This window comes from Paracoccus litorisediminis, from assembly GCF_009711205.1.
In the GTDB taxonomy this organism is placed as follows: Bacteria; Pseudomonadota; Alphaproteobacteria; order Rhodobacterales; family Rhodobacteraceae; genus Paracoccus; species Paracoccus litorisediminis.
This window is the reverse complement of record NZ_WMIG01000002.1, coordinates 501,456-672,222: the sequence shown is the minus strand read 5'-3', so window position 1 is coordinate 672,222 and position 170,767 is coordinate 501,456. Positions and strand designations below refer to the sequence as shown.

175 protein-coding genes, 2 tRNA genes and 1 riboswitch (1 of these 178 running past the window's edge) are annotated in these 170,767 nt (G+C 63.7%); of the genes, 85 read left to right on the top strand and 92 right to left on the bottom strand.

The annotated features are described in order from the left end of the window. Window positions 1–207: 207 nt before the first annotated feature. The 4 genes from GL300_RS08720 to clpB form a co-directional block, all read right to left on the bottom strand. Window positions 208–861 (bottom strand): protein-methionine-sulfoxide reductase heme-binding subunit MsrQ, encoded by a 654-nt coding sequence (locus GL300_RS08720; RefSeq protein WP_155039201.1) that lies wholly within the window; start codon window positions 859–861, stop codon window positions 208–210. Further along, the gene (gene msrP, locus GL300_RS08715) at window positions 861–1,760 is read right to left on the bottom strand and encodes a protein-methionine-sulfoxide reductase catalytic subunit MsrP (RefSeq protein ID WP_155039200.1); all 900 of its coding nucleotides are present in this window, start codon (window positions 1,758–1,760) and stop codon (window positions 861–863) included. Before msrP ends, GL300_RS08720 begins: the two co-directional genes overlap by 1 nt. Window positions 1,761–1,829: 69 nt before the next feature. Next, the gene (locus GL300_RS08710; protein WP_155039199.1) at window positions 1,830–3,464 is read right to left on the bottom strand and encodes an alpha-D-glucose phosphate-specific phosphoglucomutase; all 1,635 of its coding nucleotides are present in this window, start codon (window positions 3,462–3,464) and stop codon (window positions 1,830–1,832) included. Between the two features lie 144 nt (window positions 3,465–3,608). After that, window positions 3,609–6,236: an ATP-dependent chaperone ClpB gene (gene clpB / locus GL300_RS08705; protein WP_155039198.1), complete on the bottom strand. Its 2,628-nt coding sequence runs from the start codon at window positions 6,234–6,236 to the stop codon at window positions 3,609–3,611. 166 nt (window positions 6,237–6,402) lie between these two features. Between clpB and pyrF the strand changes: the two genes are divergently transcribed. Continuing rightward, window positions 6,403–7,092 carry an orotidine-5'-phosphate decarboxylase gene (gene pyrF / locus GL300_RS08700; protein ID WP_170297626.1) on the top strand — a complete coding sequence of 230 codons (690 nt, stop codon included), beginning with the start codon at window positions 6,403–6,405 and terminating at the stop codon, window positions 7,090–7,092. Here pyrF and GL300_RS26620 read toward each other — a convergent pair. Genes GL300_RS26620 through GL300_RS08685 form a run of 4 tightly spaced genes read right to left on the bottom strand, consistent with a single transcriptional unit; the run spans window position 7,089 to window position 9,534 of the window. Then, window positions 7,089–7,493 (bottom strand): NUDIX hydrolase, encoded by a 405-nt coding sequence (locus GL300_RS26620; protein WP_246195110.1) that lies wholly within the window; start codon window positions 7,491–7,493, stop codon window positions 7,089–7,091. The genes pyrF and GL300_RS26620 overlap by 4 nt on opposite strands. Continuing rightward, on the bottom strand, window positions 7,490–7,756 hold the full coding sequence (locus GL300_RS26615; RefSeq protein ID WP_246195120.1) for an NfeD family protein: 267 nt from the start codon (window positions 7,754–7,756) through the stop codon (window positions 7,490–7,492). The genes GL300_RS26620 and GL300_RS26615 overlap by 4 nt, the downstream gene beginning before the upstream one ends. Continuing rightward, window positions 7,756–8,646: an SPFH domain-containing protein gene (locus GL300_RS08690; protein WP_155039195.1), complete on the bottom strand. Its 891-nt coding sequence runs from the start codon at window positions 8,644–8,646 to the stop codon at window positions 7,756–7,758. The genes GL300_RS26615 and GL300_RS08690 overlap by 1 nt, the downstream gene beginning before the upstream one ends. Before the next feature lie 24 nt (window positions 8,647–8,670). Further along, on the bottom strand, window positions 8,671–9,534 hold the full coding sequence (locus tag GL300_RS08685; protein ID WP_155039194.1) for an N-formylglutamate amidohydrolase: 864 nt from the start codon (window positions 9,532–9,534) through the stop codon (window positions 8,671–8,673). Between the two features lie 200 nt (window positions 9,535–9,734). Between GL300_RS08685 and GL300_RS08680 the strand changes: the two genes are divergently transcribed. After that, a tRNA-Val gene (locus tag GL300_RS08680) sits at window positions 9,735–9,809 on the top strand. Between the two features lie 82 nt (window positions 9,810–9,891). Beyond that, window positions 9,892–10,017: a type B 50S ribosomal protein L36 gene (ykgO, locus tag GL300_RS08675; RefSeq protein WP_011746405.1), complete on the top strand. Its 126-nt coding sequence runs from the start codon at window positions 9,892–9,894 to the stop codon at window positions 10,015–10,017. Window positions 10,018–10,151: 134 nt separating this feature from the next. Here ykgO and GL300_RS08670 read toward each other — a convergent pair whose 3' ends face one another. From GL300_RS08670 to GL300_RS08625, 10 genes are all read right to left on the bottom strand, one after another. After that, window positions 10,152–10,595 (bottom strand): DMT family transporter, encoded by a 444-nt coding sequence (locus GL300_RS08670; RefSeq protein ID WP_155039193.1) that lies wholly within the window; start codon window positions 10,593–10,595, stop codon window positions 10,152–10,154. Beyond that, a complete protein-coding gene (locus tag GL300_RS08665) occupies window positions 10,592–12,166 on the bottom strand; it encodes a peptidoglycan-binding protein (protein ID WP_155039192.1) in 1,575 nt (524 codons plus the stop codon). Before GL300_RS08665 ends, GL300_RS08670 begins: the two co-directional genes overlap by 4 nt. 36 nt (window positions 12,167–12,202) lie before the next feature. Next, on the bottom strand, window positions 12,203–13,420 hold the full coding sequence (locus GL300_RS08660; protein ID WP_155039191.1) for a phenylacetate--CoA ligase family protein: 1,218 nt from the start codon (window positions 13,418–13,420) through the stop codon (window positions 12,203–12,205). 20 nt (window positions 13,421–13,440) lie between these two features. Beyond that, window positions 13,441–14,259 carry an ABC transporter ATP-binding protein gene (locus GL300_RS08655; protein WP_155039190.1) on the bottom strand — a complete coding sequence of 273 codons (819 nt, stop codon included), beginning with the start codon at window positions 14,257–14,259 and terminating at the stop codon, window positions 13,441–13,443. Window positions 14,260–14,310: 51 nt separating this feature from the next. Further along, entirely contained in the window at window positions 14,311–15,591 is a 1,281-nt protein-coding gene (locus GL300_RS08650; protein ID WP_155039189.1) for an ABC transporter substrate-binding protein, read from the bottom strand. 42 nt (window positions 15,592–15,633) lie between these two features. Beyond that, complete coding sequence (locus GL300_RS08645; RefSeq protein ID WP_155039188.1) at window positions 15,634–16,710, bottom strand: branched-chain amino acid ABC transporter permease; 1,077 nt, start codon at window positions 16,708–16,710, stop codon at window positions 15,634–15,636. A gap of 141 nt (window positions 16,711–16,851) precedes the next feature. Further along, on the bottom strand, window positions 16,852–17,832 hold the full coding sequence (locus GL300_RS08640; RefSeq protein ID WP_155039187.1) for a branched-chain amino acid ABC transporter permease: 981 nt from the start codon (window positions 17,830–17,832) through the stop codon (window positions 16,852–16,854). A gap of 11 nt (window positions 17,833–17,843) precedes the next feature. Continuing rightward, window positions 17,844–18,662, bottom strand: a complete 819-nt coding sequence (locus tag GL300_RS08635; RefSeq protein WP_155039186.1) for an ABC transporter ATP-binding protein — start codon at window positions 18,660–18,662, stop codon at window positions 17,844–17,846. After that, a complete protein-coding gene (locus tag GL300_RS08630; protein WP_155039185.1) occupies window positions 18,659–18,919 on the bottom strand; it encodes a hypothetical protein in 261 nt (86 codons plus the stop codon). Before GL300_RS08630 ends, GL300_RS08635 begins: the two co-directional genes overlap by 4 nt. Then, window positions 18,916–20,889, bottom strand: coding sequence for an AMP-binding protein (locus GL300_RS08625; protein ID WP_394206506.1), 1,974 nt, complete (start codon window positions 20,887–20,889; stop codon window positions 18,916–18,918). Before GL300_RS08625 ends, GL300_RS08630 begins: the two co-directional genes overlap by 4 nt. 136 nt (window positions 20,890–21,025) lie before the next feature. On the opposite strand from GL300_RS08625, the gene GL300_RS08620 reads away from it, so the two are divergent. The 3 genes from GL300_RS08620 to aroQ all read left to right on the top strand — a co-directional run bounded on the left by GL300_RS08620 (window position 21,026) and on the right by aroQ (window position 24,097). Next, complete coding sequence (locus tag GL300_RS08620; protein ID WP_155039250.1) at window positions 21,026–22,888, top strand: PAS-domain containing protein; 1,863 nt, start codon at window positions 21,026–21,028, stop codon at window positions 22,886–22,888. Further along, window positions 22,881–23,582 carry a response regulator transcription factor gene (locus GL300_RS08615; protein ID WP_155039183.1) on the top strand — a complete coding sequence of 234 codons (702 nt, stop codon included), beginning with the start codon at window positions 22,881–22,883 and terminating at the stop codon, window positions 23,580–23,582. Before GL300_RS08620 ends, GL300_RS08615 begins: the two co-directional genes overlap by 8 nt. Before the next feature lie 62 nt (window positions 23,583–23,644). After that, a complete protein-coding gene (gene aroQ / locus GL300_RS08610) occupies window positions 23,645–24,097 on the top strand; it encodes a type II 3-dehydroquinate dehydratase (protein WP_155039182.1) in 453 nt (150 codons plus the stop codon). Here aroQ and GL300_RS08605 read toward each other — a convergent pair. Together GL300_RS08605 and GL300_RS08600 are read right to left on the bottom strand one after the other, a co-directional pair. After that, entirely contained in the window at window positions 24,094–24,708 is a 615-nt protein-coding gene (locus GL300_RS08605) for an HAD family hydrolase (protein ID WP_155039181.1), read from the bottom strand. The two genes, aroQ and GL300_RS08605, sit on opposite strands and share 4 nt — an antisense overlap. A 120-nt stretch (window positions 24,709–24,828) precedes the next feature. Further along, a complete protein-coding gene (locus GL300_RS08600) occupies window positions 24,829–26,346 on the bottom strand; it encodes an aldehyde dehydrogenase (NADP(+)) (protein WP_155039180.1) in 1,518 nt (505 codons plus the stop codon). A gap of 138 nt (window positions 26,347–26,484) precedes the next feature. Between GL300_RS08600 and GL300_RS08595 the strand changes: the two genes are divergently transcribed. The 12 genes from GL300_RS08595 (at window position 26,485) to GL300_RS08540 (ending at window position 36,261) form a co-directional block, all read left to right on the top strand. Further along, entirely contained in the window at window positions 26,485–27,651 is a 1,167-nt protein-coding gene (locus tag GL300_RS08595; RefSeq protein ID WP_155039179.1) for a nucleotide sugar dehydrogenase, read from the top strand. After that, the gene (locus GL300_RS08590; protein WP_155039178.1) at window positions 27,648–28,646 is read left to right on the top strand and encodes an NAD-dependent epimerase/dehydratase family protein; all 999 of its coding nucleotides are present in this window, start codon (window positions 27,648–27,650) and stop codon (window positions 28,644–28,646) included. Before GL300_RS08595 ends, GL300_RS08590 begins: the two co-directional genes overlap by 4 nt. A 42-nt stretch (window positions 28,647–28,688) precedes the next feature. Next, a riboswitch (TPP riboswitch) is annotated at window positions 28,689–28,793 on the top strand. Between the two features lie 69 nt (window positions 28,794–28,862). Then, the gene (gene thiD, locus GL300_RS08585; protein ID WP_155039177.1) at window positions 28,863–29,678 is read left to right on the top strand and encodes a bifunctional hydroxymethylpyrimidine kinase/phosphomethylpyrimidine kinase; all 816 of its coding nucleotides are present in this window, start codon (window positions 28,863–28,865) and stop codon (window positions 29,676–29,678) included. Further along, the gene (locus GL300_RS08580) at window positions 29,675–30,652 is read left to right on the top strand and encodes an FAD-dependent oxidoreductase (RefSeq protein WP_155039176.1); all 978 of its coding nucleotides are present in this window, start codon (window positions 29,675–29,677) and stop codon (window positions 30,650–30,652) included. Before thiD ends, GL300_RS08580 begins: the two co-directional genes overlap by 4 nt. After that, on the top strand, window positions 30,636–30,833 hold the full coding sequence (gene thiS / locus GL300_RS08575) for a sulfur carrier protein ThiS (RefSeq protein WP_155039175.1): 198 nt from the start codon (window positions 30,636–30,638) through the stop codon (window positions 30,831–30,833). Before GL300_RS08580 ends, thiS begins: the two co-directional genes overlap by 17 nt. A gap of 1 nt (window position 30,834) precedes the next feature. Beyond that, window positions 30,835–31,599: a thiazole synthase gene (locus GL300_RS08570; protein ID WP_155039174.1), complete on the top strand. Its 765-nt coding sequence runs from the start codon at window positions 30,835–30,837 to the stop codon at window positions 31,597–31,599. Next, the gene (locus GL300_RS08565; RefSeq protein WP_155039173.1) at window positions 31,596–32,192 is read left to right on the top strand and encodes a thiamine phosphate synthase; all 597 of its coding nucleotides are present in this window, start codon (window positions 31,596–31,598) and stop codon (window positions 32,190–32,192) included. The genes GL300_RS08570 and GL300_RS08565 overlap by 4 nt, the downstream gene beginning before the upstream one ends. Beyond that, window positions 32,189–33,148 (top strand): HesA/MoeB/ThiF family protein, encoded by a 960-nt coding sequence (locus tag GL300_RS08560; protein ID WP_170297625.1) that lies wholly within the window; start codon window positions 32,189–32,191, stop codon window positions 33,146–33,148. The genes GL300_RS08565 and GL300_RS08560 overlap by 4 nt, the downstream gene beginning before the upstream one ends. Beyond that, complete coding sequence (locus GL300_RS08555) at window positions 33,145–34,083, top strand: ABC transporter substrate-binding protein (RefSeq protein WP_155039171.1); 939 nt, start codon at window positions 33,145–33,147, stop codon at window positions 34,081–34,083. The genes GL300_RS08560 and GL300_RS08555 overlap by 4 nt, the downstream gene beginning before the upstream one ends. After that, window positions 34,080–34,748, top strand: a complete 669-nt coding sequence (gene tenA, locus GL300_RS08550; RefSeq protein ID WP_155039170.1) for a thiaminase II — start codon at window positions 34,080–34,082, stop codon at window positions 34,746–34,748. Before GL300_RS08555 ends, tenA begins: the two co-directional genes overlap by 4 nt. Next, the gene (locus tag GL300_RS08545; RefSeq protein ID WP_155039169.1) at window positions 34,745–35,533 is read left to right on the top strand and encodes an ABC transporter ATP-binding protein; all 789 of its coding nucleotides are present in this window, start codon (window positions 34,745–34,747) and stop codon (window positions 35,531–35,533) included. Before tenA ends, GL300_RS08545 begins: the two co-directional genes overlap by 4 nt. Next, on the top strand, window positions 35,530–36,261 hold the full coding sequence (locus tag GL300_RS08540; RefSeq protein ID WP_155039168.1) for an ABC transporter permease: 732 nt from the start codon (window positions 35,530–35,532) through the stop codon (window positions 36,259–36,261). Before GL300_RS08545 ends, GL300_RS08540 begins: the two co-directional genes overlap by 4 nt. Before the next feature lie 10 nt (window positions 36,262–36,271). Here the strand turns inward: GL300_RS08540 and mobA are convergent, their stop codons facing one another. Genes mobA through GL300_RS08505 form a run of 7 tightly spaced genes read right to left on the bottom strand, consistent with a single transcriptional unit; the run spans window position 36,272 to window position 41,789 of the window. Next, window positions 36,272–36,874: a molybdenum cofactor guanylyltransferase MobA gene (mobA, locus tag GL300_RS08535; RefSeq protein ID WP_155039167.1), complete on the bottom strand. Its 603-nt coding sequence runs from the start codon at window positions 36,872–36,874 to the stop codon at window positions 36,272–36,274. Further along, the gene (locus tag GL300_RS08530) at window positions 36,871–37,464 is read right to left on the bottom strand and encodes a hypothetical protein (protein WP_155039166.1); all 594 of its coding nucleotides are present in this window, start codon (window positions 37,462–37,464) and stop codon (window positions 36,871–36,873) included. Before GL300_RS08530 ends, mobA begins: the two co-directional genes overlap by 4 nt. Further along, on the bottom strand, window positions 37,461–38,279 hold the full coding sequence (locus tag GL300_RS08525; RefSeq protein WP_155039165.1) for an ABC transporter permease: 819 nt from the start codon (window positions 38,277–38,279) through the stop codon (window positions 37,461–37,463). Before GL300_RS08525 ends, GL300_RS08530 begins: the two co-directional genes overlap by 4 nt. After that, window positions 38,276–38,998 carry an ABC transporter ATP-binding protein gene (locus GL300_RS08520; RefSeq protein ID WP_155039164.1) on the bottom strand — a complete coding sequence of 241 codons (723 nt, stop codon included), beginning with the start codon at window positions 38,996–38,998 and terminating at the stop codon, window positions 38,276–38,278. Before GL300_RS08520 ends, GL300_RS08525 begins: the two co-directional genes overlap by 4 nt. A gap of 39 nt (window positions 38,999–39,037) precedes the next feature. Next, a complete protein-coding gene (locus tag GL300_RS08515) occupies window positions 39,038–39,586 on the bottom strand; it encodes a cupredoxin domain-containing protein (protein ID WP_155039163.1) in 549 nt (182 codons plus the stop codon). A 26-nt stretch (window positions 39,587–39,612) separates the two neighbouring features. Next, window positions 39,613–40,587, bottom strand: coding sequence for a YVTN family beta-propeller repeat protein (locus GL300_RS08510; RefSeq protein ID WP_155039162.1), 975 nt, complete (start codon window positions 40,585–40,587; stop codon window positions 39,613–39,615). A gap of 8 nt (window positions 40,588–40,595) precedes the next feature. Next, on the bottom strand, window positions 40,596–41,789 hold the full coding sequence (locus GL300_RS08505) for an ABC transporter substrate-binding protein (RefSeq protein ID WP_155039161.1): 1,194 nt from the start codon (window positions 41,787–41,789) through the stop codon (window positions 40,596–40,598). Window positions 41,790–41,980: 191 nt separating this feature from the next. Here GL300_RS08505 and GL300_RS08500 point away from each other — a divergent pair, with 191 nt between their 5' ends. Together GL300_RS08500 and GL300_RS08495 are read left to right on the top strand one after the other, a co-directional pair. Then, window positions 41,981–42,532, top strand: a complete 552-nt coding sequence (locus tag GL300_RS08500; RefSeq protein ID WP_155039160.1) for an SRPBCC family protein — start codon at window positions 41,981–41,983, stop codon at window positions 42,530–42,532. After that, on the top strand, window positions 42,529–43,452 hold the full coding sequence (locus tag GL300_RS08495) for a YncE family protein (protein WP_155039159.1): 924 nt from the start codon (window positions 42,529–42,531) through the stop codon (window positions 43,450–43,452). The genes GL300_RS08500 and GL300_RS08495 overlap by 4 nt, the downstream gene beginning before the upstream one ends. On the opposite strand, the gene GL300_RS08490 is transcribed toward GL300_RS08495, so the two are convergent. The 5 genes from GL300_RS08490 to fghA form a co-directional block, all read right to left on the bottom strand. Next, window positions 43,433–43,957: a PQQ-dependent catabolism-associated CXXCW motif protein gene (locus tag GL300_RS08490; RefSeq protein ID WP_155039158.1), complete on the bottom strand. Its 525-nt coding sequence runs from the start codon at window positions 43,955–43,957 to the stop codon at window positions 43,433–43,435. The genes GL300_RS08495 and GL300_RS08490 overlap by 20 nt on opposite strands. Further along, window positions 43,954–44,772: a substrate-binding domain-containing protein gene (locus GL300_RS08485; RefSeq protein WP_155039157.1), complete on the bottom strand. Its 819-nt coding sequence runs from the start codon at window positions 44,770–44,772 to the stop codon at window positions 43,954–43,956. Before GL300_RS08485 ends, GL300_RS08490 begins: the two co-directional genes overlap by 4 nt. Then, window positions 44,769–45,431: a c-type cytochrome, methanol metabolism-related gene (locus tag GL300_RS08480; RefSeq protein ID WP_192337329.1), complete on the bottom strand. Its 663-nt coding sequence runs from the start codon at window positions 45,429–45,431 to the stop codon at window positions 44,769–44,771. The genes GL300_RS08485 and GL300_RS08480 overlap by 4 nt, the downstream gene beginning before the upstream one ends. A gap of 108 nt (window positions 45,432–45,539) precedes the next feature. Beyond that, a complete protein-coding gene (locus GL300_RS08475; RefSeq protein WP_155039156.1) occupies window positions 45,540–47,342 on the bottom strand; it encodes a methanol/ethanol family PQQ-dependent dehydrogenase in 1,803 nt (600 codons plus the stop codon). Between the two features lie 188 nt (window positions 47,343–47,530). Beyond that, window positions 47,531–48,364, bottom strand: coding sequence for an S-formylglutathione hydrolase (gene fghA / locus GL300_RS08470; RefSeq protein WP_155039155.1), 834 nt, complete (start codon window positions 48,362–48,364; stop codon window positions 47,531–47,533). A gap of 211 nt (window positions 48,365–48,575) precedes the next feature. Between fghA and GL300_RS08465 the strand changes: the two genes are divergently transcribed. After that, window positions 48,576–49,733 carry a BamA/TamA family outer membrane protein gene (locus GL300_RS08465; RefSeq protein ID WP_155039154.1) on the top strand — a complete coding sequence of 386 codons (1,158 nt, stop codon included), beginning with the start codon at window positions 48,576–48,578 and terminating at the stop codon, window positions 49,731–49,733. Between the two features lie 42 nt (window positions 49,734–49,775). Here GL300_RS08465 and GL300_RS08460 read toward each other — a convergent pair whose 3' ends face one another. From GL300_RS08460 to rph, 8 genes are all read right to left on the bottom strand, one after another. Continuing rightward, window positions 49,776–50,414, bottom strand: coding sequence for an ATP-dependent Clp protease proteolytic subunit (locus tag GL300_RS08460; protein ID WP_155039153.1), 639 nt, complete (start codon window positions 50,412–50,414; stop codon window positions 49,776–49,778). An 80-nt stretch (window positions 50,415–50,494) separates the two neighbouring features. Next, window positions 50,495–51,625 (bottom strand): S-(hydroxymethyl)glutathione dehydrogenase/class III alcohol dehydrogenase, encoded by a 1,131-nt coding sequence (locus tag GL300_RS08455; protein WP_155039152.1) that lies wholly within the window; start codon window positions 51,623–51,625, stop codon window positions 50,495–50,497. Between the two features lie 131 nt (window positions 51,626–51,756). Continuing rightward, on the bottom strand, window positions 51,757–52,341 hold the full coding sequence (gene gfa / locus GL300_RS08450; RefSeq protein ID WP_155039151.1) for an S-(hydroxymethyl)glutathione synthase: 585 nt from the start codon (window positions 52,339–52,341) through the stop codon (window positions 51,757–51,759). Window positions 52,342–52,449: 108 nt separating this feature from the next. Beyond that, on the bottom strand, window positions 52,450–52,803 hold the full coding sequence (locus GL300_RS08445; RefSeq protein ID WP_155039150.1) for a YbaN family protein: 354 nt from the start codon (window positions 52,801–52,803) through the stop codon (window positions 52,450–52,452). Between the two features lies 1 nt (window position 52,804). After that, entirely contained in the window at window positions 52,805–53,989 is a 1,185-nt protein-coding gene (gene hemW, locus GL300_RS08440; RefSeq protein WP_343042946.1) for a radical SAM family heme chaperone HemW, read from the bottom strand. A 2-nt stretch (window positions 53,990–53,991) separates the two neighbouring features. Further along, entirely contained in the window at window positions 53,992–54,366 is a 375-nt protein-coding gene (locus GL300_RS08435) for a RidA family protein (RefSeq protein ID WP_155039149.1), read from the bottom strand. Next, a complete protein-coding gene (gene rdgB / locus GL300_RS08430) occupies window positions 54,359–54,964 on the bottom strand; it encodes an RdgB/HAM1 family non-canonical purine NTP pyrophosphatase (protein WP_155039148.1) in 606 nt (201 codons plus the stop codon). The genes GL300_RS08435 and rdgB overlap by 8 nt, the downstream gene beginning before the upstream one ends. Next, window positions 54,961–55,674, bottom strand: a complete 714-nt coding sequence (rph, locus tag GL300_RS08425) for a ribonuclease PH (protein WP_155039147.1) — start codon at window positions 55,672–55,674, stop codon at window positions 54,961–54,963. Before rph ends, rdgB begins: the two co-directional genes overlap by 4 nt. 86 nt (window positions 55,675–55,760) lie before the next feature. Between rph and hrcA the strand changes: the two genes are divergently transcribed. Further along, window positions 55,761–56,816: a heat-inducible transcriptional repressor HrcA gene (gene hrcA / locus GL300_RS08420; RefSeq protein WP_155039146.1), complete on the top strand. Its 1,056-nt coding sequence runs from the start codon at window positions 55,761–55,763 to the stop codon at window positions 56,814–56,816. Window positions 56,817–56,820: 4 nt separating this feature from the next. Next, complete coding sequence (locus GL300_RS08415; protein ID WP_155039145.1) at window positions 56,821–57,366, top strand: nucleotide exchange factor GrpE; 546 nt, start codon at window positions 56,821–56,823, stop codon at window positions 57,364–57,366. A 72-nt stretch (window positions 57,367–57,438) separates the two neighbouring features. Here GL300_RS08415 and GL300_RS08410 read toward each other — a convergent pair whose 3' ends face one another. The 7 genes from GL300_RS08410 to GL300_RS08380 form a co-directional block, all read right to left on the bottom strand. After that, window positions 57,439–58,314, bottom strand: a complete 876-nt coding sequence (locus GL300_RS08410; RefSeq protein WP_155039144.1) for a ParB/RepB/Spo0J family partition protein — start codon at window positions 58,312–58,314, stop codon at window positions 57,439–57,441. Between the two features lie 9 nt (window positions 58,315–58,323). Continuing rightward, window positions 58,324–59,100: a ParA family protein gene (locus GL300_RS08405; protein WP_155039143.1), complete on the bottom strand. Its 777-nt coding sequence runs from the start codon at window positions 59,098–59,100 to the stop codon at window positions 58,324–58,326. Further along, window positions 59,093–59,674 carry a 16S rRNA (guanine(527)-N(7))-methyltransferase RsmG gene (gene rsmG, locus GL300_RS08400; RefSeq protein WP_155039142.1) on the bottom strand — a complete coding sequence of 194 codons (582 nt, stop codon included), beginning with the start codon at window positions 59,672–59,674 and terminating at the stop codon, window positions 59,093–59,095. The genes GL300_RS08405 and rsmG overlap by 8 nt, the downstream gene beginning before the upstream one ends. Continuing rightward, complete coding sequence (gene mnmG, locus GL300_RS08395; RefSeq protein WP_343042945.1) at window positions 59,671–61,530, bottom strand: tRNA uridine-5-carboxymethylaminomethyl(34) synthesis enzyme MnmG; 1,860 nt, start codon at window positions 61,528–61,530, stop codon at window positions 59,671–59,673. Before mnmG ends, rsmG begins: the two co-directional genes overlap by 4 nt. 10 nt (window positions 61,531–61,540) lie before the next feature. Continuing rightward, window positions 61,541–62,800, bottom strand: coding sequence for a tRNA uridine-5-carboxymethylaminomethyl(34) synthesis GTPase MnmE (mnmE, locus tag GL300_RS08390; protein ID WP_155039141.1), 1,260 nt, complete (start codon window positions 62,798–62,800; stop codon window positions 61,541–61,543). Window positions 62,801–62,816: 16 nt separating this feature from the next. Further along, complete coding sequence (rho, locus tag GL300_RS08385; protein WP_155039140.1) at window positions 62,817–64,088, bottom strand: transcription termination factor Rho; 1,272 nt, start codon at window positions 64,086–64,088, stop codon at window positions 62,817–62,819. Window positions 64,089–64,204: 116 nt separating this feature from the next. Continuing rightward, the gene (locus GL300_RS08380; protein WP_394206465.1) at window positions 64,205–64,660 is read right to left on the bottom strand and encodes a CopD family protein; all 456 of its coding nucleotides are present in this window, start codon (window positions 64,658–64,660) and stop codon (window positions 64,205–64,207) included. A gap of 577 nt (window positions 64,661–65,237) precedes the next feature. On the opposite strand from GL300_RS08380, the gene GL300_RS08375 reads away from it, so the two are divergent. From GL300_RS08375 to GL300_RS08325, 12 genes are all read left to right on the top strand, one after another. Next, a complete protein-coding gene (locus GL300_RS08375) occupies window positions 65,238–66,479 on the top strand; it encodes an aromatic ring-hydroxylating oxygenase subunit alpha (protein ID WP_155039138.1) in 1,242 nt (413 codons plus the stop codon). Next, window positions 66,479–67,555 (top strand): FAD-binding oxidoreductase, encoded by a 1,077-nt coding sequence (locus GL300_RS08370; protein ID WP_155039137.1) that lies wholly within the window; start codon window positions 66,479–66,481, stop codon window positions 67,553–67,555. The genes GL300_RS08375 and GL300_RS08370 overlap by 1 nt, the downstream gene beginning before the upstream one ends. 142 nt (window positions 67,556–67,697) lie before the next feature. Next, on the top strand, window positions 67,698–68,297 hold the full coding sequence (locus GL300_RS27590; protein WP_211594987.1) for a twin-arginine translocation signal domain-containing protein: 600 nt from the start codon (window positions 67,698–67,700) through the stop codon (window positions 68,295–68,297). Window positions 68,298–68,309: 12 nt separating this feature from the next. After that, complete coding sequence (gene fdnG, locus GL300_RS08365) at window positions 68,310–70,781, top strand: formate dehydrogenase-N subunit alpha (protein WP_484555872.1); 2,472 nt, start codon at window positions 68,310–68,312, stop codon at window positions 70,779–70,781. Then, window positions 70,778–71,767, top strand: coding sequence for a formate dehydrogenase subunit beta (gene fdxH, locus GL300_RS08360; protein ID WP_155039135.1), 990 nt, complete (start codon window positions 70,778–70,780; stop codon window positions 71,765–71,767). Before fdnG ends, fdxH begins: the two co-directional genes overlap by 4 nt. Continuing rightward, window positions 71,764–72,453: a formate dehydrogenase subunit gamma gene (locus GL300_RS08355; protein WP_170297624.1), complete on the top strand. Its 690-nt coding sequence runs from the start codon at window positions 71,764–71,766 to the stop codon at window positions 72,451–72,453. Before fdxH ends, GL300_RS08355 begins: the two co-directional genes overlap by 4 nt. A gap of 33 nt (window positions 72,454–72,486) precedes the next feature. Then, on the top strand, window positions 72,487–73,395 hold the full coding sequence (fdhE, locus tag GL300_RS08350) for a formate dehydrogenase accessory protein FdhE (RefSeq protein ID WP_155039133.1): 909 nt from the start codon (window positions 72,487–72,489) through the stop codon (window positions 73,393–73,395). Then, complete coding sequence (gene selA / locus GL300_RS08345) at window positions 73,395–74,732, top strand: L-seryl-tRNA(Sec) selenium transferase (RefSeq protein WP_155039132.1); 1,338 nt, start codon at window positions 73,395–73,397, stop codon at window positions 74,730–74,732. Before fdhE ends, selA begins: the two co-directional genes overlap by 1 nt. Further along, entirely contained in the window at window positions 74,729–76,654 is a 1,926-nt protein-coding gene (selB, locus tag GL300_RS08340; RefSeq protein WP_155039131.1) for a selenocysteine-specific translation elongation factor, read from the top strand. Before selA ends, selB begins: the two co-directional genes overlap by 4 nt. Before the next feature lie 7 nt (window positions 76,655–76,661). Next, window positions 76,662–76,757, top strand: a tRNA-Sec gene (locus GL300_RS08335). A 17-nt stretch (window positions 76,758–76,774) separates the two neighbouring features. Beyond that, the gene (locus GL300_RS08330; protein ID WP_155039130.1) at window positions 76,775–77,827 is read left to right on the top strand and encodes an aldo/keto reductase; all 1,053 of its coding nucleotides are present in this window, start codon (window positions 76,775–76,777) and stop codon (window positions 77,825–77,827) included. A 90-nt stretch (window positions 77,828–77,917) separates the two neighbouring features. After that, complete coding sequence (locus tag GL300_RS08325) at window positions 77,918–78,874, top strand: NAD(P)H-dependent flavin oxidoreductase (protein WP_155039129.1); 957 nt, start codon at window positions 77,918–77,920, stop codon at window positions 78,872–78,874. A gap of 39 nt (window positions 78,875–78,913) precedes the next feature. On the opposite strand, the gene GL300_RS08320 is transcribed toward GL300_RS08325, so the two are convergent. Further along, window positions 78,914–79,717, bottom strand: coding sequence for a response regulator (locus tag GL300_RS08320; protein WP_155039128.1), 804 nt, complete (start codon window positions 79,715–79,717; stop codon window positions 78,914–78,916). 93 nt (window positions 79,718–79,810) lie between these two features. On the opposite strand from GL300_RS08320, the gene GL300_RS08315 reads away from it, so the two are divergent. Genes GL300_RS08315 through GL300_RS08305 form a run of 3 tightly spaced genes read left to right on the top strand, consistent with a single transcriptional unit; the run spans window position 79,811 to window position 82,342 of the window. Next, entirely contained in the window at window positions 79,811–79,957 is a 147-nt protein-coding gene (locus GL300_RS08315; protein WP_155039127.1) for a NepR family anti-sigma factor, read from the top strand. 6 nt (window positions 79,958–79,963) lie between these two features. Further along, window positions 79,964–80,551: an RNA polymerase sigma factor gene (locus GL300_RS08310; protein ID WP_155039126.1), complete on the top strand. Its 588-nt coding sequence runs from the start codon at window positions 79,964–79,966 to the stop codon at window positions 80,549–80,551. Window positions 80,552–80,563: 12 nt separating this feature from the next. Next, window positions 80,564–82,342, top strand: coding sequence for a sensor histidine kinase (locus tag GL300_RS08305; RefSeq protein WP_343042942.1), 1,779 nt, complete (start codon window positions 80,564–80,566; stop codon window positions 82,340–82,342). Here the strand turns inward: GL300_RS08305 and GL300_RS08300 are convergent. The 5 genes from GL300_RS08300 to GL300_RS08280 all read right to left on the bottom strand — a co-directional run bounded on the left by GL300_RS08300 (window position 82,339) and on the right by GL300_RS08280 (window position 86,045). Beyond that, entirely contained in the window at window positions 82,339–83,220 is an 882-nt protein-coding gene (locus tag GL300_RS08300) for a YihY/virulence factor BrkB family protein (protein WP_155039125.1), read from the bottom strand. The two genes, GL300_RS08305 and GL300_RS08300, sit on opposite strands and share 4 nt — an antisense overlap. Window positions 83,221–83,295: 75 nt before the next feature. Continuing rightward, entirely contained in the window at window positions 83,296–84,003 is a 708-nt protein-coding gene (dnaQ, locus tag GL300_RS08295; RefSeq protein ID WP_155039124.1) for a DNA polymerase III subunit epsilon, read from the bottom strand. Next, window positions 83,996–84,592: a dephospho-CoA kinase gene (gene coaE / locus GL300_RS08290; protein ID WP_155039123.1), complete on the bottom strand. Its 597-nt coding sequence runs from the start codon at window positions 84,590–84,592 to the stop codon at window positions 83,996–83,998. Before coaE ends, dnaQ begins: the two co-directional genes overlap by 8 nt. After that, on the bottom strand, window positions 84,589–85,440 hold the full coding sequence (locus GL300_RS08285) for a shikimate dehydrogenase (RefSeq protein ID WP_155039122.1): 852 nt from the start codon (window positions 85,438–85,440) through the stop codon (window positions 84,589–84,591). The genes coaE and GL300_RS08285 overlap by 4 nt, the downstream gene beginning before the upstream one ends. Window positions 85,441–85,595: 155 nt before the next feature. Further along, window positions 85,596–86,045 carry an RrF2 family transcriptional regulator gene (locus tag GL300_RS08280; RefSeq protein WP_155039121.1) on the bottom strand — a complete coding sequence of 150 codons (450 nt, stop codon included), beginning with the start codon at window positions 86,043–86,045 and terminating at the stop codon, window positions 85,596–85,598. A gap of 153 nt (window positions 86,046–86,198) precedes the next feature. Here GL300_RS08280 and GL300_RS08275 point away from each other — a divergent pair, with 153 nt between their 5' ends. The 10 genes from GL300_RS08275 to GL300_RS08230 all read left to right on the top strand — a co-directional run bounded on the left by GL300_RS08275 (window position 86,199) and on the right by GL300_RS08230 (window position 93,182). Further along, window positions 86,199–87,416: an NAD-dependent epimerase/dehydratase family protein gene (locus GL300_RS08275; RefSeq protein WP_155039120.1), complete on the top strand. Its 1,218-nt coding sequence runs from the start codon at window positions 86,199–86,201 to the stop codon at window positions 87,414–87,416. Beyond that, complete coding sequence (locus GL300_RS08270; protein ID WP_343042952.1) at window positions 87,410–88,252, top strand: glycosyltransferase; 843 nt, start codon at window positions 87,410–87,412, stop codon at window positions 88,250–88,252. Before GL300_RS08275 ends, GL300_RS08270 begins: the two co-directional genes overlap by 7 nt. Continuing rightward, window positions 88,249–89,076, top strand: coding sequence for an NAD-dependent epimerase/dehydratase family protein (locus GL300_RS08265; protein WP_155039119.1), 828 nt, complete (start codon window positions 88,249–88,251; stop codon window positions 89,074–89,076). The genes GL300_RS08270 and GL300_RS08265 overlap by 4 nt, the downstream gene beginning before the upstream one ends. Next, on the top strand, window positions 89,073–89,528 hold the full coding sequence (locus GL300_RS08260) for a GAF domain-containing protein (RefSeq protein WP_155039118.1): 456 nt from the start codon (window positions 89,073–89,075) through the stop codon (window positions 89,526–89,528). The genes GL300_RS08265 and GL300_RS08260 overlap by 4 nt, the downstream gene beginning before the upstream one ends. After that, window positions 89,506–89,901: a GFA family protein gene (locus GL300_RS08255; RefSeq protein ID WP_155039117.1), complete on the top strand. Its 396-nt coding sequence runs from the start codon at window positions 89,506–89,508 to the stop codon at window positions 89,899–89,901. The genes GL300_RS08260 and GL300_RS08255 overlap by 23 nt, the downstream gene beginning before the upstream one ends. Then, on the top strand, window positions 89,898–90,254 hold the full coding sequence (locus GL300_RS08250) for a GFA family protein (protein ID WP_155039116.1): 357 nt from the start codon (window positions 89,898–89,900) through the stop codon (window positions 90,252–90,254). Before GL300_RS08255 ends, GL300_RS08250 begins: the two co-directional genes overlap by 4 nt. A 2-nt stretch (window positions 90,255–90,256) precedes the next feature. Then, a complete protein-coding gene (locus tag GL300_RS08245) occupies window positions 90,257–90,883 on the top strand; it encodes a LysE family translocator (protein ID WP_155039115.1) in 627 nt (208 codons plus the stop codon). Next, entirely contained in the window at window positions 90,880–91,527 is a 648-nt protein-coding gene (locus GL300_RS08240) for an RluA family pseudouridine synthase (protein ID WP_155039114.1), read from the top strand. Before GL300_RS08245 ends, GL300_RS08240 begins: the two co-directional genes overlap by 4 nt. 81 nt (window positions 91,528–91,608) lie before the next feature. Further along, window positions 91,609–92,535, top strand: coding sequence for an MBL fold metallo-hydrolase (locus GL300_RS08235; protein WP_155039113.1), 927 nt, complete (start codon window positions 91,609–91,611; stop codon window positions 92,533–92,535). Window positions 92,536–92,639: 104 nt separating this feature from the next. Beyond that, window positions 92,640–93,182 carry an MOSC domain-containing protein gene (locus GL300_RS08230; RefSeq protein WP_155039112.1) on the top strand — a complete coding sequence of 181 codons (543 nt, stop codon included), beginning with the start codon at window positions 92,640–92,642 and terminating at the stop codon, window positions 93,180–93,182. Window positions 93,183–93,202: 20 nt separating this feature from the next. On the opposite strand, the gene truB is transcribed toward GL300_RS08230, so the two are convergent. From truB to rbfA, 3 genes are read right to left on the bottom strand one after another with little or no spacing between them, the layout of a single operon-like run. Next, on the bottom strand, window positions 93,203–94,099 hold the full coding sequence (truB, locus tag GL300_RS08225; protein WP_155039111.1) for a tRNA pseudouridine(55) synthase TruB: 897 nt from the start codon (window positions 94,097–94,099) through the stop codon (window positions 93,203–93,205). 1 nt (window position 94,100) lies between these two features. After that, window positions 94,101–94,859 carry a phosphodiester glycosidase family protein gene (locus GL300_RS08220; RefSeq protein WP_155039110.1) on the bottom strand — a complete coding sequence of 253 codons (759 nt, stop codon included), beginning with the start codon at window positions 94,857–94,859 and terminating at the stop codon, window positions 94,101–94,103. Beyond that, complete coding sequence (gene rbfA, locus GL300_RS08215; RefSeq protein ID WP_155039109.1) at window positions 94,849–95,268, bottom strand: 30S ribosome-binding factor RbfA; 420 nt, start codon at window positions 95,266–95,268, stop codon at window positions 94,849–94,851. Before rbfA ends, GL300_RS08220 begins: the two co-directional genes overlap by 11 nt. A gap of 69 nt (window positions 95,269–95,337) precedes the next feature. Between rbfA and dapB the strand changes: the two genes are divergently transcribed. From dapB to trxA, 6 genes are read left to right on the top strand one after another with little or no spacing between them, the layout of a single operon-like run. Then, complete coding sequence (gene dapB, locus GL300_RS08210) at window positions 95,338–96,144, top strand: 4-hydroxy-tetrahydrodipicolinate reductase (RefSeq protein WP_155039108.1); 807 nt, start codon at window positions 95,338–95,340, stop codon at window positions 96,142–96,144. Window positions 96,145–96,191: 47 nt separating this feature from the next. Next, window positions 96,192–97,610, top strand: a complete 1,419-nt coding sequence (gene tsaE / locus GL300_RS08205) for a tRNA (adenosine(37)-N6)-threonylcarbamoyltransferase complex ATPase subunit type 1 TsaE (RefSeq protein ID WP_155039107.1) — start codon at window positions 96,192–96,194, stop codon at window positions 97,608–97,610. After that, window positions 97,607–98,278 (top strand): nucleotidyltransferase family protein, encoded by a 672-nt coding sequence (locus tag GL300_RS08200; protein WP_155039106.1) that lies wholly within the window; start codon window positions 97,607–97,609, stop codon window positions 98,276–98,278. The genes tsaE and GL300_RS08200 overlap by 4 nt, the downstream gene beginning before the upstream one ends. Further along, window positions 98,271–101,210 carry a double-strand break repair protein AddB gene (addB, locus tag GL300_RS08195; protein ID WP_155039105.1) on the top strand — a complete coding sequence of 980 codons (2,940 nt, stop codon included), beginning with the start codon at window positions 98,271–98,273 and terminating at the stop codon, window positions 101,208–101,210. The genes GL300_RS08200 and addB overlap by 8 nt, the downstream gene beginning before the upstream one ends. Then, entirely contained in the window at window positions 101,203–104,595 is a 3,393-nt protein-coding gene (addA, locus tag GL300_RS08190; RefSeq protein ID WP_155039104.1) for a double-strand break repair helicase AddA, read from the top strand. Before addB ends, addA begins: the two co-directional genes overlap by 8 nt. Before the next feature lie 52 nt (window positions 104,596–104,647). Continuing rightward, on the top strand, window positions 104,648–104,968 hold the full coding sequence (trxA, locus tag GL300_RS08185; RefSeq protein ID WP_155039103.1) for a thioredoxin: 321 nt from the start codon (window positions 104,648–104,650) through the stop codon (window positions 104,966–104,968). Between the two features lie 35 nt (window positions 104,969–105,003). Here trxA and GL300_RS08180 read toward each other — a convergent pair whose 3' ends face one another. Then, window positions 105,004–105,906 (bottom strand): hypothetical protein, encoded by a 903-nt coding sequence (locus GL300_RS08180; protein WP_155039102.1) that lies wholly within the window; start codon window positions 105,904–105,906, stop codon window positions 105,004–105,006. Window positions 105,907–105,989: 83 nt separating this feature from the next. Between GL300_RS08180 and hslV the strand changes: the two genes are divergently transcribed. The 3 genes from hslV (at window position 105,990) to GL300_RS08165 (ending at window position 108,175) form a co-directional block, all read left to right on the top strand. After that, window positions 105,990–106,544 carry an ATP-dependent protease subunit HslV gene (gene hslV / locus GL300_RS08175; protein WP_155039101.1) on the top strand — a complete coding sequence of 185 codons (555 nt, stop codon included), beginning with the start codon at window positions 105,990–105,992 and terminating at the stop codon, window positions 106,542–106,544. 91 nt (window positions 106,545–106,635) lie between these two features. Continuing rightward, complete coding sequence (gene hslU / locus GL300_RS08170) at window positions 106,636–107,940, top strand: ATP-dependent protease ATPase subunit HslU (protein WP_155039100.1); 1,305 nt, start codon at window positions 106,636–106,638, stop codon at window positions 107,938–107,940. 55 nt (window positions 107,941–107,995) lie between these two features. Continuing rightward, a complete protein-coding gene (locus GL300_RS08165) occupies window positions 107,996–108,175 on the top strand; it encodes a PLD nuclease N-terminal domain-containing protein (RefSeq protein WP_155039099.1) in 180 nt (59 codons plus the stop codon). Between the two features lie 30 nt (window positions 108,176–108,205). Here GL300_RS08165 and GL300_RS08160 read toward each other — a convergent pair whose 3' ends face one another. Next, window positions 108,206–108,805, bottom strand: a complete 600-nt coding sequence (locus tag GL300_RS08160) for a Smr/MutS family protein (RefSeq protein ID WP_155039098.1) — start codon at window positions 108,803–108,805, stop codon at window positions 108,206–108,208. Beyond that, window positions 108,806–109,462: a Tim44/TimA family putative adaptor protein gene (locus GL300_RS08155; protein WP_155039097.1), complete on the bottom strand. Its 657-nt coding sequence runs from the start codon at window positions 109,460–109,462 to the stop codon at window positions 108,806–108,808. 109 nt (window positions 109,463–109,571) lie between these two features. Here GL300_RS08155 and GL300_RS08150 point away from each other — a divergent pair, with 109 nt between their 5' ends. From GL300_RS08150 to GL300_RS08140, 3 genes are all read left to right on the top strand, one after another. Next, window positions 109,572–110,132, top strand: coding sequence for an FxsA family protein (locus GL300_RS08150; RefSeq protein ID WP_155039096.1), 561 nt, complete (start codon window positions 109,572–109,574; stop codon window positions 110,130–110,132). A 49-nt stretch (window positions 110,133–110,181) separates the two neighbouring features. Further along, window positions 110,182–110,694 carry a protein-export chaperone SecB gene (gene secB / locus GL300_RS08145; protein ID WP_155039095.1) on the top strand — a complete coding sequence of 171 codons (513 nt, stop codon included), beginning with the start codon at window positions 110,182–110,184 and terminating at the stop codon, window positions 110,692–110,694. 78 nt (window positions 110,695–110,772) lie between these two features. Beyond that, window positions 110,773–111,378 (top strand): YfbR-like 5'-deoxynucleotidase, encoded by a 606-nt coding sequence (locus GL300_RS08140; protein ID WP_155039094.1) that lies wholly within the window; start codon window positions 110,773–110,775, stop codon window positions 111,376–111,378. A gap of 38 nt (window positions 111,379–111,416) precedes the next feature. On the opposite strand, the gene GL300_RS08135 is transcribed toward GL300_RS08140, so the two are convergent. Next, window positions 111,417–111,725, bottom strand: coding sequence for an H-NS histone family protein (locus GL300_RS08135; RefSeq protein ID WP_155039093.1), 309 nt, complete (start codon window positions 111,723–111,725; stop codon window positions 111,417–111,419). Window positions 111,726–111,824: 99 nt separating this feature from the next. Further along, complete coding sequence (locus GL300_RS08130) at window positions 111,825–112,376, bottom strand: ActR/PrrA/RegA family redox response regulator transcription factor (protein WP_155039092.1); 552 nt, start codon at window positions 112,374–112,376, stop codon at window positions 111,825–111,827. Window positions 112,377–112,525: 149 nt separating this feature from the next. Between GL300_RS08130 and GL300_RS08125 the strand changes: the two genes are divergently transcribed. The 3 genes from GL300_RS08125 (at window position 112,526) to GL300_RS08115 (ending at window position 116,249) form a co-directional block, all read left to right on the top strand. Then, on the top strand, window positions 112,526–113,866 hold the full coding sequence (locus GL300_RS08125) for an ActS/PrrB/RegB family redox-sensitive histidine kinase (protein WP_343042938.1): 1,341 nt from the start codon (window positions 112,526–112,528) through the stop codon (window positions 113,864–113,866). 69 nt (window positions 113,867–113,935) lie between these two features. Further along, on the top strand, window positions 113,936–115,522 hold the full coding sequence (locus GL300_RS08120; RefSeq protein ID WP_155039091.1) for a PAS-domain containing protein: 1,587 nt from the start codon (window positions 113,936–113,938) through the stop codon (window positions 115,520–115,522). A 49-nt stretch (window positions 115,523–115,571) separates the two neighbouring features. Then, a complete protein-coding gene (locus GL300_RS08115; protein ID WP_246195108.1) occupies window positions 115,572–116,249 on the top strand; it encodes a 5'-methylthioadenosine/S-adenosylhomocysteine nucleosidase in 678 nt (225 codons plus the stop codon). Between the two features lie 71 nt (window positions 116,250–116,320). Here GL300_RS08115 and GL300_RS08110 read toward each other — a convergent pair whose 3' ends face one another. The 10 genes from GL300_RS08110 to GL300_RS08065 form a co-directional block, all read right to left on the bottom strand. After that, the gene (locus GL300_RS08110) at window positions 116,321–117,343 is read right to left on the bottom strand and encodes an aspartate-semialdehyde dehydrogenase (RefSeq protein ID WP_155039089.1); all 1,023 of its coding nucleotides are present in this window, start codon (window positions 117,341–117,343) and stop codon (window positions 116,321–116,323) included. Between the two features lie 76 nt (window positions 117,344–117,419). Next, on the bottom strand, window positions 117,420–118,037 hold the full coding sequence (locus GL300_RS08105) for a glycosyltransferase family 29 protein (protein WP_343042937.1): 618 nt from the start codon (window positions 118,035–118,037) through the stop codon (window positions 117,420–117,422). Further along, window positions 118,034–119,065, bottom strand: coding sequence for a glycosyltransferase family 4 protein (locus GL300_RS08100; protein ID WP_155039088.1), 1,032 nt, complete (start codon window positions 119,063–119,065; stop codon window positions 118,034–118,036). Before GL300_RS08100 ends, GL300_RS08105 begins: the two co-directional genes overlap by 4 nt. Then, entirely contained in the window at window positions 119,052–120,251 is a 1,200-nt protein-coding gene (locus GL300_RS08095; RefSeq protein WP_155039087.1) for an MFS transporter, read from the bottom strand. Before GL300_RS08095 ends, GL300_RS08100 begins: the two co-directional genes overlap by 14 nt. Before the next feature lie 8 nt (window positions 120,252–120,259). Then, complete coding sequence (locus tag GL300_RS08090) at window positions 120,260–121,504, bottom strand: MFS transporter (RefSeq protein ID WP_155039086.1); 1,245 nt, start codon at window positions 121,502–121,504, stop codon at window positions 120,260–120,262. A gap of 52 nt (window positions 121,505–121,556) precedes the next feature. Continuing rightward, window positions 121,557–122,765 (bottom strand): TIGR03862 family flavoprotein, encoded by a 1,209-nt coding sequence (locus GL300_RS08085; RefSeq protein WP_343042935.1) that lies wholly within the window; start codon window positions 122,763–122,765, stop codon window positions 121,557–121,559. Continuing rightward, complete coding sequence (holA, locus tag GL300_RS08080) at window positions 122,762–123,790, bottom strand: DNA polymerase III subunit delta (RefSeq protein ID WP_155039085.1); 1,029 nt, start codon at window positions 123,788–123,790, stop codon at window positions 122,762–122,764. Before holA ends, GL300_RS08085 begins: the two co-directional genes overlap by 4 nt. Next, the gene (gene lptE / locus GL300_RS08075; RefSeq protein WP_246195107.1) at window positions 123,787–124,251 is read right to left on the bottom strand and encodes an LPS assembly lipoprotein LptE; all 465 of its coding nucleotides are present in this window, start codon (window positions 124,249–124,251) and stop codon (window positions 123,787–123,789) included. The genes holA and lptE overlap by 4 nt, the downstream gene beginning before the upstream one ends. 7 nt (window positions 124,252–124,258) lie before the next feature. Beyond that, the gene (gene leuS / locus GL300_RS08070) at window positions 124,259–126,796 is read right to left on the bottom strand and encodes a leucine--tRNA ligase (RefSeq protein WP_155039083.1); all 2,538 of its coding nucleotides are present in this window, start codon (window positions 126,794–126,796) and stop codon (window positions 124,259–124,261) included. 66 nt (window positions 126,797–126,862) lie between these two features. Beyond that, entirely contained in the window at window positions 126,863–127,318 is a 456-nt protein-coding gene (locus GL300_RS08065; protein ID WP_155039082.1) for a DUF3576 domain-containing protein, read from the bottom strand. A 370-nt stretch (window positions 127,319–127,688) separates the two neighbouring features. Between GL300_RS08065 and GL300_RS08060 the strand changes: the two genes are divergently transcribed. From GL300_RS08060 to pnp, 8 genes are all read left to right on the top strand, one after another. After that, a complete protein-coding gene (locus GL300_RS08060; protein ID WP_155039081.1) occupies window positions 127,689–128,753 on the top strand; it encodes a porin in 1,065 nt (354 codons plus the stop codon). Between the two features lie 69 nt (window positions 128,754–128,822). Then, window positions 128,823–129,476, top strand: a complete 654-nt coding sequence (locus GL300_RS08055) for a YggS family pyridoxal phosphate-dependent enzyme (RefSeq protein ID WP_155039080.1) — start codon at window positions 128,823–128,825, stop codon at window positions 129,474–129,476. 100 nt (window positions 129,477–129,576) lie between these two features. Then, entirely contained in the window at window positions 129,577–130,458 is an 882-nt protein-coding gene (locus tag GL300_RS08050; RefSeq protein ID WP_155039079.1) for a calcium-binding protein, read from the top strand. 143 nt (window positions 130,459–130,601) lie between these two features. Further along, on the top strand, window positions 130,602–130,871 hold the full coding sequence (gene rpsO, locus GL300_RS08045; RefSeq protein WP_155039078.1) for a 30S ribosomal protein S15: 270 nt from the start codon (window positions 130,602–130,604) through the stop codon (window positions 130,869–130,871). A 245-nt stretch (window positions 130,872–131,116) separates the two neighbouring features. Further along, a complete protein-coding gene (locus tag GL300_RS08040) occupies window positions 131,117–131,473 on the top strand; it encodes a hypothetical protein (protein ID WP_155039077.1) in 357 nt (118 codons plus the stop codon). 186 nt (window positions 131,474–131,659) lie between these two features. Further along, entirely contained in the window at window positions 131,660–132,004 is a 345-nt protein-coding gene (locus GL300_RS08035; RefSeq protein ID WP_155039076.1) for a hypothetical protein, read from the top strand. Between the two features lie 230 nt (window positions 132,005–132,234). After that, window positions 132,235–133,680 (top strand): sodium/proline symporter PutP, encoded by a 1,446-nt coding sequence (gene putP, locus GL300_RS08030; protein ID WP_155039075.1) that lies wholly within the window; start codon window positions 132,235–132,237, stop codon window positions 133,678–133,680. 233 nt (window positions 133,681–133,913) lie between these two features. After that, window positions 133,914–136,058 carry a polyribonucleotide nucleotidyltransferase gene (gene pnp / locus GL300_RS08025; RefSeq protein WP_155039074.1) on the top strand — a complete coding sequence of 715 codons (2,145 nt, stop codon included), beginning with the start codon at window positions 133,914–133,916 and terminating at the stop codon, window positions 136,056–136,058. Window positions 136,059–136,124: 66 nt separating this feature from the next. On the opposite strand, the gene GL300_RS08020 is transcribed toward pnp, so the two are convergent. After that, window positions 136,125–137,027, bottom strand: a complete 903-nt coding sequence (locus GL300_RS08020) for a glycosyltransferase family A protein (protein WP_211594967.1) — start codon at window positions 137,025–137,027, stop codon at window positions 136,125–136,127. Window positions 137,028–137,198: 171 nt separating this feature from the next. Here GL300_RS08020 and GL300_RS08015 point away from each other — a divergent pair, with 171 nt between their 5' ends. Continuing rightward, window positions 137,199–137,981 (top strand): hypothetical protein, encoded by a 783-nt coding sequence (locus GL300_RS08015; protein WP_155039073.1) that lies wholly within the window; start codon window positions 137,199–137,201, stop codon window positions 137,979–137,981. A 142-nt stretch (window positions 137,982–138,123) separates the two neighbouring features. Here GL300_RS08015 and GL300_RS08010 read toward each other — a convergent pair whose 3' ends face one another. Continuing rightward, entirely contained in the window at window positions 138,124–138,780 is a 657-nt protein-coding gene (locus GL300_RS08010) for a redoxin domain-containing protein (RefSeq protein WP_155039072.1), read from the bottom strand. A 78-nt stretch (window positions 138,781–138,858) separates the two neighbouring features. After that, on the bottom strand, window positions 138,859–139,251 hold the full coding sequence (gene gloA2, locus GL300_RS08005; protein ID WP_155039071.1) for an SMU1112c/YaeR family gloxylase I-like metalloprotein: 393 nt from the start codon (window positions 139,249–139,251) through the stop codon (window positions 138,859–138,861). Between the two features lie 134 nt (window positions 139,252–139,385). Here gloA2 and GL300_RS08000 point away from each other — a divergent pair, with 134 nt between their 5' ends. The 6 genes from GL300_RS08000 to GL300_RS07975 all read left to right on the top strand — a co-directional run bounded on the left by GL300_RS08000 (window position 139,386) and on the right by GL300_RS07975 (window position 146,278). After that, window positions 139,386–140,828, top strand: coding sequence for an aldehyde dehydrogenase family protein (locus GL300_RS08000; RefSeq protein ID WP_211594985.1), 1,443 nt, complete (start codon window positions 139,386–139,388; stop codon window positions 140,826–140,828). A 114-nt stretch (window positions 140,829–140,942) separates the two neighbouring features. Next, complete coding sequence (locus GL300_RS07995) at window positions 140,943–141,839, top strand: sugar kinase (RefSeq protein ID WP_155039069.1); 897 nt, start codon at window positions 140,943–140,945, stop codon at window positions 141,837–141,839. A 129-nt stretch (window positions 141,840–141,968) separates the two neighbouring features. Further along, the gene (locus GL300_RS07990) at window positions 141,969–143,015 is read left to right on the top strand and encodes an ABC transporter ATP-binding protein (protein WP_155039068.1); all 1,047 of its coding nucleotides are present in this window, start codon (window positions 141,969–141,971) and stop codon (window positions 143,013–143,015) included. Between the two features lie 91 nt (window positions 143,016–143,106). Beyond that, window positions 143,107–144,420: an ABC transporter substrate-binding protein gene (locus GL300_RS07985; RefSeq protein WP_155039067.1), complete on the top strand. Its 1,314-nt coding sequence runs from the start codon at window positions 143,107–143,109 to the stop codon at window positions 144,418–144,420. Window positions 144,421–144,470: 50 nt separating this feature from the next. After that, window positions 144,471–145,397, top strand: a complete 927-nt coding sequence (locus GL300_RS07980; RefSeq protein WP_155039066.1) for a carbohydrate ABC transporter permease — start codon at window positions 144,471–144,473, stop codon at window positions 145,395–145,397. Then, the gene (locus tag GL300_RS07975) at window positions 145,397–146,278 is read left to right on the top strand and encodes a carbohydrate ABC transporter permease (RefSeq protein WP_211594965.1); all 882 of its coding nucleotides are present in this window, start codon (window positions 145,397–145,399) and stop codon (window positions 146,276–146,278) included. The genes GL300_RS07980 and GL300_RS07975 overlap by 1 nt, the downstream gene beginning before the upstream one ends. Window positions 146,279–146,419: 141 nt before the next feature. Here the strand turns inward: GL300_RS07975 and GL300_RS07970 are convergent, their stop codons facing one another. The 4 genes from GL300_RS07970 to GL300_RS07955 all read right to left on the bottom strand — a co-directional run bounded on the left by GL300_RS07970 (window position 146,420) and on the right by GL300_RS07955 (window position 149,913). Beyond that, window positions 146,420–147,154 carry an SDR family NAD(P)-dependent oxidoreductase gene (locus GL300_RS07970; protein ID WP_155039064.1) on the bottom strand — a complete coding sequence of 245 codons (735 nt, stop codon included), beginning with the start codon at window positions 147,152–147,154 and terminating at the stop codon, window positions 146,420–146,422. Between the two features lie 28 nt (window positions 147,155–147,182). Continuing rightward, complete coding sequence (locus GL300_RS07965; RefSeq protein ID WP_211594963.1) at window positions 147,183–147,920, bottom strand: GntR family transcriptional regulator; 738 nt, start codon at window positions 147,918–147,920, stop codon at window positions 147,183–147,185. After that, on the bottom strand, window positions 147,907–148,884 hold the full coding sequence (gene denD, locus GL300_RS07960) for a D-erythronate dehydrogenase (protein ID WP_155039063.1): 978 nt from the start codon (window positions 148,882–148,884) through the stop codon (window positions 147,907–147,909). The genes GL300_RS07965 and denD overlap by 14 nt, the downstream gene beginning before the upstream one ends. Before the next feature lie 117 nt (window positions 148,885–149,001). Beyond that, entirely contained in the window at window positions 149,002–149,913 is a 912-nt protein-coding gene (locus GL300_RS07955) for a dihydrodipicolinate synthase family protein (RefSeq protein ID WP_155039062.1), read from the bottom strand. A 128-nt stretch (window positions 149,914–150,041) separates the two neighbouring features. On the opposite strand from GL300_RS07955, the gene GL300_RS07950 reads away from it, so the two are divergent. From GL300_RS07950 to GL300_RS07920, 7 genes are read left to right on the top strand one after another with little or no spacing between them, the layout of a single operon-like run. Further along, window positions 150,042–151,823, top strand: coding sequence for an IlvD/Edd family dehydratase (locus GL300_RS07950; protein WP_155039061.1), 1,782 nt, complete (start codon window positions 150,042–150,044; stop codon window positions 151,821–151,823). Between the two features lie 25 nt (window positions 151,824–151,848). Further along, window positions 151,849–152,583 carry an SDR family oxidoreductase gene (locus tag GL300_RS07945; protein ID WP_343042932.1) on the top strand — a complete coding sequence of 245 codons (735 nt, stop codon included), beginning with the start codon at window positions 151,849–151,851 and terminating at the stop codon, window positions 152,581–152,583. Between the two features lie 5 nt (window positions 152,584–152,588). Further along, window positions 152,589–153,536, top strand: a complete 948-nt coding sequence (locus tag GL300_RS07940) for a 2-hydroxyacid dehydrogenase (RefSeq protein WP_170297623.1) — start codon at window positions 152,589–152,591, stop codon at window positions 153,534–153,536. An 11-nt stretch (window positions 153,537–153,547) separates the two neighbouring features. After that, the gene (locus GL300_RS07935) at window positions 153,548–154,210 is read left to right on the top strand and encodes a GntR family transcriptional regulator (RefSeq protein WP_155039058.1); all 663 of its coding nucleotides are present in this window, start codon (window positions 153,548–153,550) and stop codon (window positions 154,208–154,210) included. A gap of 3 nt (window positions 154,211–154,213) precedes the next feature. Next, window positions 154,214–155,155, top strand: a complete 942-nt coding sequence (locus GL300_RS07930; RefSeq protein WP_155039057.1) for a DMT family transporter — start codon at window positions 154,214–154,216, stop codon at window positions 155,153–155,155. After that, window positions 155,152–155,994, top strand: a complete 843-nt coding sequence (locus GL300_RS07925) for an ureidoglycolate lyase (RefSeq protein ID WP_155039056.1) — start codon at window positions 155,152–155,154, stop codon at window positions 155,992–155,994. Before GL300_RS07930 ends, GL300_RS07925 begins: the two co-directional genes overlap by 4 nt. 54 nt (window positions 155,995–156,048) lie before the next feature. Next, window positions 156,049–156,804 (top strand): hydroxypyruvate isomerase family protein, encoded by a 756-nt coding sequence (locus GL300_RS07920; protein ID WP_155039055.1) that lies wholly within the window; start codon window positions 156,049–156,051, stop codon window positions 156,802–156,804. A gap of 52 nt (window positions 156,805–156,856) precedes the next feature. Here GL300_RS07920 and ltnD read toward each other — a convergent pair whose 3' ends face one another. From ltnD to chvE, 14 genes are all read right to left on the bottom strand, one after another. After that, window positions 156,857–157,759 carry an L-threonate dehydrogenase gene (gene ltnD / locus GL300_RS07915; RefSeq protein WP_155039054.1) on the bottom strand — a complete coding sequence of 301 codons (903 nt, stop codon included), beginning with the start codon at window positions 157,757–157,759 and terminating at the stop codon, window positions 156,857–156,859. After that, window positions 157,756–159,249 (bottom strand): tripartite tricarboxylate transporter permease, encoded by a 1,494-nt coding sequence (locus GL300_RS07910; RefSeq protein WP_155039053.1) that lies wholly within the window; start codon window positions 159,247–159,249, stop codon window positions 157,756–157,758. Before GL300_RS07910 ends, ltnD begins: the two co-directional genes overlap by 4 nt. Before the next feature lie 7 nt (window positions 159,250–159,256). Continuing rightward, window positions 159,257–159,730 carry a tripartite tricarboxylate transporter TctB family protein gene (locus tag GL300_RS07905; protein ID WP_155039052.1) on the bottom strand — a complete coding sequence of 158 codons (474 nt, stop codon included), beginning with the start codon at window positions 159,728–159,730 and terminating at the stop codon, window positions 159,257–159,259. 59 nt (window positions 159,731–159,789) lie between these two features. Then, window positions 159,790–160,764 (bottom strand): Bug family tripartite tricarboxylate transporter substrate binding protein, encoded by a 975-nt coding sequence (locus GL300_RS07900; RefSeq protein WP_155039051.1) that lies wholly within the window; start codon window positions 160,762–160,764, stop codon window positions 159,790–159,792. A 113-nt stretch (window positions 160,765–160,877) separates the two neighbouring features. Then, window positions 160,878–161,633 (bottom strand): GntR family transcriptional regulator, encoded by a 756-nt coding sequence (locus GL300_RS07895; protein ID WP_155039050.1) that lies wholly within the window; start codon window positions 161,631–161,633, stop codon window positions 160,878–160,880. Between the two features lie 44 nt (window positions 161,634–161,677). Further along, a complete protein-coding gene (locus GL300_RS07890) occupies window positions 161,678–162,688 on the bottom strand; it encodes an aldose epimerase family protein (protein ID WP_155039049.1) in 1,011 nt (336 codons plus the stop codon). Then, the gene (locus GL300_RS07885) at window positions 162,685–163,530 is read right to left on the bottom strand and encodes an SMP-30/gluconolactonase/LRE family protein (protein WP_155039048.1); all 846 of its coding nucleotides are present in this window, start codon (window positions 163,528–163,530) and stop codon (window positions 162,685–162,687) included. Before GL300_RS07885 ends, GL300_RS07890 begins: the two co-directional genes overlap by 4 nt. Then, window positions 163,527–164,123, bottom strand: a complete 597-nt coding sequence (locus tag GL300_RS07880) for a 2-dehydro-3-deoxy-6-phosphogalactonate aldolase (protein WP_155039047.1) — start codon at window positions 164,121–164,123, stop codon at window positions 163,527–163,529. The genes GL300_RS07885 and GL300_RS07880 overlap by 4 nt, the downstream gene beginning before the upstream one ends. After that, a complete protein-coding gene (locus tag GL300_RS07875) occupies window positions 164,120–165,022 on the bottom strand; it encodes a 2-dehydro-3-deoxygalactonokinase (protein WP_155039046.1) in 903 nt (300 codons plus the stop codon). Before GL300_RS07875 ends, GL300_RS07880 begins: the two co-directional genes overlap by 4 nt. Continuing rightward, window positions 165,016–165,948 carry a Gfo/Idh/MocA family protein gene (locus GL300_RS07870; protein ID WP_343042931.1) on the bottom strand — a complete coding sequence of 311 codons (933 nt, stop codon included), beginning with the start codon at window positions 165,946–165,948 and terminating at the stop codon, window positions 165,016–165,018. Before GL300_RS07870 ends, GL300_RS07875 begins: the two co-directional genes overlap by 7 nt. Further along, entirely contained in the window at window positions 165,935–167,677 is a 1,743-nt protein-coding gene (araD, locus tag GL300_RS07865) for an L-arabinonate dehydratase (RefSeq protein WP_155039045.1), read from the bottom strand. The genes GL300_RS07870 and araD overlap by 14 nt, the downstream gene beginning before the upstream one ends. Then, window positions 167,677–168,861, bottom strand: coding sequence for a multiple monosaccharide ABC transporter permease (gene mmsB / locus GL300_RS07860; protein ID WP_155039044.1), 1,185 nt, complete (start codon window positions 168,859–168,861; stop codon window positions 167,677–167,679). Before mmsB ends, araD begins: the two co-directional genes overlap by 1 nt. After that, complete coding sequence (gene mmsA / locus GL300_RS07855) at window positions 168,854–170,428, bottom strand: multiple monosaccharide ABC transporter ATP-binding protein (protein ID WP_155039240.1); 1,575 nt, start codon at window positions 170,426–170,428, stop codon at window positions 168,854–168,856. Before mmsA ends, mmsB begins: the two co-directional genes overlap by 8 nt. A 76-nt stretch (window positions 170,429–170,504) precedes the next feature. After that, a protein-coding gene (gene chvE, locus GL300_RS07850) for a multiple monosaccharide ABC transporter substrate-binding protein (protein WP_246195115.1) crosses the window boundary here: on the bottom strand, window positions 170,505–170,767 show its end. The gene runs 778 nt beyond the window's last position; only the last 263 of its 1,041 coding nucleotides appear in the window; the start codon falls outside the window, past its right edge; it ends in the stop codon at window positions 170,505–170,507.

Genomic DNA, 170,767 nt, shown 5'->3' with positions numbered 1-170,767 from the left:
ACCGCGCCATCTTCTCATCAGGCGCCGCACAAGCCATCAAACTTCCCGATTTTACCAGACAAACAACCATCAAGGCCATCCGTCCGAACCGCTCCAGCACCCTGCCGGCTCGGTGAAGGCGTATTTACGGATCACCGCCAAAACCCGCAAGAGCAAAAACCACAAAAATATGAAATTGTTGGTAAGTTATTGAGTTTGTTATATATTCTATTCGACGCGTTGTGGTGTCACCGGTTTCGGATCGGGTCGCACGCTGCGGAAACGCGCCCCCAGACGCAAAAACCAGAAGAATCGCAGGCCGAGCAACAGCAGAATCGACGCAAGAATCAGTGCTGGCTTCCGCTCCCATAGCTTCAGAGCCCAGATCCAATGCAGCGACGCGAGAATGGCTGCGGGATAGATCAGGCGGTGAAGACGCTTCCACCCTGCCCGCATCCGGCGGATCGAAAAGCGGTTCGAGGTTACCGCCAGAGACAGCAGCATCAGAAAGGCCAGCATTCCAAAGATCAGGTAGGGCCGCTTGACCACATCCTTGAGCATTTGCGCCCAAAGCAGTGCCATGTCTAAGACGACCCATGCCGCTAGATGCAGGACGGCATAGGAAAAGCAGATCAACCCCAGGGCCTGCCGGAAACGGACAAGGTTGATCCGGGTCAGCCGCAGCAGCGGTGTGACCGACAGCGTGGCAATCAGAAAATACAGCGCGGTGCGGCCAAGCCGATGCTCGATGTCTCGAACCGGCTCGACGCCAAGATTACCCTGTAATGTGTCCCAGACCAGTAGGGCCAACGGGATAGCCGCCAAGACCCAGACTAGCCAGACCGGGACATGTCGCAACCAGCGGGTCAGGCGCTGCGCCATCAGTAGTTCTTTGCCAGGTCCATGCCGGAATACATCTGCGCGACCTGATCCCCATAGCCATTGAACATCAGCGTTTCCTGACGCCCGCCCAGCAATCCGGCCCCGATGCGCCGTTCGGTGGCTTGCGACCAACGCGGATGGTCCACCTGCGGGTTCACATTGGCATAGAAGCCATATTCATTGGCCTGAAGCATTTGCCAGGTCGTCTGCGGCTGCTTGTCGGTCAGGGTGATCCCGACAATCGACTTGATCGACTTGAAGCCGTATTTCCACGGCACGACCAGCCGGATCGGCGCGCCGTTCTGGTTCGGCAGCACCTTGCCATAGAGCCCGGTTGCCAGAATCGTCAGCGGGTTCATCGCCTCATCCAGACGCAGGCCCTCGCGATAGGGCCAGTCGATACCGCTGCTATAGGCCTGACCCGGCATCTGCTTGGGGTCTTCCAACGTCTGGAAGGCGACGTATTTCGCCCCAGCTTGCGGAGCGGCCTTTTGCAGGACCGCGGCCAGCGGCACACCCAGCCAGGGAATGACCATGGACCAAGCCTCGACGCAGCGCAGACGATAGATGCGCTCTTCCAGCGCGGAATCCGGGGCCAGATCCTCGACCGCATAATTTCCGGGGTGATCCACCAGACCGTCGATCTTGACCGACCAAGGCGCGGGTTTCAGCGTCGCCGAATAGCGCGCCGGATCGGTCTTGTCGGTACCGAATTCGTAGAAGTTATTGTAATTGGTGATCTCTTCGAAGCTGTTCGGCTTTTCATCGGTGGACAGCGCCGAGGGTTTTCCGGTCAGGCCAAAGGCCGGGGCGGCGATGCTGGCCATGCCCGCCGCGATAAGTGCCCGGCGGGTCAGATAGACCGGCTCAGGCGTGACCTCGGACCATTTGAGCTTCATCGGCAGCCTCCCTTTGACGGTGCAAGGATAGCAGCGGCGGGGTTAACCGCCGATGAACTTCTTCGTGTGTCAGGTGGTGACGTCAGGCTGCGCGCGACCGGTGAATTCGCGGATCAGGGCGATTTCCTCGGCGGCGGCAATGACAGGAGCCAGCGCCTCCTCGACCGGCAGCCCATGGCGGGCGGGATCGGCTTCGTAACGCTCCAGATAGACGCGCAGGGTCGCGCCCTCGGTGCCTGTTCCCGACAGGCGCAGCACCACGCGCGAGCCGTCGGTGAAGCCGATGCGGATGCCCTGATTGGCCGAGACCGAACCGTCGACCGGATCGTGATAGGCGAAATCATCGGCCTGTTCGACGGTCAGGCCCTGGAATTGCTGACCCGGCAGATCGGCCGAGATATCGCGCAACCGCTGGATCAGGGCATTGGCGCGCTCGGACGGCACGGCCTCATAGTCGTGGCGCGAATAATAGTTGCGACCGAACTCGGCCCAATGCGCGGACATGATCTGCTCGACCGGTTCGATACGGCGGGCAAGAATGTTCAGCCACAGAAGCACCGCCCACAGCCCGTCCTTTTCCCGCACATGATCGGAACCTGTGCCGGCACTTTCCTCGCCACAGATGGTCACCCGACCCGCATCCAACAGGTTGCCAAAGAACTTCCAGCCGGTCGGGGTCTCATGGCATTCGATGCCCAGTTTTTCGGCCACCCGGTCGGCAGCGCGGCTGGTCGGCATCGAGCGCGCGATCCCGGCAAGCCCCTTCTTGTAGGCTGGCGCCAGATGCGCGTTTGCCGCCAGAACGGCCAGACTGTCCGAGGGAGTCACATAGATCCCGCGCCCGACGATCATGTTGCGATCGCCGTCCCCGTCCGAGGCCGCGCCAAAATCGGGAGCGTCCTTGCCAAACATCGCCTGCATCAGATCGGCAGCCCAGACCGGATTCGGATCGGGATGGCCGCCGCCGAAATCGGGCGAAGGCGTGCCATTCACGACCGTCCCCTTGGGCGCGCCAAGAATACCTTCAAGGATCGCGGTCGCGTAAGGCCCGGTCACCGCATGCATCGCGTCGAAGCGCATGCGGAATCCGCCGATGAACAGGTTGCGGATCAGGTCGAAATCGAACAACTCGCCCATCAGCTGGGCATAATCGGCGACCGGGTCGACAATCTCGACCGCCATGCCGCCCATTTCGGTCTCGCCGATCACCGACAGGTCCAGATCTGCGCCTTCAAGGATGCGGTATTCGGTCAGCTCCTGCGTGCGGGTGAAAATCAGATCGGTCACGGATTCGGGCGCGGGGCCGCCATTCGCGCCGTTGAACTTCATGCCGAAGTCCTCGTCGATACCGCCCGGATTGTGGCTGGCGGACAGGATGATCCCGCCATCCGCCCCCAGCTTGCGGATCAGGTTCGAGGCCGCGGGCGTCGACAGCAAGCCGCCCTGCCCCACGATCATGCGCGCCGCGCCATTCGCTGCAGCCATGCGCAGGATCACCTGCACCGCCCGGTCGTTGAAGTAGCGCCCGTCGCCGCCAAGGATCAGGATCTTGTCCTGCACGCCACCGATCGCATCAAAGACCGACTGAGTGAAGTTTTCCAGATAATGCGGGCCCATGAAGATCTTGGTCTTCTTGCGCAGACCCGAGGTGCCGGGCTTCTGCCCGTCGATCGGCTGGGTGGGAACGGTCAGGATGCGGGTCATGTCGCGCCTTTGGTTGTACAAGCCTTTGCGGGGATCTTGCATGTTTCCTGATGGCTTACCATGCCGCGTATGACGGCGGGGTAAAGTCCCGCCGATGGAAAAAAGGGCGGCCGCATCGCGACCGCCCGTTCTTGTGGCATGACCTTAGTGCAGAGGCACACGCGGGCCGCTATCGCCCGCCTCACCCAGATGAGCGCCGGTGATGCGATTGCCGACGATCAACCCGTCCGGCCCCGCGCCGACATGGACGGTCTGACCATCCATGATCTCGCCGCCCAGGATCATTTCGGCCAGCGGGTTCTGCAGACTGCGCTGGATCACCCGCTTCAGCGGACGCGCACCAAAGACGGGATCGTAACCCTCATCCGCCAGCCATTTCATCGCGTCATCGTCCAGATCCAGATAGATGTTGCGCTGTGCAAGGCGCTGCTCCAGCTGGAACAGCTGGATCTTGACGATCCCGTCCATATTGTCCCGCGTCAGGCGGTGGAAGATGATGATCTCATCCAGACGGTTCAGGAATTCGGGGCGGAAATGCGCCCGCACCGCGTCCATGACCTGCGTCCGCGCCTGACCGCTATCGGCGCCTTCGGGCAGCGTCGACAAAGCCTGCGCCCCAAGGTTCGAGGTCAGGATGATCAGCGTCTGCTTGAAGTCCACCGTCCGGCCTTGCCCGTCGGTCAATTGACCGTCATCCAGCACCTGCAACAGCACGTTGAAGACGTCGGGGTGGGCCTTTTCGACCTCGTCGAACAGGATCACCTGATAAGGGCGGCGGCGGACGGCTTCGGTCAGTGCGCCGCCTTCGTCATAGCCGACATAGCCCGGAGGCGCGCCGATCAGGCGGGCAACCGAATGCTTCTCCATGTATTCGGACATGTCGATGCGGACCATCGCGCTGTCATCGTCGAACATGTATTCGGCGATGGCCTTGGTCAGTTCCGTCTTGCCGACGCCAGTCGGGCCAAGGAACAGGAAGCTGCCCAAGGGGCGTTTCGGGTCGTTCAGCCCGGCGCGTGCGCGACGCACGGCGCTCGAGACCGCCGTCACCGCCTCGGCCTGACCGATGACGCGCTTGCCAAGGACTTCCTCCATCTTCAGCAGCTTCTCGCGCTCACCTTCCAGCATCTTGCTGGTGGGAATGCCGGTCCAGCGTTCCACGACTTCAGCGATCTGCTCGGGGCGGACGGCCTCCTCGACCATCGGGCTGTCATCGTCGCCCTCGGCCTCGGCCAGCTTCTTTTCCAGACCGGGGATGATGCCGTAGGACAGCTCCCCGGCCTTCGCCAGATTGCCCTCGCGCTTGGCCTGATCCAGCTCGGCGCGGGCCTTGTCGAGTTGCTCTTTCAGGTTGCGCGAGCCTTCCAGACGGTCGCGTTCGGCCTGCCAGCGGGCCGTCATCGTTGCCGACTGCTCCTGCAATTCGGACAGGTTCCGTTCCAGCTTTTCCAGCCGGTCCTTGGATGCCGTGTCGTCTTCCTTCTTCAATGCCTCGGCCTCGATCTGCATCTGCAGGATCTGACGGTCCAGCGCGTCCAGCTCTTCGGGCTTGCTGTCCACTTCCATGCGCAGACGGCTTGCGGCCTCATCGACCAGGTCGATGGCCTTGTCGGGCAGGAAACGGTCGGTGATGTAGCGGTTCGACAGCGTTGCCGCAGCCACCAGCGCAGCGTCGCTGATGCGGACACCGTGATGGAGTTCATATTTCTCCTTGATGCCGCGCAGGATCGAGATCGTATCCTCGACCGTCGGCTCGGTGACCATCACCGGCTGGAAACGCCGGGCAAGAGCCGCGTCCTTCTCGATATACTTGCGATACTCGTCCAAGGTGGTCGCGCCGACGCAATGCAGCTCACCCCGCGCGAGCGCGGGCTTGATCAGGTTCGCGGCATCCATTGCGCCATCGGTCTTGCCCGCGCCGACCAGCACATGCAGCTCGTCGATGAACAGGACGATTTCACCGGCAGCGTTCTCGATTTCCTTGAGGACGGATTTCAGCCGCTCCTCGAACTCGCCGCGATATTTCGCACCCGCGATCAGCGCGCCCATGTCCAAGGCCCAAAGCTGCTTGTTGCGCAGGGATTCCGGCACGTCGCCATCGATGATGCGCAACGCGAGGCCCTCGGCGATCGCGGTCTTGCCGACGCCCGGTTCACCGATCAGCACTGGGTTGTTCTTGGTCCGGCGCGACAGCACTTGCATGGCGCGGCGGATTTCTTCGTCCCGACCGATGATCGGGTCGATCTTGCCCTCGGCCGCGGCCTCGGTGAGGTTGCGGGCATATTTCGACAGCGCTTCATAGCTGTCCTCGGCGCTGGCGGTATCGGCGGTGCGGCCCTTGCGGATGTCGTTGATCGCCGCATTCAGCGATTGTGCCGTGACCTTGCCCGCCGACAGCGCGTCGCGAGCATTGGTGTTCACCACCGCAAGCGCGGTCAGCACACGCTCGGCTGGAACAAAGCTGTCGCCAGCCTTCTTGGCCAGCTTCTCGGCCTCGTCCAGCACGCGGACCATGCTGGGATCGACATAGACCTGACCCTGCCCGCCACTGACTTTGGGTTGCTTGGCCACCGCCTGATCAACAGCCTGACGCACGGCTTGGGCATCGCCCCCGGCCCGCGAAATCAGGTTGCTGGCGAAGCCTTGGTCGTCATCCATCAGCGCCTTCAGCAGATGTTCGGGCATAACGCGCTGGTTGTCTTCGCGGATCGCGATAGTCTGGGCCGCTTGCAGGAAACCGCGCGACCGTTCCGTGAATTTTTCCATATCCATATGAAATTCCTTTCCTCAGCCCCCGCATGGGACCGCCCGCATTCGGCACGGCCCGTCGGGTCCTGCCTGTGAAATGGGCAGCCAGAAACGGGGTTTCAAGACTCGCGCATCCCCCATATAACCGCGCCGTTTGTCGCAGAGTTTGCCTGAAAATCGAGGTATGGGAATGGATGATCGTCTGATCGTGGCGCTGGACGTGCCGAATGCGCTGGCCGGGCTGGATCTGGCCGAAAAGATCGGCGACGCCGCCAGCTTCTACAAGATCGGTCTTGGCATGCTGACCGGGGGCGGTCTGGCGCTGGCCAATGAGCTGAAACAGGAACATGGCAAGCGCATCTTCCTGGACATGAAGTTCTTCGACATCGGCGCGACGGTCGAAGCTGCCGTACGCGGCATCGCGCAATATGATCTGGATTTCCTGACCGTGCATGGCGACCCCCATGTCGTGCGCGCGGCGAAACAGGGTGCGGCGGGCTCGAACCTGAAGATCCTCGCCGTCACCATCCTGACCTCGCTGGACCGCGCGGATCTGGATGCCGGGCTGATCGTTCCGGGCGACGTGACCGAGATCGTGACCACCCGCGCCGCCCGCGCCTTTGAGGCCGGTGCCGATGGTGTCATCGCATCCCCGCGTGAGGCCGCGCTGATCCGCGCCCTGCCGGAATCGGCGGGCCGCTTGATCGTGACACCGGGCGTGCGTCCGGCGGGCTCAGATGCGGGCGATCAGAAGCGGATCGAGACCCCGGCCACCGCCATCGCCAATGGTGCCGACCATATCGTCGTCGGCCGCCCGATCTGGCAGGCCGCAGACCCGCGCGCCGCGGCGCAGGCCATCGTCGCGGAACTGCCGCGCTAAAGCCCCAGCACCTGCGCGACGTGGCTGCGGAAATGCGGCACGGCGCGCGGGTGCGCCACGAATTCAGAAATCGGCATCATCCGCCATTCCTGCCCCTCATCGCCAAAGCGGATCGAGGCGATTTCATCAATCGTCAACGTCCCGACGAACAGCCATGAATCGCGCCCCGGACGGGTGACCGATGGCATGATCTGCCCCGCAAGCCGCGCGGGATCAAGGCGCAGTCCGAATTCCTCATCCAGTTCCCTCAGTGCGCATTCGATCGGCGTCTCGCCCGGCTCGGCCTGACCGCCGGGCAGGTCCCAATGGCCCGGAAAGGGAAGCCAGTCGAAATCGTCGCGCAGGCAGGTCAGCAGGTTCGCGCCCTGCGTCAGGATCAGTTTCGCGCCAACAAAGCTCATTTGTCGTCGTTGATGTCGCGGGTCCAGATCCGCACATCCCCCCTGCTCGAGCCAAAGATCCGGCGCAGACCCAGCCAGATCGCGCCGCTCAGCGCTGCCGTCACCACCAGCGCCATCGGCAAGCCCCCGGTCCAAATTCCGGCCAGTATCGCCAAGCCCATCAGGCCGGTCGCCAACGCGATGCCAAGGAAAAACCAGCCCGGCAGCACGATCTCCAGCGCGCCCAGTACCAGTGCCGCGATGATCCAGATCCAGCCGTGCATCACGCCTTGCCGCCCTTGAACAGCTTGAAGGCATCGCCCATCGCTTCGACGGCCGAGGCGGGCAGGATGATCGTCTGCTTGCCCTGCCCCTTGCCGACATCGCCCAGCACCTCGACCTGACGCATGGCGACCTGATATTGCGCGGCCTCGATCCCGCCTTCGCGGATCGCGCCAGCGATGGCGCTGGTGGCGAATGCCTCGGCCTCGGCCAGAATGCGCTTGGCCTTGGCCTGCTGCTCGGCGGCGTAAAGATCGCCATCGGCGGCCAGTTCGACGGCGCGGCGCTTGCCCTCGGCCTCGGTCACCTGTGCGCGGCGGGCGCGCTCGGCATTCAACTGCTGCAACATGGCGGCGCGGGTGGCATCGTCCAGATTCACGTCCAGAATCTCGGCCCGCGTTACCTCGATCCCCCAATCGTCAACGACATTGGCAAGGCTTTCGCGGATGCGCTCGATCAGGCGGGCGCGGTTCGACTGGACCTGATCCAGCTCCATCGTGCCGATTTCGGAACGCACGATCCCGGCCACGGTGGTGGCAATGGCCGCGTCGATGTCGCGGATCCGGTAGACGGTCTTTTCAGGCTCAATGATACGATAGAAGACCGAGCTTTCGACCTGCACCAGTACATTGTCGGCAGTGATTGCGTCCTGCCTGCTGGTTGGCAATTGCCGCTCCAGCACCGAGATCTTGTGCGCCACCCGGTCAAGGAAGGGCACGGTAAAGTTGATCCCCGGCCCCAGCACCGAGCGCAGCCGCCCGAAACGCTCGACCACGTATTTTTCCGATTGCGGCACGATGCGAACGGCCGAGGTGACCGCAAGGAAGATGACGATCGCAAGGACGATCAGGGCAATATTCTGGCCGATCAGCTCGGCGAAGTCGGTCTGCATCTTCCGGTCCCTTGTGTCAGGAGATCATTCGGCAGCAATTGCGGATTCGCTTTCATCCGGGCGCAATCCGGCCAGCTTTTCGACGATGCGGGCAAAGCGCGCGGCAAAGATGTCGAAGTCCGGGCGCGGCTCGATGCGCTTTTCATCCATGTAAAGCGAACGATCCAGCTCAAGCTGGACGACATGGACATTGCGCGTGGGCTTGCCGTAGGCCGCCGCGATATAGGCCCCCGAGAAGGGCGAATTCTTCTGCACGCGGAAACCTTCGCCCGAAACGGCCTCGACGACAGCTTTGGCGATCCGGGGCGCGGCCGAAACGCCGTTACGGTCACCAAGCACGAAATCCGGACGCGGGCGCGGCAGATGCGCGAGGGCATCGCGAGGCATGGAATGCATGTCGATCAGAATCGCCCCGCCAAAGCGGCTGATCGCCTCGTCGATCAGGGCGGAAAGGGCATGGTGATAGGGATGCCAGAGCCGGGCGATTCGCAAATCGGCCTCTTCCCTGGCAATGGGACGGTCGTGAATCACCCGCCCTTGCGAGACAACGCGCGGAATCACCCCCAGCCCGGCCATGATTCGCGGGCTCATGATCCGGGGAACCGCACCCGCGACGACCAGAGGGTCGATTTCATCCGGCCCGCGATTGAGGTCGACGACACAGCGCGGAACTCGCGCTGTCAGCACCACCGCACCGTGATCCAGCGCCGGCGCAATCAGCCGATCGACGAAAGCATCCTCGGATGAGCGCAGATTCTGTGGATCAAGGCGCGATTCGGCCAGAAACCAGTCGGGATAACAGCGCCCTGAATGCGGCGAGGCAAAGATCACGCCGCCCAGCCAGTTTTCAGGGCGCGATAGATCGAAGGTTTTGTCGTCCAGGCTCATGCACGGAAATCCTTGGGAACTCGGCTGGCTGGGCAAGATCTGCCGGGCGGAATACAGTTCCGGTTATAGCCCAAGTTCAGCTTGAGCCAAGTCCGGTTCAGAAACATTGCAAAAGGGGGTTGCAGCCCCCGACAGGCGTATATATAGAGCCGCAGACCAAGGAGAAATGGACGCGAAAGCGCACAGATCGCCGGGCAAGTGGGCGGTTAGCTCAGCGGTAGAGCACTACGTTGACATCGTAGTGGCCACTGGTTCGATCCCAGTACCGCCCACCATCTAATTCCGCGCCCCGGGCAATGACCGGGGCATTTCAATTCCATGGCGCCTTTTGCGATGCGCCGCGATAGGAGAAGACCCATGAAGGTTCGCAATTCGCTCCGCTCGCTCAAGAGCCGTCACCGCGATTGCCAAGTTGTGCGCCGTAAAGGCCGCATCTATGTCATCAACAAGACCAACCCGCGTTTCAAAGCCCGCCAAGGCTGATCCGCGACACTTGTTGCCCAGTTGAAACGCCCGCTGCGTCCCCCGCAGCGGGCGTTTTCCGTTGCCGATTCGTCGTGCCCTGCCGTGGGGGCTGACTGCCCCACACCCCCGTGGGTATTTCCGAAACGATGAACTCAGAAGCGCGACAGGACCAGCCCGCCCGCAACCATCAGCGCCGCAAGAATCCTCGGCAGCGAAATATCGCGGATCGGCAGACCGAACGCACCGCTGCGGTCGAGGAGAATCGCCGCGACGATCTGACCAAGCGCCAGCGCGCAAAGCGCGGTCAGCGCGCCCAGACGCGGCAATGACCAGACCATCGCCCAGACATAGAAGGCCCCCAGAAGCCCCCCGGCCCACATCCACAGCTCGGTCTGGGTCGCGCGCAGGAAGCCTCGGCCCTGCCCCATGAGCAGCGAAAGCGTAACAAGAATCATGAAACCCACGCCGAAGGAAATCGCCGCTGCCGCCAGCGGGCTCTGGGCCTGACGCGCCAGCGCCGCGTTGATCGGTGCCTGCACGGCGATGCAGATCCCCGCCAGCACGATCAGCGCGGCGGGCAGAAGTGAGTGGATCATTGGCGGGCTCCTTCTGTTTCCGGCTCGGCCAGAAGCGCATTTAAAGTCTGACGCGAGACATATCCCGTTACCCGCAAATTATGCACGGCCTGATAGCGGCGCAGCGCCTCGCGCGTGTCATCGGTGAAGCGGCCATCAACCTCGCCCGGTACCAGCTTGGCCCGATCCAGTCGGGTTTCGATCAGCATGCGGGTGGTGGCGTTCAGGCCAAGCGCGGCCTCTTCCTGCTGCGCGGCCCTTGTCGTCGCCAGCAGATTGTCATGACGAAGCCGCGCTTCGGCGACATGGGCGCCTTGCGGGAAACGGTCGAGATATTGCTGATAGGCCGCGGCGCTGTCCTGCCGGCGCGCCCATCTGAAGGTTGTCGAATCGCCACTGGCCCTTGGCTGCAGCAATGGATGCTGGCCGCTGGAAGCAAGTTGACGACGCGCGTCGATGGCGAAAAGCCCTTCGGGATAACGACGCAGATAGTTGCGCAGGCGTTCGATGCCACCGCGCGCGCCACTGCGTTCCCAGAAATCGCGATCCTGCTTGCCGCCGGGTTCGCCCAAGGCGGCAACCTGCCGCCGCAGTTCGGCCAGTTGCGGAACGGTCAGTTCGCCGGTTGGGTCAGCGCGGTTTCGTCTTTGCCAATCGCGAAGGGCCTCTCGGGTCTGGACGCCGATCCTTCCGTCAAGTGGACCCGGTTCGAGGCCAAGTCGGGCAAGGGCGCGCTGGATCTCCAGTTGATCGGCAGGGGCCAGTTGCAATGTCGATGCGACCTGCGGCTGTTCCTGCAGGCGCAACGCCGCGCGACGTTCGCGAGCAGCAGTGGCAAAGCTGCCCATGGGGAAGCGTTCAAGATAGGTGGACCAGGCCTTGATCGTGTCCAGCGCCGCCGCCTCGGCCCATGCGCTGCGATCGGGGGCGGATGGCTGATCCTCCTGACCTGCCGGCATGGGCCGAACCGGGACCATCTGCGGATCACCGCCCAGCAACAGCTCGACGCCCTGCCCCACCGACAGCGCACGGGCAACCGAGCGCCCCGCAGCCAGTTCCCGCAATGCCCGCGCCACCGCCTCGGGCGAGCCGGTGACAACCGAGACCCCTTCGGCATTGCTCATGGGGCCGATCCCACTGGTCAGACCCTGATCATGGGGCATGTCCTGCTGATCGGTACCCAGAAGCAGCACCGCGTCCCTGTTCGCCATCAACTGCGTGATCAGCCCCAGCGGCACGCCCTGCGCACCTGCGCCCAGCGGGCCGGACCTCTGCGCCTCGGTGCCCATGTACCATGTCTCGGACCCGTCATTCAGGAAGCGGCCACTGAGCATCACCACCCGCGCGCCGGGTTCGAGATCGTCACGCGCGAGCAGGTCCAGCACCTGCCGCAACTGCTCCGAGGGCAGATCGACACCTTCGGCAGTGACGAATCCCGCCTTGCGGATCACTGCGGCCAGGGCGGCGGTATCTGACCCGGCCAGATCGGGCGCATTCCGGTAATCCGCATTGCCGATGACCACCGCGCGATTCTCGGCCATGGCCGGAGCCGCGCCCGCAAGGGCGGCCAGCAGAAACAGGAAATACCGCATCGACGATCCTCATGGCCTTTTATTGGCGGCCGGGGTTCAGTCGTAGCTGCGCCGATCCTCGATGACCTTGCCGTCATTCGGAAGTGATCCCGGCGCAACCAGTTCGATCCGGCCACGAAGTTTCAGGGTGTCCAACACCGCTGCCTCGTATCTTGCCGCATCTTTGCTGTCGGTTTCCAGCAGCACCGTCATCACATCCATGTCTCCGGCACGATCGGCGAGCACGCGGGCGCGACTTAGCTCAGGATGGCGCGAGACCAGCGCCGCCACCTGCTCGGGACGGACAAACATGCCTTTGATCTTGGTGGTCTGGTCGGCGCGGCCCATCCAGCCCTTGATGCGCATGTTACTGCGTCCGCAGGGACTGGTTCCGGGCAGGACGGCGGACAGATCGCCCGTCGCAAAGCGGATCAGCGGATAGTCGGGGTTCAGCGTGGTCACCACAACCTCGCCCACCTCGCCATCGGGGACCGGATCGCCGGTTCCGGGGCGGACGATTTCGACGATCACGCCTTCATCGACGATCATCCCTTCAAGCGCCGGGGATTCATAGGCGATCAGCCCCAGATCGGCGGTGGCATAGCATTGCGTCGTGGCAATGCCGCGATCGGCGTAAGCCTGACGCAGGCTGGGAAACAGCGCCCCACCCGAGACCACCGCGCGGGTAAAGGCCAGCGCCTCGCCCATCTCGTCGGCCTTATCGAGGATGATCTTCAGGTAATCGGGCGTCCCGGCATAGGCGGTGGTGCCGATATCCACGGCGGCGCGGACCTGCAATTCGGTCTGGCCGGTGCCCGCAGGCAGGACGGCGGCATCGACGGCGCGGGCGGCGCTTTCGAACATCATGCCCGCCGGCGTCAGGTGATAGCCAAAGCAGTTCTGCACGATGTCACCCGGCCCGACCCCTGCGGCCGACAGGAATCGCCCCAACCGCCACCAGTCATTGCCGCGCCGTCCCGGCTCATAGATCGGACCGGGGCTTTGAAAGATGTTCTCGAACTCATGCGGATAGCGGGTGGTGAACCCCCCAAACGGTGGCGATTTCCGCTGCGCTTCCGAGAGTTCGGATTTCCGGATCACCGGCAGGGCAGCAAGCCCCGCGCGCGTGGTGACCGCAGCGGGATCGACCCCTTGCAGGATACGGGCCATGGCCGGGGCAGTCTGCGCCCGCGAAATTGCTGCGGGCAATGCATTGGCCAGCCATCTGGCGCGCTCATCGGCGCTGCGGGTCTCTAGTTCGTCATAGAATGTCATCGGGCGCCTTTCGCCGAAAATCAGGCCAGCCAGCGTTTGCGGCGGCGATAGGAGCGCACGTCGCGAAAGCTTTTCCGGCCCTGCTCGGACATGCCGAGGTAGAATTCCTTCACATCCGGGTTTTCGCGCAGCGCCTCGGCGGGGCCGTCCATCACCACTCTGCCGCTTTCAAGAATGTAGCCGTGATGGGCATAGCGCAGCGCGACATTGGTGTTCTGCTCGGCCAGAAGGAAGGTCACGCCCTCGCCCTCATTGACCGCCTTAACGATCTCGAAGATCTGCTCGACCAGTTGCGGCGCAAGGCCCATGCTGGGCTCATCCAGCAGGATGGTTTCGGGCCTCGACATCAATGCGCGCCCCATCGCGCACATCTGCTGTTCACCGCCCGAAGTATAGCCCGCCTGACTTTTGCGGCGCTCCTTCAGGCGCGGGAAATAGGAATAGACCATCTCAAGGTCGCGGGCGATCGCCGCGCGGCCATCGCTGCGGGTATAGGCGCCGGTCAGCAGGTTTTCCTCGACGGTCAGGTGTTCGAAGCAATGCCGCCCCTCCATCACCTGAATGACGCCCTGTTTCACCAGCGCAGCCGGGTCCATGCCCTGCACGGGCGCGCCGCGATAGGTGATCTGGCCCTTGGTGACCTCGCCCCGTTCGGATTGCAGCAGGTTCGAGATGGCCTTCAGCGTGGTGGTCTTGCCCGCACCATTCCCGCCCAGAAGCGCGGTGATGCCGCCCTTGGGCACGGACAGACTGACACCCTTCAGCACAAGGATGACGTGGTTGTAGATCACCTCGATATTGTTGACCTCGAGCAGCGGGTCTTGGGTGGCATCAGGCATGGTTCCCCCAGTCTGGAATGCCCCGGCGACAGGCCGCCGGGGCGCGCGGGATCAGCAGCGCGGCGTGATGTTGAATTCCTTGGCAAAGGCCTCGCTGTCGGCGGCGATCAGCGGGTTCAGAACCTCTTGGTCAGGCTCGGTAAACTCGGTGATTAGGCTCCATTTCTTGGCATTGGCGTCCCATTGCTGGATCCGGGCCATGCCGCTGCCGCCGTGGTTGTCGCAGCTCATCTTGATCTCGGGGCCGAAGTCCGGCAGGCCGATCTCGGTCAGGCGTGCAGGCGTGATGCCAAGCGCCTCGAAGCCGTCACGCAGTTGCGTGGCGTTGATCGCGGGGGTCCCAGCCAGCTCCTGCGCCTTCTTGATCGCTTCGGCGATGACCACCGCCGCATACATGCCGCGCGAATACAGCGCCGAGCCGACGAACTGCCCGCCCTGCGATGCCTTGCCCGGCTCGATGACGAATTTCTTCATGTCGGCATAGACCGGGTAATCGGTCCCGACGCCGTTGAAGGTCAGCGACTTGTAGCCATGTGCGGCGGCACCGACCGGCAGCACGTCAACCTCGGAACCCGACCACCAGACGCCGATGAAGTTCTCCATCGGGAATCGGATATTGGCGGCCTCTTGAATGGCGGTCTGGTTCATCACGCCCCAGCCCCACATCAGCACGTAATCGGGCTTGTCGCGGCGAATCTGCAGCCACTGGCTTTTTTGCTCTTGTCCCGGCGGGTCGATCGGCAGCTCGGTCAGGGTGAAGCCGTGCTTCTTGGACAGATCCTGCAGGGTGCGGATCGGCTCCTTGCCATAGGCCGAATTGTGATAGACCAGCGCGACCTTTTTGCCTTTCAGGTCGCCGCCGCTTTGGTCCAGCAAGTATTTCACCGCGACCGAAGCCCCGTCCCAATAGTTCGCGGGCGCGTTGAAGACCCATTCGAAGACGCTGCCATTCTTGGCCGAGGTCCGCCCGTAGCCCGGCGTATACAGCACGATCTTATCGGCCGAGACCTTGGGGATCAGCTGATAGGTGATGCCGGTGGACAAGGGGTTATAGACCAGCGCGCCCGAGCCCTTGGTGGCCTCGTAGCATTCGACGCCCTTTTCGGTGTTATAGGCAGTCTCGCATTCCGGGGTCTGGATCTTTTCGCCGCCGATGCCGCCGTCGCGTTCATTCAGCAGGGTGAAATAGTCGTTGAACCCGTCGGCATATTGCGTGCCGTTCGCGCCATATGGGCCGGTGCGATAGCTAAGGTTCGGCACGACCAGATCGGCCATGGCGGGGGCCGCGGCCAGAATGGCCCCCAGCGCGACGGTAGCAAGCTTCAGTTTCATCCTGGTTCTCCTCCCAAGGGTGATGAGCCGGTTATCCGGTCTTCAATGCGGGAACGGCCACAGCCGCAGCTTTTCCTTTGTCAGTCGCCACAACCGCGCGAGGCCATGCGGCTCGACGATCAGGAAGAAGATGATCAGCCCGCCAACGATCATCAGTTCGAGATGGGCCGCCAGATCGGTCGGCCATCCCAGCCGCACCACCAGCAGATTTTTCAGCAGGACCGGCAGCAGGACCAGAAAGGCCGCCCCGGCGAAGCTGCCAAAGATGCTGCCAAGGCCGCCGATGATGATCATGAACAGGACAAGGAAGCTCTTGTTGATGCCGAAGGCCTCACTGGCTTCTGCCGCGCCCAGATAAACCGAGAACAGCAGCGCCCCGGCAATGCCTACAAAGAAGCTGCTGACGGCAAATGCGGACAGTTTCGCGGTCAGCGGGTTCACCCCGATGATCTCGGCCGCGATATCCATGTCCCGGATCGCCATCCATTTGCGCCCCACCATGCCGCGCGTCAGGTTGCGCGCGATCCATGCCAGCACCACCGCAAAGACCAGACAGGTCAGGTATTTTGCCGGAGCACTCGTCGCAGGTCCGGTCACCGCCCAGCCAAAGACGGTGCGCTCAGGCGCATTGATCTGCCCCGAGGCCGAGTAATTGTAAAACCACGGCACCTTGTTGAAGAGCCAGACCAGAAAGAACTGCGCGGCCAGCGTCGCCACGGCCAGGTAAAAGCCCTTGATCCGCAGGCTGGGCAGGCCGAACAGCATCCCCACCACGGCGGTGATCGCCCCGGCCAGCAGGATATGGACAAAGATCGGCACGCCCGGAAAGGCGGTCATCAGCTTGTAGACCGAATAGGCCCCCACCGCCATGAAACCGCCGGTCCCCAGACTGACCTGCCCGGCATAGCCCGTCAGGATGTTCAGCCCGATTGCGGCGATGGCATAGATCAGGAACGGCACCAGAACGGCATTGGCCCAGTAACTGTCGATGACAAAGGGCACGACCAGAAAAGCCACTCCCAGCAACGCGTAATAGCCCCAACGGTCCAGCCGGATCGGGAAGGTCTGGCCATCGTCGCGATAGCTCGTCTTGAAGTCACCCGCCTCGCGATAGATCATCTGCCCCTCCCGGCATCAGCCTTGCAGTGGGGGCTTCGCGCCCCCACACCCCCGCGGGATATTTCCGCAAGAAAGAAGCTCGGTCGCACCGGTTTCTTTCTTGTCCAAATATCCCCGCCGGAGGCATAGAATCTTTTCACCTCAGACCCGCTCGATGATCCGCTCGCCAAACAGGCCCTGCGGTCGGAAGACGAGGAACAGCAGCGCCAGCACATAGGCGAACCAGTTCTCGGTCGCGCCGCCGACCATCGGACCGATGAAATATTCAAACAGCTTCTCGCCCATGCCGATGATCAGCCCGCCGACGATGGCACCGGGGATCGAGGTGAAGCCGCCCAGCATCAGCACCGGCAGCGCCTTTAACGCGATCAGCGACAAGCTGAACTGCACACCCGATTTCGTGCCCCACATGATGCCTGCGACCAGCGCGACAAAGCCCGCGATCGACCAGACCATGATCCAGATGAAGCGCAGGCTGATGCCCACCGACAGCGCCGCCTGATGGTCGTCGGCGACCGCGCGCATTGCCCGGCCCTGCTTGGTATATTGCGAGAAGCCGACCAGAGCTGCCACCAAGGCTGCCGCGATGACCGTCGCCCAGATGTCGAGCCGGTCGATGAAGAAGCCATAGCCCAACCAGTTGTTTGTCGCCGTCTCGATGCTGTCCGAGATGCCTTGAGGCAGGCCCACATCCAGCACCTTCACATCAGCGCCCCACATCACGTCGCCCAAGCCCTCAAGAAACCAGGCCAGACCGATGGTCGCCATGAACAGGATGATCGGCTCCTGGCCGACCAGATGTTTCAGCACCAGTTTTTCCACCGCGATGGCCAGACCGACCATGATCAGCGCGGTCAGTGCGATCCCGAAGATCGCGGGCACGGTCCAGCCGAAGCGGTCCACATGCACGCCGAACGCCGCATTGATCAGATGGGCAAAGGGCACCCGCCCTTCCATGATGCCCACCAGCGTCATGGCGGCGAACAGCGCCATCACCCCTTGGGCATAGTTGAAGACACCCGAGGCCTTGTAGATCAGCACAAAGCCAAGGGCGACCAGCGAGTACATCACCCCGGCCATCAGACCGTTGACCAGCACTTCGCTTGCGTAAAGGAATTCCATGCGATTGCCCCTTACTCGTGCGCCACGCCCAGATAGGCGCTGATGACCTCGGGATTGGCTCGAACCTCGTCGGGGGTGCCGTCGCCGATCTTGCGGCCGTAATCCATCACCACCACCCGATCCGACAGATCCATGACCACGCCCATGTCATGCTCGATCAGGACGATGGTCGTGCCGAACTCGTCGTTCACATCAAGGATGAAGCGGCACATGTCCTCTTTTTCTTCGACATTCATGCCCGCCATCGGCTCGTCCAGAAGCAGGATGCGCGGCTCGGCGGCCAAGGCACGCGCCAGTTCCACGCGCTTTTTCAGCCCGTAGGGCAGACGGCCGACCGGGGTCTTGCGGATGTTCTGGATTTCCAGAAAATCGATGATCTTTTCGACCTGCGCACGGTTTTCGACCTCTTCGCGCTCAGCGGGGCCCCACCACAGGGCTTGGCTGAACAGCGATGATTTCATCTTGTTCAACCGCCCCGTCATGATGTTGTCCAAGACCGACATGCCATCGAACAGCGCGATGTTCTGAAAGGTGCGCGCCAGCCCCAGACGCGCAACCTGATAGGGTTTCATCGGCGGGCGCTTTTGCCCCTCGAACCAGATCTCGCCCTGCTGGGGCACATAAAAGCCCGAGATCACGTTCAGCATCGAGGATTTGCCCGCGCCGTTCGGCCCGATGATGGCGCGGATCTCGCCCTCGCGGATGTCGAAGCTGATGTCCTTGATCGCCACCACCCCGCCAAAGCGGAGGGTGATGTTTTTCAGGTCCATCAGCACGGGGCGGGTCGCGCCCTTGTCGGTGCTGAATTCGGCTGCGGGCGTTGCGATCATGATGCCAGCCACACCCTTTCCAGCAGCGACAGCCCGATATTGTAGGCAATCAGCGCCGCGCCCCACAGATGCGCCTTGCCCAGGGGCAGCGCCGGCCACAGACGCGAGATCAGCAGCACGCCAAAGATCGCGCCGACGGCCCCGGCAAAGACGTGAAAGATGTTCGGTGGCAGGATCGAGGCCAGAATCCATGCCAGAACGATCCCGGCAATGCCGAAGGCGATGGCGAAGACATAGGCGGGTTTTTCGGTGCTCATGCTGCAATTCCCCTTGGTTTCACATGGAGGGCCGGGGGTGCGACCTGGGCATCCTCGATCCGCAGCGTCGCCTTGATCCTGCCCTTGCGGCCATCTTCATAGGTGACTTCGGTTTCGGTAAAGACGTTTTGCGATCCATCGTAGAGCGCGGCGATCAGGTCGGCATATTTGTCGGCAATCACGCCCCGGCGAACCTTGCGGGTGCGGGTCATTTCGCCATCGTCGGGGTCCAGTTCCTTGTGCAGCACCAGAAAGCGGCTGATCTGGCAGCCCGACAGCATCGGGTCCTCGGCGACCGAGGCATTCACCTGCGAAACATGGTCACGGATCATCGCATAGACCTGCGGATGCCCGGCCAGTTCCTGATAGCTGGCATAGGCGATGTTATTGCGCTCGGCCCAGTTTCCGACGGCGGTCAGGTCGATATTGATGAAGGCGGTGCAAAATTCCCGCCCCGCGCCGAACACCACCGCCTCAAGGATGTTGGGATAGAACTTCAGCTTGTTCTCGACATATTTGGGCGCGAACATCCGGCCATCGGCCATTTTTCCGACATCCTTCGCGCGGTCGATGATGCGCAATTGCCCGGTCTGTTCCTCGAAGAAGCCGGCATCCCCGGTTGCGACCCAGCCCTCGGGGTCCTTGGTCGAGGCGGTGCTGTCGGGATTGCCGAAATATTCGACGAACGTGCCGGGGCCGCGATAGAAGACCTCGCCGCTTTCGGCGATCTTCAGTTCCACCCCCGGCGAGGGCACGCCAACCGTATCGGGCCGAACCGCGCCGTCTGGCTGCTGGGTGATAAAGACCGAGGCCTCGGTCTGACCGTAAAGTTGCTTCAGGTTGATCCCAAGGCTGCGATAGAAGCTGAAAATCTCGGGGCCGATCGCCTCGCCTGCGGTATAGCCGACGCGGATGCGGGAATAGCCCAGCGTATTTTTCAGCGGGCCATAGATCAGCAAGTTGCCAAGGCCGTAACGCAGCCGGTCCAGCGGCCCGACCGAACGACCCTCAAGGATGGATGGGCCGACGCGGCGGGCCAGATCCATGAAATGCCGAAACAGCCCGCGCTTGATACGGCCCGCATCCTCCATCCGGATCATCACGCTGGTCAGCTGGCCTTCAAAGACCCGCGGCGGGGCAAAGAAATAGCTGGGGCCGATCTCGCGCAGGTCGGTCATCATCGTCTGCGCGCCCTCGGGGCAATTGACGGTGAAGCCCGCAGAATAGGCCTGTCCGACCGAGAAGATGAAATCGCCGACCCATGCCATCGGCAGATATGCCAGCACTTCCTCGGCTTCGGTCAGGCGGTCGAAACCGGCGCTGTTTTTCGAAGTCTCGATGATATTGCGGTTGGACAGGACGACGCCCTTGGGCTTGCCGGTCGTCCCCGAAGTATACAGCATCACGCAGGTGTCGTCATAACCCAGCCCGGCAATGCGGGCGTCCAGTTCCGCGCCCAGACGCTGCTCGGCGGCGCGGCCCTCGGTCTGGATGTCAGCCAGCGCGTTCATCCGGGAATGGTCGTATTTCCGCATGCCGCGCCGGTCGGTATAGATCAGGTGCTGAACGGCGGGGGCGCGGTCGCCGACCTCAAGCACCTTGTCGACCTGTTCCTGATCGCCGCAGACCACGAAACGCGCGCCGCAATTGCCCAGCACATAGGCCATCTCATCGGCGACAGCGTCCTGATAAAGCGGCACCGGAACCGCGCCGCACATCTGCGCCGCAACCATCGACCAGTAATGCATGGGCCGGTTGCGGCCGATGATGGCGACATGCTCTCCGGGCTTCAGGCCCAGCACCAGAAACCCCAGCGCGATGTCGCGGATCTGGCGCGAGGTCTCGGCCCAGGTCCAGCTTTGCCAGATCCCGAACTCTTTTTCCCGGTAGGCGGCCCGGTTCCCGAACTGTGCGGCGTTTCGCGCCAGCAAAGCGGGAATGGACCGCAGCCCGGCCTCGGCCGACTGCATGTTGGACATGGGTTCCTCCGCGCCGTCCGGGCTCCCCTCCCATCCGGCAAGTTCAGCTTAGCCCGGTAATCCTTGCGCGAATTTGTCCCGAATCCTACGAATTGTTACGGGGCCGGGGCCAGCCTTGCGGGGGGATATGCTGACCGAGGAAAACCATGGCGAATTGACGAGGTCCGGGCTGAACCTGATTCAGCAGGCGATCTCGATTTTTGATGCCGACCTGCGGCTGGCGGTCTGCAACCGGCCCTATCAGGCGATGTTCGCCTTGCCCGACGAACTGACCCGCCCCGGCGCGCGGTTCGAGGATACGATCCGCTACCTTGTCCTGCGCGGCGAATATGGCCCGCAGGACGATCCCGAAGCCGCAATCCACGAACGCGTGGCGCAAGCCCGCACCTTTCAGCCCCATTACATGGAGCGTCAGCGCGCCGACGGGCGATGGATCTCGGTCGAGGGGGCGCCGCTGTCACAAGGCGGCTGGGTCGCGGTCTATACCGACATCACCCCGATCAAGCAGCATCAGGAATTGCTGCGCGCCCGGTCCGAGGAGCTGTCCGAGCTGGTCCTTGACCATGCCGAGCGGCTTTCGGCGGCAAACCGGGCCTTGGCCGCCACGAATGCCGCGCTTGAGGAAGCCAAGCGCATCGTGACCGAGCAAGAGCAGCGCACAAGGCAGGTGACGGCGATGGTCCCGGCGCATATCGCGCATATGGACCGGGATTATCGCTACACCTTCTCGAACAACCAGATCTCGGCGGTGTTTCCGGGTGCCGGGGCCTCGATCCTTGGCCGCGACGGGGTCGAGGTGCTGGGCCCCGAGACCTTTGCCCGCATCCGTCCGCATATGGACCGCGCGATCGAAGGCCAGCCGCAGGTGTTCGAGATCACCCACCCGCCATCAGGTCGGCGCATCCGCATCGCGCTGACCCCGGACCAGAACGGTCGCGGGGCCTATATCCTGTCCACCGATGTCACCGCCGAGGTCCACTCGCGCGAGGCGATGGCCCATGCCGCCAAGCGCGCGGTGGCGGCGCAGGTAACATCGGGCATGGCGCATGATTTCGGCAATCTGCTGACGGTGATCCTTGGGTTGCAAGCACGCCTGTCACGGGCCGGGCTGACGCCCGAGCAGGCCGAGGATGTGCAGGCCACGCAGGCAGCCGCCCGGCGCGGGGTCACGCTGCTGGCCGGAATCGCCACCCTGACCGGACGGCGCGATCACCGCCCGCGCCCGGTCGATCTGCGCTTGCTGCTGGACGAGCTGGCGACGATGACCCGGCCCAGTCTTGGTGCAGGCATCCGTCTGGACATCGCCCCAGATCTGCCAGAAACGCAGCTGATGCTGGACCCCGGCGCGCTGCAGGACGCGTTGCTGAACCTGATCCTGAACGCCCGCGACGCGATGCAGGGTCAGGGAAACATCACCATCGCCGCCCGCCCTGCCGGGCATTGGCTGGAACTGGTCGTGACCGATTCTGGTCCCGGCTTTTCCGCCGATGCGCTGGAACGCGCGACCGAACCCTTCTTTACCACCAAGGGTGGGCAGGGCTCGGGTCTGGGCCTGTCGATGGTCTATGACCAGATCAAGCTGGCCGGTGGGACGATGCGGCTGGCCAATGCGGATGGGGCGCAGGTGACGATCCGCCTGCCTTGGCACGCGGTCAGCCCGCTGCTGATCTTGCTGGTTGAGGACGATCCCGACATCCGCGCCACCACGCGCGAAATGCTGCTGGCCCAAGGTCATGCCGTGATCGAGGCCGCCGCCCTGTCCGAGGCGCGCGCCCTGACCGACCTGCCGGGGCTGGCGCTGATCCTGTCCGATCTGCAGCTGGGCGACGGTTCGGGCGACGCGCTGGCTGATGCGGGCCTGCCCCTGATCCTGATGACCGCCCTGCCCGCCAGCGCCCCCCAACGCGAGGGCTTGCGCGTTCCGGTCTTGACCAAACCATTCGATGAGGCCGAACTGGCCATGGCCCTGATGAAGGTGACGGATGACTGACGCCCCGCTGATCGCGATCCTTGACGACGAACCCGAGATCCGCCGCCTGCTGTCCGCGGCCTTGGTCGAGGCGGGCTTTCGCACCCAATGCTTTGCCCGTGCCACCGAATTCGAGGCCGCCCTGCGTCGCATCCAGCCCGAGGCCTGCCTGATCGATCTGGGCCTGCCCGACCGCGACGGGCTGGCGCTGGTCCACCGGCTGGCCCGCGAATCCGGGGCGGCGATCATCATCATCTCGGGGCGGGCGCAGGTGCAGGACCGGGTGGCGGGGCTGGAGCTGGGGGCCGACGATTACATCATCAAGCCCTTTGAACCCGCCGAGGTCGTGGCCCGCATCCGCGCCCGGCTGCGCAAGCCCGCGCGGGATGCGGGCGCGGGTCGCCAGCTGGTCCGCTTTGCCGGATGGACCGTCGATTTCGACCGCTATGCGCTGACCTCTCCCGAGGGCGAGGAAACCCCGATCAGCCATGCCGAGGCCGAGGTGCTGCGGCTGTTCCTCGACAATCCGCGCCGGCTGATTTCGCGCGCGCAGATGCTGGAAACCTTGGGCGGATCGGCGGGCGAAAGCTTTGACCGGGCGATGGATGTGCGCATCTCGCGGCTGCGGACCAAACTGGGTGAGGACCCGAAAAGCCCGCGGCTGATCAAGACGATCTATGGCGCGGGCTATATCTTCCTGGCCGAGCCTGCCTGATCGCGCTTGCGGCAGGGCCTCATGCGACTATCCTGCCCGCCGCGAATTGCCACGAGGAAGCCATGCCCACCGTCTATGTCCTGAACGGCCCGAACCTGAACCTGCTGGGCCAGCGCCAGCCCGAAATCTATGGCAGCACCACGCTGGCCGATGTCGAGCGCGCCTGCACCGATCTGGGCCGCGAGCTGGGGCTGGAGATCCGCTTCTTCCAGTCGAACCATGAAGGGGTGATCGTCGACACGATCCACGAGGCCCGGCACGAGGCCAATGCGATCATCATCAATCCCGGCGCGCTGACCCACACCTCGGTCGCGATCCTCGACGCGCTGAACACCTTCGACGCGCCGGTGATCGAGGTGCATATCTCGAACATCCACAAGCGCGAAAGCTTCCGCCACCATTCCTATGTCAGCCTGCGGGCCGAGGGCGTGATCGCGGGCCTTGGCACCCACGGCTATCTGCTGGCACTGCGCCATCTGGCGCCGCTGGTCGGTGCTGATCAGCCCCGGCCTTAAGCGAACAGCCCGCGCGCGGCCAGCTCGGCTGCCAGCGCTTCGGCATCGGTGAAATGGATCGCGTCCATGCCGACCGCGCGGGCACCTTCGACATTCGGCAGGCTGTCGTCGATGAACAGGCAGTCCTGCGCGACCAGCCCGTTGCGGTCCAGAAGCATGCGATAAATCGCGGGCTCGGGTTTCAGCAGCGCGACCTGACCCGACACCACGATGTCGCGAAAGACCGTACCCAACCGAGGATACAGTTCAAGCGCGGCAGGCCAGGTGTCGGCAGCCCAATTGGTAATCGCATAAAGAGGCACATCCCGCGCCGCCAGATCCTCAAGAATTTCCCAAGTACCCGGCACGGTCTTGTCGATGGTGACCGGAAAGGTCGTCAGGTAGTGGGCCATATGCCGCGCCAGATCGCCATGTTCGGCCTTTGCCGCTGCCAGCCCATCGGCAAAACTGCGCCCGCCATCCTGCAACCGGTTCCAGCGCGCGAAATCGATCTGCCGCAGCCAGTCCTCGGCCGCGTCGCGGGTGGTGAAGACATCGGAAAAACCCAGCGCCGCATCCCATTCGATCAGCACCGCGCCAAGGTCAAAGATCACGTTCTTAGTCGTCGCCATGCCGGAAAACCCTCTGTCATTCTGGCCCAAACCTGAGCATCGCCGCGCCCAAGGTCAAGAAACGGAAATGCCACGGGACCATTGGCCCCGTGGCATGATGTCATCGCAATCCGAAAGGGATCAGCCGCGCAGGTCTTCCGGCAGCAGCGCTTCCGGGAAGTTCTGGTAGCTGACCGGACGCAGGAAGCGACGGATCGACAGCGTGCCGACCGAGGTCGCGCCGAAGTTGGTCGAGGCCGGGTACGGCCCGCCATGAACCATCGAATCGACCACTTCCACGCCAGTCGGGAAGCCGTTGACCAGCACACGACCCGATTTGCGCTCAAGCACCGGACGCAGTTTCTGCGCGTCGGCCAGATCGTCCGCATCCATGTGGATCGTCGTGGTCAGCTGACCTTCGAAGCCTTTTGCCAGCGTCACCATCTCGTCGACGGATTTCACGCGAACGATCAGGCCAAGCGGGCCGAAGACCTCTTCACCCAGCGCGTGGTCCTGCAGATAGGCCTCAGCGGTGGTTTCATAAAGGTTCGGGTTCGCCTGACGATCCGACGATTCCGTCGCATAGACTGGGGTCACCGAATTGCGCGATTCAAAGCGTTCCTTGCCGTCGCGATAAGCTTTCGCGATGCCGTCGGTCAGCATGGTCTGCGCGCCGACCTTTTCCAGACCGGCCTTGGCGGCGGCGGTGTAACGGTCAGCTTCCGGACCGTCGATCACGACCGAGATGCCCGGATTGGTGCAGAACTGGCCCGCGCCCATGGTCAGCGAACCGGCCCAGCCCGCGCCCAGTTCCTCGGCGCGGGCGGACATCGCCTGCGGCAGCAGGAACATCGGGTTGACCGAGCCCAGCTCACCGAAGAAAGGGATCGGCTCGGGGCGCTGTGCGCACAGGTCGAACAGCGCGCGACCGCCGCCGAGGCTGCCGGTGAAGCCCACGGCCTTGATGCGCGGATGCTGGACCAGCGCGGTGCCGACATCGCGGCGACCGCCCTGGATCAGGCTGAAGACGCCCGGGTGCAGGTTGCGTTTCGCGATGGCAGCGGCGACGGCCTCGGCCACGATCTCGCCGGTGCCGGGATGGGCCGAGTGGCCTTTGACGACGACCGGGCAGCCAGCGGCCAGCGCCGCGGCAGTGTCACCACCGGCGGTCGAGAAGGCCAACGGGAAGTTCGAGGCGCCGAAAACGGCAACCGGGCCGATGGGACGCTCGACCAGACGGATCTCGGGGCGGGCAGCCGGCTTGCGGTCGGGCAGCGCCGCGTCGAAGCGGCGGTCAAGGTACTCGCCCTTGCGGATATGGTCCGCGAACAGGCGCAGCTGGCCGGTGGTGCGGCCGCGCTCGCCCTGCAGGCGGGCTTCCGGCAGGCCGGTTTCCTGGCTGCCGATCTGGGTGATGGCATCAGCGCGGGCTTCGATTTCGTCCGCGATGGCCTCAAGGAACAGGGCACGTTCCTCGCGCGAGGAATAGCCATAGCTCCAGAAGGCGTCTTCCGCGGCTTCGCAGGCGCGGTTCACCAGATCGACGGTGCCGACGCTGAAAGGATGCGACGGGCCGGTTGCCGGTTCCGAGGGGAAGGTCTGCTCGGTCGCGACCCATTCGCCAGCGATCAGATGTTTGCCGTGAGGGGTGAAGGTCATTGGGGAGGTCCTCCGTTTGGTCGGACACTATTTGGCATCTTGGTATACCAGTCGCAAGGTAAACCGGGGAAAACTGCCTTCTTCTTCCCGTCTGCCCGATATGTTACGGCTGCATGAAACAACTTGCGGATAGCACGGATGAAGATTGCCGTAGCAGGCTTGGGTTACGTCGGCATGTCGATCGCCGTCCTTTTGGCCCAGCACAACAAGGTCGTCGCACTGGATGTGAATGCGGGTCGCGTCGCGCAGGTCAATGCCCGCCGCTCGCCCATCGAGGACGTCGAGATCAGCCAGTGGCTGGCGGAAAAGGCGCTGGACCTGACCGCCACCACCGACGCGGTTCAGGCGCTTGAGGGCGCGCATTTCGTCATCATCGCGACGCCCACGAATTACGATTCGCGCACCAACCATTTCGACACGTCCAGCGTCCAGCAGGTCATCGAACTGGCCCGGACCCATGCGCCCGAAGCCACCATCGTGGTCAAGTCCACCGTCCCCGTCGGTTTCGTGACCGAGATGCGGGCGCGGTTCGGCTATGACGGAATCATGTTCTCGCCCGAGTTCCTGCGGGAAGGCCGGGCGCTCCATGACAACCTGCATCCCTCGCGCATCGTGGTGGGCGATCACAGCCCGGAAGCGCACGAGATTGCCGAACTGCTGGTGCAGGGCGCGATCCGCAAGGACATGCCGGTCCTGTTCACCGGCGCGGTCGAGGCCGAGGCGATCAAGCTGTTCTCGAACACCTATCTTGCGCTGCGCGTCGCCTATTTCAACGAACTCGACAGCTACTCCATGTCACGCGATCTGAACACGCGCGAGATCATCGAGGGCGTCGGCCTCGATCCCCGGATCGGCGCGCATTACAACAATCCCAGCTTCGGCTATGGCGGCTATTGCCTGCCCAAGGATACCAAGCAGCTTCTGGCGAACTACGATCAGGTGCCGCAGCAGCTGATCGCGGCGGTGGTGGAATCCAACCGCACCCGCAAGGATTTCATCGCCGACCAGATCATCGCCCGGCAGCCCAAGCTGGTTGGCGTTTACCGGCTGGTGATGAAGGCAGGATCGGACAATTTCCGCGACAGCTCGATTCAGGGGATCATGAAGCGGATCAAGGCCAAGGGCATTTCCTGCATCGTCTATGAACCGGTGCTGAAAGAGGACCATTTCTTTCACAGCCCGGTCGTGCGCGATCTGGCGCAGTTCAAGCAGCAGGCCGACCTGATCATCACCAACCGGATCACGTCCGAGCTCGCCGATGTCGCGGACAAGGTCTATACGCGCGATCTGTACGGGGTCGATTGATGCGCGTTCTGATCACGGGTTCGGCCGGGTTCATCGGCTATCATCTGTCGCAATTGCTGCTGGACGAAGGCGCCGAGGTGATCGGGCTGGACGCCCATGACCCCTATTACGACCCGGCCCTGAAGGAAGCGCGCGAGGCGCAGTTGCGCGCCCGCCCCGGCTTCACCGCGATCCGCGCCCGCGTCGAGGAACCCGGCATGCTGGCCGATCTGTTCGCGACCCACCGCCCGGATATGGTGGTGCATCTGGCCGCGCAGGCGGGGGTGCGCCATTCCATCGACAATCCCCGCGCCTATCTGCAGTCGAACATCATCGGCACGTTTGAACTGCTCGAGGCTGCGCGGGCCCATCCGCCGCGACATCTGCTGCTGGCCTCGACCAGTTCGGTCTATGGCGCGAACAAGGACATGCCCTACCGCGAAACCGACAAGGTAGATGCGCAGATGTCCTTCTATGCCGCGTCCAAGAAATCGACCGAGGCGATGGCCCATAGTTACGCCCATCTGTTCGGCCTGCCGGTGACGATGTTCCGCTTCTTCACTGTCTACGGACCATGGGGACGGCCCGACATGGCGCCGTGGCTGTTCACCAACGCGATTCTGGCGGGGCAGCCGATCAAGGTCTTCAACCACGGTGACATGCGGCGGGACTTCACCCATGTCGCCGATCTGGTCCGCGCGATCCGTCTGCTGATGGATGCGGCCCCCGGCGACACACCCGTCGGCCCCGAGGACAGCCTGTCCCCGGTCGCGCCGCATCGCGTGGTCAATATCGGCAATGGCGCGCCGGTCGAGTTGATGGACTTCATCGCCGCGATCGAATCGGCCACCGGGCGGGCGGCGATCAAGGACATGCAGCCCATGCAGCCCGGCGACGTACCCGCGACCTGGGCCGATACCACCTTGCTGCGCCGCCTGACCGGCTATGCGCCGCAAACGCAGGTTACGCAGGGCGTCGCCGATTACGTCGACTGGTTCCGCAGCTATTACGGATGACCCTTGCGGGACGCAGGCTTCGGCCCTAGGTTGTCGTCATAATTTCTACACTTGGGGAGTCCCGCAACGGGGCTGAGAGGTGCCAGGCACCGACCCATCGAACCTGATCCGGGTCATGCCGGCGTAGGGAAGGGTAGAGCGCCTTGGCCGGGTCCCCCGGTTTCGTGCGCGCATATCCCCCAGACCGCATGACCCGCTGATGACGAAAGGCGGGCCATGACATATCCCATCGCCCTGACCATTGCCGGCTCTGACAGCGGTGGTGGCGCGGGCATTCAGGCGGATCTGAAAAGCTTCTCGGCTTTGGGGGTCTATGGCGCATCCGTGATCACAGCGATCACCGCGCAGAACACCCGCACCGTCGCCGCGGTCGAATCCGTCAGCCCCGGCATGGTCGCGGCCCAGATCGACGCGGTTTTCGGCGATCTGGATATCCGCGCGGTCAAGATCGGCATGGTTGGCGGCCCCGAGCGGATCGCGGCAGTCGCCGACCGGCTGAAGGTCTTTCAGGAGGCCGGCCCCTTTCCCATCGTGCTCGACCCGGTGATGGTGGCGAAATCGGGCGATGCGCTGCTGCCCGATCAGGCCGTGGCTGCGCTGCGCGACTGCCTGATTCCCCTGGCCACCGTGCTGACCCCGAACCTGCCCGAGGCAGCCCGGCTTCTGGATCTTGCCCCGGCCGACACGCCCGAGGCCATGCAGGAACAGGGTCAGGCGCTGCTGGCTCTTGGCGCAACCCATGTGCTGGTGAAGGGCGGGCATGCCTCGGGCGACATCTGCACCGACCTGCTGATCGGGCCGCAACCGCTGGCCCTGTCGGCCCCGCGCCAGAACACCCGCAACACGCATGGCACGGGATGCTCACTGTCCTCGGCCATCGCGGCGGGTCTGGCGCAGGGGATGGACGTCGCCGAAGCCGTCACCCGCGCCCATCGCTGGCTGCAAGGCGCGATTGCCGCCGCCGATGACCTGTCCGTCGGGCTGGGTCACGGCCCGGTCCATCACTTCCACGCGCTATGGGGACAGTCATGACCGAAGTCACCATCCTTGGGGCCGGGGTCATGGGCCTGTCGATCGCCACCGAACTGGCCTCACGCGGGCTGACGCCGCGCCTGATCGATCCGGCAGGCAAGCCCGGCGCGCATGCCTGCAGCTGGCGCGCGGGCGGCATGCTTGCCCCCTATTGCGAGGCCGAAAGCGCCGAGCCGGTCGTCGTCCGCCATGGCCGCAACGCTGCTGATTGGTGGCAGGCGCAGGGCGTCGAGGTCACCCATCGCGGCACGCTGGTCCTTGCCCCGTCACGCGACCGGGCGGAACTGGACCGCTTTGCCCGCATGACCGAAGCCCATTCCCCCGTCGATGCCGAGACCATCGCCACGCTGGAACCCGAGCTTGAAGGCCGCTTTGCCCGCGGCCTGTTCTTCGGCACCGAATCCCACCTGAACCCGCGTGAGGCGCTGCGCGTCCTGCGCGACCGGTTGGCGGAAAAGGGCATCGAAATTGAAACCGACGCCGCACCCACCGGCCTGACTGTCGATGCACGCGGCCTGTCCGCCCGCGACGAACTTGCCGACCTGCGCGGCGTCCGCGGTGAGATGCTGGTCCTGCGCTGCCCCGAGGTGACCCTGACCCGCACCGTCCGCCTGCTGCATCCGCGCATCCCGCTTTACATCGTCCCACGCGGCGAAGGCATCTACATGATCGGCGCGACCATGCTGGAAACCGGCGGCAAATACCGCGTCACCGCCCGGTCCGCGGTCGAGATGCTTTCCGCCGCCTATGCCCTGCATCCCGGCTTCGCCGAGGCCGAGATCCTCGAGCTTGGCTCGGACGCACGCCCCGCCTTCCCCGACAACCTGCCCCGCCTGCGCCGGCGCGGGAACACGCTTTATGCCAATGGCCTTTACCGCCACGGCTACCTTCTGGCCCCCACTGTCGCCCGCATGGCCGCCGATTACATCACCACGGGACAAAGACCGGAGTTCATGGATGAAGATCACCCTTAACGGCGAGGCCCGCGATCTGGCCGGGCCGACCGTGCAGGACGCGCTGGTCCAGATCGGGCTGGGCGGGGCCAAGGTGGCAACCGCGCTGAATGGCGGCTTCCTGCCCGCGCCGTCGCGCGCAGCGACGCAACTGAAGGATGGCGACGCGCTGGAAGTCGTGGCGCCAATGCAGGGGGGCTAGGATGCCTGTCTTTTACGGAACCGATGTCGAAAGCCCGCTGATGCTGGGCACCGCACTTTACCCCTCGCCCGCGATCATGGCCGAGGCATTCCGCGCATCCGGCGCGGGCATCGCCACCGTCAGCCTGCGCCGCGAGGGCGGTGCCGGTCAGGACTTCCACAACCTGATCAAGGGCCTGAACGTCCCGGTCCTGCCCAATACTGCCGGTTGCCATTCCGTGCGCGAGGCCGTGACCACCGCCCAGATGGCCCGCGAGTTGTTCGACACGCCATGGATCAAACTGGAAGTCATCCGCGACGATGACACCCTTTGCCCCGACGTGATCGCGCTGGTCGAAGCCGCACGCATTCTGTCCGATGACGGCTTTCAGGTCTTTCCCTATTGCACCGAGGATCTTTCGGTCTGCGGGCGTCTGCTGGATGCTGGCTGCGAAGTGCTGATGCCTTGGGGCGCGCCGATCGGTTCGGGCCGGGGGCTGAACAATCCCTACGGGTTGCGCTCGGTCCGGGCACATTTCCCCGATGTGCCGCTGGTCGTCGATGCCGGGATCGGCCTGCCCAGCCATGCCGCCCAAGCGATGGAACTGGGCTTTGACGCGGTGCTTCTGAACACCGCTGTCGCCAAGGCGGGCGATCCGGTCGCCATGGCCCGCGCGATGGCGCTGGCGATTCAGGCCGGGCAACTGGCCCATGCCGCAAACCCGATCGAGGCCCGCGACATGGCCGCTCCCTCGACCCCCGTATTCGGAATGGCAGTACTCGGATGAACTTTCCCCGTTTCTACCCGATCTTCGACAGCGCCGACTGGATCGCGCGCGCCCTGCCGCTGGGTGTGAAGCTGGTGCAGATCCGCATCAAGGATATGGACGGTGACCAACTGGTGCAGGAACTGACCCGCGCCCGCGACCTCTGCCGTGCGCATAACGCGACGCTGGTCGTGAACGACCACTGGCAAACCGCCATGGAGCTGGGTTGCGATTTCATCCATCTGGGGCAAGAGGATCTGGACGTGGCCGACATCCCGGCGATCCGTCGCGCCGGGATGCGGCTGGGTCTGTCGACCCATGACCATGCCGAGCTGGACCGCGCACTGGCGCTGGCCCCGGATTATATCGCCCTTGGCCCGGTCTGGCCCACCATCCTGAAAAAGATGAAATGGGAACAGCAGGGGCTGGAACGCGTCAGCGAATGGCGCAAGCTGGTGGGCGATACACCGCTGGTCGCCATTGGCGGCGTGACCCCGGAACGCGCGACTCTCGCCTATGCGGCGGGTGCCGACATTGCCTCGGCAGTGACCGACATCACCCTGAATCCTGATCCCGAAGCCCGCATCCGCGAATGGCTGCAGGTGGCCGCATGAGTCGCCATGCCCGCCAGATCATCCTGCCCGAGGTCGGGGCGGCGGGTCAGGCGACCATTGCCGCCGCCCATGTCCTGATCGTCGGCGCGGGCGGGCTGGGCGTCCCGGCGCTGCAATATCTGGTGGGCGCAGGCATCGGCCGGATCACCCTGATCGATCCCGATTCCGTCGAGGAATCCAACCTGCACCGCCAGCCGATCTATTCGATGGCGGATATCGACCAGCCAAAGGCACAGGCCGCAACTGGCTTCGCGGCCCGGCTGGACCCCAGCATCAGGATCAGCGCGCTGGTCGAACGCCTGACCCCCGCGAATGCTGCGGATCTGGTCGCCGCGGCGGATATCGTGCTGGACTGCGCCGACAGCTACGCGGCCAGCTATACCCTGTCGGATGCTTGCCTGGCCGCCCGGAAACCTTTGATCTCGGCCTCGGCTCTGGGACTGTCGGGCTATGTCGGCGGCTTCTGCGGCGGTGCGCCCAGCCTGCGCGCACTGTTCCCCGACCCGCCCGACAGTGGCCAGACCTGCGCCAGCGCCGGTGTGCTTGGCCCGGTCGTGGGGATGCTGGGCTGCCTTCAGGCGCAGATAGCTCTGGGCGTACTGCTGGGCCTGCAGCCCTCGCCGCTGGGCCAGTTCACCCGGCTGGAGCATGGCCGCTTCACCCAGTTCCGCTTTGACGGCGCACCCGAAAACGACGGTCCCCGCTTCATTGCGCCCGAAGACATCCGCAACGGCGATCTGGTCATCGACCTGCGCCCTGCCGATGAGGCCCCGCGCAAGGCCACGCCCGACGCCTTGCGCGATCCCGGCTACGGCCCGACCGGCCCCCTGCCCGAACCCGGCCAGCGCATCGTGCTGGCCTGCCGCTCTGGCCTGCGCTCATGGCGCGCAGCCGAAGCCCTGTCCCGCCGCTGGAACGGCGAGATCACCCTGCTTGCCCTTGGAGGAGACACATGAAGCATTTCGCCCTGACCGCCACGCTGGCCCTGCTGGCCCAACCCGCACTGGCCGCAGATAAGGTCACGCTGATGCTGGACTGGTTCGTGAACCCCGACCATGCCCCGATCATCGTCGCGCAGGAAAAGGGCTTCTTCAAAGATGAGGACCTCGAGGTCGAGATCGTGGCCCCCGCCGATCCCGCCGATCCGCCAAAGCTGGTCGCCGCAGGCAAGGCCGATCTGGCGATCAGCTACCAGCCGCAGCTGCATCTGCAGGTGCATGAGGGCCTGCCGCTGAAGCGCGTCGGCACGCTGATTGCAACGCCGCTGAACTGCCTGATGGTCAAGGCCGACGGCCCGGTCCAGAAGATCGAGGATCTGAAGGGCAAGAAGATCGGCTATTCGGTCTCGGGGGTCGAGGATGCGCTGATCGGCCAGATCCTGAAGACCGCGGGCCTGAGCATGGCCGATGTCGAGATGGTCAATGTGAACTGGTCGCTCTCGCCCGCCCTGATCGCCGGTCAGGTCGATGCCACGATCGGCGCCTATCGCAATTTCGAGCTGACCCAGATGCGTCTGGAAGGCGCCGAAGGGAAATGCTTCTTCGTCGAGGAACAAGGCGTTCCGACCTATGACGAGCTGATCTTCGTGGCCAACCCGCAGGTTCTGGACAAGGCCAAGACCCAGCGCTTCCTGCACGCGGTCGAGCGCGGCGCGCAATACATGGTCAACCACCCCGACGAGGCATGGGAGCTGTTTTCCGGTACTGCGCCCGACCTCAAGGACGAGCTGAACGCCGCCGCGTGGAAGGAAACTCTGCCCCGTTTCTCGCAAAGCCCGGCGGCGCTGGATCAGGGCCGATATGCCCGCTTCGAGACCTTCCTGCATGAGGCCGGATTGGTCGACAACGTCCTGCCGGTCTCGGAACTGGCCGTGGATCTGGGGGCGCAATGAGCTACGGTCATACCTTCGCCAACTGGCGCGATGCGGCATCCGATTGGGACGCCTATACCCGCCACCCGTTTGTTCAGGGCATGTGCGACGGCACGCTGCCACGCGTCGACTTCCTGACCTACCTGGTGCAGGATTACCTGTTCCTGATCCATTTCTCGCGCGCTTGGGCGCTGGCGGTGGTCAAGGCAGGCGATCTGGATGAAATGCGCGCCTGCTCGGCCACGGTCCATGCGCTGCTGGACCATGAGATGTCGCTGCATGTCCAGACCTGCGCGGCAGCGGGCATCGACATTGAGGCCATGACCCGCACGCCCGAGGCGATGACCAATATCGCCTATACGCGCTATGTCATGGATGCGGGTCTGTCGGGCGATTTCCTTGACCTGCTGGCGGCGCTGATGCCTTGCGTGCTGGGGTATGGCGAAATCGGCACGCGACTGGCACGCGAGGCAGCGAACGACACCCCCTATCGCGACTGGATCGAGACCTATGCCGGTCCCGAATATCAGGAGGCCTGCGCCAAGGCAGGCGCGCTTCTGGACAACGCGATCCGCAAGCGGCTGGGCGACAATCCCGAAGCCCTGCCCCGCTGGACCGCGCTGCGCGAACGCTTCGCCACGGCGACCCGGCTTGAGGTCGCCTTCTGGGATCTGGGCCGGGCATGACCATCGCGCGGGTCCGGGGACAGGCATGGGTCGGCGATACGCCTCTGTTCGCACCCGTCGATCTGACGCTGGCAGAAGGCGGCTGGACCTGCCTGCTGGGCCCCTCGGGGGTCGGCAAGTCGACGATCCTGCGCCTGATCGCCGGGCTTGAAACCGGCGCGCGTTTCGACGGCGAGGTCACCCGCAGCACCCCCGTTGCCCTGATGGCGCAGGACCCCGGCCTGATCCCTTGGCTGGATGTCACCGGCAATGTCACCATCGGTGCCCGCCTGCGCGGCGACCTTCCGGCTTCTTTCTTGCCTAAATATCCCGGGGGACGCCGCTCTGGCCCCATTAAGGGGCCGGAGCGGCGGGGGGCAGAGCCCCCTGCCGACCCCAACACCCGCGCCAAGACCCTGATCGACGCGGTCGGCCTTGGCGACCGTGCCGATCACCTGCCCGCCAACCTGTCTGGCGGACAACGCCAGCGCGTGGCTCTGGCCCGAACCCTGTTCGAGGACCGGCCATTGGTCCTGCTGGACGAACCCTTTTCGGCGCTGGATGCAAGAACGCGGGCGCAGATGCAGGACCTGTCGGCGCGGCTTCTGGCCGGACGAACCGTCCTGCTGGTCACCCACGACCCGGCCGAGGCCGCGCGCCTGAGCGACCGCATTCTGTTGCTGCGCGAAGAAGGCCTGACCGAATGGCCCGTTCCCTTGCCCCGCCCACAAGGCGCCGCCCGACCCTATGACGCACCCGAGGTGCTGACCCTGCAGACCGACCTGATGCGGGGAATGATGGCATGAGAACGGTTCTTGCCCTGATCGTCACCGTCCTTGTCCTGTGGCAGGGCGTCATCTGGCTGGCGGGCATGCCGCCGTTTCTGCTGCCCTCGCCCGGCGCGGTAGCCGAGGCACTATGGCTGAACCGCGCCGAAATCGCGCGCCATGCGGGCTTCACATTGGCCGAGGTCATGCTGGGTTTCCTGCTGGGCTCGGTCCTTGGCGCGGGACTGGCCATCGCCATGGGATTTTCGGAACGCCTTACCGGCGTACTGCGCCCGATCCTGACCTTCAGCCAGACCATCCCGGTCTTTGCGCTGGCCCCGATCCTGACGCTGTGGCTGGGCTTTGGCATGGCCCCAAAGATCGCGGTGACGGTGCTGATCGTGTTTTTCCCGGTCGCCTCGGCCTTTCTTGACGGCCTCAGCCGCACGCCGCAGGCGGCGCTGGATCTGGCACAGGTCATGGGCGCGTCGCGCGGGCGGATCATGCGCCACCTGCGTATTCCAGCGGCTCTGCCGCAACTGGCCACCGGACTGCGGCTGGCGGCGGTCTATGCGCCGATCGGCGCGGTCATCGGCGAATGGGTCGGCGGCGCGCGCGGCCTTGGCGCGCTGATGATCCATGCCAATGGCCGGATGAAGACCGATCTGGTCTTTGCCGCGCTACTGGTCCTGTCGGTGATGACGGTGATCTTTGCGCGGCTGGTCGCGATGGCGCTGGCACGGGCATGGCGGCGCTACGGGGTGTAACCCTGCCCGCTTACAGGTAGCGGGCAGCCTCGGCCAGATCCTGCGGGGTATTGAGATTCATGAACGGATCGAACGGATTGCTGTCAAAGACTGCGCGGCCCGGATTATAGGCCGCAGCGAATTGCCCGGTGCGGTGCAGGCCCGATTCCAGCGCCGCCCGCAGGTCACCCGCAATCGCCACCGGCCACAGCCCGCAGGTCGGGTGATCGCGCAGCTCTCCGGTTTCATCGGCGCTGGCCGCGACTGCCAGTCCCGAGCGACCCCGCGCCTCGCACAGGCGATGGACCAGATCCAGCGGCAGGAACGGCGTATCCACGCTGACGCTGACCACCGCATCGGCCCCCAGCGCCGCCGCCCATTCCATCCCCGCCAGAACCCCGGCCAAGGGCCCCGGAAAGCCCGCAAACCCGTCCGAGATCACTGGCACGTCGTAATCCTCGAACTGGTCGGGATCGCCATTGGCGTTGACCGCTACAGCGCTGCATTGCGGGCGCAGCCGGCCCAAGACGCGCGAGATCAGGGTTTCCCCGGCCAGCAGGCGCAGGCCCTTGTTGCCTCCGCCCATTCGGGTGGACAGCCCTCCGGCAAGGATGACGGCGGGCGGCAGGCTCATTTCAGGCCAGCCTGAATGGCACGGGCCAAGGCGAACACCCTTTGCTCAAGGATGACCGGGGTTTCGCAGACATAGGTCAGCGATTGCTGGCGGTCCTGAAAGATGCGCATGTCCCAGTCGAGTTGCTTTTCCTGCTCATCGATGGCGTCGAAATCGGGGCTTGGAGCCTTTTCCATCTCGGCCATCTTGGCGCGATGATCCTCGATCCTTTTGGCAAGGTCCACCTGCTTGTGGCCATAGCGCGCGATCCCGGAAATCAGCGCCGAACGCTGCGGCTCGATCCGGTCGAGGACGGCGACCATCAGCGCGGTCAGTTTCGCATTGTCCGCCTGCGCGGCGAATGTCCCGATCTCGGCGGTGGCCTGATCGATTGGCAGGCGGCGCTGCTCCAGCCGGTCGGCCAGATGCGCGATATCTGGCGAGCGGGCCAGTTCGCGCACGGCATCGTCAGGCTCGGGCCCGGTCCACATCTGGCCCAGCGACAGATGTGGCTGCTTGCGCTGGATGCAGGGCCAGTCGGGATCGGTGCCGGATTCGGCATGGGCGACCCCCGTGGCTGCCAAGGACATCGCGAATATCAGAAACTTCATGCTCCCCCCTTTCTGCGTGCCCACAGCCCCTTGGCCGGATCATACATGAAGACCGCCGCGCCAAAGAACAGGATCAGGCACCCCGTCACCACCAAGAAGGACAGAAGATCGAACTGTCCGTAAAGCGCAAATCGGATCAACTCCACCGCATGGGTGAAGGGATTGATGGCGCAGATTTCATGCAGCAGGGTCGAGCTTTCCCGCATCCGCCACAGCGGGTAAAGCGCGGTCGAGGCAAAGAACATCGGGAAGATGACGAAGTTCATCACGCCCGCGAAATTCTCAAGCTGCCGGATGGCCGAGGACAGGAACAGCCCCATCGCCCCCAGCATCAGCCCCGACAGGATCAGCGCCGGCAGCACGGTCAGGTATCCGATCGGCGGCGGCTCCACATCCCAGAACCATGCGATCGCAAGGAAGGTGTAAACCTGGATGATCGACACGATCACCCCCGCGACCAGCTTCGACCCCAGCAGGAACCAGCGTGGGAAGGGACTGACCAGCAGGGTGCGCATCGCCCCGGTCTCTCGGTCATAGACCATCGACAGCGAGGATTGCATGCCGTTGAACAGCTGGATCATCGCAACCAGACCGGGGGTCACATAGACCTCGTACAGCACATAGGTCTGGTAGGGCGGCGTGATCGACAGGCCCAGCACCGCACGGAACCCGGCGGCAAAGATGAACAGCCAGACCAGGGGGCGCACCAGCGCCGCAAGGAAGCGACCGCGCTGATTGACGAAGCGCAGCGTCTCGCGCCGGGCAATGCCAAGAAAGGCCGTCAGCCACATGCGCGGGGTCAGGGCGTGGCTCATGCGTCTTCCCCTGTCAGGCGCAGGAAGGTGCGGGTCAGGTCGTCGCCCTTGGTGACCTCATCTGTCCTGCCCGAGGCCAGAACCTGCCCCTTGTGCAGGATGACCAGCCCGTCCTCGGGGCGGATTTCATCCATGATATGCGTGGCCCATAGCGCCGAGACCCCCTGACGGGTCAGGTTGCGGGTCAGGGCTACCACTTCGGCGCGGGATTTCACGTCCAGACCCACGGTCGCCTCGTCCAGCAGCAGGATTTCGGGGCGGTGGATCAGGGCGCGGGCGATTTCCGCCCGGCGCTGCTGGCCGCCCGAAAGGGCCGAAACCCGGACGCCCAGCTTGTCCGAAAGACCGACCAGCGCCATCACCTCGGTCGCGCGGTCGCGGGTCTCGCGCCGGGTGATGCCATGCAGGGCGGCGTGATAGTCAAGGTTCTGCGCCACGGTCAGGTCGGCATCCAGTGATCGGGACTGGAACACCACCCCCAGCCGGGCCAAGGCCGCGCCGGGTTCGCGCCGCAGGTCATGGCCCGCGACCTCGATCCGGCCCGAGGTGTTGTCGTAAAGCCGGGTGATCAGGGAAAACAACGTCGTCTTGCCCGCGCCATTCACCCCCAGAAGGGCGGTGAAGCTGCCGCGTGGCACGGTCAGCGAGACATTCTTCAGCGCGTGGAACGCCCCGAAATTATGGCTGACATTCTGGATGGAAAGCGCGTCTTGCGGCATTTTTGGCGGGCGCGGGTCGGGCCCGCACCCCCTTTGCGGTTATTGGATGTTGAACACTGCCTGCTGGGTTTCGCCATGCGAGCCGGGAATGGACAGCGTATAGCGTCCCGGCACAATCGCAACGAAACTGAGCGAGGCGGTGCCGGCATCGTCGAATTCCAGCGAATGGACCCCCATCGGACGGATCTCGATATCGTTGATGACGATCTCATTGACCCAGACCGCGCGGAAGAAGTCGCCACCCGACAAAGCCAATTCCTGGCTGCCGTCGGCGGTGATGTCGATGCGGTAATAGCCGCCCGATTTCAGCTTATATTCCGCGCTGGCAACCGGCTTGCCCGAGGCCAGAGTCAGCGGCGCAAGCTGGGTGCGGTTGTCGCGTGCCAGCATCCCCGAGAAACCATAGTCGAATTTTGCAGCGGCCTCATGCACGCCGTCAGTGGCAGCCTCGGCTTCTTCTTCCTCTCCCTCCTCCATTTCGGCGGCCTGAGCAGCGGCATCCTCGGGCTTGGGCTTGGGGGCTTCCTGAGCATAGGCGGGGGCGGCAAGGCCGGCCATCAGCATCAGGATCGTCAGCAAACGGGTCATCTGTTCCTCCTCCGTATTTGATTTTGTCAGTTCGGCGCGACCACCACGCCCCAAGGCTGCTGCCCTACCGGGATGGATTTCACGACCTTGTTCGCCGCCACATCGATCACCGACACGTCGTTCGAATTGCCATTCGTCGTGAACAGGTATTTTTCGTCCGGGGTGAAGCCCATCTGCCAGACGCGCTGACCGACCAGCAGGTAATCCTCGACCTCATCGGTTTCACCATTGATGACGGCCACGCGGTTGGCGGGGCCAAGCGCCACGAAAACCTTCTTGCCATCCTTCGTGACGCGCACGCCGACCGGCTGGATCGCCTCGGGCAGGACGCCGGGGATATCGAAGCTGATCTTCTTTTCGATGGTCTGGGTTTCGGGATTGATCACGCTGACCGTCCCGCCGATTTCCGAACTGACGTAAAGCTTGGTCCCGGCATCGTTGTACTGGGCAAAGCGCGGGCGGCTGTCGACCAGCACGTTGGCAAAGATTTCAAACGTCTCGGAATTGATGAAATGCGCCATGTTGGTGGTTTCCGAGGTGTTGATGACCACCTTGCCATCGGGGCTGATGCCCATGCCCTCGGGTTCGACACCAACCGGAATCTCGGCCAGCATCTTGTGGGTCTTGGTATCGACCACGGTCACCAGGTTGTCGTCCTCATTGGCGATATAAAGCGGATTGCCCGAGGGGTGCAGGACGAACAGTTCGGGATCGGGACCGGATGGCAGGGTGTGGGTTTCCTCCATCGTCTCGGGGTTGAAGACCCGCACCAGATCGTCGTCCGAGGCGCAGACATACAGCTCCTTGCCGTCGGGGCTGATGGTGATGCCGCGCGGGCGCGCGCCGACCGGGTAATGGCCGATCACCTCCAGCGTCTCGCTGTCCAGAACGGTGACGTCATTGCCCTTTTCATTGCTGACAAAGACACGGTTCGCCAAAGCGGGCGTGCCCAGCCCCAGGCAAATCGCCGAGGTCAGGATGGCTGTCGAAAGATGGTTCATCTTTGGCCTCAGAATTTGCATTGGGTTTCGGGACGGTCGATGCCCAGCGTGTCCAGCGCCGAGGTCTGGTGCAGATACTGGTCCTGCGGGCTGACCGAGGCGGTCACGTCCCCGGTGGTCAGCAGGATCGGCTGGCGCAGCTGGTGGTCCCAGTCGCGCATGGTCAGCTTCTGCCCCTTGAAGCCCGCGACCTCGAAGCGGTCGGACAGCATGAAGTCCTTGAGCGTGGCAGATTCCGTGCTGTTCGTGCGCGTCGCGGCCTCGCCGATCATGCGCAGTGCCAGCCAGGTCTGGTAGTCCTCGTCCCTCATGGTGCGGGTGGCAAGCTTCTCGAACCGGTTCTGGAACTGGGTCGCGCCCCATGCCTCAAGCGAGGGGTGCCACGAATGCGGCACCAACCCGGCCGAGCCGACCACCGGCCGCGCGTCCCATGTCTGATAGGGCAGCCACAGTGCGAAGATCCCCGCCTCATCCGCCGCGACGACGACGTGATGCTCCTTGGCGCGCTGGGTAAAGACCGGCATCTGTTGCTGGACCTGCACATGGCCGCTGTCGCTGCGCCGCCCGCCGCCAGTGTCCTCATAGATGCGTTCCTCGACGATCTTGGCACCGAATTTCGTGGCGGCGCGGCGATAAGCGTCGGCCAGCGCGATGTCCTCGGGGTGGCTGCCCGAGATCAGGAACCAGTCCGACCACTTTTTCCACATCAGGAACTGCGCCAGCCCGTCCGCCATCATCGCGTGGCTGGGCGCGGTGTGGATGGTGTTGAAGCGGCAATCCGCGCCGCGCAGCCGGTCGCCCCTTGCGCGGGCGTTGAAGATCAGCGCGCGGTCCCCGGCCTGATCGGCCAGTTTCAGGGTGTTTTCCTCATCGGCAAGCGTGACGATGAAACTGATGCCCTCGGCCAGCAGCTTGTCCAGCTCTGCCACCGCAGTCTGTGGCGTCGCGGTGATCTCCAGCGCTTCGAAATCCTGCCCCATGAAGCGGCCGGTGGTGTCGTTATCGTCGATGGCCAGCCGCGCCCCGGCAAAACCCAGATCCGCGGGCGGCGTATCCAGCCGCGAGATCGGCGGCAGTTCGTTCATGTCGACGCGCAGCACCGCCGCGCGCACGGTCTGCGCAGGTTTTTGCGCAGCCTGCTGCGCCATGGCCGGGCTAGTCGCACACAACCCCGCCAAAAGTATGATGATTCTGCCTTTCATCCCCGTCCTCCCCGTCGCATCATGGCGGGCGAAAGCGCCCCCGCCAACCCGGCAAACACCCCGGGTCGACCCGGGGAAAATCACCCGATACGTTTGTCGTAGTGGACGCGCTGCAATGCGGCGGGCAAGGTCGACACAAGCCGGGCGCCGGTCCCATTCGCCGCCCGCGACTTTCGGGAGGAGACTGAAGGATGAAGCGATTTCTGGCCCTGACCCTTGGCGCGACGCTGGCGCTGGCAGGGGCGGCGCATGCGCATGGTCCGGTACGGCTGAAGCTGGAACTGGATCAAAAACTGAACGCCACGCCCGACGAAGTCTGGGCCGCCATCGGCAAGTTCGAGGATATGGGCTGGCATCCCGCCATCGCCAAGACCGAGATCACCGGCGATGGCTCGGTCGACAAACCCGAGAAGTCGACCCGCATCCTGCATCTGAAATCCGACGCTGGCGATCCGACCATCACCGAGGTCCTGTCCAAGATCCAGCCCGACAAGCGCTGCTATTCCTACCGCATCGAGGCGGTCGAGGTCTCGGTCCTGCCAGTGACGAATTACGCCTCGACCATCTGCGTCAAGGATGAGGGCGGCAAGGCCACGGTCGCATGGCGGGGCGGCTTCTATCGCGGTTTCCCCAATAACGAGCCGCCACCGGATCAGAATGATGAGGCCGCGATCGCCGCCGTCACCGGGATCTATCAGGCAGGACTGGATGCGCTGGCCGAAAGGTTCGGCAAGGCGGAATGATCCGCCCGACCGCGCTGGCGCTGGCAGCATTCTGGGCCGGATCGGGTCATGCTGCCGATCTGGCCTTTGTCACCTCGCAGAATGCCGAAAGCGTCAGCATCGTCGATCTGACAACGGGTGCGGTTGTGGCCGAAACCCCGATCCCCGGTGCGCCCGCCCCGGTCGCCTATGATCCGACACGGGGGCGGGCCTATGTCGTCTCGGCCAAGACAGGGGATCTGACCGTGCTGGATGAAAGCGGCACGATCTTGCGGCAGCTGGATCTACCCGAAGGGGCTTTCGGCATCGTCCCGGCTGCAGATGGCGGGTTGTTTCTGACCGAATGGTATCAGGGCCAATTGATCCGACTGGATGCGGCGCTGAACCCGGTCTGGGCCGTCCCGACCGGGCGCGCCCCGGCTGGGGTCGCCGTGGATGGGGAGCTGGTGGCGACGGCGGATCGGGATGACGATCAGGTCTCGATTTACGACGCCGCCACGGGCGCGTTGCAGGCACGCGTCGCCGTTGGCAAGCATCCCTATGCCGTAGCGTTTCATGGCGGACGGCTGTGGTCGGCGGATGTGCAAAGCGACACGGTCAGCGTCGTCGATCCAGTTGCGGGCAAGCTGATCGGGCAGATCCCGACCGGCAGCCATCCTTACGGCGTGACCTTTGCGGGTGAGCGGGGTTTTGTCACCGACCAATATGCCGGGACCGTCACCGTCTTTGACCCCAAGGATCTGACCGTCATCCAGACGCTGGATACCGGCGACTACCCCGAAGGCATCGCCACCCTGCCCGACGGCTCGGGCGTGGTGGTCGCACATTGGGATTCGAACACGCTGGTCTGGATCGACGCCGCCACCCTGTCCGTCACCCGAGAGATCGAGCTGCCCGACGGCCCCCGCGCCTTTGGCAACTTCACGGGGCGACAGCGGTGACCAATTCGCGTCCAGCCGCCTGCCAGCCATCGCTGCCTGCCGGGTACCAGATCACGCCGGAATAGCCCAACTGGACGGCGCGCTTGCCGGCATTCCAGCTCATCCAGCAATCGGTACGGCAGAACAGCACGACCGGCGCGGCTTTGTCGCCCTTGGTCGCGTGCTCCAACCCCTCGGCCAACCGGTTTTCCTCGACCGAGGAGATGCGGTCATAGCCGGTGTCGTAAAGCCATGTCGCACCGGGAATGGTCATATGCGGCGGAGCGTTCCAGATCGTGCCTTCTGGCAGGCCATCGGGACGCTTCTGGCGCGGCATCACGTCAAGGAAAGGCACACCCTGATCATGCAGGACCAGCGCCTGCGGCGTGTCCACCACCCGCGCGCCAGAAAGCGTCGCGGGCACCGGGGATTTATAGGGCTCACCGTGGAAGCCCTGCGGCTCAGGCACCTGCGCCTGCGCCATGGCGGCGCTCAGGATCAGCGCCAGCGCCGCCAGCCGGATCATGGCTTCAGTCCTTTGCCATAGTCATCAAGGATCGGGACACCCGCATCGCGCAGGATCGCATCGATGCCATCTTGATTGCGACGGATCAGGCTGTTCAACTCTCGTTTCCAGCTATCCTCGCCCAGCCGGACACCCATGGTGATGCGATAGAACATCTTGGGGCCAGTGGTCTCCTTGACCAGCGGCGTGAACTGCAATTCGGGATCGGCCTTGACCAGAGGTCCGGCCAGTGGCCCCCACAGCACGGCAGCCGCCAGCTCGCCGGATTTGACCTGCGCGAGCATGTCGCCCACGGGATTCTCGACCCGGCGGTCCACGAACAGGTCCCAGCCCTTCATGTTCTTGGCCAGCCCCGCCCGCGCCATGTTGGTCGCCGGAGGCGTGCCCGCGATCACGCCGATAGGCTTGTCCTTCAGCGCCGGGTCCTCAAGCAGATCCACGCTTGCCAGCGGACTGTCCTTGCGGGTCACGATCCCATAGGCCGAGGTGTAGTAGTGGTTGGTGTTCAGGACCATCTCGTCGCCCTGAGCATAGCCGATGACGATGTCGCACAGCCCCGCCCGCAGGGTCTTGCGGATAAAGCCCGAGCCCTGCGGGAACCAGGTATAGGTCACCGGCAGGTTCAGCTTTTCGCCAAGGAAGGTGGCGATCCGGTTCTCGAACCCCGAGCCGTCCTCGGAGGACATCGGCACCGCAGCCGGGTCGGCGCAGACGCGCAGCTCGGTGTGGGAACGCAGATCGGCGACCTGCGCCGATGCGGCCGAGGCCGCGACGCAGGCCGCCATGATGGTGGACAGAAGAAAGGGTTTCATCATCCTTCCATGCAGGAGTTTTCCTGCGCTGTGAAATCGTCCGACTTGGCTTCCTTCTTGGCCGGGCGGCCGCGCGGCAGATCGCCCACGCCGCGTGCCAGAAGATAGACATAGATATCGTCGATATAGCACCAGACGTTCTTGTTGGTGCCGAATGCCGGCATCACCAGGTTGGCCGACGTGTTCACGTCCTGCTTGCCCGAGGCGACGATTTCCTGAAACTTGTAATAATCCAGTGTCTGCACCGAGTTCTTCAGCGCCGGGGCGTAGGTCGAGCCTTCGCCGTCCGGGCCATGGCAGACATGGCATTCCGCCGAATAGCGCCGATAGCCCGAGAAGGTGGCATAGTCGATCGTGCCATCCTCGGCGATCTTGAAGGTCGGGATGTCCTCGGCGGTGTACCAGCGGCCGTTTTCCATATGGTCGGGCGTCATGTCCTGACCGTTCTGCAGCACCAGCTTGCCGCCGGCTGCGGCGGGGGCCGCGGGCGCTGGCTGAGCGGGCGCGGCTGCGGGCGCTTCGCCCGAAGTGGCAGCTGCCGCCCCTGCTCCGGCCTGCGCCGGAGGAGTCGTGTTGTCCTGCGCAACGGCCGTCTGGGCCATGGCGGTCGTCGCACATGCGACACAGATCGCCATCAGTCTGGCGGTCGTCCTGTTGATCATGAATATTCCTCCCTACTCCGTCCCTGAACAGGACGGGGCCGCCCCAAGGTTATCCTTGGAGCGGCCCTTTTCGAGTCACAGTTTGTTATTCGGCACCAAAGTATGAGGTCAGCCGGGCAGCTCGAACACGGTCAGCTGGCCGCCCAGTTCGGTATATTGCGACAGCGCCGCATAACCGCCCACGGCACCCAGACCTTCGTTCGGGTTGGTCAGGCCAGCGGCCAGACCGATGCCCGCCCAGCCACCGACACCGGACAGGATGGCGATGTACTGCTTGCCGCCATGCTCATAGGTCATGACGTTGCCGATGATGCCCGACGGGGTCTTGAACTTGTAAAGTTCCTTGCCCGTCTCGGCGTCCACGGCCTTCAGGTAGCCTTCCAGCGTGCCGTAGAAGACCACGTCACCCGCAGTCGCCAGCGCACCCGACCAGACCGAGAACTGTTCCGGCAGCGACCACTTGATCTCGCCCTTGGTGTTGTCCCAGGCGATAAAGTTGCCCATACCGCCATGGCTGTTCGGCGCGGGGAACATCGAGAGCGTCGCACCGACATATGGCTGACCGGCGGTGTAAGCTACGCGGAACGGCTCATAGTCCATGCAGACGTGGTTGGTCGGCACGTAGAACAGGTTGGTCTTGGGCGAGAACGCCGCCGGCTGCTGGTCCTTGGTCCCAAGCGCCGCCGGGCAGATGCCGGTCGAGTTCACGTCCTCGCCGTTCTGTTCGGTCGAATACTGCGCGACCACGGCCGGACGGCCGAAGGTTTCCGAGTTCGGGTCCATGTCGACGCCAGTGGTCCAGTTCACCGCCGGATCGTATTTCTCGGCCACCAGCAGCTCGCCGGTTTCGCGGTCCAGCGTATAGCCAAGGCCGTTCCGGTCGAAGTGGGTCAGAAGCTTGCGTTCCTTCCCGTCGCGGGTCTGGTTGGTCAGGATCATCTCGTTGATCCCGTCGAAGTCCCATTCGTCATGAGGCGTCATCTGGTAGAACCACTTGGCCACCCCGGTATCCGCGTCGCGGGCCATGATGGTCATCGACCATTTGTTGTCGCCCGGACGCTGCGCCGGGTTCCAGGTCGAGGGGTTGCCGGTGCCGTAATAGACCAGGTTCAGCTCGGGGTCATAGGAATACCAACCCCAGGTCGTGCCGCCGCCGATCTTCCACTGATCGCCTTCCCAGCTTTTCAGCGAGCTGTCGGCGCCGATCGGCTTGCCCAGAACGGTGGTTTTTTCCGGATCGACGAGCATTTCGGCATCCGGGCCGGTCGAATAGGCTTTCCAGAGTTCCTTGCCATCGGCCAGGCTATAGGCGGTCACGCGGCCACGTACGCCGTATTCACCACCCGAGACGCCGACGATGACCTTGTCCTTGACCGGCAACACGGTCGCGGTGTTGGTTTCGCCGATCGCCGGGTCGCCCGTCTTGACCGACCATTTGACCTCACCGGTCTTGCTGTCCAGCGCCACCAGCGTGGTGTCGGCCTGATGCAGCAGGATCATGCCATCCGCATAGGCAAGGCCGCGGTTCACGGTGTCGCAGCACATGACCGCGATGACGTTCGGATCCTGTTGGGGTTCATAGCGCCACAGGATCTTGCCGTTATCGTTCAGGTCCAGTGCAAAGACGTTGTTCGGGAACGGGGTGTGGACGAACATCACATCCCCGATGACCAGCGGCGAGCCTTCATGGCCACGCAGCACGCCGGTCGAGAACGTCCAGGACACCCGCAGGTCCTTGACGTTGTCCTTGTTGATCTTGTCGAGCGTCGAATAGCGGGTATTGGCATAGTCGCCGGTCTGGATCGCCCATTGCTGGGGTTTCGCGATTTCTGCCATGACGCTGTCATTGGCCAGCGCAGACGAGCCGGACAACAGCAGCGCCAACGTGGCGCCCTTCAGCAGTCTTTTCATGATTATCCCTCCGCTTGCTGGCCAGCGCGACTCCTCCTCGCGGGGTGGCCATCCGAGGGTAAGTGTTCGTGCCCGCTTGTCTTTACGTCAACGAAGCCGACAGGACCGTAACACCAAAGTCTTAGGGAAAAACGGCAAATCCAATAGGAATTCCCCCTGCATGGCGCAGGGGGAAAGCGCCCATGCGATCAGGCAAGCCTTTCGGCATGCCAGCGGATGTGATCGGCCATGAAGGTTTGCACAAAGAAGTAGCTGTGGTCATAGCCCTGCTGCATGCGGAACTCGCCGGGTTGGCGACGCTCGGCCATGGCATGGGCCAGGGATTCGGGCTTGAGCAGGTTCAGGAACTGGTCGCTGGAACCCTGATCGATCAGGATCTCGCGGGGGAAGCCGCGTTCGCGCATCAGAAGAGTCGCGTCATGGGGTGCCCACGCAGCACGGTCCTCGCCCAGATAGGCGGTGAACTGCTTGCGGCCCCAATCGGATTCGGTCGGATTGGCGATCGGCGCAAAGGCCGAGACCGACTTGTAGCGCTCGGGGAAGGTCATCGCGATGGTCAGCGCGCCATGGCCGCCCATCGAATGGCCGGTGATGCCCTGCGCATCGCGGTCCAGCGGAAAATTGGAGAAGACCAGTTCGGGCAGTTCATGGGTGATGTAGTGCCACATCTTGAAATGCGGCGCCCACGGCTTCTGCGTGGCATCGACATAGAAGCCTGCGCCCTGCCCCAGATCATAGGCCTCATCATTGGCGACTCCTTCGCCGCGCGGCGAGGTGTCGGGAAAGATCAGCGCGATACCGAATTCAGCGGCCCATTCCTGCGCCCCGGCCTTGGTCATCGCGTTTTCATGGGTGCAGGTCAGGCCCGACAGATACCACAGGACCGGGACCTTGCCGTATTCGGCCGCCGGGGGAAGATAGACCGCGAAGGTCATCTCGGTGCCGGTGGCCTCGGATTTGTGACGATAGACGCCCTGCGTGCCGCCGAAACTGCGGTTTTCAGAAACGGTGTCGAATTTCATCTGTCTATTCCCTCGGGCAGATCGAATGCTGCGGCCAATCGAAATCAAGCCGGGCTTCGGAGCAACCGTTAATCACCGGATCTGCACCAAATTGGCGGTATCCGCGCCAAGTGGCAGCAGCGCCACGCGCAACCAAGAATGGCCAAGGCCGGAAAGAAGCTTAGACGAATCGTGCTAATGTCCCGGAAGTATCGGCGATAAGGAACATTTTATGTCCGCAAGACGCAGATCTATTTCCTTTGCCCTGTTCGGCGCCGCCCTAGGCTTCGCCACTATAGCGACCGGACCGGCAAAGGGTTTCGACTTCAATATTTTCGTCGACCCCGAGGACAACTATATCGACGCCTCGGCCTTTCTGGCGCGGGGCGGCTTTATCCCAGTCCCCGTCATCATCACCGAACCTGCCGTGGATGGCGGCTTCGGGATCATCGGTCAGTTCGTCCGCACCCCCGAACATCCCGGAGACCAGCCGCCGCGCACCATGATCGGCATCGCCAAGACCGGGAACGGTTCTACCGCCGGGGGCATCCTGCGCAGCGGCAACATGCGGGATGGCAGCGTCCGCTATAAATACGGGTTCGGGGCGGCCGACATGACCATGCCGATCTTTCCCTTCGGGTTGGACCAATCGGTCGACTATCACAACAAGAACCTTGCCGGCTTCGCCAATATGCGAATGCGGCTGGGTGAATCCGATTTCTGGACCGGACCGCGGCTGATCTATCGCCAGACCGACGTGTCGCTGGGCGAGGACGCGGATCTGGGGCCCGTCGCATCGCGTGTGCGCGATCAGATCAACAACCTGTTCGATTCCAAGCAATATATCGCCCTTGGCGCGTCGCTGCATTACGACACCCGCAACAATCCGCTTTCGCCGACGGATGGCATCAATGGCGTGCTGAGGCTGGATTTCTATGACGACGCCTTTGGCAGTGATGCGGATTTCAGGGTCGGTCAGGGCGCTTTGGCCAGCTTCACGCCCTTCGGCGAGGATTGGAGTCTTGGCATCCTGTCGAAATACAAATGGACCAACGGCGACAACCCGTTCTTCACCCTGCCATCGGTCGACCTGCGCGGTGTGCAATCCGGTCGCTATTCGGGCGATGCGGCCTATAGCACCGAGGTCGAGCTGCGGCGGCAATTCACCCCGCGTTGGGCGGGCGTCGTGTTTGGCGGTTATGGCGAAAGCTTCGTGTCGCACACCAAGCTTTACGATGCCGAGGGTGACATCTGGGCCTATGGCGCGGGTGTCCGCTACAAGCTGGCCCGCAAAATCGGGCTGGATGTCGGGCTGGATCTGGCCAAGGGGCCGGAGGAATCGATCTTCTACATCCAGTTCGGCCATGCATGGGGCCGAGACATGGACTGAATGGCTTCGCGGGACGGACCCTACAGCCCGTCCCGCCAAATCTTATTTCAGCTCATCCACGGTGCGGATGATCTTGCCCAGCAGGCCGTAATCCAGCGCCTCTTGCGTGTTCAGCCAGAAGTCGCGCTGGGTGTCCTTTTCGATCCGCTCGATCGTCTGGCCGGTCGCCTCGGCAAAGATCTGGTTCAGGCGGTCGCGCATCAGGCGCACCTGCTCGGCCTGGATCATCATGTCCGTGGACGTCCCGCCGATCCCGCCCGAGGGCTGGTGGATCAGGAAGCGCGTATTGGGCAGGCAGTAGCGGTTTTCCTTCTTCGCCGCGACGAAGATCAGCGCGCCAGCCGAAGCCACCCAACCCGAGCCGATGGTGCGCACGGTCGGGCGGATGAACTTGATCACATCATGGATCATGTCGCCCGATTCCACATGCCCGCCGGGCGATGAGATCAGCATGTTGATCGGCGCGTCGCTGTCCTCGGCCAAAGCCAGAAGATGGGCGACGGTGCGCTGCGCCAACTTGTCATTGATCGGCCCGGCGACAATCACCGTACGCGATTTGAAGTACAGCTTGCCGATCTTGTCGCCCTCGGGCAGGCCCAGACCTTCGTCCTTGTCGCCTTTCTGCGGGCGATCGTCGTCGTCATCATCGTCGTCGTCGTCGTTCAGCCACTGGTGACGCATCGGCCTGCTCCTTCTGTTCCTCATGGCGACGGCGGGACCTAGCGGCCCCGCCGTCCTTTTAACTAAGCAGCCGTTTACGATCAGTAAAGGACGACCGAGCGGATCGACTCGCCCGAATGCATCAGGTCGAAGCCCTTGTTGATGTCATCCAGCGGCATGGTGTGCGTGATCATCGGGTCGATCTCGATCTTGCCGTCCATGTACCAGTCGACGATTTTCGGCACATCGGTGCGGCCGCGCGCGCCGCCAAAGGCCGTGCCCTTCCAGACTCGGCCGGTGACCAACTGGAACGGACGGGTGCTGATTTCCGCGCCCGCAGCCGCCACGCCGATGATGATCGACTGGCCCCAGCCGCGATGGGTGCATTCCAGCGCGTCGCGCATGACCTTGGTATTGCCGGTCGCGTCGAAGCTGTAATCGGCACCGCCGATCTGGTCGAACGGGGTCTTCGTCATGTTGACGATTTCCTGCACGACCGAGCCTTCGACCTCTTTCGGGTTGATGAAATGGGTCATGCCGAAATGTTCGGCCATGCCCTTTTTATCGTTGTTCAGGTCGACGCCGATGATCATGTCGGCCCCGGCCAGACGCAGGCCCTGAATGACGTTCAGCCCGATGCCGCCAAGGCCAAAGACCACGGCCTTAGCGCCGATCTCGACCTTGGCGGTGTTGATCACGGCACCGATACCGGTGGTGACGCCGCAGCCGATATAGCAGATCTTGTCGAAGGGCGCGTCCTCGCGCACCTTGGCGACCGCGATTTCCGGCAGCACGGTGTAGTTCGAGAAGGTCGAGCAACCCATGTAGTGATGGATCGGCGTGCCATCCAGCATGCTGAAACGGCTGGTCCCGTCCGGCATCAGCCCCTGGCCCTGCGTCGCACGGATCGCGGTGCAAAGGTTGGTCTTGCCCGACAGGCAGGACGCGCATTGACGGCATTCGGGGGTGTAAAGCGGAATGACGTGATCGCCGACCTTGACCGAGGTGACACCCGGTCCGACCTCGACCACGACGCCCGCGCCTTCATGACCCAGGATCGCCGGGAACAGCCCTTCCGGGTCGGCGCCCGAGCGGGTGAATTCATCGGTATGGCAGATGCCCGTCGCCTTGATCTCGACCATGACCTCGCCGGCCTTTGGGCCTTCAAGGTTCACTTCCATGACCTCCAGCGGCTTGCCAGCCTCAAGCGCTACGGCTGCACGTGTTCTCATCTTGATTCTCCTTCCGAGTCGGCCTGGTGGCCTGCTGAATGTCGGTCACCGTGCGACCCCGGCTGCTTGTGCTGCGACGGCATCGGGGGCCGGTATGACCGACCCCCTGCTTGCCTTTGAAACAGCCGTCGTCAAGCCGGGAGCGCACCAGATTTTTTGGCGATATGGGTCGCGATCGCATCCATCAGCGGCGGCGACAGCGCATCATAGGGCTCCAGCCCCAATTCCTTGAGCCGGGCGCGGATGCCGGCCATGCGGCTGGGATCGACGCCCGATTCGATGATCGAGCTAACGAAGGCCGCGAATTCCGGGGCCGACCAGCCGTCCTGATCCGAAAGCTCGGTATGGACGAAATCCAGACCATAGAACGGGTGCCCGGTATTTTCGATGCGGCCATACATGTGGACGCCACAATCCTTGCAGCGAAAGCGCTGGATCGGCGCGTCGGGGTTCACGACTTCAAGCTTCTCGGCGCCGCTGAGCACCTCGACCGAATCGCGTCCGACCACGGCGATCTGCGAGAAGACCGCGCCATCGGGCTTCCAGCATTTGGTGCAGCCACAGACGTGGTTATGGGCGGTCTGGGACTTGACCGCGACGCGCACCGGGTTGGTTGCGCATTTGCAGTGAAGTTCGCCGCCCGAAAAACCGGCTTTGGCCGGTTTGATGCCGTTATCAACGGCGGGGTGGATCTTTACCCCGGAAGTGTCGCTCATGGTCTCCCTCCCGATAGACCCTGGGCCATGACCGGCCTCAGTGAGCGCAGTTTGCGCCGCGTTCGGGCGCAAGCAAGTGGGCAAAAGGTTGTAATCCTTGGGCTAGGGTCAGGCCTCGGGACGGGTGACCAACCACAGCGCGATGGCACTGCAAACCAGCGCCTGTCCGGCGATCAGCCGCGGGTCCAGCCCCAGCCACAACGACCAGCCAACACCACAGGTCATGGCCAAAGTCGCCCAGATCTTGGCCGGACGGCCGATGACACCGCGCTTGCGCCAAGCCCGGATCTGGGGACCAAAGGTCGGATGCCGGGTGATCCGGGCGCTGAGGCGCGGCGAGGATTTGGCGAAGGACCAGACCGCGACGATCAGGAAGGGCACGGTCGGCATGACCGGCAGGATCACCCCCAACAACCCGATGGTCAGGGAAAGCCAGCCAAGGGCGAGCCACAGATAACGCATCCTATTCCGCCAGCTCCCTCAGGATTCCATTCAGGACCGGACGGCCCGCCGCTGTCGCAGCCAGCCTGTCGCCCCTTTGCTCAACCAGTCCAAGGCCGACCAGATCCGCCAGACGATCCTGCGGCAGCGTCGCGCCATGGGCAAGGTAGCGGGGGATGTCGATCCCTTCGCTGAGGCGCAGGCACATCAGCAAGTATTCCACGGCGCGGTCCGAAAGCGTCAGCAGCTCGCGGGCGCTGTCGCCATTACCGCGCTTCTCGACCGCATCCAGCCATGCGCCGGGGGCACGATGTGCCTCGGTCGCCCAGCGGCCATTCGGCAGCGTCAGGCGGCCATGTGCGCCGGGGCCGATCGCGGCCCAATCGCCCTGTCGCCAATAGACCAGATTGTGGCGGCTTTCGGCACCGGGCCGGGCGTGGTTCGAAATCTCATAGGTCGGCATCCCGGCGGCGGCGCAGATCTCTTGCGTGTCCTGATACATGTCGGCGGACAGGTCATCGTCGGGCAGGCCCTTGAGGCCACCCTTGGCGTGGCGCGCACCGAAGGCCGTGCCCGGCTCGATGGTCAGTTGGTAGGCGGACAGGTGATCGACGGCCATGGACAGGGCCTCGGTCAGCTCGCGCCGCCAATGGGCGCGGTCCTGATCCTGCCGCGCATAGATCAGATCAAAGCTGACACGCGTGAAACATTCCCGCGCAATGTCAAAGGCGGCACGCCCCTCGGCCACGCTATGCATCCGGCCCAGACGGCGCAGATCATCATCGTTCAGGGCCTGCATCCCCATTGAGACGCGGTTGACCCCGCCATCGGCATAAGCGCGGAACCGGCCCATCTCGATGCTGGTCGGGTTGGCCTCAAGGGTAATCTCGATGTCATTGGCAAAGGGCCAATGCTGACGCGCGGCCTCGATCACGCCGGCGACGGTTTCGGGTGCCATCAGGCTGGGGGTGCCACCACCAAAGAAGATGCTGTTCAGAACCCGGCCCGGAACCTCGTGTGCCAGCCTTGCCAGCTCGACCCGGTAAGCTGCCAGCCAGCGGCTTTGGTCGATCGTCGCCGAGACATGGCTGTTGAAATCGCAATAGGGGCATTTCGAGGCGCAGAACGGCCAATGGACGTAAAGCGCGAATCCCCCTGCCCGCCAGTCATCGGCAAGGGGATCGGTCTGGGCAAGGGTGGTTGTCACTGTCACTCCCGAAAGGCGGTCACTTCGATCTCGACCTTCATTTCGGGTTTGATCAGGCCCGCTACAACCATTGTCGCTGCAGGTAACGCATCCTTCATCGCCTCACCCAGCACCGGAGCGATTTCATCGACCAGCGCGGCATCGGTGATCGTGTATTGCACGCGCACAATGTCGGCGGGGGTAAACCCGGCCTGATCCAGCGTTGCAAAGATCGTGGCAAAGGCGTTGCGCGCCTGTTCAGCGGCACTGTCGGGCATGGACATCGCCGCATAATCATAGCCCGTGGTGCCCGAGACGAAGCACCATGGCCCCTTGACCACCGCCCGGCTGTAGCCAAGCGCGGTTTCAAACGGCGATCCGGTCGAGATCCTACGCAAAGGCGGCCTCAAGCTTTCTGAAGGCATCGGCGCGATGGCTGATGCTGTTCTTTTCTTCGGGCGTCATCTCGGCAAAGGTACGATCATGGCCGTCGGGGACAAAGATCGGGTCATAGCCGTGGCCTAATGCGCCACGGGGCGGCCAGACCAGATGACCGGGGGCGATGCCCTCGAAGATCTCCTCATGCCCGTCGGGCCACATCAGGATCAGCGTGGCGCGGAACTGGGCGGTACGGGGCTCGGGTGCATTGCGCGCATCCAGTTCCCGCCACGTCCGCGACATGGCCTGCATGAAGTCGCGGCCATTGGGCGTTTCCGCCCAGTCGGCGGTATAGACGCCGGGCGCGCCATCCAGACCGTCGACGGTAATGCCGCTGTCATCGGCCAGCACCGGCAGCCCGGTCGCCAGCATGGCAGCGCGGGCCTTGATCCGGGCATTGCCGATGAAGCTGTCCTCGGTCTCGGCCGGTTCGGCCAGACCCATCTCACCAGCCGAGGTGACCTCGATCCCGTGCGGGGCCATCATCGCGCGGATCTCGTCGAGCTTGCCGGAGTTATGGGTCGCGACCAGAAGCTTGCGTTCGCTCAGCTTCCTCATGCGATGGCTTCTTTCTGGGCGCGGACCAGCTCGGCGATGCCAGCCTCGGACAGGTCCAGCAGGTCGTTCATCTGCGCGCGCGAGAAGGTCGCGCCTTCGGCGGACATCTGCACCTCAATCAGACGACCTGCGCCGGTCATGATGAAGTTGCCGTCAGTGCCGGCTTCGCTGTCCTCGGCATAGTCCAGATCCAGCAGCGCCTGACCGGCATAGATCCCGCAAGAAACGGCCGCGACATGGTCCATGATCGGGTCGGTCGAGATGATCCCGGCCTTGAGCAGCTTGTTCACCGCCAGGCGCAGCGCGACCCAGCCGCCGGTAATCGAGGCGCAACGCGTACCGCCATCGGCCTGGATCACGTCGCAATCGATGACGATCTGGCGTTCCCCAAGCGCGCGGCGGTCGACACCAGCGCGCAGGGCGCGGCCGATCAGGCGCTGGATTTCCTGGGTGCGGCCCGATTGCTTGCCCGCCGCAGCCTCGCGCCGGTTGCGCGAGTTGGTGGCGCGCGGCAGCATTCCGTATTCGGCGGTGACCCAGCCTTGCCCGGAACCCTTCAGGAAGGGCGGCGCTTTTTCCTCGATCGTGGCGGAACACAGCACGCGCGTGTCGCCGCAAGAGATCAGGCAAGAGCCCTCGGCGTGACGCATGATCCCCGTTTCGATTGAAATCGGACGCATATCGCTTAAATTCCGGCCTGAGGGTCGCATCGGTCATTCCTTTCGGGGGTTTTGCTGTTCAAATACCGCTCGCCTGCCCCTGACCGCAACCCGTTACCCAACGCGATTGATCCGCCATGCCTGACCGCGCCTTGCTCTCTGACTTGAATGACCGATCCCGCGAAGTGTTTCGCCGGGTCGTCGAGACCTATCTGGCCACCGGCGAGCCCGTCGGTTCGCGCACCCTGACCCGCGACATGAGCGAAAAGGTCAGCGCCGCCACGATACGCAACGTGATGCAGGATCTGGAACATTTCGGTCTGCTGGACCATCCGCATGTCTCGGCCGGGCGGATGCCGACGCAACTGGGGCTGCGGCTGTTCGTGGACGGGCTGATGGAGATGGGGCCGGTCTCGACCACGGATCGCGAGATGATCGAGGAGACGCTGGGCAATGATCAGGGCGATACCGGCGCGATGCTGGACCGGGTCAGCATGGCGCTGTCGACCCTGACGCACGGCGCCTCGCTGGTGCTGATGCCAAAGCAGGAAGCGCCGGTCCGTCATATCGAATTCGTGAGCCTCGCCCCGGATCGCGCGCTGGTCGTGCTGGTCTTTGCAGATGGACGGGTCGAGAACCGGGTCTTTACCCCACCGCCCGGCCATACCGCCAGTTCGATGCGTGAGGCCGCGAATTTCCTGAACGCGGTGGCCGAGGGGCGCACGCTGACCGATCTGCGCAGCAGCATCTCGCATGAGATCGAGGCCAGCCGTCAGAAGCTGGACCTGATCGCCGCCGAGCTGATCGCCTCGGGATTGGCGATGTGGGATGGCGATGTGGCGGACCCGCGGCTGATCGTCCGCGGGCGCGCCAACCTGCTGGCCGATGAACTGGCCGATCTGGACCGCATCCGCACCCTGTTCGACGACCTCGAACGCAAGCGGGATATCGCCGAATTCCTTGAACTGGCAGAGCATGGCGAGGGCGTGCGCATTTTCATCGGCTCCGAGAACAAGCTTTTTTCACTTTCCGGTTCATCTCTGGTGGTTTCACCCTATATGAATGCCGACCGAAGGATTGTCGGCGCGGTCGGGGTTATTGGACCCACCAGATTGAACTATGGAAGGATCGTGCCGATTGTCGACTATACCGCCCAGCTCGTCGGCCGGATGATTGCCGGCCGGAAAGGATAAGGACATGACGAACGAGTACCCGAACGGCCTGACTGAAGGCGATGATCTTGCCAGCCCGCTGGACGAGGCGGTCGAGGACACCTCGGAGATCGAGGCGCTGATCGCCGAGCGGGATGCCCTGCAGGACAAGTTCATCCGCGCCCTCGCGGATGCCGACAATGCCCGCAAGCGCGCCGACAAGGAACGCCGCGAGGCCGAGCAATATGGCGGCACGCGCCTGGCGCGTGATCTGCTGCCAGTCTACGATGCCCTGTCCCGCGCGCTGGATTCGGTCAATGACGAGCAGCGCGGCGCGAATGGTGCGTTGATCGAAGGCGTCGAACTGACCCTGCGCGAGTTGAATAATGTCTTCTCCAAGCATGGCATTCAGGTCATCAACCCGGCAGTCGGCGAACGCTTCGACCCGCTGCAGCACGAGGCCATGTTTGAGGCCCCCGTTCCGGGAACAATCGCCGGCAATATCATTCAGGTGATGGGGCATGGCTTCATGCTGCACGACCGGCTGTTGCGCCCGGCCAAGGTTGGCGTCAGTTCAACCCCTGCCCAATAATCGCAAAAAGCCCCGGTTTCGCACCGGGGCTTTCTACATCTAGTGGCTTACATTCATAAACGTCTATATGAGCTACTGATTCCCAAGAAGCTGGCAAAGCTGATCCAACTGGTCCAGATCCTTGTAGGTAATCACCAGTTGGCCGCCATCCTGCCCGGAATGATTGATCGCTACCTTCATGCGAAGATGCGCCGACAAATCGCCCTCCAACGCACGGGTATCAGAGTCTTTTTCGGCTTTGGCGCGGGCTGGTTTCTGCTTGTTGGCCTCGGCTTGACGACGAACCAGTTCCTCGGTCTCACGCACCGATAGGTTCTTCTCGATAACCTTGCGGGCAAGATCTACGGCATTCTGTGCCGTAATCAGCGCGCGCGCGTGACCAGCCGTCAGCTTACCTTCCTTCAGCCAGTTCTGAATCTGCTCTGGAAGATTGAGCAGACGCAGCAGGTTCGCAATATGGCTGCGGCTTTTGTTCAGCGCTTCGCCAAGCTTCTCCTGCGTATGACCGAAACGGTCCATAAGTTGACGATAGGAGGCCGCCTCTTCGATCGCATTCAAGTCAGAGCGCTGGATGTTCTCGACGATCGCGACTTCAAGGACTTCAGTATCGTCCAGATCGCGGACAATGACTGGGACTTCGTGCAACTGGGCAATTTGGGCCGCCCGCCAGCGACGCTCACCCGCAACGATCTGGAACAATCCCCTATCACTGGGATGCGGTCGAACGATCAACGGCTGAAGGACGCCCTTGGCTTTCAGCGAGCTTGCGAGTTCCTGCAGCGATTCAGGCGCAAAACTACGCCGAGGCTGATCCGGGTTCGGGGTCAGTTGCTCTACCGGAAGAACCTGCCGAGGCACCGGTTTGTCTGATGGAATAAGGTCCACGTCCGCCATCAATGCCGACAATCCGCGCCCAAGCCCCCGTTTTTCCAGTCTATTATCTGACATTTAATACTCCTAGGCGGCTACGAATTGTCTGGAGAGAAATTCCTTGGCCAGCTCGCGATATGCGGCGCTGCCTTTCGAGTTCGAATCGTATTGCAACACAGGCATGGCGTACGACGGCGCTTCGGACAGGCGCACGTTGCGAGGAATGACCGTGTTGTAGACGAGACCTGACAGCGTATTCCTCGCGTCGGCCTCCACCTGCTGGGATAGATTGTTCCGATTGTCGGACATGGTCAGCAAGACGCCCTCGATCCGAAGATCCGGGTTTGCAGCCTGCCTGATCTCGCGCACAGTCATCAGCAGCTGGGACAACCCCTCCAGCGCATAAAACTCGGCCTGCAATGGAACGAGAACACTACCGGCGGCAACCATGGCGTTCAGAGTCAGGAGGCCAAGTGCGGGTGGGCAATCGATGAGCACGAAGTCATACTCGTCCACCTCCTGCAACTTCCGCCGCAACAGTTGCATGCGTCCTGGTCGGTTCGCAACCTCAAAGTCGACTGATGCGAGATCGCGATCTGACGGAATAAGGCTTAGATTGTCCACTTGGGTCGGAATCAAGGATTCCCGAAAGCTGGCATCGCCAGTAAGCAAGTCATAGGAAGTGATGGATCGTGTTTCAGGTGCGACACCAAGCCCGGTCGAAGCATTGCCTTGCGGATCTAGATCGATGATTGCGACGCGTTGACCTGTTTCACTGAGTGCCGCAGCGAGATTGATTGCCGTCGTAGTCTTTCCGACTCCACCCTTTTGGTTTGCAACGGCAATAATCCGACCCTCAGGCATGACGAAGCTCCGAAATTTCCAAGATGGCTGCCTCTGAATCCGTGACGCTTGGATGTGAAGTCACGTCAAACCTCCACGTCTCACGCGCTGCTTCGACTTCGGTCCGCCAATTTCGTCCCTTCATCAGCCAAGCCCTTCCACCAGACACCAAATGCCTGTCGACATAAGACAACAGCAATGGAAGCGGCGCAAGTGCGCGGGCGCTAATATGGTCTGCTTTCAGCGGATTGATGCTTTCAATACGCTCAGTTGAAACGTTCAAATTAGTCAACTTGAGTTCGCGACCAGCATTCCTCAAAAAGCTGCACTTCCGTCGGTCACTTTCAACGAGGTGTACCCGCATATCGGGGCGGCAGATGGCAACAACAATGCCGGGAAGACCACCTCCGCTACCTATATCCACCCAGTTACCCGACGAGGAACGCGAAACATCAACTAGCTGCAGGCAGTCATCGATATGCCGGCTTTTCACCTGTTCCAGAGTAGACGGAGCTACAAGATTTATTGCCGGATTCCATTTGCGTATCAGGGCTGCGTATTGTTCCAGAACTTCTGTTTCACGTGAAACATTCATGCTGATTTCCGCATTCCTGATTTCAGGACCGAGAGAATAAGCGTCAGTGCTGCAGGCGTCATACCCTCGATGCGGTTCGCAGCAGCCAAACTGTCAGGCCGGTGCGCGTTAAGCTTGGATTTCAACTCGTTTGAAAGACCAGAAATGGAATCGTAGTCGAAAATCGGAGGTATTTTAACACCTTCCTCTTTGCGAAGCATTTCTGCATCTTTGCTCTGTCGATCAGTATACTGGTGATACAGGGCATCAATCGCAACCTGCGTCAAAATCGGCTCTGGAGCTGCCTGGAGCGTTTCATCCAGAGAGATGACCGAATCTCGGCCAATCTCCTGCTGACCTAAAAGCGAAAATAGGCTACGGCGATGCCCGTCTTGCCGAACCTCTATTCCGACTTCTTTGAGTTTTGACGGGGTAAACCAAACCGATGACGCGTGGTCACGAAGAGCGGTGTACTGTCGCAGCTTATCATTGAAGCTGAGTTTTCGGGCCTCGCCGATACAACCAATATCAAGCCCCACCGGTGTAAGCCGCTGATCGGCATTATCGGCACGAAGTGATAGTCTGAATTCTGCGCGAGACGTAAACATACGATATGGTTCACTTACACCACGCGTCACAAGGTCGTCGATCATCACACCGATATAGCTTTCAGATCGACTGAACTCGACGGCAGGACGCTGCTGCGCACGCAAAGCAGCATTCAACCCTGCGACAAGTCCTTGCGCAGCCGCCTCTTCGTAGCCAGTCGTGCCGTTGATCTGTCCGGCCAAATGCAGCCCTGGCATGGTCTTCACCTGGAGCGTAGGCGTAAGCGCGCGGGGATCTACGTAATCATACTCTACGGCGTAGCCCGGCTGAACTATTTCTGCATTCTCCAAACCCCTGATTGAGCGAACATAATCTACCTGAACATCGACAGGAAGCGATGTGGATATTCCGTTCGGATAGACCAGATCGGATTCTAGTCCTTCGGGTTCGAGGAAAATCTGATGTGAGGATTTGTCTGCGAAGCGAACAACCTTATCTTCGATCGATGGACAGTAACGAGGGCCTACCCCATCAATTCGGCCGCCATACATAGCCGATCGTGACAGGTTGCTTCGAATTATTTCATGTGTGCGGTCGTTGGTGTGGGTAACCCCGCAACTTATCTGATCAGCTACCGGATGGGAGTTCAAATATGAGAAAAGTACCGGTTCGTCGTCACCCGGCTGAAACTCCAGAATATCCCAGTTGATGCTATCGCGAGCGATACGCGGCGGGGTTCCTGTTTTCAAACGCCCAAAGGGAAGCTTCAGCTTTCTGATAGAGTTCGCCAACCCAATGGATGCTTCATCGCCCCATCGCCCCGCACGCTTGGTTTCCTCACCAATGTGAATCAAGCCATTCAGAAAGGTCCCGGTTGTCATAACTACCTGACGTCCGAGTAGTTCAGTCGAATCAGCCAGCCTAACTCCTTCGACACCATCCGAACTCGCTACCAGCTCGCTCACTTCACCCAGAACAATGCTGAGGTTCGCCTGCCCCTCTACCATTTTCCTCGCCGCGGCACGATAAAGCGCTCTATCCGCCTGCGCACGAGGCCCTTGCACCGCCGGACCTTTACGACGATTAAGCAGACGGAACTGAATGCCGGCTGCATCCGCAATCCGTCCCATAACACCGTCAAGAGCATCGACTTCACGTACCAGGTGGCCCTTGCCCAAGCCGCCAATGGCCGGATTGCAGGACATCGTACCGATGTCATCCATGCGCATTGTCACCAATGCGGTATTTGCACCCATTCGTGCCGCGGCCATAGCGGCTTCAACACCCGCATGTCCTGCACCAACGACAATCACATCGAATTGTTTCACGTGAAACACCCTACTTCCCGATACAGAACGAGGAAAAGATCTCGTCCAGAAAATCCTCGGCACCTACCCGGCCCACCATCTCCGCAAGCGCATGTGCAGCCTGGCGAATACTCTCAGCCATCAACTCCGGGGCCATGTCTGGATCAATGTCCAAACACGTGTATGCCCTTGAAAGCGATTCTGCTTGCCTTTTGTGTCCCACCAAGCCGGAACGTGAGGCTTTCGCTTTCAGTCGATCATAGATCAAATCGAGAAGATCGGCGACCCCTGCTCCAGTTTCCGCGGATATGGCTAGTCCTTCACCGTTTACAAGATCCGCTTTCGATCGAACACGAATATCGTCTTTGTTCCAGTCTACCCCATCCCATCCATCGGCGGACAGGTGTATCCTAAGATCTGCCTCTTTGGCGCGCCCAGTTGCCCGAGAGATGCCCATTGCTTCCACTGGATCTTGACTGTCACGCAGTCCCGCTGTGTCCAAGAAAGTCACGGGAAGGCCGCGCAGATCCGTGTGCAACTCGATAATGTCTCGTGTCGTCCCCGCAATATCAGATACTAGCGCGAGTTCTCGGCGGGCAATCCTGTTGATAAGTGTCGACTTTCCTGCATTTGGCGGTCCGATGATCGCCACTTCATAACCCTGCCGAAGACGTTCGGTCGCCGGATAGCTGAAGAGCATCTTCTCGATTTCAATCCGCACGTCTCGCACTAAGTGGAATACTTCCGCTGGGACTTCCTCAGGTACTTCCTCATCCGCAAAGTCGATACTCGCTTCAATCAGCGCGCCGGCACGGATCAATTTTGTCCGTAGGACATCAGTCTGCTTGCCCAACTCACCTTCAGTTGCCCGCATCGCCAATTTGCGCTGCGCTTCCGTTTCGGCGGACAACAGATCGGCCAAGCCCTCGGCCTCGGCCAGGTCCATCATCCCGTTAAGAAACGCGCGGCGCGTGAATTCACCAGCTTCTGCACGGCGGACTCCTCGCGAAACCAGCGCGACGTTAAGTCGATTCACGATGACTGGGGCGCCGTGAACATGGACTTCCGCCACTTGCTCCCCGGTAAAGCTCTCACCCTCATCGAATCGAATAACCAACGCTCGGTCGATCAGATCGTCGCCATCACGTAAAGCGCGCAGATAAGATCTGCGCGCTTCAGGCAAGAAGCCTGCCAGTGTCTCAATGACCGCATGCGAATCAGGCCCGCTCAGGCGGATGACAGAAACACCTCCGCGACCGGGCGGGGTTGCCTCGGCAAAGATTGTGTCCAATCCGTCCTCCGGACCATCAGGCGTTCATCGATTCGAAGAACTCGCCGTTGGTTTTCGTCTGTTTCAGCTTCGAAATCAGGAACTCGATCGCATCGGTCGTTCCCATTGGGTTGAGGATACGGCGCAGCAGATAGGTCTTCTGCAGATCCTTCGAATCGACCAGGAGTTCTTCTTTCCGGGTACCGGATTTCAGAATATCCATCGCCGGGAAGACACGCTTGTCCGCAACCTTGCGATCCAGAACGATCTCGCTGTTGCCGGTGCCCTTGAACTCTTCGAAGATCACCTCGTCCATACGCGAGCCAGTGTCGATCAACGCGGTCGCGATGATGGTCAGCGATCCGCCCTCTTCGATGTTCCGCGCCGCGCCGAAGAAGCGCTTCGGCCGCTGCAATGCGTTCGCATCGACACCACCGGTCAGAACTTTACCCGAGCTCGGCACAACAGTGTTGAACGCCCTACCAAGTCTGGTGATCGAGTCGAGAAGAATCACAACATCTCGTTTATGCTCGACCAGCCGCTTCGCCTTTTCAATCACCATCTCGGACACGGCCACGTGACGGCTCGCCGGTTCATCAAAGGTCGAGGAGATCACCTCACCCTTGACCGAGCGCTGCATGTCCGTCACCTCTTCAGGACGTTCGTCGATCAGCAACACGATCAAATAGCACTCGGGGTGATTCTTTTCGATCGAATGCGCAATATTTTGCAGCAGAACGGTCTTACCCGTGCGCGGCGGTGCGACAATCAGCGATCGCTGCCCTTTTCCGATCGGGGCAACCAGATCGATGATACGAGCCGAACGATCCTTGATCGTCGGGTCCTCGATCTCCATCTTCAGCCGTTCATTGGGATAAAGCGGCGTCAGGTTGTCGAAGGCGACCTTATGGCGTGCCTTTTCGGGATCTTCGAAGTTGATCTTCTCAACTTTCGTCAGCGCGAAATAGCGTTCATTCTCGCCCGGCGCGCGAATTACGCCTTCCAGCGTATCTCCGGTGCGTAGCGAGTGCTGACGGATCATATCCGGGCTGACGTAAATATCATCGGGACCGGGCAGATAGTTCGCCCCGGTCGAGCGCAGGAAGCCGAATCCGTCCTGGACGACCTCAAGGACGCCATCGCCCCCGATTTCGAAGCCTTCTTCAGCATGCTCCTTCAGGATCGAGAACATCATCTCGCCCTTGCGCATGGTCGACGCGTTCTCGATTTCCCACTCTTCGGCCATAGCCAGCAGGTCTGCCGGGCTCTTCGCCTTGAGATCGGACAGGTTAAGACGTTCTTCGCTCATTTCGGGCCTATAGACACGCCGAAATTGAGCGCGCCGCAATGGAATCATGTGATGGAAAGAATCTACCGGACGGCAGTCCTGTCTCAGATAGGAAGAATCCCACCGCGAGTCAATTCTCAGAACTTCAGGATCACCGACAGCACGATCACGACCATCAGCAGCGTCGGCAATTCGTTCATCATTCGATAGCGACGTCCTGTCAGCCCCCTGCCCGTCAGCAGCGCGCGGCGCTGCCCGGCCAGCCACATATGAAACCAGGTCATCGCGATCACTGCACCTGCCTTGGTCCAAGGCCAAAGCATTGTCCAGTCAACGATTCCCGGCGTCAGAACCAGGATCAGACCTGCGATCCAAGTGACGATCATGGCAGGGTTCATGATCAAGCGCAGCAGTTTCTCCTCCATGATGATCAAAGAGCGTGCTGGCTCGGCATCGGTCTGCTGTCCCCGTTCAGCGTGATAGACAAACAGCCGCGGAAGATAGAACAGCCCTGCCATCCATGACAGGACGGCCATGACATGAAGCGCCTTTACCAATGGGTAAGACGAGGCGAACAGATCGAGCATGAGCATCTCCGGATTCGGTCTCTCCTTTCTTCAAATGAAAAGAAAGATAAAGGAAAGATGATGATGAAGTAGGCCCTGTGGATAACCGGAAAAGAGTGTTTCACGGAAGAAACCCCCACAAGGCGCCAATGTGGAAAAGATTAACCATCTGCGGACTGTCAACAATTAACTAAATAAATACAGTATCTTAAATAAAACCATACTGTGGATAACTTTGTGAAAAGTTTAGTTTTCCCCAGCATGTGAGTAAGTGTCGATTTTTTGTCTACATGTGGAGAAGAGTCCTCCGTTCCCGGGTCGTTCTGATGAGTCGCCCACACCCTCGAAAGACCGAGGCTGATTCCCACAGATTCGCCCTCGTGAGTCGCACCCGATTCCTCCACAGCCTTATGCAGAGAATCGATTTTCGCCTTGAAAACTGGCCCTCTGCATGGGGCTGAAAGCGCCGCAAGAGCGAAAATGGCAGGATCGCGAGCTATCCGTTTTCGCCATCGGGATGTCGCATTTGATCGGCTGTCGCAGTCACGGCCCTGCCAAATTCGACACAGGACGCCACGCCACTCAAAGCCACCGGTAACTGGTCATGCTCAACTCTTCGGAAATCCTGTCGCAGCTTGTCAGCAGGCAGAAAAATTACGCCCTGACGCGGGATCTTTATTGTGATCCCGGCGTATTTCAGGCGGATCTGGACCACGTCTGGTATCGGGAATGGCTGTTTGCCATCCCGTCCTGTGAAATCCCCAAGACCGGGAATTACGCGACGCTTCAGGTCGGTGCCTATCCGGTGATCATCTTGCGGGGCGGGGACGGTAAGATCCGGGCCTTCCACAACGTCTGTCGTCATCGCGGGCAGCGGCTGTGCTCCAAGGCAAGCGGCTCGACCACGAAACTTGTCTGCCCGTATCACCAATGGACTTACGAGCTGGACGGCAAGTTGCTTTACGCCCGCGACATGGGTGATGACTTCGACGCCTCGAAGTTCGGGTTGAAGCCGGTTCATTGCGTCGATCTGGGTGGGATGGTCTTTGTCTGCCTTGCCGCCATTCCGCCGGCGATCGCCGATCTGGCCAAGAACCTGATCCCCTATCTTGCGCCTTCGGGGCTGCTGGCCGATGCCAAGGTCGCCCATTCCTCGACCATCGTCGAAAAGGGCAACTGGAAGCTGGTGATCGAGAACAACCGCGAGTGCTATCACTGCAGCGGCTCGCATCCGTCGCTGTGCCGAAGCTATTCCGACAATCCGCTGATGACGGTGATGGAAGGGCCGAATGCTGCCTCGCCGGAAATTCTTGAGCATTGGGATCGCTGCGACAAGGCCGGGATTCCGGCCCGCTTCGTCAATCAGGCGGACATGCAATGGCGTATGGCGCGGGTGCCGCTGCTGGATCATGCCGAAAGCTTCACCATGTCGACGAAATCGGCGGTGTCGCGGTTGATGGGTAACATGCCCTGGGCCGATGCGGGCAGCCTGATGTTCTATCACTTCCCGTCCAGCTGGAACCACTACCTGGCCGATCATGCCATCGTCTTCCGCCTGCTGCCGATCAGCCCGACCGAGACCGAGGTGACGACCAAATGGCTGGTCCACAAGGATGCGGTCGAGGGCAAGGACTACGATATTGAGAAGCTGACCGAAGTCTGGATGGCCACCAACGATGAGGACCGCCGCGTGGTCGAGGAAAACCAGAACGGCATCCGCTCGCCCGCCTATGAACCCGGTCCCTATTCCCGCACGCAGGAAGAGGGCGTGATCCATTTCGTGGATTGGTATGCCGGCGTGATGAAGGGCCGTCTGTCACCCGTCCCCGCCATGGCGGCCGAGTGATGGCGGTTCTGGTCAAGGCCTTTGGTGACAGGCCGTGGCGCGACGATGAGCCTTTGGAATGCGCGATGATCGTGCCCGAGACCACGGACACCGCGACGTTCACCTTTCGCGCGCCATCCGGGGCCTTTTTCGACTACCAGCCGGGCCAGTTCGTCACGCTGGACCTGCCGGTGCCCGGCGGCAATGTGCAGCGGACATATACGATCAGCTCCAGCCCGTCGCGGCCGCTGTCGATCTCGATCACGGTCAAGGCGCAGCCCGGCAGTCAGGGCGGGCGCTGGATGATCGACCACCTGCGTCCGGGGATGCGCCTTAAGGCGTATGGCCCGGCGGGGATCTTCAGCTTCATCCGGCATGAGGCGCCGAAATATCTGTTCATCTCAGCCGGGTCCGGGGTCACGCCCTTGATGTCGATGACGACATGGGCGTGGGATTCCGGCGAAATGCCGGACATCGTCTTTGTCCATGCCGCCCGCACGCCCAGCGACATCATCTTTCGCCAGCGGCTCGAACAGATGGCCGACCGCGTGCCGGGACTGCAATTACGCTTCACGGTCGAGGAGGGCGATCCCTTCCGCAGCTGGCACGGCTATCGTGGCCGGCTGAACCAGATCATGCTGGGCCTGATGGCCCCCGACTATCTGGAGCGTGAGGTCTTCTGCTGCGGCCCCGAGCCCTTCATGCAGGCGGTGCGCGACATGCTGGTGGCGCTTGGCTACGACATGGACCGCTACCATCAGGAAAGCTTCGGCGCGCCGGTGCGCAATGAATCCGAAGCCCCGGTGCTGGATGATCTGGTCCCCGATGAGGCCAGCGAGTCCCGGATCAGCTTTGCGATTTCGGGGGTTACGGCAACCTGCACCCAGACCGATACGGTGTTGGGCGTGGCCAAGGCGAACGGACTGAACATCCCTTCGGGTTGCACCTTCGGGCTGTGCGGAACCTGCAAGATCCGCAAGACTTCGGGCGAGGTGCATATGGTCCATAATGGCGGGATCAGCGACGAGGATATCGAGGCAGGCTACATTCTGGCCTGCTGCTCGCATCCGATCGGGGCAGTCGCCGTCGAGGTCTGATCCATGCTGCCTTGCAGCATAAACCTAGGGTTTTTCTGGGGAAAACGTCGAATGCCTGCGACCTTGCGTCGCTTGACATGCCTTTGCCTGCGGAGTCATGCTGGACCTTACCTATCCAATTGACAGGCAAAAAGGAGGCACGATGAACATCGACCTCTCACGTCGCGGCTTTCTGAAGCTGGCGGGTGCGGGTGTCGCGGCAACTTCGCTCGGGGCCATGGGTTTTGGCGCGGCCGAGGCGGCGGAACAGGCGCATGTGCGTGCCTTCAAGCTGGCCTCGACCACGGAAACGCGAAACACCTGCACCTATTGCTCGGTTGCCTGCGGGATCCTGATCTATTCCAAGGGTGATGTCGCGGCGGGCGAAGAAGCCCACGTCGTCCATATCGAGGGCGATGCCGACCACCCGACGAACCGCGGTACGCTTTGCCCCAAGGGCGCAGCGCTCAAGGACACAGTCCTGTCCGCCACCCGCCTGACCCAGCCGCGCATCCGCCGTCCCGGTTCCGACACGCTGGAAGACATCAGTTGGGAAGAGGCGCTCGACAAGATCGCCCGCGCGCTCAAGGACGACCGTGACGCCAACCTGATCGAAACCAACGATGCCGGAGTTCCGGTGAACCGCTGGACCTCGACCGGGTTTCTGGCCGCTTCGGCCACCACCAATGAAACCGCATGGCTGACCTATAAAGTGGTCCGGTCCATGGGGATCGTCGGATTCGATAACCAGGCGCGCGTCTGACACGGCCCCACGGTGTCCAGTTTGGGCCCGACATTTGGCCGTGGAGCGATGACCAACTCCTGGACCGACATCAAGAATACCGACCTCGTGGTCGTCATGGGCGGCAACGCCGCTGAAGCCCATCCCTGCGGCTTCAAATGGGTGACCGAGGCCAAGGCGCATCGCGGCGCCAAGCTGATCGTGGTCGACCCGCGCTTCACGCGCACCGCATCCGTGTCCGATTACTACGCGCCGATCCGGCCGGGCTCGGACATCGCCTTCCTGATGGGCCTGATCAACTGGATGATCCTGAACGACAAGGTCCAGTGGGAATACGTCAAGAACTTCACCAACGCCGCCTTCATCGTGAAGGACGAGTTCGGTTGGAGCGACGGCCTGTTCTCGGGCTACGATCCCGAGAAGCGCGACTACGACAAATCCAGCTGGGATTACGTCATCGGCGAAGACGGCTTTGCGCAGATCGACATGACGCTGGAACACCCGCGCTGCGTCTGGAACCTGCTCAAGGAACATGTCTCGCGCTACACGCCCGAACTGGTCGAGCAGGTCTGCGGCACGCCTAAGGATAAGTTCCTGAAGGTGGCCGAGATGATCGGCGAGTGTTCGGCGGTCGATAAGACCATGACTTCGATGTACGCGCTTGGCTGGACCCAGCATTCTAAGGGTGCGCAAAACATCCGCGGCATGGCGATGCTGCAGCTGGTCCTGGGCAATATCGGCGTCCGGGGTGGTGGGATGAATGCGCTGCGCGGGCATTCGAACATTCAGGGCCTGACCGATGTCGGCCTGATGTCGAACCTGCTGCCGGGCTACATGAACATCCCGACCGAGAAGGAAAAGGACTGGACCACCTACATGTCCAGCCGTTCCTTCAAGCCGCTGAGGCCGGGTCAGACCAGCTATTGGCAGAACTATCCCAAGTTCATGGTCAGCTTCATGAAGGCTATGTGGGGCGATGCCGCGCGGGCCGACAATGACTGGGCATTCCACTACCTGCCCAAGCTGGATGTCCCGACCTATGACATCCTGCGCATGTTCGACCTGATGAACGAAGGCAAGATCACCAACTACTTCTGCCAGGGCTTCAACCCGCTGCTGTCCTTCCCCAACCGGGGCAAGGTCACCTCGGCGCTGTCCAAGCTGAAGCTTCTGGTGGTCATGGACCCGCTGGAAACCGAGACCGCCCATTTCTGGGAAAACCACGGCGAATATAATGACGTGGACACGGCCTCGATCCAGACCGAGGTGATCGAGCTGCCCACAACCAGCTTTGCCGAAGACGACGGCTCGCTGGTCAATTCGGGGCGCTGGATGCAGTGGCACTGGGCGGCGGCGACGCCCCCCGGTCAGGCCAAGCGTGATACGTGGATCATGTCGCAGATCTTCCTGCGCATGAAGAAGATGTATCAGGATGAGGGCGGGCCTTTCCCCGATCCGATCCTGAACCTGACTTGGAACTACAAGGACGAGAACGAACCCTCGGCCGAGGAACTGGCGAAGGAACTGAACGGTCGCGCGCTGGCCGATGTCTTTGATCTCAAGGACGCGACCAAGCTGCTGACCGCGCAGGGCAAGCAATTGCTGAACTTCAGCCAGCTTCGCGACGACGGTTCGACCATGTCGGCCTGCTGGATCTATAGCGGCAGCTGGAACGAGGAAGGCAACAACATGGCGCGGCGGGACAACTCCGATCCCGACGACACCGGGGCCTTCCTGAACTGGAGTTTTGCTTGGCCGCTGAACCGCCGGATTCTGTACAACCGGGCCTCGGCGGACATGCAGGGCAAGGCCTGGGACCCATCGCGCAAGCTGATCGAGTGGAATGGCGAGAAATGGGCGGGTTACGACGTGCCCGATATCGCCCCCACCGCGAAGCCCGACGAGGTCGGCCCCTTCATCATGAACCCGGAAGGCTCGTCGCGCCTGTTTAGCCGGGGCATGATGCGCGACGGGCCCTTCCCGACGCATATGGAGCCATTCGAGTCGCCGCTGGCCAACGTCTTCAACCCGGAAATGCGCGGCAACCCGGTGGCACGGGTCTTTGCCAAGGATGCGGATCAGTTCGCGACCAGCGACGAGTTCCCGTTCGTGGCGACGTCCTATCGCCTGACCGAGCATTTCCACTACTGGACCAAGCACAACCGCATCAACGCGGCCCTTCAGCCCGAATTCTTCGTCGAGATCAGCGAAGAACTCGCCGCCGAAAAGGGCATCACCAAGGGCGGCACGGTGCGGGTCTGGTCCAAACGCGGCTCGATCACGGCCAAGGCGCTGGTCAGCAAGCGGCTGCGCCCGCTGCAATGCGGCGACAAGCTGGTGCATGTCATCGGCATCCCGCTGCATTGGGGCTTCATGGGCGCGGCGCGCAAGGGCTTCGGCCCGAACAGCCTGACGCCCTTTGTCGGTGACGCGAATGTGGAAACGCCTGAATTCAAGGCGTTCCTTGTCAATATCGAGCCGGCCACAGGGGAGGTGGTATCATGACCATGGACCCGAACCTCGACAGCCCACGGACGGCGGTGTCAAACCCGCCGATCCAGCCGATGAAGGCGAACCTTGGCGTGGGCGATGTCGTCCGCGCCTCAGCAATGCCGGACCTGCCCAAGCCTGAACGTCAGCTGACCCCGGTGGCCAAGCTGATCGATGTGTCCAAATGCATCGGCTGCAAGGCCTGCCAGTCGGCCTGCGCCGAGTGGAACGACACCGTGCCCGAGATCGAGCATAATGTCGGCATGTTCGAGAACCCGCATGACCTGACCCCGGACATGTTCACGCTGATGCGCTTCAGCGAATTCGAAAACCCGGAAACCGGCAATTTCGAATGGCTGATCCGCAAGGACGGTTGCATGCATTGCGAGGATCCGGGCTGCCTGAAAGCCTGCCCGGCCCCCGGCGCGATCGTGCAATATTCGAACGGTATCGTGGATTTCATCCACGAGAACTGCATCGGTTGCGGCTATTGCATCACCGGCTGCCCGTTCAACATTCCCCGCGTCAGCAAGACCGATCATAAAAGCTATAAATGCACCCTGTGCTCGGACCGCGTTGCCGTCGGGCAGGGACCGGCCTGCGCCAAGGCCTGCCCTACGCAGGCCATCGTCTTCGGCGCCAAGGAGGACATGATCGAACACGCCAATATGCGCGTGGCCGACCTGAAATCGCGCGGCTACGAAAACGCCGGCATCTATGACCCCGAGGGCGTGGGCGGCACGCATGTCTTCTATGTGCTGCACCATGCCGACCAGCCCGAGCTTTATTCGGGTCTGCCTGCCAATCCGCAAATCTCTCCGGTGGTGCGCGGCTGGAAGGGCGTGACCAAGACCATCGGTCTGGCGATCATCGGGGCGGCGGCGGTGGGCTCGATCCTGCATGGGCTCTTCGCCCGGGCCAATCGCGTCAGCGCCGAGGAAGAGCGTGAGGCCGAGCATCTGGTCGACCGCAGCCTTCCCCCCAGGGATGAGAGGGTATGATGGAAAAGCGTCAATATTCTCAAAGCGGCGATCACATCGAAACCCGCGCCCCAGTGACCGTCAGCCGCTATCGCGGCTTCACCCGGGCCAATCACTGGATCACCGCGCTTAGCCTGATCGTGCTGCTGCTGTCCGGGCTGGCGCTGTTTCATCCCTCGCTCTACTTCCTGACCGGGCTCTTTGGCGGCGGGCAGACCACACGCTGGCTGCATCCGTTCGTCGGCATCCTGCTGTTCTTCAGCTTCCTTGTGCTGTTCCTGCAGCTGTGGCGGCTGAACCTGCCCCGTCCCGAGGATCGGACCTGGGTCAGCCATATCGGCGATGTGGTGAAGGGTCACGAGGAACGCCTGCCCGAGCTTGGCAAATACAATGCCGGGCAGAAGGGCGTGTTCTGGGCGATGTCGGTGCTGATCGTGGTGCTGATCGGCTCGGGCGTGATGATCTGGGAACAGTTTTTCCCCGATCTCGTGACCATTCCCGTGCGTCGCTGGGCGATGCTGATCCATTCGCTGGCGGCGGTGGCGATCATCCTTGTGTTCATCATGCATGTCTATGCGGCGATCTGGACGCGGGGGACGCTGCGCGCGATGACACGGGGCACGGTGACCGGCGGCTGGGCATGGCGGCATCACCGCAAATGGCTGCGTGAACTGGCTGGACGAGAAGGGCGCGGCCCGGCAGAGTAAGCCACAAAGGCGCGTCTGCCCCCAAAGGACAAGATGACTTCCGATCCCAAACCCGACCCTTCGATGATCGGCGGCGTAGCCAAGGTCCCCTTGGCGCGCCTGCCCGATCCCGAGGCGCTTTTCACCACAAGGGCCGAGCGTTTCGAGTTTCTGGCCGAATACAGCCCGAACCTTGCCCCCTATCTGCGTTTCCTGGGTGAAGTGGCGCTGGCGCAGGCCGAACTGGCCCGCGAATTGCCGCGCCCCGAGCCTTTGTCGCCCGAACGTATCGCATTGGCGCGCTCCTCGCGCATGCCGCCTCTGGATCGCAACGACATGCGCGCGGGGCTGGCGCTGATCCTGCCCAAGCTGTGCGACATGCTGGCCGATGTCGAAATGCCCGAACCGGGCCGTCTGGCGCTGCAGGCCCTGCAATCCGCCGAGCCCGAGGATCTGGACTGGGTAATGACCAATGTCCTGACCGACCAGATCCCCGAGGACAGCGTCGCCCCGCACCTGTTCGCCGCCGCCGCCCTTCAGGTCCATGCCGCGATGCTGGCTGCAGGGCTTCACGTGGAACAACTGGTCCCGATCCATGTCGGCGCCTGCCCGGCCTGCGGTGGTCGCGCCGCCGTCAGCATGGTTACCGAAAACATGGGGGCCGAGGGCGCGCGCTATTGCTCCTGCGCGACCTGCCAGACGCTGTGGAACGAGGTGCGGGTCCGCTGCACCTGCTGCGGTTCGACCAAGGGTATCACCTATCGCTCGGTCGAAACCGATGAGGCCACCGTCAAGGCCGAGATCTGTCGCGAATGCGCGCGCTGGGTGAAGATTCTTTATCAGAACAAGAACCCGACGCTGGAGCCCATCGCCGATGACGTGGCGAGCCTTGGTCTGGACCTGATGATGGGCGAAACCGAATGGAAGCGGGGCGGCTACAACCCCTTCCTCGTGGGCTATTGATGTCCGACCTGCGGTCCCTGCCCTCGGTCGACAGGTTGCTGGCCGATTGCGGCCCGCTGATCCAGACCCATGGCCGCCCGGCGGTGACGGTTGCGCTGCGTGCCGAGCTGGCGACGATCCGCGCCAACCGCCCCGATCCGCTGCCCGATGCGCGGGAAATCCTGATCCGGGTGGTCAAGTCGATGGCCTCCGAGGCACAGTCGCGGCTGCGCCCGGTCCTGAACCTGACCGGAACCGTCCTGCACACCAATCTGGGCCGCGCCCTGCTGGCCGAATCCGCCATCGAGGCCGCCGTTGCCGCGATGCGCGCCCCCGCCGCGCTGGAATTCGATCTGGATAGTGGCGGTCGCGGCGAACGTGACAGCCACCTGCGCGGGCTTCTTTGCGAATTGACCGGGGCCGAGGACGCGACCGTCGTCAACAACAATGCCTCGGCCGTGCTGATCGTCCTGAACACGCTGGCCAAGGGCCGCGAGGCCATCGTCTCGCGCGGGGAGCTGATCGAGATCGGCGGTGCCTTCCGGATGCCCGCGATCATGGAGCAGGCCGGTTGCATCCTGCGTGAGGTGGGCACCACCAACCGCACCCATGCCAAGGATTACCTTCAGGCGATCGGTCCGGACACCGGTTTGCTGATGAAGGTCCATACCTCGAACTACCGGATCGAGGGCTTCACCAAGGAAGTGTCCGCCCCCGAACTGGCTTTGATGGCACATCAGGCCGGTCTGCCCTTGGTCAACGATCTGGGTTCGGGCACATTGGTCGATCTGCGGCGCTGGGGTCTGAAACCCGAACCCACCGTGGCCGAGGCGGTGGCCGAGGGTGCCGATGTCGTGACCTTTTCCGGCGACAAGCTGCTGGGCGGCCCGCAGGCGGGGTTCATTGTCGGCAAGCGCGAGATCATAACCGCCATCAACAGGAATCCGCTGAAGCGCGCCGTCCGCATGGACAAGATCCGTATAGCTGCGACCGAGGCCACGCTGCGCCTGTATCGCGACCCTGACCGGCTGGCCGACCGCCTGCCCACGTTGCGTCTGCTTGCCCGCCCCGAGCCCGAGATCCGCGCGCAGGCCGAACGTCTGGCCCCGCGCGTCGCCGCGAAACTGGGCTGCCGGGTCCGCGTCACCGATTGCGCCAGCCAGATCGGCTCGGGCGCGCTGCCCACCGAAACCATTCCCAGCGCCGGGCTGGCACTTGGCCCCTCGCCCGAGGCCTTGGCCGAGCGCCTGCGCGGGCTTTCCACCCCGATCATCGGCCGCATCCATAATGATGAGCTGATCCTTGACCTGCGCTGCCTGCCCGACGACGCGGCGCTGCTGGCTGCCATCTCGGGATGATCGTCGGCACGGCTGGTCATATCGACCATGGCAAGACCGCGCTGGTCCGCGCCCTGACCGGCATCGATGCCGACCGTCTGGCCGAGGAAAAGGCCCGCGGCATTACCATCGATCTGGGCTTTGCCTATGCCGATCTGGGCGGCGGCGCGATCACCGGCTTTGTCGATGTGCCGGGGCATGAGAAATTCGTCCATACCATGCTGGCGGGTGCGGGCGGCATCGATCTGGCCCTGCTGGTTGTCGCCGCCGATGACGGGATCATGCCGCAAACGCGCGAGCATCTGGCGATCCTCAATCTGCTGGGCATCACCCGCGGCATCGTCGCGCTGACGAAATCCGACCTTGCCGATGCAGAGCGCATTGCCGGGCTGACTGCTGACATCGACGACATGCTAGCCGCGACCGGACTGGCGCGCGCGCCCGTGCTGCCGGTCTCATCGCTGACTGGCGCGGGGGTCGAGATCCTGCGGGTCGAGCTTGCCAAGGCCGAGGCGGCCACGACCGCCCGCGCAGCGGATGCGCGCTTTCGCATGGCCGTCGACCGCAGCTTTACCCTAGCCGGGGCGGGCACGGTGGTGACCGGGACAGTGCTGTCAGGGCGGGTTGCGGTCGGGGATCAGATCACCCTCAGCCCCTCGGGCCTGTCGGCGCGGGTGCGCGGCATCCATGCCCAGAACCGCAAGGCCGATCACGGTCTGGCGGGCCAGCGCTGCGCCCTGAACCTGTCGGGCGACCAGATCACACGCGAGGTCATCGCGCGCGGCGACATGGCCTTGGACCCGGTTCTGCACGCGCCGACCGAACGCATGGACGTGGTTCTGCACACGCTGGACTCTGAACCCAAGCCCCTGTCGACATGGTTTCCGGCCCGGCTGCATGTCGGCGCGGCCGAGCTTGGCGCGCGTATCGTCCCGCTGGAAGGCGATCTGGCCCCCGGTGCCGAGGGGTTGGCTCAGATCGTTCTGGACCGCCCGCTGGCTGCCACGGTGGGCGACCGTTTCATTCTGCGCGACGTGTCCGCCCGGCGCACCATCGGTGGTGGGCACATCGTCGATCTGCGCGCGCCCTCCCGCCGCCGCGCGCGTCCCGAGCGGATCGCGGCCCTGCGGGCCATGTCCCTGCCTGACCCTGTGGCTGCCCTGGCGGCGCTGGGGGACAGCGGTCTGGTCGATCTGGGCGGTTTCGCTCGTGACCGGGCAATGTCGCCCCAGCAGCTTGATACCGCGCTGACCGCCTCTGGCCTTGTCATCATCGCGGACACCTCGCAGGCGCTGGCACCGCAGGGGCTGGCCGCCTTGCGCCAGCAGATGCAGGATGCCTTGGCCGAGTTTCACCGCGACAACGCCGACTTGCAGGGGCTGGGGCGCGAAAGGCTGCGGTTGGTCCTGTCCCCCCGCCTGCCGAAGCCCGATTTCGGAAGCTTCATCCGTACTGAGGCTGACGCCGGTCACATCGCGCTGGACGGGGCCTTCATCCGCCTGCCCGGCCACCTGCCGCGCCTCTCGGACGCGGATGAGGACATCCTTGCCCGCATCCTGCCACATCTGACCGGCGAGGAACGCTTTCGCCCGCCCCGCGTCCGCGACTTCGCCACCGAGCTTGGCGTAGACGAGCCCGAGATACGCCGCATCCTGCGCATGGCCGCGCGGCAGGGCCGGATCGACCAGATCGCGCATGATCATTTTTTTGCCCGCGCCACCACTGTGGAAATGGTCGCCATCATCCGTGACGTGGCCGCGCAGACCACGGATGGCTGGTTCACCGCGCCCGAGTTTCGCGACCGCGTGCAGAACGGACGCAAGGTGGCAATCCAGATCCTCGACTTCTTCGACAGGCTCGGTCTAACCTTGCGGCGGGGCGATTTGCGGCGCATCAATCCGCACCGGATCGACCAGTTCACGCCGGGCGGGTCGGACGGATGAGCCATTTGGAAGAGAATCGTCCCCGGTGGGGCGGCCGGACTTCAAATCCGGTTGGGGCAGCGAGCCTGTCCCGGGTGGGTTCGACTCCCATTCTCTTCCGCCAATACTGAAAGGGTTTCGATGCAACGTGTGACGCTTGGAAACAGCGACGTCTCGGTCAGTGCCGTGTCGCTGGGGACCATGACCTTTGGCAACCAGACCGGGATGGCCGATGCACATGGCCAGATGGACATGGCGCTGGAAGCCGGCATCACCTTCCTCGACACAGCCGAAATGTATCCGGTGAACCCGGTCGAGCGTGAAACTGTCGGCCGGACCGAGGAAATCATCGGCGCGTGGCTGTCGGATCGCGGCGGGCGCGACAAGGTCGAGATCGCGACCAAGGTCGCCGGGCCCAGCGACAAGGTGCGCCTGCATGGCTATGACGGCAAGACCATCCACCAGACCATCGACGCATCGTTGAAGCGTCTGCGGACCGATTACATCGATGTCTATCAGCTGCATTGGCCGGTCCGGGGCAGCTACGCCTTCCGCCAGAACTGGCGCTATGACCCGCGCAAGCAGGATCGGCAAAAGACGCTGGATCACATGGCCGATGTGCTGGAGGCCGTCAGTGACGCCGTCCGCGAGGGCAAGATCCGCGCCTTTGGCCTGTCGAACGAATCCGCCTGGGGCACCTCGCGCTGGATCGACACGGCCGAGCGCATCGGTGCGCCGCGCGTGGTGACGGTGCAGAACGAATATTCGCTGATGTGCCGGCTTTACGATACCGACATGGCCGAGGTCGCCGTGAATGAGGACGTGACCCTGCTGGCCTATTCACCGCTGGCGGCGGGGCTGCTGACCGGCAAATACCACCTTGGAGAACCCGAAGGCAGCCGCGCCTTTGTCGACAAGGCGCATGGCGGTCCCGGCGATCTGGGCGGACGTCGCACCAAGCGCGCCCCCGATGTGGTCGCGGCCTATCATGCGCTGGCCCATGAACTGGGTTTGGACCCGATCCACATGGCGGTGGCCTTTACTCGGCAGCGTCCCTTTGCCTGCATCCCGATCATCGGTGCGACCAATCGGGACCAGCTGGAGCATCTGCTGAAGGGAATCGATCTGGTCCTGTCGGACGAGGCGCTGCGCCGCATCGACCGGCTGCATCGCGACATGCCGATGCCCTACTAGTCGCGGCAGGATACCGACGCCACGGAACCGTTGGCAGCATCGTGCGGCTTGTGCAACCTGCCGCCGATGCTGACCACCGGAGGATCCGTCATGCTGCCGCCCATTCTTGCCAATCTGCGCATTCCCGTCATGGCCTCGCCCATGTTCATCGTCTCGGGGCCGGATCTGGTCATCGCGCAATGCAAGGCGGGTATCGTCGGCAGTTTCCCGGCGTTGAACGCGCGTGAGAAAGAGGGTGAGCCGGTCCTGCTGGACGCCTGGCTGACCCGCATCACCGAGGAACTGGACCGCCACAATCAGGCCAATCCCGACCGCCCCGCTGCACCCTTTGCGGTGAACCAGATCGTGCATCGTTCCAATGCCCGGCTGGAGCGTGACATCGAGATCTGCCACCGCCACCGCGTACCGATCTGGATCACCAGCCTTGGCGCCCGCCCCGAGGTGAACGCCGCCGCCCATGATTGCGGCGGCATCGCCCTGCATGACGTGATCAACAACACCTTCGCCCGCAAGGCCATCGAAAAGGGTGCGGACGGGCTGATCGCCGTCGCTGCCGGTGCGGGCGGTCATGCGGGCAGCCAGTCGCCCTTTGCGCTGATTCAGGAAATCCGCGAATGGTTCGACGGGCCGCTGCTGCTGTCCGGCTCGATCGCCACGGGGCGTGCGGTGCTGGCGGCGCAGGTGATGGGTGCGGACCTGGCCTATATCGGCAGCCCGTTCATCGCCACGTCCGAGGCCAACGCCCAGCCAGAATACAAGCAAATGATCGTCGATAGCGGTGCCGAGGATATCGTGAACTCCAGCCTGTTCACCGGAGTCCACGGCAACTACCTTGCCCCCTCGATCCGCAATGCCGGGCTGGACCCGGCGGCGCTGGCCAGTGCTGATCCTTCCAGCATGGATTTCGGCGGCGCCAAGGCCTGGAGCAAGATCTGGGGTTCGGGTCAGGGCATCGGCGCGGTGCGCGGGATCGCGACCGCGACCGCGATGATCGACCGGCTGGCCGCGGAGTATGCGCAGGCCAAGCAGGCCGTCGCCGCCATGTAAAGAAAAGGGCCGGGATGTCACCATCCCGGCCTTGTCGTCTCAGACGGTGCTGAGCCCCTCGGTCGAGGCAAAGAACATTGCCTGACTGACCGCCGAGCGCACCTGCTCCTCGGAATAGGGTTTCGAGATCAGGAAGGCCGGTTCCGGCCGGTCGCCGGTCAGCAGCCGCTCCGGGAAGGCGGTGATGAAGATCACCGGCAGGTCGCCCAGATCGCCCAGCAGTTCGTTCACCGCCTCGACGCCGGATGAGCCATCGGCCAGCTGGATATCGGCCAGGATCAGTTCGGGGCGCTTGTCATGCGCCAGCTCGATCGCCTGCTTATGGGTGCGGGCGATACCGGTAACCTCGTGGCCCATCGCTTGCACGATGCCCTTGAGGTCCATGGCGATGATGGTTTCATCCTCGATGACCATGACCTTGCCGGTCAGCGACTGGCCCATCTCCTCCAGCGCGATCTGCACCAGCTCTTCGGCCTCTTCCTGCGAGATCTGCATGATCTGCGCGATCTGGTCGTAGCGCTGTTCCTCGATCGTGCGCAGCAGCAATGCCTCGCGCGAGTTGGGGGTCAGGCCGCGCAGATGCGTCTGGGCACGGGCTTCGTGCTGCGACTGAGGCTCGGCATGGACCGGCTGGCCCGAGCTTTGCCAGATCGCGTGGAAGGTGCGGAACAGGCACACCCGTGCCTCGGCCCCGTCCATCAGGCTGCGATCGCTGAGGATGGCTTCAAGTGTCGCTGCCGCGTAATTATCCCCGGCGGACTGGCTTCCGGTCAGCGCCCGCGCATAGCGACGCAGATAGGGCAACTCGCGGCTGATGGATTGTGCCAGGTCTGCTGCGTTCATGTCGTCCTCAAAAATGCAATATTCACAGGGAACTTGATTGGATACGTATCCGTTGCAAACTGTGCGCACAAGAATTTCGGGAATAACTTAAAAATGAAGACAAGGCGTGAGGAACGCAGAAAGGTCGCCATCGAACAGCAAATCGATGAAAACCTGAAACGCGTATATGAGCAGGACACCACCCAGAAGGTTCCCGACAGGTTTCTGGAATTGCTCGATAAATTGCGCGAGCAGGAGTAGCCCCGCATGACAAAGGACGCCAAGACGGCGCGTGCTTCGGGCCATCCTGACCCCCGAAACGAGATCGTGGATCACCTTCCCGCCCTGCGCGCTTTTGCGCTGTCGCTGACCCGAGAGGGCGCGTCTGCCGACGATCTGGTGCAGGACACAATCGTCAAGGCATGGACCCATATCGACAAGTTCCAGCCCGGAACGAACCTGCGGGCGTGGTTGTTCACCATCCTGCGCAACACCTTTTATTCCGCCCGCCGCAAGACCCGGCGCGAGGTCAGCGACAGCGACGGCATCCATGCCGCGCGTCAGGCGACCCGCCCCGAGCATGACGGGCGGCTGGCGCTGAACGATTTCCGTGTCGCCTTCCAGCAGCTTCCCGACGAACAGCGCGAGGCGCTGATTCTGGTTGGGGCCTCGGGCTTTTCCTATGAGGAGGCCGCCGGCATGACCGGGGTCGCCGTGGGCACGGTCAAGTCGCGGGCCAATCGCGGCCGCAAGCGTCTGGCAGAGCTTCTCAAGCTGGAAGCGGGCGAAGAGCTTGAGATGACGGATCGCGCGACGCTGGCCGTCATGGCGCAAAACCACCCCGTCTCACGCTAGGGGCGGCGTCTCGTGCTGCGCGGATTGCTGGATGGCTGGGAGTTCCCCAAGGGGCTGGGTTTTCGCCTTGGTGGGCTTTTGTCGCTGGCGATCCTGCCGATCGGGCTGATTTCGGTCATCCAGACCCTGCATCTGTCGCGCGAATATGAACGCTCGGCCGAGATTGCACTGCTGGGGCGGACGGCCACGGCAGCGGCGGGCGAACGCGCGCTGCTGCAGGGCGCGCTTGGCACCGCCGATGCGCTGGGTCCGGCTGTGCTCGAGACGATGGACAACCCCCGCGCCTGCGCCGACATCATGCGCAGCTTTGTCCAGCGCACGGTGAACTTTGCTTATGCGGGCTTCACCCGGCTGGACGGGACCAGCGAATGCTCCTCGGTGCCGGGGGTGCATGACATGACGCAGGACCCGGCCTTCAAGCATTTCGTCGAAAGTCCGGGCACGCTGGTCACCACCAGCATGATCGGCAGCGAAGACGGCGAATCCTCGGTCATCGTGATCCAGCCGCTGTATCGCGGGGCGGAACTGCTGGGCTACATCGGCGTCGCCATGTCGCACGACATGCTGCGCTCGACCCATGTCGCGGGTCTGGGCGGCGACAGCGTGCAGGTGCTGACCTTCAACAATCTGGGCCAGATCCTGTCCGGCGGGCAGGATGGCAAAGCCTCGCTTTCCGACCTGCTGCCGCGCGACAAGTCGCTGCCCTCGCTGCTGTCGCGCAGCGAGACTACCTTCAGCGACTATTCGGCGCAGGGCGAACGGCGGATCTTCAGCGTCGTGCCGGTGGTGCCGGGGCTGGTCTATGCGATGGGGTCATGGACGCGCTCGGAATCGGGTATTGCCGGCATCGACAAGACGCGGCGCACCGCGCTGGTCCTGCCGCTGATCCTGTGGGCGGCCTCGCTCTCGGTGGCCTATTTCGCGGTCTACCGGCTGGTGCTGCGCCATATCCGCGAGCTGCGCGGCCAGATGCGCCGCTTCGCCATCGGCGACCGCTCGGCTCCGCCGCCGATCCTCAAGGACGCGCCCACCGAAATCGGCGACATGAGCGCGACGTTCCACAACATGGCGCGCATCCTGATCCGCGACGAGGACGCGATGGAGGCCGCGGTCAACGAAAAGACCGTGCTGCTGAAAGAGGTCCATCACCGGGTCAAGAACAACCTGCAACTGATCGCCTCGATCATCAACATGCAGATCCGGGTGATCGACCATGACGATGCCAAGCGGGTGCTGCGCTCAGTGCAGGACCGGGTGGCGTCGCTGGCGACGATCTATCGCAACCTCTATCAGGCCGAGCATCTGGATTCGGTCGAGGCCGACCGGCTGCTGATGGACATCATCAACCAGATGGTGAACGCCTCGGTCGGGCCGGGGACCGGACTGCGGGTGGAAACCGATCTGCAACCCTTGGTTCTGATGCCCGATCAGGCCGTGCCGCTGTCGCTGCTGGCGACCGAGGCCTTTACCAATGCGCTGAAATATTCCGGTTCGGGCGGGGATGGGCGTCCGCCATGGGTGCGCATGACGCTGCGCAGTGAAAGCCCGACCGAGGCCGTGCTTGAGGTCGAGAATTCGACCGGCGATGCCCCGATGGCCGAAGGGACCGGGCTGGGCAGCCAGTTGATCGACGCCTTTGCCAGCCAGCTTGAGGGCCGGACCGAATTCGACCACAGCGCCGGGCGCTTCAGCATGCGGCTGCATTTCCGGGTCGAGCCCGTCCAGCGCCGCCCCGCTGCCATGGCCGATGTGGTTCTGACCTCGGCCGCGCGTCCGGGTTCGCAGCACTAGTTCTTGGGTGTGGTGTCTTCGCGGGCGGCCTTGCGCAGCTTGCGGGCGGCGGCGACGCGGCGGTGGCGGGCCAGTTCCAGATTGATGATTGCCCCCAGCATCACCGAGAAGCCGCCCAGATAGAACCACATCAGCAGCGCGATCACCGCGCCGATCGAGCCATAGATGCGGTTGTAGCTGTGAAAGCTGGCCAGATAGGCCGAGAACGCATAGGAGGCCAGCGCCCATGCCAGCGCCGCGAAAAGCGAGCCCCAGGTGAAGATCGCCGTCCGGGGCGTTTTCACGTTCGGGCCATAGCGATACATGATCCCGATCACCAGAAGCACGATGACAAAGATCGCGATCCACGGGATCGAACCCAGCATCCACGCCCGCAGCGGCACATCGGGCAGGAAGTTCAGCATCAAGGGCACGACGATGATCAGCGCCAGCCCCAGGATGACGACGCCGACAATGACCAGCGTCAGCACATAGGCCAGCAGGAATCCCATGATCGTCGAATGCGAGCGCACGCCATTGGCGGCATTCAGCCCCCGGATCAGCGCATCGACCCCCGCCCGCGCCGAGATCGTGGCGATCAGGAAGGAAATCACCGTGGTCCAGCCAAGTTGCGTGGGTCCAGCCGCGATCAGTTCGTTGATTTGGCCATAGATGATATCCGCCGCGCCCGAGGGGATGAATTCATCGGCTGTGTGCAGGATATACTGTTCAATCAGCTGCGGGTCGTACCACAGGCCCCACAGCGCGAATAACGCCGCAAGCCCCGGAAACACCGCGAACAGCGCATAGAAGGCCACACCCGCCGCGATCAGGCTCATGTGGATCTTGTCCATCCGCTCGAACAGCGCGAGGGTGAATTGCCACCAATCCTTCAGCAAGTGCCGCTTCCCTTCCCTTCGAGGGCACAGCTTGCGACAGGCGCGAAAGGTTGTGCAAGCCCGAAGGCCCGCGCTTTACGGCCCGAGGTAGCGCAGCCACACCGCCTTGTCGCCCAGCTTGGCCACGAAGGCGGCATGGGCTTCGGCCTCGGCCCCGGACAGGCGGGGGGCAAGCGGGCGCGGACGCGCGCCGCGCGGGCCGCCCTGACCGGAAACGCCGGACCCGCTCTGGGCGGCAGCAGCCGCTGTTTCCAGAACCAGCCCCGGTTGCCGCCCGCCACGCAGCGCCAGATAGACCTCGGCCAGCAATTCGCTGTCCAGAAGCGCGCCGTGCAGCGTCCGGTTCGAGTTGTCGATGCGGAACCGCCGGCACAGCGCGTCCAGCGAGTTCTGCGCGCCCGGAAATTTCTTGCGCGCCAGTTCCAGCGTGTCGACGGCGCGCGAATAAGGCATGGCGGGATGGCCCAGCCGGGTCAGCTCGAAATTCAGGAATTTCATGTCGAACTGGGCGTTGTGGATGACCAGCTTGGCGTCGTCGCCGATGAAGCTGACGAAATCCCCGGCGATTTCCGCGAATTTCGGCTTGTCGCGCAGGAAGTCGTCGCCCAACCCGTGCACCTCGAAGGCCTCATTCGGCATCGAGCGTTCGGGGTTGATGTAGACATGGAAAACCTGCCCGGTGGGCAGGTGGTTCATCAGCTCGACCGCGCCGATCTCGACGATGCGGTCGCCGGTGGTCGGGTCAAAGCCGGTGGTCTCGGTATCCAGAACGATCTCACGCATGGGGGCTTCCTGCCACGATCCGGGCGCAGATGTCCATGATCGCTGCCCGTGCAGCGTCCATCGTGTCCGAGGGGATCACCCAATCGGCAAGGCGGCGCTTTTCCGCATCCGGCACCTGCCGCGACAGGATCATCTGGAATGCCTCTTCGGTCATGCCGGGACGCGCCAGCACCCGTGCCCGCTGGATCTCGGCAGGGGCGGAAACCACCGCCACCCCGTCCATCCCGGCCTGACTGCCGTTTTCGTAAAGCAGCGGAATATCCAGCACGATGATCGGCGCACCCGCATGCCGGGCAATGAAATCTGCCCGGTCGGCGGCGACCAAAGGATGAACGATCGCCTCAAGCCGGGCGAAACCCGACGGGTCGGCGGCCAGCGCCGATTTCAGCGCCGCCCGGTCGATGCCGCCATCCTTCCACGCGCCCGGAAAGGCCGAGGCGACCTTGGCCACGGCCGCACCGCCCGGCGCATAAAGCCGGTGGACGGCAGCATCGGCATCCCAGACCGGATGGCCCAGTTCGGCGAACATCGCGGCAGCGGTGGATTTCCCCATGCCGATGCTGCCGGTCAGGCCCAGCAGATAGCTCATCCCAGAACGGCCCGGCGCAGATCGTCATCGACCTCGGGGCGGTGACCGAACCAGCGCTCAAAGCCCGGCGCGGCCTGATGCAGCAGCATGCCCAGCCCGTCCACGATCTCGCAGCCGCGGGCCTGCGCTTCCAGCAGGAAGGGCGTCATCAGCGGCGTATAGACCAGATCGGTGACAAGCGTGCCCGGCGCCAGCGCATCCAGCGGCACTCGCAGCGGCGGCTTGCCGTCCATGCCCATCGAGGTGGCGTTGACGACCGTGATCGCGCCTTCCAGCATGTTGCCGGCCTGCGCCCAGTCATAGACGACGACGCGGGCACCGAATTCGGCCCGGATCTGCTCGGCCCGGATACGGGTGCGGTTGGCGATGCGCAGTTCTGTCACGCCACTTTCCAGCAGCGAGGCGACGACGGCCCGCGCGGCCCCCCCGGCCCCGATCAGCGCCGCCGGTCCCAGATCGGGAATCCAGCCCGGCGCGTGCTGGCGGATATTGGCGATGAAACCGTAGCCATCGGTATTGTCGGCATGGATCTTGCCGTCCGAGCGGAAGATCAGCGTGTTTGCCGCCCCGATCAGCGCGGCGCGGTCGGTGACGACATCGGCCAGGGCCAGCACGCTTTCCTTATGCGGGATGGTCACGTTGGCGCCGACAAAGCCCATGCGGGGCATGGCGCGCAGCACCTCGGCCAGATGCTCGGGCATGACGGGAATCGGGATGTAATGGCCGTCGATCCCGTAGCGTTGCAGCCAATGGCCGTGCAACCGGGGCGAGCGGGAATGGGCAATGGGCCAGCCAAGAACTCCGGCAATGGGGACATGGCGGGGGGCGTGGGGCTGAGAATCCGGCATGATCGAAACAGCTACTTTCTAAACGCGGTGTCGGGGCAGCCGCCCTCGGGGCGATCCTGTCGCAAAGCAGTGCCGCCCCGATCAGCGCCGGTCAAGCGGCCCGCCGATCACAGCCGCGTCGGCATGGCAGAAAGGCAACCTTTTCGCAGGCTTGGTTACGAAACGCCGCCCATTTCCGGCAGGCCGCCCTCGGCGACCAGATCGTCCAGCGTCAGGGATTCGATCAGCAGCAGATAGGACCAGAACACCTGCCCGAACATCTTGCGCAGGCGGCAGCTGGCCTCGTCCTCGCAATCCTCGCAGCGCTGGTAGGAACGCCGCGACAGGCAGGGCAAGGGCGCGATCGGCCCATCGACCTGACGCAGCAATTCGCCGATCGAGATTTCCTTGGGCTGCTTGATCAGCACATAGCCGCCGGCCCGCCCGCGCCGCGAGCCGACATAGCCCGCATTGCGCAATTCCAGCATGATATGTTCCAGAAAACGCTTGGGCGCACCGGACCTCGTTGCGATCTCTTCGATCGTCAGAGCGCTGCCACCGGCGGCGACCTCATCGGCAAGCGCGATCAGCGCCTTGATGGCGTATTTGGTTTTCTGCGAGATCATGGAAAATCAATAATCACGACCGGGCGGGGTTGCAATCATTTCACGGATTTTCCTTTCTGAAGAAACTTCGGGAACACAGCACTGACGTCAAAGCGTTATATTTCTGACACATTGGGCGCGCATTTCTGGCCGCGCAACATGAGGGAGGTGAACATGCGCATAGCGGTTCTGGGCGGAGATGGTTTTGTCGGATGGCCCACGGCGCTGCATTTGTCGGATCTGGGACACGAGATCCATATCCTCGACAACCTGTCGCGCCGCTGGATCGATACAGAACTGGGCGTGCAATCCCTGACCCCGATGGATTCAATTCAGGAACGCTGCCGGATCTGGCACCAGTTGACCGGACGCAAGATCCATTTCCACCTGCTGAACCTTGCCACCGAATACGAACGCCTCAAGAGCTGGCTGGCCGAAACTCGGCCCCATGCGGTCATCCATTTCGCCGAACAGCGCGCCGCGCCCTATTCGATGAAGACCGACCGCCACAAGGTCTACACCGTCAACAACAACACCAACGCGACCCATAACCTGCTGGCGGCGCTGGTCGAGACCGGCATCGACGCGCATCTGGTCCATCTGGGGACGATGGGGGTCTATGGCTACTCCTCGGTAGGGGCACCCATCCCCGAGGGCTATCTGGACGTGCAGATCGATACGCCCAGCGGTCCGCGCGAACAGCAGATCCTGTATCCGACCCGGCCCGGCTCGGTCTATCACATGACCAAAAGCCTCGATCAGATCCTGTTCCAGTTCTATGCCCAGAATGACGGGCTGCGCATCACCGACCTGCATCAGGGTATCGTCTGGGGCACGCATACCGATCAGACCCGGCGGCATGAACAACTGATCAACCGTTTCGATTATGACGGCGATTACGGCACCGTGTTGAACCGCTTCCTGATTCAGGCCGCCATCGGCTATCCGCTGACCGTGCATGGCACCGGAGGCCAGACCCGCGCCTTCATCCATGTGCAGGATTCGGTGCGCTGCATCGAACTGGCGCTGAAGGATGCCCCCGCTGCAGGCGATCGGGTCCATATCTTCAACCAGATGACCGAAACCCATCGCGTTCGCGATCTGGCCGAACTGGTGGCAAAGCTGACCGGGGCCGAGGTCGCCTATCTGCCCAACCCCCGCAAGGAGGCCGAGGAAAACGACCTGATCGTCAGGAACGACCAGTTCCTGGCCTTGGGTCTGAAACCGATCACCTTGGCCGAGGGGCTGCTCTCTGAGGTGGTCGAGGTGGCGCGTAAATACGCCCATCGCATCGACCGTTCGCGTGTGCCTGCCGTCTCGGCCTGGACCAAGGATCTGGCCAAACGCGTCGAACATGATCCCGAAGGCAAAAGGCTGCGTTCCGTATCGTGACTTCCGGTATCCATCCCCAAGGCAAGGCGCGCTCAGATCGCGCCTTTGTCACACTGGCGACCAATCCCGATTACGCGACCGGTGCGGCGGCCCTGTTCCGGTCCCTGCGGCGAACGGGGACAACTGCCGATCTTGTCCTGCTTTACACCGAACTTCCCGATCAGACGGTGTCCGACCTGTCTACGCTTGGTATACGCGCGGTGCATGTGGATCTGCTGCCGACCTCGCATGAATTCAACAACTTGCATGCCCGCGCCCGGCTGCATGGCGTGGCCCCTTTTACCAAGGGCGAAAAGCCGCCCTTCCACACGCCATTGGACAATTTCGCCAAGCTGCGGCTGTGGCAGCTGGACTATGCGCGCGTGGTCTTCATCGATGCCGATGCGATCGTGTTGCAGAACATCGACAGGCTGTTCGACTATCCGGAATTTTCAGCCGCACCAAATGTTTACGAGTCTCTGGCCGATTTCCACCGCTTGAATTCCGGGGTCTTCACCGCGCGGCCCTCGCAGGCCACATATGATGCGATGCTGGCCCGTCTGGACCAGCCCGGTCAGTTCTGGAAGCGCACCGACCAGACGTTTCTGGAAGCCTATTTCCCGAACTGGCACGGCCTGCCGGTCTTTGACAACATGCTGCAATATGTCTGGTTGAATCTTCCCGATCTGTGGCGCTGGCAGGACATCCGCGTGCTGCATTATCAATATGAAAAACCTTGGGAAAATCATGCCAAGGCCGATAGTCTGCGGGTGTTGATAGACCTGTGGAAAGCCCATGCCGGTGACGGCCCCGTCCCCGATCCGCGCGACCTGCCCCTGCCCCCCGGTGCCGCATGAGGATCGTCCTGATCGGAGCGACCGGCATTGTCGGCCGCTGGCTGCACCGCGCCGCGCTGGAGGCAGGTCATCAGGTCGAACCCCTGCCCGGCTGGCGCCTTGGCCAGCCCGCAGATCTGACCGGATGCGACGCGCTGATCCACGCGGCCTTCCAGCACGTTCCGGGCAAGTATCGTGGCGGAGAGGGGGACGATCCCGATGCCTTCACGAATGCCAACCTTCAGGGATCTTTGGATATTTTCCAATCTGCCCGCGATCAGGGTGTAGACCGTGTGATCTTTCTGTCCTCGCGTGCCGTCCATGACGGCTACCCGGCGGGAAGCGAGTTGCCCGACGATCTGCCACCCGCGCCGGTCAATCTTTACGGTCAGGTCAAGGCGCAGGCGGAGACCGCCCTTGCCGCCATGGCCGCCCCGGATTTCCACGTAGCCAGCCTGCGCCCGACCGGGGTCTTCGGCCCCGGCCACCCGCAGAAATGGGCTGGACTGATCCGCGATTTCATCTCTGGAAAATCCGTGCCGCCGCGCGTCGCGACCGAGGTGCATGGTGCCGATCTGGGTCAGGCCGCCATGCTGGTCCTGAATGATCCGGCCATGTCCGGCAGCTACAATGTCAGCGACATCATCCTTGACCATCATGAGCTTCTGTCCGGCGTCGCAGTGCTGACCGGCAGCCGCTTTGCCCCGCCGATGCGTTCGGATGCAAGCCTGCTCAGTGTCCCTGTCTGTGCGCGTCTTGATGCGTTAGGATGGCGTCCCGATGGCCTTGCGCGGCTGCATGCCGACCTGCCCGCCATCCTGCAAGACCTGAAGGACATGGAATGAACGTCGATTACGCAGAACTCGCCCAGACCATTGCAAGCCTGACCCATGGCGAGACCGATGAGGTCGCGCTGATGGCGACGCTGGCCTGCGAGATCCACCATTCCGACGCCCGCTTCGACTGGACCGGCTTCTATCGCGTGACCGAGCTGGAATTGCTCAAGATCGGCCCCTATCAGGGCGGCCACGGCTGTCTGGTCATCCCCTTCTCGCGCGGGGTGTGTGGGGCTGCGGCGCGCACGCGCGCGACCCAGTTGGTGCCCGATGTCGACGCTTTCCCCGGTCACATCGCCTGCGCCAGCTCGACCCGGTCCGAATTGGTGCTGCCGGTCTTTGCCGCGAATGACCGCCTGATCGGCGTCCTTGACATCGACAGCAACCAACCCGACGCTTTCACCCAGGAAGATGCAGACCGCCTGCAGGAGATCCTGGATGCCACCTTCGGACGTCACTGAATTCACCGGCCATTGCCTGTGCGGCGCGATCCGCTTTCACGGCACCTATGACGACAATCACGGGCTGAAAGCCTGCCATTGCGGCCAGTGCCGACGCTGGTCCGGCCATGTCTGGGCGGCGATCCTGCCGAAATCCATGGTGATAGAGGGCGAGCCGAAATGGTATCGCGCCTCGGATTTCGCACGGCGCGGATTCTGCCCGACCTGCGGCTCGTCACTGTTCTGGCAACGTGACGGGTCGGATATCATCGACGTGGCGGCGGGGGCACTCGACAGCCCGACCGGGCTGCGGCTGCTGGGCCATATCTTTGTGGCCGACAAGGGCGATTACTATGACATCGCTGACGGGCTGCCGCAGGACCCGCGCGAATGAAGGCGCAAGGCCGCTGCCTGTGCGAGGCGGTGGCCTTTTCCGCCCGGTCGCGGGCCTATACGGCGCATGAATGCCATTGCACGCACTGCCGCAATTGGTCGGGCCATGTCTGGGCCTATGTCTGCGTCCGCTGGGACAAACTGACATTCACCCGTGACGACGGGCTGGTCTGGTACGCGCATACGCTAAAGGCGCGTCGGGGGTTTTGCGGGCATTGCGGATCGACGCTGTTCTGGCGGCGGAATGGCTCGGCAAAGGTTGACGTTTCCGCCGGTGCATTCGATATGCCGACTGGGCTAAGGCTGGGTGCGCCCTCTTTCCCCGAAAACCACGGCGACTATTACGGGCTCTGACCATGATCTGGGATACGATTGCCAATTTTCCGGCGCAGCAATTGCTGGCTTTCATGGCGGGTGCGCTGGTCCTGAACCTGGCCCCCGGTCAGGACGTGTTCTTTGCCAGCGCCTGCGGCATTCAGAACGGCCCGCGCGCGGGCGCGCTGGCCGGGCTCGGCGTCGGCATGGGCGTGATCTTTCATGTCGTGATGGCGACGGTTGGCCTTGGCGCGCTGGTCGCCGCCCATCCCGAGGCACTGGTAGCGATCAAGTTCGTCGGCGCGGGTTATCTGCTGTGGCTGGCCTATAAAAGCTGGACCGCGGGCGAGATCGACCCCAGCGCCCATGCGGCCAGCAGCCCCTGGAGCATCATCCGGCGCGGCGCGCTGTCGAACCTGCTGAACCCCAAGCCGGTGCTGTTCCTGCTGGCTTTCCTGCCGCAATTCACCCGTCCCGAATTCGGTCCGATCTGGCAGCAGATCCTTGGGCTGGGGCTGATGTTCATGGCTTCGGGGACGCTGGTTACCATGGGCTACGGCATTGTCGGCGGCTATGCCGGGCAGGTCATCGGCAAGCGTCTGGGCATCGTCAACCGCATCGCCGCGGTGATGTTCGCGGGGCTTGCGCTGCGGCTGGTGTCGAAATGAGCTTCGTCTACGAACCCACGACCGAGCAGCCGCAGGTGATCCATGCCGATCACGAGGTGCTGGTGGTCAGCAAACCCTCGGGGCTGCTGTCCGTGCCGGGCCGGGGCGAGGATCGCACCGACTGCCTGATCGAGCGCCTGCGCGGAGCGTTTCCGACCATCCTGCTGGTGCATCGGCTGGACATGGACACCTCGGGGGTCATGGTCTTTGGCCTGACGCCGCATGCGCAGCGCCACCTGTCCAAGCAGTTCGAGGACCGCAAGACCAAGAAGACCTATCTCGCGCGGCTCTGGGGCAGGCTGGATCCCAAGACCGGCACCGTCGATCTGCCGTTGATTGTCGACTGGCCGAACCGGCCCCGGCAAAAGGTTGATCATGAACAGGGCCGCCCCGCCCAGACCGATTGGCGGGTGATCCGCGCCAGCGATACGGAAACCCGCGTGCGCCTGTCGCCGGTGACGGGCCGCAGCCATCAGTTGCGGGTCCATATGGCGTCGCTGGGCCACCCGATCCTTGGCGATCCGCTATACGCCACAGGTCAGGCGGCCGAGTTCCCGCGCCTGATGCTTCACGCCGAGAACCTGCGCTTCAAGCATCCCGAAACCGGGGTCACGCAAAGCTATACCGCACCCGCGCCGTTCTGAGCGATCTCACGACAGTTTCAATAAGGAAATCATCCGACTTGCCGTAGCCTTGCAGGGGAATCACCCACAGGGAGCGGAAAGATGACCGGAAGTGGAATCAGCCGTCGGGGAGCGATGATGATGGGGGCGGGCCTGCCGGCACTGATCGCGCTGCCCGCCTTGGCGCAGGCCCCCGCGCCCGATGCCAAGCCTGCGGGCAAGGCGCATGCGATTCAGCTTGGCGCGTTTCAGGTGTCGACCCTGCTGGGCGGCGCCGCCATGCGCGAGAAGCCGATCGAGACCTTTGGCCTGACTGCCGACCCTGCCGAATGGGAAAAGCTCAGCGAGGCGAATTTCATCCCCGCGGACAAGTCGGGCAATTCCTTCACCATGACGCTGGTCAAGACGCCGGACGCGCTGGTCCTGATCGACACGGGCATGTTCCCCGAGGTGACGGTCTCGGCGCTGGCGGCGGCGGGCTATGCGCCCGAGGACGTGACGCATGTGCTGCTGACCCATATGCATGGGGACCATGTCAGCGCCCTGACCAAGGACGGCGCGCCGGTCTTTGCCAAGGCGCAGCTGATCGCCCCCAAGGTCGAGGCCGACCATTGGGCCGCCAACCCCGCCGAGGCCTACACCACCCATGTCGCGCCGCTGATCGGCAATGCCCGCCTGATCGCGGATGGGGATGAGGTCATGCCAGGCATCACCGCCGCAGGGGCTTACGGCCATACGCCGGGCCACACGACCTACCTGCTGGAAAGCGATGGCCAGCGCCTGCTGGTGACCGGCGACACCTTCAATCACTATGTCTATTCGGTCCAGCGCCCCGAATGGCATGTCCGCTTTGACATCGACAAGGACAAGGGGGCCGAGACCCGCAAGACGGTGCTGGCGCGTCTGGCCACCGACCGCATTCCCTTCATCGGCTATCACATGCCCTTCCCGGCGCTGGCCTATATCGCTCCCGGCGAGGCCGAGGGGACCTTCCGCTATGTTCCCGCGACTTATCAGTTCGCGGGCTGAAACCGGCCTTGCGCCAGTCCACCGTGGCTGGCGCAAGACCTGATCGCGCTGGCATCGCCTGCGGAACTTGCCGATGATGCGCCCGAGCAAACCGGAGGTCGCAATTGGCAGGAAGCGTTATCGCGGTCGCAAAGGATGGGAAGCATCGCTTCTCAAAGATCGAAGCCCCGGAAATCCGCATCCTTACCGGGCTTGGGGTCGAGGGCGACGCGCATCAGGGCGTTACCGTCAAGCACCGCTCGCGGGTTCGGGCCGATCCGACGCAGCCGAATCTGCGGCAGGTGCATCTGATCCATGCCGAGCTGTTTTCCGAACTCAAGGCGCAGGGATTCGACATCCGCCCGGCCGATCTGGGCGAAAATATCACCACCAAGGGCGTCGACCTGCTGGCGCTGCCACGCGGCGCAATCCTCAAGCTGGGCGATCAGGTGGAACTGGAGGTCACCGGCCTGCGCAATCCCTGCGCGCAGATCGAGAATTTCCGCAAAGGGCTGCTGGGCGCGGTTCTGGTCAAGGCGGCAAATGGCACGCTGATCCGCAAATCGGGGATCATGGCAGTGGTGCGGTCGGGCGGTACGGTCAAGCCGGGCGATGCCATCGCCGTCATCAATCCGCCGCTGCCCCACCTGCCGCTTGAGCGGGTCTAAGCGGCAGGTTCCGGCAGGGCTCAGCCCAGATTGAAGACGCGGCTGGGCTGGACCTCGCCGCCCATATAGCGGCCGATGCACAGGGCGCGGCCATTGCGGCTGACCCAGACGTCCTCGCCGAATTCGGCATGGCCCAGAACCTGACCGGGATTGCCGTTCAGGATGCGGGTCTCGCCGATCTCGGTGGCCTGCATCTGGGGCAGGTCGGAAAGCGCCGACTGGATCGGCAGCAGGGCCGCCTCGATCTCGGCCTGATTGGCGCGGTCGATACGGTCAAAGGCGAGGCCGTCTGCCGCCTCGAACGGACCCGACCAGATCCGGCGCAGATGGTCGACATGGCCAAGGCAGCCAAGGGTGCGTCCCAGATCGCGGGCAATGGCGCGGACATAGCCGCCCTTGCCGCAGACCATGCGCAGCTGCGCCTGATCCGCCGTCACCCCCAGCAGTTCCAGCGATTCGACCCAAAGGGGACGTGCGGCCAGCTCGACCACCTCGCCTTCGCGGGCCAGATCATAGGCGCGCGCGCCATCAACCCGGACGGCGGACACGCGCGGCGGAACCTGCATGATGTCGCCGACAAAAGCGGGCAGTGCCCCGCGGATCGCATCCTCGGTCGGGCGGGCGTCGTTGGTTTTCACCACCTCGCCCGAGGCGTCGTCCGAACTGGTTTCCGCGCCCCAGTTCACCGTGAAGTCATAGGCTTTCAGCGCATCGGTCAGGATCGGCACGGTCTTGGTGGCCTCTCCCAGCGCGATCGCCAGCACGCCCGTCGCATCGGGGTCCAGCGTCCCGGCATGGCCGGCCTTCTTAGCGTCCAGCGCCCAGCGAACCTTGCTGACCACATCGGTCGAGCCCACGCCTGCGGGCTTGTCCACGATCAGCCAACCGTGGATCTCGCGTCCCTTTTTCCGCGCCATGTCAGTTCTTTCCCGTATATCCGATGATCGGCCCCAGACGGCGGCCGAAATCCGACCGCCGCAGCTCGGGCGCATAAAGCCGCGAGATCGAGCCGTCGAAGTAAAGCGCATCGCGCGCGCCAAGGCCGTCCCTGAACAGGCGACCGAATTCGTGGAAGGTCACCGCCCGGTCCGAGATCGCGAACCACGCCGTCTGCCCGTCGGGCGACACGCCGACGCCGTTCCGGACATAGCGGCTGTCGCTGTCGATCAGGAAACGCGGATGCAGATCGCCGTCGATGACCAGCATCGGCCCCGATTGTGTCGCCAGGCGGCATTCCGGCTGTGCCTTGGCAAAGGCGCGGCTTTCCATCACGCGGTAGGGCTTGTCGCCGCCGGCGCAGAAGACGCCATTCGGCAGCATGCCGAAATTGCCGCCGCCGCCCGCCGTAACGATGTCATGCTCCTTGGTGCCCTCGCTGACATACAGCCCGACGGGGGAATAATCCTCGTGATACATGCCCGCGTTCATGGCGAAGGCCAGCACCTCGTCCGGCGCAAGGGTCTTGCGGACGCTGTAGAAGTCGCCCAGCACGCGGCCATTGGCATCGTTCAGCCACAGCTTCAGGCCCGGCTCCTGCGCGGCATTCAGGGTGCAGACGACATAGCCCTGACCGTCGAAGTCGCGCTTTTCGCAGATGCCTTCTGCCGCGGCGGGCAGGGTCATCGCGATCAGAGCGCCAAGCGCAAGGCCCAGCCGACGCTTCAGATCAATCTTCATCGGTCTCGTCGTCGTCGCTTTCGACATCGCGGCGGACGCGTTCGTCGTTCAGCAGGCGGCGGGTGTCGTCCATGCGGTCGAAGGTCTCGTCCAGAACGAAGCGCAGCTGCGGCGCGTATTTCAGCGACATCGCCTTGGCGACCAGATGGCGCAGCTCGGCCTGATTGCGGCGAAGTGCGACCAGCGCGTCCTCGGCGTCATGCCCGCCCAGAGGCAGGACATAGGCGGTCGCGACCTTGAGGTCGGGCGACGTGCGGACCTCGCCCACCGTGATCGAGTGGCGGTTCAGGTCGGGGTCATGGACGTCCGCGCGCAGCAGGACATCGGAAAGGGTGCGGCGGATCAGCTCGCCCACGCGCAGTTGGCGCTGCGTGGGGCCGGACCCTGATTGAAAGCGGTTCTGTGCCATGCCCGCAGATGTAGGGGGTCGCGGCGCGCGCCGCAACGGGATAGACCATGCCAAAACGGGGATATGGACATGGAAAAACCGGGAATCGTCATCACGGGTGTGTCGGGCCGCATGGGGCAGATGCTGGTCCGCACCGTTCTGGAATCGGATCAGGCCCGTCTGGTCGGCGCAATCGCGCGCGAAGGCAGCCCTTGGGTTGGCCGCGATCTGGGCGAGGCGATGGGCGGCGCGCCCCTTGGGATCATCGTCACCGACGATGCCGTCGAGGCGATTGCCAAGGCCCAAGCGGTGATCGATTTCACCACGCCCGACGCCACTGTGAGCTTTGCCGAACTGACCGCTCAGGCCCGCGCCGTCCATGTCATCGGCACCACCGGGTTCGAGCAGCACCATCTGGACAAGATCAAGGCCGCCGCCCGCCATGCCCCCATCGTCCGCGCCGGTAACATGAGCCTTGGCGTCAACCTGCTGGTCGGCCTGACCCGCAAGGTCGCCGCCGCCCTGGGCGAGGATTGGGATGTCGAGGTCGTCGAGGCCCACCACAATCGCAAGGTCGACGCCCCCTCGGGCACCGCCCTGATGCTGGGCGAGGCCGCCGCCGAAGGCCGTGGCCATACCCTCGACGAACTGCGCACCCCGGCCCGCGAAGGGATCACCGGCGCACGCGAAAAGGGCTCGATCGGTTTTGCGGCCATTCGCGGTGGCGATGTCGTGGGCGAGCATGACGTGATCTTCGCCGCAGCGGGAGAGCGTGTCGTGTTGCGCCATCTGGCCACCGACCGCGCGATCTTTGCCCGGGGCGCGCTGCGGGCGGCCCTGTGGGGGCAGGACAAGGGTCCGGGCGAATATGACATGGCGGATGTGCTGGGCTTGTAAGGAATTGGGGCTTTGACGCCCCGGCAGCCTGCCCCTAGTTTCGTGCCATGACCCTGATCGCCACGCTTGAACATGCCGATGCCGACCTGACCGCCTGCCTAGCGCGGGTCATGGCGGCTGTCTTGAAACCCGGCGACGTGGTCGCGCTGGAAGGCGCGGTGGGCGCGGGCAAGACCCATTTCGCCCGCGCCTTCATCCGCGCCCGTCAGGGCGATCTGGCCGAGGACGTGCCCAGCCCGACCTTTACCCTTGTCCAGACCTATGACGACCCCATGGGGACCGAGATCTGGCATGCCGACCTGTATCGCCTGACCCATCCCGATGAGCTGGCCGAGCTGGGGCTGGATGAGGCCATGCGCGAGGCCGTGGTGCTGATCGAATGGCCCGATCATGGCGGTCCCCTGCCCGACCCGCTGACCCTTGGCCTTGAGCCGATCCCCGATTTCCCCGATCTGCGCCAGATCACGCTGGCCGGGTCAGAGCCGCGCTGGGGAGGCATGGCCCGCCTGCCCGCAATCGCGCGGCTGCTGCATCGCGCCGGCTGGGGCGAGGCCAGGGTGATCCCGCTGGCGGGCGATGCCTCGGCCCGGCGCTATTTCCGGCTGGTGGATGGCGTGCGCAGCGCGGTGCTGATGGATGCCGCCCCCGGCACGACTGGCGAATATGTCGCGATGACGCAATGGCTGCGCACGCGCGACTTCCATGCGCCCGAGATTCTGGCCGCCGATCAGGTCGAGGGGCTGCTGCTGCTTGAGGATCTGGGCGACGATCTGGTGGCCCGCGTTCTGGCGGCCGAGCCGCAGCTTGCCCCCCGGATCTATGACCGCATGACCGATCTGCTGGTCGATTTGCATCGCCACGCGCCGCCCGATTTCGTGCTGCGGCTGGACGGTCCGGAACTGGCGCGTCAGGTCGGGCTGTTCGCCGAACTTTACCCCGCCGCCGCAGGTGCGCCCGGCAAGGGCCTTGATGTCGCCCGCACCATCGAGGCGCTGCATGCCGAACTGGCCGCCGATGTGACCCCCGTCCTTGGCCTGCGCGATTTCCATGCCGAGAACCTGATCTGGCGCGACGAGGCTCCCTTGGGCGTGCTGGATTTTCAGGACGCGGTTGCAGTGCATCCGGCCTATGACCTTGTCTCGGGGTTGCAGGACGCGCGCCGCGACGTGGACCCGGCGATCGAGGAAGCCCAGATTGCTCGCTATATCGCCGCGACCGGGGTCGATGCCGACCGTTTCCGCGCCGCCTATGCGCTGCTGGGCGCGCAGCGAGGTCTGCGCATCATGGGCATCTTTACCCGTTTGGCGCAGCGCGACGGCAAGCCGCGCTATCTGGCCTTCATGCCACGGGTCTGGGCCGCGATCCGCCGCGATCTGGCCCATCCGGCGCTGGCACCGCTGGCTGCTGCGCTGGACGGGATTCCCGAACCCTCCCCCGACGTGATCGAAAGGATCGCCCGCGGATGAGCCTGCCCCTGATGATCTTTGCCGCCGGCAAGGGCACGCGCATGGCGCCCCTGACCGATGTGACGCCGAAACCGCTGATCGAGGTCGGCGGCCAGACGCTGCTGGACCGCGCGCTGACCCTGGCCGAGCAGGCCGGGACCGGTCCCGTCGTCCTGAACACCCATCATCTGGGCAGCCAGATCCGGCACCATGTCAACGGACGTGCCATTGCCATCTCGGACGAGGCCGATCTGCTGCTGGAAACCGGTGGCGGGTTGCGCAAGGCGCTGCCGCTGCTGGGGACGGGCCCGGTCATCACCATGAACCCGGATGTGGTCTGGACCGGCACAAATCCGGTCCGCGCGCTGCTGGATGCATGGGACGACGGCATGGACGCGCTGCTGATGCTGGTGCCGCTGTCCCATACGCATGGGCGGCAGGGGGCCGGGGATTTCAGTCTTGATCCGGCGGGTCGCCTGATCCGACGCGGCGATCTGGTCTATGGCGGCGTGCAGATCATCCGCCCCGACCGGCTGGCCGAGATCCCCGAGGATATCTTCTCATTGAACCGGCTGTGGGATCTGCTGATCGCGGGTGGCCGGGCGCATGGTCTGATCCATGACGGCGAATGGTGCGACGTGGGCCGCCCCGACTGCATCCCGCTGGCCGAGGCCCTGCTGAATGGCTGACTGGCAGAACGGCGTCTTTGCCCTGCCTTGCGGCGCGGATTTTCCGGGGGCATTCGCCGAGGGACTGATCGCAAGGATGCGGGGTCGCCCGCCGCAGGACATGGCGCGGGTGACGGTGTTCGCGAACTCGGGCCAGTCGCTGCAAGCCTTGCGCGATGCGCTGATCTGGCGTGGCCCGATCATCCTGCCGCAATTGCGGCTGATCGCGGATATCGGAGGCGGCTCGGCCACCGCGCCGCTTGCCCGTCGCCTTGAGCTGGGCCGGTTGATCGACGCGGCCCTGCGCGCCCAGCCCGATCTGGCGCAGGGGCAATCGGTGCCCGAGCTGGCGGCCTCGCTGGCGGGGCTGATGGCCGAAATGCAGCTTGAGGGGTTGGACGCGCAGGCGCTGGACCGGATCGATGCGGGCGATCACGCCCAGCATTGGGGCCGGGCGCTGGCCTTTCTGAAGATTGCCGCAGCCTATTATCTGTCCGACCCGCCACAGGACCGCGAATCCCGCCAGCGTGTCGCCGCCGAGGAATTGGCCGCGGATTGGGTGCGGGGCGAGAACCTGCCGCAAGGCCCGGTGGTCATCGCGGGCTCGACCGGATCGCATGGCGCGACGCGGGATTTTATGCGCGCGGTCGCTCGCTTGCCGATGGGCGCGGTGGTACTGCCGGGCTTTGATCCCGACATGCCGCAGGCGGTCTGGGACGGGCTGGACGCGCGGGCCGAGGATCACCCGCAGGCTCGCTACGCGCCCTTTGTTTCCGAATTCGGCATGCCCCGCGACTGGATCACCGGTACCGCCCCCGATCCCCTGCGCAACCGCCTGATCTCGCTGGCGCTGCGCCCCGCGCCGGTGACCGACCAATGGATCGAGGAAGGTCCCCGCCTTGGCGCGCTGATCCCGGCCACGCAAAACCTGACCCTGATCGAAGCCGAGCAACCCGGACAAGAGGCCGAGGCTGTGGCGCTGGTCATTCGCGACGCGGTGGAACGCGGCCAGCCGGTGACCCTGATCGCCGCTGACCGGATGCTGACCCGCCGCGTGCAATCGGCGCTGGATCGCTGGGCGATCATCCCCGACGATTCCGCCGGTCAGCCCCTGCCGCTGACGGCGCCCGGCCTGTTCCTGCGCCATGTCGCGGACCTGTTCGGGGCCGATCTGATGATCGACGGTTTGCTGACGCTGCTGAAACACCCGGTCATGGCGACTGGCCTTGGCGGCGATTACCGGCGCGAGCATCTGCGCCATACCCGCGATCTTGAACTGGACCTGCGCAAGCATGGCCCGGCCTTCCCGGATGGCGCGGCGCTGCGCGACTGGGCTGATCGCGGCGATGAACGCAGCAAGCCCTGGGCCTTGTGGCTGGCTGGTCTGCTGGACCGGATTGTGCCCTTGGCCCTTGACCGCGGCCCGCGTCCGATGGCGCAGCGGCTGGCCGATCTGCGCCATCTGGCCGAGGATCTGGCGGCCGGTCCGAATGGCAGCGCCGATGCGTCGGAACTGTGGGCCAAGGCCTCGGGCGGGCTGGCGAAGGGCGTGCTGGACCATCTGGCCGCGCATGCGCATCTGGGCCATGCCCTGCGGCCCGGCGAATTCCGCGACCTGCTTTACGATGAATTGCAGGGGCAGGCGGTGCGACAGGACGTGGCCTCGCATCCCTTGGTCCGCTTCCGTGGCCCGCGCGAGGCCCGGACCGAGGCCGTCGGCGAAGCGGCCGGACTGGTCATCCTCGCTGGTTTGAACGAAGGCGGCTGGCCGCAGGCATTGCCGCCCGATCCGTGGCTGTCGCGCCCCATGCGATTGTCGGCCGGACTGACCCTGCCCGAGCGTCGCGTCGGATTGGCCGCGCATGACTTCCAGCAGGCGGTCGGGGCCGCGCAGGTGATCCTGACCCGCGCCCATCGCGATGCCGAGGCCGAGACCATCCCCTCGCGCTGGCTGAACCGGCTGGTGAACCTGCTGGGCGGCCTGCCCGCCCAAGATGGCCCGCAGGCGCTGCGCGAGATGCGCGAACGCGGCCAGCGCTGGCTGGATCTGGCCGGGCTTCAGGCCCAACCGCGCCACCGTCTGACGCCCGCGCGCCGCCCTTCGCCCATTCCGCCCGCGCCCGCGCTGAAGCAGATGTCGGTGACCGAGGTCCGCACCCTGATCCGCGACCCCTATGCGATCTATGCCCGCCGCGTGCTGGGTCTGCGTGCGCTGGACCCGCTGCGCCCGGAACCCGATGCCGCCGAACGCGGGAATGTGCTGCACGCGATCATGGACCGTTTTCTGGCCACCCTGCCCGATCTGCCGGAAACGCCCGCCACGATGAAGGACCGTCTGCTTGAGATCACCGACGCGGTGCTGAACGCCGAGGTGCCCTGGCCCTCGGCCCGGCTGTTCTGGCGTGCGCGCATCGCAGGCATTGCCGACCGGCTGGTCGCGGATGAGGCGCATCGCCTGACCCAGGGCAAGCCCACCGTGGTCGAAAGCTTCGCCCAGCTTTCGGTGCCGGGAACGGATTTCCGCCTGATCGCCAAGCCCGACCGGCTGGACCTGCTGAATGACGGCCGGGTGCATGTCTATGACTACAAGTCCGGCAAGCCACCGACCGATGCCCAGATCGCGCATTTCGACAAGCAGCTTCCGCTTGAGGCGGCGATGGTCGAACAGGGCGCCTTCGACCGCCTAGGCCGGGCTGATGTCGACGGCATCAGCTATATCCAGCTTGGCGGTGAGGGAAAAACCGAGACCCGCAGCTTTGGCCCCGGCTTTGCGCAGGAAACATGGGCGGGCTTCGTGGCATTGATCGGCCTTTATCTGCGCGGCGAGCGCGGCTTTACCGCGCGCCTTGCGATGGAGCGCACCGATCACGCCAGCGATTACGATCACCTGTCGCGCCATGGCGAATGGGACACGACCGAGCCCGCGCAGTCCGAAAGTTTCGACCATGACTAGGATGCAGTTCGACGAGGCCACCTTGGCGCAGGTGCGGGCGGCGGACCCGCTGCGCTCGACCTGGCTGACGGCCAATGCCGGTTCGGGCAAGACGCGGGTGCTGACCGATCGGGTGGCGCGGCTGCTTCTGGCCGGGACCGCGCCGGAAAAGATCCTGTGCCTGACCTATACCAAGGCCGCCGCGACCGAGATGCAGAACCGCCTGCTGGCGCGACTGGGCAAATGGGCGATGCTCCCCGAGGATAAGCTGCGCGAGGAACTGGCTCGGCTGGGCGAGGATCGCGCCCCGGACCTGCCTGCCGCGCGCCGCCTGTTCGCCCGCGCCATCGAAACGCCGGGCGGGCTCAAGGTCCAGACCATCCACAGCTTCTGCGGCGGCGTGCTGCGCCGCTTCCCGATCGAGGCCGGTGTGCCGCATGGCTTCACCGAACTTGACGACCGCAGCGCCGCCCTGATCCGGTCCGAGATCATTGAGGACATGGTGCGTGAGGACGCGCCCGAGCTTTCAGATCTGGTGGTGCTGCAATCTGGCGAAAACCTCGACGCTTTCCTGTCCGGTCTGCGGGGGTTCGAGGCCCCCGCAGACCGGGACCTGCTGTGGGAGGCCTGCGAACTGGACGCGGGCGAGGATCTGGCCTCGCTTCTGGCGCGCACCTTCGCGGATGGCGCGCTGGTCATTCCCGCGCTGGTCCCGCATCTGCTCAAGGGCGGTGCGAACGACCAGAAGGCCGCGGCCAAGCTGCAATCGGGCCTCTGGACCCAGCCTGGCCTTGCCGAGCTTCAGACCCTTGAATCCGTGCTGCTGACCGGCGCGGGCGCGAAGGAACCCTTCTCGCCCAAATACGACAGCTTCCCGACCAAGGCGCTGCGTCAGGGCTCCTGTGCCGAGCTGATCGACGATCTGGCCGTGCTGATGGAGCGCGTCCATGAGGCCCGTCCGCGCCGTCTGGCCCTGGCGCTGGCCGAGCGGAGCCTGTCCCTGCACCGCTTCGCCCATGCCTTTCTGACGCGCTACCGGGCGCAGAAATCGGCGCAGGGCTATCTGGATTTCGACGATCTGATCGACCGCACTGTGCGGCTGCTGTCGGAAAACAGCATGGCGCAATGGGTGCTGTTCCGGCTGGATGGCGGCATCGACCACATCCTTGTGGACGAGGCGCAGGATACTAGCCCGGCGCAATGGCAGGTGATTGAGCGACTGACCGATGAGTTCACCTCGGGTCAGGGCGCGCGCGAGGCCGGTTCACGCAGCCTGTTCGTCGTGGGCGATCCGAAACAGTCGATCTATTCCTTTCAGGGTGCCGACATCGCCGTGTTCGAGGCCCGTCGCGCGGGCTTCGCCGAGGCCTTCGCCGCCGTCGAAAATCCGATGCAGGTGCTGGAGTTGCGCCATTCCTTCCGCTCCTCGACCGCGATCCTGTCGCTGGTCGATCAGGTCTTTGCCGGCGATGCCGCAAAAGGTCTGGGCGATCCTCCGCAGCACCGCGCCTTTCGGAGCGACATGCCGGGCCGCGTCGATCTGTGGCCCGCGATCCCGAAGCCCGATAAACCCGAGCCCGGCGATTGGACCGATCCGGTCGATCGGCCCGCCGAAAACTCGGAGACCACTCAACTGGCCCGTGCCATCGCCCGTGGCATCCGCGATATTCTGGGCACGCCGATTTTCGACGCGAAAAGCGGCAAGGTGCGCCGGGTCCGCGCGGGCGATGTGCTGATCCTTGTCCAGCGCCGCTCGGACCTGTTTGCGGAAATCATCGCGGCGCTGAAATCCGCGAACCTGCCCGTCGCGGGCGCTGACCGACTGAAGCTGGCGGGTGAAATGGCCGTGCGCGATATCCGCGCCGTGCTGTCCGTCCTTGCCACGCCCGAAGACGACCTGTCGCTGGCCGCCGCCCTGCGTTCGCCTATTTTCGGGCTGAGCGAGGGCGAGCTTTACCGCCTCTCGGTCGGACGTCAGCCCAAAGAGTATCTTGTCAAGCGCTTGCGCGAGTCCCGGCATCGCAGCGCATATGACTTGCTTGACGATTTGATGGACCAGACCGGATTCATGCGCCCCTATGACTTGATCTCGCGCTTGCTGGTCCGGCATGGCGCGCGCGAACGTCTGGTGGCCCGACTTGGCCCCGAGGCCGAGGATGGCATCGACGAATTGCTGTCGCAGGCGCTCAGCTACGAATCCAGCGAAACCCCGTCGCTGACCGGTTTCCTTGTCTGGCTGACCGCCGACGATGTCGAGGTCAAACGTCAGCCCGGCTCGGCCGGCGAACATGGCGATGGGTTGATCCGGGTGATGACGGTGCATGGCTCGAAAGGCCTTGAAAGCCCCATCGTCATCATGCCTGACGCTTCCAAGCGCCGTCCCCCGCGTGAGGGGCAGGTGCTGACCCTGCCCGGTGGTCTGGCCCTGTGGCGCGGTAGGAAGGGCGAGCGGCCCGAAACCATCGAGGCACTGGCCACCGATCAGACGGAACGCCAGCTGCAGGAACGCAAACGCCTGCTTTATGTCGGCCTGACTCGCGCTGAAAGCTGGCTGATCCTTGCCGCGGCGGGCGAAACCGGCATGGCCGAGGATAGCTGGCACAGTCTGGTCGAGGCGGGCTTTGGCCGTTCGGACCTGACCGAAAGCCGCGTGCCCATGCCCGGCGGCGGAGAGATCCGGCGATTGGCCTTTGGCGAGTGGCCGACCGAGGCGCCCCAGACCGTCTATATCGAAAAACCACCCGTCGCCGCGCCGGATTGGTTGCGTGCAGCGATTCCACCCATCCCAGAAAAGCGCCGTACCGTCGCTCCTACGAAGCTTGGCGGCGCAAAGGCGATTGCGGGCACGGGAGACGGTGATAGCGCCGCATCAATCCAGTTCGGTCTATGGCTGCATCTGCTGATGGAGCATCTGCCGGGAAGCGATCCCGCACAATGGCCCGACATTGCCCGCGACGTGTTGGTGAATTCCGAGGGTGGCCTACCTGTACCCGAGATGCTGGCGGGTCTTCTGGATGAGGCTCAGGAAATCCTGACTGCACCGGCTCTGGATGAGGTGTTCAAGCTGCCCGTGGCGGCTGAGGTGTTTCATGAGCTTGAGATTTCTGCCCCTGTGCCGGAAATTGGCATGCTTTGCGGTAAGATCGACCGGCTGGTGGTCGCCGGCGACCGTATTCTGGCCGTCGATTACAAGTCGAACCGCGATGTTCCGGCGACGCCCGAAGCCACGCCCTTGGGCATCTTGCGCCAGATGGCGGCCTATCGCGCGGCCTTGCGGCAGCTGTGGCCAGATCTGCCGGTCGAGACGGCGGTGCTGTGGACCGCGACGCGCAGCCTGATGGCCCTGCCCGGCGGGTTGCTGGACGACGTGTTGGCGGGTCTTGACCCTGCCCGGTCCCATCCCTAGCTCTTGCAGGACAGCCCAGCCGGCCCGTTGCCGGCGCATCGAGGAGATTTCAATGGCCACCCAAGCCGTTTCCGACGCCGAGTTCGATACCGAAGTCCGCCAGTCCGCGACCCCGGTCGTGGTCGATTTCTGGGCCGAATGGTGTGGCCCCTGCCGCCAGATCGGCCCGGCGCTGGAAGAGCTTGCCGCCGAATATGACGGCAAGGTCAAGATCGTGAAGGTCAATGTCGACGAAAACCCGGAAAGCCCGGCCGCCCTTGGCGTGCGTGGCATCCCGGCGCTGTTCCTGTTCAAGGATGGCGAGGTCGTCTCGAACAAGATCGGCGCCGCGCCCAAGGCCGCGCTGAAGGCCTGGATCGACGACGCAATCTGAGTCGATTGATTAGCTGAAAATTCGGGGGCGGCAGGTCAGATCGGCCAGCCGCCCCTTCTCATTGCAGCAAGGATGCGCTCGCCGGCATCGGGCAGCGTCGCGTTGATCGATTTCTTCTGCAGGAACCAATAGACATACTTGTCGAAATCGGGGGCAAAGGTTTCGGCCTGCGCCAGCGCCTCGGATGCGCCCAGTTCGGCGACACTCAGCCCGATATGATGAAAGTCGATCTGCGCGAACAGCACTGCCGGCTTGCCCAGCAGCAGGCCGTCAAAGGCCACGGCACTGTTCTGGGTCGCGACAAGGCTGCAGTCGCGCAGAACCGGAGCGGTGCGCGGCGCGAATTTCAGGTTGGGGTGGTGGCGCAGCAGCGTGTGCAGCGCGTCCATGTCGCCCGGATCGTAGTGATGGCCGGGATGCAGCGTCACGATGGCGTGCCTGCCGGTTCGGGCCACGGCCTCGACCATGTCGAGCGGGCTCATGGTCTGAAAGCCGCGGCAGCGGCGGATATGGACCTGCAGCGGCACAAGGATCGGACCGTCGCGCCGTGGTGGCGGACCGGGCAGGACGCGCGCGCGCAACCGGTTGGCGAAGTCGCGGGCCTCGGTCGGGTCGATGCTGTCGGGATCATAGGCGCTGCGCGCGACCTCGAAGCGCCAGCGCTGCTGCGTCGGCTCGATCTGCCAGAACGGGTAGTGATAGGCGCGGCGAAAGGACAGTGAGCGCGCGTCGGGCGGCGCGGCCGCGTGAAACAGCGCATAACCGTCCAGATCGGCAGCGCGCAGCCGTGCATGTTCGCTGGCCTCGTGCCATTCGACGCGCCAGCCCGCGCCCTCGACGGTCGCTTTCAGCACGTTCATGAAGTTGAACGTCCCGTCCACCGCCGTTTTCAACATCGGGGCTTCCAGATAGACGCGCAGGGTGGTCGTGTTGCTCATAAGGGCAGGCTAGCGGTCAGGCTCGGGTTGCGAAAGCCCCTGACGCCTCATATCTGAGCCGCAGACCAAAGCGGAGAATACGCATGTCCGATGAGAAATTTCCCGGCTGGCACGGCACCACGATCCTTGCGGTGCGGCGCGGCGGCAAGGTCGTCGTCGCCGGGGACGGTCAGGTCAGCGTTGGCCCGACCGTGATGAAGGGCACTGCCCGCAAGGTGCGTCGCCTGACGCCCGGCGGCCATGACGTGGTGGTGGGCTTTGCCGGATCGACCGCCGATGCCTTTACCCTGCTGGAGCGGCTGGAGAAGAAGCTGGAAAGCGCACCGGGTCAGCTGGCGCGGGCCTGCGTCGATCTGGCCAAGGACTGGCGCATGGACAAGTACCTGCGCAATCTGGAAGCCATGCTGATCGTGACCGACGGCAAGGAAATATTTGTCGTGACCGGCGCGGGCGACGTGCTGGAGCCGGAACATGACGTGGCGGCAATCGGTTCAGGTGGGAATTTCGCGCTGGCTGCGGCGCGTGGCCTGATGGCCAGCGATCTGGATGCCGAGGGCGTGGCGCGGGCAGCGATGAAGATCGCCGCCGATATCTGCGTCTATACGAACGGCAACCTGACCGTCGAGATTTTGGGCTGAAGGGGGGCTCTGCCCCCGTCCTTCGGACCCCCCCGGGGTATTTCGGAAACGGTGAATTCAATCCCGTTTCCAGCATGAAGAAAGGTTCAACATGAGTGATTTGACGCCGCGCGAGATCGTGTCCGAGCTTGATCGCTTCATCATCGGCCAGAAAGAGGCCAAGCGCGCCGTCGCCGTCGCCCTGCGCAACCGCTGGCGTCGTCGCCAGCTGGGCGACGACCTGCGTGACGAGGTCTATCCGAAGAACATCCTGATGATCGGGCCGACCGGCGTCGGCAAGACTGAGATCAGCCGCCGTCTGGCCAAGCTGGCCCGCGCGCCGTTCCTGAAGGTCGAGGCGACGAAGTTCACCGAAGTGGGCTATGTCGGCCGCGATGTCGAGCAGATCATCCGCGATCTGGCCGATGCCGCGATCATCGAGACCCGTGAGCGCATGCGCGAAGAGGTCAAGGCCAAGGCGCATAAATCGGCCGAGGATCGTGTCGTCGCGGCCCTTGCGGGCGATGGCGCGCGCGAGCAGACACAGGCGATGTTCCGCGACAAGCTGAAGCGCGGTGAGCTGGACGACACGATCATCGAGCTGGAGCTGCAGGACAACTCCAATCCGCTGGGCATGATGGATGTTCCCGGCCAGCCCGGTGCCATGGGCGGGATGATGGATCTGTCGGGCCTGATGAAGGCCTTCGGCGGGCGTCGCGTGCGGCGCAAGGTCAGTGTCAAGGAAAGCTATGACCTGCTGATCGCCGAAGAGGCCGACAAGCTGCTGGATGATGAGGCCGTCAAGGCGGCGGCGCTGGAATCGGTGCAGGAAAACGGCATCGTCTTCATCGATGAGATCGACAAGGTCGCGGCGCGGACCGATGCCCGTGGCGGCGACGTTTCACGTGAAGGCGTGCAGCGCGACCTGCTGCCGCTGATCGAGGGCACGACGGTTTCGACCAAATATGGCCCGGTCAAGACCGACCATATCCTGTTCATCGCCAGCGGTGCCTTTCACATCGCCAAGCCTTCGGACCTGCTGCCAGAGCTTCAGGGCCGTCTGCCGATCCGGGTTGAGTTGCGCCCGCTGACCGAGGAGGATTTCGTTCGCATCCTGACCGAGACTGACAACGCCCTGACGCGCCAATACACCGCGCTGATGGCGACCGAAGGCGTGGTGGTCGAGTTCACCGAGACCGGCATCCGGGCGCTGGCGCGGATCGCGGCCGAGGTCAACGGCTCGGTCGAGAATATCGGTGCGCGGCGGCTTTATACCGTGATCGAGCGGGTCTTTGAGGAGCTGTCCTTCAGCGCCCCCGACCGTTCGGGCGAAAGCGTGACCGTGGACGAGGCCTTTGTCGAGAAGCACCTGGGCGACCTGTCGCGTTCGACCGATCTGTCGCGCTACGTGCTGTGATGGAACCCCCGGGGGCTGCTGTGGTTGAAGAACTGCAGCAACCCTGGGGAGCTTCATGAAGTTTATCATCGGACTGATCATCTTTGCCCTCGATGTCTGGGCGATCGCCATGATCATCAATTCCAATGCCGAGACATCGACCAAGATCCTGTGGATTGCGCTGGTCGCCTTCCTGCCGGTTCTGGGGCTGATCATCTGGTGGTTTGCGGGACCGAAGCCGAATTACAGCGCATGACAAGGCGGCCCTCGGGCCGCCTTTTCGCATTCAGCGCCGCAGGTAGACGTAATAGGCCCCTTCGCCGCCATGACGGCGATGGGCGTGCCTGACCTGCAGCACCAGCTGGTTCAGCGGCGCCATTTGCAGCCATAGTGGCACGTTATGGCGCAAAGCACCGGGGCGGACCGGCAGCGGCGCGTCCGGGCCACCCTCGCGGCCCTTGCCGGTGATGACCAGCACCAGCCTGCGCCCGTCGGCATGGGCGTTCAGGATGAAGCGCAGCAGCTGCGGCTGGGCGACGCTGAGGGTCATGCCATGCAGGTCGATCCGCACCTCGGGAACAAGCTTGCCCTGATTCATCCGGCGATGGGTCTTGTGATCCATCCGCACCGGCTGGTCGCGCAGCGCCTTGCCGGGATGGGGGGAAAGCTCGATTCGGGTCGAGGATTTCCCCAGCGGCTTTGCCCCAATGCGGAAATCGACGGGTAGCGGCTCGGGTTCGGGCGAATGTGGTTTTACCGCCGGGGCCTTGGGGGACTCCAGCGGTTCCAGCTTGGTCTTGCGGGACGGATGGATCGGGACCGTCGTCTGGGCAATGCGGGACCAGAGGGCCTGTTCGTCGGCCGTCAGGCCCCTGCGCCGCGCCATTTACGCCGTGGCGACAAGCTGCCAGTTCGGGTCGTTCGACCCCATCTGACGGGCAAAGGTCCAAGTGTCGCGCTGCTTGCGCGAGGCTTTGGGATCGCCCTCGACGACATTGCCGGCGGCATCGCGGGTGGCCACGATCATTTCGCCGACGAAGCGCACCGAAATCTCGGCCTGACCGGTTGCCGGGTTGAATTCCGCCGCGGCGAGCGCGGTTTCGCGCGTGCCAAGGAATTGCGCCTCGGTGGTCAGGCCGCGGGCCTTGCGGTCGGCGATCACGGATTCGAAGGCCTCGGCCACAGGCGGCGCGAGGAAGGCGCGGACATCACTGATATCGCCACGTTCGAAGCTCATCAGGATCATCTCATAGGCGGCTTTCGCACCGGACAGGAACGGGCCGACCTGGAAGTCGGGCTCGACCTGTTTCATCGCGGTAAGGGCGCGGGCATTGGCGCTGCCCGGCTCGGCGTGATCGTTGATATCGGTATCCGGGGTATCGGCGGTGCCGTCGATCACGTCGAAGCGGCGGGGGGCCGGACGTTCCTCGGGGACGCGGGGGGCTTCGAACCCGTCACGCGTGCCAAGAACCCCCCGAAGGCGGAGGATCAGGAAAATCGCGATCGCGGCAAGAACAAGAAGTTGCAGCATTGGGTTCGACATCAACGGTCCTTGAGGAGCTTTCGGAGCGGGCGCTTGATACCTATGTAGGATGCAGGGCGGTGCAAGTCCAGTTTGCCGCCTGTGGAAGTCAAAAGTGAAAGGTGCGCCCATGTGGCTGCTATTGCCATTCGTCATCCTGCCGATCGTCGAGATCGCGCTGTTCATTCAGGTTGGCGGTGCGATCGGTGTCCTGCCGACGATCCTTCTGGTCCTGCTGTCCGCAGTTGCGGGCGTCGCCGTCATGCGCCGTCAGGGTGCGCTGGCGATGCTGGATGTGCAACGTGCGATGCAGGAATTCCGCGACCCGTCCGCGCCGATGGCGCATGGGGCGCTGATCATGGTGGCGGGGGCACTGATGGTGATTCCGGGTCTGTTTACCAGCGCAGTGGGCGTGCTGCTGCTGATCCCGGCAGTGCGCAGCCTGGTGATGCGCTGGATGGGTCGCAAGGTCCGCGTATCCGGCGTGGGCTTTGGCTATCCGGGGCGCGAGGCCGATGTGATGGGTGATTTCCCTTCGGGTTTCGGGCGTCGCGGCAATTCCCGCGATGGGGTGATCGACGGCGAATATTCCGTGCAGGATGATCCGCCTGCCCCGGTGCGCGAAGGGCTGACCGATGATCGTCCGGCAGGCGGGCCACGGCCCGGCAGCTCGGGCTGGACCCGGCATTGAGCGTCATCCGCGAGGGTGCTAGAACCCTTCGGATGACAGGGAGACCCCAATGAGCGACGAAACCACCAACGGAGCCGCAGCGCCGGCCGGCACCCAGCCCGCCGTCCGCATGCAGATCCTGACCCAGTATATCCGTGACCTCTCGTTCGAGAATGCCGTCGCGCAGAAGGGCCTGCCCTCGGGCGAGGTCCAGCCCGAGATCAGCGTCCAGGTCAGCCTTGATGCCCGCAAGCGCACGACCGAGCACCAGTACGAGGTCATCAGCAAGTTCCGCGTCCAGTCCGTCAATGCGGCGGACAAATCGCCGATCTTCCTGTGCGAGCTGGATTACGGCGGCATCTTCCACGTCGAGGGCGTGCCCGAGGAACAACTGCACCCGTTCCTGATGATCGAATGCCCGCGCATGCTGTTCCCCTTCGTGCGCCGCATCATTTCGGACATGACCCGCGATGGCGGCTTCCCGACCTTCAATATGGACCCGGTCGATTTCGTGGCGCTGTACCGTCAGGAAATTTCGCGTCGGGTTCAGGCCGAGCGTCCGGCCGACCAGCCGCTGTCCTGATCAGCGTGACTTAGTATTTCGGCCCGCGCGTTCCCGGCAATGCGCGGGCCTTATCATATTCATCAGCAGGGGAAAGTCATGGCGAAACGCGCGCAACGCGCATGGCAGCGGATGCTTTCGGGCCGCAGGCTGGATCTGCTGGACCCGACCCCTGTCGATATCGAGATTTCGGATATTGCGCATGGTTTGGCATTCGTCGCGCGCTGGAATGGCCAGACTCGCGGCGACTGGGCCTATTCGGTGGCCGAGCATTCCCTGCTGGTCGAGGAAATCCATCGCCGCGCCCAACCCGATTGCGATCCGCGCTGGCATCTGGCGGCGCTTTTGCACGACGCCCCTGAATATGTGATCGGGGACATGATTTCCCCGGTCAAAGCCGCGCTTGGTCAGGAATATGGTGAAATGGACGCGCGGCTGACCGCCGCCATTCACCTGCGCTTCGGATTGCCCGCGCAATTGCCCAAGACCGTCAAGGCGGCGATCAAAAGCGCGGATCGGGTGTCGGCATGGCTGGAGGCCGTGCAGATCGCGGGATTTTCGCAAGCCGAGGCCGACCGGCTATTCCCGGTTCCGGCCGAGGAATTGCTGGAGGGATTGGAAATCCGGCTGCGTCCGCCGATCGAGACCCGCAATGCCTATCTGGCACAGTTCGAAATACTGATTTCGGAAATCGATCGTCGGTGAAAAATGAAAACCCCGCCGGAAGGGCGGGGTTTGGGAAATCAGATTTCCAGATCGGCCATGGATTTGCCGGCATCCAGCGCCTCGACAACCCAGCGCGGCTTGCGGCCACGACCGGTCCAGGTGGCGTCCGGATTGGCGGGGTCGGCATATTTCGCGGCAACCTTGCCACGTGCGGGTTTCACATCGGCCAGATCAGCAAAGGTGAAACCGAATTCCCGAGCGGCATTTTCCACAGCGGCCAGAGCTTCGCGCTTGCGACGGTCCTCAAAAGTCGAAATGGATTTTTCGACCTTGTTGCGCAGGTCGCGCAGCTCGCGAAGGGACATTTGGTCCAGATCAAGTTCCATTTTCATTTCCTAAGCGTATTTAAATCTTATCCACCATATAAGCAGACATGCTCAAAAGTGATATGGCTATAAGTACAGGTTGCACAATTTCGTGAAATACTACTTAGGGCTGCGCTTTGCCAATATTCGCTGCAGGGTTCTGCGGTGCATATGCAGGCGCCGCGCAGTTTCACTGACATTGCGGTCGCATTGCTCATAGACGCGCTGGATATGTTCCCAGCGCACGCGATCCGCGGACATCGGGGATTCGGGCGGCGGCGGCAACATTTCTGAATCGCTGGACAGAAGGGCGCGCGTCACCTCTTCGGCATCTGCGGGCTTCGACAGATAGTCGGTCGCACCCATTTTGACGGCGGCGACTGCCGTGGCAATGGCGCCATATCCGGTCAGCACGATAATGCGGGCATCGGCGCGTGCTTCGCGCAGGGCATCGACCACATCCAGCCCATTGCCATCCTCAAGCCGCAGATCGACCACCGCATAGGCCGGAGGCTTATCTGCGACGATTGCTTTTGCATCTGCAATAGACGAGGCGCGCGTGACGCTGAAGCCGCGCTTTTCCATGGCTCGAGCCAGGCGGTTCAGAAAGATTTCGTCGTCATCAACCAGAAGAAGGCTGGCATCGGGTCCGATATTCCGGCTTTCGGCCATGGTCAGTTACCCCTGAAAAAATACCCGGTGGCTTCTAGGCGGAAATGACCCTCGGGTCAAACCGACTCGATTTGCCGCAGTTCACACTGCATTGATTGCCCGCCCGTCCCTGCGTATCAATCGGTGATTTCCGATCAAGGAGGGAACAGGTGCTTATTGGCCTCGTTTCGCGGCGCTTCGACCTGCTGCCCGGCCAGCCCGGTCCCGAGCCGATCCGACTGAGAACACTGATCCTGCTGCGTTGGGTGGCCATCTGCGGCCAGACCGTCGCCGTGGGCGTGGCGCTGCTGATCGGCGCGCATCTGAGCCTGGGTCCGGTGATGGTGGTGCTGGGGCTAGCGATGATCCTCAACCTTGCGATGATGCTGCGGCCCGACAGGCGCATCTCGGCGCTGGAGGCCGCTTGGCAGCTGGGATTCGACCTTGCCCAGATCGCAGCGCTGCTGTCGCTGACCGGCGGGCTGTCCAATCCCTTCGCGCTGCTGTTGCTGGCCCCGGTGACGGTGGCGGCAACGGCGCTGCCCGGACGGCAACTGATGGCTCTGGGGATCGCTACCTTCATCATGGTCTCGATGACGGCGTGGTTCGCGCGGCCAATGACGTTCTCGGATAACGGGATAGCGGTGCTCAGCGATCCGCTGCTGGTGGGCAGCTGGTTTGCCATCATCATCGGCGCGCTGTTCTTTGCGCTTTATGCCCGGACCGTCACCGCCGAGATCACCGCAACTTCGGACGCGCTGTTTGCCGCGCGCATGGCGCTGGAACGCGAGCAGCGGCTGCAACATCTGGGCGGCGTCGTCGCCGCTGCCGCGCATGAGATGGGCACACCGCTGGCGACGATCAAACTGGTCAGTTCCGAGTTGGCCGATGAGATCGGCGAGGCCCTGCCCGACCGCGATGATCTGGCCGAGGATATGGAGTTGTTGCGCCAATCCGCCGACCGCTGCGGGGCGATCCTGCGCTCGATGGGCAGTGCCGGGCGCGACGATCTGCTGATCCGCAGCGCGCCCTTGCGGCAGGTTCTGGAAGAGGCCGCAGGCCCGCATCGCGACCGTGGTATCCGCATCCGCATCGAGATCACCGGCGATCACCCCAGTATCCAGCGCGATGCGGCCTTGATCCACGGCCTGCGCAACCTGATCCAGAACGCGGTCGATTTCGCCTCGGTCGAGGTGCTGATCGAGGCCAAGGCAGACCGGCGTGAAATCAGGCTGCGTATCGCCGATGACGGTCCGGGCTTTCCCTTGGCGATCCTGCCGCGTCTTGGCAGCCCTTTCCTGACCACTCGCCCCCGCTCCGAGGACGGGCGCAGCTATGAGGGCATGGGGCTGGGCCTGTTCATCGCCAAGACCCTGCTGGAGCGGTCCGGGGCGGCGGTGCGCTTTGGCAACCGCCAACGCGGCGCGCAGGTGACGGTCACCTGGCCGCGTGAAGTGATCGAGGCCAAGAATGATCGAGGGGCCTTGGGGCAGAATCCGCATATTTCCTAATAGCGTTAACTCTTCGTTTATTTTTCTCGTTATAGTTGTGAATGTTTGTAGCTATGCCGGGGCGGACCGATGCTTGCGCAATTCCTGATCGCTTTCGCGGCGGCTCTGGCCGCCGTTGTGCTGTTTCGGCTGCTTGCGGTCGGAACCAAAAGGCGGCGGCCCGAGCAGGCTCGGCTGGAACGGGATGTGGAGCCGATCGTCTTTCTGTTCCGCGATCGGGTGCTGGTCGATGCGACATCGCCCGCACGACTGCTGCTGTCGGTCATGCCGGGGGATAGCGACTGGCAACGCGTCATGGGCTGGCTTGCTTCTCGTCTGCCGCAGGAAACGGGGCTTGACCGCGAAGCCCGCCCGCCTCGGTTGGAGTTGACGGGGGATAACGGGTTTCGCCTGCTGGCCGAGGATCTCGGGTCCGGGCATTTGCGCCTGACGCTGGCCGATCCGACCGCAGCAAATGCTGGAATCGTGGTGGATTCGCTGTCCTTTGCCGCGATGGAGCATGAATTGCAGATCCTGCGCAGCACTATCGATCATTCGCCGATGCTGGCTTGGCGGCAGGATGGGCAGGGGCATGTGACATGGGCCAATTCCGCTTATCTGCAGATGGTCGAAGAGGTCTCGGACGGTGAAACCCAATGGCCGCTGCCACGGCTGATCGACCTGCCCGCCGCGACCGTACCGGCACAGGGCACGGTCCAGGTAGCGCGCCGGATGCAGGTTCGAAACGATCAACACGGACGCTGGTATGATTGTCATATCCATGACGTCGCCGATCAGACCGTCGCCATGGCCCTGCCCGCCGATGCCGCCGTCCGGGCCGAGCGCAGCCTGCGCGAATTTGTCCAGACCCTGACCAAGACCTTTGCCGATCTGCCCATCGGGCTTGCGATCTTTGACCGTGACCGGAAGCTGCAGTTATTCAACCCTGCGTTGATCGACCTGACCGGACTGGCGACGGGATTCCTGACCGCGCGACCTACCCTCTTTGCCTTTCTCGACCGTCTGCGCGAGGCGCGGATGGTTCCCGAGCCCAAGGATTATCGCAGCTGGCGTGAACAGATGAACTCGCTAGAGGCGGCGGCCTCCTCGGGGCGGCATGTCGAGACATGGTCGCTGCCCGGTGGCCAGACCTATCGCGTCACTGGCCGCCCGCATCCCGATGGCGCGATTGCCTTCCTGCTTGAAGACATCACCTCAGAGATTTCGCTGACCCGCAAGTTCCGGGCCGATCTCTCGCTGGGTGCGGATGTGCTGGATGCGCTCGACGACGCCATCGCCGTTTTTGCGGTGAACGGAGAGCTGATCCTGTCAAACCGCCGCTATACGACGATCTGGAACACGCCGCCCCGCGGCACGCTTGAGGACCAGTTCGCCCATTGGACCGCTGCCTGCGGTGACAGTCCGGGTTTGGCGGCGTTGCGGCAGGCCTTTGCGCAACCCGCCTCTGATCCGGCTCGCAACGGGGCAATTGCCGGACCGACGGGCGGGCTTCTGTCATGGAGCCTGCGGTCGCTTTCGGGCGGCCGTACCCTTTTGCGCTTTCAGGCGATGGTCGATCTGGCATCGGTCGATCATCCGGTTCGACAGCAAACAGGTCAGGGAAGCGCTGACCTGCCGGGCGATTCGCCCGAACAATCGGTCGCGCAGCAGGCTTAAGCCGCGCAGGGCTTGCCCGTCGCGATCAGCTGTAGTTCCCTGACGCCGAATGATCGACGGGACGGGAATGCAGGACTTGGGTAAATACGACCTGATCGGGGACCGGAATGTGCTGTTCGTGATGGCGGCGCAGGCTGAATACGGTCCGGAATTGCAGCAGCGGATCACGCCCCTGATGACCGGGGTCGGACCGGTCGAGGCCGGTGTCGTTCTGGCCGCGGCTCTGGCAGGGCTGAAGGCAAAGGGCGGGTTGCCGGATCTTGTCGTGTCGCTGGGCTCGGCCGGGTCGCGCCTGTTGGCGCAGGCAGAGGTCTATCAGGTCGCAGCAGTCGAATATCGCGACATGGATGCCTCGGCCCTTGGCTTTGCCAAGGGGGTGACACCGTTTCTGGACCTGCCGGCGCGGATCGAAATGCCCTGCCCCTTGCCGGGTCTGCCCTCGGCCAGCCTGGCGACTGGCGGCAGCATTGTCAGCGGTGCGGGATACGACGGCATAGCCGCCGAGATGGTCGATATGGAGACATTCGCCATTCTGCGGGCGTGTCAGCGTTTCGGCCTGCCACTGATCGGCCTGCGCGGCATTTCCGATGGTGCGGAGGAGCTTTCCCGGCTGAAGGACTGGACGCAATATCTGCATGTGATCGACGAAAAACTGGCTGATGCCGTCGATCTGCTGGCCATCGAGCTGGAAAGCGGCAGGCTGGACGATCTGATCCGCCGCGACTGATACTTCGAAACGGGTTTCGAAACGAAAAAGGGCGCCCCGACGGGCGCCCCTGAAATCGATCGAAGCAGGCCTCAGCCTTTTTTCAGGCAGCGATTGCCCAGCAGTTCGGCGATCTGAACGGCGTTCAGGGCCGCGCCCTTGCGCAGGTTGTCCGAGACGCACCACAGGTTCAGGCCGTTCTCAACCGTCACGTCCTGACGGATGCGCGACACGAAGGTGGCGAAATCGCCGACGCATTCGACCGGGGTCGAGTAGCCGCCCGGCTCGCGCTTGTCGATGACCAGCACGCCCGGTGCCTCGCGCAGGATGTCGCGGGCCTCATCCTCGTCCAGGAAGTCCTCGAACTCGATGTTCACGGATTCCGAGTGGCCGACAAAGACCGGGACGCGCACGCAGGTCGCGGTGACCTTGATCGACGGGTCCATGATCTTTTTCGTCTCGGCCGCCATCTTCCATTCTTCCTTGGTGTCGCCACTGTCCAGGAAGACGTCGATTTGCGGGATCACGTTGAAGGCGATCTGTTTCTGGAACTTCTTGGGGGCCACTTCCTGACCGGGGACATACATGCCCTTGGTCTGGTTCCACAGCTCGTCCATGCCGTCCTTGCCCGCGCCGGAAACCGACTGGTAGGTCGAGACGACGACGCGCTTGATGCGGGCGCGGTCATGCAGGGGCTTGAGTGCCACCACCATCTGCGCGGTCGAGCAGTTGGGGTTCGCGATGATCATCTTGTTGCGGTATTCCTCGACCGCATCCGGGTTCACTTCCGGCACGACCAGCGGGATCGCCGGGTCATAGCGGTAGAGGGACGAGTTATCGATGACCACGCAGCCCTGCGAGGCGGCGATCGGCGCATAGGTCTTGGTGGCTTCCGAACCGATCGCGAACAGCGCGATGTCGTAGCCAGTGAAATCGAAACCCTCGATGTCCTTGCATTTAAGTGTCTTGTCGCCAAAGCTGACCTCAGTGCCAATGCTCCGGCGCGAAGCCAGAGCAACAACCTCATCGGCAGGGAACTCGCGCTCGGCGAGAATGTTCAGCATTTCACGGCCCACGTTCCCCGTGGCGCCGGCGACAACGACCTTGTAGCCCATCTGGGGGTCTCCTCATGTAAAGACGCTGCGATATAGGTCACGCAGCGGAAAAAAGGAAGCGGTTTCCGTGGGCTAATCAGCGAATATGACGGATACGTTTGTCATTTTTTAGCAGATTTGCCACAAAATCCGCCTCTTTGACGAAATCATGTGGCACTTTGCCAGCGGTGCGATTGCCGGAAAGCGACAGCGAGGCAAAGAAATCAAAGCCATACAGGCTTAGCGAGGTCATGTCCGACCGCGCGATCAGGTCGATCATCATCGCGCCCGTGGTCGGCGGCGCACCCAGCCGGGCCTTCAGCGCCGCGAAATCGTCCAGCGGATGCAGATAGAAGCCAGGGCTGGTCGCCGTTCGCCAATCCAGCCGCTTGCGCTTGTGCGACATCCACAGGATGCGGCCCGGCGCGATGCGGGCACGGTCTGCGGTCCCTAGCCGCACCGCCAGCGCCAGCCAGTCGGTGCGCGTGCCATGGCTTGTGGGGCTTGCCATTGGCGCAAGATTGATCCGCACCACCCGGTCGGCGGCGTCGATCGCCGCGCCGTGGTGGCTTTCGGCCAGCGCGCGGGCATTGCCGATCAGGGCGACATGCTTGCCGCTCAGGTCCGCCAGCAGCGCCGGTTGGGGCACGGAAAGCGGCTGCAACGCGGCCTCGTCCCGCAGGGTCCGCGCCACCAGAAAGCCCAGCCGGTTCACGCCAGCAGCTTTCGATAAACCTCGACAATGGCGCGGGCCTCGCCCTCGATGGCGTGGTTGGCTTGCACATGGGCGCGGGCGGCCTGCCCTGCCGCCAGCCGCGCCGCGTCGTTGTCCAGCCAATGCGCCAGGGCTTCGGTCAGGGCATCGGCGTCGTCGCGGGGGACAAGGCTGCCGGTCTCGCCGTCGCGGATCAGGGTCTCGAAGGCGCCGACGCGGGCACCGACGCTGGGCACGCCGCAGGCCATGGCTTCGAGCGGGGTCAGGCCGAATCCCTCCCAGCGGGCGGGCGCGGCGAACAGGTCGATGGCCTGATAGTTCTGGACCACCTGCTCCCACGGAACCTCGCCAAGAAAGCGGATACGGTCGGACAGGCCTGCGGCCTTGATCCGGGCCAGCAGATCGTCGGTGAACTTCTGGTTATCGGCGGTGACGCGGCCGGTGAAGATCAGCTTCGCGCGCGGGCGCGACGGGAACAGGCGCAAGGCTGCCTCAACCAGCAGATCCACGCCCTTTTGCGCGCGGATGCGGCCGAAGCAGCCGATGACGATGTCACCCGGGGCGAAACCCAGCTGCGCCCGCAACGCCTCGCGGTCGGGCGAGGGGTGAAAGACGCTCAGGTCGACGCCATGCAGGATCACCGTCGCCGGGCGCTCCAGATAGCTGGCGGCCTGCGGCGAGGTCGCGATCAGCGCGTCCTGCTGGCGGATCAGCCAGCGGGTGAAGCCGGTATGGGCGCGCTGCGCTGCCGAGGTGAACAGCAGCCGATAGCGCCGCCGCAGGACGCGGCGCAGGATCAGCCCCAGCGCCATTTCCGTATTGCGGCGCGCGTGCCAGACCCGCCAGCGGTCGCGCGGCAGGGAGGCGGCGCGGGTCAGCGGGATATGCGGCAGCTCGAGCGGCAGGCCCGGCCCGGTGGTGACGATACCGATCATCCTGGACTGAACCGGGATCAGCCGGACCACGGTCGCGGTCACGCCGGACAGGCGGCGTTTCAGATTGGGGGCGACAACGTCAATATCCTGCATGGCGATCCTCGGGACTGAACAGATAGAAAACCAATCCGATCGCCAGAGGTATCAGGAAGAACAGGAAAATGTAACCGTATGCCGCTGCCGGTGGATGCGCCCCGGATGCGGCCAGATAGACCGGGCGCGACAGGAACTGCATGACCCCCACCCCCGAGATCGAGATCATGTTGAGGAAGGTGATGCCCCGCCCCACCAGATGCTGTGGGATGAAGACGCGGCCATGTGACATGATCAGCGAATATGAACTGTCCGAGATGCAGACCATGACCAGCAGCATTGCCGAAAGCGGCAGGCTTGCCCCCGGAGCCAGCGCCAGCGTCCCTAGGACCAGGCACAGCAGCAGGGTGTTGGCGATGGAGGTCCGCTTGTCCGAACCAAAGATGCGCACGATCCGGCCCACGGCCAGGTTCGCCGTGACCATGGCAAGGCCCATGCCCAGCGTCACCCAGCCGATCAGCCGGTCGCTGGCGTCAAAGACCTGCGCCAGATAGGGTCCGGCCCACAGCCCGCGGATACAGGCCGAGGCCGCATAGGTGACGCCCAGAAGCGGCAGGATCAGACGCAGCTCGCGCACCGCCAGCAGGTCGCGCAGTCGGGCGGGGGCCAGCTTGCCCTCGGGGTGGGCAGGGTTTTTCACGCAGGCAAAGACGGTCAGTGCGACGGCCAGCGTGACGACGGCCAGCGCGACCAGCGTCTCGCGCCAGCCCAGCTGGCCGACGGTCCAGACCAGCGGCGCCGCGCCCAGCATATTGCCCAGCGACCCAAGGCCCACAACGGCCCCGCCCGCCGCGCTCATCGAGGCAGGGGGAAGGGTGCGGGCAAAGATGTAGAAGCTGCCCATCATCACCGGCGCACAGCCGATCCCCAGCAGCGCCATGGCGACATGGATATGCCAGGGCGCCGTTGCCAGGGCAAAGACCAGCGCCCCACCTGCCCCGCCAAAGCCCAGCAGCGCGGCCACGGTCTCGCGCGGGCCGAAACGGTCCAGCGCCCAGCCGACCGGCAGCTGCACCGCGGCGAAGGCGATGTACCAAAGCCCCGATGACAGTGCGAGATCCTCGGGACCCGCCCCCAGCTCGGCCTGCAGCCGCGGCGCCAGCACGGCCAGAAACGCGCGGTAGAACTGGCTGAGCGTATAGCCCAGCACAAGGGACAAAAGTCCCGGCGACATGATCCAGCGCATGGCGTCAATCAGGCCGTTGCAAGCCGGGCGGGAGCCTCTCGCACGGGCAGGTGGATCAGCGCGCTGAACGCTCCGACACCGACGCCGACCCACCAGACCAGCGTGTAATCGCCATAGGCGTCATACATCCGCCCGCCCAGCCAGACCCCAAGGAATGAGCCCAGCTGGTGGCTGAGAAAGACGAAACCGTAAAGCGTTCCCATGTAGCGCAGCCCGTAGATATAGGCGACCAGCCCCGAGGTCAGCGGCACCGTCGCCAGCCACAGCGCCCCCATCACCAGCGAGAAGATGATGACGCTGGTGGGCGTGATCGGCATCAGGATAAAGGCCGCTGCCGCGATGGTGCGCAGGGTATAGATGCCCGCCAGCAGGTACTTGCGGCTGTAGCGGCTGCCCAGCCAGCCCGCAAAGATCGCGCCGCCGATATTGGCCATCCCGATCACCGAAATCGCCACCGCGCCCAGTGCCGATGTGGTGGTAATGCCAAGGCTTGCCAGCGTCCCGCCCGGCGCGATGGCGCTGCACATCTCGGTAATCATCGCCGGGAAATGCGCGGTGATGAAGGCCAGCTGATAGCCGCAGGAAAAGAACCCGGCAAAGATCATCAGATAGGACGGGTCGGTGAAGGCGCGCTTCAACACGGTTCCCATGCTTTCCTCAAGCTCATGACGCGAGGCGGGCTTGCTGTCGCCCAGCATGGGCAGAAAGAACAGGCAGGCCAGCACGGTGACGCCGAAGATCACGAAGACCGTCTGCCACGGGTAAAAGGCCAGCAGCCCCTCGGCCAAGGGCGCGCCAAAGACCTGACCAGCGGAACCTGCGGCGGTGGCGATGCCCAGCGACAGGCTGCGGTTTTCATCGCTGGATGCGCGGCCGATGACCGCAAGGATGACCCCGAATCCGGTTCCGGCAATGCCAAAGCCGACCATCACCTCAAGCATCTGCATGGTCGCCGGGTCGGTTGCCTGCGAGGATAGGATCAGCCCCGCCGAATACAGGAACGCCCCGATGATGATCGACCAGCGGTCGCCGAAACGTTCCCCCAGCGCGCCAAAAATCGGCTGGCCGATGCCCCAGGCAAGGTTCTGGATGGCGATGGCCAGACTGAACTCGGCCCGCGGCCAGCCGAATTCCTGCGCGATTGGGATCTGAAAGACGCCGAAGCTCGCGCGCAGGGCGAAGTTGATCAGCAGGATAAGCGAGCCGCCGATCAGGACCGGCGTGAACAGCGAGGCGCGGGGGGCGTTGGGCATGGCCGGCTCCTTGTATGGCAGACGCAATTCCTGCGCCCGACCGGGGGCAAGGTCAATGCCTGACGGAGCCCCCAAGCCGCGTCGCCGCTCCCTGCCCGGCCAGCCGTCCCGAGGCCAGACAGCCGGTCAGCAGATAGCCTCCGGTGGGCGCTTCCCAGTCCAGCATTTCACCCGCGGCAAAGACGCCCGGCAAAGCGCGCAATTCCAGTTCGTCGGTCAGGCTCTCGGCCATGATTCCTCCGGCCGAGGATATCGCCCGCTCCAGCCCCATTGCACCGTCATGGCGCAGCGGCAGGGTCTTGGCCAATCCGGCCAGTGCCGCGGGATCAGAAGGCAGTGGCCGCCCCCACTCCATCAGCAGCGCTGCCCGCAGCGGATCGCCAAGCACACGCCGCAGCCGGTTGCCGACCGACAGCTTCGTAGGAGCTTGGGCAAATTTTCGGGCCAGTTCCGCGACCGTCAGGTCCGGTGCCAGATCAACCTGCGCCGTCGCCCCGTCTCGGATGGCGGCGCAAACCTCATAGACGCCGCCGCCCTCGATCCCCTTGGCGGTCACCACCCATTCGCCCCGGCTGGCAAGCGCTCCGGCGGTCAGAGCGACGCCCTTGACCGCCTGCCCGAAATGCCGGTCCATTGCCGCCGACCATTTCACGTGAAACCCCATATTGGCCGGGCGGAAGGGCGCGATCTGCACACCGCGTTCGGCCAGCCACGGAATCCATGCCGCGTCAGATCCCAGCCGCGGCCAGCTTGCCCCACCCAGACCCAGCACCACCGCTTGCGGGCGCAGCAGCCTGACGCCATCGGCGGTTTCAAAGCGCCAATCCCCGCCCTCGAACCCGGTCCAACGCCAGCGGGTCCGCATCTCGACGCCCAGCCCGGCCAACCGCGCCAGCCAAGCCCGCAACAGCGGCGATCCCTTCATTCCGACCGGAAACACCCGCCCGGTCGAGCCGGTAAACAGCTCAATCCCTAACCCCCGGACCCAGCCCATGACCTCGGTCGGCCCGAATTCTTTCTTGCTTAAATATCCCGGGGTCTGGGGCAGAGCCCCAGAAAACCGCGCAGCGAAGGATTCGAGATCTTCGTCCTTGGTCAGGTTCAGCCCTGATTTCCCGGCCATCAGGAATTTCCGCGCCGGTGTGGGCATGGCCTCGGCGATGACCACCCCAATCCCCTGCCCGGCCAGCACCTCGGCGGCCATCAGGCCTGCGGGTCCGGCACCGATGATCAGCGCCTCGACCGCCTCAGGACCGCTCACCGGCTGCCCCGAGGCATCATGCACAGCCGCAGCAAGGTCCGCTCCATCACCGCCATGGCCGGCGCCTTCGAGGCTGAGCGCAGCGTCAGATCGGTGTCGATCAGTTGATGGATGGCATCCTCAAGCGCACGCATGCCCCAGTCCTGTGCCTGCCGGATCATCCGGTCGCGGCGCGGGCCAAAGACAGGGGGGCGCAGCCGCCCGATTCCCGCCGCAGGTCCGCCGGGGTCCGACGATGCCGCATGCAGCGCCCGGAAATGACGCAGGGCGGCAATGCACAGCGTCACCGGCAGAATCCCCTGCCCTTCGATCCGCCGCATCAGCGCGCCGAATTCCTTGGCGCGGCGTTCGGCCACGCAATCGATCAGGTCGTCAACCTCGGCCTCGATGGTGGCGGGGGCCAGAAGCGCGATCTCGGATGGGCTCAGCGGGCTGTCGTCACCCAGCTTGTACAGAGCGATCTTCTGCACCGTCTGGCGGAAATCGCCGGGGTCGAGCGCACGGCTGAGCGCCACCAGATCGCGCATCGCGTCGCGGGGCACGTCCGCTAGGCCGGCCTCGCGCAGCCAGCGGGTGATTTCTTCTTCTCCGGGGGGATCGTCGTAAATCGGGGCGGTTACCGCCGAAGGATGCGGCTCGAACAGCTTGCGCAGGGCCGAGCCCTTGGACAGCCCGCCCGCCGCGACCACGATCGCGGCATCGCCCGTCCTCCATTCCGCGATCGCCGCCGCAATGGCGGGCGCCGAGGCATCGGGCGCGTCATCGACCAGCACCACGCGCGGGCCGGGGAAAAAGCCCACCGCCTTGACCGCATCCAGCAATGCCGCCGGATCCTTGCGCAGATCCGCGCCGGGCAGACGCGTCAGGCGCATTTCCTCTTCTGCGTGATCGCCAACCAGCGCCTTGACCGCCTCGGCCCGTTTCAGGGCGACGCGCATCGCGTCCTGACCATAGATCAGCAGCGCCGGGCGCGTCGGATCGGGCCGCGATAGGTAGCGGGCAATCTCGGCCCCTTTCAGGATCATTCGACCGTCGCGGGATCGATGGCCAGCAGCCGCGTCACCACCTGATCGGCCAGCAACCGTGCCAGCCGCTCATGCGCGTCCTGTTCCGCCGCCATGGTGGCAATGGTCGTGCCAGTGGTCGAATACGAGGTAAAGCTGCTGACCTGCCCCCGGCTGACCGCATGGCCCGTCTGGATATTGGTCAGCAGGTATTCGGCGCTGCCGTTCAGGGCATAGCGAGTGGTAATCTCGTCGGGCGTGATCGCCTGCGGCACGACCGCGATGCGCAATTGCCACTTCAGTTCATAGGTGGCGGCGCTGTCCGGTCCCATCCGTTCGGCGATCCGACCGGCAAAGGTGAAATCGTCCGGGGTCTTCGGGTCGGCGGTGCGGACCTTGCCGAACAGCTTGCTGCCCGTACCCCCCGGCCCATAGACCGGGGAGAAGCCGCAGGCGGCAAGCGCCAGCACGCTGACAAGCAATCCGCGCCTAGACCACGACATTGACGATGCGCCCCGGCACGACGATCAGCTTTTTCGGTGCCGCGCCTTCCATGAAGCGCTGGACGGTTTCGTCGGCCAGAACGATGGCCTCGATCTGTTCCTTGGGCATGTCCTTGGGCACCTCGATTTCCGCCCGACGCTTGCCGTTGATCTGGATGGGCAGCACTACACTGTCCGAGACCAGCATCGCCGGGTCCGCCTTGGGCCAGGCGGCATCGACCACCATGCCCTGCCCGCCCGCTTTCGACCAGAGTTCTTCGGCAAGGTGCGGCACCATCGGCGCCAGCAGTTGCGCAAGGATGCGGATCGCGTCGCGGCGGCCCTCGCCCCCGGCCTTGGATTTGCCGATGGCATTGGCCAGTTCGTAAAGCTTGGCCACAGCCTTGTTGAAGGCAAAGCCTTCGATCGCCTTGGTCACGTCGGCGATGGCGCGATGGGCGGCGCGCGTCAGGTCGGCATCACCCTCACCCTCTGGGATCTCATCGGCCAGACGCCAGACGCGCGACAGGAACTTGTTCGAAGCCTCGGCCCCGGCGGCGGTCCATTCCACGTCACGTTCGGGCGGGCTGTCGGACAGCATGAACCAGCGCGCAGTATCAGCGCCGAAGCTTTCGACGATATTGACCGGGTCGACGACGTTCTTTTTGGATTTCGACATCTTGGCCGAGGGGATGATCTCGACCGCAGTCCCGTCCGCCAGCTTTCCGTCAGTGACGGATTCGGGCAGGTGATAGACCGGACGACCGCGCTCGTCGCGGGTCAGGTAGATCTCATGCGTGACCATGCCCTGCGTGAACAGCGCGTCGAAGGGCTCCTTGGCGCTTTCCGGCAGATGGCCGGTCTTGACCATCGCGCGGGCGAAGAAGCGCGAATACAGCAGGTGCAGGATCGCGTGTTCGATGCCGCCGATATACTGGTCGACATTCATCCAGTAATCCGCGTCGGCGCGGCTGGTCGGCGTTTCGGCATGCGGCGCGGTGAAGCGCGCATAATACCAGGACGAATCGACAAATGTGTCCATCGTGTCGGTTTCACGGCGCGCTGCCTTGCCGCAGACCGGGCAGGCGGTGTTGCGCCAAGTCGGGTGGCGGTCCAGCGGGTTGCCGGGCACGTCGAAGGTCACGTCCTGCGGCAGCAGCACCGGCAGGTTTTCCTTCTTCTCGGGGACGGTGCCGCAGTCATCGCAATGGACGACCGGGATCGGGCAGCCCCAATAGCGCTGCCGCGAGATACCCCAGTCGCGCAGGCGGAACTTGGTGACGCCTTCGCCATAGCCCGCAGCCTCGGCGTGCTGGATGGCGGCATCGACCGCGGCTTCGCCAGTCTGATCGGCGGCACCCGAGAAGCCACGCACATAGGTCACAGCGTCCGATTTCAGCGGCACATAGGGGGCATCGGCGATCAGCGCGTCGGCTTCCTCAAGCGTCGCGCCTTTCGGGCCGAAGGTCGCGCGGATCGGCAGACCGTATTTGGTGGCGAATTCATGGTCGCGCTCGTCATGGGCGGGCGAGCCGAAGATTGCGCCGGTGCCATAATCCATCAACACGAAATTCGCGATCCAGATAGGCAATTCCCATGCTGGATCAAGCGGATGGCGCACGGTCAGCCCGGTGTCGAAGCCCAGCTTCGGCGCGGTCTCGATGGCTTCTTCGGTGGTGCCGATGCGGCGGCATTCGGCACAGAACTCGGCGATCTCGGGGCGGGTTTCGGCCAGTGCCTTGATCAGCGGGTGATCCGGCGACAGCGCAGCAAAGCTCGCGCCCATCAGCGTATCCGGGCGGGTCGTATAGACCTCGATCGCGTCGAAACCCTGCGGCGGGTTCACGATGTCAAAGCGGAACTGCAGCCCGCGCGACTTGCCGATCCAGTTCTGCTGCATCAGCCGGACTTTTTCCGGCCAGCCGGTCAGATTGTCCAAGGCCGACAACAACTCATCGGAATAATCCGAGATGCGGAAGAACCATTGCGTCAGCTCGCGCCGCTCAACCAGCGCGCCGGAGCGCCAGCCGCGCCCGTCCTCGACCTGTTCGTTGGCCAGAACCGTCATGTCGACCGGGTCCCAGTTCACCATCGCCGATTTGCGATAGATCAGCCCGGCTTCCAGGAAGTCGAGGAACATCGACTGCTGCTGGTGGACGTAGGAATCGTCGCAGGTGGCGAATTCGCGGCTCCAGTCGATGGACAGGCCCAGCGGTTTCAGCTGCTCGCGCATGGTGGCGATATTGGCATAGGTCCAGTCGCGGGGGTGACCGCCCTGCTCCATCGCGGCGTTTTCCGCGGGCATGCCGAAGGCGTCCCAGCCCATCGGATGCAGTACGCTGAAGCCCTGCGCCCGTTTGAAGCGCGCGACCACGTCGCCCATCGTATAGTTGCGCACATGCCCCATATGGATGCGCCCCGAGGGATAGGGGAACATCTCGAGGACGTAATATTTGGGCCGCTCGTCCCGGATGGCGCGGAACGTGTCGGCCTGGTCCCACGCCTCTTGCCAGCGGGTTTCGCTGATTGCGGGATCATAGGGCATGGGAACCTCCGGGCGTCAGAATGCCCGCAGGGTATTATCCGTTGCCGCGCCGCAGGTCCAGCGGGGTCAGAGCTTGCCGTCGCGGACGCGCATCTGACGGGCGCGGGTCAGGATGGCGTCCTCGACCGCGCGAACGGTGTCGGGTGCCACGGCGCTACCGCCCGGACCCTGCAGCGAGACCTTCAATGCGCGGGCGTCCAGCGAGGGGTCGCTGACCTTGATCGTCGCGCGATAGCTGCGTCCGCCGCCGGGGGGCGTGCCATAGCCGGTGACGATCATGCCGGTGAAGGGATCGATCGACTGGATCGGCAGGAAGTTCAGCACTTCAAGGCTGGCGTTCCACAGGTAGCGGTTCACCGCCACCGTGTCATTGGCGTTGCGCCGGTTCGAGAACAGGTCCCAAAGCGTCGATTCCCGCTCGGCCGGCTGGCTTTGGGCGGTATTGCTGCCCGAGCCGGAACATGCGGCAAGCCCCGCCGTAAGAAGCAAGGCGGCGGTCAGCCGTGCGGCGCATCTGGTCATCAGTCATCCCCCGATCGTCCTGAATGCGAGCCATAGCGCAAATCCGGGGCTAGCGACAAGATAGCGCTTCCCGCGTGGCCGAGTCGCCTTTGTCAGCGATTCCTGCGGTTGAGTGATAACGGTTTCCCAATGAGCGGGGCATGACCTGAAGGACTGGGATGAAAATCTGCGGATTGTGCGTGCTGCAGGCGCGAAACACCCACGATTGCAGGGCTTGCATAGCCGGTGTGGCGCTGATGCATCACAACACTTGCTAATCAGGAAGGGCCGGTCCGAATTCGTTGCAATACTAGGATGAAAGCGCGAGACAACTGCCATACCCCAAGTTGGCAAACAGCTGGGGCACACGAGAGAGACAAGAGGGAAAACCATGAAAAAGGTTCTTTTCGCCACCACCGCGCTGGTGATGACCGCTGGTGTCGCCGCCGCTGAGGTTGCGGTCACCGGTACCGGCCGGATGGGTGTGATCTATGACGGTAACGACGCTCAGTTCTCGAGCCGTATCCGTGCCATCTTCACCATGACCGGCGAAAGCGATGCCGGCCTGTCCTTCGGCGGCTCGATCCGTGCCGACAACTCGGCCAACGGCAACCAGGGCGTTGCTGGCTCGGTCTATGTTTCGGGCACCTACGGCAAGCTCGAAATGGGCGACGTGGTCTCGGCTTCGGAAGCCGCGATCGGCGACCTGCCGGAAATCGGCTACACCCAAGGCGGCTTCGCTGGCGACCTGGAAGAGATCTCGTACCTGACCGGCGACGGTGCGAACCTGGATCAGGGCCCGAACATCCTGTACCAGTACACCATCAACAACATCTCGCTGTTTGCCTCGGCCTCGGATGGCAGCGACCGTAAGTGGTTCACCACCACCGGCGCCAACGACAACATCGAGTGCACCTACGATCCGGTTACCGGTGAGCTGGTCGACTGCGCCACTGTGTCGTCGGATGACACCGCTTGGTCGCTGGGCGCCAACTACGAAGCCGAAAACTTCACCGTTGGTCTGGGCTACGCCAAAGACGGCGACGCCAAAGAGGTCACTCTGGGCGGTAAAGCGACGTTCAACAACATCGCCGTTTCGGCCATCTACGCTGACTATAGCGATCGCGACTCGATCAGCTTCGGCGGCGACGACGCGACCGGCAACTTCGTTGACGACCTGACCCTGACCTCGGACAACTACCAGCTGAGCAAAACCTGGGGCCTGGGCCTCGAGTGGCAGCAAGACGCGATCCGCGTTGCTGGTTTCTACCGTCGTGACGAAATCCGCACCACCGACATTGGCGATGCTGCTGGCCTCGACGACCGCGACTTCGACACCTTCGGTGTTGGCGCCGACTACGACCTGGGCGGCGGCGCCACCCTGTCGGGCGGTATCGTTGACAGCGACTGGCTGAACGACACCGTCGCGGACATGGGTGTTCGCTTCAAGTTCTGATCCTTCGGGATACGGAATTAAGAAAGAGCGGGCCTTGTGCCCGCTCTTTTGTTTTGGGATTCTCCCCATATGGGACTGGAACAGATCAAAAGCCGCGTTCACGCGGCCGAAACCGCCGCCGGACGTCCGCAGGGTACGGTCCGGCTGATTGCTGTCAGCAAGGTGCAGCCCGCCGGCCGGGTTGAGGCGGTCTTGCAGGCCGGACATCGGGTCTTTGGCGAGAATTACGTGCAGGAAAGCGCCGGAAAGTGGCCGGCCTGGCGCGAGGCCTATCCGGGGGTCGAACTGCATATGATCGGCCCGCTTCAGACCAATAAGTTGAAGCTGGCACTAGAGCTTTTCGACGCGATCCACACGCTGGACCGACCTTCGCTGGCGCAGAAGCTGGCACGGCAGGTGCAGGCGCACGGGACTTGCCCGCAGCTTTTCGTACAGGTCAATACCGGTGCCGAGCCGCAAAAAGCCGGGATCCTGCCCGACGACGCGGATGAGTTCATCGCCTCGTGCCGGTCTTTGGACCTGCAGGTTGCCGGGCTGATGTGCATCCCGCCCGAGGATGAACCCTCGACCCCGCATTTCCGCCATCTGCGCGGGATCGCCGCGCGTAACGGGCTGACCGGCTTGTCGATGGGGATGAGCGCGGATTTCGAATCCGCTATCGCCGAGGGCGCGACGCATGTTCGCGTGGGCAGTGCCATTTTTGGCGCGCGCGACTACGGCTAAGGTGGACGCAGGTTAACCCAGAATCGTCAAATCCCGTGCGCGAATCCTGCCACGGGATTAACCTTTCATTCATAGTTTGACGATTTTTGTGGGTATGCAGATGTTCATCCTTGGCAGCCTTTTGGGGCTTCTGGTCATGGGGCTTGCCATTGACAGCACCGGCGCGTCGCGCGGTCCCAAGGACGATGGTGGCGAAAATCCAACCGATAGGCCTGATCCTGACGAACCCGAAGGGCTAGCGTTCGAGGGCAGTTCCGGTTCGGACTGGCTGGCCGGAGAGGATGGCGACGACCTGTTGGAAGGCGGGGCGGGGAATGACGATCTGCATGGCGGCCTGGGTGATGACACGCTGCGCGGCGGCGACGGAACCGACTGGATCTACGGCGACGGCGACTATGGCATTGGTGGAGATGACCTGCTGGATGGCGGGTCAGGGGACGATCAACTGGCCGGGCAGGGCGGCGATGACACGCTGCTGGGGCGCGGGGGCAATGACACATTGTTCGGGGGCGAGGGCGGTGACAGCCTGACCGCTGGGGCTGGGGACGATTGGCTCTCGGGCAATTCGGGCAATGACACGCTGGTTGCGGGTCGCGGGCTGGACGATCTGGATGGGGGCGACGGCAACGATCTTCTGATCGGTTCGCCTGAAGAGGACGCCGCGTGGTTGCACGGAGGTGAGGGTGATGACAGCTTGCAAGCCCATGCCGGAGATTTTGCGGAAGGTGGGGCAGGGCGCGATCTGTTTGTGCTGCAGGAACCGGGCCAGACCTCCCCGGTCATCGGGGATTACAATCCTGCCGAAGATATCATTGAACTGCGCTGGCACGGGGCCGAACAGCACGTGCCGACCGTCACGCTGGAACGGGGCGACGACGGCTCGGCCCTGATCCGCATCGATGGTCAGGCAGTGGGACGCGTGTTGAATGGCGAAGGGCTGGACCTGCGCGACATCGTGCTGACCCGCGCTCCGAATGCCTGAGGCACAAATTCCTTTTCTTTTGCAGGGATTTCGCCTATACGCCCGCATCCGGTCAGGCGAATCCTGCCGGAATTCTCCACGGGCCTGAGCTGGACGACATCCCGGCCTGTGCCATAACCCTTTGATCCGAAAAGGAGACCCCGATGTCGATCACCGTCGAGGAAAAGAACCGCGTGATGACCGAATTCGCGACCAAGAAAGGCGACACCGGTTCGCCCGAGGTTCAGGTTGCGATCCTGTCGTCGCGTATCGCGACCCTGACCGAGCACTTCAAGACCCACAAGAAAGACAACCACTCGCGTCGTGGTCTGCTGATGATGGTCGCACAGCGCCGCAAGCTGCTGGACTACCTGAAGCGCAAGGACGAAGCCCGCTACACCGACCTGATCGGCAAGCTGGGTCTGCGCCGCTGATCGTAGATCAGTCGCATTGATCGGCGCCCGTGGCGAAAGCTGCGGGCGTTTTTCTTTGCGCCGATGCTAGGTGCTAGCCCTACATGGCGCGTACTCCGGAATCCTGCCTTAAGGGTCAGGTTCCGCAGGTTGAAACCCGATATTTGGAATCGCCCATTTCTGGTAGGATCTGGGCGCGGATAGAGGGGCTGGATCCTCGTCAATGTTGATCGGCACTGCGGTTGCCGTCACGAAAGGATCACTAGATGAAATTCATGATCGTTGGGACCGCCATTCTGGCGGGTGCTGTCGCATTGCCTGTCATTGCGCAGACCAATCTGGAACTGGCGGCGAAAATCATCGGGAACGGCGTCGAGCCCGCCTCCGAGGTCCTGCCCGAATATGGCTATGACAATGTCAGGGGTCAGTATTGGTGGAACGCGGCTGAGAAAGACTGCGTCTATGCCTCGACCCCCGGCAGCGGGGCACCGCCGCTGGTCAGGGCAAGACCCACTGTCTGCGGCATGGCGATGCGGGCCATGGCGACGCCGGTCAAGGTGTGCAGGGTCGGCGCGGGCGCGGCGGCGGAAGGCTTTTGCGGCCGCTCGATGGCTGGGCGCTAAGATGCGGACCCGCGGCGTCGGTCGCGGGTTCCCAATGGCGAAGTTGCGCGGCGGCGGAACCGGAATGCGGTTGCCGGGTTAGGGCAAGATGCCCGCATCAGGCGACCGCTCTGTCCCGGTCCGGATCGGAACCTTGCGGCAGAAGCTTCTTTCACGCGTCATTTGTCTGCAGGAAAGGATTGCCAATTGCTGATCGCCCCCACCCGCCTCGCGCTTGTCCTTGTCATGTTTGCCAGCCCGGCGCTGGCGCATCCTCCGCCGGAACTGGAAGACTTTGTCGGGGCGCGTTCGGGGCAGGCTGAAGGTGGCCTGAACCAGCGCGGCTTCGCGAATGTCAAAGGCAGCTATTGGTGGAGCGCCGGCGAGGGGATCTGCGTGCATATGCCCGTCTCGCAGGGGCGCTTCAAATCCGTGGATATCGTGAAGCCGTCTGATTGCGGCATGCGGATGCGGCCCAAGACGGGTGCCGGGGCAGGCTGCCCGGTCGATGTCACCGAGGCCGACCGCTACAAGTATCCCGACTGCAACTGACTCGCCCAAAGGGTGATTCCCGAGTGCTTCCGGGCAGGTTTCCGGCCCGGAAGGCCGAAATCGGATTCGTCTAAAATCCGCGATTCTGGCTGATTTTCGGATTTTTTCGAGGGGGCTGATGGACGATCTGACCATTTGCCTGTTTTGCCCGTCCGCCCGGCCCGTTTTCGCTTTCGCGAATGCCGAAATCGTGAAAAAGGCGCGCCCTTGTTCAAAAAGGGGAAGCGCGCATGCAAATGGGAGTGTGGATCAGCCTATCGGCTTATTTCCTGCTGATGATTGCAATCGGTGTCTATGCCTGGCGCAAGTCGACATCGAATTCCGAAGAGTACATCCTGGGTGGCCGCGATCTGGGGCCGTCGGTGACGGCACTGTCGGCCGGGGCGTCCGACATGAGCGGCTGGCTGCTGCTGGGTCTGCCCGGCGCGCTGTTCGTCGCGGGTCTGTCGCAGGCTTGGATCGGCGTCGGCCTTGTGCTGGGCGCATGGGCCAACTGGCTGATCGTCGCGCCGCGTCTGCGCGAGCAGACCGAATTCTATGACAGCCTGACCATTCCGGGCTTCCTCGGCAAGCGGTTCCCCAGCACCGAGCGCCTGCTGCGCATGGTTTCGGCCATCATCATCGTGGTGTTCTTTGCGGTCTACACCGCTTCGGGCCTTGTCGGCGGCGGCAAGCTGTTCGCCAGCGCCTTTGGCGGCGATTACATGGTCGGGATCTCGCTGACGCTGGGCATCGTGCTGGTCTATACGGTGATCGGCGGCTTCCTTGCGGTCAGCCTGACCGACTTCGTGCAGGGCTGCATCATGATGCTGGCGCTGGTCATCATGCCCATCGTCATCCTGACCTCGGACGGGTCGAGCGCCTCTGAGGCGGCCGCGCGGGTGACCGCGATCGATCCCGAGTTCTTCTCTCTGTCCAAGGGTGTGACGGCGATCGGCTGGATCTCGGCCATGGCCTGGGGTCTGGGCTATTTCGGGCAGCCGCATATCATCGTGCGTTTCATGGCGATCCGCAGCGTCAAGGACGTTCCGGCTGCGCGCCGGATCGGCATGTCGTGGATGATCGTGTCGCTTGCGGGTGCGCTGGCGGTCGGCGTCTTTGGTCGCGCCTATGCGCTGCGCACCGGGCTTGAGGTGGCCGACCCCGAGACCATCTTCATCCTGCTGTCGGACCTGCTGTTCCATCCGCTGGTGACCGGGTTCCTGTATGCGGCGCTGCTGGCTGCGATCATGTCCACCGTGTCGAGCCAGCTTCTGGTCGCGTCCTCGTCGCTGACCGAGGACATCTACCACGCGCTGATGAAGCGCGACGCCTCGGAACGCGAGCTGGTCAATATCGGCCGTCTGGCCGTTCTGGCCGTAGGCGTCGTGGCGCTGATCATCGCTGCCGACCCCGAGTCAGAGGTGCTGGGTCTGGTCGCGAACGCATGGGCCGGTTTCGGCGCGGCCTTTGGTCCGCTGATCGTGCTGTCGCTGACCTGGAAACGGATGACCGGTGCCGGTGCCGTCGCGGGCCTGATCGTCGGCGCGGTGACCGTCATCGCATGGATCGCCATGGGGCTGAGCAGCACCATCTATGAGATCGTTCCGGGCTTCATCGCCTCGTTCCTTGCCATTGTCGCGGTCAGCATGGCGACCGCCGATCAGGGCGAATACCGCCATCAGAAACTGGCCTGAGCCGGTTTGACTTCGATAATAAGGCCCGCCCCCGAAACGGGGCGGGCCTTTGCGCATCCGGGTGGCCAACCCGCAAGACACTTTCCAAAACCCATGTTTTGCTGTATGCCCCGCGCATCTGTGACGTGCCGCCCATGCCTCGGGGCACATGCGAAGGATAGGGGCAGGCGGCAATGGGGCCGCCATATGACACGGGCGCGACCAGAGGGCTGGCGTCGCCCAGAGGAAATCAGATGTTTGATGAAGTGAAAAAATCGATCCAGTGGGGGCAGGAAACGCTCACCCTGGAAACGGGCAAGGTTGCCCGTCAGGCCGACGGTACGGTCATCGCCACGCTTGGCGAAACCAGCGTCATGGCCAACGTCACTTTCGCCAAAGAGCCGAAACCGGGGCAGGACTTCTTCCCGCTGACGGTCCACTACCAAGAGAAATACTATGCCGCCGGCAAAGTGCCGGGCGGTTTCTTCAAGCGTGAAGCGCGCCCGACCGAGAAAGAGACGCTGACCGCGCGTCTGATCGACCGTCCCTGCCGCCCGCTGTTCGCCGCTGGCTTCAAGAACGAAGTCCTGGTCATGTGCACCGTGCTGTCGCACGACCTGGTCAACGATCCCGACATCGTCGCGATGATCGCTGCCTCGGCCGCGCTGACCCTGTCGGGCGTTCCGTTCATGGGCCCGATCGGCGCTGCCCGCGTTGGCTTCTCGAATGGCGAATATGTGCTGAACCCCGAAGTTCAGGACATGGACCAGCTGCGCAACAACCCCGAACAGCGTCTGGACCTGGTCGTCGCCGGCACCAAAGACGCCGTGATGATGGTCGAATCGGAAGCCTATGAGCTGACCGAAGAAGAAATGCTGGGCGCCGTGAAATTCGGCCACGAGGCGATGCAGCCGGTGATCGACCTGATCATCGACCTGGCCGAAGTTGCCGCGAAAGAGCCCTTCGACTTCCAATCGCCGGACTACTCGGAACTCTATGCCCGCGTGAAATCGCTGGGCGAGACCGAGATGCGCGCCGCCTATGCGATCAAGGACAAGGCCGACCGTCAGGACGCCGTGGCTGCCGCAAAAGCGACCGTCAAGGCTGGCCTGACCGAGGAAGAACTGGCCGACGCGAACCTTGGTTCGGCGCTGAAGAAGCTGGAATCGGGCATTCTGCGCGGTGACATCATCAATGGTGGCGCCCGCATCGACGGCCGCGACACCAAGACCGTGCGCGCCATCGACAGCGAAGTCGGCATCCTGCCGCGCACCCACGGCTCGTCGCTGTTCACCCGCGGTGAAACGCAGGCGCTGGTCGTGACCACGCTGGGCACCGGCGATGACGAACAGATCATCGACGCGCTGCACGGCAACTTCCGCTCGAACTTCCTGCTGCACTATAACTTCCCGCCCTACTCGGTCGGCGAAGTGGGCCGCGTTGGTTCGCCCGGTCGTCGCGAGATCGGCCACGGCAAACTGGCATGGCGCGCGCTGCAGGCGGTTCTGCCGGCTGCGACCGACTTCCCCTACACCATCCGCGTCGTTTCCGAGATCACGGAATCGAACGGCTCGTCGTCCATGGCTTCGGTCTGCGGCGGCTCGCTGTCGATGATGGATGCGGGCGTTCCGCTGAAAGCTCCGGTTGCTGGCGTCGCGATGGGCCTGATCCTTGAGGATGACGGCAAATACGCGGTCCTGACCGACATTCTGGGCGACGAGGATCACCTCGGCGACATGGACTTCAAGGTCGCCGGTACGGAAAACGGCATCACCTCGCTGCAGATGGACATCAAGGTTGCGGGCATCACGCCGGCGATCATGGAGCAGGCTTTGGCGCAAGCCAAGGACGGCCGGATGCACATCCTGGGCGAGATGGCCCATGCCCTGACCGAAGGCCGCCGCGAATTCTCGGCTCATGCTCCGCGCATCGAGACCATGACCATCCCGACCGACAAGATCCGTGAAGTGATCGGCTCGGGCGGCAAGGTCATCCGCGAAATCGTGGAAACCTCGGGTGCCAAAGTCGACATCAACGACGACGGCGTGATCAAGATCGCTTCGGCCAATGCCGACTCGATCAAGAAAGCCTATGACATGATCTATTCGATCGTGGCCGAGCCGGAAGAAGGCAAGGTCTACATCGGCAAGGTCGTGAAACTGGTCGATTTCGGCGCCTTCGTGAACTTCTTCGGCAAGCGCGACGGTCTGGTCCACGTGTCCCAGATCGCCAACAAGCGTCTGACCCACCCCAACGAGATCCTCAAAGAGGGTCAAGAAGTGAAGGTCAAGCTGCTGGGCTTCGATGACCGCGGCAAAGTCCGTCTGGGCATGAAAATGGTCGACCAAGAGACCGGCGAGGAAATCGCCCCCGAGAAGAAAGAAGAAAACGCCGAGTAATCGGCGCGATCTGCTAAAGGAAAGGCCCCGTCAATCGACGGGGCCTTTTTGCATTTCGATCATGTCTCAGCCTTGCTTGTCGGCTGCCTCCAGCGCGCGTCTGGAGATCCGGCGCATGGTGTTGCTCATCCATGAGGCGGGCGGAATCGGCGTGCCGCCCGGCTGCCAGATACCGTAATGGCGGCGCATGTAGTCGATCGCGGCAATATCGGCCTCGACCCGGCCATGGTCCATTTCGACCAGATCATGCAGGGCATCGACGCCGCCAGCGCGCGACACGCGCATGCGGCTGACCTTGGCCAGAAGCCAGATCGGAATGCCCTGTCGTTCCAGATGGCCGGACAGCCACGGATCGTCGACGGTCCACAGCACCGGGGGAATCTCCCATGCCTCGGGGCCAAACCAGTCCGGCTTGACCATGACGCCGCCATGACCGCCCAGCACATCGACAAAGCCGCTGGAGGCATAGATCGGCGACTTGATCGTGAACAGCGACAGCACGCGCTTGATGCGATAGGACAGCGGCTTCTTGCTCCAGCGGGCTGCGCGCGGCAGCCGGTCCGCGGGTCGGGCGCTGTCGGCGATGTCGGGCAGGCTGTCGCCCGCCTCGACGATGCAGGCATCGGGATGTTCCGCACGGGCCTTTTTCAGCCGCGCATGCCAGTCGCGGTCGTAGATCTTGTCATCGTCGCAGAACAGCAGGTCGACATCCTGCCCGGCGAATTCGCGGCAGGCGGGCAGGATCTTGGTGGCGGGGCCCAGATCGGCCTCGCATCGGCTGATGGTCACTCCGGTCGGCACATCGGGCAGGCGCCCGTCCCAATCGGTAAAGCGCCGATAGCTTTTCGGGATCTGCAACAGGATCTGCTGTGCGGGCAGCTTTTGCCGCAACAGCGAATCCAGCGTCGGCCCAAGCAGGCCAAAGCGCGGCGGGATGGTCGACAGGGTGATGATGGTGGGACGGTTCACGGCATTTCCGCGCGCTGGTTCAGTTGCATTTGCTCATATCGCTTGCGGGATAAGGGCGGAAGCTGGTTTCGGGCAGGTGTGACGGGGCACGGAACGAGTTCCTTGCCTTCCGTCATCTGACAAGGCATGGCATGGACGTGCCGCGACACGCGCAGTTGGGCGGAATGAACCATGCCGGGCAAGTTTGCTCTTTCGATCGTCAGCCGGATGCCGGGCTTTCTCAGGTCGCCGGTGATCAAACTGCTGCGGCGCAGGCTGGGGCCGGAATATCAGCTGAATGCCGCGGATTTTCAGGGCCTGCGCGTGCTGATCCTGGGACCCGCGCGAACCGTGGGCGAGGATCTGGCCTGTCTCGATCCGGCACGCTTTGACGTTTTCGTTCGGTTGAACAACGGCTTGGACATGCCAATCCCGGCACTGGGGCAGGCGGCCCGGCGCTGCGACGTGCTGTTCCATTCACTGACCTCAGATACCCGCCCGGTCACAGCGGCGGCGCTGGAGGCGGCGGGGGTTCAGGTGCTCGTGCATCGCACACCGACCAAGGGGGCTTTCCTGCACACCCTGATTGCGGCGCGATGCTTTCCCCGGCAGGCCTTGCGGCATATCCCGTGGGAGCGATACCGCGATCTGCAACGAGAGCTGGGCGGCGCCAGCCCGACCTCGGGGCTGATCTGCGCGGATTTCTTCCTGCGTGCCCCGGTGCAGGAATTGGCCATCGTCGGCTTCACTTTTTTCACCACGTGCTACAACGTCGGATATGAGGCCGAGCTTGGCACCGACGATGAGGCACGGCAGCGCGTCGCCGGAATCGGGCATCACGACCCCGCGCGTGAGGCGCTTTTGCTGGCCGATCTGGTCGATGCGGCGCGAGGCAGGGGATGTCAGGTGGTGCTCGGCGAACAGGTCGAAGCCGCCATGGCGCGGCTGCGCGCCGAGGTGGACGTGGGGCGATAGTCCCGGCGCACTGCCAGCATGACCGGGAATGCCCATTACCTGCGTAAGTTGTGTCGCGAGGTGGCCGAGAACGGATATTCGGACGCGCTTTGCCGGGCATTAGGCAAAGAAAAAGGCCGCCTTGCGGCGGCCTTTGACCGGATCAGGCCGGATCCTTGGCGAAGCGCAGATAGGGCAGCTTCTTGTTCAGCGCGCCGTATTTCGCCTCGGCGGCCGCGTCGTCCAGCGCCAGCGCCACGATCACGTCCTGACCGGGAACCCAGTTCGCCGGGGTGGCCAGCGGCACGCCGTCGGTCTTGCGCACGGCGTCCAGCGCCCGCAGGATCTCGGCGAAATTGCGGCCGACCGACATCGGATAGGTCATGGTCAGGCGGACCTTCTTGTCCGGGCCGATGATGAAGACGGTGCGCACGGTCGCCGAATGCGCCGGGGTGCGGCCCTCGGTCGGCAGGTAGTAATCGGCGGGCAGCATGTCATAGGCCTTGGCCACGTTCAGCGCAGTGTCGTCGATGATAGCGAAATTAGCCGGGACGCCCGCGACCTTTTCGATATCGGCCTTCCATTTGGCATGATCTGCCGCCGAATCGACCGAGACGCCCAGAACCTTGGTGTTGCGGGATTCGAATTCGGGCACCAGTTGCGCGACGGCGCTGAACTCGGTGGTGCAAACCGGGGTGAAATCGCGCGGATGCGAGAAAAGGATGGCGTAGCTGTCGCCGATCCAGTCATGGAAGCTGATCTGCCCCTCGGTCGAGTCGGCCGCGAAATCGGGGGCGATGTCATTGATGCGCAGGGACATTTCTGATCCTTTCGGTTGGGTCGCGGCCACACGATATGCGAGGCCGAGGCGGTTGAAAACACGATTTATTTCATCGTGTTAATTTTCAGGAATCTCGTAAAGCTCCAGCGGCAGTCCATCCGGATCGGCAAAGAAGGTGAAACGGCGACCGGTGAATTCATCGGTCCTGACCGGCTCGACCTGAACCCCGTGCCGGGCCAGTCGCGCACAGGCGGCCTCCAGATCGCTGACCGTAAAGGCCAGATGGCGCAGGCCGCATGCCTCGGGTCGGCTCGGGCGCGGCGGGGGATCGGGAAAGGAAAACAGCTCGATCTGGCCGCCACCCGGAAGCGCAAGATCCAGCTTCCACGAATCCCGCGCGATCCGGTGGTTCTCGGCCACGATCCGCAACCCGAGGATTTCTGTATAGAAAGCGCGCGCGCGCGGATAGTCCGAGCAGATGATGGCCGCATGATGAATGGTGCGCAGCATGAGCCCCTCTCTCTGGCTGGTCGCCCCACCTTGCCCGCGATCCTGCGACTTGGCGAGTCCCGCAAGCTTGCGCCGCGTCGGGCACGGTGGCAGGTTACGGCCCAGAACAGAAAGGGAGTCCGCTCATGAGCGAACTGGCAGACAAGCGGAAATTCTACATCAACGGTGCATGGGTCGCCCCGAGCGTTCCCAATGACCTGGAGGTGATCGACCCCTCGACGGAAGATTCGGTCGCGGTGATCTCTCTGGGTGCGCAGGCCGATACCGATGCGGCAGTGGCGGCGGCCAAGGCTGCCTTCCCGGCATGGTCGGCCACGTCCCCGGCGGAACGGCTGGCCCATGTCGAGAAGATCCTTGAGATCTATGTGCGCCGTCAGGCCGAGATGGGTCGGGCCATCGAGGATGAAATGGGTGCCCCCCATGACATGGCGATCGAGGATCAGGCGGGCTGCGGCGTCAGCCACATCCAGACCTTCATCGACGCCTTCCGCGAATTCGAATTCATCCGCCCGCTGGGCCCGCATGCCCCGAATGCCATGGTCGCATGGGAGCCGATCGGTGTCATCGGCCTGATCACGCCGTGGAACTGGCCGATGAACCAGGTCACGCTGAAGGTGATCCCGGCGATTCTGACCGGCAATACCGTGGTGCTGAAACCCAGCGAAATAGCGCCGCTGTCCTCGATCCTGTTCGCGGAAATCGTGGATGAGGCCGGGCTGCCCGCCGGCGTCTTCAACATGGTGAACGGCGACGGTCTGGGTGTCGGCACCCAGCTTTCGACCCATCCCGATGTCGAGATGATCAGCTTCACCGGATCGACCCGCGCCGGCATCGCCATCACCAAGGCGGCTGCCGATACGGTCAAGAAAGTGGCGCTGGAACTGGGCGGCAAGGGCGCGAACCTGGTCTTTGCCGATGCCGATGAAAAGGCGGTGACGCGCGGTGTGCGGCATGTGTTCTACAACAGCGGCCAATCCTGCAACGCGCCGACCCGGATGCTGGTCGAGCGCTCGTTCTATGAGACTGCGGTCGAGCAGGCCCGCAAGGTCGCCGAGGAAACCGCGGTGGCGACCGCCCACCAGTCCGGCCGTCATATCGGCCCGGTGGTTTCCAAGCTGCAATGGGACAAGATCCAGGACCTGATTCAGGCAGGCATCGATGAGGGCGCGCGCGTCGTCGCCGGTGGTCCCGGCCTGCCCGAGGGCGTCAATCGTGGCTATTACGTCCGTCCGACGGTCTTTGCCGATGTGAATAATGACATGACCATCGCGCGTCAGGAAATCTTTGGCCCGGTGCTGGCGATCATCCCCTTCGACACCGAGGAAGAGGCCGTCGCCATCGCCAATGACACCGTCTACGGCCTGACCAACTACGTGCAGACCCAGGACGGCACCCGCCGCAACCGTCTGGCCCGCCAGCTGCGCGCGGGCATGGTCGAGATGAACGGCCAAGGCCGTGGCAAGGGCTCGGCCTTTGGCGGGGTCAAGGCCTCGGGCCGGGCGCGTGAAGGCGGCGTCTGGGGGCTGGAAGAGTTCATGGACAGCAAGCAGATCAGCGGCTGGGACGTCGACGCCTGATCGGCGCGCATAATCCGCCGCATTCCTGCCGAGAGGGGCCGCCGGATGACCGGCGGCCCTTTTCATTTCGGGCGTTCCCGCTAAGTTGCGCCTCGCAGGTGACAGGGGGATGCGATGCGGGTTGTTTCGGTAGGCGAATGCATGGTCGAATTGTCGGGCGCGGGGCAGGGGCTCTGGCGTCAGGCCTTTGCGGGCGACACCTTCAACACCGCATGGTACCTGCGCGCCCTGATGCCCGCTGACGCGCAAGTCGATTACCTGACCTGCGTCGGTCAGGACGGGATTTCCGGCAAGATGCTGGATTTCTTCGCGGGGGCCGGAATCGGCACCGATTGCATCACCCGCCATCCGACCCGTGCGCCGGGCCTGTACATGATCGACCTGAAGGATGGCGAGCGCAGCTTTACCTATTGGCGCGACAGTTCGGCGGCGCGTTGTCTGGCCGATGACATCGACCATCTGGCCCGCTGCTTTCACGGCGCGGACCTGATCTATTTCTCGGGGATCACGCTGGCGATTCTGACACCGGACCGCCGTCAGGCGCTGTTGGCGGCACTGGCGGCAGCACCGGGCCGCGTGGCCTTTGACAGCAACATGCGCCTGCGCCTGTGGCCGGGCGCCGAGGACATGCGCGACTGGATCATGAAGGGCGCGGCCGTGGCCGACATCGCCCTGCCCAGTTTCGACGAAGAGGCGCAGTATTTCGGCGACGAAAGCCCGCGCCAGACCGCCGAGCGCTATCTTGAGGCAGGTGTCACCGAGATTCTGGTCAAGAATGGCGGCGGCGACATGCTGGGTCACACCCCCGATGGCGATTGGCTGGACCTGCCCTGCGGCGAGCGTCTGCAACCTGTCGATACGACCGGTGCCGGGGACAGCTTCAATGGCGGTTATCTCTCGGCGCGACTGGCCGGAATGGACATGGCGGGCGCGGTCGCGCGCGGCCATGCGACCGCTGCCCGCGTCATCTGCCATCCCGGCGCGCTGATCCCGCACGAGGCGCTGCGCTAAACAGCGTATACATTGGGCGATGGGCTTGGCCGACTAGGCCTTTTCGCGCATCCCCAACAAAATGCTTGCTTGATGCAGGGCTTCCTGCCAGCCTTCCTCCCAATGGATACCTTTGGGAGGAGGGATCGCATGGCCTCGGTGACGATCCGGGATATCAAGAAATCCTATGGCGCGGTCGAGGTGATGCATGGCGTCTCGGTCGATATCGACGAAGGGGAGTTCGTCGTTCTGGTCGGCCCCTCGGGCTGCGGCAAGTCGACCTTGCTGCGCATGCTGGCGGGGCTGGAGCATATCACCTCGGGCGAGATCCTGATCGGCGAAAGGGTCGTGAATGACCTGCCGCCCAAGGATCGCGACATCGCCATGGTGTTCCAGAACTATGCGCTTTACCCGCATCTGACCGTGGCCGAAAACATGGGCTTCTCGCTGAAGCTCAAGGGCGCGGGCCGGGCCGAGATCGAGGAAAAGGTGAAGCCCGCCGCCCAGATCCTTGGGCTTGCGCATCTGCTGGATCGCTACCCGCGGCAATTGTCGGGCGGTCAGCGCCAACGCGTTGCCATGGGCCGGGCCATTGTTCGCGATCCGCAGGTTTTCCTGTTCGACGAGCCGCTGTCGAACCTTGATGCGAAGCTGCGCGTCTCGATGCGGACCGAGATCAAGAACCTGCATAACCGGCTGAAAACCACGACCGTCTATGTCACCCATGACCAGATCGAGGCCATGACCATGGCCGACAAGATCGTGGTCATGCATGACGGGCGGGTGGAACAGATCGGCGCACCGCTGGATCTTTATGACCGGCCCGCCAACCTGTTCGTGGCAGGCTTCATCGGCAGCCCGGCGATGAACATGATCCCCGGCCGGGCCGAGGGTGGCAGCTTTGTCGCCGGTGACGGCCAGCGCCTGCCGACCCTGCGCGCGCCCGAGGGCCGCAAGCTGATCTATGGCGTCCGCCCCGAGGCGATCACCCTTGGCGGCGACATTCCCCTGACGATCGAAGTCACCGAACCCACCGGGGCGGAAACCTATGTCGCCGGAAAGCTGGGCGGCGAGCCCGTGACCTGCGTCTTTCGCGACCGCGTGACCGCCCGTCCGGGCGAGGTGATCCATGTCACCATCGACCCTGCCGGCATCCACCTTTTCGACGCCGATAGCGGGGTGCGCCTGACGGACTGACAGGTGACGGATTGACTGGCCCCGTCCCGGATTCGGGGCGGGTATAACGGGCCGCGAAACGGCCGCATTGCACTTTGGGAGGAGTTAAGCAATGTCCATCGACCGCAGAAAGCTCTTGCAGGGCGGCGCCGCGCTGGCAGCCGGCGCCGTGTTGACCAGCCCCTTCATCCGCCCCGCCATGGCGCAAACGGGGGGCATGACCTTTACCCCCGAAGAGGGCGCCAGCCTGCGCCTGCTGCGCTGGGTGCCCTTCGTCAAGGGCGAGGAAGAGGCGTGGAACGCCAATACCGCAGCCTTCACCAAGGCCACCGGCGTCGAGGTCCGCATCGACCAGGAAAGCTGGGAAGATGTCCGCCCGAAAGCCGCCGTCGCCGCCAATGTGGGTTCCGGCCCCGACATGGTGATGAGCTGGTTCGACGACCCCTTCCAGTATCCCGACAAGCTGGTCGATGTGACCGACCTTTGCACCATGCTGGGCGAAAAGAACGGCGGCTGGTATGACGGGCTGCGCGCCTATGGCGAGCAGGATGGCAAGTTCATCTCGACCCCGCTTTGCGCCATCGGCAACGCCGTTTGCTACCGCGAAAGCCATATGAAGGCCGCCGGTTTCGACGAATTTCCCAAGGATACCGAAGGGTTCCTGGCGCTTTGCACCGCGCTCAAGGAAAAGGGTACGCCGGCAGGTTTCCCCTTTGGCAAGGCGGTGGGCGACGGCAACAATTTCGCGCATTGGCTGCTGTGGAGCCACGGCGGCCAGACCGTCAACGAGGCGGGCGAGGTCGCGATCAACAGCCCCGAAACCGCTGCGGCGATCGAGTATGCCAAGAAGCTTTACGCGGTCTTCGTGCCGGGAACGGAAAGCTGGCTTGATATCAACAACAACCGCGCTTTCCTTTCCGGTGACATCTCGCTGACGGCGAATGGCGTGTCGCTGTATTACGCGGCCCGCAAGGAAGAGGCGACCAAGGCGATTGCCGAGGATCTGCGCACCGGCAACCTGCCGATCGGCCCGGTCGGCAAGTCGGTCGAGCTGCACCAGACCTCGACCATCTCGATCTTCCAGCATTGCAAGTTCCCGAATGCTGCCAAGGCCTATCTGGAGTTCATGTATCAGCCGGAACAGATGAACGCCTGGCTGACCGGCGCCAGCGCCTATTGCTGTCAGGCACTGAAGGGGTTCGCGAATAACCCGGTCTGGACCTCGAACCCGATCCACGCGCCCTATGCAAAGGCGTCGGAATCGCTGCGTGCCAATGGCTATGCCGGGAAACTGGGTCCGGCATCGGCGGGCGTGATGGCCGATTACGTCCTTGTCGACATGTTCGCCGAGGCCGTCACCGGTCAGCGCACGACCGAGGAAGCCATCGCCAATGCCGAGCGCCGCATCGCGCGCTATTACCGCTGATCGCATCGGGGCGCCTTCGGGCGCCCCCTTCCTGACGGAAGGAGAGGAACATGCCCCCCGTGCCCGAACCGCGCGCCTCTTTCTGGCGACGCTTTGTCGAAAGCCGCAATGGCCTTGGCCTGCTGTTCATGCTGCCCGCGGCGGCGTTCCTGCTGTGCTTCCTGACCTATCCGCTGGGCCTGGGCGTCTGGCTGGGCTTTACCGACGCGCGGATCGGTCGCGCCGGGCAATGGATCGGGCTGGAAAACTACGCTTGGCTGATGGATGACCCGGTCTTCTGGCTGTCGGTTTTCAACACGCTTTTCTACACCATCGTTGCCTCGGTGCTGAAATTCGGGCTGGGCCTGTGGCTGGCGCTGCTGCTGAACCGGCACCTGCCCTGCAAGAACTTCTTCCGGGCCATCATCCTGCTGCCATGGGTGGTGCCGACAGTGCTGTCGGCGCTGGCCTTCTGGTGGATCTTCGATTCACAATTCTCGATCATCAGCTGGGTGCTGATGAAATGGGGCATCATCAGCCAGCCGATCAACTTCCTTGGCGATCCGTGGAATGCGCGGCTGTCGGTGATGGCGGCGAATGTGTGGCGCGGGATTCCCTTTGTCGCGATCTCGCTGCTGGCCGGGTTGCAGACCATTCCGCAATCCCTGAATGAGGCTGCGGCCATTGACGGCGCGACCCCGTGGCAGCGCTTTCGCCGGGTGACCCTGCCGCTGCTGACGCCGATCATTGCGGTGGTGATGACCTTCTCGGTCCTATTTACCTTCACCGATTTTCAGCTGATCTATGTGCTGACCCGCGGCGGGCCGGTGAACGCGACGCATCTGATGGCGACGCTGTCCTTCCAGCGCGCCATTCCCGGCGGCCAATTGGGCGAGGGCGCGGCCATCGCGGTCGCCATGATCCCCTTCCTGCTGGCAGCGATCCTATTCAGCTTCTTCGGCCTTCAGCGCCGCAAATGGCAGCAGGGAGCAGACTGATGGCTGACCAGACCGTGACCGACGACCACGAAGGCCTGGACCAGTTCGAAAGCCGGGGCCGCAAGATTTTTCTGGTCTGGCTGCCGTTGGCCTGCTTCATCTTCGTGCTGCTGTTCCCGTTCTACTGGATGGCGATCACGGCGGTGAAGCCGAACGCTCAGCTGACCGACTACCAGAACCACAGCCCGTTCTGGGTGGTCGGCCCGACGCTCGATCACATCAAATACCTGCTGTTCGAGACCAGCTATCCCGGCTGGCTGTGGAACACACTGATCGTGGCGGTCTGCTCGACCTTCCTGTCGTTGCTGGCCTCGGTCTTTGCCGCCTACGCCATCGAGCGGCTACGCTTTCGCGGCGCGCGCGTTACCGGGTTGCTGATCTTTCTTGCCTATCTGGTGCCGCCATCAATCCTGTTCATTCCGCTGTCGGTGATCGTCTTCCAGATCGGCATCTTCGATTCCAAGCTGGCGCTGATCCTGACCTATCCGACCTTCCTGATCCCGTTCTGCACCTGGCTGCTGATGGGCTATTTCCGCTCGATCCCCTATGAGCTTGAGGAATCGGCGCTGGTCGATGGTGCTACGCGTTGGCAGATCCTGACCAAGATCGTGCTGCCGCTGGCAGTGCCGGGGCTGATCTCGGCCGGCATCTTTGCCTTCACGCTGTCCTGGAACGAATTCATCTACGCCCTGACCTTCATCTCCAGTTCGGAAAACAAGACGATTCCGGTGGGTGTCCTGACCGAATTGGTGCGGGGTGACATCTATGAATGGGGGGCGTTGATGAGTGGGGCGCTGCTGGGTTCGCTGCCCGTGGTGATCCTCTACTCGTTCTTTGTGGATTACTACGTCAGCTCGATGACAGGCGCGGTGAAGGAGTAAGGGGGCTCTGCCCCCGTCCTTTGGACTCCCCCGGGATATTTGGACAAGAAAGAAGGCGGCCTGCTTGATAGCGGCCGCCTTTGGTCTTTCTTGCTTAAATATCCTCGGGGGTCCGGGGGCAGACAGCCCCCGGCAGCAAGATCAGTAAGTGGCGCGGCCGCCGGAAATGTCGAAGACGGCACCGGTCGAAAAGGCGCAATCCTCGGATGCCAGCCAGGCGACCAACGCGGCAGCCTCGGCGGGCTCAAGAAAGCGGTTCATCGGGATTTTCGACAGCATGTAGTCGATATGTTGTTGGGTCATCTGGTCGAAGATCGGGGTGCGGGCTGCGGCGGGGGTAATGGCGTTGACCAAAATACCGGTGCCCGCCAGTTCCTTACCCAGCGATTTCGTCAGTGCAATCAGCCCGGCTTTCGAAGCCGAGTAATGCGCAGCATTGGGATTTCCTTCTTTGGCGGCGATGGAGGCCACGTTGACGATGCGGCCATAGCCGCGCTCGATCATCCCCGGCACCAGCGCGCGGCAGGCGACATAGGGCGCGTTCAGGTTCACCTCGATCACCTGACGCCAGACTGTCGGGTCCAGTTCCCAGGTCTTGCCATTGCCGCCGGTGATGCCGGCATTGTTGATCAGGATGTCGACCGGGCCAGCCTCACGCGCCGCGGCTTCGATCTGGGCGTCCTCGCTGAGTTCGACCTGGCGGCTGGATGCGGCGTCGCCAAGATTGGCGGCGGCCTTTTCGGCGGCATCGCCATCACGGTCCCAAATGATCACCCGCGCGCCGCTGTCGATGAAGCGCTGTGCGATGGCATAGCCGATGCCCTGCGCCCCGCCGGTGATGACCGCAAGGCGGCCGTTCAGATCGATCTGGTTCATTCTTCCCTCTTTCCCTCCTCCGGAAAGCTCAGGCCAGTCCGCTGCTCCCCAATGAGCGGCTGAGAAGCTCGAGCTGCTGCTTGTCGGCCCGGTCGCGATGGGCATTGTGCCTTTCGCGGGTCAGGGCACGGTCGCCTTGTTTCAGCGCGTCCAGCACGCTGCGATGTTCGGCATTCGATTCCTCGGGCAATGGCCGCGTCGGCAGGATCATCATCCTTGCGCGGTATTGCTGGCCCCAGAAGGCGTTCAGCGCCGTCTGCAGGCGCTGGTTGCCGCAAAGAGCCACCACCTCGGAATGGAATTCGTCGTCAAGATCGGACCAGCGGGCGATGTCGCCCGAGGCGGTTGCCACCTCCATATCCTCAACCATGCGTTCCAGCAGGCGGGTCTGTTCGGGCGTCAACCCGCGCTCGGCGGTCAGTTCGAACGCCCGCACTTCAAGTGCCGAAAACACGTCGAGGATATTGGCGAAATCCTGCAGGGACAGCGCCTTGACGGTGACACCGTGGCGCGGGCGGACCTCGACCAGTCCTTCCTCTTCAAGCTTGATCACCGCCTCGCGCACTGGAGTGCGCGAGAGTGACAAAAGCCCCGCAAGTTCGGTTTCCAGAAGCGTCGTGCCGGGCGCGAGCCGCCCGGTCAGGATGCGGTAGCGCAGGTCGTGATAGGCGCGTTCGCGCGCGGCCATTTCGGTCAGCCCATGCAGGCTGGGGACGGACCTTGTGGACCGACCCTTGCCGCGTCGGGGCGATTCAGCTTGGGGCATCAGCGGTATCGCGGATATGCGCGCGGATAATCGACGGGAAATCCGGGTCGGCGGTAAAGCCTGCTGCCAGGGCGCGGTCGGGCGCGAAGTCCTGCGGCCAGCCAGCAACGATGGTCCGGATCGTTTCATTCGGGACGCGCTTGACGCGGGCCACGGCGTCGTCGCCCGCGACCTCGCGCAGCGCCTCCAGCACCTCGGCAATCGACAGGCACAGTCCCGGCATGGTCAGGCAGCGGCGCACGCCAAGCTGCGCCGTGTCCATCGTGGCCGCATGCAGCAGGAAGCCCACGGCGGCATCGGGGCTGGCGAACCAGTGGCGCACGTCATCCTCGACCGGCAATTCGGCGTCGAGCCCCGCCAGAGGCTCGCGGATGATGCCCGAGAAGAAGCCCGAGGCTGCCTTGTTCGGTTTGCCGGGGCGCACGACGATGGTGGGCAGGCGGATGCCGACGCCGTCGAAGAAACCCTTGCGGGTATAGTCGTTCAGCAGCAGCTCGCCGATCATCTTTTGCGCGCCATAGCTGGTCATCGGCGCGGTCAGGAACGTGTCGGTGATCTTTTCCTCGAAAGGCGCGCCAAAGACCGCGATGGACGAGGTATAGACCACGCGCGGGTGATAGTCGGGGCCCTGGGCGCGGATCGCCTCGAACAGGTGGCGGGTGCCGTCCATGTTGATGGCATAGCCCTTGTCGAAATCGGCCTCGGCCTCGCCCGAAACGATGGCGGCAAGGTGGAAGATCACGTCGGGACGGTCGGTAACCAGCCCGTCGACCGTTGCCTGGTCGGAAATATCGCCCGATTTCACCGTGACGGCGATGGAATCGGTCGAGGCCAGATCGGCCGGAACCACGTCGAACGCGGTCAGTGCATCCACAGGATGCGCGCCCAGCGTGCCAGTTTTCAGAATGTTTTCGGCCAGCCTGCGGCCAACCATGCCTGCAGCACCAATGATCAACAGCTTCATGTCCGACCTATCCTCCCCAGTATCGGTCGGATTATGTATACATTGCTGTCGAGGCTTGCGCCAGTGTTTCGATAGGGTCGAAATGCCCGGCCGCGTCGCCGCGACCGGGCTGTCAGCTTACTTGCCCCAGCGCAGGGCGACCGGGTCCAGCGGGCGGACCAGGTCCATCAGCATGGCGCGGGTCGCCGGGTGCAGCGCCGGGATCGGGTGGCGGCTGAATTCCGACTTGATCACGCCACCTTCGACCATCACGGCCTTGGCCGACAGGAAGCCGCATTGGCGGTTCTCGTGGTTCACTGCGGGCAGGATTCGGGCATAGGCGGCGGTGGCGGCGGCGCGGTCGCCGGCCTTCCAATGGGTCAGCACCGGCTTGATCTGGTCGGGGATCATCGCCGAGGTCATGGTGCCGGTCGCGCCTGCGTCAAGGTCGGCCAGCAAAGTGATGGCTTCTTCGCCATCGAAGGGGCCTTCGATCGCGTCACCGCCTTCGGCGATCAGCGCGCGCAGCTTGTTCGCGGCGCGGGGGCACTCGATCTTGAACAGCTTCACCATCTCGATCTCGCGGGCCATGCGCACCAGCAGCGGCACCGGCAGGTCGACGCCCGAAAGCGGTGCGTCCTGGATCATGATCGGGATGCCGACGTCACCCACGCGGGCGAACTGCTCAAACGTCTGCTCGGCGGTGCCTTTCAGCAGGGCGCCGTGATAGGGGGGCATCATCATGACCTGGGCCGCGCCAAGATCCTTAGCCAGCTGGGCACGCTCAACCACGATCGGGGTCGAGTAATGGCTGATCGTCACGATCACCGGCACGCGCCCTGCGACATGCTCCAGCGAGACTCGGGTCAGTTCCTCGCGCTCGGCATCCGAGATCAGGAACTGTTCCGAGAAGTTCGCAAGGATGCAGATCCCGTCCACGCCCTGATCGATCATGCAGTCGAGAATGCGGCGCATGCCGGCATAATCGACCGAGCCGTCATCGTTGAAAGAAACCGGCGCAACCGGCCAGATGCCCTCGTATTTAGCCATGATGGCCTCCTGAAAAATTCGGGCCGGATGGTATACCATTTTGTCGCGGGCGCAAGCGGACCCCTTTCCCCTTGGCAGATTCTGGTATACCAAGTCAGCCAAGCGATAGCCCGGAGATGAGGCAAGCCATGGGAAATACCAGAGCAAACAAGCGCTTCCGTTCGCAGGAATGGTTCGACAACCCGAACAATCCCGGCATGACCGCGCTGTATATCGAGCGCTACCTGAACCAGCAGTACACGCGCGAGGAGCTGCAATCGGCGCGCCCGATCATCGGCATTGCCCAGACCGGCAGCGATCTTGCGCCCTGCAACAAGATCCATGTCTTCCTGATGGACCGGATCAAGGCGGGCATCCGCGACGGCGGCGGCATCCCGATGGAATTCCCGGTCCATCCGATTCAGGAAACCGGCAAGCGCCCGACGGCGGCGCTGGATCGCAACCTGGCCTATCTGGGTCTGGTCGAGGTGCTGCATGGCTATCCGCTGGACGGTGTCGTGCTGACCACCGGCTGCGACAAGACCACGCCCGCCATGCTGATGGGCGCGGCGACGGTCGACATTCCGGCGATCACGCTGAATGGCGGGCCGATGCTGGATGGCTGGTGGAAGGGCAAGCGCGCCGGTTCCGGCACGGTCGTCTGGGAAAGCCGCAGGCTGCTGTCCGAGGGCAAGATCGACTATGATGAGTTCATGTCGCGCGTCTGTGCCTCGGCACCTTCGCTTGGGCATTGCAACACCATGGGCACGGCCAGCACGATGAATGCCATGGCCGAGGCGCTTGGCATGTCGCTGACCGGCTGCTCGGCCATTCCCGCGCCCTTCCGCGAGCGCATGAATATGGCCTATCAGACCGGCAAGCGCATCGTCGAAATGGTCTATGAGGACATCAAGCCCAGCGATGTCATGACCCGCGAAGCCTTTGAAAACGCGATCATCGTGAATGCGGCCATTGGCGGTTCGACCAATGCCCCGCCGCATCTGCAGGCCATCGCGCGCCATGCCGGGGTGGAACTGGACGTGACCGATTGGCAGAAGGTGGGCTTTGACGTGCCGCTGCTGGTCAATATGCAGCCCGCCGGGGAGTTCTTGGGCGAGAGCTTCTTCCATGCGGGCGGTGTTCCCGCCGTCATGGGTGAGCTGAAAAAGGCCGGTCGCCTGCATGAGCGGGCGATGACGGTGACGGGCCAGACCATGGGTCAAAACCTGATCGGCTGGGAGAGTCAGGATCAGGCGGTGATCCGCCCCTATGCCAACCCGCTGCGCGAGAACGCGGGCTTTATCGTCCTGACCGGCAACCTGTTCGATTCCGCGCTGATGAAGACCAGCGTGATCTCGAAGGATTTCCGCCAGCGCTTCCTGTCCCAACCCGGCAATGAGGGCGTCCACGAGGCCCGCGCGGTGGTATTTGAAGGCCCCGAGGATTACCACGACCGCATCAACGATCCCGCCTTGGGCATCGACGAACATTGCATCCTGTTCATCCGCAATGTCGGTTGCGTCGGCTATCCCGGCAGCGCCGAGGTGGTGAACATGCAGCCGCCGGACGCGTTGCTGAAGCAGGGCATCAACCACCTGCCGACGGTGGGTGACGGGCGGCAATCGGGCACTTCGGAAAGCCCGTCGATCCTGAACGCCAGCCCGGAATCCGTGGTTGGTGGCGGGCTGGCCTATCTGCAGACCGGTGACCCTGTGCGGCTGGACCTGAATGCGGGCCGCATGGACGCGCTGGTCGATGAGGCCGAATGGCAGGCCCGCAAGGAGGCGTGGACGCCGCCGGTGCTGGAATGCCAGACGCCTTGGGAGGAGATTTACCGCAAGGAGGTTGGCCAGTTGGCGCAGGGGGGCTGCCTTGAACTGGCCACCGCCTATCAGCGCGTGCGCCAGACCATGGCACGCGACAACCATTGACGGCACTCTAAGGGAGGAGAGAGACGTGAAGAACATCCTGATCACCGGTGGCGGCAGCGGCGTCGGCCGCGCCACCGCCCGCCGTTTCCTGATCGAGGGCTGGCAGGTCGGCCTGATCGGTCGGCGCGAGGACGCCCTGCAGGAAACTGCCGAGGACAACCCGAACGCCCTGATCCTGCCCTGCGACGTGACCGATGAGGCCGCCGTGGATGCGACCTTCGCCAAGGTGGCTTCTAGCTGGGGGCGGCTGGATATCCTGTTCAATAATGCGGGCGCGGTCCTGCCCTCGACCCTTATCGACGAGATTACGGTCGCGGATTGGCGGCGGGTGACGGATGTGAACATCACCGGCATGTTCCTGTGCGCCCGCGCAGCCTTTCGCCAGATGCGCAATCAGCAGCCGATGGGCGGGCGGATCATCAACAATGGCTCGATCTCGGCCGATGTCCCGCGTCCGGGCTCGGTCCCCTATACGGTGTCGAAACATGCGGTGACCGGGCTGACGCGGACGCTGTCTCTGGACGGGCGGCCCTTCAACATCGCTTGCGGGCAGGTCGATATCGGCAATGCCCTGACCGACATGGCGGTCGCCATGACCAAGGGCGTCCCGCAGGCCGATGGTTCGACCAAGATCGAGCCGGTCATCGACGTGAAGACCGTCGCAGATTCGGTCTGGCACATGGCCACGATGCCCGAGGGCGCGAATATCCAGTGGCTGACCGTGATGGCGACCAACATGCCCTATATCGGGCGCGGCTGAGGGATATGGGTATGAACAAGGTTCTGGCCGTGGGCCAGTATTCCGATATCGACGTGGCCGCGCTGACCGATGAATTCGGCGCGCGACCGCTGGATGACCTGTCGCAGATCGCCGACCTGTCCCCTGCCTTGCGGGCCGAGGTCACGGCCATTGCCTATAAGGGGCACCACCCGCTGAACGGCGCGGTGATGGATCTGCTGCCGGGGCTGAAGCTGATCGCGAATTTCGGCGTGGGCTATGACGCGATCAATGTCACAGACGCTTCGGCGCGCGGCATCACCGTCACCAATACGCCCAATGTGCTGAATGACGACGTGGCCGATCTGGCCGTGGCGATGCTGATCATGGAAGCGCGCAAGCTGACGGCTTCGGAAAACTGGATGCGCGACGGCAAATGGCCCGCGGGCGGTGCCTATCCGCTGGCGCGCAAGATGTCGGGTCGCAAGGTCGGCGTGCTGGGCATGGGTCGCATCGGCCGCGAGATCGCCGACCGGCTGGCCGCCTTCAAATGCGAGATCCATTACCAGTCGCGCAGCCGCAAGGACGCGCCCTCCGGTTGGACCTATCATGCCGACCCGGTGGAGCTGGCCCGCGCGGTCGATGATCTGGTCATTGCCGTCGTCGGCGGTCCCGAGACCGAGGGCTTCGTTTCGGCAGCTGTGATCGACGCGCTGGGGCCTGACGGGATCATCGTCAATATCGCCCGCGGCTCGGTCGTGGACGAGGCTGCGATGCTGGACGCCTTGGAACAGGGGCGGCTACGCGGCGCGGCGCTGGACGTGTTCCGGGCTGAACCGAATGTCGATCCGCGCTTCCTGACGCTGCCCAATGCCACGATCCTGCCGCATGTCGGTTCGGCCACCGTTGAAACCCGCGCGGCGATGGGCGATCTGCAGCGCCAGAATGTCCGTGCGCATCTGGCCGGGCAGGCGCTTGTGACGCCGGTGAACTGATGGGCAGGGCGATGACCGAGGATAGTTTGGCCGAGGCCATCGCCTATGAGCTGCGCCGCGAAATCCTGCGCGGCAACCTGCCGCCGGGCGCGACGATCAAGGAACGCGACAATGCCGAAAGGCAGGGCGTCTCGCGCACCCCCATGCGCGAGGCGATCCGCATTCTGGCGAAAGAGGGGCTGGTGCAACTGCGTCCCCTGCGCAGCCCCATCGTCGCCGATCCTTCGCTGGCCGAAATCATCGACCAGATCCGGGTGCTGCACGCGCTGGAGCTGCTGTCGGGTGAACTGGCCTGCGAAAAGGCCACCGAGGGCGAAATCTCTGCCATCGGCGCGCTGAAGGACCGGATCGAGGAAATCTATGGCGAGGCCGACACGCTGGACGTGTTCGAGCTGGACATGCAGTTCCATTCCGCAATTGTCGCTGCCTCGCATAATGCGGCGCTGGCGGAAACCCACGCCTCTTACATGGCCCGGCTGTGGCGCGCGCGCTACCTGTCGGCCCGCCGCAAACTGTCGCGGGGGCGGGTGCTGCGCCAACACAAAGCCATCCATGCCGCGCTGCATGCCCGGGACGTGGCCGCCATCAAGGCCGAGATCGGCGCCCATCTGGGCGCGATGATCGCCAATATCGAGGACCATTTCCGCGAGGAAACGGACGAGGGGCAGGATTAGGGCATGAAAAAGGGCGGCAACCTGACGGGTCTCTTGCTGATGACCGGTGCGGTGATGTTGTTCGCCGTGCAGGATACGACCGCGAAATTTCTGCTGGGTTCGGGGCTGGCGCTGATGCAGGTGGCCTTTGTCCGCTATCTGGGCCATCTGGTGATGACGCTTATTGCGGTGCTGCCGAAGCAGGGCGTCTCGACGCTGCGCTCGATCAATCCGCGGCTGCAGATCCTGCGCTCGCTGGCGCTGCTGGGCAGCACGGCCTTCAACTTTGTCGGCCTGAGCCATCTGCCGCTGACCACCGTGACCGCCGTCATGTTCGCGGGTCCGGTCCTGACCACGCTTCTGGCCGTGCCGATGCTGGGTGAGCGGGTCAGCCCGCTGCAATTCCTGGCGATCATCGTGGGCTTCATCGGCGTGCTGATCGTCGTCGCGCCGTGGCAGGCGGACTTCCATCCGGCGATCCTATTCTCGCTGACGGCCTGCATCTGCACCTCGTTCTATTTCATCTTCAGCCGAAAGCTGGCGGCGGAATCGACGGCCGTGCAGCAGGTCTGGTCCAGCGGAATCGCGGCGCTTTGCCTCGCGCCCTTCGCGATGATGCATTGGGAGCATCCGCAAAGCTGGCTGATCGTCGGGCTGATGTGCCTGATCGGCGTCGTGGGTGGCATGTCGCACAGTCTGGTCACGCTGGCACATCGCATCGCGGATGCCTCGGTTCTGGCGCCGGTGGTCTATCTGCAACTGCTTTTCGCTTCGGTCGCGGGCTATCTGGTCTTTGGACAGGTGCCGGGGGCCTCGACACTCTTGGGCGCGCTGGTCATCATCGCCGGCGGCGTGCTGCTTTGGCTGTCGGGTCGAAGAAACAGAATTGCCGCGATCCGGGCTTCCGCCATCGCGGTTTCTTCTAAACAGTCACAATCTGAGCAAGGAAAGAAGGAGGAGAGATGAAACTGCTGCGTTATGGCCCCGAGGGCCAGGAAAAGCCCGGTCTTCTGGACGCCGAGGGCCAGATCCGCGACCTGTCGGGCCATGTGGCCGACATCGCCGATGACGTGCTGACCCCCGAAGGGCTGGCGAAACTGGCGGCGATCGACGTCTCCAGCCTGCCGGTGGTCGAAGGCTCGCCCCGTCTGGGTGCCTGCGTCGGCCATGTGCGCAAGTTCATCGCCATCGGGCTGAACTATGCCGACCACGCTGCCGAAAGCGGCATGCCGGTCCCGGCCGAGCCTGTCGTCTTCAACAAATGGACCAGCTGCATCGTCGGCCCGAATGACGACGTGGTCATCCCGGAAGGTTCGAAAAAGACCGATTGGGAAGTCGAGCTGGGCATCGTCATCGGCAAGACCGCCCGCAAGGTCAGCAAGGAACAGGCGCTGGAGCATGTCGCCGGCTACTGCGTCGTCAACGACGTGTCCGAGCGCGAATGGCAGCTTGAGCGTGGCCAGACCTGGGACAAGGGCAAGGGCTTCGACACGTTCGGCCCGATCGGCCCTTACGTCGTGACCCGCGATGAGGTGCCGGATGCGGGCAACCTGTCGATGTGGCTGGAGGTCGATGGCAAGCGCTATCAGGACGGCTCGACCAAGACGATGATCTTCGACGTGGCGACTCTGGTGGCCTATTGCTCGAAGCTGATGACGCTGATGCCGGGCGACGTGATCACCACCGGCACCCCTCCGGGCGTCGGCATGGGGCAGAACCCGCAGGTCTATCTGAACGGCGGCGAAGTGATCCGTCTGGGCATCGAGGGTCTGGGCGAGCAGCGTCAAAGCGTGCGCCGCGCCTGATCCTGACGGGCGGCGGGGATTACCCCGCCGCTCTTTGTCTTTCGGGGAGGAAAGATGCAGTTTTCCGCAAATCTGGGGTTTCTGTGGTCGGATCTGGCACTGCCCGATGCGATCCGCGCCGCTGCTGCCGCCGGTTTCGATGCAGTCGAATGCCATTGGCCCTATGCCCATGCCCCCGAGGCGGTTTCTGCGGCATTAGCTGAAACAGGCCTTGCGATGCTGGGGCTGAACACCTTGCGCGGTCAGCCGGGCGAAAACGGGCTGTCCGCCATTCCGGGACGTGAGGCCGAGGCGCGGGCCGAAATCGACCGCGCCATCACCTATGCCCGCGCCATCGGCTGCGGCTCGGTCCATGTCATGGCGGGCGTGGCCGAAGGGCCGCAGGCCGAGACGGTGTTCCTTGCCAATCTGGACCATGCCTGCCGCGCCGCACCCGATCTGACCATTCTGATCGAACCGTTGAACAGCTATGACGCGCCGGGCTATTTCCTGTCGCGCTCGGATCAGGCTGTGGCGCTGATCGAGCGGCTGGGGCATCCGAACCTGAAGCTGATGTTCGACTGCTATCATCTGCAGATCATGGAGGGTGATCTGACTCGCCGCCTGACCCGGCTGCTGCCGGTGATCGGTCATGTCCAGATCGCTGCGGTTCCCGATCGCGGTACGCCCGATCATGGCGAGGTGGACTACCGCCATATCTGCGCCGTGCTGCGCGATCTTGGTTGGGATCGGCCGCTTGGGGCGGAATACAAGCCCGTTGGCGCGACCGGCGACAGTCTGGGCTGGTTGCCGGAGCTGCGCCGGATCTGAACCCGCGCCGGTCGTGGCGCGGGCAGAATGGGTATTTAGGAAACGAAGAGATTCAACCGTCTTGACCGGGCAGGCGGGTCTTGGCCTGAGTGGCGAGGATCTTGGCGATGGCGGCATCGGCCTCGCGCCCCAGTCCGGCACTTGATGCGGCGCGGTAGAGATCAAGCGAGGCCGCGGCCAGCGGCGTGGGGGTGTCCAGCGCGGCGGCGGCGTCGGTGACGATGCCCAGATCCTTGACGAAGATGTCCACCGCCGAGAACGGGGTATAGTCGCCCGAGACCACCTGTGGTGCGCGGTTCTGGAACATCCAGCTGTTGCCGGCGCATTCGGTGATGACCTCGTACACCTTGCCCAGATCAAGGCCGGACTTCGCGGCCAGCACCATCGCCTCGGCCATGGCGGCGATATGGACACCGGCAAGAAGCTGGTTCACCAGTTTCATCCGGCTGCCCGCGCCCGGCTGGTCGCCAAGGCGAAAGACACGGGCCGCGATGGCGTCAAGCGCGGGCTGGATACGGTCAAAGGCCGCGGGAGGACCCGAGGCCATGATGCTGATCGCGCCGTCGCGGGCCTTGGCCGCGCCGCCTGAAACCGGCGCGTCTATGGCCAGCATGCCCGCCTGTGCCAGATCCTCCGCAATGGCTGTGGTATCGTCGGGTTGCATGGTCGGGCAAAGAACGAAGACGGTTCCGGGCCGGGCCGCCGCGACGGCTCCGTTTTCGCCAAACAGCACGGTCCGGGTCTGGGCCGCATTCACGACATAGATGAAGACCGCGTCTGCCGCGCTCGCGGCCTCGGCGGGGGTGGTGGCGATGGTCCCTCCTGCTTCGGCCAGTTCCGCGCAGGGCGCGGGGTTAAGGTCGAGGCCGCGCACCGGCAGACCGGCACGGGCCAGCGACAGCGCCGCGCCCAGGCCCATCGAGCCAAGGCCGATAACGGCGGTGGAAAGGGTCATGTCAGCGCCTCCTTGCGGCGGATGAGGATGCGGCGGATCAGTGGCGCGCACCAGACGAGGATGGTGAAGATGCCCAAACCGGCCGCAATCGGTCGCTCAAAGAACGAAAGCAGGTTTCCGTCCGCCTTGATCATCGAGGTGATGAAATGCTGTTCCAACAGCGGACCAAGCACCAGCCCCAGAATGGCGGGGGCGATGGGGATGTCGTTTTCCTCCATCAGGAAGCCGAGCACGCCGAAAGCCAGCATCAGGATGATGCCGAAGACCGAATTGGTGATGGCGAACGCTCCGACGATGCAGAACAGCGTGATGATCGGCATCAGGATCTTTTGCGGCACCGCAAGGATCGTGGTCGAGGCGCGGATCGCCAGCCAGCCCAGCGGGATCATCAGCAGGTTCGCCAGCAGGAAGACGATGAACAGCGCGTTGATCAGCTCGGCCTGATTGATGAAGATCGTCGGGCCGGGATTCATGCCCTTGATGTACAGCACGCCGATGACGATGGCGGTGATCGAGTCGCCGGGGATGCCAAAGACCAGCGCCGGAATCCACGCCCCGCTGACGGCGGCATTGTTCGAGGCCCCGGCCTCGACCAGACCTTCGACATGTCCCTTGCCGAATTTTTCCGGCTCACGCGAGAAGCGCTTGGACATGGCATAGCTGATCCAGGCGGCGATGTCGGCGCCGGCACCGGGCAGGGCGCCAATCAGCGTACCGGTGATATTGCCACGCAGCATCTGTTTCGGGTAGCGGCGCAGGACCCCGATCTGGCTGCGCAGCATGCCCTTGGTCGAGGGGCGCAGCGGTGCGCCCAGCTTGTGCCCGTGGACGAAGTAGCGAAACACCTCGGCCAGCGCGAACAGCCCGATCATCGCCGGGATGAAGGAAATCCCGCCCAGAAGATCGAGATTGCCAAAGGTAAAGCGCGGCTCGGCGGTGGGGTTGTCCATGCCGACCGAGGCCGCGACCAGTCCGATGATCAGCGCCACCAGCCCGCGTGGGACCGAGCCGGGCGACACGAAGATCGCCGCCGACAGGCCCAGCAGCACCAGCCAGAAATACTCGAAGGACGAGAATTTCAGCGCCATTTCCGCCAATATCGGCGAGGCGACGATCAGGACGATGGTGCCGAAAATGCCGCCGATGACCGAAAACACCAGCAGCGCGCCCAATGCCTCGGGTCCGCGGCCGGCGCGGGTCATGCGGTAGGAATCCTCGACATAGGCGGCCGAGGCGGGGGTGCCCGGAATGCGCAGAAGCGCGCCGGGAATGTCGCCGGAAAAGATCGCCATGGCCGAGGCGGTCACGATCGAGGCGATGGCGGCGATCGGCTCCATGAAGAAGGTGATCGGGACCAGCAGCGCCGTGGCCATGGTCGCGGTCAGGCCGGGAATCGCGCCGACGAACAGGCCGAAGGCGCCTGACAGTAACATGACCAGCAGCACCTGCGGGTCGAAGACCATGGCGAAGGATTGGGCAAGAACGCTCATTGTCACCTCACCACGGCAAAGACAGGAATTCGCCGCGCGGCAGCGGCACCAGCAGCAGCTTGCCAAAGGCGAATTGCACCACGATCACCGTGGCCAGCGCGACCGGCAGCGCGGTCAAAAGCCGGGTTCCGGTCAGCAGCATCAGCGCCGCGACAAGGATCAGGCTTGAAATGGTGAAACCCAGCCAGTCCGAGACAAGGATGTAGCCCGCGATGACGATAATGGCTGCCATGATCTTGGCCCAGGCTGCGGGCTCGCGCGCCCAGTCGGGCGTGGTCGTCAGCGCCGCGCCGCGCTCAGTGGCAAGGCCCTGCACAAGCAGCCAGATGCCGACTGCCCCGGCCAGGATCGAGATGACCAGTGGCAGTGTCTCGGCCCCGTATTTCTGTCCCGGTATGGGCGAGAATTGCCGCGAGGCAAAGAACAGCCCGATCGCCCCCAGCAATGTCAGCGCGCCAAGCGCGCGGTCCCCCAGTCTCATGCCAGATTCCCCTTCGCTTGCAGAAAAAGGCCGCGGGATTGCGCCCCGCGGCCCGGTCGTCACTTGGCCAGACCGGCCTTTTTCATGACATCGCCAAGGCTGGCGTCATCGGCGGCGACGATCTGGGTGGCTTCCTCGGGGCCGGCCCAACGCAGGCCGAAGCCGCGTTCTTTCATGAAGTTCTGATAGGCATCGCTGTTATAGGCCTTTTCAATGGCCTCGATCAGCTTCGCGCGCGCTTCGGGCGGCATGTCCTTGGGCGCGGCGATGGCGCGCCAGACGGCCAGTTTCCAGTCCGATCCGGTCGCTTCTTTCAGCGTCGGCGTGTCGGGGAACAGCGATTGGCGTTCATCCGACATGCTGGCCAGCGCGCGGACACGCTTCGCATCAATCAGCGAGCGGCCCTCGGCAAGGGACGATGGCACCATCTGCACGCCGCCCGCGACCATGTCGGTCAGGCCCGCTGCGGCACCCTGACTGGGGACAAAGGGCACAGCCGTGACCGGGATGCCCTCCGACATCAGCCAGCCCAGCAGGTTCAGGTGCCAGATGCCGCCCTGACCGGTGCCGGATGCCTTCACCGTCCCGGCCGGGTCAGCCTTGATCGTGTCGCGCAGCGCTGCCGCGTCCTTCCACGGCGCATCCTCGGCGACCATGATGCCGCCGGGATCGGCGTTGACCAGCGCCAGAATGTCGAAATCCTTGTAGGTCAGGTCGGTCAGGCCCTGCCAATGCATCATGTCGATTTCGATGGTCATGACGCCAATGGTATAGCCGTCGGGCTTGGCCCGCGAGATGGCGCTGTGGCCGACCACGCCCGAGCCGCCGGTGCGGTTCACCACGTTCACCGGCTTGCCCAGTTCTTCCTGCAGGATTTGGGCAAAGATGCGGCCGACGGCATCGGTGCCGCCGCCTGCGCCCCAAGGCACGATCATCTCGATCGGACGTTCGGGATATTCGGCCATGGCCGGGGCAACACCAAGCCCCAGCGACAGCGCAGCCGCCATCAGCGGCAGAACAGCTCTGCGATTCATGATTTTCCTCCCTTGTGGCACGGCGTTACCGGGCCTCTCCCAAGGGAAAGATCAGTGATTCATGTATACATTGTCAACGGTGCAGTCGGCTGGCCAGCGCGCAGACTGGGATTTCAGGCATTCACTGCCGGATCGTAATGCATACGCGAGGACAGCATTTCGGCCTTGTCGAAATATTGCGGTGAAAGCTGCATGATCGCGGGCAGGTCGCCAAAGACCCGACGCAGATGCAGCCGCATCGCCTTTTCGGCACGGTCGGAATCGCCTGCGGCGATGGCATCGACGACGGCGCGGTGCTGGTCCAGCATCACGTCCTTGGGCGACACTGCCGAGACCAGATGCCGCACCCGGTCCAGATGCATCTTGAGCCCCTGCAGATGCCGCCAGACCAAGGTCTGACCGGCAATCGCGGCCAGCGAGTAATGGAATTCTTCGTCCAAGGTCACCAGCGCCTTGGCATCGCCCTGGGCAATGGCCTCTTGCCGCTCAAGGATCTCGCGAAGCGCGACGATCTGCTGGGGCTGGGCCAGCCGGGCGGCAAGGCGGACGATATCGGCCTCGACCGACTCGCGGATGAAGCGGGTGCCCATCACCCAATCCATGTCGATGCGCGAGACATAGGTCCCGCGCTGCGGACGGACCTCGATCAGGCCCTCTCCGGCAAGGCGGATGAAGGCTTCGCGCACGGGTTGGCGCGACAGGTCGTATTGGTCGGCGATCTCCTGTTCCGACAGGCGGGTGCCGGGCAGCAGGTCGGCGGCGATGATGCGCCGGCGCAGCAAACCGTACATCTGCATCGCGGCAGGCTGATCGGCTGCAATGATCGTGTCCGGGCGCGACGGCTCGGATTCAGTGGATGAAGTGGCCATGATCGTCCTCCTCGCATCCATTTCGGTTGAAGGCTACCCCTGCGTCAACTGCCTGTCACGCGGGTGAAACTGAAGCTGGTGGTCTGGCGATAGAGTTGCCCCGGCGAGAGCAGCACCGACGGGTAGCCGGGATGATGCACCGCATCCGGCCACAGCTGCGATTCCAGAGCAATTCCGGCATGTTGGCCATAAGGACGACCACCGATTCCCGTGGCACCGGGGCGCATGTGATCGGCGGCATAGACCTGAATCCCCGGCTCGGTCGAGGCGATCTGCATCCGCAGTCCCCCGGCCTCAAGCGTGGCGGCAGGTTGGGTCAACTTATGCTTGTGCTCGGACAGGCACAGGTTGTGATCGATCAGCGGCCCGTCCAACCGCTCGCCCAGACGCACGGGCGTGCGGAAGTCCAGATGCGAGCCCTGAACCGGGGCGGGATTGCCCAGCGGGATCAGCGTGTCATCCACCGGCAACCAGCTTTCCGCCGGGATGGTCAGCACGTGATCGGCGATGCTGTCGCTGCCATCGAGGTTGAAATAGCTGTGCTGAGCGAAATTGCACAAAGTGGTTTCGCTGGAGGTGGCCAGCATCTCGATCTGCAACACCGCGCCGGGCAGCAGCCGATAGCGGACATGGACCAGCATCGCGCCGGGAAAGCCCATATGCCCGTCGGGCAGGTAATCCGACAGCGCGATCGCATCTGCCGAGATCTCGCCCACCGCCCAATTGCGCGTGCCCGTCCCGTCCGAGCCGCCATGAAGCGTGGTTCGGCCCGCCTCGTTGCGGTCCAGTTCCAGTGTCAGGTCATCGATCCGGGCATGGCCCCGCGCGATGCGGTTGGCGCAACGCCCGACAATGGCCCCGACATAGCGACCCTCACCCAGATAGGGTTCCAGCGCGGGAAAGCCCAAGACCAGCGGGTGATCAACCCCCTCCAGCCGCAGGTCCTGCACCGTCGCGCCCAGCGTCAGCACCGACAGCGTCAGCCCATGCGCGCTGATGGTGATGCGCTCGACGGTCTGGCCATCGGGCAGGGTGCCGAATACCTCCCGGGTCATGCCAGCACCTGCGGTTCCGGTCGGCCCCTTGGACCGTTCGGCATCACCAGCCAACTGCGCCCGTCCTGCGCGCCGCCCAGATCGACCGCCGCGCTGGTCAGCAGGATGCGGTCCAGATGCTCACCGATGAAGGCGGGGCAGGTGGTCTGTTTCGAGGGCACCTCGACCTGATCCAGCAGCCGCCCGTCCGGCGCGTGGCAGACCAGCCGCCCGGTGCCCCAACGCGCGTTCCAGAAGTTGCCCTTGGCATCGGTGACCGCGCCATCGGGATATTCCTCGGTGCCGCGCAGATCCAGAAAGACCCGTTTGTCGCCCTTGGGCCAGCCGTCGCCATCCAGATCCTGGACCCAGACGGTCTGTTCCTCGGTATCGGCGAAATAGGCCAGCTTGCCATCCGGCGAAAAGCAGATTGCGTTGCTGATCGAGATCGGCGCGAAAAGCTTGCGCAACTCACCCTTATAGTAGCGATAGATTGCGCCCTGACCGGGGCTCGCATCCACCGCCATCGTCCCGATCCAGAAGCCGCCCTGCGGATCGGCGCGCCCGTCATTGGAACGGGTGTCCGGGCGGTCGGCCTCTAGCGGGACCAGATCCTCACGGCTGCCATTCTTGAGGTTGAAACGGAACAGAGCCGTTTCGCTGGCGATGATCAGCGTGTCATGATCGATCCAGCCTGCAGCCGAGACGCGCTCATCAAAGCGCCATTCCAGCTCGCGCCCATCCTTGCGGCTGAGCATCCGGCGACCGAGAATGTCGAACCAGAAGGCCTGCTGGCGTTCGGGATGCCAGAAAGCACCTTCGCCCAGCAGGCAGGCTCGGGGATCGAACAGGGTGTATTTCATGCCGGAAGCGCTGCGACCATCTCGCGCGCACGCTGACCGACGGACTCGGCGCTGTCGCCGGGCTTGTAAAGCGAGGTCCCGATGCCGAAACCCTGCGCACCGGCGGCGAACCAGTCGGCAAAGTTCGAGGGGCCAACGCCACCCACTGCATAGACCGGCATGTCGCGGGGCAGCACGGCGCGCAACGCCTTGAGCACGCCAATGCCGCCCTGATCTGCGGGGAACAGTTTCAGCCCGGTCGCACCGGCGTCGATCGCGGTGAAGCATTCGGTGGCGGTAAAGACGCCCGGATAGGATTCCAGCCCACGGCGGCGGCTCTCGCGGATGACCTCGGGGTTCGCATTGGGCGAGACGATCATCCGTCCGCCGGCATCCGCGACCCGGGCCACGTCCTCGACCGTCAGCACGGTGCCCGCGCCGATCGTCGCCTGACCGGCAAAGGCGGTCGCCATCAGCCGGATGCTTTCCAGCGGATCGGGCGAGTTCAGCGGGACTTCGATCCGGTCGATGCCGGCGTCGATCAGCGCCTGACCGACGGCCAGGGCGTCCGCGGGGGTCAGGCCGCGCAAGATGGCGATAATGGGCTGGGTCATGGGGTCCTCGTCAGGGCGGAAGCGGCAGCGGTCAGTCCGGCAAGGACCAATTCGCCGCCGTCCATTTGATGCGCATCGGCACCGGCCTGCGTCAAGGCCTGCGCGTAAAGCGCCGAGAGTTCCGGTGCGCCAATGATGATGACGCGACGGCCATGCCAAAGCGGATGCGCTGCCGCCAACTCGGACCCGATGAGCAGGCCCGAAAGCCGCCCCGCGCCCTGTTCCGGGGTCATCCCGTTCAACAGCGCCGCTGCGCGCAGCGGGAACAGCCCTGCCGCCGCCATGTCGGCATTGGTCGCCGCCTGCGCCGAGGCCTCAAGGAAGCCGGGCAGGTCGGGCTTGGCGTCGCCAATGGTCAGGCGCAGCACCGATTGGCGCGACAGCAGCGCATAGACCTCGCCGGTCATGAAGGTGTGGAAACCCTCGACCTGACCGTTCGAGATAATGACCCATTTGCAATGCGTACCGGGCAGGCAAAGCGTGCCCTGAAAGTCCGGGTTCTGGGCGATGAAGCCCGCGATCTGGGTTTCCTCGCCGCGCAGCACGTCGGGCGGGTCGATCTGCGACAGGCCGGGCAGGATATGCACGTCAAGGCGAGGATCGCGCACGACGGGCCGGGTGGCGCGCAGCGGGTCCAGCGGGGTGCAGGGGGTGGGGCGGTATTCCGCCTCGACCCAACCGGTGCGGGCACCGACCATGCCGCAGGCGATGACGGGGACCGGGCGGTCGCCCAGCCAGTCCTCGACCAGTTCCAGAAGCGCGGGTTCGAAGCCGTCGCGGTCAAGGCTACCCATGCCCTTGTCCGAGGAGCGGTTTTCCAGCACCTCGGAGTCGTTCATGGCCCAGACGCGCAGCCGGGTAGTGCCCCAATCGACTGCGATCCAGTTCGGGCTCACCATTCGAAGGCTTCCGTCTGAACCCGGCGGCCCAGCATCATCGCATCGGCGACATGGCGGAACGGAGCCACGTCGACGTCGCTTTCGCCCGCAGCGATGAGTTCAGCGAAGCGGGCATAGATGCGGTCATATTCGCCCGCCAGCGCGCCTTCGGCCGAAAGCACCTCGCCGTCTGCGGTGATGGTCGCGCCGCCTTGCGACAGCTCCATCACGCCGCGATCGGTCTCGATCCGCATGTCCCAGGTCTGCACGCCGGTCTCGCGGAAATCGAAGTCCAGATCGACCGGAGCGCCTTCTTCGGTCAGCATTTTCAGCTGAGCGGCGATCGGCGTGTCGCGGTTTTCCGGGAATTCCAGCGCGGCTTCGGTCGTGTAAAGACCGACCGGCAGGATATAGGTCAGGATCGAATAGGCGTTGATGCCGGGATCAAAGACGCCGGTTCCGCCGGGGGCAAAGATCCAGTCCTGACCGGGATGCCAGCGCCGCACGTCCTCGCGCCAGGTCACCGTGATTGCGGTGATCTTGCGGTCCGAAAGCCAGTCCCGCGCGCCGGGGATGCCGGGGGCGAATTGGCTGTGCCATGCGGTGAAAAGCGTCTTGCCCTGTTCCTTGGCGATGCGCTGCAGCGTCATCACCTCGGACACGGTGGTGCCCGGCGGTTTTTCCAGCAGCACGTGGCGACCGGCCAGCAGCGCTTCGCGCGCGACGGCGAAGCGGACCTGCGGCGGCGTGCAAAGCGCGACTGCGCCGACTTCCGGGCGCTCGGCCAGGAACGTCGTCACGTCCTTGTAGGCGGCGATGCCTTCGGCCGTGTTGAACGGATCGACCGTCGCCGCGAAGTTGAAGGCCGATGAGGCCTCCAACGCGGGACGGTGCTGTTCGCGGGCAATCTTGCCGAAGCCGATAATGGCCAGATCAGTGGCTGTCACGTCCCACCTCGCTTCCGCGGCAACCCTTCAGGAAGTCGAAATCGGCCCCGGTATCGGCCCCTTCGACATGGTCATGGAACATGCGGGCATAGCCCGAAACCGGCGGCTCGACCGGGTTCTTCCAATCGGCCAGACGGGCGGCGATTTCCTCGTCGCTCAGGTCCAGATGCAGGCGGCGGTTCGCCACGTCCAGCTCGATGAAGTCACCGCTGCGAACGATGGCCAGCGGGCCACCGCGCGCGGCTTCGGGCGAGGTGTGCAGGACAACCGTGCCGTAAGCCGTGCCAGACATGCGCGCATCGGAAATGCGGACCATGTCGGTGATGCCTTTTTTCAGCACCTTCGGCGGCAGGCCCATATTGCCGACCTCGGCCATGCCCGGATAGCCCTTGGGACCGCAGTTCTTCATGACCATGATGCAGGTTTCATCGATGTCCAGATCGTCATCGTTGATCCGGGCCTTGTAGTCGTCGATATCCTCGAAGACCACGGCGCGGCCACGGTGCTGCATCAGATGCGGGGACGCGGCCGAGGGCTTCAGCACCGCGCCCAGCGGCGCGAGGTTGCCCTTGAGGACCGCGATGCCGCCCTGCTGGGTCAAGGCTTTCTCGACCGGCAGGATGACATCCTCGTTCCAGTTCTTGGCGTCCTTGACCTCGTCCCAGATGCTTTCGCCCGAGACGGTCAGCGCGTCCTTGTGCAGAAGGCCGGCTTCACCCAGACGCTTCAGCACGACGGGCAGGCCGCCGGCATAGAAGAACTCTTCCATCAGGTATTTGCCCGAGGGCATCAGGTTCACGATGGTCGCGACGTCGCGGCCACAGCGGTCCCAATCGTCCAGGGTCAGCTCGACTCCGGTGCGGCCAGCCATGGCCAGCAGGTGGACCACGGCATTCGTCGAGCCGCCGATCGCGCCATTGCAGCGGATCGCGTTCTCGAAGGCTTCCTTGGTCATGATGTCGCTGGGCTTCAGGTCGTCCTTGACCATCTGCACGATGCGGCGACCGGTCATCTGCGCCATCACGCGGCGACGGCTATCGACCGCAGGGATCGCGGCATTGCCCGACAGCGCCATGCCGAGGGCTTCCGCCATCGACGCCATCGTCGACGCGGTGCCCATGGTGTTGCAGGTGCCGGACGAACGGCTCATCGCTTGTTCGGCGTCGAGGAATTCCTCTTGGGTCATCTCGCCAGCCTTCACGGCCTCCGAGAATTTCCACAGATGGGTGCCCGAGCCGATACGCTCGCCACGGAACCAGCCGTTCAGCATCGGACCGCCGGTGACCACGATCGACGGAATGTCGGTCGAGGCTGCGGCCATCAGCAGCGAAGGCGTGGTCTTGTCGCAGCCGACCATAAGGACGGCACCGTCGATCGGCTGGCCGCGCATCGCTTCCTCGACCGCCATGGCGGCGAGGTTGCGATACATCATCGCGGTCGGGCGGAAGGTGTTTTCGGAAGCCGAGAACACCGGAACCTCGACCGGGAAGCCACCGGCCTCCCAGATGCCGGCTTTCACCTTTTCGGCCAGCTCACGCAGGTGGCCGTTGCAGGGCGTCAGGTCCGACCAGGTGTTCAGGATGCCGATGACCGGCCGGCCATCGAACAGGTCATGAGGGTAGCCTTGGTTCTTCAGCCAGCCACGATGGTAAATGGTGTCGCGCGAATTGCCGCCATACCAATGTTGCGACCGCAGCTTGCGCGGCCATTCAGCGGGTTTGAAGGACATTACGATTTTCTCTTGTTCGAGACGTCAAAGATGACGGCGGCCATAAGGACCAGGCCCTTGATGACCTGCTGGTAGTCGATGCCGATGCCAAGGATCGACATGCCGTTGTTCATGACGCCCATGATGAAAGCGCCGACGATTGCGCCGATCACCGTGCCGACACCGCCCGACATGGACGCGCCGCCGATGAAGACCGCCGCGATCACGTCGAGTTCGAAGCCGACACCGGCTTTCGGCGTGGCCGAGTTCAGACGCGCCGAAACGACCAGACCGGCCAGCGCGGCCAGCATGCCCATGTTCACGAAGGTCAGGAAGGTGATGCGCTCGACATTGATGCCCGAGAGCTTCGCGGCCTTCTCGTTGCCACCGATGGCGTAGATGCGGCGGCCCAGCGTGGTGCGCTCGGAGATGAACGAATACAGCGCGACCAGAACGGCCATGACGATGAAGACGTTCGGCAGGCCGCGGAAGTTGGCCAGCGCCCAGGTCATCCAGGCCAGCGCGACAAAGATCAGGGCGTTCTTGCCGACGAAGAAGGCAAAGGGCTCATCGGCGATGCCGACGGCTTCCTGGCGCTTGCGGTTGCGGACCTGCAGCCACAGGATCACCAGCGCCGCACCCCAGCCGAGGATCAGCGACAGGGTGTTCGGCTTGTCCGGCCCGAAGACATCCGGGATGAAGCCCGAGGCGATCATCTGGAATTCCTTGGGGAAGGGGCCGATCGACTGGCCCTGCAGCGCCCACATGGTCAGACCGCGGAACACCAGCATGCCAGCCAGCGTCACGATGAAAGACGGAATCTTCCAATAGGCGATCCAGTAGCCCTGCGCCGCGCCGATCAGGGCGCCTGCAACCAGGCTGAGCACGACCACCAACGGGACCGGAAGCCCCATCTTGACGATCATGATCGCCGCCAGCGCGCCGACAAAGGCCGCGACCGAGCCGACGGACAGGTCGATGTGACCGGCCACGATGATCAGCAGCATGCCGACCGCCATGATGACGATATGGCTGTTCTGCAGGAACAGGTTCGTCAGGTTCACCGGACGGAACAGGATGCCGCCGGTCACGACCTGAAAGAAGGCCATGATGATGACAAGGGCGAACAGGATGCCATATTGGCGCATGTTCCGGCGGATGAAGCCGAACGTGTCGCTGCCGCGATCGGTTGTGGTATCAGACATGGGCGGTCTCTGCCTCGATCTCTTCGGGGGTGATGTCTTCCTCGGTCAGGTCGTGGCCTGACTTGATGATGACCGACATGATGCGTTCCTGAGTCGCCTCGGAGGTGGGCATCTCGCCCACCAGACGGCCCTCGTTCATCACGATGATGCGGTCGGTGATGCCCAGAAGCTCGGGCATTTCAGAAGAAATCACGATGATGGACTTACCCGCGGCAGCAAGGTCGCGGATGATGGTGTAGATTTCGTATTTCGCGCCCACGTCGATGCCGCGCGTGGGCTCGTCGAGGATCAGAATTTCCGGCTCAGAGAACAGCCATTTCGCCAGCACGACTTTCTGCTGGTTGCCGCCCGACAGGTTCATCGTCGCCTGATCGATGGAAGGGGCGCGGATATTGATTGCCTTGCGGTAATCCTGCGCGACCTTGCCTTCCTTGTGATGGTCGATGACGCCGTAGCGCGCGACACCGGCAAGGTTGGCCAGCGGAATGTTGCGGCGGATGCTGTCTTCCAGCACCAGGCCCAGCGATTTGCGGTCCTCGGTCACATAGGCAAGGCCAGCCTTGATCGCCTTGGACACGGTGCTCAGATCGGCATCCTTGCCATTGATCTTGACCGAGCCCTTGCGGAACACGCCGACCGAGCGGCCGAACATGCTCATCGCCAGTTCGGTGCGGCCCGCGCCCATCAGGCCGGCGATGCCCAGGACTTCGCCGCGCTTGAGGTCGAATTTGGCGTTGTCGACCAGCAGGCGGCCATCGCCACCTTCCTCGGCCACGGTCCAGTCGCGGACCTGCATGATCACCTCGCCGATCTTGGGTTCGCGCGGCGGGTAGCGGTCGTCCATCGAACGGCCGACCATGTCCTTGATGATCTGGCTTTCGGGAACCATGCCCTGATGATGCGACACGGTGGCCCCATCGCGCAAGACCGTCAGGCTGTCGCAGACCTCGGAGATCTCGTTCAGCTTGTGCGAGATCATGATCGCGGTCATGCCCTGCTCGCGGAAGCTGTCCAGCAGGCGCAGCAGCGCGGCGCTGTCATGTTCGTTCAGCGACGAGGTCGGCTCGTCCAGAATCAGCAGTTCGACCTTTTTCGACAGCGCCTTGGCGATCTCGATCAGCTGCTGCTTGCCCATGCCCAGCTCGCCGACCTTGGTCTCGGGGCTTTCGCGAAGGCCCACCTTGGCCAGAAGTTCGGCGGTGCGGCGGTTGGTTTCGTGGCGGTCGATCACGCCGTTCTTTGCGATCTCATTGCCGAGGAAGATGTTCTCGGCGATCGACATATGCGGCACCAGGGCAAGCTCCTGGTGGATGATGACGATGCCCTGCTCTTCGCTGTCGGTGATCTTGCGGAAAGCCATCGGCTTTCCCTTGTAAAGGATCTCTCCGTCATAGGAGCCGTGCGGGTAGACGCCCGACAGAACCTTCATCAGGGTGGATTTGCCTGCGCCGTTTTCACCGCAAAGCGCGCGGATTTCGCCGCGCTTGACCACCAGATTGACGTTGTCGAGGGCTTTGACCCCGGGGAATTCCTTGGTGATTCCCCGCATTTCCAGAATGGCGTCCATCGCTACCATATGCCCCTAGCTTAGGAATACGCCGCCGCAAGGGATGCATCCCCTGCGGCGGCGCGGGTTGATCAGATTACTTCAGCTGGTCTTCGGTGTAGTAGCCCGAGCCGACCAGAACTTCGTTCAGGTTGGCGGCGGTGACCGGAACCGGCTGCAGCAGGAACGAGGGGACGACCTTGACGCCGTTGTTGTAGGTCTTGGTGTCGTTGATCTGCGGCTCGCTGCCCTTGATCATCGAATCGACCATGCCGACGGTGACTTTCGCCAGCTCACGGGTGTCCTTGAAGATGGTCGAATACTGTTCGCCCGCCAGGATCGACTTCGACGATTGCAGTT

Excerpts from the sequence above, each read along its gene's own strand:
- GL300_RS08720 (WP_155039201.1), bottom strand. The coding sequence starts at position 861 with ATGGCGCAGCGCCTGACCCGCTGGTTGCGACATGTCCCGGTCTGGCTA.
- msrP (WP_155039200.1), bottom strand. The coding sequence starts at position 1,760 with ATGAAGCTCAAATGGTCCGAGGTCACGCCTGAGCCGGTCTATCTGACC.
- GL300_RS08710 (WP_155039199.1), bottom strand. The coding sequence starts at position 3,464 with ATGACCCGCATCCTGACCGTTCCCACCCAGCCGATCGACGGGCAGAAG.
- clpB (WP_155039198.1), bottom strand. The coding sequence starts at position 6,236 with ATGGATATGGAAAAATTCACGGAACGGTCGCGCGGTTTCCTGCAAGCG.
- pyrF (WP_170297626.1), top strand. The coding sequence starts at position 6,403 with ATGGATGATCGTCTGATCGTGGCGCTGGACGTGCCGAATGCGCTGGCC.
- GL300_RS26620 (WP_246195110.1), bottom strand. The coding sequence starts at position 7,493 with ATGAGCTTTGTTGGCGCGAAACTGATCCTGACGCAGGGCGCGAACCTG.
- GL300_RS26615 (WP_246195120.1), bottom strand. The coding sequence starts at position 7,756 with ATGCACGGCTGGATCTGGATCATCGCGGCACTGGTACTGGGCGCGCTG.
- GL300_RS08690 (WP_155039195.1), bottom strand. The coding sequence starts at position 8,646 with ATGCAGACCGACTTCGCCGAGCTGATCGGCCAGAATATTGCCCTGATC.
- GL300_RS08685 (WP_155039194.1), bottom strand. The coding sequence starts at position 9,534 with ATGAGCCTGGACGACAAAACCTTCGATCTATCGCGCCCTGAAAACTGG.
- ykgO (WP_011746405.1), top strand. The coding sequence starts at position 9,892 with ATGAAGGTTCGCAATTCGCTCCGCTCGCTCAAGAGCCGTCACCGCGAT.
- GL300_RS08670 (WP_155039193.1), bottom strand. The coding sequence starts at position 10,595 with ATGATCCACTCACTTCTGCCCGCCGCGCTGATCGTGCTGGCGGGGATC.
- GL300_RS08665 (WP_155039192.1), bottom strand. The coding sequence starts at position 12,166 with ATGCGGTATTTCCTGTTTCTGCTGGCCGCCCTTGCGGGCGCGGCTCCG.
- GL300_RS08660 (WP_155039191.1), bottom strand. The coding sequence starts at position 13,420 with ATGACATTCTATGACGAACTAGAGACCCGCAGCGCCGATGAGCGCGCC.
- GL300_RS08655 (WP_155039190.1), bottom strand. The coding sequence starts at position 14,259 with ATGCCTGATGCCACCCAAGACCCGCTGCTCGAGGTCAACAATATCGAG.
- GL300_RS08650 (WP_155039189.1), bottom strand. The coding sequence starts at position 15,591 with ATGAAACTGAAGCTTGCTACCGTCGCGCTGGGGGCCATTCTGGCCGCG.
- GL300_RS08645 (WP_155039188.1), bottom strand. The coding sequence starts at position 16,710 with ATGATCTATCGCGAGGCGGGTGACTTCAAGACGAGCTATCGCGACGAT.
- GL300_RS08640 (WP_155039187.1), bottom strand. The coding sequence starts at position 17,832 with ATGGAATTCCTTTACGCAAGCGAAGTGCTGGTCAACGGTCTGATGGCC.
- GL300_RS08635 (WP_155039186.1), bottom strand. The coding sequence starts at position 18,662 with ATGATCGCAACGCCCGCAGCCGAATTCAGCACCGACAAGGGCGCGACC.
- GL300_RS08630 (WP_155039185.1), bottom strand. The coding sequence starts at position 18,919 with ATGAGCACCGAAAAACCCGCCTATGTCTTCGCCATCGCCTTCGGCATT.
- GL300_RS08625 (WP_394206506.1), bottom strand. The coding sequence starts at position 20,889 with ATGCAGTCGGCCGAGGCCGGGCTGCGGTCCATTCCCGCTTTGCTGGCG.
- GL300_RS08620 (WP_155039250.1), top strand. The coding sequence starts at position 21,026 with ATGCTGACCGAGGAAAACCATGGCGAATTGACGAGGTCCGGGCTGAAC.
- GL300_RS08615 (WP_155039183.1), top strand. The coding sequence starts at position 22,881 with ATGACTGACGCCCCGCTGATCGCGATCCTTGACGACGAACCCGAGATC.
- aroQ (WP_155039182.1), top strand. The coding sequence starts at position 23,645 with ATGCCCACCGTCTATGTCCTGAACGGCCCGAACCTGAACCTGCTGGGC.
- GL300_RS08605 (WP_155039181.1), bottom strand. The coding sequence starts at position 24,708 with ATGGCGACGACTAAGAACGTGATCTTTGACCTTGGCGCGGTGCTGATC.
- GL300_RS08600 (WP_155039180.1), bottom strand. The coding sequence starts at position 26,346 with ATGACCTTCACCCCTCACGGCAAACATCTGATCGCTGGCGAATGGGTC.
- GL300_RS08595 (WP_155039179.1), top strand. The coding sequence starts at position 26,485 with ATGAAGATTGCCGTAGCAGGCTTGGGTTACGTCGGCATGTCGATCGCC.
- thiD (WP_155039177.1), top strand. The coding sequence starts at position 28,863 with ATGACATATCCCATCGCCCTGACCATTGCCGGCTCTGACAGCGGTGGT.
- GL300_RS08580 (WP_155039176.1), top strand. The coding sequence starts at position 29,675 with ATGACCGAAGTCACCATCCTTGGGGCCGGGGTCATGGGCCTGTCGATC.
- thiS (WP_155039175.1), top strand. The coding sequence starts at position 30,636 with ATGAAGATCACCCTTAACGGCGAGGCCCGCGATCTGGCCGGGCCGACC.
- GL300_RS08570 (WP_155039174.1), top strand. The coding sequence starts at position 30,835 with ATGCCTGTCTTTTACGGAACCGATGTCGAAAGCCCGCTGATGCTGGGC.
- GL300_RS08565 (WP_155039173.1), top strand. The coding sequence starts at position 31,596 with ATGAACTTTCCCCGTTTCTACCCGATCTTCGACAGCGCCGACTGGATC.
- GL300_RS08560 (WP_170297625.1), top strand. The coding sequence starts at position 32,189 with ATGAGTCGCCATGCCCGCCAGATCATCCTGCCCGAGGTCGGGGCGGCG.
- GL300_RS08555 (WP_155039171.1), top strand. The coding sequence starts at position 33,145 with ATGAAGCATTTCGCCCTGACCGCCACGCTGGCCCTGCTGGCCCAACCC.
- tenA (WP_155039170.1), top strand. The coding sequence starts at position 34,080 with ATGAGCTACGGTCATACCTTCGCCAACTGGCGCGATGCGGCATCCGAT.
- GL300_RS08545 (WP_155039169.1), top strand. The coding sequence starts at position 34,745 with ATGACCATCGCGCGGGTCCGGGGACAGGCATGGGTCGGCGATACGCCT.
- GL300_RS08540 (WP_155039168.1), top strand. The coding sequence starts at position 35,530 with ATGAGAACGGTTCTTGCCCTGATCGTCACCGTCCTTGTCCTGTGGCAG.
- mobA (WP_155039167.1), bottom strand. The coding sequence starts at position 36,874 with ATGAGCCTGCCGCCCGCCGTCATCCTTGCCGGAGGGCTGTCCACCCGA.
- GL300_RS08530 (WP_155039166.1), bottom strand. The coding sequence starts at position 37,464 with ATGAAGTTTCTGATATTCGCGATGTCCTTGGCAGCCACGGGGGTCGCC.
- GL300_RS08525 (WP_155039165.1), bottom strand. The coding sequence starts at position 38,279 with ATGAGCCACGCCCTGACCCCGCGCATGTGGCTGACGGCCTTTCTTGGC.
- GL300_RS08520 (WP_155039164.1), bottom strand. The coding sequence starts at position 38,998 with ATGCCGCAAGACGCGCTTTCCATCCAGAATGTCAGCCATAATTTCGGG.
- GL300_RS08515 (WP_155039163.1), bottom strand. The coding sequence starts at position 39,586 with ATGACCCGTTTGCTGACGATCCTGATGCTGATGGCCGGCCTTGCCGCC.
- GL300_RS08510 (WP_155039162.1), bottom strand. The coding sequence starts at position 40,587 with ATGAACCATCTTTCGACAGCCATCCTGACCTCGGCGATTTGCCTGGGG.
- GL300_RS08505 (WP_155039161.1), bottom strand. The coding sequence starts at position 41,789 with ATGAAAGGCAGAATCATCATACTTTTGGCGGGGTTGTGTGCGACTAGC.
- GL300_RS08500 (WP_155039160.1), top strand. The coding sequence starts at position 41,981 with ATGAAGCGATTTCTGGCCCTGACCCTTGGCGCGACGCTGGCGCTGGCA.
- GL300_RS08495 (WP_155039159.1), top strand. The coding sequence starts at position 42,529 with ATGATCCGCCCGACCGCGCTGGCGCTGGCAGCATTCTGGGCCGGATCG.
- GL300_RS08490 (WP_155039158.1), bottom strand. The coding sequence starts at position 43,957 with ATGATCCGGCTGGCGGCGCTGGCGCTGATCCTGAGCGCCGCCATGGCG.
- GL300_RS08485 (WP_155039157.1), bottom strand. The coding sequence starts at position 44,772 with ATGATGAAACCCTTTCTTCTGTCCACCATCATGGCGGCCTGCGTCGCG.
- GL300_RS08480 (WP_192337329.1), bottom strand. The coding sequence starts at position 45,431 with ATGATCAACAGGACGACCGCCAGACTGATGGCGATCTGTGTCGCATGT.
- GL300_RS08475 (WP_155039156.1), bottom strand. The coding sequence starts at position 47,342 with ATGAAAAGACTGCTGAAGGGCGCCACGTTGGCGCTGCTGTTGTCCGGC.
- fghA (WP_155039155.1), bottom strand. The coding sequence starts at position 48,364 with ATGAAATTCGACACCGTTTCTGAAAACCGCAGTTTCGGCGGCACGCAG.
- GL300_RS08465 (WP_155039154.1), top strand. The coding sequence starts at position 48,576 with ATGTCCGCAAGACGCAGATCTATTTCCTTTGCCCTGTTCGGCGCCGCC.
- GL300_RS08460 (WP_155039153.1), bottom strand. The coding sequence starts at position 50,414 with ATGCGTCACCAGTGGCTGAACGACGACGACGACGATGATGACGACGAC.
- GL300_RS08455 (WP_155039152.1), bottom strand. The coding sequence starts at position 51,625 with ATGAGAACACGTGCAGCCGTAGCGCTTGAGGCTGGCAAGCCGCTGGAG.
- gfa (WP_155039151.1), bottom strand. The coding sequence starts at position 52,341 with ATGAGCGACACTTCCGGGGTAAAGATCCACCCCGCCGTTGATAACGGC.
- GL300_RS08445 (WP_155039150.1), bottom strand. The coding sequence starts at position 52,803 with ATGCGTTATCTGTGGCTCGCCCTTGGCTGGCTTTCCCTGACCATCGGG.
- rdgB (WP_155039148.1), bottom strand. The coding sequence starts at position 54,964 with ATGAGGAAGCTGAGCGAACGCAAGCTTCTGGTCGCGACCCATAACTCC.
- rph (WP_155039147.1), bottom strand. The coding sequence starts at position 55,674 with ATGCGACCCTCAGGCCGGAATTTAAGCGATATGCGTCCGATTTCAATC.
- hrcA (WP_155039146.1), top strand. The coding sequence starts at position 55,761 with ATGCCTGACCGCGCCTTGCTCTCTGACTTGAATGACCGATCCCGCGAA.
- GL300_RS08415 (WP_155039145.1), top strand. The coding sequence starts at position 56,821 with ATGACGAACGAGTACCCGAACGGCCTGACTGAAGGCGATGATCTTGCC.
- GL300_RS08410 (WP_155039144.1), bottom strand. The coding sequence starts at position 58,314 with ATGTCAGATAATAGACTGGAAAAACGGGGGCTTGGGCGCGGATTGTCG.
- GL300_RS08405 (WP_155039143.1), bottom strand. The coding sequence starts at position 59,100 with ATGCCTGAGGGTCGGATTATTGCCGTTGCAAACCAAAAGGGTGGAGTC.
- rsmG (WP_155039142.1), bottom strand. The coding sequence starts at position 59,674 with ATGAATGTTTCACGTGAAACAGAAGTTCTGGAACAATACGCAGCCCTG.
- rho (WP_155039140.1), bottom strand. The coding sequence starts at position 64,088 with ATGAGCGAAGAACGTCTTAACCTGTCCGATCTCAAGGCGAAGAGCCCG.
- GL300_RS08380 (WP_394206465.1), bottom strand. The coding sequence starts at position 64,660 with ATGCTCATGCTCGATCTGTTCGCCTCGTCTTACCCATTGGTAAAGGCG.
- GL300_RS08375 (WP_155039138.1), top strand. The coding sequence starts at position 65,238 with ATGCTCAACTCTTCGGAAATCCTGTCGCAGCTTGTCAGCAGGCAGAAA.
- GL300_RS08370 (WP_155039137.1), top strand. The coding sequence starts at position 66,479 with ATGGCGGTTCTGGTCAAGGCCTTTGGTGACAGGCCGTGGCGCGACGAT.
- GL300_RS27590 (WP_211594987.1), top strand. The coding sequence starts at position 67,698 with ATGAACATCGACCTCTCACGTCGCGGCTTTCTGAAGCTGGCGGGTGCG.
- fdxH (WP_155039135.1), top strand. The coding sequence starts at position 70,778 with ATGACCATGGACCCGAACCTCGACAGCCCACGGACGGCGGTGTCAAAC.
- GL300_RS08355 (WP_170297624.1), top strand. The coding sequence starts at position 71,764 with ATGATGGAAAAGCGTCAATATTCTCAAAGCGGCGATCACATCGAAACC.
- fdhE (WP_155039133.1), top strand. The coding sequence starts at position 72,487 with ATGACTTCCGATCCCAAACCCGACCCTTCGATGATCGGCGGCGTAGCC.
- selA (WP_155039132.1), top strand. The coding sequence starts at position 73,395 with ATGTCCGACCTGCGGTCCCTGCCCTCGGTCGACAGGTTGCTGGCCGAT.
- selB (WP_155039131.1), top strand. The coding sequence starts at position 74,729 with ATGATCGTCGGCACGGCTGGTCATATCGACCATGGCAAGACCGCGCTG.
- GL300_RS08330 (WP_155039130.1), top strand. The coding sequence starts at position 76,775 with ATGCAACGTGTGACGCTTGGAAACAGCGACGTCTCGGTCAGTGCCGTG.
- GL300_RS08325 (WP_155039129.1), top strand. The coding sequence starts at position 77,918 with ATGCTGCCGCCCATTCTTGCCAATCTGCGCATTCCCGTCATGGCCTCG.
- GL300_RS08320 (WP_155039128.1), bottom strand. The coding sequence starts at position 79,717 with ATGAACGCAGCAGACCTGGCACAATCCATCAGCCGCGAGTTGCCCTAT.
- GL300_RS08315 (WP_155039127.1), top strand. The coding sequence starts at position 79,811 with ATGAAGACAAGGCGTGAGGAACGCAGAAAGGTCGCCATCGAACAGCAA.
- GL300_RS08310 (WP_155039126.1), top strand. The coding sequence starts at position 79,964 with ATGACAAAGGACGCCAAGACGGCGCGTGCTTCGGGCCATCCTGACCCC.
- dnaQ (WP_155039124.1), bottom strand. The coding sequence starts at position 84,003 with ATGCGTGAGATCGTTCTGGATACCGAGACCACCGGCTTTGACCCGACC.
- coaE (WP_155039123.1), bottom strand. The coding sequence starts at position 84,592 with ATGAGCTATCTGCTGGGCCTGACCGGCAGCATCGGCATGGGGAAATCC.
- GL300_RS08285 (WP_155039122.1), bottom strand. The coding sequence starts at position 85,440 with ATGCCGGATTCTCAGCCCCACGCCCCCCGCCATGTCCCCATTGCCGGA.
- GL300_RS08280 (WP_155039121.1), bottom strand. The coding sequence starts at position 86,045 with ATGATCTCGCAGAAAACCAAATACGCCATCAAGGCGCTGATCGCGCTT.
- GL300_RS08275 (WP_155039120.1), top strand. The coding sequence starts at position 86,199 with ATGCGCATAGCGGTTCTGGGCGGAGATGGTTTTGTCGGATGGCCCACG.
- GL300_RS08265 (WP_155039119.1), top strand. The coding sequence starts at position 88,249 with ATGAGGATCGTCCTGATCGGAGCGACCGGCATTGTCGGCCGCTGGCTG.
- GL300_RS08260 (WP_155039118.1), top strand. The coding sequence starts at position 89,073 with ATGAACGTCGATTACGCAGAACTCGCCCAGACCATTGCAAGCCTGACC.
- GL300_RS08255 (WP_155039117.1), top strand. The coding sequence starts at position 89,506 with ATGCCACCTTCGGACGTCACTGAATTCACCGGCCATTGCCTGTGCGGC.
- GL300_RS08250 (WP_155039116.1), top strand. The coding sequence starts at position 89,898 with ATGAAGGCGCAAGGCCGCTGCCTGTGCGAGGCGGTGGCCTTTTCCGCC.
- GL300_RS08245 (WP_155039115.1), top strand. The coding sequence starts at position 90,257 with ATGATCTGGGATACGATTGCCAATTTTCCGGCGCAGCAATTGCTGGCT.
- GL300_RS08240 (WP_155039114.1), top strand. The coding sequence starts at position 90,880 with ATGAGCTTCGTCTACGAACCCACGACCGAGCAGCCGCAGGTGATCCAT.
- GL300_RS08235 (WP_155039113.1), top strand. The coding sequence starts at position 91,609 with ATGACCGGAAGTGGAATCAGCCGTCGGGGAGCGATGATGATGGGGGCG.
- truB (WP_155039111.1), bottom strand. The coding sequence starts at position 94,099 with ATGGCGCGGAAAAAGGGACGCGAGATCCACGGTTGGCTGATCGTGGAC.
- GL300_RS08220 (WP_155039110.1), bottom strand. The coding sequence starts at position 94,859 with ATGAAGATTGATCTGAAGCGTCGGCTGGGCCTTGCGCTTGGCGCTCTG.
- rbfA (WP_155039109.1), bottom strand. The coding sequence starts at position 95,268 with ATGGCACAGAACCGCTTTCAATCAGGGTCCGGCCCCACGCAGCGCCAA.
- dapB (WP_155039108.1), top strand. The coding sequence starts at position 95,338 with ATGGAAAAACCGGGAATCGTCATCACGGGTGTGTCGGGCCGCATGGGG.
- tsaE (WP_155039107.1), top strand. The coding sequence starts at position 96,192 with ATGACCCTGATCGCCACGCTTGAACATGCCGATGCCGACCTGACCGCC.
- GL300_RS08200 (WP_155039106.1), top strand. The coding sequence starts at position 97,607 with ATGAGCCTGCCCCTGATGATCTTTGCCGCCGGCAAGGGCACGCGCATG.
- addB (WP_155039105.1), top strand. The coding sequence starts at position 98,271 with ATGGCTGACTGGCAGAACGGCGTCTTTGCCCTGCCTTGCGGCGCGGAT.
- addA (WP_155039104.1), top strand. The coding sequence starts at position 101,203 with ATGACTAGGATGCAGTTCGACGAGGCCACCTTGGCGCAGGTGCGGGCG.
- trxA (WP_155039103.1), top strand. The coding sequence starts at position 104,648 with ATGGCCACCCAAGCCGTTTCCGACGCCGAGTTCGATACCGAAGTCCGC.
- GL300_RS08180 (WP_155039102.1), bottom strand. The coding sequence starts at position 105,906 with ATGAGCAACACGACCACCCTGCGCGTCTATCTGGAAGCCCCGATGTTG.
- hslV (WP_155039101.1), top strand. The coding sequence starts at position 105,990 with ATGTCCGATGAGAAATTTCCCGGCTGGCACGGCACCACGATCCTTGCG.
- hslU (WP_155039100.1), top strand. The coding sequence starts at position 106,636 with ATGAGTGATTTGACGCCGCGCGAGATCGTGTCCGAGCTTGATCGCTTC.
- GL300_RS08165 (WP_155039099.1), top strand. The coding sequence starts at position 107,996 with ATGAAGTTTATCATCGGACTGATCATCTTTGCCCTCGATGTCTGGGCG.
- GL300_RS08160 (WP_155039098.1), bottom strand. The coding sequence starts at position 108,805 with ATGGCGCGGCGCAGGGGCCTGACGGCCGACGAACAGGCCCTCTGGTCC.
- GL300_RS08155 (WP_155039097.1), bottom strand. The coding sequence starts at position 109,462 with ATGTCGAACCCAATGCTGCAACTTCTTGTTCTTGCCGCGATCGCGATT.
- GL300_RS08150 (WP_155039096.1), top strand. The coding sequence starts at position 109,572 with ATGTGGCTGCTATTGCCATTCGTCATCCTGCCGATCGTCGAGATCGCG.
- secB (WP_155039095.1), top strand. The coding sequence starts at position 110,182 with ATGAGCGACGAAACCACCAACGGAGCCGCAGCGCCGGCCGGCACCCAG.
- GL300_RS08140 (WP_155039094.1), top strand. The coding sequence starts at position 110,773 with ATGGCGAAACGCGCGCAACGCGCATGGCAGCGGATGCTTTCGGGCCGC.
- GL300_RS08135 (WP_155039093.1), bottom strand. The coding sequence starts at position 111,725 with ATGGAACTTGATCTGGACCAAATGTCCCTTCGCGAGCTGCGCGACCTG.
- GL300_RS08130 (WP_155039092.1), bottom strand. The coding sequence starts at position 112,376 with ATGGCCGAAAGCCGGAATATCGGACCCGATGCCAGCCTTCTTCTGGTT.
- GL300_RS08120 (WP_155039091.1), top strand. The coding sequence starts at position 113,936 with ATGCTTGCGCAATTCCTGATCGCTTTCGCGGCGGCTCTGGCCGCCGTT.
- GL300_RS08115 (WP_246195108.1), top strand. The coding sequence starts at position 115,572 with ATGATCGACGGGACGGGAATGCAGGACTTGGGTAAATACGACCTGATC.
- GL300_RS08110 (WP_155039089.1), bottom strand. The coding sequence starts at position 117,343 with ATGGGCTACAAGGTCGTTGTCGCCGGCGCCACGGGGAACGTGGGCCGT.
- GL300_RS08100 (WP_155039088.1), bottom strand. The coding sequence starts at position 119,065 with ATGCAGGATATTGACGTTGTCGCCCCCAATCTGAAACGCCGCCTGTCC.
- GL300_RS08095 (WP_155039087.1), bottom strand. The coding sequence starts at position 120,251 with ATGCGCTGGATCATGTCGCCGGGACTTTTGTCCCTTGTGCTGGGCTAT.
- GL300_RS08090 (WP_155039086.1), bottom strand. The coding sequence starts at position 121,504 with ATGCCCAACGCCCCCCGCGCCTCGCTGTTCACGCCGGTCCTGATCGGC.
- holA (WP_155039085.1), bottom strand. The coding sequence starts at position 123,790 with ATGATCCTGAAAGGGGCCGAGATTGCCCGCTACCTATCGCGGCCCGAT.
- leuS (WP_155039083.1), bottom strand. The coding sequence starts at position 126,796 with ATGCCCTATGATCCCGCAATCAGCGAAACCCGCTGGCAAGAGGCGTGG.
- GL300_RS08065 (WP_155039082.1), bottom strand. The coding sequence starts at position 127,318 with ATGACCAGATGCGCCGCACGGCTGACCGCCGCCTTGCTTCTTACGGCG.
- GL300_RS08060 (WP_155039081.1), top strand. The coding sequence starts at position 127,689 with ATGAAAAAGGTTCTTTTCGCCACCACCGCGCTGGTGATGACCGCTGGT.
- GL300_RS08055 (WP_155039080.1), top strand. The coding sequence starts at position 128,823 with ATGGGACTGGAACAGATCAAAAGCCGCGTTCACGCGGCCGAAACCGCC.
- GL300_RS08050 (WP_155039079.1), top strand. The coding sequence starts at position 129,577 with ATGTTCATCCTTGGCAGCCTTTTGGGGCTTCTGGTCATGGGGCTTGCC.
- rpsO (WP_155039078.1), top strand. The coding sequence starts at position 130,602 with ATGTCGATCACCGTCGAGGAAAAGAACCGCGTGATGACCGAATTCGCG.
- GL300_RS08040 (WP_155039077.1), top strand. The coding sequence starts at position 131,117 with ATGAAATTCATGATCGTTGGGACCGCCATTCTGGCGGGTGCTGTCGCA.
- putP (WP_155039075.1), top strand. The coding sequence starts at position 132,235 with ATGCAAATGGGAGTGTGGATCAGCCTATCGGCTTATTTCCTGCTGATG.
- pnp (WP_155039074.1), top strand. The coding sequence starts at position 133,914 with ATGTTTGATGAAGTGAAAAAATCGATCCAGTGGGGGCAGGAAACGCTC.
- GL300_RS08015 (WP_155039073.1), top strand. The coding sequence starts at position 137,199 with ATGCCGGGCAAGTTTGCTCTTTCGATCGTCAGCCGGATGCCGGGCTTT.
- GL300_RS08010 (WP_155039072.1), bottom strand. The coding sequence starts at position 138,780 with ATGTCCCTGCGCATCAATGACATCGCCCCCGATTTCGCGGCCGACTCG.
- gloA2 (WP_155039071.1), bottom strand. The coding sequence starts at position 139,251 with ATGCTGCGCACCATTCATCATGCGGCCATCATCTGCTCGGACTATCCG.
- GL300_RS07995 (WP_155039069.1), top strand. The coding sequence starts at position 140,943 with ATGCGGGTTGTTTCGGTAGGCGAATGCATGGTCGAATTGTCGGGCGCG.
- GL300_RS07990 (WP_155039068.1), top strand. The coding sequence starts at position 141,969 with ATGGCCTCGGTGACGATCCGGGATATCAAGAAATCCTATGGCGCGGTC.
- GL300_RS07985 (WP_155039067.1), top strand. The coding sequence starts at position 143,107 with ATGTCCATCGACCGCAGAAAGCTCTTGCAGGGCGGCGCCGCGCTGGCA.
- GL300_RS07980 (WP_155039066.1), top strand. The coding sequence starts at position 144,471 with ATGCCCCCCGTGCCCGAACCGCGCGCCTCTTTCTGGCGACGCTTTGTC.
- GL300_RS07975 (WP_211594965.1), top strand. The coding sequence starts at position 145,397 with ATGGCTGACCAGACCGTGACCGACGACCACGAAGGCCTGGACCAGTTC.
- GL300_RS07970 (WP_155039064.1), bottom strand. The coding sequence starts at position 147,154 with ATGAACCAGATCGATCTGAACGGCCGCCTTGCGGTCATCACCGGCGGG.
- GL300_RS07965 (WP_211594963.1), bottom strand. The coding sequence starts at position 147,920 with ATGCCCCAAGCTGAATCGCCCCGACGCGGCAAGGGTCGGTCCACAAGG.
- denD (WP_155039063.1), bottom strand. The coding sequence starts at position 148,884 with ATGAAGCTGTTGATCATTGGTGCTGCAGGCATGGTTGGCCGCAGGCTG.
- GL300_RS07955 (WP_155039062.1), bottom strand. The coding sequence starts at position 149,913 with ATGGCTAAATACGAGGGCATCTGGCCGGTTGCGCCGGTTTCTTTCAAC.
- GL300_RS07950 (WP_155039061.1), top strand. The coding sequence starts at position 150,042 with ATGGGAAATACCAGAGCAAACAAGCGCTTCCGTTCGCAGGAATGGTTC.
- GL300_RS07940 (WP_170297623.1), top strand. The coding sequence starts at position 152,589 with ATGGGTATGAACAAGGTTCTGGCCGTGGGCCAGTATTCCGATATCGAC.
- GL300_RS07935 (WP_155039058.1), top strand. The coding sequence starts at position 153,548 with ATGACCGAGGATAGTTTGGCCGAGGCCATCGCCTATGAGCTGCGCCGC.
- GL300_RS07930 (WP_155039057.1), top strand. The coding sequence starts at position 154,214 with ATGAAAAAGGGCGGCAACCTGACGGGTCTCTTGCTGATGACCGGTGCG.
- GL300_RS07925 (WP_155039056.1), top strand. The coding sequence starts at position 155,152 with ATGAAACTGCTGCGTTATGGCCCCGAGGGCCAGGAAAAGCCCGGTCTT.
- GL300_RS07920 (WP_155039055.1), top strand. The coding sequence starts at position 156,049 with ATGCAGTTTTCCGCAAATCTGGGGTTTCTGTGGTCGGATCTGGCACTG.
- ltnD (WP_155039054.1), bottom strand. The coding sequence starts at position 157,759 with ATGACCCTTTCCACCGCCGTTATCGGCCTTGGCTCGATGGGCCTGGGC.
- GL300_RS07910 (WP_155039053.1), bottom strand. The coding sequence starts at position 159,249 with ATGAGCGTTCTTGCCCAATCCTTCGCCATGGTCTTCGACCCGCAGGTG.
- GL300_RS07905 (WP_155039052.1), bottom strand. The coding sequence starts at position 159,730 with ATGAGACTGGGGGACCGCGCGCTTGGCGCGCTGACATTGCTGGGGGCG.
- GL300_RS07900 (WP_155039051.1), bottom strand. The coding sequence starts at position 160,764 with ATGAATCGCAGAGCTGTTCTGCCGCTGATGGCGGCTGCGCTGTCGCTG.
- GL300_RS07895 (WP_155039050.1), bottom strand. The coding sequence starts at position 161,633 with ATGGCCACTTCATCCACTGAATCCGAGCCGTCGCGCCCGGACACGATC.
- GL300_RS07890 (WP_155039049.1), bottom strand. The coding sequence starts at position 162,688 with ATGACCCGGGAGGTATTCGGCACCCTGCCCGATGGCCAGACCGTCGAG.
- GL300_RS07885 (WP_155039048.1), bottom strand. The coding sequence starts at position 163,530 with ATGAAATACACCCTGTTCGATCCCCGAGCCTGCCTGCTGGGCGAAGGT.
- GL300_RS07880 (WP_155039047.1), bottom strand. The coding sequence starts at position 164,123 with ATGACCCAGCCCATTATCGCCATCTTGCGCGGCCTGACCCCCGCGGAC.
- GL300_RS07875 (WP_155039046.1), bottom strand. The coding sequence starts at position 165,022 with ATGGTGAGCCCGAACTGGATCGCAGTCGATTGGGGCACTACCCGGCTG.
- araD (WP_155039045.1), bottom strand. The coding sequence starts at position 167,677 with ATGTCCTTCAAACCCGCTGAATGGCCGCGCAAGCTGCGGTCGCAACAT.
- mmsB (WP_155039044.1), bottom strand. The coding sequence starts at position 168,861 with ATGTCTGATACCACAACCGATCGCGGCAGCGACACGTTCGGCTTCATC.
- mmsA (WP_155039240.1), bottom strand. The coding sequence starts at position 170,428 with ATGGACGCCATTCTGGAAATGCGGGGAATCACCAAGGAATTCCCCGGG.